The following is a 230,686-nucleotide window of genomic DNA, read 5'->3' on the forward strand; positions in this document are numbered from 1 at the left end:
ATTCACTTTTAACTAGTCACTAATCTCTCTTCCCCAACTCTAGCCTTTACCTCTGTAGAAGTCAGAACGAAGTTCTTCACCTCTCTATTGACTTCTTCAAGCTCCTTAAAGTAATAACGACCTTTTTCATAACCTCTTTAATCTCTCATATTCATGAACTTTTAAAATATCTTTCAGTTCTCTAGTATTTTAAATTCCCTACTTCATCTTCATCGTGAAGCTTTCCTATAAATATCTTTTTATTTTCTGTCTTTTCTGCACTATTGACATCGTAGAGTAGTTCCTCATATAATTTTTCCCCAGGTCTGAGTCCTGTTATCTCTATATTTATATCTTCCCTAATGTCAGTCCCTGATAATTTTATAAGGTTTTTAGCCAGATCCATTATCTTTACTGGTTCCCCCCCCCATATCTAAGATAAATACTTCTCTGCCTTTACTCATTGTTCCAGCTTCTATCGCAGACTGGCTGCTTCTGGTATAGTCATAAAGTAAATCTGCTTACTCCTCATAGAAGGGATAGCTATTATAATTTCGTCGATATTAAATGCATCTACCAGCCCTGGAATATCAAATCTGTTTCCTAAAACTTTTTTCCCATAGAGAACCATATTTTTCTTTCTGGGATCATCATCTACTACTCCTATTATTTCCAGTTTTAGATGAGGGTTTTTAAGATTCTCTCGGAGTAGCCCTTCTCCTGCTTCTCCTGCTCCTACTATCAATGCTTTTTTTCTGCCGGTTTTATTTTTTTTTCCTAATTGTACACTTTCTAATGTCCTGTGAACTCTAAACGCAAACCTTCCCATAAGAAAGTTACAACCATAATAATATTAAATATATCCAGGGAGTTGGTGTACCTCCAGCTTTTTTTATTTATCTTTAAAATCAAATTTAAAATAATATAGATCACTAAAAAATGAGCTATATACCTCATTCTAAAATATTTTTCCCATTTTCCTTCAAACTTTATCATAAAAGCAAATATAAAAGCTGAACTAAGTAATATGGAATCTAAAAACAGTTTAACACCGTTTCTTATCCTGTCATTTTTTAACATCTTCCCTCCTCCACAAAGTTCTTAATTTGTGTAAATAAACCTTTGAATATTTCGGTGATACCCTTTACAGGTCTTTCGAAATTCATCTCTATATTTTATCACATTTCTATACCATTTAATAGCATATAGATTACTATTCAACATACCTTTTCTTCCATTTGTTTCCATACAAATATTCCCCGTGTAAACATAATTTCCGACTTTCTTAAATTTTATATTATCCCTCTTTTCATCTGCTGTAGATTTCATTTTTATTATCCAGTTGAAATTATTATTCAAAATTTTTATTTCAAATTCACTCAGTAACAACTAAGTTAATCCTATCAAGTTTAACACATTTTTTCCGAAAATTTAAGTTTTTTTTAAGGAATTTTATAATCCCAATTTCAAAATCTACTCTTGAAAGAACTTTCGTCTATAAAAACAAACAAAATCAACTAGTTATTTAAAATTCATAAAAAAATACATAGTATAAATTTATTATACCTATGTATCCTTTATTTTTTTATTTCATCTATCTTATTTCCAATCTACACCTTTGATAAATTCCTTTATAAAAGCTGCAAAGATTCCTAAAAATAATCCTAATATCATCCCGATAGCCACTATCATCTTAGATTTACTCTTTTCCTCTACCTTATAGACAGAAGATATTTTTTCAATCTGCTTTCCTAATTTTTTATCCCCCTTAACTCCTTCTAATCCCAGAGCTTGATTATCATATTTTTCATATAACTTCTTATTAGAGTTCAATTCTTGCAATAAAGTCGGATTAGTTATTGTCAAAATTGATACCATACTCTGATTTTCCAATATTGAGACTGGCTGTTTTTTTATTATCTCTGCTATCTGTTTTTCACCTTCTCTAACTTTCACTCTGTATAGATCTCTTCTTTGGAAAACTAAAGAAATTTCATCTTCTATTGCGTTTTTTAACAACTCAGTTTTTTTCATATTTACAATATTTAAATATAATTCTATCATTTTTTTACTCAGCACTTCATCCTCTATTGTTGTATTCAATGTATAATATTTAAATTTTTCTTTATCTCCAGTTACCTTTTTCAATTCAAGAGAGTCTTGCAAAAACTCTCTTTTATCATCTGAAGTAGTTTTTTTATCTCTTGTTTTCTCAAAATAATATTTGTTAAAGTCCTCATCAGCATAAAATTCATCTACAATATTGTCATCTAAAAACATCTCTTCCACATTAAAATCTTCTACTTCTAATTGAGCTTTTTCTTCGTAATAACTGTCGATGGAGTTTCTCAATGTAAAATTCAATCCGAATTTTTCTATCCTGTTAGATCTGATATACAGAGCTCCCCCTATACTGAAAGCTGTAATTATCACAGTAATCAGAAATATCATTCCCTTATTCCTAATCAATATTTTCAATAGATCCACTAAATCTATCTCATCTTCATAGTCTTTTTCCTTCTCATTCATAAGTTCATTTTTCATTTTCTCACTCTCCTATTCTTTTATTTCTAATTCATTATATCATGTTTAATATCCTATTTATCGCTAACATTTTTTATTTAGTGCAGATATATCTACCGCGAATTACGCAAATACTCCCTAATGAAAACTTTAAATGCAGAAACTCAAAACCACTGAGCTTGTCAGATTTTTTGTCGCATATTTTATTCCTCTGTATATCTTCATGTCCAAGGTTTTTAATAGTTCTATTGGTATTAATTAGGTCATTTGCGGTTAAATTCTTGTTATGTTTTCTATTTTTTTGTAAAAAAAAAGAACCCTTTCGGGTTCCTAGAAAATTGTATTACCCGTAAAGGGCACCACCAATATTTCTATAGTTTGCTTACACAAACTGAGAATATTGCATTAGTTTTTCTTTGACTCTTCAAACTTAGCCCAGATTCCAGCTTTAGTTAATAAAGATTTAACAGTTCTCGTAGGTTGAGCTCCGTTTCCTAATAATCTTAAGATTTCTTCCTCTTTTAATACTACTTTAGAATCTTCTAATGGATAGTAGTTACCTAAGTAAGCTATTGCCTTTCCATCTCTTTTTTGTAATGCTTCCATTGCTACTACTCTGTAAACAGGTCTTTTCTTGCTTCCTAATCTAGTTAATCTAATCTTTAACATAATTATTTCTCCTTTTCTCATTTTAATTTATTTAATAATTTATTATAATTTGTTTTTTAAAACGGTAATTTAAACCCTTTACCCATCTTAGGCATTCCAGGCATCCCTTTACCACCACTGAACATCTTCATCATACCCTTCATTTGTTCAAACTGCTTTAACATCTTATTGATGTCGTGAACTTGGGTAGCAGATCCTCTAGCTATTCTTTTCTTTCTACTAGCGTTTATAACTTTCGGCTTTCTTCTTTCTTCTACAGTCATAGACTGAATAATTGCTTCAGTTTTTTTCATTTCTTTTTCTGCTGGTGCCAGGTCTCCTAGATCTCCTACACCTGGTAACATCTTTAGGATATTCCCTATAGGTCCCATTTTCTTTATATTTTGTAATTGCTTTAGAAAATCTTCTAAATCAAATTCTTGCTTTCTTAATTTTTCTTCTAATAACTTAGCTTCATCTTCATCTATGGCACCTTGAGCTCTTTCAACCAGGGAAACTACATCTCCCATTCCTAGAATTCTAGATACTAATCTTTCAGGATGAAATAATTCGATATCCTCTAATTTTTCTCCTACACCAATGAATTTAATCGGTTTCCCAACTACTGCTTTGATCGATAGTGCAGATCCACCTCTGGTGTCTCCGTCTAACTTTGTTAACACTACACCGTCTATACTTAAAGTTTCGTTGAAACTACTTGCTAAATTAACTGCGTCTTGACCAATCATTGCATCTACTACTAATAGTATCTCCTGAGGTCTGACTTTTTTTCTTATCTGATTTAACTCTTCCATAAGACCTTCATCTATATGGAGTCTTCCTGCTGTATCCAGAATTATATAAGTCGCTTCCTCGGCCCTGGCTTTTTTTACACCAGTTTGACAAATACCTACAGCATCTTTACTTCCCTCTTCGTAATATACAGGTACACCAATTTGGTCTCCTAAAACTTGAAGTTGTTTCATAGCTGCCGGTCTGTATACGTCTGCTCCTACTAAAAACGGTTTCTCACCATTTTTTTTCAAATATTTAGCTAGCTTTGCTGCAAAAGTCGTTTTACCTGCCCCTTGTAATCCCGCTAACATGATTATTGTAGGACCTCTGTGAGCTTTAGTTAACCTCGCGTTTGTCCCACCTAATAGTTCTGTTAATTCATCATTTACAATCTTTATGAATTGCTGTCCAGGATTGATTCCACTGAGAGTATTCTCTCCTACAGCTTTTTCCTTTATTTTATTTACAAAGTCCTTTACTACACGGTAGTTAACATCAGCTTCTAATAACGACAATCTTACTTCCTTTAATGCCGCCTTTATATTATCCTCTGTTAATTTTCCATGTCCCCTTACCTTTTTAAATATTCCTTGGAATTTATTTCCTAAATTATCTAACATAGAACACCTCTTATATATCAAAACTTGCTATTAAGCTGTCTAACTTTGCTTCACTATAATTTGCTTTTAGTTCTTTCAAACTCTGTCTTATCTCTTTTTCTCTCTTTAGGAACCCAATTTTTTCTTCATACCCCTTTAAAATTTTAATTCCCCTCTTGATATTATCATAGACTGCCTGTCTGCTGATACCATGAGACTTTGCAATCTCAGAAAGGGAATAATCTTCTTCAAAGTGTTCTTCCATATAGGTTCTCTGTTTATCACTTAAAAGGTTCCCGTAGTAACCTAAAAGTATCGAAATTTCTAAAAATTCATTTAATTCCATAATTTACCCCTGTATTATAATATATCTCCATCATTATGTCAAGTGTTTTTTCTTTACATTAAAACTATTATATCAAACTTTTCCTTCTATCTCAACTTTTAATTTTTTCTCATCAATCTACAGAAGTCTATTGAACGCGGATCTCTATCAAGAGCACCCGATATGAGCATCACCAACATCTCTAAAAGTTTATAGGTACACGGGTTAAGTCTGATTAATAGCTATGATTGTCGCTGATATAAAAACTTGCTTTTTTGCCACCGATCTACACCAATCTTAATTATTCTACCTCTACAACACAGAAATTTTTATTTTTTGGGTTTTAATCGAAGTTTATAGTCGTTCTACTTCAGCCCTCTGTTTCTACAATGACGATTGTGTATTACAATACAAAGACAATTAGAAACTTCTTGATCCTCTTTGGTTCGTTTCTCAGATCAAGCTGAGTAAATGAACCCGTATTAAAGATGGAATCTTTAGACTTATGTTTTGATACAGATTTTACTTTTTTTGAGTTCTGTGACTAAAAGTTTTTAAAATAAGATAAAAAAGGATTTGAAAAATTCAAATCCTTTTTACTATATTTCAATCTATGCTTTTTTCAACACAGGTTCTTTTGCCGATTCCTCTATTATCATCTTTTCTACGATTATAGCACAAGAAGCATCTCCTAATACATTTGTAGAAGTTCTCATCATATCAAACAACCTATCTACTCCAAAGATAAGCGGTAAAGCTGTTACTGGAATTCCTGCTGCTACCAATACCGCTACTACCAATAATGCCGGTCCTGGAACTCCTGCAGTTCCAATTGCTCCCAATACAGAAGTTAAAATTATTGCTATATATTGAGTCATCCCCAACTCTATCCCAAACATTTGAGCAAAGAATACTGCTGTCAATGCATATAACATAGCATTTCCATTCATATTAATTGTAGCTCCTAGTGGTAATACAAATGACGTCACCTCTTGTTTCACGCCTAAATCTTCACATTCCTGTTTGTTTATAGGCAGCGTAGCCATAGATGAAGCAGAAGCAAATGCCAATATCTGAGTTTCTTTCATTCCTTTTAAGAAAGTCAGCGGATTCATTCCACCTAACACTTTTACCAACATAGGAATCACAACAAAGTGAATTATTCCCAACGTTCCACTGAAAACAGCCAATAACTTAAGAACTAATACCATTATATCCATACCAAATAACGCAATTGAATTAGTCATCAATCCAAATACTCCTAGTGGTGCAATGACCAACACTTTTTTTATCATCCAGATCATTCCATCATTTACAGTATCCAAAATATCCGTTACTGGTTTTTGTTTTTTCTCATCCATTGTAGACAACGCTATTCCGAAGAATAGTGCAAAGAATAATATCTGCAAGATATTCCCACTTACCAATGATTCAAACGGATTTCCAGGGATAATCCCCTGAATTGTATCCCAAAACCCGGCTACATTAGAATTTTCTGCATATGTAGTGGCATCTGTCATCAATGAAGCCGGAACCTTTACACCTAAACCTGGTTTAAAGATATTTCCTGCCAACAATCCCAATACAACAGATATTGCTGATGTACCTAAATAATAAACTATTGTAAATACTCCAACTTTCCCTGCTGATTTAGTTTTTCCCAGTGCTGCTGCCCCAGAGATAATACTGAAAAATACCAAAGGTATAACCAGCATCTTGATCAAACTGATAAAAATATTTCCCATTGGTGCAAAGATCACACCTTTTTCTCCTAAAAATGCTCCTGCTATGATACCCAGAACCATCGCTATCAATATCATTGTACTGTTACTTATTTTTTTCATCTTTTTCATCCCCTTTAATTCAATAAAACATTTATTCTTACACGATATACTTTAATCTAGTTAAAAATTATAATATGATTATACTAATTTTTCACAATTAATTAAAATATCTAAATAGTATCGTATTTATATGAAAAAGAAATAGAACGAAATTAACACTTAAACAAATAGAATGCGAATCTTTTTGAGATACACGGAAAATTCTATAATTTATACTAATTTTTAGAACCTCTTAACACAGAGATCCCCTGAGAGGTTATACGAGTATTAATTTTATTCGTATTATTGGCGTTATTCGCAGTTAGATTCTTGTTTATATTTTTTATTTCATGTCCATTTTTTTCGTAAACTCTGTGTGAAAATCTTTTATTTTCCTCTATTTGAGAAAGGCCTCAATATGATATAATAAAAAGACAATATAGCGTTATATTTAAATTAAATCTAACTATAAAAAACATGTTAAATTGGGGGGTCAAAATGACACTAAATAAAATACTTAAAATAGCTTCCTATGCAGGAAAATTGGTCTTAGAAAATGGTGGTGAAACCTATAGAGCTGAAGATATAGTAACCCGGATCTCCGATACCCATAACGCTACTGCCGATTGTTTTGCAACCCTGAGCGGTATCATAGTATCAGTCACTAGGGACGATGTAACTGTTTCAAATGTTATCCGTATAAAATCCAGGACGGTAAATTTAGAGAAGGTCCATCAAATAAATGACCTTGCCAGAGACACGAAAAACTATAACTGCGATGAATTCATGGAAAAATTAAAGGCTGTGGACAAAGTTCCTAGATATTCTAAATTCCTTAACTTTATCTTTCATTGTACAACAGCCGCTTCTTTTGCACTGATTTTTGGAGGGAATACCCAGGATTTTATAGGGACACTCCCCATTGGAGGAGCCATCTACCTTCTTTCTTACTCTTTCAGTAAGTATGAATTAAACGGAATATTTGTAAATACATTAGGAGGAGCCCTCAGCGCTTTTATGGCTCACTACCTTCATATGATCCACCTGATAGACAACACAGATAAAGCTGTTATCGGTTCTCTGATGTTATTAGTTCCAGGACTTGCATTGACCAATGGGATCAGAGATATTATTGCAGGAGATTATATGACAGGGATGGCTCGTGGAGCAGAAGCTCTCCTTGTGGCTACTTCTTTAGCTGTAGGAACAGGTGTTGCTATAGGATACATTATGACAGGAGGTACTTTTTAGATGTTTGTACAAACTTTGATCGCTATTTTAGCGACTTTAGGATTCGGTATTATATTTAATATTCGTGGGAAAAATTTGGTTTTTTCCGCCCTGGTAGGAGGCATAAGCTGGTTCACTTACTTACTCTGTGTTAAATACAATACTTCTTTGATTTTTTCTTATTTTGCACCATCTGTTGTTTTAACTGTATGCTCGGAGATTTTAGCCAGATTTTTAAAAACCCCGGTTACATCTATCCTAATCAGCGGATTGATACCACTAGTTCCCGGAAGCGGTATATATTACACCATGTTTTATATATTAGAAAAAGATATGGAAAAAGCAGTCTTTAAAGGTGTCGAAACTATGTTTGCAGCAGGAGCTCTTTCTTTTGGGATAGTAGTTGTTTCATCTCTTGTAAGGATCCTTAAGACCGGACAAAAAAACAGGTATTCAAGAAATATATCGTAAGAAAGTTAGTAGGAGTTTTTTATGGAACTCCTATTTTTTTATTTTAATTCCATTTATAATTTATTTCAAATTACTTCTTAATTTAGCTTTTTCAGTGAATTTATTATATACTAGAATTCAAGACAACAATCTAATTTTAAGCAACATGACGTTGCATCTAGACATAAAAAAAATTAGAAATAATATAACAATAAATCAAAGTTTAGAAGGAGATATAGATGTTACAAGTTACTATGGATAAAATAACTAAGTATTACGGTTCAAATTTAATATTAGACGATATATCACTTAGGATAATAGAGGGAGAAAAGATTGGTTTAATCGGAAAAAATGGTAGCGGTAAATCGACTATCTTTAAAATAATCTCTAAAATAGAGGATTACAGCGGCGGAAACCTGACCTTACAAAAAAATCTTAAAATCGGATATTTAATACAAGATTTTACCAGTTTTTTAGATAGTGATGTCAACGAAGTTTTATATAGTGGATTCGATAATCTTTTAACTATAGAAAAAAAAATCAACACTTCATTAAAACTGATCGAAGATCACACTTCTTCTACCTACAATGAGGATCTCATAAATTACGGTAAATTGCAGGAGGAATTTGAGTCTCAAGGTGGTTACGAGATAGATGAAAAAATCAAAAAAATAAAGTTAGGATTAAAGATTCCTGATGAATTTTTGAAAAAAAAGATTAGTGAACTTAGCGGTGGGGAGAAAAACAGAGTTTTTCTTGCAAAAGCTTTAGTAGACGAACCTGATATATTGTTATTGGACGAGCCTACAAACCATCTGGATCTTAGCTCTATAAAGTGGCTGGAAGAATTTGTTAAAGGGTATAAAAAGAGTATTTTTTTAATTTCTCATGACAGGTATTTTTTAGATAATACCATCGATAAAATCTATGAATTAAATCATAAAGGTATTGAGATATTCAACGGAAATTATAGTTACTACGTTGTAGAAAAAGAAAGAAGATACCTCAAAGAATTAGAGATATATTTAGCCCAGGAGAAAAAAATCAAACAGATGGAAGATGCCATCAGAAGGTTCAGGCACTGGGGAAGTAATGGTGATAACGAATCTATGTTTATCAAAGCAGAAAATATGAGAAAACGTATAGAGAAGATGGAAAAAATAGATAAACCAAAGATCGAAAAAAACATTTCATTTGATTTTGACAGCCAGGGAAGAAGTGGTAAAAGAGTTATTAAAATCAAAAAAGTTTCTAAGGAGATCAATGATAAATTGCTGTTTAAAAACATCTCTTTAGACCTGTATCTAGGTGAAAAATTAGGTATCATAGGATCTAACGGCAGTGGTAAATCTACACTTTTAAAGATGATCTTAGACCAAGCAGAGGGGATCACCCTGGGAAGCAGCTTAAAGATAGCCTATCTTGACCAAAATCTTACATTTAGAGATTATCAATCTACTTTAATCGATGTTTTCAGAAACGAAAGTATTGTCAAAGAATCCGATCTTCATAGAAGTTTAGCAAAATTTCATTTCTACCAGGAAGATCTAAATAAGAAAATAGAATCCCTTAGTGGTGGTGAAAAAGCCAGATTAAAATTAGCTATCATGATAAATAACGGATTTAACCTTCTTATCTTAGATGAGCCTACAAATCATCTGGATCTGCATTTTAAAGAAATTTTAGAAGAAACCCTGGCTTCATTTAATGGTACTCTTTTATTTATTTCCCATGACAGATATTTTTTAAATAAAATTGCAAACAGGATCGTTGAATTAAAGGATCAAACTTTGTATGATTATCCAGGTAATTTTAATTACTACTTAGATCAGACTTCGGAAGTAATCGTAAAAGCTGTAAAAAAAGATAAAGTAGACACCAGAGTCAGAGATAACCAGAAACAAAAAAATGATCAACGCAGATTAAAAAAATTAAAAAATCTTGAAACAAAACTTTTAAAAACCCTGGATGATTTAGAGATCGATATCTCTTTAAACCAGAATGATTACACAAAATTAGGGAATTTAATCGAAGAAAAAGAAAAAAACGAGGTAGATTATGAAAATCTATTGGAAGAGATGTTTGAATTAGAGGAGCTTTTATCTTAAAAGCTCTTTTTTCAAATATGTAAAGTCAGAAACTTTTTTTGCCACTAATTGCACAAATTATACGAATTTTTAGTAAAAAAAAAGCGATAGAATAAATCTATCGCTTAACTTTCAAATAAAGAAATTATACAGTTTCGATGTTTGAAGCTTGAGGACCTTTAGCACCTTCAGTGATTTCGAAAGTTACTTCTTCCCCTTCTTTTAAAGTTTTGAATCCTTCTTTGTTGATTTGAGAGAAATGTGCGAAGTAGTCGTTTCCATCTTCAGCTTGGATAAATCCAAATCCTTTATCGTCATTAAACCATTTAACTGTTCCTTTTAACATGTGTGTTACCTCCGTAAAATTTTAATACAGTAAAGCTTTCTCAAAATCCATTTAACTTCAATCCCAGAAGGGCTTCTTACTCAATGAAACTTTTGTTAACTTCCTGTTACTTCTTATATGATACTACGACCTTTAGGTTTTGTCAAGTATTTTTACTTTTTATACTAAAAACAAATTGTATTTATTGATGTCATGCCCGTTTAAATAGGCCTTCACATGGAGTCCGTCATCTAAATATTGGTGCTCTACAACCTTGGTATTCTCCAATATATAATTGGCCATAGACCCTCTTTCAAATGGAATAATTAAATTTACAATTTTATAATCTTTCATTATTTTTTCTTCAATCCCAAAGATTAATTCATCCAATCCATCTCCATTTAATGCAGATATGGGTACAGTTGTTTCCAGAGGATCAATAATTTCTAAAAGTTTTTCAGGGTCTAACCGGTCTTTTTTATTTTGAACTATTATATATGGAATTTCCTGTGCTCCCAACTCCTTCACTACGTTTTTAGTAACCTTCAATTGATGTTCATATTCCTCATTGGATACATCTACCACATATAAAAGCAGATCTGCATCTTTTACCTCTTCCAACGTTGACATAAATGCATCAACCAGAGTATGGGGTAATTTATTTACAAATCCAACTGTATCGGTTAATATAAATTCTAGATTATCCTTTAATTTTACCTTTCTATGAAATGGATCCAATGTAGCAAACAACATGTCTGCAACTGGTGATTCATGTTTACTCTTCAACGGATTATTTACCCTTAAGAAAGTATTCATTAAAGTGGATTTTCCTGCATTTGTATATCCAATTAGAGCAACTGTCTGGAGGTGACTCTTTCTTCTTTTATTTTTTTGGACTTCCCTTTGTTTTTTCAGACCTTCTATAGATCTTTCCACGTCCCTTATCCTTTTATCGATGGTTCTCCTGTCCAATTCTAATTTTTTTTCTCCCAGTCCTCTGGATCCTATTCCTCCGGCTTGTTTTGACAGCTGGGTGCTTCCTCCTACAATCCTAGGTTTTTCATACCTCAATCTGGCTAGTTCTACCTGTAGTTTCCCCTCCTTACTCTTAGCTCTATTGGCAAATATATCCAAGATTAAGCTGGTTCTGTCTATTATTTCCATATCCAGAATACTCTCTAAATTTCTTATCTGTATCCCGGAAAGTTCGTCATCTACAAGGAGTATATCAGCCCCATACCTGGCCGCCAAAGCCTTTATTTCCTCTAACTTTCCACTTCCCAGATAAGTTCCTGCCTCTATTCTGTTTTTTCTTTGACTTATTGTATAAACAGTTTCTATTCCTGCAGCGTGAGATAATTCCTTTAACTCTGCCAGTGAATCTTCTAAAGATACATTACTTTTTCTAGCAAAAACCTCTATCCCTACAACTATAGCCTTTCCAATAACACTGTCTATAAAACCTTTTACTTTTCCCGGTCTTCCCATAAATCTCTCCTTTATCTAATCTTCTATTATTTTTTTTAACTCTTCATACTCCTCTTTGGTTATCTCTCCTTTAACTAACCTCATTTTCAACCTCTCTAAAGGAGTTTCTGATTTTTCAAGGAATTCTCCTTTTTTCCCCTTCATCAGTCTATAGACTAAGTATAACAATATTAGAGGGAAAATAAAACCCGCTACTCCCCGAAATAACATAAAGACCCAATAAATCCCTCCTGAAAATCCATTCATTGTCTCATGATTCATCATATGACTCCCCACGTTTATACCTCCTTGGATACTTTTTTCAGTGTAAACCAAAATTTCACACCATCACTTATATTTTCTACACCAAATTCTGATCCATGTCTTTCTAAGATCCCATTAACTATGGTAAGACCTAAGCCTGTCCCCCCATATTTTTTATTTCTTGATTTTTCTACTCTGTAGAATGCCTTCCAAATATTTTCCAGCTTATCTTCCGGGATAGAAGATCCTGTATTTATAATCTCTACTCTGGCTTTATCTTCAATAGTTTCTAAGTTCACCCTAAGTTCACCGCCATCTTTTACATAGGATACACCATTACTCAAGAGGTTATTTACAACCTGTCTTATCTTAAATTCGTCTCCCAAAGCCACTAGATCTTCCTCTAAATTCAGTATCAAACTTACATTTTTCTTTACCAGATCGATCTTGTATTTAGAACTTTCTTCCCTTAACAGATCAAACAGACTCAACTCCTCTATCTCTATATCTACTATTTTTTCCTCTAATTTTATAAGTTTTATCAATTCATTCAAAAGGGCGCTTATATTATCTCCCTCAGACATAATAGTCTTCAGATATTCCTTCCCTTCCTCCTTATTTTCAATCAGATCATAGAGTAGCATCTCAGCATGGGTATTTATCACCGTTACAGGGGTCTTTATCTCATGGGTCACGCTGGCAATAAACTCCTTTCTTAGTTCATCTATCTTTTTCCTTTTTTCTACCTCATCTTTAAGCTTCATATTGGATAGTTTTAGCTGCCCTATATTTTTTTCTAGTTCAGAGGAGAGAAAATTTATATTATCTCCTAATTCTTCTAATTCATCCCCGCTTTTTATGTTGGCTCTATAGGAAAAATCCATATTTACCATCCTTCTTATAATAGAATTTAGAGCTATTATCGGTCTCGTAATATGAAGGGAAAATATATATACAAAAAAAAGTGAACCTATCAATATAGCTACCCCTTCATATATATAAAATTCATTGACTATTCCCACTGTACTTTGTATAGAATCCATAGATATCCTCAGAGTTATAAACTGTCCTGTTGGAAGTAATTTATAATATTCTAAGTGCTCCATTCCCATGTGTCTGCTTACTCTGTTTCCCTCATTATTTTCATCCAATTCATACTTTTGTATACGCTTGGTATTTATTCTATCCCTCATATTTATTGTAATGTTATATTTTTGTGCATAGGTATCCAGCTCCTCCTCTGTAGGAACCCCCTTAGATATCAGCTTCCGTACTTCCTTTATCTGAGCTATCCTCCTATTAGAATAAAAATCTTCCAAATAGTTGTTGTTTATATATATCCCCCCGACTATAACTAAGGAGACAAGGGCTAAGGAAAATATAAACACCTTATGAGTTAATTTTAATTTCATCTTTTGTCCACCTCAAATTTATAACCTATCCCTCTTACAGTAGTTATATGTTCAGCACCGATTTTTTTCCTCAAGGTTTTTATATGGGTGTCTACAGTTCTATAATCTCCATCGTAGGCAAAATCCCATACATCAGCTAATATTTTTTCCCTGTTCAGAGCTATTCCGCTGTTTAATACCAAATAATTCAAAAGTTCAAACTCCTTAGGAGATATATTGGTGTCCTTCCCCTTTATATATACCTTATGATTATTTAAGTCAATATCTAAAACACCGTACCTCTTCCTTCCACCTATTAAGTTGAGGAGTTTTTTCACCCTTGTAATTAATATTTTCAGACTAAATGGTTTTTTTAGATAATCATTCGCTCCCACTTCTAATCCTTCTATCTCATCATCCTCTTGAGATTTTGCTGTAAGCATCAGGATTGGCAGACTAGATTCCTCCCTTATCATCTTCAATACTTCAATACCACTTATTTTGGGCAGCATCCAGTCCAGTACAATCAAATCAATCTTCTCACTATAAAATATATCCATAGCTTCTGCTCCGTCACGAGCTTCTAAGACCTCAAATTCATTTATTTCCAATATTTTTTTTATTACTTTTCTTATATTCTCCTCATCTTCTACAACTAGTATTTTCATAGCAACCTCTCCTTTTTAACGTTTTGATACAGATTAAAACCTCTAAACATCTTTCACAAATTTATACCCCTCTACCCACACACCACAGAAGTCTTTATTTTGTCGTAGACTACTTCTTCTTATTTCCTTCTATGAGATGACGAATATCAGAAATACCTTATAAATTAAAAGATATTTCTAAATGTCAGGAGAGAATAGAGGGGAAAAAAATCTCTGTGTCCCATTTTATTAATATAACACTACTTTATGAAATTAATGTGAAGACTATTTCTACACCTGCCTCTCCTGCAGTCCAAAGAGACTCTGCATTTTTTATTAAAAATCTGTAAAAGTTAGGATCTGTATAGGAAGCAATCCCTAGGAATAAAAGTAAAAAAGATCCTGTAGGTCTTATTAATTTACCTTCTTTTCTCCTATTTAATCCAAGCAATAATAATCCTAAAATTAAAAATAAAATCGTCTCTTCTATAGAGTGGCTGAGTCCTATCCCCACCACAAGTGAGATCAAAGTAAATAAAAGAAAGAGGATTATACTCCCCCATTTTTTTATCTTTCTATTTAAGATTGGAACGTGCAATAGTGCACTCCCTTTCCATCCCTTGGGAAACAGGTCATAGAGAAAATGTATTCCCATCCCTATGGAAAACCCCATTATAAAATATCTGAATCCAATCTCTTGCTCTCCTCCAAAACTTAAAAAACCACCTTGTTTTTTCATATATATATATATGAAAAATACAGTGATTAAAGGGCTATGAGTCAATATAGATCTATGTTTTAATTTTAATTTAAAATCCCAGTCTGGATATTTTATTCCTATGAATACGGAGAATAACCCCAATACTAAACCTATTGTATCTATTGTTGTAAAATCTAAATTCTGCATCGTTCCTACCTTTTTTATCAATTTTATTTTTTTCAGTCACAAATTATCACGAATAAATCTCCAGCACTAAGAAATAAATTTGCCACCTATATACACTAATCTATAAAACTTTACCGCTACAGCACAGATTAAAAAATCCTCTCAATGCAGAAACACAGAGATCACTGAGCTAAATCTTTTTTCTTGGCTAGAACCCTCTATCCTTGACGCTGACTAGATTCTGACTTTTTTAGTTTTGACTTTTATTTTGATTCTAAAAATGAAGTTTATAGTCGTTGAGCTTCAGCTGTACTTTTCCTACAATAACGATCGTGTATTACTCACTAAGACAATTATAAATCTTCTTGATTTTCTTTGGATCTTTTTCTTGCATCAAGACAAGAAATGATCTCAGTTAAGGGCGAAACCCTTAGAACTTTCTTTAGTAATGAATTACACAAAGGTTATACGATTATTAATTTTTTTCACCCCTTACACTAAGAATTTAATTATACTCCAATATATTTTCATACTCTCTGTATCTTTCCTCCCCTAATATCTCCATCATCTCGATATTGGAGTAGATCACATCATTTTTTCCCATATAAGTTTCTATTTTTTTTATTTCTTTTTTAGTAAATCCATAATACTTCAATACTTTAGGAGAGACTGAATTTATCTTTAACTTATTTAAAGTTCCTCCACCTCTTACCTCTATATTTTTAGATAACTTTTCCACACTTTTATCCCCTATACCAGCTATCCTGGAGAGGTCTTTTAGTCGATCTACCCTCCCTACTATTTCTTTATATTCAAATATTTTTTTAGCAATACTAAGACTTATTCCCACTTTTAAATAATCCTCTAATTCAGCATCGTTTATATTCAGTTTTGTATATTCATCTCCACTGCTGAAGATTATCTCTTTTTTTAATTTTATACTCTTTTTTTCAGGTCTTGTTTTATTATAAATAAAGCTTGTCGTCAACATCACTATAATTATAATGATCAACTTAATATTTTGATTCATCCTACTCACCCCTTGCATATAGAATAAAACCTTTTATCTTGTCACAAAATAATAATTTTTCACTGTTTTTTGGCACAGGTTACAAATGTTTCAATCTTTTAAACACGGTTCTCTTGGAGATACATTAAAATTCTAATTTTTATTTAAACAATTCTAATTTTTTAGGCAGCCTCTCCTTCATCTGTCTCACATATGCAATAGGCTCCTTAGGACTCACTATCCTCTTTATCTTATCTACTGTAAGGCTTTCAGTCACTACAGATTTAGTGATGGCTCCCCCGCCTAATCCAAGGGTTGACTGATTTTCCTCTATCATCTCAATGTTAAATATCGATTCTGTTCCCTCTACAGCAAATCCCATGTTTTCTCCCCATTCAAGGCTGTTTTTCTGCCTGTACATATAATAAGGTTTCATATTTTTACCTTCTGTTACCTCATATAATTTTTTTTCTATTTTTTCATAGTCCAAAGGTATAGATGTCTGAACATCTTTAAATAAAACAGAAGCTTTTTTTAGCGCAAGTACATGGGTTGTGAGGTTTTCCGCAGGATATTTTTTTAATTCCTCCAGAGTATACAAAATATCCTCTGTAGTCTCCCCTGGTAGTCCTAAGATCAGATCCATATTAATTATAAGCCCTATCTTTTTAGCGTAGTTAAACATCTGATCAAATTTATCCCTGTCCAAAGGACGATTGAGCTTTTCTAAAGTTTTCAGATTAAATGTCTGAGGGTTCAAACTGATCCTTTCAACCCCGTAAGATCTCATGATATCTAATTTTTTTAAAGTAAGTGTGTCCACCCTCCCGGCTTCCAGGGTAAATTCCTTTAGATAAGTTAAATTTATATTTCCTTTTACTGCTTTTAACACCCTTTCCATATCAACCTCTGTCAATATGCTAGGGGTCCCACCTCCAATATAGAGCGATTCAATCTTATTGGAAGTCCCCTTTAAAAATTCCCCTGTAAGAGTTATCTCCTCTAAGAGAGTCTCTACAAATTCATCATAGTATTTACCTATTTTTCCCTTCATCTCATAGGAAGCAAAGGAGCAGTATCTGCACTTTGTAGGGCAGTAGGGGATTCCGATATACATATTTATATGATCTCTATTGAGAAACTCCATCTCTTTTTTCACCACATCTATGAGCAATTTTACTTTTTTAGGAGTCACCAGATATAGTTCGCACAAGATTTTTTCAATCTCCCCATATGTATATGAGAGATTCAAAAACCTTCTCACTAATTTTGTCGGCCTTACACCAATGAGTCCCCCCCATGGGTATTTTTTATCCATTAATTTTAGTAAGCCCACCTTGGACATAACTGTCCTCTGATCCTCTAACCTGTCTAAATTATTCTCATATAAAAATACAATTTTCTTCCCTGCTGCCTCTAATTCCAACTCTAAGAATTCATCACATCTTTTTTCCATGATAACTATTTTTTCGTCTATTAATTCCGGTATAAGAACACGAATAAATTCCTTTAGATTATTTTTTTTTATCTCAAAATTTGATTTAATATTTTCCATTTTTTTACTTCCCTCTCCTAAATATCATACCTTTTTTATAATATCCTGTTGTTATATTCCTCTCTAGTTATAATCCCTTTATCGAATAAGGTTTCTAAAGATTTCTCCATTGTTATCATCCCAAACCTGGCCCCTGTCTGTAAAGCAGACGGTATTTGATGTATTTTTCCTTCCCTTATAAGGTTTCCTATAGCCGGTGTTCCTACCAATATCTCTAAAGCTACTCTTCGACCGCTTCCATCTTTTAATGGAACTAACTGCTGAGCTATTACTCCCCTTAGAGAAGTGGATAACTGAGACCTAATCTGTCCCTGTCTTTCCTTTGGAAATACATCTATTATTCTATCTATTGTTTTAGCCGCACTGTTTGTATGTAGAGTTCCAAAAACTAGATGACCTGTCTCAGCTGCTGTGATTGCAGCCTCTATAGTTTCTAAATCCCTCATCTCTCCTACAAGGATTACATCCGGATCCTGTCTGAGGATATATTTTAATGCAGTTCTAAATGAAGCTGTATCCGATCTGATCTCCCTTTGTTCTACCAAACTTTTCTTATGGCTATGCAGGTATTCTATAGGATCTTCAATTGTTATTATATGGTGTGGTTTCTCATCATTTATCTTATCTATCATAGCTGCCAAAGTAGTCGTTTTCCCACTCCCTGTAGGTCCTGTGACCAAAACCAGTCCATTTTTATATTCTGTAAATTGTTTCAGGGTTCCCGGTAATTTTAACTGTTCAAAGGAAAGAATTTCAGTATTTAATACTCTTATAGTTATCCCAATTGTTCCCCTCTGCATATGTATATTTACTCTGTATCTTCCCAATCCTGCTACCCCAAAGGCAAAATCATATTCATGGTGTTCCTTAAACTCTATATATTGATCTTCTGACAGAATTGTTTTAGCTAGATCTTCTAATTTTTTAGGCACCATCTTATCAAAATCACCTGTGTCTAACAGATCCCCATTTATTCTTATCATAGGCGGTCGCCCTACTACAAAGTGAACATCTGATCCGCCAACCTCTTTAGCTTTCTCTAAAACTTTTCTTAATTCCATAAAATCTCCCCTGTTTTATTTGATTATATACTCTTCGTATAGTTCATCATTATCCTCTGCCAAGCCTATAAAAACAGCATTGTTTTTTAAAATTATTTTTCTTGATCCCTCATTATCAGAGGTGCAAGACACTCTTACCTCTCCTACCCCTAGTTCTTTAGCTTTTTCTATCCCCAGCCGTAGTATATTTGTTCCATACCCTAAAAATCTTTTTTTAGGAGGTATATCATAGCCTATGTTTCCATGAACAGGTACACTCTCATGTCTTATCTTTATCATCCCTCTAATCTCTTTTCCCTCAGTATCTACAAGCCAATATTCAGTTGTAGCAACATCGCCTTCAGGCAAATTTCTTCCACTTCTTATTTCCTCTAACCTTCTTAAATAACCATCAAAATTATCCAAAGCATCCATATATGAGTAATACAAAAGGTCATTTTCTTTCCGATAATCAAGTATTATCTCTTTAAATTGTCTTTCAAGTTTTTTTACAGGTAATATTAATTTTATACCTATCACCTCCCGAATCTCATTTGTTTCTTTTTTAGATCTTTTTATAATTTTTTTCTCTACGTTTAGAAAACACCTCATAGTAAAAAATAAGTTTTTCACTATAATTAAAAACAAGGAAAAAATTTCCTTGTTTTTATCTTTAAATTCCTATTCTTTTATTCTATAGTTCTTTTAAATATCCTTTAAATTTATAGATATGGATTTTCTTTAGCCAGATGATTTTGAACGTAATCCTTTATTCCCTCTTCCAATGTATGGAATTTCTCTGTGTATCCCACGGACTTTAATTTTTTCATCTCTGCACAAGTATAATATTGATACCTTCCTCTAAGATCCTCAGGCATAGGTACATACTCTATAACTTTAGATTCTTCCAATGAATAATCATTTGCACCTGCTCTTATTGCATTTAATGCAAGATCTTTAAAACTTCTGGCAATCCCGGTTCCTATATTATAGATTCCTGATTTATCCTCACTCTCTATAAAGAACTTCAATACCTTTACTACATCTTTTATATAAACAAAGTCTCTTAACTGACCTCCATCTTCATATTCCGCCTTATGAGATTTAAATAATTTTACAAGTCCATCTTTTTTATATTGGTTGAATGCATGAAATACCATAGATGCCATTCTTCCTTTATGATATTCCTGAGGTCCGTAGACATTAAAAAACTTTATTCCAACCCATTGTTTAGGAGTTTCCTCCTGTTTAAGTGCCCAATCATCAAAGAATTTTTTAGAGTATCCATATTTATTCAGTGGTTTTAATTTTTTTAGTTCCTCTGGAGTCACATCATCGTCATAACCTAACTCTCCTAACCCATAAGTAGCAGCAGATGAAGCATAAATATAGTTAATCCCCCTTTCTGTACAGAATTTCCATAATTTTTTTGTATATTCATAGTTGTTATCCATCAAGAAGTCCATATCTGCTTCTGTAGTCGCAGAGCACGCTCCCATATGCACTACTGCCGTTATTTTTGATGCATTTTCCTCAACAGACAGCCAGTCAAACAGATCATTTTTGTGTACCCAGTCGTAGTAATCTCTATCTCTTATATTCAACCACTTATCTTCTTTTTCTAACTCTCCAGACAAGATAATATCGTTTCTTCCACCTTCATTTAATTCCCAAGTTAGTGCACTGGCAATAAACCCACATGCTCCTGTTATTAATATCATATTCCTAAACCTCCAATTATTTTAGTTCTAGATTTTTTTATAACCTAATTTTAACATAATTATATATGGATGAGCAAGAAAACTCCTTTATTTTCAGCCTTATTTTCGAAAATATAATCTTTTAAAAAATCCTATTTAACTTATCTTTCTCCTCTGTACAATTGTAGAAAAAATGACCAGTAATAGAAAAAGCATTAGAGATCCTGAATGTTTGACACAGTATATTTAATATGCTAGTATTACTTAAAGATGTTTATAATCAACATAATTTAGGAGGGGTTTTAATGAGTAAAGTTATATATACCGATGAAACTAGTTTTGATACAGTTATCCAAGATGGGATTGTTTTAGTTGATTTTTATGCTGACTGGTGTGGTCCTTGCAAGATGTTAGCTCCAATTTTAGATGAATTATCTGAAGAGGTTAGTGCCAAGATTGTTAAAGTAAATGTAGATGATAACCCGGGATTATCTCAAAAATACGGTGTTAGAAGTATCCCTACTATGATAGCTTTTAAAAATGGAGAAGCTGTTGATCAAATAATTGGATTAGTTCAAAAAAGTGCTTTAAGTGAAAAATTAAATTCATACTAAGAGTGAGGGTCTTCGGACCCTTTTTTTATTCTAAAAATTTGGGACGAGATAAATTTTCTATCTATTAAAAAAGATTATGGATCCTTAAATTGAAATTTAGTTTCTTACATTTGAAATTGTAAAAAACTATGCTATAATTTAATAATTATAATAGGAAAAATTTGCTTGAAACTAGGGGAGACATGATGATATGAAAAATTTAAACTCAAAAACCCTTGCTATCCTCCTATTTTGTGTTGTTCAAATATCCTTTGGTGCAAAAGAACCGGGATTTGGAAATGACCTAAATAAGGCGGCTTCAGCAGGGCTTTTTTCAACTGTAAACGATATAAGTAAAGTTAATACCTCTAATGACGGGGCTGCTGTCTCTAGCGAAAGTTTAGTTATCGATACAAAGAATGATACCTTAACAGCTGATGGCGGGGTAAAATTTCAGTACCAGGGCTTAAAACTCCAAGCCTTTGGTTTTAAGAGAGATAAGGACTCAAATATAGTTACTGCTACTGGAGATGTCAGGATAGAGATGGGAGATGGTTCTAACCAAGCCAGAATTGACTCTCATAAAACTCTTCTTTCATTGGACAGCAGTATCTTAAAATACTATGATAGTATTTCCTATATGGAAGTAGGAACTGTAACAGGTGCCGAAGCTCCCAACGACAGGATATACTTTGGTGGAGAAGTAGGAGAATATAATGAAGAAGCTTTCACTCTAAAAAACGCCTGGTTTACCACTGATTTTAGTATCTTAGAAACTGGAGATTATAAAAAGGGCGGGTATTATCTTGAGACTAAAAAATTAAAAATAGTCCCGGATAATAAGGCTGAATTTCAAGATATCGATCTATATATAAGCGGTCATAAGGTCGGCTGGTTCCCTTGGTATGCAGTCAATATAAGACAAGGTTCCAAAGTACCTCTTTTCCCTGTCTGGGGAGATAAAACCGATTATGGATTTCATATATCCAGTGGTGTCAACTACGGAGATAATAACAGTAAATACTTTAAAGGTGGTATAGCCCCTAAATTTGCTGACGAGTTAGGACTCTTAGTTGGAAGATTTGAAAACTGGTATGATCTGGGAGATTATGGAAAAGGTCTGGTTACTGCTGATGACCTATTAGTAGTAAAAAAAGACAGTTCTATCGATGACAGATGGGATCTTGCTGCCAATCATGAATATAAAAATGATAAGGGTTATTTAAAATTAGGTCTTCAGAGTACAACAGTAAATAAGATAAGTTCTTTAGAAGATTACAGAGATGATTTGGAGAGAGGTGGTTACTATGACCCTACCAGTCCTAACTACGGTGGGGAAGAAAGAAATGATGGGGAAGCCATTAATTTCATCACTCTGGACTCTGAATTTAAAAATATAGGTGAAAGAAATGATATAACCCTTCATTCTAAGGTTAAGATGTTAGCTGGAGGAGAAGATGCATACAGACAACTAGTCGATAACCGGATGGACGATGCTTCTTTTGGTTCCCAGTTAGACCATAAATTGTACACCGATCTTGGTTTCACCAAAGACAACGACGATTATATGATCTCTGCCTACTATGACTACCTAAAAGATTTAGATCCTGGTTCCACATCAAAGGAAGATGATGACCAGTCCAGACGTGAAAATTTTGGATTTGCATTTAACTTAAAGGAAGCTAAGATAGATTTTGCTTACGATCATCAAAGCGGGGACAAATTGAGAAAACTCAGATCTTGGGAGCGTAGCCCGGATTTAGAGGACATCATAAAGCTTCAGGGAGGAACTATAAACTATGTTCCTTGGTCTGTGTATGAATATGATAAAGATGACAGCGATAAGATCAAACTACACCTTGGAGAATATGATCTCGGTAGCAGCGGAGCAACCTATAAGGTAAAGTTTGACAGTCTCAGGTCTGAAAAGGAATTAAATTTAGACAACGATCCATTTAGAGAGACTAGTAGTTCAAATAATCCAAATTTCAATAAAAGAGATCAGCAGTATAACAAGGAAGAAAATATCATCTATAGTAAAAGTAGTGAAGATAAGGTTGCTACTGAATTTTTCTACGACCAATACAGGTTAGAGCTTACCTTTGGACGTACCAAAGAGGAGAACTGGGACAGAGAGGGAATATACAATTATAATGAGGTAGCAGAAAATGATGCCTATAATATCTATATCAATGAATCGGATTTTGCCCAGATTGAAGTGGAAGATAAAAGACTTAACTTAGGTTATCTCGGTGAAATAGGATTAAGATATAACCTTAGATATGACAGTTATACCAAGGGGTATGATTCCTATACTGGTGATAATAGCGGCGGAGATTCATCTCTGCGTCACCAGGTGGATTTCAATCACAAGGTTACCCTCTTAGATAATACCAACAACCATTTTAGAGATATAGACCTTAGATTAAATAATGAATTCAATTATTTTGGACAACTCTATTCTTATGACAATGGGAGCCGTAATGGTGACTCTACATATAACGGGCAGGTCAGATTAAAAAACAAAGACAGTATCAACGAATTCAAAGATAAGGTTACATTAGACCTTGGAAATACTACAACTATCTATACTGCCGGATATAAACAGAGTAATGACGGCTTTGACAGAGATGTAAAAAGAGGAGACCTCTTTACCAACAACATAGATTTTTTAGTCAATGATGAGAAAAAGTTAAACTTATACTATGATCTGGATAAAAGATTTACACGTGGAGAGCTCACCCCTTCAGGCTATGCCTTTGACGATGAATATAATGATCTTACCAGCAACAAATTTGGTGGTAGTTACTATATAAATGAAAATTACAGATTTTATTATGGTCATGAAAAAATTGATTATACCCTAATGAAATCTCAAAATATTCCTACTACCGATCCAAATTACAACTATGACGCAAATGAAAAAGTATCGGAAAGTACATATGGAATCGAGATCAAAGATGATCTGGATGTCTATAACTTTACCTATACCCATGGTTCCGATGACAGAACAGACAATAATTCAGAAACTTTTAATATTAAAAATGACATTATCGGTGCCAGCTATCTGAATGGAGGAGATGTAGAACACTTCTACCGTGCTACTTATGGAATTTATAAGTATGGGCCATCACAAAGTTTAAAAGATTATTCTTCAGATCAGGTTTCATTCAGATATGAATACAGGGATAAAAGATTTACCGATGAGGAGCTTAGAAGTTACGCTTCAGCTGAGTATAACAAAGATAAATTAGAGATCACTCCTGCTGAGATAAGCAGGGTAAAACAAATTTTAAATGAAAGAAATGACAACCAATTGGACTTTAGTCTAAACTCTATTATGTTTGAGGAGATGAATCGTCCAGAATATAAAAAATACTTTACCCTTTCCCTTATGGCAAAAGTGCATAGGGAAGCCTATAACCAAAGCAATGATTTCTTCGGAAGTTTAAAGGAATTAGAGGGAGATGTCTATGGTTCTTATAAACGATTTGGACTGGGATATACATATCGTGAAGAAGCCAGCTTTAACAGCAGCTATGACAGAGATATCACCAAACAGGAGCATGAATTCAGGATGCGAGCCGGGATAGGAAAACCCAGCCAGGGGTGGAACATAAAGTTATCCTATAAAACCGAACTTAATGATGAAGACGAATATGGTGTCTACCTCGGAAAGGAAATGGGTTACTATGAATGGTCTGTAGGATATACCAAAGATTACGACAGAAATACAGGATCATATGATGACCGTTTAGCTGTTCAATTTACTCTGCTTACATTCCCAGAAAATCCTCTCTTCGGAATTGGATATAAGGACAAGGATGGAAGTATGACTCCTAACCTATGGCTTGGTAGTGGAGTAGAGGTAGATGAACCAAAGAAATAATACACTTTTTGACATTTTGAACAAAATATGTTAGAATTTCCAGATAATAACAATATTTCAGTAGGAGCTTAGACTATGAGATTACTTACCACCACAACGGATACTTTTATTTAGGATTTGTAAATATACAGATCTTATTTCCTTTGTAAAAATATAAGTTTTGTATCTGTCTGGAATGAAAAAATATTTAACCCATCTAGATATGATCTAGGTGGGTTCTTTTTTTAGAAAAAAATTAAATTATATAAAAAAATTGAGGAGTGATGTAAAGATGATTAAGATAACTTTACCAAGCGGGGATATCAAAGAATTTGATGGTCCAGTAAACATGTTTCAAATTGCCAAAAGTATAAGCAACTCACTAGCTAAAAATGCTGTAGCAGCAAAGGTCAATGGAGAATTAGTAGATATGACTACAATGGCTTCAGAAGATGCTGCTGTGGAACTTATCATGCCTAACAGTGAAGAGGGAATAGAGATCATCAGACATTCCACTGCACATCTTATGGCTCAAGCTGTAATCAGACTTTTCCCCGAAACTAAAGTAGCTATAGGACCCTCTATCGAATACGGATTTTACTATGACTTCGACCCTAAGGAACAGTTTACAGAGGAAGACCTGGCTAAGATCGAAGCTGAGATGAAAAAACTAGTTAAGGAAGATATTAAGATAACTAAAGAAAACATCTCTAAAGAAGATGCAATAGCAAGATTTAAGGAAGCTGGAGAGGATTACAAGGTAGAGATCATTACTGATATTGCAGTAGGAGCTCTTACTCTATATTCCCAAGGTGAATTCACAGACCTATGTCTTGGACCTCATGTACCTTCTACAAGATATTTAAAGTCATTTAAACTTATGTCAGTAGCCGGGGCTTACTGGAGAGGAGATTCTTCTAACAAGATGTTGCAAAGAATATATGGTATAGCTTTTGATTCAGATAAAGCCTTAAAACTACACCTGAAATTCTTAGAAGAAGCTGAAAAAAGAGATCATAGAAAATTAGGTAAGGAGTTAGACCTATTCTTTATGAGTGAGTTTGGTCCAGGGTTCCCATTTTGGTTACCAAAGGGAATGGAATTAAGAAATGTATTAGAAGACCTTTGGAAATCAGAACATAGAAAAGCCGGATACCAGGAAGTTAGAACTCCTATTATGCTTAACAAGGAGTTATGGGAAACTTCTGGTCACTGGTTTAACTATAAAGAAAACATGTATCTTTCTGAGATAGATAAACATGAATTTGCTATAAAACCTATGAACTGTCCTGGAAGTGTTTTAGTATACAAACATGGATTACATTCTTATAAAGATTTTCCTATCAGAATGGGTGAATTAGGTATCGTACATAGACATGAATTCTCTGGTGCATTACACGGATTATTTAGAGTTAGAAACTTCACACAGGATGATGCACATATCTTTATGACTCCAGACCAAATCGAAGAAGAGATCATAGGAGTTATCAACCTGATCGACAAGTTCTACAACAAGCTATTTGGATTCGAATACCATATCGAACTATCTACTAAACCTGAAAAGGCTATTGGATCAGACGATATATGGGATAAAGCTGAATCAGCACTAGAAGGTGCTATGAAGAAAATCGGATTAGATTATAAATTAAATCCAGGAGACGGAGCATTTTATGGTCCTAAGTTAGACTTCAAAATCAAAGATTGTTTAGGTAGAGAATGGCAATGTGGAACTATCCAGCTTGACTTCAACCTTCCTGAAAGATTTGATATGAATTATATCGGAGAAGACGGAGAAAAACATAGACCAGTTATGGTTCATAGAGTAGTTTATGGTTCAGTTGAAAGATTCATTGGAATCTTAATCGAGCATTTTGCAGGTGCATTCCCATTATGGTTAGCTCCTACACAAATAAAATTACTTACTCTAAATGATGAAGTAGTTCCATACGCTAAGGAAGTTATGGCTGAATTAGCTAAAGTTGGAATCAGATGTGAATTAGATGACAGAGCAGAAAAGATAGGATATAAGATCAGAGAAGCTAATGGTAAATTCAAGATTCCTGTTCAATTAATCTTAGGAAAATCTGAAGCTGAAGCTAATGAAGTAAATGTAAGAAGATTTGGTTCAAAAGATCAGGAAACTATGAAATTAAATGATTTCATCTCTATGATCGTAGAGGAAGCAAAGGTAAAATTTGATAACTAATATATAATATAAAAGCTAGAAAATCATAGATTTTCTAGCTTTTTTTATTATCTAAACTTTACAAAATCTTTTTTATCTAACTCATAAACTTTTATCACCTGCAAATCCTCAAGTGTTTGTACTAATATTTCTTTAGTTTCTATATATTTCATACTGTTATTTATCATTACCTTCCCTGAGTTTGGATTTTCAGCTACATGCCTTGCCCTTAGTTTTTCAAAACCTACCTCATTAAAAAGATAATCCATCATTAGATTTAGAGCATTTGTCATTATTTTTTTATTCCAGAATCTCGATCCTAAACAATACCCTATCTCTCCTACTTTTTTATCTAAATCTTGCTTTACTAAATCAATACTTCCGACTACTTCACCCTCTACTTCTATTGCCCACCTATATTTTTCAGTGCTATACTCACCTACCCATGATGTCAAAAGTTCTCTTGTCAATTTAATATCTCTATGAGGATCCCATGTTATATACTCTGTTACTTTTTCATCATTGCAATAATTTTTAAACATATCGTATTCATCACCTAACTTAAACTTTCTCAAAACGAAATTTTCATGTATCAAAGTTTTAGTCCCTAAATTTTTCATTTATCCTTCCCCCCTTTCTTTTTCAAGAGTATATAACATAAACAACAAATAAAAAAGCTAATTTCTATAATTATAGAAATTAGCTTTTTTATTATTATCTATTTTTCCCATTCAGCTGTCATTTTTAGTCTTTTTATCCCTTTTTTTATGGATCTGGCTTTAAACATACTGATCCCTCTTATCTCCATCAATTCCTCTTCTGTCAATTCCAATATTTTAGATAAGATTCCATATTTACCTATTATTTTCTCGGTGTCTTTTCTCGTAATCCTTGTTATCTTGTTTAAGATCCTGTATCCCTTAGTGTCTAATTCCATGTCAAAGGTAGCTGCTGATCTTCCATATCCCAAAGCCCCTGCTATATTTTCCGACTCCAGAAGTTCCAAATCTCCTAATCCTAAAAGTCTTTCCTTTACTTCAGCTGCTCCAAATTCCTCTTCCCCTGGATTTATATAATCTCTGATGAAATTTTCTTCCTCTTTCAAAACTCCCTTAAACAGTTCCTCCAATTGAATCTCTAAAAATTTCCCCTCTGATCCTAATTCTATTATTGAATGTTCCACTTCTACCCTTATTCTTACCAGCATCTCAAATCTTTGAAGAACAGTGACAACCTCTGAAAGAGTTACCATTCCGTCAAATTCTAAAAGAGTAATATTTTGCAGTGCCCTGTCCAGTACATGTTTATACCTCTCAAAAGTTTTCATTGCCTGGCTGGCTTCAATCATTATATCAGCCAGATTTTTTACCTTATATCTAAAATCTCCCTTATAGAGAGTAATCCGATTTCTTCTTTCTGAGATAGCTATAACTAAATTATCTGTCTGTCTGGCTACCCTTTGAGCAGTTCTATGCCTGGTCCCACTCTCATTGGTTTTAAATGATTTATCTGGCTGTAGATGTACATTGGCATATTTAATCTTTGTAGCATTCCCATCTAAGATGATAGCTCCATCCATCTTAGACAACTCATGGAGTCTTTGAGGAGTAAACCTGCAATTTAATTCAAACCCACCATCTATAAGATCACCTAAAGTATCGTTGGCGTCTAAAACTACCAACGCACCAGTCCCAGCATCTAAGATGTTATCCAAACCTTCTCTGAATGTTGTTCCAGGGGTTACCTGAGAAAATATTTTCTTTAAATTCTGCTCCATAATCACCTCATCCTCTCTGCAAGTTCTGCTAAATTTTTTAGATATATCATCTTTAAATTATAACTATTATGTTCAATCTCTTTCTTATTGGAATGAGGCAGATACACCCCTGAAAAACCAAGTTTTTCCAATTCTTTCAGCCTCTTATCTACAAAGGATACCTTTCTTATCTCTCCACGGAGACCCAGTTCTCCTAGAGCTGCTATTTTTTGACTGACCTCTATTCCCTTAGTTATAGAGATCATTGCCATGACCACTCCTAAGTCTGCCGCTCCATCATAGATCTTTATACCTCCCGGAATATTTACAAAAACATCCTTGGAGGATAAATTCAGCCCTATCTTTTTTTCCATAACAGCATTGAGTATCTGTACCCTGTTTCTGTCAAATCCCTGTACCACTCTTTTTGGAATTCCAAAGGGTGATTCATTCACCAAGGTCTGAACTTCCAATAAAAATATCTTAGTCCCTTCCAATACCGGCACTACTATACTTCCAACATTTTTTTCATCTCGTTCACTGAGAAAAAATTCCGAAGGATTTTTTACCTCTACCATTCCTTTTTCTTCCATATTGAATATTCCAAGCTCATTGGTAGATCCAAATCTATTTTTTAAACTTCGTAAGATCCTATAAAATAAGCCCTCTTCTCCCTCGAACTGCAACACCGAATCTACCATGTGTTCCAACAGTTTAGGTCCTGCTACTTTTCCATCTTTGGTAATATGTCCCACCAAAAAGAAAGATATATCATGGGTCTTAGCCAACTCCACTATCTTTAAAGTACATTCTCTTATCTGAGTTGTGGTTCCTGGGATAGAATCAAAATTTGAGCTGTATAAAGTCTGGATAGAATCCACAACAACAACCTTAGGTTTCTTCCTGAGAACATAATCATAGATAGATTCCATCTCTGTCTCCGACATGATGGATATATTGTTTCCAGATAAACCTAACCTGTCTCCCCTGTGTTTTACCTGGGATGGTGATTCCTCACCGGATATATATAGTACTTCTCCATACTGTGAATATTGATCTACTGCCTGCAGCAGCAGAGTGGATTTTCCTATTCCGGGATTACCTGTCAAAAGAACTACTGCCCCCTTTACAAGACCTCCTCCCAATACTCTGTCAAACTCATTAAATTTCGTAGTATATCTATAATTTTTCTCTACTTCTACATCTTTAAAGTTAACTACCTTGGTATTACTGATTTTCTTTTTAACACTGCTTTTAGAAGAGGCACTGCTGACCTCTTCCTCCAATGTCCCCCAGCTGTCACATTCCGGGCATTTTCCCAGCCATTTAGAAGATTCATAGCCACAGTCTGAGCATATATATATAGTTTTTAATTTAGCCATGAATTCACTCCTTTATTCTTAATATTTTGTAATTATTAAAATCAAATATAAACCTCTAAAAGATTACTCTACTGAGATCCCTCTTTTATCTTTTTTGCTCTTTCTTTTACATCTTCTACTATCTCCGGTGAAATAAATTCATCTATTTTTCCACCATGTAGCGCTACTTCCCTTACCAGGCTGGCACTGAGATATAGACTTTCCCTCGATCCAGGTAAGAATATTGTCTCTACCTGATTGTCTGAAAGAGATTTATTTGTAAGAGCCAGCTGCAGTTCATATTCATAATCTGAAACTGCCCGTAACCCTCTTACTACAATATTAGCCTTATTCTGTAAAACAAAATCTACCAACAATCCATCAAAAGTCTTTACTTCTATATTATCAAATTCCGATAAACATTTTTCAACCAATGCTTTTCTTTCCTTTAAATTGAACCAATATTTTTTATTATGGCTGTTTAAAATTCCCACTATCAATTTATTTGAAAACTTACTGGCACGTTTTATAATATCCAAATGTCCCTTAGTTATAGGGTCAAAACTTCCTGCACATACTGCTACTATTTTTTTCATCTTACATCTCCATTACTATCTCATAGTCATTATTGTTTTTTTCTTCATTTTTCTTATTTTTTTTCAGGATAAATTCCTTTTTACGTAATTTTAAATATCCCTTTATAAACTCAATATAAGCCTCACAAATAAAGTCGTATAACTCTGTACTTGTGGTCAGCTTTATCAATCTGATGTCACTATCTTCTGCTATTTCCCTTATCTCTCTCATTATATCTAGGATTATACTCTCCTTAGATTTCACTGTTCCTGTCCCGGCGCAGCATGGACAAGGTTTTTGGTAGTACTTAGCCAGGGGACTTCCCTGTCTTTTTCTTGTCATTTCTACCAGACCAAGGTCTGTAAAATGGATGATATTGTTCTTTATTCTATCCTTTTTCAAACTTTCTTCCAGTACTTCTACTACCTTCAGCTTATCTTTCTCTACCTTCATATCTATAAAATCTATGATAATAATACCACTGAGGTTTCTCAGTCTCAGCTGTATCGCAATCTCTCTTGCTGCTTCGACATTAGTTTCCACTACAGTGTCTTCCAGGTTCATTACCCCTGTATTTCTGCCTGTATTTACATCTATACTTATGAGAGCTTCTGTCTTTTGGATGATCAAATATCCCCCACAATCCAGCCATACCTTTTCATTTAAAGCCGTCTCCAATCCCTTAGTTACATTGTAGTGATCAAAAATATGAAGGGAACTCTGAAATAATTTCACCTTGGTTTTAAATGTATTGTCGGAAAAGGCCTTTACATAGTCTACTATCTCCCAGTACTTCTCCTCATCATCTATTATTAATTCATCTATCTGATTAGAAAAGACATCCCTTACAGTTCTTGTGACCATATCGTTATCTTGGTATAGAACCTCTCCTACCTTACTTTTTTTAAATCTATTTTCTATATTTTTCCATTTTTTTACTAAATATTCAACCTCTTTTTCAAAATGAAGGTTGTTTTTATCTTTAGCTGCAGTCCTTATAATAACACCCATCTCATCAGGTTTTATAGTATCGATCAGGGTTTCGAGTCTCTCTCTCTCTTTGGGATCCTTTATCTTCTGTGAGATAGCAATATGGCTGTCATTTGGCATCAATACCAGATATTTTCCCGGTATAGTGTAATGTGTAGTTACACGGGCACCCTTGTCACCTCTGGGCTCCTTTACTATCTGGACTATTATCTCATCTCCTACACTCAAGATATCCTCTATAGGTCTATTACTATTTTCTACGCCATTTAGGTATTTTTCTTCAAATTCACGCAGATCCCGGACATGCAAAAAAGCATTTTTTTCTAAGCCAATATCCAAAAATGCTGATTCCATCCCAGGTAATACATTAGCCACTCTAGCCTTATATATATTACCATTTATTCGATTTTGTTCATTTCTTTGTATAAAAAATTCTGTGAGTTTTTCCCCTTCTAAAAGAGCTGCTCTTTCCTCAAAATCACTTATACTTATTATTATTTGATTCATAATATACCACTCTCTAAAATTTTATTTAAGATCTCTTCCCTAGTATATTCTATCTTATTTACCACTACTTTTTCTAGTGATAAACTATTATCAATCTTTATAGTCATCTTTTTCCCAAAGAACAATTTATTCTTCTTCTTCATTCCAACTATTTTAGAGATATTTTTCTCGTGGGTAACTATATCCAAAATTTCTGAATTTAAAGACCTTAAAAATCTCCCGTAAATCTCTGTTTCAATGGTTTCCTTAAAAGCCGGATGAAAGGGCCCTGCTTTTATTACTCCCTCTTCACAGAGGTCATCAGAAGGTTGTAATCCCACTCTGATTATATTTATATTGTTTAGTTCAAATAAAATCATGATCGGCAGCACCCTGACAACAGCTTCTTCTAACTCCATAGGGCTGTATTCCTTATCATAATACATCTTTTCCAGCTTGGTATTATTTATAACCAATGTGGGATATATCCTAACCATATCCGGTTTTATCTTCACTACCTTTTCTGCTGTTTTGTAATCTGTCTGATTAGTAGATCCAGGTAGTCCGGGCATTACCTGTATTCCCAATTTAAAACCATAACTTTTTATTAAAGTAGATGCCGCTTCTACTATATCAGATCTATAACCTCTTTCTGACTTAGCCAAGACCTCATCATCTAGAGATTGAACTCCTAACTCTATAGTTGTAACACCATATTTTAAAAGGAGGTCTAATATCTTTTCATTAATATAATCAGGTCTTGTAGATAATCTAATTCCATCTACAAGACCTTTATCGATATATGGTTTAACTGTAGCTAAATACTTTTCCTGTATCCTTTTGTCAATTCCTGTAAAGGTTCCACCAAAAAAAGCTACTTCTTTTTCTGAATCTTTTGGTAGAAGCTCTAAATATTCTTCTATTATTTCTTCAATATCAGAACATGTGACATCAGTTTCCCTGCCATTTATTTTTACTTGGTTACAAAATACACAGGTATGGGGACATCCAAAATGACTAATAAATATTGGAATATTATAATGTTTCAATATACTTTATTCCCAAACTGTCACAGGCATGTTTCGCGGCTTTCTGCTCTGCTGTTTTTTTATTTCTTCCCTCTCCTGATCCCACTAATTTTTTATTCATAAATACACCTATCTTAAAAAATTTAGCATGATCCGGTCCATCTTCACCTATAAGTTCATAGGTAGGTACTTCCTTATATTTTCTTTGGCTGTATTCTTGTAGTGCTGTTTTAAAATCTATCAATTCATCATTTTCATAGATATGCTCTATCTCATAAACTAGGTGAGATAACCCGTATTTTCTAGCTGTCTCTAAATCTGAATCTAGATAGATAGCTCCTAATACCGACTCAAATACATCTCCTAAAATTGAAGACCTGTCTCTTCCACCGGTAACTTCCTCTCCCTTACTCAGGAATAGATATTCACCTAACTTTAATTTTCTTGATATTTTTGCCAATACCGGTTCACTTACTACCATTGATTTTAATTTAGCCAGATCACCCTCTGAGGATTCTTTAAAATTTTTATATAAATATTCAGTAACGACAAGATCTAGAACTGCGTCTCCTAACAGTTCTAGTCTTTCGTTGCTTATTTTTTTATATTCCTTATTTTCATTTCCATAAGATCTATGAAGTAAGGCATGTTTTAAAAGTTTTTCATCCTTAAAAGTGTGACCTAGAATTTTTTCTAATTCCAAGTATTTTTTCATTTTCCCACCCTTAGTATATTATTTTTAGTTCTCGTATTTTTTCATAGCTATTACTGCGTTATGTCCACCAAATCCTAATGATGTAGATATTCCTACTCTTATTTCCTTATTTCTTGCTTCATTTGGAACGTAATCTAAATCACATTCTTCATCTGGATTTTCATAGTTGATAGTCGGCGGCATTATTCCTTCGTTAATTCCAAGGGCTAATATTACACCTTCAATTCCACCTGCTGCTCCAAGTGCATGACCTGTAGCTCCCTTTGTAGATGATACTGCTAACTCTTTAGCATAATCTCCAAAAACAGTCTTTATAGCTGCTGTTTCCAACCTGTCATTAGCTGGTGTAGAAGTTCCATGTGCGTTGATATAGTCAACTGTAGTCTTCTCTATATCTCCTTGCTTTAAAGCCATCTCTATCGCTCTTGCTGCTCCCTCTCCACCTGGTCCAGGAGAAGTGATATGATGTGCGTCACAAGTTTCTCCATATCCTACCATCTCTGCATATATCTTTGCTCCACGGGCTTTAGCCTGCTCTAATTCTTCTAAGATCAATATTCCTGATCCCTCTCCCATTACAAATCCATCTCTATCCACGTTAAATGGTCTAGATGCTTTAGTTGGTTCATCATTTCTAGTTGATAATGCTTTCATGTTAGCAAAACCTGTGATTGCAAATTCTGTGATACAAGCTTCTGTTCCACCTGCTATCATAGTATCAGCTTTTCCATATTTTATCATCTCAAAAGCATCTCCAATTGAGTGAGTTCCAGCAGCACATGCTGTTACTATAGTTTTGTTAGGTCCCTTAGCACCAGTATATATTCCTACATTTCCAGAAGCCATATTAGCTATCATTGCAGGTATTGTAAATGGTGATACTCTTCTAGCACCTTTGTTTAATAAAGTTTTATGTTGGTTTTCAAAAACTTCCATTCCACCAATTCCAGAACTAACAATAGTTCCTACAGAAGTTGCATTTTCTTCAGTTATCTCAAATTTTGCATCTTCCAATGCCATCTTAGCTGCTGCTATGGCAAATTGTGTATTTCTAGCTAATTTCTTAACTTCCTTTTTTTCAATTCCAAAATCTATAGGATCGAAGTCAGTTACTTCTCCAGCTATCTTTACCGATGTATTTTCAGTATCAAAACTCTCTATTTTCTTTATTCCACACTCTCCAGCTTTTATTTTAGCCCAAGATTTTTCTACCCCTGTTCCTAGTGCAGTTATCATCCCTACCCCAGTAATTACAACTCTTCTCATTTCTTCACCTCATAATATTTAAGTTTTTTAAATAACTACCTCTAAATTGTAGCTTCCTACCAATTGTTGATTTTCTATTATCACATCTAATCTACAGACAGTTTTTTAAATGAAAAACAACTTGACGTTGTATCCAGTTAACTATAAATCTAAATTTTTATAACTTCTAAAAAATAAAAAATAATAGGGGATATAACTCCCCTATCTATAATCTTTTATTTAGCTGCTTCTACGAAGTTAACTACATCTTGAACAGTTTTGATCTTTTCAGCATCTGCATCAGGAATTTCGATATCGAATTCTTCTTCGAATGCCATTATTAATTCAACTGTATCTAATGAATCTGCTCCTAAATCGTCGATGAAGTTCGCCTCTAAAGTTACTTGATCCGCGTCTACACCTAATTGATCTACTATTACTTCTTTAATTTTATCTAACATAATTTTTCCTCCTTGAATTTTAAGTTTACTATATATAATAATAACAAATTTTATACATTTTTTCAACCTTTAAAAGGTTTTATTGCATTATCATTCCACCGTTTACACTTAGGGTTTGACCTGTTATGTATGATGATAAATCCGATGCTAAAAATAACACTGCGTTAGCTACATCTTCTGGAGTTCCCATTGTTTCTAAAGGAACATTTCTCATCATCATCTCTTTAGCTTCCGGGCTTAAAACATCAGTCATTTCTGATTGGATATATCCTGGAGCTATAGCATTTACTCTTACACTTCTTTTAGCAGCTTCTCTAGCTAAAGATTTAGTCATTCCGATTAATCCTGCTTTTGAAGCCGAGTAGTTTACCTGACCTGCGTTACCCATAAGTCCTACTACTGAAGCCATATTGATTATGCTTCCTGTTCTTTGCTTAGTCATCGTTCTATAAAATGCTTGAGTTGTATTGAAAGCACCCTTTAAATTGATATCAATAACTAGATCAAAATCAATTTCCTTCATTCTCATGAATAACCCGTCTCTTGTGATCCCGGCATTGTTTACCAATACATCTACTCTTCCAAATTTTTCCATTGTAGCTTTAGCTAACGCTACACAACTTTCAGAATTTGTAACATTACTTTCAACAAATAATGTTTCTACATTGTATTTTTCAGCTATTTCTTTAGCTGTAGCTTCTCCTGCTTCTACTAATATATCTGTAATTACGATATTGGCTCCTGCTTCTGCTAATTTTTCAGCAACAGATTTACCTATCCCTCTACTTGATCCAGTAATTACCGCAACTTTATCTTTTAAATTAATCATTCTACAAATACCTCCTCAATTGTTTTTCTAGCTAATCTTTTTCAACATTTTCTGATCCTAACTTCATAAAATTTAGTTACTCCAGTATCCCTTAGTTACAAAGGTTTTATATTGATTCGACATTTACCACTTCTAAAGTTTTATCTATCTTCCTAACCAATCCTTTCAATACTTTTCCAGGACCAATCTCGTAGAATTTAGTCACTCCAGTGTCTCTTAATTTTTCAATTATTTCAACCCATCTTACAGGACCAAAAGTTTGGTGGTATAATTCTTCCTTTATTTTTTCAGCATCCTTTAAAAACTCTACTCCTGTATTAGATAATACTTCAATATTTCCTTCTTTAAAGTTAAATTTATCAAAATCAGCTTTTAATTTGTCTCCTGCAGGTTTCATAAGTGATGAATGAAATGGTCCGGATACAGCTAAAACCATAGCTCTTCTAGCACCAGCTTCTTTTAACTCTTCACAGGCTGCATCAATAGCATCTTTTGATCCTGCTATTACAGTCTGCTTAGGCTCATTGTAGTTTACAGCTTCTACTATTCCATCTATATTTTTACAGATTTCCTCAATTTTAGCTGATTCCAATCCAATGATAGCTGCCATAGTCCCGTCTACTTCTCCTGAAACCTCATTCATAATCTCCCCTCTAAGGGCAGTTAATCTTACTGTATCAAAAGTTGATAATACGTTAGCAGCTCCCAAGGCTGAGTACTCACCCAGTGAATGTCCTGCCACATAATCTGCTTCGATTCCGCTGTCCTTTAATAACTTCGTCAATACTAACGACATAGTTACTATAGCAGGCTGCGTATATTTTGTTTGTTTTAATTTCTCCTCAGGTCCATTAAACATAGTTTCTTTTAAGTCTAATTCTAAGCTCTCAAAAATTTCATCGAAATATTTTTTAGCCATCTCATTTGTTTCGTATAATTCCTTACCCATTCCAACATATTGTGTACCTTGTCCTGGATATATAAACGCTATTTTCGACATAGTCCCTCCTCTATTCATAACACCTGTAATTTATATCATATAACACCTGTTATGTCAAATTTTGTATGATTAATATGCCCATTTCATGACGCATGATGCATATGTTAATCCAGCTCCAAAGCCTACCAATGCTATATTATCACCTTTTTTAATCATCCCTTTTTCCACTGCTTCTCCCAATGCTAAACCTACAGAAGCTGCTGAAGTATTCCCGTATTTATCTAAGTTGATTACAAACTTTTCTGTCGGGAATTTCAATTTTTTCGCTGCGGAACTAATAATCCTCATATTAGCTTGATGCGGCACAATCAATTCTAATTCATCTATACCTATCCCTGTATTTGCCAATACTTTTTCCACTGCTCCAGGCATTGCTTTTACAGCAAATTTAAAAACTTCCGGCCCTTTCATCTTAAGGTAGTGAGATCTATTATCTACAGTTTCATGGGTCGCAGGAGCTCTAGATCCACCTGCCGGGATAACCAACACATCATCCAAGTCTCCGTCAGCACCTAGGTGAGAACCTATAATACCATGACCTTCTTCTACTTCTCCTAACACTGCTGCTGCTGCTCCATCACCAAACAACACACAGGTATTTCTGTCTTCCCAATCTAAGATTCTTGAGAACACCTCTGCACCTATTACCAACACTTTTTTATACATACCAGTAGCTATAAAGTTTCCTCCAGCTTCTAACCCGTATACAAAACCACTACAAGCCGCACCTAAATCAAAGGCCGCTGCATGGTGTGCACCTAACCTTTTTTGTAATATAGCCGATACAGATGGAGTAAAATAATCCAGTGTCATGGTAGCCACTACTATTAGATCTAATTCCTCTGCCTTTGTATTAGATGATTCCAAAGCTTTCACTGCTGCATTATAGGCAAGATCTGAGGTAGCTTCGTTTTCCGCAGCTATCCTTCTCTCCTTTATCCCAGTCATTTTTTGTATCCACGCATCTGAAGTATCCACTATTTTTTCCAAATCAAAATTTGTCATTATCTTTTCAGGGACATAGGTTCCTATTCCCAATATTCCAAAACTTTTAATAGTTTTCATCTTTTCCTCCAATTACCTTTTTTAAACTTTCTATAAAGTTGTTTTCTGCAAATTTATTACCAACTAAGATAGCATTTTTTATAGCTTTTGAATCTGAGTTCCCATGCGCCTTTATAGATATCCCATTGAGTCCCATGAATAACGCTCCACCATATTCCGATGAATCAGACTGTTTTTTCATCTCTTTGAATACAGAACTCATAAGTAAGGCTCCTATTTTGGCCAACAGACTTTTCTTGACACCGTCCTTTATGATATTTTTCATAAAATGAACCGTCCCCTCTGCTGTTTTTAAAACTATATTCCCTGTAAATCCATCTGTTACCACTACATCTACAGTCCCATTAGTCATCTCACGAGTTTCTATATTTCCGCAAAAATCTATATTTTTATTTTCTTTTAACAGGTAGAATGCAGATTTAGTAAGTTCATTTCCCTTACCATCTTCCTCTCCTATATTAAGTAAACCGATCCTAGGACTCTCTATATTTAATAATACCTTAGCATATTCATTTGCCATAGTGGCAAACTGGTCCAGGTACTCCGGCTTACAATCAGCATTTGCCCCTGCATCGAGCAACACTATATGTTTGTTATCGTTTGCCGGGAATACCGTTGTTATAGCCGGTCTCAGAACCCCTTTAATCCTTTTCAACTTCAACTGACTTGCAGTCATAAGGGCCCCTGTATTTCCAGCTGATATACAAGCTGTTGCTTCCCCATTTTTTACCATCTCTAAAGCCACATTCATAGATGCATCTTTTTTAGCTCTTACAGCTACTGTCGGAGATGTCTTTTCATCCATCTCTATCACTTCTGTCGCATTTTTTATCTCTATTCTATCCTCATCATAACTATATTTTAATAGTTCTTCTTTTATAAGTTCTTCCTTCCCTACAAGGATCACACGGATATTTTTATTTTCACCGATAGCTTCCACTGCACCCTTTACTGTTTCTAAGGGAGCATAGTCACCACCCATAGCGTCTAATGCTATTCTCAATATTCTCACCCCTTTTCCTACTTCTAACTCTATCCTACCATATTTTTTCATTTTTTTTCCCTTGTTTTTTCACTTTATCATTTATTTTTATATAAAAAAAAGGTAAGAATACTCTCACCTTTTTTCTCAAAGATTATTCAGCTTCGTTAGTTAAAACTTGCTTACCTTTGTAACTTCCACATTCTAAACATACTCTGTGAGGTCTCTTTGGAGCTCCACAGTTAGAACACGTAGCTAAGTTAGTTCCTTTTAAAGCGTGGTGCGATCTTCTCATGTTTTTCTTAGCTTTTGATGTTTTCTTCTTAGGTACTGCCATTATATTCCCCTCCTAACTTTTATTTTAATTATAATAAATTATTAATTCTTTAAATCCAGCAGCTTCTGCCATCTGGAGTCTATACCACTGTCACGATATTTTTCTAGTTCTTCTAACCCGCCGCATTCTGGTTCACAGGCTGGAAATTGAGGCATATCCAAAATAATGTAATCTCTCACTAAAGAGCTTATATCCACCTCGCCATCAACTAACTCTTCTACCATGTCATCTAATACTTGTGCTTCCTTACCTAGAGATTCGATATACTCATCATAATCTTTAGTTTCTTTGTAATCTCCGAAAAATTCTCCAGAAACCTTTACTTCGATCTCCTCTAAACACCTAACACAATTAGTCTTTACAAAAGCTGTATATTCACCTCTAATGATGACCTCGCCTTCAACTAATTCTAATAAGTAATCTACATCCACTTTAGGAACTACTGCTCCTTCTATTAGAATATCTTCTAACGTCTCTGTAAATTGAAATTTAGTTTCTCTTTTCATTTTTAACTGATCAATATTTTTTTTCAAGTCACTTCACCTCTATAATGTTACCTATGCATTATATTAAACTTTCCAATCTTTGTCAAGTAAATTTTCTTAACAAAGGTTTTTATTTTGGCCCCTATTTTATCCCAATAGTTATTCCTGCCAACCTTTTCGGTCTAAATTTAGTTTACTAAAAACAATTTACAACTAAATTTATTTTAATAAGGTAATTTATTCTATTATAAATGTCCAATCCACCTACCATTATATAACGTATGTTATTTTATTTCAATCAAAATATTTACATTATAGGTCAATTAACGATATAATATAAATTATAAAATATATTTAAGAGGTGATTTTAATGTCAAATTTAAATAAAACTCCAAGTTCAAATAGACTGCATATCTCTATTTTTGGAAAAAGAAATATGGGAAAATCAACGCTGATCAATGCAATCACAGGACAAAATCTGGCCATTGTTTCTGATTTTGCAGGGACAACAACCGACCCCATCTATAAAGCTATGGAGATCCTGCCTATCGGGCCATGTGTTCTTATAGACACAGCCGGAATAGATGACGTAGGTGCATTAGGAGACCTGCGTATAAAGAAGACTATGGAAGTTGTAAGAAAAACCGATATAGCCCTTATCACAGTTGATTACAACGGTTTTTTAGAATTTGATTACAACATCATCGACATCTTAAAGAAAAATAACACTCCATTTATAGTGGTTATCAATAAGGCAGATATAGAAAAGCCAAACTCTGATTTTTTAACCGAGTTAGAAAATTTAAAATATCCATATATAAATTTATCTGCAGAACAAAAAGACAGGATGGAGGATATGAAAGGACTTATCATCCAGCATTCTCCTCAAGAATTTGAAAGTCCCAGTATCTTAGGAGATCTTATAGAGAGTGGTGATCATGTTGTTTTAGTTATCCCTATCGATACCGGAATGCCCAAAGGCCGTATAATTCTGCCCCAAGTGCAGACTATGAGAGATATTCTAGATAATAGCGGAATTATCCATACCTGTAAAGACACTGAATTACAGGCCACTTTAGATGGGTTGAAAAATCCTCCTAAATTAGTTATTACAGATTCCCAGGCTTTTGAAAGAGTTTCGGCTATAGTTCCAGATAATGTCCTTCTGACTTCATTTTCCATCCTTTTTGCCAGATACAAAGGTGACTTAAGCAAGATGATAGATGGAGCTAAGACACTTATGTCACTTAAAAATGGTGACAAATTTTTAGTTTCAGAAGCCTGCACCCATCATGTTCAAAAAGATGATATAGGCAGATATAAGATCCCAAAATGGATAGGCGAAAAGATAGATACAGGGATAGATTTTGACATTGTAGCAGGAAGGGAATACCCTGAAAATTTAAAAGATTATAAATTGGTTATCCACTGCGGCGGGTGTACACTGAACAGAAAAGAGATGTTAGGGAGAATAGATATAAGTTACCGTGAGGGAGTCCCTATCCTAAACTACGGTCTTTGTATCGCTGCTCTTTACGGTATCCTGGACAGAGCCCTAAAGCCCTTTCCGGAAGTAGATGAAAAATGGAAGACAAAGTAAAAAAATAACTCAACCACGATATAGTATATTTCATAAACAAAATTAGGAGAGAATTTAAAAATGAAAAAATTAGCATTAGTTATAATTATCGCTGCTACTTTAGTAGGCTGCAGCAGCACCCCAAAGAAAACTGTATCATACCCTAAATCCCATGTACAAAACTCCAGATTTAAAGTAGGCAACACCGTCAGAGGTAAAGCTTCTTGGTATGGAGATTATTTCCACGGGAAGAAAACGGCCAGTGGGGAAAAGTATAATATGTATAATTTGACTGCTGCCAGTAAAACATTGCCTTTTGGCACTATTGTCAGAGTAAAAAACTTAGATAACGGAAAATCTGTAAAAGTTAAGATAAACGACAGAGGCCCCTATGTAAAGGGTCGTATGATCGATCTGAGCAGAGCTGCATTTAAAAAGATAGCTCCTTTAGGATCTGGAGTATTAAATGTTGAAGTTACTATCTTAGACACTTCAAACACCTTTAGATATAAGCACTAAATTTTAGCAACGTGACGTTGTATCCAGAAAGACATAATCTATATTTATATAATATTTTATTTATCACATAAATTTTATTGTAAATTTCTAGATACTTTGGTAGCACTCTTTATCGACTAAAAAATTTGGTGATATCCTTACAAGTATATTTTTCCAGATAATAAAAAATGAGCAAGATATCTTGCTCATTTTTTTATTAATTTAATTGTTTATCTTTTTCCACACCTAGGTGGAAATAGATAATCGATGCAGGACCACTTATCAGTCTTCTTCTTATAAAGTTGTCCGATGGTGTTTTGAAGTACCCCGTTGCAATAAGGGTAGAGAGACCATGGGCATATGTCCAGCAGTCAATGGTCAAGGTTTCCTTAACATCAGCCGGCAGACTGTCAAACCTTTCATCTTTTTTCATCTCCTCAAAGATAATCCTATGAAACTCAGATATCAATGTACTGTATGAACTATTTCTTAAAAATATAGATTTAAATAATGGTTTTTCTTCCCTTGCAAATTTACAGATTCCCATTCCTATATTAAGAAAGGGCACCTCCTCTTTTTCCTTACTTACATATGTTAAAAATAGATTTTTAGCTCTATTTATCAATTCTTTTTTTAATTCATCCATAGACATAAATAAACCATAGATGGGAGCAGGAGAACAGTTCAATTCCTTGGCTAAACTTCTAGCTGTGATATTTTCCAAACTACCCCTCTCTAACATACCAAAAGCTTTGTCTATTATTTGTTCTCTTGTGAATATAGGTTTTTTAGGCATTCTTCCCCCTCCAATTTTATTTTTTTGTATTATAACACTTGTTTTTTATTTTTTCAACCACTATTATATATAAGTTTATATTTTATAACTAAATTTTAGTTGTAATTTTATATAAAAGGGGAACCCAACGAAGGGTCCCCCTAAATAATTAAAATTTATATGCTGCACTTATTCCAGTGGCAATTATATTTTTTTTGTAATTTACTTCTCCAACTTCATGATCGATATAATCTACATACATCGTTGAGAATGTCCACTCTAAGTTAGGAGTCTGCTGAAATTTAGCTCCTGCAGTAAATATATGCGAGTTTAATGCAAACTCAGTATCGTTAAATGTTTCATCAGTTGCACCTGTGTCTGCATAGTTATATCCAGTAGTCAGAGTCCATCTTTCAGATACTTGATACTCTGTACCTACATTTACTTCCCATCCGTTTTCAAATCCGTCTTTACCGTCTGTATCAGCTTCTGAAACGAAATAGTAGTTTCCTCCACCCATTACAGTCCACTTATCAGTCATCTTATAAGCTATTCCATACTTTAATTCAGCAGGAAGGTCTCTCCATCTTTTGTCCCCGTCAACAATCGGAGCTAGGTCATTTATCCCTAATGTAGGTAACCCTTCTATAACTTTCGCTAAATTTGTATCTGTGTTTTTTACATCCGTTTCAAACTCCAGCTTAACCTTCGTATTGTAAGTCAAGGCCATATTCAGTCTGTCGTTAGGCCTGTAGTTTATACCAAAGGTTCCACCCAATCCCTGAGCAGTTCTTTCTGCATCATAAGTATCATTTAATCCTGCAGGATTGTTTTCTACATCGATTTTTATATTTCTTTGAGCATAGATATATTTCATCCCTGCTGCTACCGACCATTCATTGTTGATACTGTACGCAGTTCCAAAGTTAGCCATGGCATAGGCATTTTTCCCCTCAATAGTACCATTTCCTCCACCAAATTGCGTGAGTAAAGAATCCAATAGAGGTACTCCATCTTCATAGTCTAAAGTAGGTCCTCCTGCGGCTCCTCCGGTATTACCGTAGAATGCCCAGTTCCCGCTTTTATGAACATAACTTAAGTTAGGTATAAGTCCTAACGGGTCATTAGCCTTGTAGTTATCTCCGCCTTTTTCCATCTCATAAGTGATGTTAGACAGCTGACCACCTACAGATATATAGTTACCATCTTCTAAATGAACTAAACCTGCCGGGTTATAATAAGCTGCCTCTGCTGTTAATGTTGCATTTTGAGCTGGATTTCCCATATATGCCGGTGTTGAATTAGCAAGTGCATCTATACTAGCTCCATATGATGCTGTGCTTAATAAAGCTATGCATCCAAATAATATTTTCTTCATTTTATTCTCCTTCTTCCCCTTGTTTTATAGGTCAAAAATTTGACCTTTCTAATTAATTACTAGTGTAATATAACATCTATTATTTTAAAAGTCAAGGTTTAGAATAACACTCGTTTTTCATTACCTTTTCAATCACCAATCTCTTTAGGCTAAACAACTAAATCTTAGTTTCTTCTTATAGTGATTAATCCAAAACTATTAATTATACTCATCTTCTAATTCTTAGTGAGATAGAATTACAAGAAAATCAATCAATTACAAAGGATCTAAAGAGATAGACATGAGGAAGATAAAAAAGGTTTTAAATCACTCCTACCTGGGGTATAATTATTATATAGAAAAAACTAAAGGAGTTAAGATGTATATAGAACTAGCTAAGGAGATAAAAAAAATAAATGGTTGCCTGTATATCGTAGGTGGAGCTGTAAGAGATTTTTTCCTCTACAGTAAACCCATGAAAGAAAATTCAAATATCGATATAGAAATTTCAGGGGTTTCTCCTGAGCAGATAGAAAAAATATTAGATAGTTTCGGCAGATGGAAATTGGTTGGTACTCTCTATAAGGTTTACATCATAGAGAACCTGGAGATTACTCTGCCGCGGGATGATAGCGGATTTAACCCAGCTTTAGATATAAAAACTTCCATTCTAAACAGAGACTTGACCATCAACTCCCTCTATTATAACCCTCTGACAGATCAGACTATAGATCTTTATAGGGGTAAATCGGATATTAAAAATAAAACTTTACACTATGTCGATCAGAAAACCTTTTTAGGAGATCCCCTCAGGTTATTTAGAACTATTGAGCTGGCAGGGAGACTAGACTTTGAACTTTCACAGGATTTAAAAAAATTGATCTCGACAAATTTTCACCTCATTCAAAATATTCCAAAGGAAAGAATCATGGGAGAATTAGAAAAAATCCTTTTAAACCATAAAAAGCCTTCCAAAACTTTCAGACTGTTAGACGAAGTTGGGGGACTAGAGATCCTCTTTCCAAACCTGTATTACTCTAAAAAAGTAATCCAGGATAAAATTTTCCATCCTGAGGGAGATGTTTTTACCCATACCCTTATGACCCTTGATATCCTAAGAACATCTGAAAGAACAATGGAGCTTATGATAGCACTTTTATTTCATGATATCGGAAAAAACATCACACAAGACACCGGTTTTAAAGGTCATACCAGGGTATCCAGAGATATGTTTTTAGATCTGATAGATAAATTTACAAACAATAAAAAACTTATATCTTCTGCCTCTGATTTAATTTTTTACCACGTTTCCCCATTGATACTGATGTTAAACAACAAGGTCAATAAGGTCACCATAAGGAAGTTAGCTGTCAAAGTCAATATCCCAAAACTCCTAAAAGTCTATAGAGCTGATGTTTTAGGAAGGGGACGGGCAGACAACTCCGAGGAACTTGAGAATATCCAAAAGATAGATTCTATCTATCACCAGATAAAGGATGACCTGACACCTTTAGTCAATGGTAAACACCTTCTTTCATGGGGTTATAAAAGCGGCAAAGAATTTAAAAAGATCCTAAACTATCTATATAGATTACAGCTGGAGGAGAAATTTGTCAGTGTAGAAGAAGCAAGGGATATAATTGAGTTCAGAGAACTTAAGATTAAAAAATAAGAGTTAGAATATCAGCTTTAACCTATTTAAATCAAACTTTAACAAAATAACAAGGAGAAGGGTCGAATATTTACAAAAATATCTAATTATGATATTCTTGTACTAGAATGATTAGGAGGATTTATGAAAATTTTTAAAAAAATGTTACTTTTAACCATCTTACTTTCCTTTATAGGTTGTTCTAAAAACGCCTATGTTAGAAATATTGAAAAAGGCTACAGTAAGAGTAAGGAAGATTCCACTATTTATGTTAAAGACAGTGAACAATGGAAATATACCAGGAAAAAGATAAAGTATTCTGTCTATGAAAACCAGCACTTCTTAGTACTGAAAGAAGATAAAGAGACTCAGGAAAAAACTCTATACCTGGCTTTAAAATACAGGGGAGATGAGTGGCTCTATATGAATGGACTTGACCTGATTTCCGACGAAACTTATCATATGGATTTTATGGCTAGAAAATTAAATACAGCTTTTTGGAGAGACAAATCAAATCTTGTAGATTCTATCGAAGAGTATATTGCATTTGCTTTAAAGCCTCAAGAGATCGATGCCCTCAAAAAAATGGTTGTTAATAATCATGGGAAAATAAAATATTATAGTGAAGTTGATGACAGATCAGCAACAACAACAATAACTGCAGAAGAAATTCAAAATATGGGTAAGATCTTAGATCTATACTATAAATAAAAAAGCAACGTGACGTTGCATCCAGACAAGCATAATTCAGGTTTTTATAACTTTTTATTTATTATCATAAATTTTATAATTTCCTAAATAATAAAATATAGGGGTCACTCCCCTGTCAAAAGGAGAGATATTATGTCAATTAAATTAAAGCATTGCTTAACATCACATGTAACAAAATTCAATCCTCAAAGTCGTGGGTTTGATATAGCGGGACAATTCGACACTTTGGTTCAGCCTATTTTTCCAATTGGAATGCCTCAGTTATCTATATACTTAGCATTTGAAGGATTAAATAGAGATACTAACTTTGAGATGAGAATCAACAGTCCTAGTGACGAATTATTATCTAGTGGTGAATTACCAGTTCCTAGAGATATGTTTGGTCATGGTAGAAAAGTTATTAACATTGAAAAATTTGTTATTTCTGAAAGAGGAGCATATACATTAGATATCTTAGAAAAAACTCCCAGCGGATTAAAATTCTTACTTACTGAGACTTTATTTACTACATCTTATCCACCTAAGAGACAATTTCAAGATGGAGAAGTAGAAGCGATCTTATCTTCTAAAGAGAAGATCATCAAAACTATCAAAAGTGACTTCAAACCGGTAGACCTAGAAACTGGTGTAAAATTACAGCTAAGTTTAGATGTCAATGAAAAGCTGGAAGAAGGTCACATCTTATTCCCTGAAAATAATACACTTACTCTTGAAGGAAATGAATATGACCTTACTGGATTAAGAAGGGAAATGGAATGGATGTTTGGAAGACCTATCCCTGAGCAGCAGCCTCAAAATGAAGAAACTTCTACAGGTGAAACTAAATAATATACACTCAATATAAGAAACGCCCCTTGAAATTCAAGGGGCGTTTCTATCTATTTGGCTACATTCCCGCTTACATTGAGTACATCCCAAGTTCTTGCAAATGGAGGAGCATAACAAAAATCCATCATTCCTAACTCTGAGGTCTTCATCTTTGCAGCAACTGCCATGGCAATTACATCCACTCGGAGTACAGCTCCATTTTTCCCTATGATCTGCCCTCCTAAAATAACCTTAGTCTCGGCATCATATATTAATTTTACAAAAATATTCTCCTGACCCGGATAATAATTAGTTTGATTTTTATCCTTTACTAAGATAGTTTTATAGTTTACTCCGTCTAACTTAGCTTCTTTTTCTGTAATCCCTGTTCTCCCAGCTTCTAAATCCATCACCTTAATACAGGCTGATCCCAGAGTCCCGGTGAATTTATTTTTAGCCCCGGCTAAATTTTCACCTACAACTCTTCCAATCTTATTAGCTGTAGTAGCCAGTGGAATATATACATTTTTCTTTCTGACCTTATGATATACCACTGCACAGTCTCCTGCCGAATAGATGCTGTCTACAGATGTTTTACCCTCTTCATCTATTATGATAGCTCCTCTATCCATCTCAATCCCTGTACCCTCCAGGAATCCCGTTGCAGGCCTCACACCTGTGGCTATCACTACAACATCAGCCCTGTATTCACCCTTATCGGTAATAACTCTTTCTACTTTGCTGTTCCCCTCTATTTTTTTTACAACCTCTTCTAAATGAAGATCTACACCGTGGGATCTAATCTCTTCTTCCATAAGATCTGTTATCTCACAGTCAAAAGAAGCAGACATTACTCTTTTTCCCCGTTGTATAACCCTTACATTTTTCCCCAGTTTTTTCGCCGCTTCCACAACTTCTATTCCTATGTACCCGGCACCGATTACTAAAATATCTTTATTTTCTTTTTTCATCATAGCTTTCTTTAAGTCTATTCCGTCATCTATAGATTTCAACGTGAAAATATTTTTTAAAGTCTGTATTCCTTCAACTGGCGGTAAGACAGCATTAGCACCTGTAGCTACCATGAGTTTATCGTATGAACTTTCAAAAATTTCATCTGTTTCTAAATTTTTAACCATTACTATTTTTTTCTCTGGATCTACCTTTAAAACCTCATGATTGATGTTCACTTCTACACCAGATTCTCTAAACTGCTCTGGAGTTCTGGCAATCATCCCTTGGGGATTATCAAAGAAATCTCCTACATAGTAGGGTAATCCACAGGCTCCAAAAGATACAATGCTCCCCTTTTCATATACTATAACCTCTGAATTTTTAGCCATCCTTTTAGCTTTTGCTGCCGCACTCATTCCCGCTGCTACTCCACCTATAATAACTATTCTCATAAATCCTCCTTTATCCCCTGCGAAACTAATAATTAAAAACATATAGTCAGATTTTTTATAATGTCATTCTTATATTTCAATATTAAATTTTGTTGTTCCAGATAATCTTTCATTATCTAGCTTTATCAACCCTTCTGATTTTTTAAACATCTCTTCTCGCCATTTTTCCAGACTTTCTAAATCAGATGAAGGTTCCTGAATATATAACTTAATCATCCTTTCGAATATTTCACCTGAAAAACCCGCGATCATAAATGAAATTAACCCTATTTGATTTCTATCATTAACTCTAAATCCCCTAATATTATATTTATTATTATTTGAAAAATTATGAATAAGTGACATCTGGTTATGAGCTGCCGCACATAGAAAACTATAGTGTCTCTTTGCTCCTTTACTTTTGTAAGGATCATCTGTTTTTTCATCTAAATAAAAGCTTTTCCAGTTAAGTTTATAATCGTTATGTTCTTTTTTCTTTCCTCGTTGTTTTTTTAATTCTTTTCCCAATACTTCTTGTAATGCCTTTAACTCTTTTTTAGTAAGCTCTATTTTTGATATTCCATCTTGTTTTGACAGATAATCTAAACCTTTGCAGTAGATATAAGCCAATGCCCTTTTCGGCTTTTTCAGCATAAAATTTAAATCCAAGAATCCTTCTAAAACACTTCTAGATAAAACAGATATATTTTGTTGGGAGTGTTTTCCCGACAATATAATTATCCCATCTATTTTTTCAAATATTTCCTTTAAAATAGAAATCATTATCTGCTGCTGTTTTTCTTCCCAGCCAATTACCTTGCTTTTATTTAAAGAAACTATTATATCTAATCCTTTTTGAATAATTTCTTCCAACATCATCCCAAAGTTTTTATACATCTCTTTTGTTTTATCAGTTGCTTCCTCTATCAACTCTTCTTTTGTAATTCCCATACTCATCACTCCTAAAAATAATTTTTATTCGTGTCATCAGCATAAATTTGCAGTTAGAAGTTTTTCGTTGTAAATATCTTCTTTTACTTTTTTAAGTATAATCTTATTTCTTCTTTTCTCTGGCTTCCTTTTCCCTCTCAGCCTGAGTTTTTGAGATATAATATGGCTCCAACGTATACAGATTATCTGCATCTTTTTCTACTGCCATCTCAGCCATAATTCCTGCCCTTACCATTGAGTTAGATTTAAAATTATATATGGCATTTTCACCCATAACTTCATCTATTATTTCCTTATAGACAATACTCCCGTCACCTGTAAAGATTATTTTTTCATCTTTAAAATCTTCCAATACTAATCTTAACTCCTCAGCTCCATAGTGAGATACCCTTTTTATTTTGTCGCCATTATATTCATAGGCAGAGTAGTATACCCTTCCCTTTCTGGCATCTATAAGTGACATAATTTTGTTGGGAGTCTGTGACACAGTATGTGCAAGGATATCCAATTCATTTACTCCTACAATGTCGCAGTCGATACTATAAGCCAATCCTTTGGCTGTTCCTACTCCTACTCTTATCCCTGTAAATGATCCAGGCCCTATACTGACAGCTACTCTGTCTATATCCTTTGGCTTAAGCTTAGCCAGATCAAATACCGTGTCTACTATGGACATCAAAGAATCTGAATGATTCAACTTTATATTTGCATTTATCTCCGATAAAATTCCTATCTCACTATCGTATAATGCTACACTACCTGTTTTAGTAGAAGCATCGATTCCTAATACTACCATAATTTATTTAACTCCTTCTCTCTCTTTTCATTTCCGATAAATTTCATCTCAACTTCACGAGAATTTTCATCTCTATGATATATTTTTATCTCTATATATTCCTTGGGTAACTCTGTATCTATTATGTTGGCCCACTCTATTATTGTCAGTCCATCGTTATGCAGATAATCTTCATATCCTATCTCATATACTTCCTCAGGATCACACAATCTGTAAACATCAAAATGATATAGGGGCATCTTTCCCCCTAGATGTTCTAAGACATAGTTAAATGTAGGACTTTTTATATTCCCAGTGATTCCTAATTCTTTCGCTATTGTTTTAGTCAGAGTTGTCTTTCCTGTTCCTAAATCTCCTACCAGTGCTATTACGTCATTTGGAATTACAAATTCAGCTAACTTAACTGCTAATTCTGTCAATTCCTCAAATGATAGTATTTTTTTCATATCTATACCTGCCTTTTTTTCTCACAAATTATATTTCTTATTTTCCGCTTATCTTTTTCACTACATTACTTGTTGATTTTCCATCTACCAAAGTAAGGATCCTTACCTCTCCTCCGTTTCTCTCTACGACTACAGTTTCAGGAAGATCTTCCTTCTTATAATCTCCTCCCTTTACATGGATAGAGGGTTTCAATGCCTCTATTATCTCTACAGGAGTATCCTCCGGAAATATTATAGAATAATCTACAGCTTTTAATCCGCACAATAATTCTGCCCTGTCCACCTCACCATTTATAGGTCTTGTAGGCCCCTTTAACCTTCTTACAGAATCATCAGAGTTAACTCCTACGATTAATATATCCCCGCATTCACGGGCTTCATTTAAATATCTTAGATGTCCCACATGCAGGATATCAAAACACCCATTGGTAAAGACCACTTTTTTCCCATCTTTTTTTAGTTTTTCAACTAATTTACCGGCCTCTTCTCTAGTTAATATACTCATTAATTCCTCCTAATTTTTTCTTTTTATATCTATAAATTATACCTTAATTTCAATTCTTTTAAAAGTCCTTCCATCAAATCTGACTATAGTTTTCTCTATTGTCATATTTTAAAAATTATTTTTCAATATAATAATTTTTTAATATTCATGACCACGTGAAAACACCAAAGAGGAAAGAGTAAGCTTCTACCTATGCCTCATCTCATCCAATTCAAATATCAGTTTATCATATGAAGACTGCATCCTTTTCATCTTTTCTTCATATTCCCTTGTTTTTTCCTCTACCTTTATTTTCAGCCTGCCATCTACATCACCTAATTTTGCCTTCAGTTCCTTTAATTCACTGTTTCTAACCTTTAATTTCTGCTTTAAGGTTGTATTTTCTTCCTCTATTTTTTTATATTCATTCTGAATCTCTAATTTATCCCTGCCTAATTTATCCAGTCTCCCTCTCAATTTTTCTACCTTACCCAACAACTCTATCTTTTCCCTTCTATACCTGCTCTTTAATACAAAAAACATCCTTTATTCTCCTTTTTCTTATATATTTTATACAATAATATTAACACGATTTTATTAGTTAATAAAACATTATAACTAGACTTATGCAAAAATATTTTATAAAAAACTTTAGGAATTTGCATAACTCGAGTTATAACCACTAAAATAGAGAGGAATAACCCTAGGATTATCCCCCTCTATATTAATTACTATACTTTCAACCTCGTAAAACTATTATACTCAAGATCAATATAAAGGACCTCGTTATTTAATAGTTCTCCTTTATTTAATAGAAACTTAATTACTTCTCCTACCTGGATAGAAGCTGCCAAGGCAGGTGTAAAGCTGGGATTCCCCATCTTATTTTCTAGGTCATCCCCACTATAAATTTTATCCAAAATAAAATCTCCCGGCATGATCACCGCTACCTGTGCTATCCACCCTCCTATAGCTCCATGAACCATAGGGATCTTGTTTTTAGCACAAGACTTCTCTACAACCCTTTTTAGCCTGGAAGAGTCCAGTGCATCCACTACTATATCTGCACCTTTTATAATTCCATCGATATTATGATCAGATATCTTTTTATTGACTGCTACAACTTTTATCTCCGGGTTTATAATCTCCACCCTTTTCTTGGCTTCCTCTACTTTTAATAAGCCTAAATTATCTTCTGTAGAGATTATCTGCCTATTTAGATTAGATACCTCAAATTTATCAAAATCTACAAGGAGAAGTTTTCCTACTCCTATCCTTGCAAGCATCTCAAGTACATATCCGCCTAAACCTCCTACACCTAAGATAACTACCGTAGATTCAGATAATTTCTTCTGTTCATCAGTCGATATCATCTTTTTATTCCTGGAATACCTGTCCATCCTACCCCCCTCCTACAGGGGGAAAGATAGCTACTCTGTCTCCATCCTTCAGAGACTCGTTATAATCTAATCTCCTTATCCCATTGATCATAACTATCATAATTTCTTTTTCTAAAATTCCAACCTCATCCATCAAATCATCTATTGTCAGACAATTTTTTATCTCTATTTTTTTTACTCCTCTGCTCTCCGAAGGAAGCAACTCCCTCAGATAAGCAAAAAGTCTCACCTCTATCTGAATATTTCTCATCTAAATACTCCTAAAATTCCAATGTCTTATCTAATTCTTCATCTGTAAAATCAAAAGTTACATTGTGAGGAGCAACTGCTTCCTCTTTAAAAAATTCAGGTAATCTGTCTTGAGCTTTTGTTATTCCCGCTCTTTGATTAAATGCTTTTTCCAGCTTTAATACTTCCTGTCCCCCTGCAAGGATCTCATTAATATCAAAATTAGTGTTATATTTTGAATTTATCATATTAGCTACTTCAGGGAACGCTGTTTCGTCATCTAAGATAGGGAAAGCTACAAATATACAGAACCCTAAACTATCTAAAACTGCCGTTGCTATTTGAAGGTTTCTGGATAATTCCACCTGTCCGTCTTTCTTCAATGGATCTACAACTCCTCCTACACCTAAGATATTCGATGTAACTGCATATCCTGCCGTATGATCTGCTCCCATTGGAGTCGTTGCATAGGTTACTCCCTGCCCCTTTACCGATCTCGGATCGTAAGCCGGAAGTGCCTGTCTTTTTACTACTGGCACCCTCTCTGTTCCAAATGCCTGCCCTGTAAATGCAGCTCCATTACCTATGATTCTTCCGATAGGTGAACCTTTACCGATCTCTTCTAATAGTTTTATTGCACCTTTATCATCACCAAATTCTAAATACCCCCCTTCCATTGCCACTCCTACTGCAACTCCGGTATCTATAGTGTCCACTCCAAAATCATCACACATCTTATCCATCTTGGCTATTGAATCCAGATCTTTTATGTGACAATGAGATCCAAATGCCCAGATAGTCTCATACTCAAATCCACCTGTTAGATAATCCCCTTTTTTATCGTTATAAACCTGGGAACATCTCATGATACATCCAGGATGACAGGCATGGGTTGTCTGCCCCTTTCTTTTTTCAATGGTTTCAAACATCGTTTCTCCACTGATATTTTCTGCAAATTCAAACCTGCCCTCTCTAAAGTTATCTGTAGGTAATCCTCCAGCTTCATTTAAAATATTTACAAGAACCGCAGTTCCATAGGCTGGCAGACCTTGTCCAGATACAGGATGAGCTAAAACTGATTTAGAGAAGTTTCTAGCTGCTGCTCTAAAATTATCTATATTATGGTACTCAACTTTATTTTCTTTCCCGGGATCAATAACTATTGCCTTTATTCCTTTAGATCCGAGAACTGCCCCGGTTCCACCTCTTCCACAATGTCTTGTAGGTCTCCCCTCTGGATCAGTAACTGCAATTGATGCTGCAGTTAATCTCATTTCTCCAGCCTGTCCAAGTGACATGACAGTTACTTTTTCCCCGTGTTTTTCCCTCAAGATATTTCCTACCTCGTAGTTTCCTTTCATCTTTAAGTAACTAGCATCCTCTATTGTAATCCCTTCTGGAGTTATTTTTATAAGGTTTAATTCCTGGTTTTTAGGTTTATTCTCTATAATAACTGCCTTATACCCTAACTTTGCGAGACTCTGGGCTGCTGTTCCCCCTGCATTTGATTCCTTTATCCCGCCAGTCAATGGACTCTTAGTTCCTACACTAAGTCTTCCTGAACTTGGTGCTAAAGTTCCTGCAAAAAGACCTGGAGCTATTACTAATTTATTGTTTTTCCCTAGTGGATGTGATGTTGCATCAACTTCATCAGATATAATCCTAGATGTCAGTCCTCTCCCGCCTAATCCTACATATTCCTCTTTTACCTCTTCAAAACTAATGCTCTTGGTACTCATGTCAATTCTACAAATTTTCATAATGTGTTCCTCCTTATTTTGGTCTACTCCTTTCCAAATGCGGGAGGAAATTCAGTTTCCTGAAAGACCCATTGGTGTCATTTCATAGATATCAAATATCCTTAGAAATTTCCACTCGGAGATAACATTAATATAATAACCTTACATTAAAGTATACAATATATATTTTTTATTTCAAATTTCTTTCATTGCAGTTTTTTTCTGATATGATAGCCATCTATTAGTCTTTTTTAGCTTTAAAAATTTCATCATTTCTAACGACCATTTATCTGTGCTGTCAATCTCTAAATACAATATTCTTTTCCCACTCTTCTTTGTGTATCCAATCTGTAGGTTAGTTAAAACTTCAACACTTTCATACCTCATAAAATCATATTCTTCAGCTACACCTCTCCACCCTAAATCCATTCCTAATTGGTCATTTTCATACATTAAAGCGAAGGCGATTATTCTTTTTTCTTTTTTTAAAATAAATGAACCTTGTGCAATTAAATCTTCTTTAACTATCTTTCCCCATGTTTCTATACTGACTTCCTTTACTGGATTATCAAGGTGTGATTGAGTATAGCAACCTTTTGCTAATTTAAAGACTTCTTTCAACTCATTGTCAGATTTAATATCTGATAGTGCTAAAACTTCTAAATCATGTTTATTTATATAATCTTCTATCTTCTGTTTATTAATTTCAACTCTCGAAGTATCTATCTGAGGTTCATGAGTAGATCTGTATAGCTTGAAACCTAGATCTTCTAAAAAATCTGATCCAGTTAAATATGTTTCATAAAATGAACTCTGTAAATATGAGAAACCACCGCCTAAACTTTCAATATATTTATACATATTGGTTCCAATTTTACTTCTTCTATATTTTTTATCCACAATCATATTGAAATAAAGAGTATTTGGATGAAAATTATTTAGCCACATACTAAAAAAACCGACAGGTTCTCCAGCAACTAAAGCTATATATACTGAATCAACAGGTCTTTCATTCACATAGATCTCTTTATTCTTGAAAGGAATTTTTCTCTCTTCTAAGATAGTTCTATCAATAAGATCTTTGATGAATTCTTCGTATATTTCCGATGAAGAGATTATTTTTATCATAATTTTATTCACTCTCCATGTTCCTTTATAATTAAACACAACTTTTATAGGTTTATGCTAACATTAAATGGGAAGATCTTTATAATTTAAATTATGACTATCCACATATTTATGGTCCTCTCAATATAGACGCAGTAGTTTCGATTCATGAATTTGAACCTAACGAAGAAGGCTACTTTCGTATTCCAAATGATCTAATATAATTGATTGCTCAATATATGTAAATCATGTAAGCCATTATACAGGTGTTGTATTAACCGATATTACTTACCTTAAAGTATTTCTGTACATAAGGTTTCAAATCATTGTATTTCAAATTCAGTATCTCATTAACTGTGTATACCGTCATTAATTCTTTTGTAATTTCATAACCATAATAATATGCAACTCTACCTTGCCAAAGATTCATAGAATTTGATATACTAAATAATTCTATTTGTGATTTCCTTTCCCAATTTTGAATTTTTAGTATATTTTCTAAAGCTACTCCATTTTCATGTCTTCTTTTATCAGAATAATCTACCCATTTGTCTACACCTTGTTCATCCAAATAACCTAACCAAAATATATCTATATCACTTTCATCGGTATAATACTTTGTCAGATATGTAGCTAACCCTTCAATAAAAATCCTTTTAACCGTTGTATCCATTCTGTCTTTATAATTCCTAAAATACATTTCTGGATTTAATTTATAATGAATTGGATGAACAATTTCATGAATTACAAAAGATTTAGGATTATATTTATCTTTTGCATTGTCATAAGCTAACAAATCTACGATCATATATGATTTATCTTTAAGTATTATCCCATGTGAATCTACTGTCATGTCACCCAACAAAAATATAACACCATCTATGTTATACTTCGAAAATAAAGGATGATCTGATTTTTCGTAGTCTTCAATAGTAGATTTCAATAGTGATACGCTATCCTCTAGACTTTCTATCTTTGCTTTGTTAATGCTATCTATATAGATTTCAATACTCTCTTTAATTTTTTCATCACTTCTATTAATATCGTTTAGAAAACAATTTAAGCCACAGTATTCTGTAAATATTGGTGATGAGTAGTATTTCTCTTTTTCAATTTTATATGATCCTAACTGTATTTTATATAACTCCAAGTAATTCATTGTCCCACCTATTTTTCAGTAATAAATAGTTTTAACTGCCGTTGCCAAGCTTTATTAAAGATCTAATCTTCTAAAACTTCTATTAAATCGCCCTCTTTTATTTCTCCACCCTTTAAGATCTTAGTAAATATGCCCTCTCTAGGCATCACGCAGTCTCCTACTAATTTTCTTATCTCACACCCTACATGACAGTCTTTCCCTATCTGAGTTACCTCTTGTAGTGTTTCACCAATCTTTAACTTTGTCCCAACTGGTATTTCATATAGAACCATTCCTTCTGTTGTAAGGTTTTCAGCAAATTTACCTGTACAAAACCCTACTCCGTCTAAATTCTTTAATTTTTTTATGCTGGAGTTATCTAGTAGACTAACCTGTCTATGCCAGTTACCGGCATGGGCATCTCCTACCAAACCATGATCTACCTTAAACATTCCGCTTTTTATAGGCTGTTTTACTACACCCTTTGTTTCACTTATATTTATTGCAACTATCTTTCCTTTTATATTACTCATGATTTTCTCCTTATTTTAGTTATTTTATAATTATTTAACTTTCTTTTTGCTGAGTTCTCATATACCTGACGCAGACTAGAATCTGACTTTTATTCCTTTTTCTAGATGTTACCCTACTTCCCAGTATATCTCTTACGAGTTTCGTCGTACCCGCCATGCCCGTCAGGCACCCCAATAAGAAACGGGGATCCATGGTCTCGCTCTATAACATCATTTAGAAAAAGTCTGCTTTTCTTTCCTCTATTTCTTTTTCAGATAAAAAGAAATGGAGTCGGTTAAGGGCGAAACCCTTATAACCTTTCTTTTGACACAGAGACTCACTGAGAACTAGATTAGAGTTTCACTAAGGTTTTTCTCTGGACAACTCTTCTTTCCTCTGTGTACTCTGTGTCCATTTTTTTCTTGCGTATTTTCTCCTAATTTAGAATAGAAAAAAGTGAAGATCTACCTAAAACTCTATTATCTCTCCCTGATTTTCTAATTTATATCCCGGTATATTTTCCACTTCCTTAGAAAACTCTTCCGATCTTATATATTCAATAAATTTTAAAACTCTTTCATCTTCTAAACTGTCCTTTAAAACTGCAAAATCATAATCTTCATAATCTACAGATATAAAATCAAGATCCAATATATCTGCTGCGGATTTAACTCCTAAAGCCAGGTCACAGGTCGAAGACTTCACCGACATTGCTGCTGCCAAATGAGTTGTAGCTTCCCTTTCATATCCCTTTATATCGTTATTATCTATACCTAATTTTTCCAGATTATAATCCAAAAGAATACGGGTTCCTGCTCCCCTTTGTCTGTTCATAAATGTCAGATCATTCCGGGTCAGGTCTTCTATTCCTTTTATATTCTTTGGGTTTCCTTTAGGAACTATCAGTCCCTGTTCCCTCTTTATTCCTTTTATTAATGCCACATCTCCAGAAGGGAAATATTTATTTAAAACATCTATATTGTAATCCCCGCTTTTACTGTCCAGCATATGGATAGGAGCTATGGTAGTTTCCTTTTTCTTTAGGGCCAACACCCCACCAAAACTTCCTACATGAGATAGGGACAACCTTACCTTGTCAGAAATCCTGTCCATTATAGGATCATTACTTCCAATTACTACTATGGATTTTTTTATAGCTGAGAGCGGCTTAAGTAATCTTATCTCTACCTCTTCACCTATATCATGTCCCTCGTTATTCCTGGAGATCACAAGGATTCCATCAGCTTTTACCAGACTCATACTGACACCTGCTCCCCTGTCTAGGGGAGTTGCAACTAATTTTCCACCTACATAACCTAAGGTCATACGAACAAATTCCTTATGCTTTAACGATGAGTGTATCCTCTTAGATAAACTGGCTTTTACTATGATTTCCTTTTCATCATTCCTGCATAACATCTTCTCTAGGAGTGATTTTACAAACTGCTGGTAAACAAAATATGCTGATACCGGGTATCCCGGTATTCCTATTACAGGTTTGTTCTTAATAAATCCCAATATAGTCGGCTTCCCTGGTTTGATAGCTATACCATGGATTATTACCTCTCCTAATTCTTCTATGAGAGATTTAGTATAATCATGGGTTCCTGCTGATGATCCTGCATTGATTATTACCACATCATTTTTTTCCACGGCATCTAATATATTTTTCTTCAATAACTCCTTCTCATCCCGAACAGGTGAATATCTGTATGGCTCTCCTCCTGACATGGTAATCATAGCCTCAAACATCCTAGAGTTAGAATCTATTATATCTCCTACCTTTAGATTTCTATAGTCTTCTACTATCTCACTTCCCGTTGGAATAATTGCAACTTCTGGCTTTTTAATTACCTCTATCTCAAATATTCCCCCGGCAAATAAAGCTCCGATATCCTCTGGTCTGATCTCGTGAAACGAAGGTAAGATCATATCATTTTTTATTATATCTTCTCCGACATTTCTGATATGCTGATATGGATATGCCGATTTTATTATTCTGACATCTCCATTTTCAAGTTCCACTACTTCCTCTATCATTATGACAGCATCAAATTTACTCTTAATAGGATTTCCTGTATTCACATAGAGAAAATCGTTCCCTTTTTTTAAGATTACAGGATTAGTTTCACTGGCCGTCTCTGTATCTTTTGATCTGACTAATATTCCATCCATGGCTGAAGCATTAAAATTAGGAGATGATACATTGGCAAAAACAGGTGACGATGTTATCCTTCCCAAAGATTTTTCCGTGGAGATTATCTCCTTTTTACTGTATTTTTCTATCCTGTTAAAAAACAGTGGTTTAGTTTCTTCTAAGCTGATATTATCTATAAATGTATTTCTCAAATTTCTGCCTCCTAAAATCTATATACCTTTACCCTGCTTCCCTTTTCCAATCCCTCTATATTGTTTTCCAATATTATATATCCGTTGGATTTAGTCATAAGGGTGGTCATCCCTGATTTCCCGAAAATAGGATTAATGACTATCTCATTGTTTTCAATAGTTTTGTTAATCATCTGATATGTTGTTCGCCCAGGGGTAGAATGAAGGTTATGGGATAAAGTTCCATAGTAGTAATCATCTTTATCCTCGAAAAAATATAGGCTTTCAATAAGTTTTTTTACAACAATATTAAAAACAACCATGGAGGAAATAGGATGCCCGGGCAACCCAAAGATAAGTTTATCGTGAGATTTACCAATAATAGTCGGTTTTCCCGGTTTTATCGAAATCCCATGAACGAAAACTTCTCCCCCGTCCAGTAGGGAGATCACCTTACTTGTATAGTCATAATTCCCTGCAGAACTCCCCCCTGATATGAGAACTATATCTGATTTTTCAGTGGATTTTTTTACCTCTTCCAGTATAGTATCAAAATTATCTTTCACTATTTTTTTCTCTATCACAACTCCAAATTTCTGGATAGCCAGAGAAAGGGTGTAGGAGTTCACATCCCTGATTTTCCCCATCTTGTACTCTTCATCTTCCCCTATGATCTCATCTCCTGTAGAAATTATAGAAAATTTGAATTTTTTAAATACAGGCAGGTCATATATCCCAAGAGATGCCAAAGCCCCTATATTTTCAGGGGTTATAGTTGATCCTTTTTTCAGGATAATGTCATCTGACTTTACATCTTCTCCCATAAGCATTATATTTTCAAAACTGCTTACCGGTTTATGGACCAATAAAGTATCCTCTAATATCTCACAATACTCTATCATGATCATAGAGTCTGCTCCTTCCGGAATCATAGCCCCTGTAGGGACATATACGGCTTCTCCCCTTTCTAATTTTTTAGAGGTATCTTCCCCCATCAAAACTTCACCTTTTATGGTGAAAAATGCAGGTATACCCTGGGAAGCTCCCAGGGATTCCTTAGATTTTATAGCATATCCATCCACTGTAGACCTATTAAATTCAGGGACATTGACACTGGCTACAACGTTTTCACACAGTACTCTGCCTAATGACTCTTCCAATTTACATGTCTCTTTTTTTCCTTTAAGTGTTGGTATCTTTTTTAAAATTAATTCCTCTATCTCATCTATATCCGTTACCTTCAAAAAATTCATATTTTAAACTCCTTATTTTATTCCATTCCTAATTTCTCCAGAACTATTTTTTCCCCCTTTAGATTTTCAAAAAAACTATGATCATGGGTTACAACAATTATTGTATTCCCCTGCTGGTTATAATTTTTTAAAATATCTATAAGTTCAAGTTTAGCTGATCTATCCAGGTTTGCCGTAGGTTCATCCAACATCAACAGTTTTGGAGAAAATGAGAGTGCCCTTACAATTGCAACTTTCTGGGTTTCCCCGCTGGAAAGTTTAGAAGCTTCCTTATTTTTTAATCCATTTAAATTAAATATATCTAAAAGAGCTGACATACTCTTCTCTATATTTGCTCTTTTTCTGATCTTCAACGGGTATGCAATATTTTTATAGACATCTCCTTTGAGCATATATGGGTTTGCATCTACCAATGAGATCTCATCTTCTGTAAAAGAGTCACCTATTTTACCCTGATAGTCCTTATCTACCTTGGCTAAAATATTTAACAGGGTAGATTTCCCTGCTCCGTTTTCTCCAAGCAGATAACTAATCCCGCCATGTTTAAACGTAAGTTCAGGAATATTTAAAATCTCTTTCCTGTTAAATTTTTTTTTTAAACCTCTAATCTGAATATCCTTTATCATGACTAGTTATTCACCTCGATCTTATGAACATATATGAAATTGTTAATTAAAAATGTAATCCCCAATAATATTATCCCTAAGGCTATTCCTGTAGAATAATCTCCCATTGAGTTTAACATAGAGATAGAGGTCGTCATCACTCTGGTAGAACCCTTAAGGTTCCCTCCTACAATCATTACTGCCCCTACCTCTGTTATCGCACGAGAAAAGCAAGTTATAACTATTATCAGCAGCTCATCTTTCAGCTCAAATAGGATTAAAAATAACCTGTCTTTTCTCCTGCCGCCCAGTATTTTTCCTACCCTGTTTATTTTTCGTGCCTTGGACCGGCTCAGTGTATAGGTCAGACTGAGACACAGAGGCAGGATTAAAAATGACTGGGCTATTACAATAGCTGTAGGTGTATACAGTAGTTCTAAAAAACCAAATACTGAGTTTCTAGATAAAATTAAAGCTACTATCAAACCTACTACTACTGACGGAACTCCCATCAAAGAGAATATTGTTCTGGCAAAAAAAACTTCTCCTTTAAATTTTTTCAGCCCCAACTTTAATCCTATAGGTATAAATATAACTGAAATTATTGTTGTTGAAATAAAGGCAACCCCTATTGAAAGGAAAATAACTTCATACAACTCCTTATTTAAAGAAATTATCAGTTGAAATGCCCTTATAAATCCATTTAATATATAATCCATATTTTTTCCTTTTAAGTTTACTTCACAATAAATAAGCAGCGTAACGCTGCATCCAGATAATCGTTAATCAAAGATTTGGTAAATTTTAGATTATATATTCGACTTGTACAACTTAACTTTAATTATAAATTTTCTTTAAATTTTTTCTAAAATTAAAATATATTGTCTATTTTAAAGAAAAAAGAGCTGTTTACTCAATTAACCACCTATACTTACCATATTTTTTTTTATATATTTTTTTTCATCTAACTTATGTTCTTTCGGTTTTTCCCCCATAATTTCTTTTAGGGCTCCCATAGGATCTTTCTCAGCCAAAACCTCTAACAGGTCATACTCTGTATCAGAATGTAAACACAGTTTTAACTTACCCTCAGAAGTTATCCTTATCCTATTGCAGGTAGAACAAAATTTATTTGAATTAGGAGATATAAATCCTATCTCTCCCTTTGAACCTGATGTTTTATAAATTTTAGCTATATTTTCTTCCCTGTAAAATTTTAATTCCCTGTATTTTTTTATAACTTCTGCTTCTGAATAATGTTTCCCCTTACCCCACTCTATATTATCTCCCATTGTCATCAATTCAATAAACCTTACCTGAACTTCCCGATCTTTGGTAAATTTTATAAACTCTCCTATTTCATCACTGTTGAAATCATTGATTAAAACACAATTTATCTTTACAGGAACCATATTCAACTCTTCTAATTTATCTATAGACAATAAAATTTTACCTAAACCATCTACCCCTGTTATACCTTTAAATTTCTCCCTTTTAAATGTATCCAGGCTTAAGTTTACCCTGTCTAGTCCCGCTTTTTTTAACTCATCTAATTTATCTGATAACAACAGCCCATTGCTGGTCATGGCAATCTCTTCTATCCCATCTATCCCCTTTATTCCCCTAACTATCTCTATCAAATCTTTTCTTAACAGAGGTTCTCCTCCTGTTAACCTGATTTTTTTTATTCCCATTTTTGAAAATAATTTTACCAAATCAATGATCTGCTGCTGTGACATATTCTTTTCAAAACGATGTATATTATCACAGGGACTGCAGTATTTACACTTAAAATTACAACTATCTGTCAATGAAATTCTTAAGTAGTCTATATCTCTACTATATGAATCTAACATATTTCCTCCCTCTACTTTCTGGCACAGTCTCCTGTTTTTCTCAATAAAATTTCTAGACCGTGATCTATCGGTTCTAACATATATTCTAATATCTCCCGTACTGCTTTAGGGCTTCCAGGAAGATTAATTATCAACGTATCCTTCCTGATTCCTGCAACACCCCTTGACAACATCCCGCGATTAGTGATCTTCATACTAAAGGCTCTCATAGCCTCTGGTATCCCAGGTGTCAGTCTCTCTATCACTCTTAGAGTTGCTTCTGGTGTTACATCCCTTGGAGAAAACCCTGTTCCCCCTGTGGTTAAAATTAGATCTATATCTCCTCTCTCTACCACCTCTAGAAGCTTACTTTCTATAAGATCTTCTTCATCTGGAATGAGATCTGACACAATAACTTCATATCCAAATTTTTCTACACACTCTATAATTACTTTTGTACTCAGGTCTTCCCTCTCTCCTTTAGACCCCTTGTCACTCATACAAACTATTCCAACCCTCATGACCTCACCTCTTCTTATCATAACATAACATTATATTCTATTTTAATTATACCAAGCATAATATACCTCATTTTTATATAAATCAAGTTTTTTTCTAAATTGTACAATAAAATAATACAACAAAAAGACCCATAGATATTTTCTCAGTATAATGTAACTATCACTAGACATTAAAGAAATATCTATGAATCATAAATATTTTAAAAATAACAAAATATAGGCAAAACAAATTACTCTTATTTTTCCCCATTCCATTCAGAATGAAAATTTTCTAAAAATTCTTCCATTACCCTGTGCCTATTCTGGGCTTTTTTATATCCTGTTTTAGTATTCATCTTCTCCTTCAGGAGCAGCAATTTCTCATAAAAATGACTTATTGTATCTCCCTTTTCCTTTATATCGAGCTTACAATCCGGGTCATACATAACTCTTTTTTTATACCCTCCATACGCAAAAGTTCTCCCTATCCCTATGGCTCCTATGGCATCTAATCTGTCTGCATCCTGGACTATCTCACCTTCGATAGTTTCCATCTTGTGTTTATTTTTTCCTCCCTTAAAAGAGATATTATTAGTTATATAAATGACATGATCTATTATTTTATTCTCTACTCCTAATTCCAGCAAGAAATTAGTTATGATATCTTTTCTGTCTTCATCGGTATATCCAAATTTATGATCTGCTATATCGTGGAGGAGGGCTCCTAATTCAACCACGAAAATATCTATATTCCCCTCATATAGTGGCTTTTCCTTCTTAGCTATATCCAGTGCGTTGTTAAATACCCTTACAATATGCCACCAATCATGTCCAGATCCTTCCCCTTCTAACTTCATCTTAACAAATTCTTTAGTTTTTTCTATGATCAATTTTCTATTCATCCTCAACACTCCCACAAATATTTTTTTTATATTTTATTTTAACATATTTATTTGATCTCCATATTGAAAGATAGTCTAATCCAAAAAAGAATACTGTAAACAGTATTCTTTTTTGAGTTTTATCCTTAGATATTCACTATATAACTAAAATAGTTTAGTATTCTCCTTCTTTTGCTTTCCCTGTACTTACTAAGCTTACACCAGAAGATGTTCCTAATCTAGTTACTCCCATCTCAATATATCTCATAGCAGTTTCTATATCTCTTACTCCACCAGCAGCCTTTATCTCTGCTTTATCTCCTACTACTTCCTTCATAAGAGCTACATCTTCAAACGTAGATCCTCCTGTTCCAAATCCTGTAGAAGTCTTTACGAAATCCGCTCCTGCACTTACAGAAAGCTCACAAGCTTTTCTTTTTTCAGCATCTGTTAAATAACAGTTTTCATGGATAACTTTTAATACATGAGTTCCCATAGCTTCCTTTATTCCTCTGATTTCAGATTCTACCTCGTCAAATTTACCGTCTTTTAAGAACCCGACATTAAGTACCATGTCGATCTCATCTGCTCCATCTTCAATACATTTTTTAGTTTCAAATATTTTTGCATCTTTAGACATAGCTCCTAAAGGGAAACCTATTACTGCAGCAATTTTTACATCTGATCCCTCTAATTCTTTCTTAGCTAAAGGTACATAAGACCCGTTTACACATACTGAAAAGAAGTTATATTCACGAGCTTCCTTACATAATTTAATTATATCTGCCTCTGTAGTCGTTGCCTTTAATACTGTATGATCTATATACTTATTTATTTCCATATTTTTTATCTCCTTTTAAATTTTATTTTATTCACCTTATATTCTTTCTGTCCAAAATTTTACCCTTTTTCCTTTTTCTTTTCAACCTTTTTATTTCTATCTAATGCTTATCCGATCATATCTAATATTGTCGGTATTTTTTCTACTTTTTCCTTAGAGAATACAAAAGCTCCCCTTAAAGTTTCTATGATCTCATCTCTCATATTGTTTTGATGGTATAGAGTTAAAATAGCTTCTCCTGTCTCAAATTGATCTCCTACTTTTTTATGCATTATCAATCCAACTGAATGATCGATTATATCTTCCTTTGTAGCTCTTCCTGCTCCCAACATCATTGCAGCCTTACCTATTTTTTCAGCATCTATATGCTTTATATATCCACTTTCTTCTACATTAAATTCAAAAGTTTCAGTAGCTATATTAAGTAACGAATAGTCATCACAGATATCTGGATTTCCGCCGCTTCCTTTTACGAATTTTTTCAGCATCTCAAGAGCTTTCCCATTTTTTATAACTTCTTTTACCTTTTCGATACCTTCTTCCAATGTTTTTACATCACCTTTTAAGATAAGCGCCTGAGCTCCCAATACTTCTACCAGGTAAGTGAAATCTTCCGGGCCGTTCCCTTTTAGAGTTTCTACAGCTTCTACTATTTCTAGTGAGTTCCCTACTGCATTTCCCAATGGTTCATCCATATTAGTAAGCATACATACGATATTTCTATCAAATGCCTTCCCTAAATCATACATTGTCTGGGCTAATTTACGTGCCTCAGCAAGATCCTTCATAAATGCTCCGGATCCTACCTTTACATCTAAAATTATTGCATCTGCATGAACTGCCAGTTTTTTACTCATTATAGAGCTGGCAATAAGTGGAATACTCGATACAGTAGCCGTAACATCTCTCAACGCATAAAGTTTTTTATCCAAAGGAACTATTGTGTCTGCCTGTCCCATAAGTCCTGTTCCTGTTTCATTTACTATCTTTATCAACTCTTCCTTTGAATTGCTGAATTTAAACCCTTTGATCGATTCAAATTTATCTATAGTTCCACCAGTATGACCCAGCCCCTTACCAGATAATTTCGCTGTTCCCATTCCCAGAGCACCAAATATAGGAGCTAAAGCGATAGTTGTCTTATCTCCTACCCCTCCTGTAGAATGTTTGTCTATCAAGAATTTCTCCACACCAGGAAAATCTATTGTATCTCCTGAATCTATCATAGTTTCTGTAAATACCTTCAATTCCTCTGTCGTCATCCCGTTAAAGTAAACAGCCATTAAAAAAGATGCAATTTGATAATCAGGTACTTCTCCCGCCTGATAATTTTCTAATAAAAATCTTATTTCCTCATCGGTTAAAATTTCTTTTTCCCTTTTCTTTTGGATAATGTCAACTATTCTCATTTTTAGCCTCCCATATAATACAACTATACCTATATATTATAACTTATATTTTCTTATTTCCTCTTAAATCACCATTATTATTTTGATTTTCTTCTAAAAATATGATATAAAATTTTATAAGTTAATTATAGGACAGGTGGCAGAAATGGAGGGAAATCAATGAAAAGCAATCTAATTATAGAAAAATTTATCAATATATATAAATTGAACAACTTGTTTTCTAAAGAAAATATCAATTTATTTAAATTGAAAAAATATTCCAAAGGAGAAAATATAATCAACGCCAAAGATGAAGTAAAACACATATATTTCATCGTATCTGGAGGAGTTGATATCCACTCTTTTTTAGCCAGCGGCAGGAGCATCTTCATCAATAAATTATCTCCCCCGGAAATATTTGGAGATGTAGAGTATTTAGGAGAAACTACCATGTTGTTTGATGTGGCTGCTAACTCTAATAATACTATTATTATGAGTATCTCATTTAAAGCCATTGAAGCGCATTTGAGTAATAATTCCCAGCTATGGAGATTTTTAGGGGTGGCTTCTACCCGAAAATTATTAAAAACAAACAGAGCTATCCTTCTAAAGGAAGGATTTAATCTGAAAAACATATTAGCCCTTCACTTGGTTAAAAACGATCACCTTATTAATTTCAAATCTTTAAATGAACTATCCAAAGAATTAAATGTCAGTTATCGTAATCTAACCAGGATAATAAAATTTTTCACAGATTCAGGAATAATAAAAAAAGATCGAAAAAGTATCATTACCTTAGATAAGGATGCTATAAAAAGATATTCTAAAGAGATATAAAAGTAATGTGACACTGCATCTAGACCCTTACTAATTCTGGTATCAGGTTTATATATTAATCCCTTTTAGACTCCCTTAAAGAATAAAAAACTAGGATTTTTTAAATCCTAGTTTTTTATATCTCTTTTATCTTTTAATCTCTTAATTTTTGTTTTATGTCCTGATATTCTTCCCTTGTAATCTCACCATTAACGTACCTTTTCTTTAGTATTTCCATACAATTTTCATCCTTATTCCCTCTGAAGCTTCCTACTCTTCCAAAAGAAAATTTTCTAAATATCGATACTATTGATACAACAATCAATATCCAGAATATAAACATAAATATTCCATGGCCAAAAAACATCGAATTTCCAAAACTAAAACCTAATCCACAACTATTTATCATTACTCTCTCCTCCTATTTTTCACTCTAAAATTGTATTATAGTTATGTGAAAATTGAGTGAAGTTCTCATTTAAAATCTTTTATTTTTTTATTTCTTTTAATTTATGCATCTCTTTTTGCAGGTGGTCATTTGATCTTTCCAAAAACTTTAAGATAGTGCTTTGTTCCTCTCCAGTAAAGGCTGAATAAAAATTCATCTCTCTGTGTTTTGCTGTTTCATGAGATTTCTTATGATCTAAATAAACCTCCATTCCCTTTGAAGTTAATTTAAAATACACCTCTTTTTTATTCCCTTCCTCCTTGAAGCTGGTTATAAATTCTTTCTTTATTAATTTTCTTGTAATCTTAGTAATCCCCCCCCTGGTCATCCTCATTGTATTTGACAGTAAAGTAACATTTGGAGCTTCCAGCTTTTCAATATTATCTATACAGTGGATCTCTGACAGCGAAAGGTCCCAGTTCTTATTTTTATTTGATAGATCGTTGTATACCTCTGCCTTTTCTAAAAATTCAGATATTTTTTCAAATATAAGTTCCTCTTTCATTTTTTCCATATTCATTCCTCCTATCTATATCAAGGCTCATAAAGGTTATCCCTGTAACTTCAATCTTCCTGAAATCACCTCTTTCACTACCCTAAAACTTCTATTTCTACCGGGATAGCTGTAGCCCCTTCTTTTTGATTCCATTCTAACTTCAATTGAATTATACTAGAAACCTTATCTAAATTAGTCATATTTTCAATTACATAGGTTCCTTTAGTCTCTGTATATTCATCTATCTTTCGATGATCTCTTCCATGTTGAATTCCATGAAGATCTATCCCTATAAATTTTACTCCTCTGTCTATGAGTGAATCTACCGCTTCATCTGTCAAAAATGGTGCACCTTTTAAATTTAAATATTTCTCCGTCCCATAACCGAATTTTTCCATAAAACCAGTTCTAAAAATAACAAAATCCTCTTTTTCAACTTCAATTTTTTCTACTCTTTCATAATCTATGATATCCAAATCTCTGACATCAACAACCACTCCTCTACACAGCTTTAAAGACAGATCTAAATCAGAATAGTTATACACATCTATATGGGTCCCTATATGTCTCGCCTGATGCTCGTCCTGCTTTTCAGCCCACGCTCTAAGTTTTTCCGGCATTTCAACAGTTTTTAAATTTAATTTCATAACTCTACCTCCTTTTTGTTTACAAGGAAACAATACCACTTCTTTTGTTTCTTTGTCAACAAAAAGTTTTTGTAATAAAAAACCCTCCAAAATTGAAGGGTTCAAAACTTATTTTATTTTAATCTTTCCTGAGATTAAGTCTTTCTTTATTTGTTCTAATTTAGCTAAATTTTCCTCTCCTATTAGTTCTTTAGAAAATTCAAAGTTAGTAGTTCCCATTCCATTTTCTTTTAATCCTAAGACAACTGTTCCACCTTTAAAGTTTCCAGCTAATCCCTCTGAAGCTGCATTAAATACAGATATGTCCACTCTTTTTAAGATTGAAGTTAAGATTTTTCCCTCTACTTCTCCATCCTGGTTTGAATCTACACCAATTCCATATAGGTCTTCTCTTCCTTTTATAGCTTCCATAACTCCTCTACCAGATCCACCTGCTACTGTAAATATAACATCTACACCGTTTTCTGCCATTGAGATAGCTAATTCCTTTGCTCTAGCAGGGTCATTGAATGGATTACTTCCACCAACATATATATCCTTTACTTCAACATTTGGATCCATATAAAGTGCTCCCTGCTCATAACCTTCATAAAAACTCTTTATTACCGGAGCCTCTACCGATCCTATAAATCCTAATGAATGATTTTTACTTACCATTTGCCCTAAAGCTCCTGCTAAGAAAGATCCCTCTTTTTGATTAAAGATTATAGATTTTACATTTGGAAGATCTACAACTGAATCTATAAGTACAAAATTACTTCCTGGATACTCTTTAGCTACCTTTTCAATACCTTTTTCAGCATCAAAACTTACAGCAATTATAAGGTCATAGTTTGCTTCTGCAAATTCAGTAAGGAATTGATCAAATTCTGAAAGTGTTGTAGGCTCTACATATTTAACTTTTACTCCTAACTCTTTTTCCGCTTTTAAAAGACCTTCATAAGCTGAATCACTGAAAGATTTATCTCCTAATCCACCTAAACCAAGTACTATTCCTACTTTATAATCAACTTTTTTTACCCCTTCATTTCCTGCGTTCTTAGAATCCTCTCCCTTTCCACAAGCAGTCAATAAGATCAAGCTTAAACCCATTAAAAATAATATTATTCTTTTCATCTTTTCATTCCTCCTAATTTTTAAACAACATCAACAATATCTTATTTCTATATGTAAAAACTAAAAACAGCTTACCAAAAAGTAAACTGCTCGCAATTTACTCATAGTGGCTAATTTAGGTTAGCCGTAGAAACTTTTGTCCATATCACAAATTTATATGAGTTGATTTATTTTTTTATGGTAATATGATAGTATAATAGCATAAATAAAAATAGGTCCTATGTCCTTTTTTACCCATGAAATTAATTTAAAAGAGAGGTGTAGTCGATGAAAATCATTAATAGTCCCAATTTATTAAAAAAATATATTGAATTATATAATATCAACTCCATTTTTTCAAATAACCTTGAAAAATATATGACCCTCTACCAATTTAAAAAGAATGAACATCTGTTTACCTCCTCTGAAAAGGTAAATTATTTCTATCTATTGGTTGCCGGAGGTACAAAAATCGTTTTAAACTTGGAGAATGGAAAGTCACTCCTAATTGATTACAGTAAACCCTTGGAGATGTTAGGAGAGATGGAGATCATTAATAATCCATATTCAAAATATGATATTATTGCTACTGAAGATACTACCGTAATCGGTATTGGCATGAATATTTTTTCAAAGTTAATTGCCAATGATCCGATATTTTGGAAGTACCTGTACAGTTCTACCCTGAATAAATTACAGGCTACTGTTAATTCAAATATTATTTCCTCCTCCTATAGTTTTGAGCATGTTTTGGCCAATTACCTTATCAACCATGCTGTAGAAAAGGGAGATGAAATCTCCATAGAATCTATCAGTTTTAACGATCTGTCCCAGCTTTTAGGAACCAGTTACAGACATCTCAACAGAGTTTTAAAAAAATTCATTGAGCAGGGGTTGATAAAGAAAGACAAAAGAAGGATAGTCATTACAGACTATGAAAAATTAAGTGAGTATTATATAGAACTATATTAAAAAAAGAGCGAAAGCTCTTTTTTTTTACATATTTTTTACATCATATTTCATATTTACGATATCTGCTTTAATAGCAGGAACTATCTCTTTCCAGATAATTTTCTTTTCTGCTGCAAACTCTTTTTTCATCTTGTTTATTTTTTCAAATAGTGATAGATAGATCTCTCTGACTTTTTTATTTCTAAGGTCTGTCTTATATACCTTGTCAAACTCTATTAAGATATTATCTACACAACCTTCATTTACAAAATTTTCCCCATCATAACTGGTTTTAAAAAGCATCAACATAAATTTATATCCAAATTTTGCTTTATCCAGTTTGCAGTATTTTAAAGTGTAAATATCTCCATCTGCAATTACATTTGAAATAAATCTTCCATCTATATGATCAGCTACCTTCTCCTTTATTTTTAATACATGATTTTCATTTTCCATTGTCTTTCAACTCCTAAATATTTTTTATATTACATTCTACCATATGATCCATTAAAACAACTAAAAAGAAAGGAGAATCCGCAAACTCCCCTTTCTTTTCAACTATATATTTTTAGTTATCATTTTTTACTTAATTTTAAAAAATTATAAAATCAACATTAAGAAATTAAGAGGGTCTATAACCCCTTTGTAAACTCCCCGAATTCCACCATAGTCTCTTCTAATTTCTTTTCCGCCTCTGACTTACTGTCTGATTTTACAGCAAAATAATATTTTATTTTTGGCTCAGTTCCAGATGGTCTGGCTGTTATATATGTTCCATCAGCTAAAACAAATTGGAGTACATTAGATTTTGGAAGATCTAATTTGATCTCTGTACAAGCTGTCTTATCACATTCTATCTGTAATTGAAAATCTCTTACCACTACAACATCTTGGCCTAACAGTTGTTTAGGAGTATTTTCTCTTAGAGTTTTCATGATATTTGTGATTTGTTCTGCTCCATCTTTTCCACCCATAGTTATTGCAGTGATTCCTTCTCTATACCATCCATATTTATCATACATCTTATCTAATTCTGCTGGGATATCTGTCCCAATAGATTCATAATAGGCTGCCATCTCAGATAAGATCATAGTAGTTACAATAGCGTCTTTATCTCTGGCATGGGTCCCTATGAGATATCCGTAAGATTCTTCAAATCCGAATACATAACTTCCATCTAAGACTCCGTCTTCAAATTGTTTAATTTTTTCTCCTATAAATTTAAACCCAGTTAACGTTCTGTACATCTTTACTCCATGAGCTTTTGCTACTTCATCCAGCATAGGAGTCGATACTACAGTAGAAATTACTGCACCATTAGAAGGGATATCTTTTTTAAATTTCAAGATATATTCCATCAGTAATAATCCTACCTGGTTTCCATTTGGATATGACCAGTTACCTTTTTTATCTTTTACTGCTATCCCCAATCTGTCTGCATCGGGGTCATTTGCCATTACAATAGATGAACCTTTTTCGTCAGCTAATTCAATTCCCAATTTAAATACTGCTGGGTCTTCAGGATTTGCATATCCCACTGTAGGGAATGTCCCGTCAGGCATCTCTTGACTCGACACTGTGTATACAGATTTAAACCCGCATTCATCCAATATTCTTTGTACAGGAACTCTTCCTGTTCCGTGTAGCGGAGTATATACAATCTTATAATCTGCTTTGTTCGGGATATCAGTTATAATCTGCTCAGTCTTTACAACTTCCATATATTTATCGTCTAAATCTTTTCCTACTATAGTCAACAATCCCTTGGATTTAGCTTCCTCTTCAGAGATAAGTTTAATATCTCCCAGATCTTTAACATTTTTAACACCATTTACTATTCCGCTGGCATGAGGTTCTACACATTGAGCCCCGTCATTCCAATAAACTTTATATCCGTTGTACTCTACCGGATTATGTGATGCAGTTACTACTACACCTGCCTGGGTTCCTAACTCTCTTACTGCAAATGATAGTTCCGGAGTAGATCTAAGGGATTCAAATAAATATGCAGGAATTCCATTGGCAGCCAAAACCAAAGCTGTATTCAACGAATACTCTACCGACCCGATCCTGCAGTCATAAGCTATCACAACACCTTTTTTTCTTACAGCCTCTGCATCTACTTCTAATAGATAATTTGCAAACCCCTGAGTCGCTTTTCTTATCATATATTTATTCATTCTGTTGATTCCGTTTCCTCTAACTCCTCTTAATCCTCCTGTACCGAATGCTAATTCAGTATAAAACCTTTCCTCTATCTCTTTTTCATCTCCCTTTATAGAAGCTAATTCTTCCCTATCCTCTTTATCTATATGTGGTGAATTTAACCATATTTCATATTGTTTCATATAATCTTTCATAGTTCCCCTCCAATTTTAATTTCTACTTCTAATAGATGATACTTTTTTTCCATATTTTTTTCAAGTAAGATTTTCGATTCAAATCTACCCATCCCTTGTTTTTACCACCAATTTTTAACTCATAGAAGTTTTTAAATTTACCTTAATTATCACAAATTTTTAGAACCTCTCAACACAGAGACTCACCGAGGTAAAATAAGAGATTCATAGAGATTTTTTAGTGTATCCCTATATCCAAGTTTTTTCTTTTTCTTGGTTTTAATCGAAGTTTATAGTCATTACACTTCAGCAATACTGTTTCTACAATGACGATTGTGACAGAGGTTATTGCTTCGTCTTCCCCATTTAGAGTTCATATTCAAAATTAATTCTAAAGTTAGAATAAATTTTGATACTCATGAAACCTCATAACGAGGAAGTATAGTAATTTTCTTGAACTTTTTGTATCTCATTTTATTCCACATCTTAATTTTTTCTAAATAGAACTAAATTAAGTAATCGTGAATTGAGAAACTATAAGAAGGAAGAGTTCAATTTTCTTTGATTCCTTACTCTGTACTCAATTTATCAATAAAAAAAGGCTGAATAATTCAACCTTAGTTTTCTATCAATATAATTCCCCTTATTTCCTTTAACTTTAAAAGAACTTCTTCTGAGATTCTTCCCCTGTAGAGAATTTGTTCCCCGTATTCCTTGGAAAACTCCTCTTCCCCCTCTAACAGCTTATCTATCTGACTAGACCTGTCATAAGAAAATTCTATCACTATATTTATTTTGGGATTCCATTCCACTATTCCAGCTTCTTCCACAGCTAATTTTGCAGTTTTAGCATAATTTCGAATAAGTCCCCCGGCTCCTAATTTTATCCCGCCGAAATACCTGGTAGCTACTACGACTAAATTATCCAGGCCCAGTATATTTAAGATCTCTCCCATAGGTTTCCCTGCTGTTCCGCTAGGTTCCCCATCGTCATCTACCTTGTAGTATTCCTGACCATTTTCTAACACCTTATATGCACTGCAGTTATGCCTTGCATCTGGATGTTTTAATTTTATCTTTTTTATAAAATCCTCTGCCTCATTCTTTGTAAAAATAGGCTTGATGTACCCTATAAATCTAGATTTTTTTATCTCAAACTCTATTACACATTCTCTTTCTATTGTTTTCATTTAATCTCACCTTATAGTATTTTTTTTGATAAATGAATATTATACTTGATCGTAACTACCCTTACAGCAAATATACATATAACAGCTATATTTTTTAATAACATTCTGTCTATATCTGTGTAAAGAACTAGAGTACCATAGATTGCTCCTGATACCATACAAAGAGATGCATACACATCTTCTTTAAATATATAAGGAACTTCCCTTACGAAAATATCCCTTAATAATCCACCTACAGCTCCTGTAAGAGTGGCCATAATAGCTATTCCTAATATACCTAATCCATTATCTATCCCTTTATCTGCCCCTATTATTACAAAGACTGCAAGACCTGCTGCATCCAATGTTTTTACTACTTTATAGTAATATTTTACCTTGTCTGAAAAATAAAATGCTAAGATGGATACTCCCAATGAAACATATACAACCCACTCATTTTTTACTGCAAAGGGAAGTTGATTCATGATCACATCTCTTAGTACTCCTCCACCTAGCCCTGTAGTCAGACCTATTACCGCTACTCCGAATACATCTAAATTGTGTTTTCCACCCTTTAATGCCCCTGAAATTGATGATGCCATAACACCTAAAATATAAATAACTTGAAACATTTTTCCTCCTAATAAAATATAATAATTTAAGATGTAGATTGTTAAATTATAAAAAAGAGGAATTGCCCCGTTTATTCCATATTTTCTCTATTAATCTCTTCTTTTTTTCATCTTATCCGTATAAATTATCATATTTGTCCTATTTTTTCAACATATTATTAGGATGTTTTTAGATTATTTTTTTATTTTTATTTTAACAGTATATTTGAGATTTCTTTCACTTAATTTAGTTATATATTCTATATATTTCATTTGATTTTCTACCTTTTTCAGTCATTATATTCACTATGATTTCTCAAACCTTTAGTTCTTGTGAAGAGCCAGTTCTTAACTAACTTTTACTGTATATACATATTTAAGATATTCACTAAAAATCCAAATATTGGGTCGATTATTTTCCATAATATCCCCAGATAACTTAATACAATTATTATAAAAAATCCATATCTGTCTAAATTCTCGACCATATCTTTTATCCACTCTCCTCCAAGGCTCCATAGGATCTTTGAACCATCTAAAGGCGGAATAGGTAAAAGATTAAATATTCCTAAAACTAAGTTTATCCTGATTAAATAAACTGTCGCCATATGAACTATATCATTCGTCATATATATTTCCGGAAAAAATTTAATTATACTGGCACCTAAAAAAGCCAGTGTAAAATTTACCACTACTCCAGCTATAGATACCATGAAAACACTAAATTCTCCCTTTTTTAAGTTTCTGTAGTTTACAGGAACTGGTTTAGCCCAACCTATAACAAAGGAAGATCCCATCAAGATCAATCCGATAGGTAGTAACATTCCCAAGGGGTCTATATGCTTTATAGGATTTAATGTTAAACGCCCCATCACTTTTGCTGTAGGATCTCCATTTAGATAAGCTGTCACTCCATGAGCTAATTCATGCAATATTATAGATATCATAAGGATTCCAATCATAATAAGTATCATTGGTGTTTTTATCAAACGCCCTGTCATAAACACCAATAATAACCCTGCCAGACCTCCGTAGATAATCTTGGTAGATCTGGGCATATCTTTGTTTACATATTTAAAATTTTCAAAAAACTCTTTCATATTTTAACTCCTTTTTATTCTCACTTTACATCACTTAAAAAAGTAATATGACGTTGTATCCAGAGAGGCACAATCTAGTTTATGATATTCTTTTTTCATTCTATAGATTTTATCTTTCGCTCTCTTTTATCTTTATCTTTCCCTTTTCATTTATAAAGTATTCATCTTCTAACCTTATTCCCTCACCCTTATTTAATATCGTGTTTTCTGCACCAGGATAAGCCTTCTTTAACTCCTCATTTTTCATCTCATAGGAGGTCACTATATAATCCAATTTATTTATCCTGTTGTCTTTCAGCAAAAGGAGATCTCTCCTTTCTGGTCTCTTATTCAAAAATAATACTTTATTGGGAGTACTCCTATAGTTCATCCACTTCAAATCTAATTTTTCTATCCTCTGAGGTGGTACTAGAAATATTAAGGGGATTACCCCTAAAGATATATACCAGTATCTTCTTATTTTTTCCCTTTTAAAGAGGATGAATAACAGTATTATAACATATAAGAAGATATATAATAATAAGGAGATTTTAGCATAAAACATCAAAGTTAAAAACGGAATTTTAGAAAATATATCTATTATAAAGATCAAAAATTTATAGGACATATATCCAATTGGGATCAATAGTTTTTCCAATCCTATAAAGGATAGTAAGAGAGATATAAATAATATCAGTACCGTGACCGACCCCAGTGGGATAACTATTAAATTCGGGATAAAGGAAAATAAGGGCAAAACTCTAAAATAATATAAAAATATAGGTATCAAAATAATTTGGATGGAAAAACTCAATATAAGAAAATTAACAACCTTATATTTCATTAATTTTTTAGGTAAGATCTCTCCTAAATACCCCTTGACTTTGGGATCTAAAAACAATATTCCTGAAAGGGCCAGATAGGACATTTGGTAGGAGATACTTCTGACAGCATAGGGGTTGATAAAATTAGAAACTATAAAAGCCACCATCAATGCTTTTATCATCTCCCTCTCCTCATAAAAAATTTTAGCAGCCAAATATAATATCCCCATAATATAGGCCCGCTGAACTGAGGGAGTAAATCCCACTCCATAACAATAAGCTGTAAGGATTACTCCTGCCAGCCCATACCTTATCTGGTAGGGCAGCCTTTTTAACAAAAATAGTATGGAAACTATTATTATTCCTATATGAAGCCCTGATATTACAAGAATATGTGAAGTTCCTGTATAGTTAAATTTTTTTCTTATCTCTTCAGATATTCCCTCTTTCCTTCCTAATAGAACTGCCTTGGTAAAATTTTGAAATTCATAAGAAAAATCAGACCCCAGTTTATCTACTCTGTTGTTTAAAAAATCTCTGATCCTGGTCTCTATCTTTTCCTCTTTTAATATAGACATTTCGACCCTGTTATTTTCTATTTTATTTATTCTTCCTAGAGTTTTATAGGATCCCTCCTCTAAAAACTTATCTAAAACAGGGTAATAGCTGACCTTCAAATATTTTTCATCCGCTTTTATTATCTTAGCTCTATCTGAGATCACTTCTATCTGAAATTCATAGATTTTATCTGCACTCAACTTTTCCATGGTTCTTAAAGTGTAATTTCCATACAAATATATCGTCATCCCCATCAAAACCAATGCTAAGATCTTATCTTTTCTCTTAAAATAAACTCCCAGGATAAATAAAAGGGAACAAAGCAATGCTTCCCTCCCTCCTAAAAAATTGACTACAGATACAAATATTGCATTTAAGAAAAATATCATATTTATATCCATGAGATCTCCCCCTTATTCTAATATTTTATTGCTGTAATAGCCTGATACAGATCCAAAGCGTAACTGTCTGTCATCCCGCAGACAAAGTCCGTTACCAGGTGCAGTTCATTGTATAATTTATTCTCAGTATCTGGATATTTCTTCATTAAAAATCTATAATTACTGGAGATTAGTCGAAATAGTTTTTGTTCCTTGGTTCCTATTATTTCCCTGTTAGGTGAAGCCACAGCATCTGTAAACTCCTTCAATAAAACCCTGATTATTGCATCTCCTGCAACCTCTAACTTTATTACTTCCTTTTCGCTGATCAATATCTCTAAGAGCTCACGAAAAGCATACTCTACCCAGCATGCCTTTGAATTTTTTAAAAGTTCACCTCTGTAATTTCCTTCCATAATCTCACTGTAATACTCTATAAAAGTATCCACAACCGAATCCATCATAAAATTTTGTAACTTCTTCCTCGCCACTTGGATAGCTATCTCAAATGGTTTAGGATAATCTGAATCGACCTCTATAACCTCTAAACTCTTCAATATCTCTTTTTCTTTTTCACTGGTTATATCACAATATTTAAATAATTTTTCCTTGATAATCTCCAGTCCTAAAACACCTTTTTTACATCCATCCTCAATATCCGCTATTGTATATGCAATATCATCTGCTGCTTCTAATAGGTAAACCAGCGGGTATCGTACTATCTCATTCTCCTTGTTTTTTATCTCCAAAGTATCAAATATTTTTTCAAAGGATTCCTTTTCACTGGAGAAATATCCAAATTTTTTATAACTGGGATCTTCATTTTTTATACATCCCTCTGTAGAGGATCTGGGATATTTTATTATTGTGGCCAAAGTTTGAAATGAAAGGTTCAGTCCGTTTTCATCTCTTAAATATTGAAGTTTTTTTAGGAGCCTGAAAGCCTGGGCATTCCCTTCGAATTTTTCAAAATCATACCGTTCCTCTAACGACCATGGATATCCGTAAAAATCAACATTATTTTCAAATTTTTCTTCAAAATATTTAGTGTAAAAATCATGGATGATAAATTCCCCATAATGACCAAAGGGAGGGTTCCCTATGTCATGTACCAGAGATGCAGCCTTTAAAATACTTTCAATCATCCCTTTCTTCTCTTTGGGCAATTCCTCCATCTCTACCAGCTTTTTCTCCACTTTGTTTCCTATTATTTGTGCTATTGTAGATACCTCTATGGAGTGAGTCAGCCTTGTTCTGACAAAATCATTGCTCTCCAAAGGGTATATCTGAGTCTTATTCTGCAACCTTCTAAAAGCTGAGCTGAAGATGATCTTAGAAGAATCTTTCTTTAATTCCTCCAATTGGTTGTCTACATCTTTATTCCTAAAATATTCCACATCCAGTAATTTTTCCCATTTCATAGTATCCATCCTTTTGTAATTTATATTTCATTAAAATCTTGTTTCCCTCAGACACTCTCCATACTGATTTGGCCCTTCCTCTCCCTCTTTAACCATTAAAATCAAGAACCATATCCAGCCTATTAATGGAATCAGTATAACCAGCTGCATCCATCCGCTCTTTCCTATGTCGTGTAATCTTCTTATGGTCACTGCAATTCCCGGGATAAATATAAACAATGCATATATTCCTGAAAGAATTCCACTTTCAGGAGTTATCACCTGTTCCACTGTAGCCAATGCTATATTTATTGCAAAATTGACCAATACGAACATCCAGTATTCTCTCCTGTCAGCTCTTCCATAAAAATCTTTATACTGCCTCAATACCTTTAAATAATAGTTCATTTTTACCCTCCCTTAATCTTCATATTCTCCTACTACAAACCCGGGTCTTGCCAATTGTATCAAAACCCATATAGGCCCCACTATGGGTATCAAACCTATAGCTTGCCACCAACCGCTTTTACCGACATCATGTAACCTTCTACAATGAAGTGCTATTACAGGAGTCCAAATAAACAATATATATAGACTCTTTAAAAAATGTTGATCACCATACAGGAAATTATCCACAACGGATATTGCCAAAAATATAATACAACTAATCAAGGTAAACATCCAATATCCTTTCCTCGTTGTAAACCCTTCGTAATCTCTCCAACGTTTAAAAACATCAAAATAATAGTTCATAGTTTCCTCCTTTTATTTAGTTGAGGTATGATGCTGAAACTTCTTTTATAACCTAAAAGCTTCTAATTGATTTATTACCAAAATTATCTAATTTTTCCTTTTTTTATCGCTATACTCCTAAGTTATAAAATAGACTTTTTATAACTTATAAGCTAAACTATTTTTATAAATAAATTTTATAGGGGGAAAATATCGGCGGATGCGGAGTAAATAGTATCGACTGGAAAAACAACAAAGCAGTAATCGGGATATTTATAGGAGATAAGGAATATTGGAATAAGGGATATGGCAGTGACGCCATAAATACCTTAGTTAAATTTGTATTTGAGGAGATGAATATCAATAAGATAGCTCTCTGTGTCTACTCTTTCAACGAAAGAGCCGTCAAATGTTATGAAAAATGTGGTTTTACCCAGGAAGGTATTCTAAGGGAGGAACTTTTCAGAGAAGGGAAATATCACGATGAGATATTGATGAGTATGCTGAGAAGGGAGTATTACAAATAAAAAGAACTCCTCTCTAAGATTCAATGGAACTTTAGAGAGGAGTTCTTTTTCATATATAAGTTTAATTTTTTTCTTCACCCCTTGCTTCTCTAAAAAAATAATCCAACTCTTTTTTAGACTTTAAAACTTTGCATTTATTGCAAAAAAATTGTTGCGCCCCGCAAGAAGATAATTTTTCCAACTCTTCTCCACACACTTCACAAAGTGCTCTTTTTACAAACCTTTTTTTACAGTCTCCACAGTAACGTTCTCCTGTTCCATTATTTTTAATTATATCTCCACCACAATTTGGACATTTTGTTAATTCATCCATAAGTTACCACTCCTTTTTTATTTATCTTACTACAAAACCAAAAAAACTTCTAATTACAAATACGCAACTAGAAGTTTTTTTAATCTATCTTTTGCTTTTTCCCTTTACTATTACATTAGTTAACTCTATCTTTTCATCTAAAATAACTAAATCAGCTGTATAACCAGCTGCTATTCTTCCATACCTGTCATCTATCTTCACTGCTTTAGCAGGATAGAGAGATGCCATCCTCAGAGCTTCTTCCAAAGACACACCTACATGTTCTACCAGATTCCTGACTCCCTGATCCATAGTCAATACCGAACCGGCCAAATTTCCCTCCTCATTTCTCAGCTGACCATCTTTATGAAAACATCTCTTTCCCTCAAACATAAATTCAGGCATATCTGTTCCTGCTGGAGAAGCAGCATCGGTTACAAGATATAACCTTTCTCCCATTATTTCCTTAGCAACCCTGACGCTTCCATAATGACAATGGAACCCATCCACTATTATCCCGGCTTCTATATCTTTCGAATCAAATATAGCTCCTACAACTCCAGGCTCCCTATGACTAAAAGAACTCATAGCATTATATAGATGAGTAGCTAAAGTGATCCCATAAGGTTTTTTTCCCATAACCTCTTCATAAGTTGCATTGGTGTGTCCAAGAGCCACATGTACTCCTCCATTTTTCAGAGTTTTAATATGTTCAGCCTTGGCATTTTCAGGTGCTAAAGTAAGGATAGTTGTCTTTGATTTAGATATTTTTTTTATAATCTCATCCGATAACACCCTTATCAAATCTTCCCTATGAGTCCCCTTTTTATTTACAGAGATATAGGGTCCCTCTATATGAAGTCCCAAAACTCCTAAACTTTCCAGATCCTCAATCTCCTCCATGACCTGAAGGGCATCCTCTATCTTTTTATCCTCACAGGTAATAAGGGTAGGAGTATACAATGTACACCCGTATTTTATATTGGTTTCATTCATTATTTTAAATGTTTCAGCCGATAAATTATCATTCACCAGAACTCCTCCACAGCCATTAAGCTGCAGATCTATAAATGCCGGGGCTATAAGATTTCCACCCATATCTTTTTTTTCTATATTTGGATATAAAATGTCTAAGTCCTCTGATTTCACTACCTCTTTTATCTTTTTCCCGTCTACAATAACTGCCCTGTTAAATACAGTTTTTTCTCCGGTAAATATTCTCCCCTTTACCAATGCGTACATATATTTCATCTCCTTTTGAAAACTAACTTTATTTCACTCTATTGTATAAATCTGCAATTAATTTTTCCGAATCTAAATTTGCACTTTCGATATCTTTAAAATATCTATAAGTTCCTACTTTTAATTCTACCGTAGCCTCTTCATCTGATACTATGATGCCTTTTTCATGCATTTGAAGAGCTGAAATTGTCCACATATGATTGATTCCCTCTTCTACAGCCTGACGCAGTGCTCTGGCTTTATGATGACCATTTACCATGATCAAAACTTCTTTAGCATCCAGTATTGTTCCTACTCCTACAGTCAATGAGAGTTTTGGCACCTTATTTATATCTCCGTCAAAGAACCTTGAGTTAGCTATGATGGTATCTGCTGTCAATTCCTTATCCCTTGTTCTAGAAGTAAGTGATGATCCCGGTTCATTAAATGCAATATGACCATCCGGACCAATTCCACCTAAAAATAGATCTACTCCCCCTACAGCTTTCATCTTCTCTTCAAATCTTGCACACTCAGCCTTATAATCTAAAGCCATTCCATCTAAAATATTAATATTTTCTTCCTTTATATCTATATGATTAAAAAAGTTTTCATACATAAAGTAGTGATAACTCTGGGGGTGTTCCTTGTCTAACCCTACATATTCATCCATATTGAATGTCACTATATTTTCAAAACTGATTATCCCATCTTTATTAAATTGGATAAGCCTTTTATACATCCCTAAAGGTGTTGATCCTGTAGGCAATCCCAATACAAATGGTTTTTCGGCACTAGGTTTTGCCTCCAATATTTTATTTGCTACATAACATGCTGCCCAGTCACCAATATTTTTTTCAGTAATTACAACTCTCATAATTTCTCCTCCGAATTTATATTTTATTTATCAAATTATAGTTTTATTTTTTACCGTTGTCAATTTTTTTTGAATAAAAAACACATTTTTTTTAAAAAAATGAATTTTTTTTACAAAAAGCTTGATTTTTGATATAATCATACTGTATTATGTTATTAAAGAGTGTTACTTAATAATATATACTGTATTATATCGCATCAATTTATTTCCTTTTAAAAAGGTATAAATTTAAGAAAATCTTTAGTAGGAAATTGAGGGCTTACCGAGTATCTTAATCTAAGCAACAAATTTTTTAACACTATAAAAATTTTATAATTATTTAATTTCAAGGAGGAATAATATGTTTAAGTATTTACAAAAGATTGGTAAAGCATTAATGGTTCCTGTAGCTGTACTTCCAGCAGCAGCGATATTAATGGGTATCGGATATTGGATCGACCCTGCTGGGTGGGGAGCAAACAGTCAAGTAGCAGCTCTTTTAATCACAGCTGGTAATTCACTTATAGGTAGTATGGGGATTTTATTTGCTGTAGGTGTCGCTTTCGGAATGTCTAAGGATCAGCATGGATCTGCTGCCTTAACTGGTTTGGTTGGGTTTTTAGTTTTAACTACACTACTCAGTCCTGGAGCAGTAGCTGCACTACAAAAAATAGACATTGCCGATGTTCCTGATGCTTTTAGTAAGATCAACAACGGTAACCAATTTATTGGTATCTTAGTCGGGGTTATCTCATCTGCACTATATAATAAGTTTAATAAAGTCGAACTGCATAAGGCATTATCTTTCTTCTCTGGTAAAAGACTAGTTCCAATATTGACAGCTGCTATTATGATCCCAGTTGCATTTGTATTGATGTTTATCTGGCCGATAGTATATGGCGGACTGGTTTCTTTTGGAACTGCTGTTTCTTCAATGGGACCTGTCGGTGCCGGAATTTATGGGTTTTTCAACAGATTATTAATCCCAGTGGGATTACACCATGCCTTAAACTCTGTATTCTGGTTTGACGTAGCAGGGATCAACGACCTTGGAAACTTCTGGGCTGGAACAGGAACTAAGGGGATTACAGGTATGTATATGGGTGGATTCTTCCCGATCATGATGTTTGGATTAGTAGGAGCCGCTGCTGCATTTATTAAAACTGCAAAACCTGAAAATAAAAGTAAAGTTGCTTCTATAATGATGGCTGCTGGATTTGCAACATTCTTTACCGGTGTTACTGAACCTATTGAATTTGCATTTATGTTCTTGGCTCCTGGTTTATATTTGATACATGCACTTCTTACTGGTGTTTCTCTATTTATCGCAGCCAGTATGCACTGGGTTGCCGGATTTGGATTTTCAGCAGGATTAGTTGACTTTATCCTGTCTTCAAGATTACCATTAGCTAATATGCCTTATATGTTAATACTTCAAGGTTTAGTATTTATGACTATCTACTATTTTGTATTTACATTTGCTATCGTAAAATGGAATTTAAAAACTCCTGGTAGAGAAGATGAAGATGAGGATTTTGAAGAAATTGAAACTCCTACAACTCATACTGCAACAGCTAAGTTAATCTTAGAATATCTAGGTGGAATGGAAAATCTTCTAGAAGTAGACAGTTGTGCTACCAGACTTAGATTAGAGGTTAAAGATCAAGAATTAGTTCAAGATGCTAAGATTAAGAAGATCGCTTCCGGAATACTGAAACCAGGGAAGACATCTGTTCAAATTATTATTGGACCACATGTAGAATTTGTAGCTACTGAATTAAAGAAATTAACTAAGTAAAATATTTAAATAGGGTTGGCCATTTGGTTGACCTTATTTTTTTATTACCTTTTATTTTTAAAAAATAAAAAAAAGGAACTAATCATACGATTAATTCCCTCTTTATATTTAATATATCTTATATTGTTCGTTCATATTTTTAATTCTAGCTAAAGTTCTTGCCTTCCCTATGATAGAGATAACGTTGTATAATTCAGCACCCTTTCCTTGACCAGTAATTACTGCTCTAAGCGGCATAAATACTTTACCAGGTCCTGTTCCCATAGCTTCTAAAGTGTCATTTAACATAGCTTTTACATCTTCTACAGTTAACTCTTCATTTGCACCTTCTAATTTTTCTACGAAATACTTTATTGCCTTTACCTCGTCTTCACCCTTTATAGCATTATGAAGTCTTTGAATAGGTTTTTTCTGCTTATTACTCATCTCTTCAGTTGTTTCAGGCAACTTGAATTCGTCTACATAGTAGATGTCAGCTAATGCTGCTAATCCCTTCATAGTAGTTGCAGGTTCTCTCAAGATATCGATTACTCTCTCTAAAGTTTTCATCTCTTTTTCATCTGCATTTTCAGATACGAATCCTCTTTCAACGAAGAATCTCTTAGACATCTCAGTTAATTCTGTTAAGTCTTTCATTCTCATATGCTGGTTATTTACCCATCCTAATTTTTCTAAATCAAAGATCGGTCCTCCTAATGATACTCTTGTAATATCAAAAGTTTCTATAAATTCATCTAAAGTAAAGATCTCCTTATTTTCTCCTACAGAGTACCCCATAAGACCTAAGAAGTTTATCATTCCCTCTTTTAAATAACCCTCTTCAAGATAGTAATTTAATGATACAGGATTTTTTCTCTTAGAGATCTTTGTTCTGTCTGCATTTCTAAGTAATGGCATATGAACAAATTCAGGCATATCCCATCCAAAAGCCTTATACATTTGGATATGTTTAGGAGTAGAAGCAATCCATTCTTCCGCTCTTATAACGTGAGTTATTCCCATTAAATGATCATCTACTACGTTAGCTAAATGGTAAGTTGGGAATCCGTCACCTTTTAATAAAATCTGGTCATCGATCTTATTGTTTTCAAATCTAACTTCCCCTCTTAAAACATCCTTTATCACAGTTTCACCGTCATATGGCATCTTAAGTCTGATTACATATTCCTCTCCAGCTTCTAATTTAGCTGCGATCTCTTCCTCAGATAATGATCTGCAGTGACCATCATATCCAGGAGCCTTTTTCATGGCTTTTTGTCTCTCTCTTAATTTATCTAATCTGTCTCTCGTACAGAAACAGTAGTAAGCTTCTCCTTTTTCCACTAATTCAGCAGCATATTTTCCATATAAGTCAAATCTCTCAGATTGTCTATAAGGACCAAAGTCTCCACCTACGTCTGGACCTTCATCCCAACCTAGATCTAACCATCTCAAAGTATCAAATATTTGCTTTTCTGAATCAGCAGTTGTTCTAGTCTGGTCTGTATCCTCTATTCTAAGTAGAAATGAACCTCCGTTTTTCTTAGCCATAGCTAAATTAAATAAAGCTATATAAGCTGTTCCCACATGGGGATCTCCTGTTGGAGAAGGTGCTATTCTCGTTCTAATTTCTTTACACATATCTATATTCCTCCTAAATTTATTTTTTTATCCATCTCAGATATCCAGTTATAAAGTTATCTATCTCTCCATCCATAACTGCCTTTACATTTCCACTTTCCGTATTGGTTCTGTGATCCTTTACCATGGTATATGGCTGGAATACATAGGACCTTATCTGGTTTCCCCAGCTGTTCTCAGACTGTTCTCCATGGAGTTTTTTTAGTTCATCTTCCCTTTTTTTCATCTCTATCTCTAAAAGTTTTGATTTTAGCATCTTTAAGGCTGTTTCCCTATTTTGAAGCTGTGATCTACCATTTTGACATCCAACTACTACTCCTGTTGGAAGATGGGTCATCCTTACAGCTGAATCGGTAGTATTTACATGTTGTCCTCCTGCTCCTCCTGCTCTAAATGTATCAACCTTTAGATCACTAGAAACAATCTCGATATTAATAGTATCATCAATTTCCGGAGACACATCTATAGAGGCAAAAGATGTATGTCTTTTTTTAGCAGCGTCAAAGGGAGATATCCTTACTAATCTATGAACCCCTTTTTCACCTTTTAAGTATCCATAAGCTCTCGAGCCACTCACTAAAAGGGTAATGGACTTTATCCCTACCTGGTCACCTGCCTGATAATCAAGTTCCTCCACCTTATACCCCTTAGAATTAAACCACCTGCTGTACATCCTATAGAGCATCTCTGCCCAGTCACAGGATTCTGTTCCTCCTGCACCTGCATGGATAGTAAAGATAGCTCCATTTTCATCATATTCGCCATCTAAAAGCAGACTGGTATCAAAATCTCCTATCTTCTTTATGAGCTTAGAAAATTTAGTCTGAAGTTCCTCAGCAAACTCTTCTTCTCCGGCTTCTACAAATTCAATGAGTAGGTCCAATTCATCTATCCCATCAGAGATATCATTATATTCTCCTACAATCGCTTTTAAAGAATTTAAGTTTTTAATTATCTTAGAACTTTGCTTCTTGTCGTTCCAAAATCCATCTTTTAGGGTTTCACCTTCTAGTTTTTTTATCTCATCATTTTTTTTCTCTAAGTCAAAGATGCCCCCTAATTCCAGTTAATTTATCCTTAACTCCTATCATTTCCCTTCTTATCTCTAAAATATCCATATTTACCACCTATACTCTCTATTTTATTCAACCACAACGATCTTATATTTATCCTTTAAATTACACTTTTATTTTATTTTTATTCAGAAAATTATAGCATGAAATTCCTTTATTTTCAATGCTGCCACCAGATCTCTAAATTATATTTTTTAATATAAAATTTTATTTTTCCCTGATCTTTTAGCCTTATATAGTGACTTATCAACTATCTCTATTAACCCTTCTATACTCAGACCTTCCTCATACTCCATTACTCCTCCACTCATAGTCACTTTTATTTTCTCCTTGTTATTAAAAAATTCTCGGTTTTCTATCTCCTTCCTTAGTCTTTCTCCTGCTTTAAAAGCATCTATTCTGTTTGTATTAGGCAGTATAATTAAAAATTCTTCCCCCCCATACCTGCACACTTTATCCATCCTGCTGGTTTCTTCTAGAAAAACTTTACAGACTTCCTTTAATACAGAATCTCCAAAAACATGGCCGTAAAGATCATTTATATTTTTAAAGTTATCTAAATCAAGCATAATTATGGAAAACTCTGACTGAAACATCTTATTTTTAATTATTTCATCCTCTAAAAAAGTAGTGAGACTCTGCCTGTTGTATACTCCTGTAAGGGAGTCTATTCTGGCAATCTCCTTTAACTTAGTCTCTCTATTTTTGACATTCTTTTGTATATTTCTTACTTCTTTTGTTATTACATTCAATTCAGAATCATCGGATATATACATCAATATCTCTTCTATATTTTTACTGTAATTTCCATTGGAAATCCCCTCTATTAAAACACTTAAATTTTTTAGATGAACCTTTAATTTTTTAGAAAATGAATTTATTATCAATAGAGATATTATGGTTCCTATCAAAGTAACGATCATTCCAACCTTTATTATACTTAAAGGGAGCTCTTTTAACTCATCTTTATATGTTCCTCCTACCATGATTAATCCTAATTCTAAAATAGGCTCTAGCCTAAAATATTTTTCACCTTCAGGTGTCTCTACATCAAATATTATAGGTTTTTTAAGCCTTATAATTTCATCTAAATAAGATTTTTCACCATTGAAATTTAAATCCATATATCTTTTTATTAAAGTTATATTTTTATCATTCACACCTTTTTCTCCGGTATCTACAACAAGTAAGCCCTTCTTATCCATGATGAACATCTTTCCTGTTTTTCCGATGGACAGATCGGACATCTTCAATTGATAATCCGAAAAATTGAGGTCCACTCCTACAACGCCTAAAACTTTTCCTTGAAAATATACGGTCTTTGCTATTGTAATTCCACTCTCTTTATTTGGAAATCTATAAATATCTGTAGTATGATAGTCTCCCTCTTCCTTTATTGCCCCTCTATACCACGGCCGACTCCTAGGGTCATATCCTTCCGGTATAAACCCTGATCCCTTTAAGGAAATTCTCCCATATTCATCTCCATAAAATATATTTTCAACCTCTTTATTATCAGCTACTATAAGGTCCATCATCCCCTCTATGAGAACTTGAAATTCATCCTTATGGGAGGTCTCCACTTTACTGTGGATCACGAAAAACTCCAAGAGATCTAACACTGCCTCCATCTTATCGTTGATTAATTTTAACTGTTTTTTTTCTGAAGCAAAGATAAGTTCAATTTTTTCCTGCTCCCTTCTTTTAGTTTCATTTTGTGTTAAAAAAAAACTGTATATCCCCAAAAAAAAGATGGGTATTAAACAGCTAATTACTGAAATTTTAATTACACTTTTTTGTATATTCATAGCAACCCACCTCCTTTTTTTATCTTAGATCGAGTAATCTTTCAGCTACTGATTCAAAAGAATATTTTTTACTTTCCATTATAAATTTTTTATTTATATTTGGTATTTTCTCTAACTTCTCTAAATTTAAATGTATTGCCTTCTCCAGATTCTTTACAACTTCATCATCTAGATCTACTAAACTATCCTCGAAAGGAATAACTTCTTTTAATCCTGAATGGTTAAAAACTATAGGGACTAACCCCTGAGACATCCCCTCGATACTTACCATTCCAAAAGATTCTGGAAAAATAGATGGCACTACTATTATACTATGTTTTTTTATAACATGGGGCAGGGTATCGTGATCTAATTTACCTAAAAATACAACCCTGTCTATATCTATTTTTTTAGCTAATTCTAAATATTCATATAATTTCCCATCACTTTTTAATGAATTCCAGAATATTGATAGATATTTCAAGTCGCCATGTTTTTTCTCTTCTAAATAACTTCCTTTTTCTATAATAATTTCCAATAACTCTTTGTTTCCCTCTATTAATCCTCTCAATAAAATCTCTAAAGCCGGCCTAAACTTTCCATAGCCTACAATAGTAATATTTGCAGTGGGATTATTTTGAAAAATATAGGGGAGACTCATCAAGAGAATATGCACCCCTTTGGAGATTATTAATTTCCCTATGTATAGTATATTGTCTTCTCCTTTTAATTCCTCAGATAATTTCGAGTCCAGATCTCTGTCTATATCCCTGTACTCTATCCTATCCTCTGCCTCATCTATAATTTTTTTTATCTTTTTTATATCTTCTAATTTTTTTATCTTCTCATAATTTTCATCATATATTTTTTTTAATGGTCCATTGGAAAAAACAGTTTTCCCCTCTATAATATTTTTAAACTCTTCATCTTTTAATAACTTATTAAATTGTTCAAAATTAACACCTGAAGGAATTATTTGAAATCTGGAGTCCCTAAAAAAATCTATTTCCTCATAGATCTCACAAGATCTCCCTCTGATATATTCGCTTTGAACCACCACATTCTTAGAGTCCAAGAATCCTTCATAGGATAGCTTCATATACCTTTTGTCTCTGCTTATAATATAGTTTAATGAACTTCCATGACCAATTACTATATATGGAACCCCAGTCTTTTCCTGCACTTTTTTCATTATATAAGGGGATATGGCAAAGTGATTACAGTAGATTATATCTATCTTGGTTGTCTCTAAAAATTTTATGACAGCCTCTACATTTAGGTCTATATATCTTTTTAACTCAATATCTGTTAATTTATCAAATGTTTTAACTTTAAACCCATCATAATTATCATAGACAAATACAGGAAGGAGATCACCTATATAGGGGGTTACCCCTACAAATCCATCCTCTTTAAATTTTGTCTTTAAAGAGATATTTTGATAGTCATCCATAATCCAATGGGAACCAACCTCTTCTATACCATCCCAATCTCTTTCCTGGGAAAATAGATATACATTATTCTCTTTTAAAAATTCTTTTACTATATTCAAGGCAAAAATATTACTGCCGCTACCATGCAAAAGATAACCATGCCAAAATAAAATCTCCAAATTCACCAACTCCCTTTTAATTTAATATACATTTAATTTTAAATATTACCTATACAAAAATAATTCAGAATAATAATTTAAATCATCATTTGTAATATTTACAAATTGAGGTTATAATTAACTATAACAATATATAGGGAGTTGATATCTATCATGACTTTTAATAAATTTATAAAAAATAAAAGAATAGAATTAAATCTAAGTCAAAATAAATTTGCTAAATCCATTGGGATAACTCAATCTTATTTTAATAATATAGAAAGAGGTGAATTAAAAAATCCGCCCAGTGAGGACGTTTTAGAAAAAATTTCCATAGGTCTTATGTTAAATGAGGAGGAGATTGAATATCTAAAATTTTTAGCTGCTTTTGAAAGGACTCCTCAGCTCATCAAGGATGAATTGGATAGAAAAGATAAGGAGATCAGCTACCTCAGGGGAAACTCATCTATCTCTGAAAATAACTCCATCTCTATAGATGACCAGATTCCGGTCTTTGAAAGGATCAGTGCAGGCATCGGGGTTTTAGGAGATCAGGAAGTTACAGAATATATTACCCTCCCTGGGATAAGAAATCACGGTAATATTTTTGCTGTCAATGTATGGGGAGATTCTATGGAGCCTACTATTAAAGACGGTTCTATAATTATCGCTAAAAAAGAAGTTGAGGTAAGAAATGGAGATATCGGAGCTTTTTTCATAAATGATGAAGCCTTTGTAAAAAGACTAAAAGTTACAGAATCATATGTAGCTCTTATCAGTGATAATCCCAACTATCCGCCTATTTTTATAGGCCCTGGAGAAGATCTCAAAGTTGTAGGAAAGGTAGTAAAAGTTTTAAGTGATATATAAAAGAGCAACGTGACGTTGCATCCAGATAGGCACAACCTAGGGTTTTATAATTTTTACCTCAAGATTCTTAGATTATATAATGACCTCTAAAATCTTAGTGATACCACTTACTGGTAGATATTTTAGTATAATTTCCTGGATAATAAAAATGGAAGCAGAATTTCTGCTTCCATTTTTTTAGTTTATCCTCTGTTCAATACGGCCTTACCTTCACCGTCATTGTATATCTCTTTATCTAAAGATCCTAATAATTTTGCTGTTACAACACCAGTAGCCATAGCTCCTGATACATTTAAAGCAGTTCTACCTTGATCTAAGATAGGCTCAATAGCGATCAATAATCCAACCAATTCAATAGGTAATCCCATTATAGGCAGTACAATTAAGGCTGCTATTGTAGCTCCTCCACCGATTCCAGCTCCTCCAAGTGAAGCTATCATTACAACTATAATCAATTTTACAAAGAATGCCGGATCCAGTACATTTATACCAGTAGCAGTAGCAATCATTACAGCTAACATAGCTGGATATACTCCACCACAACCATTTTGTCCAACAGTAGCTCCAATTCCAGCTGACATACTTGCAATGGAATTAGGTACTCCTAATTTTTTTGTCTGGCAGTCAATATTCATTGGGATACTTCCAGCAGATGTTCTAGATGTAAAGGCAAATGTCAATACTGTCCACGCCTTCTTCAAGAAAATTATTGGCGATACACCACACAACATAATCATTACTAAGTGAACTCCAAACATAAGTGCTAAAGCAACATAAGTCGCTACAACGAAGTTACCTAATCTTGAAATTTCTACAAAGTTAGAACTCGCACATACCTTAGTCATTAGAGCTAAAACACCATATGGAGTAAGTCCCAATACCATCTGTACTAACTTTAATACTACAGCTTGAGCTGCATTTACACCATTTTGAATTAATTCAAAAGTCTTCTTATCTTTCTTTTTGATCTTTCTTGTAGCTATCCCTACTAAAGCTGAGAAGATAACAACACCGATTGTTGAGTTATTTCCTGCACCAGTCATAGCTTTAAATGGGTTATCCGGAATAATTCCAACTATTTGTTTAATCAATGAAGAAGCATTACTAACATCTCCTGCTTTCCCTTCTAAGTAACTCATTCTAGCAGCTTCTTTAGCTCCTGATATTAGCCCCTCTGCACTTAGATTAAATGCTAAAGATGTAAATATAGATATAAGAGCAGCTATACCACAAGTTACCAACAATAATCCAATGATAGTCGTACTCATCTTTGCTATAGAACTATTTTCAGATTCCTCTGCATTAATAACAGATGAAGCTATAGATACCATTATTAAAGGAATAACAATCATCTTTAACAGCGAAACATATCCACTACCTATTATGTTGGTCCATTGTAATGTATTTGCAATTATCTCCGATCCCTGTCCATAAAAAACCTGCATAGATACACCAAATAATATTCCTAATCCCAATCCAGTAAACACTCTATTTGTAAATGACTTATATGATCTCTGCATCCAAGCCAGCACATATACTAATATTGCCATAATAAGTATATTTAAAATTTGCATATATATAACCCTCCCTAAAATTTTCTACCTGATTTAAAACTTTTTTTATCTAATTTATTATGATTTCACACTTGAATTTCTTATTTTAAGTCTAACCTAGACTTTTTATTTTTATCATGTACCGCATCCATCGTCATTTGCATGCCATGCATTGGTACCGTATTTCATATTAAATGATTTTTCAAATCCATATTTTCTAAGGATTTTTACAGCTTTTAATCCTTTAGCTCCCGTCGTACAGAACACTACATATGAATCGTTTTTAGTTATCTCTTTTTTTTCTAAAAGATCCTTTACCTTCGTTTCGAATTCATTAAATTCAACGTCGATAGTTTCATCAAAGATAGCCTCAACCTTATTTCTTTTCCTTTCATTCCTTACATCGATTACGATTGCATCATCCCCTATAAGATCTAATGCCCCATCTTTATCTACTTCCAGGTGTTTATCCCAGCCAAATAGATCACTAATAATTCCTGCCATTTTCTCCCTCCTATTTTTAAATAATTATTATCGTCATAATAATTTATTATTATTTACCCGCATTATAAATAATTATATTTTTTTTGTCAACCTAAATGTTTCTTAAATATATCTTTAATTCCAAAATAAAACACTTTTAAATTTAAAACTAATATTCTTAATATAAAAATAAAGGCCCAGAAATATAACATTTCCAGGCCTTTTTCTTATTCTATTTCATTAAAATAACCATATTTTGACAGGATAGTTTTTACCTTACACACATTTTCTTCCTTTATAAGGATATAAAAACCTTCTGCTTTTAAAATGTATTCTTTTAACTTACTCTCTGTTGCTAGGATCTTAAAAAATTCTTTGTCCTGTTTAACTTTAAATACTTTTATATCAGATTCATGAGTCAGGCAGTTTACTTTAGATCTCAACTCATCAAAGAAAGTTTCCCAGACCTGAGGCAGATCTTTATAGAATTTATTTTTAAATTCTTTTATCCTTTCCTCTAATTCTTTTATTGTTAAGATTCCCTTTAAAAATCTTCCCTTATCCATCCTATACTTACTTTCACCGATCTTAATAGATACTTTCTCTAAAAACATAGACATTATAGGAGCTGATCCAATGATAGTTATCAAAAGAAGATCTTCATCATAGACTATCTCTGCGTCTTCATTCTCTTCTGTGAATGCGTAATCGTCTGCTCTTCCCAGGACATATTCACCTAATTTAGTCAATTCTATATATTTCAATCCATCATATTTTGATAAATAATTATTCTTTAGATACAGTCCATTATTACCGCTAGGCAAATCATAATAAAGGGTAAATAATCCCAAGCTTCCTAAAAGGAAGAATATAGATTTTACAAAGGGCTCAATGATGTATCTATGATATTCATCATACTGGGATATTCTGGTTCTTCCATAGTTGGATTCATTGATATACACATAGTCATACACATCTTTTAACTCGATGATATCTAAAAATTCATCTCTATAAACCAGATAATTTATTATATTCGAGATACTTATGGTCTTTTCCGAAGGCAGTTCCATAATTAACTTCACTATAGTCTGAAGTGATCTGGTTAAATTTTCTGTTTTCTTTATATTTTTTACACCCTTTAGATAGTTCAGGTATTTAGTTGTGTACTCGTACCCATCATTCTTTGTTAACTTTCCGCTAAGGAATTCATTTATAATATACTTAAATTTATCCAACTTAAAGTTTTCCGGGACAAGGTATTCATCTTTTATTAAATAAAATAATAGTCCCATAGTTTCAGTTTTTAAATAGTCCAAATCTTTATTTTCACTGTAAAACTCTGAAATATCGCAGTATTTCTGCATATCTCTCTTACTTTCTTTGAGGAGTTTTAAGCTGGTAGAAAGTTTTATGTTTCCCTGGCTGTAAAAGTTATAGTATAAACTATATTTTTTACATATTTCCTCCTCAGAGTTATGTTTATAAGTATATATCGGATTTTCTATCGGATGGATAAAATAATCTCTCACCTTATTTGGACAGTGAGGTCTTATTTTTCTGATAATATCATTATCTAAATATAGGTATCCAGGTCCTTCTTTAGCTATTTTATTTTTTTTATAATGAAAAAATTTATATTTATCCTTTAAATTTTCACTGGTTTCATAGGTATGGTCCTTTTCAAAGAACTCCTCTATCTGTGATTCTTCCAAGATATATTTTCCGCTCCATATGATGCTTCTAAAGATCTCTTTGACCTCCTCTTCCAGGCTGTTAAATATCTCTACAAAGGTTTCTTTTTTATAAAAAGCTTCCTCCAATAAATCTACAAATACCGATTTATTCGACGTCTCCGATAACAGGGATACCTCAAATATATCCAGATGGAGACCAATGTGCCCATCTGCTATCCAGTCTATAAAATATTTCTTATACAAACTATAGATCCCATCTTTTGTATAAAAATTTGTAATTGAACTTTTAAATTTATCTCTGCTTATTCCCATTTTAGTTACACTCCTAACATATATTCAATATCAGATTCACTTAGACTTTTAACTGCAACAGTATCTGTAGTTATAAGACTGTTAAATAATTTATTTTTTTCCATCTGTAAACTAAGCATTTTTTCTTCTATCGTTCCTTTTGTAATAAGTTTATAAGCAAATACCGTCCTGTCCTGTCCCATACGGTAACTTCTATCTACAGCCTGGTCTTCTGCCGTCTTATTCCACCAAGGGTCATAGATAAATATCTTATCAGCAGCAGTCAGGTTCAGTCCAACTCCTCCTGTTTTTAACGTCATGATAAATACCTTACATTCCTTTGATGTCTGGAATTTTTCCACTAATTCCTGCCTGTTTTTTGTAGCACCTGTCATAGATATATGATTAATTCCATAATTTTCCAGTTCCTCACGTATATTATCTATAGAGTTAATATAGTTTGTAAAAACCAGAACCTTATGTCCATTTTTTACAGCTTCCAGGATATTGTTTACCAATATCTCTAACTTAGCCGATCTTACTAAACCATCACTCTTAGATTCCGGGCAGCTGGCTATTTGACGTAGTTCATTCAATGCCTGCAGGATAAATATCTGACTCTTTCCTATCCCATGTTCAGATAATTTTTGATTTATAAGGGTATAGTAGAAGTTTCTTCTCTCTTCATATAACTTTCTTTGGGGTTCATTCATCTCCACATAGAGAGTTTTTTCGATCTTATCCGGCAGATCTTTTAGTACCTGCTTTTTTATCCTTCTTAAGATAAATGGATATATTTTTTTCTTTAATTCCTCTATTATCTCTAAATCATTGTCTTTTTGAATCGGGTTAGCATAATAATTATTAAAATCTTCAATCCCGCCAAACATCTGTGGGTTTAAAAACCTGAACAATGAATAAAGTTCCCCCAGATTATTTTCCACCGGTGTTCCACTGAGAGCTAATCTTTTTTCAGAATTTAATAACATCACAGCTTTTGTTATCTGGGATGTTATATTTTTTATATTCTGGGATTCATCTAAAATTATCATCTCAAATTTTTCCTTAGTCAATAATTTAACATCATTTCTTACTGTTCCATAGGTCGTAAGAATAATATTTTTGTTTTTTACTTCATTAAAATCTCTGTTGTTTCCATAATATATACCTACAGTAAGGTCTTTACAGAATTTTTTTATTTCATTTTCCCAGTTAAATACTAAACTTTTAGGCATGATAATAAGAGATGGCTTCGTCAGGTTTTTATGTAGATATGTATAAGCTAATATACTTATAGTCTGAATAGTTTTTCCCAGACCCATATCATCAGCCAGACATCCGCCTAATTTATTTTCAGTTATATAATACAGCCATTTATACCCGTATTCCTGATAATTTCTCAGTGTTGCATCGACCATGGCACCAGGTATATCTAAGTTATCTATCTCATTTAAACCCTCAAATATTTGCCTTCCATAGGTCATTCCATCTCCAGATATTTTTTCTCCAATAAGCTCCTCTATTATGGGCAGATCAAAGAAAGATACCTTAACATCTTTTGATGATTTACTGTTTTTAAATAACCTTTCTAATTTTTCTATATATTTTTTGTTGATTAGTGCATTAGTTCCATCACTTAAAACAACATATGAATCTTTTTTATATTTTGAAATTATATCCAGGATAGAAAATTTTTCTCCTTCTATCTCTAGGTGGGCGTCTCCCTCTAAAAAATCAATTGAATGAGATAATTTAGCTATCAACTTAGGCTGAACAGTTTTTATCTTATATGTCTTTAATTTTTCAGTTCCTATGAATTTATATTTAGATACCAGATTAAGGAGTTCCTTACTTATAAATTCTTTAGCTAATTTTTCATGGAGAATGATAAGGTTCTCCTCTACATAATAGCTTTCCTTTAATTTTAACTTTCTTTGGTATTTCACCAATATCTTTATTACATCTTCCATACTTTCAGACATGGTAGATATATCTATATCACAGATTGATATTACTTTTTCCAATGAATTTAATAATACCACTGTTTTAATGTCATCTTTTTTCAACATATTATAGGTCATAGTAGATATCTCAAAACCAAATTTAAGATACAAACTTCTGTCTTTAGAAATTTTTTCTATTATAATACGTGGGACAAAGGACTTCTTATTTAATTTTTCTACCCTATAGTCTTCATATTCCACATTTAAATTATCAAAGTAAGAATTAGTTATAGTCAAAAATCTTTCCATCTCTTTTAGCTCTATCTGCGTATTTAGTTCCAATGCACTAAGATAGTTTTCCCCTATATCCTCGATATGATAGATCTTGTGTTTTCTTATGACATAATTTTCAGTTAAAAATTGAAAAGTTTCATACTTACCATCTAACACTAATTTAACCTCTATTTTTTCCTTAGATTTTTCCAGTTTTAGGGTTATTTGTCTTTTGTTTTCCCTAATACTTATTCCTTTAAAATCCTCTGTAACAAAGTATTTACTCTTCCTTAACAGTTCAAATAGATGTGGGTTTTCCTCTAAATAAATTAGATTATCTTCGTTTTCCCACGATATATTAAAATAGTTATGCTCATTTATAAGTTCTAAATTAGAAATTATTTCTAAAGTATTTTTATCTGTTTGGATAGGGGTCATCGGAAGACTTATTTCATCTCCTTTTTTATCCACTATCTCTATGTAAGATTTCTTCTCAAAAAACCTCAATCTAAAATAAACTTCTACCCGTTCTTCACTTTTACTAATAAATTTATCGTACATCATTCTCTCCACTTTTTAAAATTTCTAATTTAAATATCCATTAAAGCCTATTATATCAAAAAATCTAAGCTTTTTCAATCCTTAAGATAATTTCAGTTCTAAATTTAAAATCTAAAAGATAATTTAATTGATATAAAAAAAGAAGGGGCGTTAACCCCCTTCTAAATAACTACCTGGCATATTTTACAGGATGTTTTGCTCCCGGAGCTTTTATAACTATAAGCTCTAAGACTTCATCCTCTTCATTTCTAACATTCATCTTTACGTCATATGGAATTCTCAAAAGAGTCCCTTTTTCATATATTTTAGTTTTTTGATCTCCTAAAGTTATAGATAATCTTCCTCTGATAACCGTCATATTTACAACTGCGTTTGAATAGTGTAAAGGCAGCCCCTTTCCCTTTTCAAATACCATATGAATGTAGTTTAAATCATCCTCTAAAATTAATTTTTCTACTACCGTTTTATCTTCAGTTGATATTTTAAAGATTTCTTCTATCATGAAATATCCCCCTATTTTGTATATATGCTATCTATTAAAAGTTAATTATTTTTCTTTGAAATTCCCATCGGAATCTCTGTTTAAGATTAATTCATCTAACTCTTCCTTGGTATAATGCACTACTTTAAGATCGTAAAATTTATAAAATGATAAACCTATAATCCCCCATACTATTACTATAATTGCTGAGGGCATGGACAGAGAACTATTCAATCCCGGCACCAATAATAAGATTAAGAAGACTATCCCGGCTATAGAACCAAATATAGATGGAAAATACACCCTATTATACTCTTCCTTGTATAGTCTATAAGAAGATAAACTGGTATACAGATATCCGATGGAAGCTCCTACACTGGAAGTCCCCACTATCCATCCTAATACATTCCTTCCAAACCATGGTGCAATCAATGATATTCCTAAGATAAACAACACGGCATTTTTGGGAGTATGATATTTGGGATCTAATACACCAAAGAATTCAGGCAGTATCTTTCCCCTGGACATGGCAAACAATAATCTGCTGGCAGCCATATAAAATCCATTTATTCCTGCTACAATAGCTGAAAGTAAAGCTATCCCCAGGGACCATAGTCCGATCTTACCGAAATAATATTCAACTGTATGCCCTGTTGCCCACGTTATATTTCCATTTGCAACCTCTTCCAAAGTTATCCCAAAGCTTGTAAAAAATAAAATTGAACAATAGATTAAAGCTCCGATTAAAATAGAAAATACAGCTAATCTAGAAGCTTCTTTAGCCTCAAAATTCAGTTCCTCTGCCACCTGCGGGATACAGTCAAATCCAACAAACAACATTGGAGCAATAGACAGCACCTTTAATATATTAGATAGACCGATCTTTTGACCTGTAAGAAAGGTAGATGTATATGAGTTATTAATACCAGCTTTTGCTATGGCCAGACTTAAAAATAAAAACACTATCCCTACCAATAAAAGCACCATTATATTTTGAAAGTTTGAGGCTAATTTTACCCCTTTAATATTTAAATAAGCAAAAAAACATAGGGCAAATATCGCTATTCCTATCTCCCCTAAATATATACTAGATCCTGCTATAGTATATAGATACCCTACCTTTAAGACTCCCGGCATTATAAATTTCGCAACAAAAGCCAGACCTGTAGCATTAAATGGTACTAAACTTGAATATGCCAAAGTAAGAAACCACCCGCATGTCAATGCATGTTTCCAACCAAATGCATCGTAGGTAAATGCATACTCTCCTCCAGCTACTGGAAACTTATGGAGCAGGTAACCATAATTTTTTTCTATTCCAACCATTATAAGCCCCCCCATAAGGATAGCTATAATGGAATTTATCATCCCTGCTTTTAAAAACATCGTTCCCGGAAGGATAAAAGCTCCTGTTCCTATGATTGCACCTATTGCCAAAGATAATATATCCATCTTTTTAATTTCTTTTTTTAACATCAAATCAGTCCCTTTATCTCAAGATTATCATCTGTTAATACACTTCAAAACATCATATTAACATATAACAGCAATATAATTATATCACATTGTTTTATCGGAAAAAGAAAATTCTCAAAATATTAACCTGATATCTACCCCTTATTTCTCTACTTCTATTTCAACCCTTCTATTAGTATTATGATCTTCTCCCAATGGCATCGATTCACCCTTACCTATCACTTCTACCTCTGTTTTTTCTGATATTTCCAAATAATCCGCCACTGCCTGGGCTCTCTCTTCTGATAATTTTTGATTATATGCAGCAGACCCACGGGTATCAGTATGTCCTGTTACAGTTATTTTTTTGGCTCCTTCCACCTCTGGTTTTAATTTATCCAAATCAGCTTTAGCTTCTTCACTTAATTTACCGTCATTAAATTCAAAGTTGACTAAGATATATTTCATTACAGGTTCTACCTCTACAACTACTGGAATCATTTCATTTTCTTCTCCAATAGACATCTCTTCAGTCATTACTGATTCATCTTCTTCTGCGAAAACTAAAGTTGCTTCACTAGGAGTCGTATCCTGCCTCATCATGTCATAAAATTCTCCCAGTTTCATTCCAAATTTTACCCCTACACTGTCATGATATCCCCTCTGATCCTCCCTTTTAAACTCATAACCCATATTTTCATATAAAACTTCCAGATTAAAAAGTCCAATATCTCTACCAATACCGACCCCTACATAGTGTCCCCCTCTGGTATTTCCTCCGGTCACATTGGAAGTTGCATTATATCCCCCTCTTCCAACCAGGTAGAACATCTCATCTAGCATATCGTACTTCCCTACTAAATAAAAAGGCATAGACTCATTATATTCGTTATTGTCATCCTCTATTCTCGATCTGAATTCAGTCCCCAGTCCATAAGAATAATCATCCCCAGAAGTCCATAGATATTCCGCTCCCAAGGTCCACCCCTGATCCATCGATCCCCCGCTGTCCCCTATATAATCTTTGGATATATTTCTCCAAACATCGTAACCAGCTTTGATCTCCAATCCCTCTGCATAGGTTGTAGTTACCAATGCCAATGCTGCCATACCAAATAAAAGTTTTTTCATCTCTTACCCCCTTAAAAATACATATTTGTAATAATATTTACCTACCAATTTTATCCTTAATTTCCTTTTTTCACTTTTTATTCCCTCATTTAACGAGATAAAAACTCCATCTATAATATCAATTTTTTCGACAAAAACTTACACATTATATTATGATATATGATAAAATATAGCTTGATAGTTTTAACCTTAACCTAACATAATATAAGGAGAGCACAATGAGAAAAATAAATTTAGTCCTACTTTTTTTTATCCTAACTACCATAGGATTTTCTAACCAAATTTTATTGAAAAACCTAAGGTTTAACGGTAATCCTCCACAGATGGTTATCGATGTAGAAGGAAATGTTAAGCCCAAGTATAATATTAGTTATGATGAACACAATAGATACCTCTTTGTTGAATTTTTAAATACAAGAGCTTCCTCAAATTTAAAAAACAGGATAATCAACGGAAGTTATGTTAAAAGCGTAAAAGTGAGAAAATATAAAAACTCTACCGGTGTTTTTGTATTTTTTAAAAATAATATAAATTATAGCGCTCGTTATTGGTCCAACCCTACAAGGTTTGTATTGAATTTTGATAAAAATAAAGCTAAAAAGGAATATACAATCATCGTCGATGCAGGTCACGGAGGAAAAGATCCCGGTTCCACTGGTTTTAATAGATACCATGAAAAAGATCTTGCACTAAAAATCGCAAAATACCTTAAAACCAGTCTTCAAAAAGATTTTAATGTTATTATGACCAGATCCAATGATTCCTTTGTTAGTTTGTCCGGCAGGCCAAATATAGGAAACAAAGCTAAAGCTGACTTCTTTGTTAGTGTCCATTTGAATGCCAACAACAGTTCACAGGCCAGTGGAGCAGATATATTTTACTTCTCCAGAACGGAATCTGATTATGCTAAAAAAGTAGCTGCATTTGAAAATAGTGTAGGAAACAAATTTGGAGAAAATGCCGATGATATAACCCTTATTATGGGACAGCTTTTCTATAAAAAAAATAAAGAAGTCTCTGCCAAGATAGCACAAAACCTTGTAAATTCTTATTCTAGAAGATTAAGGATGAAAAACAGGGGAGCTCATGGAGCTAACTTTGCAGTTCTTAGAGGATTTGACGGCCCTGGAATACTTGTAGAAGCTGGATTTATTACAAACAGCTCAGATATAAGTAAACTGAAGCAGAGTAAATATCAGAAAATAGCTGCTGATGAGATTGCCAAGGCTATAAAACAACATTTTTATTAAAATATTAAGGAGATCAACTATGAAAGATAAAAAAAGTTTAATTATCTTAGGAGGATCCATCGCCTTCCTTTTGATAAGTGGTATTTTTTTCTATAAATACGTAACTATGGGAGACCAGATCCCCATAAAAAAAATTACTAACCACAAAAATACACAGGCGATCACCAATATTAAGATAGTAAAAATTTATACTCCCAATGATTCTTTAGACAGCCTGGTTTCATCGGATATTGAGATTATTAAGGAGGATTTTGCTTCTGAGGTAAGATCTATTTTCAATGCAATCCATGAACAGAGTAATTATCAGATCAAAGATGAAGAGGGAAACTACTATCCATTTATGGATCCCAATATAGAACTATTAAACTCCTACCTTGTAGGCGACAAACTATACCTTAACCTCAGCTCTAATATCACCGATAATATCCGAACCAAGGAACAAGAACTACTGATCATCTACTCTTTGGTCAACACCTACACAAGTTTAGAGGGGATCAACAGGGTAAAAATCATTATCGACGACGTAGAAGTAAAAAAATTAAAATGGTATAATCTCAGAACTTTTTACACGCAAAATTTAGATATCTAGAAAAATAATGTAATGTTGGATCCGATTAAGTTAAACTCTAAATTTTTTATATACTTTAATCTATTTAATGATTTTTTAGACAATTAATAAAGTATAACGGAGGTTTTTATGTTGAATAAATTATATGACCATATTGAGAAGTCCCTTCCTCCTAAAAGGTATCAACATACCTTGGGAGTTATAGAAGTAGCTGTCTCTTTAGCAAAACAATATGATATCAATGAACACCGTGCTGAGATTGCGGCTCTTCTGCATGATGTTTCTAAATGCATGACTTTGGAGGAGCTGCACTCCTATGTAGAATGTGATGAAACTTTAAAATATTATGGGACTATGGGAGAATTGCTCCATGGTTTTGCAGGAAGTGTCTATGCAAAACAGGAGTTGGGAATCTATGACGAGGATATACTGAGTGCTATCAAATATCACACTATCGGCAGGAGAGGAATGACAACCCTGGAAAAAATAATTTATATAGCCGACGCTATAGAACCTAATAGAAACTATCCTAATGTGGATTCTATTAGAGAAAAAGCAAAAACTTGTATCAACGATGCTATCCTGTTTGAAGTGGACAGGAAATTAAAGTATCTCCTAAAGGTCGACGCTCCTATCCACCCAAATACTGTGGATATGAGAAACTGTATCCTGGGAGAATTGAAGAAATAAAGGGAGAAAAAGTTATGAATAAAAACGATGAAAAAAAAGTTTTAGAACTTTTCAAAAAAGGAAAGGGAAAAACTTTAAGTGAGATCACATCTTATATGGATTGGTCTCCTAAATTAAAAAAACAAAATAGAGATTTTTTAGATAAATTAGTTGAATCAGGAGATCTTATCTTAAGTAAAAGGGGCAAGTATAACACTCCTAAAAATTTAGGGTATATTACCGGTAACCTCGAGGTAATAAAGGACAGATTTGCATTTGTTGATACGGAAGATTTTGGTGTATTTATCCCTAAATCTAAATTCAACGGTGCATTTAATGGAGATCTTGTTATGGTGCAGCTTTCCAACGAAACTACCGGAGCTAAAAAAGAGGGAGAAGTAGTAAAGATTTTAAAAAGGGAAAAAAACACCATCATCGGTATCTATCAGGCCAATGAAAGGTTTGGTTTTGTAGTTCCTACCCATTCATTTGGGAACGATATATTTGTCCCCAAAAGATTTAATGGAGGAGCCCACAATGGTGAACTGGTGGTCTGTGAGATCATATCTTGGGGAGAGAAGGATAAAAAACCCGAGGGTAAGGTTATAGAAAGAATCGGGGATCCCTATGATACCAATAATATGATTGAAGCTCTTATCATCAGGGAGGGACTGTCTATGGACTTTTCTCCTAAACTGATTAAAAAGGCAAAGGAATTAAGCGATCAGCTCTCAGAAGAGGAGATTGCAAAAAGGCGTGACCTGAGAGATCTTCCAATCATTACCATCGATGGAGATGATGCCAAGGATCTAGATGACGCTGTCTATGTAGAAAAATTAGAGAATGGAAATTTTAAACTTATAGTATGTATCGCCGATGTTTCTTATTATGTCCCATTTGGAAGTGCTCTGGATATGGAGGCCCGTAAAAGAGGTAACTCGGTATATCTGGTAGACAGAGTGATACCTATGTTCCCTAGGGAGATCTCAAATGGACTGTGTTCATTGAATCCCCATGAGAATAAATTTGTATTTACATGTGAGATGGAGATCGATAACAAAGGGCAGGTAATAAATCACGAAACTTATAAAGCTGTAATTTCTACCGCTCATAGGATGACCTATGGGGGAGTTAACAAGATCTTAGCTGGAGATAAAACTTATACAGAGGAATATAAAGATATAAATAAGATGGTCTTTGAGATGTTAGAGCTGTCTCATATCCTAAGAGGATTAAAATACTCCAGAGGAAGTATTGATTTTGATATCCCAGAAGTAAGAGCTGTCTTGGGAGAGGATAAAAAAGTAGAATACCTTAAAGTTATTGAGAGAGGGGAATCTGAAAGAATTATAGAGGATTTCATGATTGCGGCCAATGAAACTGTTGCTGAAAAGATATTTTGGATGGAACTGCCATTCCTATATAGAACCCATGAAAAACCTGATCCGGACAGAATCACAGCATTAAACGATTCCATTAAAAAGTTTGGATATAATCTTCACGGACATGAGGAGTTACATCCTGGAAAGTTCCAAAAAATAATAGAGCAGTCTAAAGAGGACGGTAACAGCCAGATCATCCATAAACTTATCCTGATGAGTTTAAAACAAGCCAGATACACAGTAGATAATATCGGACATTTCGGATTATCTTCAAATTATTATGCACATTTCACTTCTCCAATCAGAAGATATGCCGACCTTATGGTTCACAGAGTTATCAATGAAACTCTGACAGGCTATCCAAGTAAAAAAACTATAAAGATGTTTAAAGATGAGATGTCTGCCATTGGATCACATATCTCAAAAACAGAGAGAACAGCTATGAAATTAGAATCTGAAAGTGTAAAGATAAAAATAGTAGAATATATGCTAGATAAAATAGGTGAGGAATATAAGAGCAGGATTATCGGGTTTAATAAAACCAAGATATTCTTTGAGACAGAGGAACATGTAGAGTGTTTCTTTGACGGAGTTAATTCTCCTAACTACTTCACCTTTGATGAAGTAAACTATACTATGACAAATGAAGATACAGGTGAGATCTTTAAATTAGGAGATAGTGTAGAAGTATCTATCGTTAGAGCTGACCTCAGTGAACTAGAAGTAGAAGTAGTTCCGGCACAATACTTAGATCAATACAGGGGACCGAGACAATACAGAAAAAAATATTAAAGAGGCAATGTGACGTTGCAGACAGACATATTCTAGATTTTTATAAAACTTATATTTCCTAGATAAAAAAAAGGATTCCATGAGGAATCCTCTTTTTTTATCCCATTATTTTTTCCATTAACTCATCTGAGATATCAAAGTTAGCGTAAACATCATTTACATCTTCATTATCTTCCAATGCTTCGTATAATTTCATAACTTTTTCAGCCATCTCTTCATCTTCTACCTTTACCATATTTTCAGGAAGCATTACTATCTCTGCTTCTTCATACTTATACCCTGCTTCAGTTAAGGCGTCTGCTACAGTTTGTAATTCAGTAGGATCAGTTAATATCTCAAATGTACCATCTTCTACAATCAGGTCTTCCGCTCCCATCTCTAGTGCTTCCATCATAAATTCATCGGCATCTAAACCTTCAGAATTTAATATGATTTGACCTTTTTTATTGAACATCCATGCTACTGCACCGTCAGATCCCATATTTCCGCCATTTTTAGCAAAATTTGACCTTACAGATGACGCAGATCTGTTCTTGTTCTCAGTAACTACTTCTACGATAAATGCAGTCCCGCCTGGACCGTACCCTTCATATCTGATCTCTATATATTCTACACCAGCTAATTCTCCAGTACCTTTTTTTATTGCTCTATCTATATTATCTTTTGGCATACTCTGTTTCTTTGCCTTCTCTAATGCTAATCTTAATCTAGGGTTAAAGTTTATATCTTTTCCACCCTCTTTTGCTGCTATTGTTACCTCTTTTGCTAATTTTGTAAACAATTGAGCTCTCTTTTTATCTTGAGCTCCCTTTCTATGCTTAATATTAGACCATTTACTATGCCCTGCCATCTCAATTACCTCCGCTTATTATTTTCTTTTATATAACCTAATAATTTTATCATATTTGGAATAAGTTATCAAATTCACTCTATATTTTATTGGTTTAGAAGGAGAAGAATCCCCCCCGACACCTTCCATTAAATAACTAAAAAAAATAAAAATTTCAAACAATATTCATGATATTATTTATTAAATAATAATTTTTTTACTTTAGGAGGACAGAATGAAAAAATATTTAATTGGTGAGGTAGCCAGGCTACACAATATAACAATTGAAACTCTCAGATATTATGATAAAGAAGATTTATTTAAACCTGCGTATATTGATAAAGAAAATGGATATAGATATTATTTTCCCGAACAATTGATTGAACTCGCAACTATTATTGAACTAAAAAATTTAGGTTTTCCATTAAAGGAGATAAAATATTACCTAAATCACAAGGATATTGAGATGACAACTAAAATTTTGAAGACACAGAAGAAAATTATTCAAGAGAATATAGATCAATTATTGGCTACACAAGATGAAATAAAAAATAAATTAAAAGCAATAAAAGGTATTAATAAAATTGATGAAACTGTAGGAAAAATAATAGAAAAATACATTCCAAAACGTAATATAATCAGCTTCTTTGGAGATTTCAAAGAAAATAGTAGTACTAATTTGGAATATATAAATTTTTCAAAGAAAGAGTATCAAAGATTTTCAGAATTTCCAAAAGAAATATTTTTAGGCTACCTCTCTGGAGTAGCTGTATCCAAAGATAATCTAATTGCTGAAAAGCATAGTATATTCAATAAGTTATTCATATTTTCAAAAGGAGATGAAGGAAACGACACAATTTCAGCTGGAAAATATGTAACCTACCTTCATAAGGGTGACTATATTCATTTAAAGAATATCTATACGGAGCTTCTAAACTATACATCTCAGCATAACTATACTATTATAAATGGTTCCATTGAAATATCACTTATCAGTTCTGTTATCACTAAAAATCCCGATGAATTTTTAACAGAAATACAAATCCTTGTAAAATAAATCCTGACTATTAGAGTAATTTTGGTGTTTATAAATAGTGTGAAAGTTCCACTATGGATCCCCAAAACTAAAAGAGAAGAAAGGCATGAAAATATAATAATTCAATGTCTTTCTATCTAACTCCCTTAAAACCTATAAGCTAATCTCATATTAACACCATTAAAATCTCTAGCTAAAAATGCTTCACATATGATTTCAAAATGCTCCACAGGCTCATATCTAAATCCTATAGTAGGAGAAGTTTCAGGCCCTTCTAGATTCAAAGAATATGAAAAAGCAGGAAGAGATCCAACGGTATCTGCAGGCATATCACCCTGTAATTCACTGTTTTTATTCATATACATAAGTCCTGCCCAAAGCTGAAATGTATTGCTTTCATTTTTTATCCCTATCCTCGGAGTAATAATAAAGGTTTGTTTTAAAGCTCCTGTTTTATTCATTTTAGAGAATGATAAAGATCCGTTTAATCCTGTAAAGAAATTTTTATAACCCCCTGCAAGATTCATCCCTAGTCCGTAGGCTTGTCCATCATCTCCAAAATTTACACTGGTCATTTTGGTGTTTTCAAATCCTATTTTTAAGTCACCGCTAGTCCTAATATAGGCAGCATAACCAAAAACATTTAAAAATGGTAAGGGATAAAAATCTAACATTAGTCCGCTAACTTGAGCGGTTAAATCTCCATCAACTTTAAGCCCTATATCTGTAAATTCTTTTCCTCCTCCAAAGTTTATATCTAACCCTTGACCACCAGTTTCAACATTTGCAACATTCCCCATAACAGAAACTCCAAATGGAAGGGGCAACTGTATATTTTGAGCTTCTATACTTTCCCTAAATAGAGGGAAAATTCGTTCTCTTTCTTTTTTGTTTTCAATATATTTATTATCTGTATTCTCATCAAAATCTTTATCTAGAGGTACTTCTATATTAAATGCTTCCTCACTTATTTCTGTAGATAAATCCATCCCAACCAAGGTGGTTGTAAATAAGATGAGTAAACTTAAAGTTAATTTTTTCATATCTTTTGTCTCCTCATTTATCTCAACTATTCTTATTAAAAAGTATAATTGATCCCTAAATTTCCATAAATATTTTTTTCATTTTCTCCAAAATTATAATTAATGCCCCCATAAAAGGAAAAATTATCATTCATTTCATAATAACCTATAATAGACGTAGCTATAGCAATATAATCAGACTCATACCCCTTGATGGTATTAGTTTTTCCTATAGGCTCTCCTTTTTTAGGCGGAAAGCCGCTAATGGGAGCTCTGTCATTAAAATTAGTTTTATTTGTTAGTTCCGAATAGGGGTCCCCAAATTCTACGAGAAGATCTACTCCAAATTCAAGATTAAATTTTCTATTGTTTTTTAGAAGAAAATCTTTCCCTATAGCGATTCCCACAGAAGAGTTCACTGAATAAGAATCTTCACTTTCAATAGATAAGCCATTAAAGTCAGATGATGTAGTAGATTCATTAATGCTATCTTGCATTAAATAAGCAGCGTTAAATTGAAATCTAGGTGCATAATAAAATGAAGTTTTAAATTTATCTATATCGTATCTTTTGCTTATATTATTGTTTATTCCAAAATAATAATTTTCCATATCACTGGTAGCATTTTCATTCACAGAAACTCCTGGTTTATTTCCATTATAAAGTGTTGCGCTATAATATCGCTTTAAATCAGAATTGGTTTTCCCAAAATAAATCATAGAAATAAACCTTAGATTCTCTACAGTCTTATGATCTAAATAAAAACTTCCTTGAAAAAATGTATCTTCCCTAGAACTATTACTATCATCATAATTATATTTAGATTGCCCTACATTAAAAACTCCCCCTAAACGAAGCTGTTCATGGATTTTATAATCCAGACCAAAATAGGCACTTGTAATCTCAGTCCCATACCCCAAAACATTATCATAGGGATCATCAGAAAAAGCAGACCCATCAACTCCTACATAATAAGAATGTTCTCCCTTTTCCAAGGGCTTAGCATTTTTAATAATATTGTTATAAATAACTCCATTACTATGATCTATTAAATCATAGGTTTGTTTTGAGATAGTGGGGATAAAATCCAATCCATAGATAGCATCTCCTCCATCTGTAAATAAAGGGTCATATTTTTGTCCTACCAATGGTCTTTTAGGCTCTGACAGCCAGTTTATAGATGTCCCTTTACCACTATTTTTGGTATCTGATAATTTAGTATTGCTAAAAAATAAAATTTTACTTCTCGACGCCTCTTCTAAAGTAGAGTTACTAATTTCTTCTCCCATGGCAATAATATTACTTACTAATATCCCTCCAATAACTATAACTGTATTAAATACCTTTTTAAATTTCATTTTTTCACCCTTTCCTTAAAATATTCTTCCCCCAAAACTTTCATAGACGGACTAGATTTATACTCAATTCCAATGGTAGGTACAAAGGTATTATCTAAAACATCGATCAAAAACCCTTGTTCTTTATTGATACAACTACCACCTATCCAAGTTTTATTTTTTTTAGATTCATCTATATAACCTAGATGAGAAGTGTTAGAGTAAATACCATAATCTTTTTCTTTTTCCATGTTATTATAGAGGCAGTAAAGTTCTAATCCATAGCTATCTCTATCTTGATTTAAAAAATTATTATTTATATTTCTAGAAGCTGCAATATAGTTTTTTTCATCCCCATTAATAATTTTTACATTTTGCTCTTTTTTTACCTTCCCAGCCTCATTATTTACATCTCCACTATCAAAAATAGAGAGCCAAGATAACAATGCATATATCGCAATAAGCATATTTTATTCTCCTTTTTACAAACCATAGATTATCAAATAAATATAATACTAAATTTCTTCCAATATATTTATAAATTGAAAAATCTCCTCAGAAAGTCTAGCATAGAATCATAAACAAAAAAGACGTTTAACGGAATTACGACAAACTTTTTGAAGAAGTTATCCCAGTATTAAATATATTTATTTTTTTAAAACGATATAAAAAAAAATTTTTCTAAAAGAACAGAAGAAAAATAATCCTTGACCATAAACTACCTTTAGGGTTTATAATATGTTACAAATGAAATTTTTATCAATGATGTCAAACTGCTACTATAAATCTAAACATTAAAAGGGGACAAGGACATGAAAAAAGATATAAAAAAATTGTTTTTAAAATACACCATCCCAGGTGTTATCGGTATGATTGTAACATCGCTATATATAGTCGTAGATGGAATATTTATAGGTAAGGCTGTGGGAAGTGACGGTTTGGCTGCTGTAAGTATGGTCGGACCTCTTACTTCCCTGTCATTTGCATTAAATATAATGATTGCTACAGGAAGTGCCACCATAGTAGCCATAAAGATGGGAGAAAAAAAAATAGAGGAAGCCAGCAAGATATTCAGCTTCTTTGTACTCATGCTCATTTTAGGAGCCGGTGGAATAAGTCTTTTTACTCTGGTATTCCCAGATCAGACTGCTGTTTTTTTAGGAGCTACCGGTGATTTAAAATCCATGGTTATAGAATATATGAAGATAATCATGTATTTTAATATTTTCTATATGGGTACATATTTTTTAGAGATTTTTGTACGAACAAATGGAAGACCGACCTATTCAATGAGTGCATTGATAATAGGCGGGATATTAAATATAATTTTAGATTATATCTGGGTTATCCAGATGGGATACGGCCTGAAGGGTGCCGCCTTTGCAACGGGAATATCCCAGACAGTTGCTTCTATAATACTTATAATTGACTTTTTTAGAAGTGACAGCCAGCTGAAATTTGTAAAACCTGATTTTTCCCTCAACCTCCTTCTTAGAGGTATTATCAACGGATCTTCAGAATTTGTAAGCGAGATCTCTTTGGGCTTTATCATATTTATGTTTAACCTCATCATCATGAGAGAGGTTGGTAAGGTTGGAGTTTCAGCTTTCAGTATTATAAACTATGTCAACACAGTAGTTTTCGCTATTCTTTTAGGTGTTTCCCAGGGGATACAGCCAATTATAAGTTATAGTTTAGGGGCAGATGAAAGATACGTGATTAGAGGTATCTTTAACCTGGCTATAAAGACAGTTTTCATCATTGGAACTGTTGCTTTTACATCTATGTTTATATTCAGTGAGGAGATCATAGGGACTTTTTCTAAAAATAAAGAACTCCTGACATTTACCACTAAAGCTGCCAAGATCTACTGTTTTGCTTATTTTCTAAACGGTATCAACATGGTCATGTCAGCATACTTTACAGCTATTGAAAATGCTGCACTTTCTGCTTTCATCTCAGCTCTTCGAGGAATAATATTTGTTCTCATGGGTACTGTAATCTTTCCTCTGATCTGGGGAATAGACGGTATATGGTTCACCATGCCTGTAGCAGAGGTTTTGACAGCTTTTATCGGTTATAGATACATAAAAAAATGTAAGGTATTAGATCTAAAAGCTGCCTAACGCCCATTAAAAAGCAACGTGACGTTGCACCCAGACAAGCACAATTCAGGTTTTTATATTTTTTTTATTTAGTCCATAAATTTTATCTCAAAATCCTATGTTTATGTTGTAAAGTCATAGCATTTTAGTGATGCCCCTTGCGGGTATAATTTCCTAGATAATAAGCAAAAGGAGGAGAATTCATTGAATTCTCCTCCTTTTGCTTATTTACTCACCTGTTTTATGTATCTATACATTGTAGCTTCTGAGGTTTTTAATTTCTCAGCCACCTTGGCTACGGATCCCTTTATCAAGAATACCCCTTTTAAATTTAATTTTTTAGTTATCTCTATTTTTTCCAGGTGATCCATCCTGTCTACAGAGATCCTTGAATCTGTAATAACTTCATTTATTATGGAGTCCATAATATCTTCAATGGAACTTTCAAAACGCTCCTCTTCCCTGTCCTCTACTATATTATTTCCACCATAGTTGATAAAACTCTCCATCCTTTTCTTGAGCTCCACAAAATTTGAGATATCTGTATTTATCCCAAATAAACCTATAATATCTTCCTTTTCATCTCGAATGAAATATGTAGAAGTTTTGAGCTGTCTCCCATCCTTTGTTTTTCCGTATAGAAGCAGATATTTTTTATCACTATTTCTATTTTCTTTTATATGTTTAAAGGAAAGATCCGCTAATGGTCCTCCTACCTTTCTTCCAGAAATATGCCCATTTTTTATAGCTATTATTGAATTATTTATATTTCTTACATCATGAAGTACAACCTCATAATTAGGACCTAAAAAATCAGCTATAAAATTAACCAGATGTATATAAGATTTTAATTTAGAATCTACCACAATCATTTCCCCCCTTAAATTTTATAATTTATTTTACCATAAAAGATTTTTTTGCCATAGAAATTAATTTATACAAAAGATTTCCCCGTGCAATAACAGTGCATATATGATATAATATATAGTATTTTAGAATGATTATTTTAGTGTAATGTAATAGAGGGAGATAAATATGTTTTTACCAACTACCAGAGAAGAGATGGATAGATTAGGCTGGGATTCTTTAGACATAATCCTGGTTTCTGGTGATTCCTATGTAGACAGTTCATATAACGGAAGTGCCGTTATAGGGAAATATCTGTCAAAATACGGATTCAAGGTGGGAATAATTGCCCAACCAGATATAGATAACAATGAGGATATCAAAAGGTTAGGAGCCCCGAACTTATATTGGGGAATCTCTGCTGGATGTGTTGACTCCATGGTGGCCAACTATACTGCTACTAGAAAAAGAAGACAGAAAGATGACTTTACTCCAGGTGGGTTAAATAACAGACGTCCTGACAGAGCCACTATTTCATATACAAACCTTATAAAGAGAAATTTTAAGCAGACACCTAAACCAATTGTTATTGGTGGGATAGAAGCTAGTTTACGTAGAACTGTTCACTATGATTTCTGGACAAATAAATTACGTAAATCAATATTATTCAATTCAAAAGCCGATATCCTTTCTTACGGAATGGGTGAAAAATCCATGTTAGAACTGGCTCATACCATTCAAAATGGAGATGATTACACCAATATTCGTGGGATCTGCTATATTGCAAAGGAACCCAAAGCCGGGTATTTGGAACTGCCTAGTTTCGACGAATGCAAGGCTGACAAGCACAAATTTATAGAAGCTTTTGAAAAATTTTATGTAAACAACGACCATATTACAGCTGTAGGCTTATCACAAAAACAAGATACCAGATATCTGATCCAAAATCCCCCATCAATTATTCCTTCAACTGAGGAGATGGATGAGATCTATGGATTAGAATATGAGAGAGCACTCCATCCATACTATAAAAAGATGGGAGAAGTAAAAGCTCTTGATACTATCAAACATTCAGTTACTACCCATAGAGGTTGTTATGGTGAGTGTAATTTCTGTGCCATTGCAGTTCATCAAGGAAGAACTATTACTGAAAGAAGTATAGATTCCATCGTGAAAGAAGTAGAAGATATCTCTACAATGAAATCATTTAAAGGATATATCTCTGACCTTGGCGGTCCCACCGCTAATATGTATGGAATTGAGTGTCTTAAAAAGCAAAAATTAGGAGCCTGTAAAGATATCAGGTGTATGTATCCTAAAACTTGTAAGGTCTTAAATGTAAACCATAATAAACAATTGGAATTACTGGATAAAGTTAAAAAAGTAGAGGGGGTTAAAAAGGTATTTATAGCTTCTGGAATAAGATACGATCTTATTATGGATGATAATAAATGCGGTTCTCTATACCTTGAAAACTTAGTTAAAGATCATGTATCAGGACAGTTGAAGATAGCTCCTGAACATACTGAAGATGAGATCTTAGGTCTTATGGGAAAACAAGGAAAAGATATACTAAAAAGATTTAAAGATGAATTTTATAAGATCAATGACAGGTTAGGGAAAAAACAATTTTTAACTTACTATCTAATTGCTGCTCATCCAGGATGTAATGAGAGACATATGAAAGATCTTAAGAGATTTGCCAGTCACGAGTTAAAGGTTAATCCTGAACAGGTTCAAATCTTTACTCCTACCCCATCGACATATTCTACCCTTATGTATTATACTGAGATAGATCCATTTACAGGAAAGTCTATGAAGGTAGAAAAAGATACAGCTAGAAAGTATAAACAAAAAGATATTTTAATTGATAAAGACGCCAAAAATGGATATATGGGAAATTCTTATAATAAAAACCATAAAAGCTCTAAAGGTGATACTGCCCATAGTAATGGGAAAAATAAAAAAACTAATAAACCCAAGAACAATAAGTTCAAGGGTACAAATAAATTTAAGAAGAAAAAATAATTCTTCTTTCCCCTCTCCTTTTAGATAATCTATGATTATTGAGATTAAATATATTTAAAACTTAATTTCAAATCTAGATTTTTCAAAGAACGAAACAAAGTAAAATTAGATAACTCACTCTCCCTAAAAGGAAAGAGGTGTCATTAGATAAAAGAGGGTCAAGGAGTTAATAGGAGGAAATAAATTATGAAACCAATAGTTGCCATAGTTGGTAGACCAAATGTTGGAAAATCTACTCTATTTAATAAATTAGTAGGAGATAGAGTAGCTATCGTTGATAACCAGCCAGGTGTTACAAGAGACAGACTTTATAGAGAAACTGAGTGGTGTGGAACAGAATTCATCTTAGTAGATACAGGTGGATTAGAGCCTAGAAATAATGACTTTATGATGGCCAACATCAAAAAACAAGCTGAAGTTGCTATGAACGAAGCTGACGTTATTCTATTTGTTGTAGATGGAAAAGCTGGAGTTACTGCTTTAGATGAAGAGGTAGCTTATCTGCTTAGAAAGAAAAATAAACATGTAATCTTATGTGTAAATAAGATCGATAACTTCCAAGCTCAATTAGAAGATACATATGACTTCTGGGGATTAGGATTTGAAGACCTGGCTCCTGTATCAGCAGAGCACAAGGTAAACTTAGGAGATATGTTAGATACAGTTGTAGAACATATCAATGAATTAGAGATACCTGAAGAGGAAGAAGGAATTAAGATTGCTCTTATCGGTAGACCAAATGCCGGTAAATCATCTTTAACTAATAGATTATTAGGAGAAGAAAGAAGTATCGTCAGTGATATCGCTGGTACTACTCGTGACTCTATTGACTCATCTTTTGAGCACAATGATGAAAAATATGTACTTATAGATACTGCTGGTATCAGAAGGAAATCAAAAATAGAAGAAGATTTAGAATATTACTCTGTACTTAGAGCAATCAAGAGTATAAAAAGAGCAGATGTTTGTTTTATGCTACTAGACGGTAAGGAAGGTCTTACCGAGCAAGACAAAAGAATCGCAGGTATTGCATACGAGGAACAAAAACCAATCGTTATCGTTGTAAATAAATGGGATATCGTTGAAAAAGAAACTAAAACTATGCACAAGATGAGAGAATTTTTAAGAGTTGAATTACCATTCTTAAGTTATGCTCCTATCGAATTTGTATCAGCTTTAACTGGTCAAAGAACGTTGAAGTTAATCGATCATGTAGACTTAATTCATGAAGAATACCATAAGAGAATTAGTACTGGATTATTAAATACAGTATTAAAAGAAGCTATGGTTCTAAACGCTCCTCCTACTAGAAAGGGTAGAGTTGTTAAAGTTAACTATTGCTCACAAGTTTCATCTGCACCTCCTAAATTTGTTATATTCTGTAACCATCCAGAATTATTACATTTCTCATATGTTAGATATATTGAGAATAAGTTTAGAGAAGCCTTTGGATTCGAAGGTTGTCCACTAAACTTCGTAGTAAACAAAAAAGGTGAGTAAAAACCAAAAGAAATTCGAAGCCCAGGCTTCGAATTTCTTTTTTATAAAAGTTTATTTTTTTAATATATCTTTTACAGGAACATTTACTATTAGTGCTCCCTTATTTCTATTTTCAGTCTCTACATCAAATTGAATATTGATCTCTCCCTGCTCAATCTTTATATATTTTGAGATAACTCCAATCAGTTCATCTTTCATCTCATTTAAAACTGTATTAGAGATCAATCTCCTGTCGTGGATTAAAACTAATTTCAATCTATCTTTAGCTACCGCACTAGATTTTTTTCTTCCAAATAATTTTTCAAACATATCTATCCCCCTGCCTATCTAGAAAAGAAGTTTTTTAATTTACTGGCAAAACTTCTTTTTTCATCTATATTTAAAAATGGGATATCCTCTCCTTGTATCCTACCTGCAATATTCATATATGCTTTTCCAGAAGGTGCTAAGGCTTTTACAGTAACAGGCTCTCCTCTATTTGTAGAGATTACTATCTCCTCATCATCAGGTACCACACCAACTATATCAAGTCCTAATATATCTACAATATCATCCATATGCAGCATATTTCCTTCATTGACAAGCTTCATCTTTACTCTGTTGACAATAAGTTTAATCTCTCCCATCTCACTGGCTGCAAGGAGTCCTATTACCCTGTCTGCGTCCCTTATAGAAGATATCTCTGGAGTTGTTATTATTATTGCCTCATCTGCTCCTACTATGGCATTTTTAAATCCCTGCTCTATTCCAGCCGGGCAGTCAATCAATACATAGTCAAACTTTTCTTTTAACTCAGCTACTAATTTTTGCATCATATCTGTTGAAACATCCATCTTATCATTTGTTTGAGAAGCCGGCAGTAGAAATAATTTATCATATCTCTTATCTTTTATCAGTGCCTGTTTTAACCTGCAAGTTCCCTCCATAACATCCATAGAATTATAAACTATTCTATTTTCTAACCCCAATATTACATCTAAATTTCTAAGACCTATATCAGCATCCATCAGTACTACACTATTACCATTTTTGGCCAGACCAACTCCTAGATTGGCTGTGGTGGTTGTTTTTCCTACTCCACCTTTTCCAGATGTAACTACATATACTTTTCCCATATCTGAGTTCCTCCTAAGTTGTGACAATATTTTTCAATGATTTCCTTGTTAATTTATCTATTATTAATATATTATTTCTTAAATAAGCTATATTATTTTTATTTCGTATAATCTGTTTACTACGAAATAATATATTACTGCTGTAATTTTTAAATAAAACTTCATCTATCTTCAATTGAAATGGATTCATATTAGAAGCTACAATAAACGCTTCGTCATTTCCCTTTACTCCAGCATGAGCCACACCATTTAAAGTTCCTATAACTACTATGTTACCTTCAGCTTTAACAATGGATCCTGGATTAACATCCCCTAATACCACTACATTTCCTGAATATTCCAGGATTTCTCCAGACCGCAGTGTTCCTACATGAAATTTGGTTACCCCTTCATTTACTATATTAACTGCCTTTTCTATTTCTTTTGAACCTAACTCTTCTCCATCAGTTACAAATAAAATATTAATATCAACTGCTTCATCTACGATATTTAGCAATTCTAACTCTTCCTCTTCACTTAGCTCTCTACCTTTAAACTCAATAACTGCTTCGTAACCCGTCAATAGCTGCTTGGATTTTTTGAGTTTTTCCACTAAATGATCCTTTAGTTCCTCGAAGGAAATATCAGGATTTAATATTATTACCAGCTTACCGTTAGATCCCTTAAATATCACATTATTTCCCATATCTTCCTGCCTTCTAGTAACAATTTATATGCTTTTTACTTTTATTAACAATTATCTTCCATTTTTTTCAATGTTTTTTCAATATTTCTTACTTTTTTATTCATCTCATTTACTCTAAACTCCAAGGAATTCAAGATCCAAAATTGGAAATGACTAACTTTTTGTGCCTCATGGATCATCCAAGCTATCTTTAATACAACCAGTAATATCGCCGCTGCAATCTCAATTTCCAAGGAGATTTTTTTTAGTACTCCTCCAAAAATAACAAGTGCAAATAATATCCCGAAAAAAGCTATATTTATTAAACTATTATTTGAATTTCCCTTACTCCCGCCAATCTGTCCAACTATGCTGCTTATCCTGTCTTTTTCTTTTTTAAAGTCGTTCAGTTCTTGCTTTAATTGATCTTCACCCTTCATAATTCCCCCTCATTTCAATCCTTAATTAATTTTACAGAATCTGCCACCTTTAATGCTCTCACTGTTTCCTTAACTTCATGAACTCTGATTATAGAAGCTCCATTATAAGCCGATATTACCGCTATTGCCAGGTTACCTTCTACCCTATCCAGGGGAGGGGTTCCTAATATATTTCCAATAAATCCTTTTCGAGAAGCACCTATTAATATAGGATACTCTAGTTTTTTAAATTCACATAATTTTTTTATAATTTCCAGGTTGTCTTCAAATGTCTTACCAAATCCAATTCCCGGGTCTAATATTATATTTTTAGGACATATTCCCGCTTTAACAGCAATCTCTATACTCTCTTCCAGACTTTCCTTAACGTCTTCTATTATATTATCATATTCAGGATTTTTCTGCATGTTTTTGGGATCTCCCTTGATATGCATAATTATAACAGAAACCCCATATTTCGCTATTACTCCAGCCATATTGGGGTCCCCTTTCAATCCTTTTATATCATTTATAATGTGTGCTCCTACTTTGATACATTCCTCAGCTACACGGGATTTATATGTATCGATAGATATAGGGACATCTACCTCAGTAACCAGCCTTTTTATTACAGGAAGTATTCTTTTTAACTCTTCCTCTTCCTCTATATAGTCAGCTCCAGGTCTAGTCGATTCAGCTCCTACATCGATTATGTCTACTCCCTCTTCCACCATCTTCTTGGCTCTTTTTATGGCCACTTCCACATCTGTATATGATCCGCCATCTGAAAATGAATCAGGAGTAAGGTTTAATATACCCATGGTATAGGTTTTATTTTCAAAATCAAATTTTTTATTATTAATTAACATCCACCTTCACCCTTCCTTTAATGGTATTTCTTGTCTCCAGATTAACTTTCTAAAGTCAAAACTAATCATAAAGTGTAACTAGTAAGATACCATAATATAATACAAGAGATAGATTAATTAAAATCTATCTCTATATTCTTTTATAAAAGATCTACTTTTAAATATTTTTTCTAAATCTAATAGATATCAGAAAAATCTACCTATATTCCCCAATCTCTAGGGTATCTAAATTCTCTTTCCATAGTTCTATTGGAGATCTTAGCTATAAGAGGTAATTTTCTCTTATACTGATTGGTCTTTATCCTCCAAAGGATAGAATCTATAGTCTTTTCAGAGTAACCTTTTTCTAATATTTCCTCTTTTGTATATCTTTCATCCACCAATAAATTAATTATTTCATCGGCTAAAAAGTATGAAAATCCCAATTCATCCTCATCAGACTGACCTTCCCAAAGATCAGCACTTGGTTTTTTTTCAATAACTTCCTTTGGAACACCCATATATTCAGACAGTTCCCAAACCTGGGTTTTCAAAAGATCACCTATGGGATTGATTGCCGAAGCTGAATCTCCCCATTGGGTACTGTAACCTAGCAAAATCTCTGTCTTATTAGAAGTTCCCAATACCAATGATTTTTCCTTGGCTGAATAATCATATAGGATAGTCATCCTTTCACGGGCCATCTTATTTCCCTTTCTCAGATCTGAGATATCAGGTTCTTTGGCAAAATATGCATCTACCATATCTGTAATCTCTATCTTTTTAACTCTCATCCCAGTAGCTTCCACTACTCTTTGGGCATCTTCTAAACTCTCACGGCTAGAAGATTTATAGGGCATCATTATTCCCAATACATTTTCAGGTCCCAGTGCTTTTACAGCTAAGAAAGCTACTATGGCTGAATCTATTCCTCCAGATAATCCTAAAACTACCTTTTCAAATCCAGCACTTCTAACTTCTTCTCTGATAAAGTTTACCAGTATTTTTTCAGTCAATTCCATATTTAATTTTATTTTTGATTTAATATCATTCATATAAAAATCTCCTATTCAGACATATCCTTGTCTAATCCAAATTTACCTAATCTTTTGGCTCTATAATCACGTAGTAAAGTCAAGGCTGCCTGCTTTGTATTTACCCTGTCACCACTTAAGATCATCCTCATTCTAAGGGCAATCCTATCTAAAATAATCTCAGGGATCTCCTGCATATCTTCATCTGTCAACTTATATTTATCTTGAAGAACTTTTGATTTTCTATATCTAAGCATCTTTTTTATCAGTAGACTGGCTACCTCTTCGATAGGTAAGATCTCATCTTTTATAGCACCTGCTATTGCTAGGTTATATCCAATCCTCTGATCTTCAAATTTAGGCCATAAAATTCCAGGAGTATCCAGTAATTCTAAACCATCTTTTATTCTAACCCACTGTTTACCTCTGGTAAATCCTGGTTTATTTCCTACACCAGTTATTTTTTTACCAACAATTCTATTGATCAATCTGGATTTTCCAACATTTGGAATACCAGCAATCATAAGTCTTGTTTGGACCTTTCTCAAACCTTTTTTCTTCATTCTGGCAACTTTTTCTTTGGCTACTTCATCTATTATCGCAAATAAAGCTTTCATATTGTATCCAGTTTCAGCTGAAATCTCCAATACATGATCGGCTAGGTTGTTTTCCTCAAAATAATTTTTCCAGTATGCTAACTCATATTTTTCTACTAAGTCGGCCTTATTTAGAAGAACTATTCTTTTTTTCCCTTTAGCAAATGTTGCTATCTCTGGGTTTCTACTTGAAAGTGGAATTCTTGCATCTACGATATCTAACACGATATCTATTATCTTCATATTCTCAACTATCATTTCCTTGGTCTTTTTCATATGACCAGGATACCAGTTTATTTTTGTCATTGACATAATTGTTTATCCTTTCTAAATTTATTTTTAACCGTTTTCTTCCATTTTATCTACCGGCCCTCTTATTCTCAACGATGTGAATAAGATCTAATCTCTTGCATATTTATTTACTTTTTCCCTCTTTTTAGTCACTTCTTCTTCCTTTATCAAAAGAACAATCTCCCCTTTTATAGGATTTTTTTCCAATCTTTCGATTAATTCCGAAGTTTTACCCCTGATTATCTCTTCATACATCTTTGTAATCTCTCTAATTATTATTACATATCTGTCTCCAAAATATTCGTTGACTTCCTTTATGGTTTTTAAGATTCTATGGGGAGATTCATATAACACAACTACCCTTTCCTCTTTAGCCAGCTCTTTTAAAAGAGTCTGTCTCCCTTTTTTCTTGGGTAAAAATCCCTCAAAAGCAATCCTTTTCATAGATATCCCAGCTACTGAAGCTGCTGCTGTAAGTGCACTTACTCCTGCTACAGGAACTACTTTTATATCCTTATTAAGAGCAGCATCCACCACTTCATATCCAGGGTCTGAAATACAAGGTGTTCCTGCATCTGTAACCAAGGCTATATCTTTTCCCTCTAAAAGCAAGTTTATTATATTATCAACTTGATGTCCCTTAGTATGTTCATCGTACCTGTATACTATATTTTCAATCTCAAAATGATTTAATAGTTTTTTAGTTACCCTAGTATCTTCAGCGAATATATAGTCTGCCTCTTTTAGAATTCTTACCCCTCTATAAGTCATATCCTCTAGGTTACCTATTGGAGTTGCTACAATATATAACATATTTTCTCCTTTTTTAATTTTTTATCTTAACTTTTTACTCTCTTCTACAACTTTATCTATATCTACAGTGTTTTTAGTCTCTGCCAATGAAAATAATGAAATATATTCTATATTTCCTTTCCCCCCTGTTATAGGAGAAAAGTCTAATTGATGTAATTTTACTCCATATTCAGCTGCACTTTCCACCACCATCTCTATGGCCATCTTGTGCTTCTTAGGATCTTTTACTATCCCACCTTTTTCGATGTTTTCACGTCCTACCTCAAATTGCGGCTTGATTAAAGCCATTAATTTAGTATCTTCATTCATAAATTTAATCAGATGGGGAATTACCTTAGTTATAGAGATAAAAGATACATCCATAACAATAAAATCTATTTCACTATTATCAATTTCTTCTAAAGTAAGATCTTTTATATGTCTTCCCTCGATTGATTTTACCTGCTCATGTTTACGAAGTTTCCAGTCTAATTGATTGGTTCCTACATCCATCGAATAGGCAAAAGATGCACCATGTTGAAGTGCACAATCTGTGAAGCCGCCTGTAGAAGCTCCTACATCTAGTATTTTTTTCCCTGAAAAATCAAGGTTCCATATCTTTATAGCTTTTTCTAACTTAAGCCCTCCACGACTAGCATACTTCAAAACTTCCCCTTTGATCCTAATCTCAGGGAGTTCATCGGTCCATTTTATCGCGGTACCTGCTTTCTCTATTTTTTTATTATCCACTATTACAACTCCTGCCATAATAGCTCTTTTAGCTCTTTCCCTTGTTTCAAAAAAACCCTGTTGTACCAAAAGTACATCTAATCTCTCTTTCATCTACAACCCCTTTTACAGATTTCTATCAAATATTTGATTATCGTTGAAATATTTGAACAATTCACATTGTTTTACCAGTGTTTCAAATCCAAATTTATCTACTTTTTTAATTAAGTCCTTTGTCTCGGTGATCCTTTTTATAAAAAATTCATCTCCGATAATAATCTTTTTATTGGCATTATAATAATTAAGTAATTGTTTATTTGTTTTTAATTTCAACTCTACCTTTGCTCTTTTAAGTCTGTCTTTTATAATTCCGCTGGTACAGTCTAGTTTTTCTTTGATCTCATCCAGACTATAACCTTTGGCCATTAATTCCACTATCTTATCTGCACCAATAGGATTTATCCTATGATATTTTGCCGAGTATTCATCGGCTTTATGAACCATAAGAGCTTCCTTAGTACTAGGAGAGACCCTCCCCCATCTACCATGGTGAGACAGTACAATATGAACTATCTTCCTCTCAGTATTAGGATCCAGGATTAACCCGGTTTCCTCTTCCATCTTCTTTAATATACCTGTAGCTTCCTTTCTTATCCTATCAGGTTTTTTCAACATTACCTGACTATGAGATAAGATAGAATCTCCTCCTACCCTTAAACTTGCTTTTGAAGTATCATGAATTATTATTCCCACAAGCATAGCAAATAGGTCCAATTCCTCTCCTGCTCTTTTTAGATTACGATAAGATTTCTTTAGATCTCTTATGGCAATCTCCAAAACATCATAGGTATGAGTTGTTACAGAAACCCCTAAATCTTCCATCTCTTTCAGTTGATCTATTACCGGAAATTCCAACAATATATCTATATATTTTTTTGCTTTTCTATTAATATTTTGCATTTACACACCTTTCAATATCATTAACAAGAGGTCTCCCCCTAAGTCCAAATTCTTCTAAAAGTTCTCCTCTTTTACCGTGAGGTATAAAATCACACTCTATTCCCAATCTAAAGATTTTCTTGTAGATGTCCATAGAATTTGTCATCTCCAAGAGAAAACTTCCGAAGCCACTTTTTATCCGACCTTCTTCCAACGTTATTATGTTTTTATATTTTTTAAAATTTTCCTCTATATATTTTTCATCTAAAGGTCTAATACTAGACACCCCTACTATAGTAGGTGATATCCCTCTAGTTTTTAGTTCTTCCTTAACATTAACAACTTCTTTTATCATACTTCCAACAGCTAATATCAAGGTATCATCACCTTTCTCTATCTCTTTCCATTTTCCAAATTCAAATGCAGGAGAGTTATAATCCCAGGCATTGTCTCTCGGAATCCTGATACTCAGTGGTCCACCTTTATAGGTAGATGAAAATTCCAAAACTTCTTCCAGTTCTTTTTTAGTTGTAGGAGCTAATATATTTATATTTGGAATTGTCAACAGATATGGTATATCGTATAATCCCTGATGGGTTTTCCCATCCTCTCCTACTATTCCTGCCCTATCTAAGATAAAATTCACAGATAGATTTTGAATAGATATATCATGGATAAGCTGACCATAGGCACGCTGTAAAAAAGTCGAGTAGATAGCTACATATGGTGTTTTCCCCTGGGTAGCCAGTCCCCCTGCAAAGGTTACTGTATGTCCTTCAGCTATCCCCATATCATAGGATCGGTCCTTAAACTTAGCAAAGTAATCGGATAAGCCGGTTCCTTTTACCATCCCACAACATAAGGCATAGATGTCATCATTTGTTGTTGCCATCTCAGTTAACTTATCCCCAAATACCTTAGAATAAGATATTCCACCCTTAGGTGTTTCCCCAGTTTCTATATTAAAAGGAGATATTCCGTGGAATTTTTCCGGATTTTCTTCTGCAGGAAGATAACCCTTTCCCTTATGGGTTTTTATATGCAAGAATATAGGGCCCTGTAAGTTTTTAGCTTTTTCCAGTGCCGGCAACAGCTCCTCAAAGCTATGTCCATCCACCGGTCCTACATATTTAAATCCTAAAGATTCTGAGATACTGACAGGAGCAACCATGGTTTTTACTCCATGTTCGACCCTGCCTATTACATCAGCGATCTTATTCCCAATTTTTCCACGCCTAACTATTCCTTCAACTTCGTTTTTAAACTCTAAATAAAATTTACTGCCCATCAAACGGCTAAAAAATTTCGAAAGTGCTCCTACATTGTTTCCAATAGACATCTCATTGTCATTTAAAATGACTATAAGATTTTCACACCTTCCATCCATATTATTTAAAGCTTCCAAAGAGTGGCCGTTAGCTATAGATGCATCACCTATAACTACTATGACTTTATCCTCCTTATCAGCTGTTGCTATCCCAAAACCTGCTGAGAGAGCTGACCCTGCATGACCAGATATAAAGTGATCATGGGGAGATTCAGCCCTATCTGTAAATGGTCCTATACCGTGTCTTTGACGGAGGGTAGAAAACCTATCTTTTCTTCCAGTCAGTAATTTATGTACATAGGATTGATGCCCAACATCAAATAATATTTTATCCTTAGGCGAGTTAAAAACACTATGAATTGCCAAGGTTAACTCCACAATTCCTAAATTAGGGCCAATATGCCCTCCATTTTTACTCACTGTTTCAATTATTATTTTTCTAATTTCATTAGATTTAATTGTTAACCCCTCTATCAGCTTTTTTTTATCCATGTTAAACCCCTAATTAAACTTTTTAGTTATATTCTTCTAAGATCTTCAGATACTACTGGATGATCTTTATTTTCTTTGTATAAAGTAATAATTCTTCCTGTTATTCCTACTACTTCACAACCACTTTTTTCAGCTAATTCAGCAGCTAATTCTCTCTTGTCTACCTCAGAGTTTTGTAATATTTTTACTTTGATTAACTCTCTCTTTTCAATTGCATCCAATATACTCTTTACTATATTTTCACTAAATCCATCTTTTCCAACTCTTACTAATGGTGACATGTCATGTGCTACTTTTCTTAAATATGCTCTTTTTTTACTTGTTAATTTCATTTTTTACCGTCCTCTACTTTAATTAATGGGCAGTAAGATATACTACCCTTATATTTTTTATTTTAAAATCCTATTTTTACTAAACTTCCATTACTATTGGCAAGATAATCGGTGATCTCTTGATCTTTTCATAGAAGAATTTATTAGCTGTATCTTTTGTTATAGTTTTTAAAGTTGACCAATTTTTAGCATCCTCTTCTTTTAGAGCCACTATTTTTTCCCTGATGATTACCTTAGCTTCATTGATCATGATATCTGCATCTTTAGAGTAAACAAATCCTCTAGTAACTATATCCGGTCCTGCTAATAATTTACCAGTTGTTTTATCGATAGTAAGTACTATTATTACTACACCATCTTCAGCTAGTTGCTGTCTGTCTCTAAGAACTATCTTACCGATATCTCCTACTCCTAATCCATCTACTAATGTTATTCCAGAAGTTACTTTCCCTGCTAATTTAGCATAAGATTTTGTTACCTCAACTCTGCTTCCATTTGTAGCTATGATTATTCTTTCTTCAGGTATTCCAGTCTCCATCCCTGTTTTTTTATGGGCTATCAGCATCTTATAGTCTCCATGTACAGGCATAAAGTTTTTAGGTCTAACTAAGTTAAGCATTAATTTCTGCTCATCCTGACTTCCATGTCCAGATACATGGATACCAGCTATTTTTTTGAAAACAACATCTGCATCATTTTTTAACAGGTTATTTATGTTGTTATAAACTGCTCTCTCATTTCCAGGAATTGGAGTTGCAGATATTATTACTGTATCGCCTTTTCTGATCTTGATATGCTTATGCATATTTTTAGCTATTCTTGATAGGGCTGCCAATGGCTCACCTTGAGTTCCAGTACATAACAGCACTGCTTTCTCATCTGGTAATTTTTCAATCTGCTTTAAACTTACCATTATTCCTTCTGGTAACTTTAAATATCCTAATTTAGAAGCAATATCAAAGACCTTTACCATACTTCTTCCCTCTACAGCAATCTTTCTATTAACCCTATGAGCTTCATTTACAATTTGCTGTAGTCTATATATATGAGATGCGAAAGAAGCTATTATTACCCTTCCAGTAGCTTTTTCAAATTCCTTTCTTATAGATTCTCCTACACTTCTTTCAGATGGAGTGTATCCCTCTAATTCCGAGTTTGTACTGTCTGAAAGTAAAAGATCTACTCCTTCATCTCCTAATCTGGCTAACCTGCTGAAGTCTACTCCGTCACCGTCAACTGGTGTTAAGTCTATTTTAAAGTCTCCTGTATGAAGTACTTTTCCAGCTGGTGTTTTTATACAGATAGCGTATGCATCTGCTATACTATGAGTTACACTTATGAATTCTACTTCAAAATATTTTCCAATCTTAAATTTACTTCTTCCACGAGCTTCCTTCATCTTAGGTGTAAATTTACCAAAAGATGATTTTTCAAATTTAGATTTTGCTAAAGCCAGTGCTAATTTACCACCATACATAGGAACATTATGGTCGATAGTCTGGTAAAGATATGGCGTCCCACCGATATGATCCTCATGACCATGGGTGATTAAAAGTGCCTTTATCTTGTCCTTATTACTTGCTATATAGCTATAATCTGGAATTACTACATCTATTCCCGGTAATGCTTCATCTGGAAATGCTATTCCTGCATCTATTATTACGATCTCATCTCTATATTGAAATAAAGTCATATTTTTTCCTATCTCGTCTAAACCACCTAGAGGTATAACGAATAATTTTTCCTCTTTTTTCTTAGGTTTAGGAGCAGTCTTATCATTTGTAACTATTTTTTTAGGTCCTTTATGTACCTTTTTTCTATGCTTTATATCCTTTATCGAATCTTTTGCTACTGCATCTTTTTTCACTTCTACAGTTTCTGATTTTTCCACAGTCTCAACATTAGTTTTTTTAGGTCTTTTAAAAAAACTTTTGACTCTTTTTACAGGATTATCAGATAAAGATTTATTCATCTCTACCTTTTCCGTTGTATTCATTTTTCTCCTCCTTAACTTTTGAGAAAGAGCTTCTTTACTTTCTCTCAAAAATTTAACAATAACATAACTCTCTTAATTTAAGAGTAACCTTTATCTTGCCCTTATTTTTTATTTTTTTCCTTTTCTAAATAAGCATCTACAAAGATTTTGGCTACTTCGGCTGCATCTTTACCTCCAGAACCTCCACCTTCTATAAAAGCTGTAAACGCTATTTCTGGCTTATCAGCTGGAAAATAGCCTGAAACCCAAGAATGAGGCTTCTTATATTTTGAGTTTTGAGCTGACCCGGTTTTAGCAGCCACCCTTACTCCCTCTGTCCTCAATCTTTTTGCTGTTCCATCTTTAGCTTCTACAGTTTGTACCAAGGCTTCTTTAATCTCTTCCATATACCTCTTATTGTACTTTACTTCCTCCCTCTCACCTTTTATTTCCTTTATTTTTCCTTCTTCAGTTACTATTTTTTCAACTAAGTGGGGAGTATAAGTATACCCCTTATTAGCTAATATCGAATAAGCTTTTGCCATTTGAAGAGGGGTTACCAATAAGTATCCCTGTCCTATGGACAAATTTATAGAATCCCCTGTATACCAAGGTTCCTTTAATTTACTTTTTTTCCAATCGTTATCTGGCAGGAGTCCTGGTTTTTCTCCCGGTATATCTACTCCTGTTTTTTTACCTATTCCAAAGGCATCTGCCACTTCCAGCATCTTCTTTCTTCCATATTTGTCTGCTGCTCTATAGTAGTAATAGTTTACAGATTCCACCAAAGATTTGGACAGATCTGTATACCCGTGTCCCCCTCTTTTCCAACTTCTCCACTTCCATTTACCTATTTGGTAGTATCCAGGATCAAAGAACTCCTCATTGGGATTCATTCCTTCCTCTAAAAAAGCAAGGGCCGATAAAACTTTAAATATTGAGCCTGGCGGATATCTACCTGTTATAGCTCTATTTTCTAAAGGCCTGTCTTTATTAAACATGATGTCATCCCATTCCTTAGTTGTCATCCTAGAAATTATTGTATTCAGTGGATACTCAGGATTACTTACCATAGTTATTATCCTACCTGTTTTTGGCTCTATAGCGACGAAAGCACCTTTCATCTTTCTTTTATTCATATAATCAGTTATTTTCTGTTGAAGATCAAAATCTACAGTGAGATAGATATCATCTCCTATTTTAGGATTTTTCTCCTCTAAAGTTTTAACAAACCTATTATGTGCATTTACCTCAATATATCTATATCCATTTTCTCCTCTGAGATATGGTTCATATTCTTTTTCAATTCCCTGTTTTCCTATTATATCATCTTTTTTATACCCACTGTCCTTCATCTTTTCATACTCATCTGAGGAAACGTTCCTTACATACCCCAAAATATGAGATCCTAAGGAATCATGAAGATATTTTCTTTTAGAATAAATTTGAACTTCTAAATATGGGTAATCTGAATTTTTTTCTATTATCTTATGAGCTCTTTCTTTGGAGATATCATCAAAAATAACATTTTCTCGAGTATAATTATAGATCTCTCCATACTTTATCCTCTTCTCTATTACTTCTTTATCGTATCCCAAAAGTTTTGACATTTCATCCAATTTTTTCTCATCATATTTTCTTTCATTTAGATAAACTAATCTGTATCCAGCTTCATTATTTACTAAGAGCTTTCCCTCTGAATCGTATATTTTACCACGATAACCGTTTATCCTCTTCACTTTAATACTATTTTTATTAGACATCTTTTTATATTTTTCTACTTTTACTATCTGCATAAAAAAAAGTCGGGCAAAAATTAAACTATATATTATTGCAACTATTATCAAGAAGTTCTCTCCCCTTCCTTTTTCCGACCTTTTTAATTTTACCGACAGCATTTTTCTTTTTAATTTCATATATTTTTCCTTAATTTTTTTATAAAACTATAGTTAAATAGCAGATATCCGCCAAACATAATTACCCCTTGATAGGGATGAAAATATGGCAATTTTATATATAAATATGTTCCATAAATAATAAATTGTATCAAACTATAGTAAACTATATTTATCTTTTCATATCCTAATACCTTAGATAAGAAATAACTTATCATAAATATAATCACAAAAATAATCCATAGTTCTGTCAAAACATTTTTGTCCTTAGATATTATCAGGCAGATTAATATAACCTCAAATATCCCATTTTTACCTCTTTTATAAGCTAAGTATGTTAAATACGGTAGTGCTATTATGTTATAAGGAAAAGTTACTACCAAAGAGTTTTCTAAAAAGATTAAAACCAGAATAAGAAAATTAAGCATCTAATCTAGGAAAAACCACATTAGCATATCCCCATAACTCCTCTAATCTGTATAGATCTCTCGTCTCTTGATCTAGAACATGGATCATTACATCATCCCCATCGATCAATATCCAATGAGCTTCATCCTGTCCCTCTATATGCAATCTTCTTTCATCCAATTCCATTAATTTAACTTCTACTTCCTCTGAGATAGCCCTTATATTTCTATTAGATGATCCTGTACATATCACAGCATAATCACATAGAGAATTTTTCCCTTGGAAATCAAGGATTATTAATTCTTCTCCCTTCTTACTCTCAATAGCTTCAACTATCTTTTCCAACTTTTCTAACATAGCTCCCCCTATTCTTTTATGTAGACATTAATTATGTTATTTTCTCCACTGTTACTTTCTACCATATTTTGTATTCCTAATTTCTTAGCTATCTTATAGGCTATATAGTAGTCTTCTGATCTATATTCTACTACAGTTAGATTACCATTTTCAGTTCCTGTAGAGATATTTTTATACCCGTCTTTTGCCAAAATATTTTTAGCAGATCCAGTTACCTTGTCTGTACCATGGATATTAATTTTAGTTTGTATATTTTCCTCTTTTCCTAAAATTATCACAGCGTTAGCCAGAGTCGGCAGATCTAATTCTGATTTTATCTTAATATATTTTTCGTCTAAACTCATAATTAAATCTTCTATTTGATGAGTTTGTAAATCTTTGTTGATTATATAACTATATTCACTGTCCCTCTCATAGTTAGCGGCATTATATTTGTACGAAAGTGCAGCCTCTATCTTCTTTCCTGTTCTACCTGCATATCCAGATCTTCCATTACCATTCAATACATCCACTATTACATTTTCCGCAGTTTTACCATTAGATTTATAATATTTTTTCATGAACAATGAATTTAAATTAGAAGTTAATACATACCTTTTATCTTCTATCACAACTTCCGGGACATTATATTTATAGGCTACGTTTAATCTGACTTCACCATTTTTTACCACTTCAAAACTATCTACCTTTTCTGGAAGAAGTTCATTTATTCCATCCATGATCCCACGATAGTTACCTACCTTATTCAAATCTGCTATAGTTTTCTCTCCGTTTAGCTGGATATCAAAAGGTATACTCAATGATAATTTATCTTCATACACAACAAATACATTTTCTTTTCCAATAACCATATATCTCGGAATATCTATTATCCTTTTGTTATTATTGTTAATATTCATATACAATAAACCTATTAGAGTTATCACAAGAAATATTATAATGCTCAATAATTTAGATTTTTTCTGTCTCTTTGCCATAAAGTTTCCCCTCTTCTAAATATATTTCTACTTCTACTATCTCACTTACTTTATATCCGGAATCTATCATTTTTATCCTGTGATAGTTTTCTGTATATCCGTAAGCATAACCGTCTTTTATAGTTTCCACCAATACCTTTGTCTTCTTACCAACATTTTTTTCCTTCGATAAGTCTTCCATCTCTTTTCTCAAACTCTCTAGCTTTTTAGTCCTGTTTTTCTTATCATTTCCATCTACCTTACCAGGTAATCTACTGGCTACAGTATTTTCTCTATCAGAATATGGAAAGATATGAAGATTTGAAAATCCAATTTCCCCTATCAAGTTGTAGGTGTTTTGAAAGTTTTCATCTTTTTCTTGTGGAAATCCTACGATTACATCTGCTGTAAATTCCAGGCCTTTCACTTTTTCTTTCAACCCTAATAACCTGTTTTTTACGAGCTCCGTTCCATATTTCCTCTTCATTAATTTCAGAACTTCATCATCACAAGACTGGAGAGAGATATGCAGATGCGGCATCATTTTAGAATTATTTGCCATAATATCTATAAATCTATCATTTATCTTGTCTGGATAGATAGATCCAAGCCTTACTCTTTCTACACCTTCTATTGCAGTAACTGCTTCTAATAGGTCTTCAAAGTTTTTTCCCTCTTCTAAATCTTCACCATAGACACCCATATTTATACCTATCAAGATGATTTCCTTATACCCTTCTCCAGTCAATATTTTGATCTCAGTCAGAATACTGTCTAATTTCCTGCTTCTGCTTCTCCCTCTGGCAAATGGGATCTTACAGTAAGAACAAAATTCATTGCACCCATCTTGAATCTTTACATAAGCTCTACTCATCTCTCTCATTGTGGCAAATTCTAATTCGCAATATTCATGATCTTCAAATATATTATGAGAAACTACTTTTTCTGTTTCTTTTTTTTCATCTATCGATCTTACTAATTTCAAGATATCAGTTTTATTAGTATTTCCCACAACGTAGTCTATATAATCTTTTTCTAAAAGACTCTCGCCGTCAGTCTGAGCATAACATCCCGTTATTATAACTATAGAATTTTCGTTTAGCTTTTTTGCACGGCTCAAAATATTTCTAGTTTTTTTATCAGCTATACTGGTTACAGTACATGAATTTACTATATAATAATCTGATTTCTCTTGAAAACTTACCTCTTCATACCCTTCTTCTAAAAACTGCTTTTTTATACTCTCAGTCTCATATTGATTTACTTTACATCCTAGAGTATAAAAAGCTACTCTCTTACCAAATTTCATTTAAAATTACTCCTCCTGCTACTATAGCTGCTGTCTCCGCTCTCAGTATTCTTCTCCCCAGAGAAATTATTTTCACACCTTTTCTTTGTAAAAACTCTACCTCTGAATCATCAAATCCACCCTCTGGACCTATAAGATATAAGATTTTTTTTAATTTATCCAACCCATCATAGTTGGTTATCTTATTTCCATTAGCTCCCTCATAGGGTAAGAATACCAGATCATAATCCTCATAATTAATATCCTTTAGATTAGTAGGTTCAGCTATCTCTACTTTTCTTACTCCCTGGCATTGTTTCAAGGCTTCTGTAGATACTACAACCCATTTATCTTTTTTTTCCTTTACTTTTACAACTGTTCTTTTGGTTTTCATAGGAATAATTTTATTTATCCCTATCTCCGTCAATTTTTGTATAGACAGGTCCATCTTGTCGTTTTTTAACAGTCCTAAGGCAATATCCACCTTTACAGAAGTTGAATAATTATCTTCTAAAACTTCCTTTATTTCACCTAAGATTTCTTTCTTTTCCAATGAAAGTATCTCACACCTATACTCTTTTTCACCATCAACTACTCTGATTTCATCTCCTACACTCATACGAAATGAATTTTTCAGGTGATTGATATCTTTTTTATCCTTTATCTCAACTATATTTCCCTTTATATTTTCTTTTTCTACAAATACACTTATCATGGACTATATCATATCCTTGTTTTTCATAAGATCTGCTAAAGTAGTTTTTCCTAAAATCTCCTTCAATGCATTATCTAATTGCGACCACAAACAACTGGTTCTACAATCTTCTTTGATACATCTTTGATTATTCCCTTCATTACAGTCCACTACCCTTACCTCTTCATCTAAGATTTCATAGAGTTCAAGTACTGTAATATCTTCAGGTGCTCTAGTAATCTTATATCCCCCATTAGGTCCTCTTTTTCCCTTAATTATATCTTTCTTCTTCAATTTAAAAAGAATTTGCTCTAAATACTGAACAGATATATTTTGATCTTGGGATATCTCTTTTATTCTTACCAGTCTATTTTCACTTAAATTTCCTTCTGCTATATTTATAACGGCTCTTAGCCCATATCTTATTCTCGTGCTTATCTTCATAGGTTTTCCTCCGTTTTTTCTTTTTTATTAAAATGTTTATATGCTTTTGGGGTTACAACCCTTCCCCTATGGGTTCTTTTTACAAATCCAATCTTTACTAAGTACGGTTCATAGATCTCCTCTAAAGTTCTCCTGTCCTCTCCTAATAAAAGAGCCAGTGTCTCAATTCCTACCGGTCCACCACCATAATTATCTATGATAGCCAAGATTATTTCACGATCTAATTCATCTAATCCATAATCATCGACTCCTAATAAACTCAAAGCTTCTTTAGCTATCTTTAAAGTTATTATTCCATCGCCACGAATCTCAGCATAATCCCGGACTCTCTTTAAGAATCTATTGGCTATTCTGGGAGTTCCCCTGCTTCTAAGAGCTATTTCCAAAGCTCCCTCAGGCTCTATACCAACTTCTAATATATTAGCTCCCCTCATGATGATCTTCAAAAGATCATCGGTAGAATAATAATCCATCCTGTGAACCAAACCAAATCTGTCTCTCAAAGGTGCACTGAGCAGCCCTGCTCTGGTTGTAGCTCCTATCAAAGTAAAGTTTGGCAATTCTATCCTGATAGACCTCGCTGTAGGTCCTTTACCTATTATAATATCAATCTCACGATCTTCCATAGCCGGATAAAGAATCTCCTCCACCGATGTATTCAGTCTATGAATTTCATCTATAAACAGGATATCCTGTTCCTCTAAAGATGTTAAAATTGCTGCCAAATCTCCTGCTTTATCCAAAACAGGTCCAGAGGTTACCTTTAGATTAGTTCCCATCTCTGTGGCTATAACTCCTGCCAAAGTAGTCTTTCCTAATCCGGGAGGCCCATATAAAAGAGTGTGATCCATAGATTCATTCCTGTTCTTAGAAGCAGTCATAAATATTTCCATTTTTTCCTTTAACCTGTCCTGACCTATATATTCATTTAAAGTTTTAGGCCTTAAATTTCTCTGTACTTCTATTTCCCCACCAAATTCAGCTGCCGACAACAGTCTTTCATCCATAAAATACCCCTATTCGTCTATATATACATACTGATTGCAAATTGTATTCCGCCTATTACAGCTCCTAAGATCGCTCCTATAATCTCTATATGCTTTAATTCGTTATTTGCTATTCTATATACCATTTTTTCCAATTCATCCAACTCAAAGTTTTCAATTTTTTCGATAATTATATTTTTCATATCTACACTGTCTTCCATCTTTTTTATCACTACTGTAAAAAATTCGTCTTTATTTTCATCGATAGCATCTTTTATATGACCTTTAATCTTCAATATCATACTGTCGGTTATAAACAAGCTTGCCATTGGAATCTTTGCCAAGACCTCTTTTTCTAATTTATCTTCTACAATTCTGTCTACAATTAGGTCAATCTCTTCTCCTAGCTCTATATCCCCAATATTTGCAGTTATATCCTTCATGGATATTAATTCTTCTTGGATAGTATCAGCTATACTTTCAGCCATCTCCATCTTTCTTTTTGGAATAAGCCCCTGGATTTTAAATCCTAATATATTTATCTCTTTCAATGGTCTAAATAACATCTTAATTGCAAAATAATTTGTTATCCACCCAATTAATGCTCCTATCACTATCATCAAACTTGCTTTTAATAACATCTCTTCCTCCTACTTTTCCCATTACAAAGTAACCGTAAAGATAATCACCAAAGTATCTAAAATTTTACTCTGTAATTTAAAAGCTTTGATATATAAATTTATTTATAAACTAAAAATAAAAAACATTAAGAATTCCTTTCTGAAGTTTTTTTATTTCTTTTCTTTACGATCAACTTTTGAATATTCGTTACTTATATTTTTGGTGTTTTTCAATATTTATTTCTATTTATAACCATTTTTTTCGATACTTAAAACAATATAACATTTTATCATATTTAGCCCTTTTTTTCAATTCCCTTATTAATTTAGTAAAGAAAATAAAATGAATAAAAAATTCTTCTTTAATTTTATTCAAAAACTAAAAAAAGTGGTAGAAAATCTACCACTTTTAAACATTTCAAATATATATAATTATACAGTTTCGATGTTTGAAGCTTGAGGACCTTTAGCACCTTCAGTGATTTCGAAAGTTACTTCTTCGCCTTCTTTTAAAGTTTTGAATCCTTCTTTGTTGATTTGAGAGAAATGTGCAAAGTAGTCATTTCCATCTTCAGCAGAAATAAATCCAAATCCTTTATCATCGTTAAACCATTTAACTGTTCCTTTTAACATGTGTGTTACCTCCGTAAATTTTGATACAGCGAATCTTACTAATTTCCAATTGAAATTGTCAGCTCCCTGTTACTATTTATATAGTATCTTAAAAGTTATATAAAGTCAACTTTATTTTCTATTTATTTAATCTAACTTTAAAAACTCAGTCTTTATACTGTATTCATCTCCTACCTTTTCCCTGATAACCCTCTCATATCGTTTCAACTGTTCATCGTCCATAGATACCCCGGATTTATAGTCGTAGATGACTATTTCCTTCTTTTTTTCATCCAAGTTAAGCCTGTCTATGATGTGAGTCTTTCTTTTAGTTATTTCTATTCTATCGACCTCTTCTTTTTCAAAAGTAACCAACTCTAACTCCTTAAAAATAGTCCATCTCTTATGAAAAACTCCGGAATTTTTAGATATAAATTTTTCCACTCTCTCAATTATCTTTCGAGTTCTTTCAATTCCCAGCATATTACTATACTTATTCAGCGTCATCTGTTTAGCTGTTTTTTTCTCCTCCAATCCAGCATATTCTATATTTTCTAAATAATAATGGATAGCCAGACCTGATTTTCTCTTTAATTCTTTTTCTACACTATGTTCTATGGGGTTTTCATTTTTTTGATTGATTTTGTCTTCTCTTTCCCCACGAACTTTTAGGACCACAGCATCTCTATATAGATCAGGTTCTATATAAAAAATTTCATCCCTGCTGTCATCGTCTATTTTTTCCTCATAGGGGATAAATTTACCCAGCATCTGGGTTCCACCTTCTAAGAGGACTTCTCTGGATACATCAAAATATTTTTCAATTGGAGTTATTAGGATGTCGTTGTTAAGTACAAATATCTCCTCCTTTTTCTTAGTAGTTTTTGTAGGCTCAATACATAAAAATAGATTTGCACGGGGTCTGGTCATCCCTACATAGAGAGTATTTATCTCTTCATCTAAAAATATTTGTTCGCTATGTTCATATATCTCTGTTTTTTTTATAGCGCTGTTATAGATCGAATTAGTAAATAGATAGTCTTCTATATATTCATAATTTTCATCCAGTTTAGCCAACAGCTGGACTTTATGTTGCATCCCCTTATCTGAATATCCAGTCAATTTATAGCTTGATCCCTTATCTGATAAAAACATATATTCTGTATGAAAATCCAAACCCTTAGATCCATGGATCGTCATCAAAACTACAGAGTTTAGTTCAGATATTCCCACCTGTTTCAACCCATTGGAATCACTGTTCATCTTCAAAAAACTCATAAAATCAGACAGATAATCATATTCCTCCATAAGTTCCAAGAAAAAGTTGATATTTTTTATATCCCTTGTAGCACCATAAGTTTCTGCAAAGTTATATTCCTCGACTATGCCCCTTCCCATTCTTCCATAGGGCAACTCTTTTATTTTTTTTATTCTATTCAATTCTATTCTCAAATTTTCTTTTATAACGACTTCTTCTATATCTTCATTTTTTATCTCTTCACTCTCAATCAATAGATATTTCAGTATGTTTCCCCTATTATTCAGTAAATATTTAAGATCTTGCTCTCCCACTTCAATGGTTTTCCTGAAAAACTCCACCAGTGACATAAAATCATTATGAATAAAAAAATTGAATAATCGGAGTATCTCCTCCACACAGGGGTGCTGCACAATAGAAAGGCTGTTTTCCATTATATATGGGACCCCCAACTCTTTTAGCTTATCTCCTATCTTACTGAGATCCTTCTTTTTCCTCCCGACTACTCCTATTCCTCTATAATCAGGATTTCCATCTGTACCTCTATCTGCGAACCTGTCTTTAATATCTATGGCAATTTCAGAATGAATTTCAGAGTCTACCATCACTGCTACAAATCCCTTATCGTCTTTTTTACAGCACTTAACTTCCTTATATTCCCACCTGTCATCTTCATTTTTAGTATGATGATTTTTAGAAACATGATCAAAAAATAAGTTAACAAAATCTATTATCTTTTTTTCACTTCTATAATTTGTTGGCAGTGATTCAGTCCCAGCTCCTAGGATTCTGTCAAAACTAAGAAATAACCCCTTGTCACCTCCACGCCACGAATAGATACTTTGTTTTTCATCTCCCACAATAATTATGTTGTCGCACCCCTTAGCGATAGGTTCAATTATCCTCCACTGGGATACACTGGTGTCCTGTGCCTCATCCAAAAATAAAGTTGAGATCTTCCCTCCGATTATCTCATAAAAATTATCTGTGACTATACCACCATTTACAAGGTCCAGGTCTTCTTCTACCATATATTCACTGGTATAGTTGGTTATATCGGAAAAAGTAAATTTCTTCTCCCTGAATTTTATATCATCATAGATAGACCTGGTTATCTTCTCTATCTCCAATATATCTTTTTCATAGGGAACGACCTCTTCAATGAAAATTATACTTTCCAGTAACCTATGGATCTCACCTTGGACTTCCAAAACCTGAGCCTTTATATGCTCTCTGGCTTTCCCTCCCATCTGAGTCCCATTAATAATTTTATTTTCTAAAAAGTCTTTTCTTTTCTCCAATATAAGGGTAATCAATCTCTCCTTATCATCTAAAATACCATGAAATTCTTCCTCTATGATCTTTCCTGCTTTGGCCAAAACCTTTTCATAGACCTTACCATGATCTGTCACTAGTTCATCAACCAATTCAAAGGTTCTCACTATATTTCTATACAATTCAGCTTTTATACTATCCGTATCATCACTTATCTCTTTTTTTCCTATCAGAGCAAACTTCCATCTCTCCTCAGATATTTTTTTTATGAGATCGATATATTTCTCTACCTCTCTATCTGCTGTTTTTTCCAAAAATTTCTTTATTTTATGAAACTCCTCACCCTTTATAATACGACTGAATACCTCACCATAGATCTCCTCAGCTTCCACAGTATTACTCATAGAATAAGTATAGATATTGAGTGACGGTCCGATAGCTTTTTTAAAGATCTGGGCAATAAATGAATCTATTGTATAGATCCTTATCTTATCTTTATTTAATAAAAGTTCGGTTTTCACTTTTTTTATCCTGTCTGTATCTATCTCAATTTCCGGATATAATATTTTAATATTTTCTTCTAATTCTTTATTCCCCTGACTAAGGTCATCTAAAAATTCAAAGATTCTGACCTTGAGTTCTGCTGTAGCTGCACGGGTAAAGGTCATAAACAATATCTCATTGTAATCCTCACCCAACAATATTCTAGATATATACTCTATGGCAAGTCTGTAAGTTTTCCCTGTTCCTGCACTGGCTTTCACTACTTTTTTATTCTTATTGTCCCTTGTTTTCATCTAATTCACCAACCTTACAGATATCTAGATATTCACATCTGTCACACTTACTTGTTTTATTCCTCTCAAAAATTCCTGAGTTCAAAAATTCTTTCAGTTCTATTTCCAAAACCCCTAATTTCCTTTCCTTCCCATCAGGATCTATTTTATTCTTGCCAATTTCATCTTTTACCAACTTGATTTTTTTACTCTTTTCCAAACTTCCCTTATCCACATTAAATATATATTTTTCTGTCAGGTCTGCCTCTCCTGCATGTAAGATACTATAGAAATCCAGCTGCCTTTCATTCAGGTTTCCAGTTTTAAAGTCGATAATATAATCCATTCTATCGGTTTTAATTATAAAGTCTGCCTTAGCTCTCCCTACAATACCTATAGTTTTATTTTTTATATCATCCTTCAAAAGTTCCTCTATTAGAAGTCCCTTTATCTCCTTACCACGTAGCTCCTTTGAGATCTTTCTAAAAAATTCTCCCACACTGTCAGCTAAATTTTTATAGATGATCTCCCTATAATACCTTTCATTTAACCTCGGCAATTTCAATCTTCTGCTGCCTACCAACTCTTCTAAGACTCCCATAACTATCCCCACTTCTATCCCGCCTTCTTTCAGCAAGGAATAATCCCTGGTCAACTCTATTTTTTTTAACACTGCCTCAAATAGTTCATGGGCAAGGTTTCCATATTCCCGACGTGTGAGATCCCTCTCCACCTCAAGCTCCTCCCTATTCAGCTTCACCAAATATCTGAGATACATCTTATATTTACAGTTAAACAACTCATCACACATATATGCTGTTATCCCAAATGGGTTTTGTAATTCTTCCGTTTCAAACTTCATCTCAGTAGGTTTTTCTCCCTCAAACAACTCTTCATCATCTTCTATATTTTCTACTCTAGAGTCCGGTCTTATTAATTCTAAGTAGTTTTCCAAGGGTTGCTTCAAATGTTTAGATTTTACTTTAAATTGTCCCAGGAGTTCCTCCACAAACGGAGAAAGGGAACTGTCTGAACCCATATTTTTTATAGCTAATATAGTAGAGTTTTCACTGGTCATCACAGCCCTGAATAAATTATATTTCTCTTCTAGTCTTATCTCATCCACACCTTTTACACCTAAGTTTTTTTTCTGCTGCTCTGTAAATAAAAATGTATTCTGTTTATTTTGGGGTATAAAACTATCTGAAATATTCATCAATAAAAGGTTTTTACTCCTTGTAGTTTTTATCTCTTCGAGCCCTTGTTTCCTTAATATCGTATCCAAATTGCCTGATATCTCCTTAAACTCTAAATATTTTAATATCAATTTCAGCAATCCTTCTGCTGTTTTTCCCTGTCCAAAAAAGTTTTTCCAGCCATCTACCACATCCAGGTCTTCTATAACCTCTATCTCACTGAGAGCCTCAAAATACTTCCCGATATTTTCACTTCCATCCAATACTTTTTCCAGCTGTTCAGTAGAAAAAGTAAGTTCTTCAGTCCATTTTTTTAAGTTATCGTAGGTTTTCATCTGCTCTATATCTTCGAATATCCTGTAGATAAAGTTTTCATCTCCAAGTCTTTCTGCTATAACATATTTCGTCAAATATTTGTAACCTTCATTCACCAAAACCTTGAATTTATCAAAATCCTCAGGTACGATCTTATAGTATTTAGAGATCTCATCTCCTTTTATAATATCCACAACAGTGTAAAGTTCCAAAGCCAATTCCCCTTCTATCTCCTCCAGGGTAGACAATAATTTGTGCAGCCCCTCCAAAAGGGAAAAGATAGGGAGATCCGATATATACCTGGTTTCATTAAAAAAATTGTTATATTTGTAGTTATCGTTATTTGCATCAAAAATTTTAATACCTCTATTTTTATCATCCATATTTTTAATCTTTTTTTGTATCTCCAAAACTTTTAAAAGTTCTGTAAATTCATCATCTACAGTATAAACTTCTATTTTTTTAGTGGTATTAGCTACCCCTATTTTTACATCCTTTATAGCCAACGTTTCCTCACAAAAATCCTCTTTAGCCATCTGTAATTTTAGAGTTACTATAAATCCATCACTCTCTAATTTTTCAACTACCCATTTTTCCAACGGGGTAAAATGGATCTTATTATATATAACTATATCCCTATATCCATCCAGACTTTTAGAACTATAGTTTTCATCCTTTATTATAAAAGTAGGATCAGTATAATTTTTATCCGACAAAAATTTTATATAATTTTTTTCAATATCCAAAAATGTATCATATATCTTCTTCTGCCACTTCCTGAGGTCTCTCACCTCTGTTAACCTATATTCCTTCAACAGTTTAAAGAAATTTAAAAAATTAGCGGCAATGTCGATTACATCGTAGTAACTTTCTACCCCTAATTCCTTTCTGTTTTTGGAGCTCAACGACCTGTAAAAGGCTATCACCTGTTTCTCTTCCCTTAACACCATCTCGTCACTTAAAAACAAGTTAGTTTTAAACTCTCCTAATCCCATAAATTTTGGCTGTTTCAAAAATATATTGGGACCTTCATTGTCTTTATTTTTTTCCATACTCTCCATATATCTTTCTTTAGCTAAACTTTTATCTACCGACTTAGGAAAGATATGGATCTTTCCCGGTTCTATATTTTGTATTATCTCCTCATTGTATGAGTAATATTCTTTTTTCATATTTATTCTCCTTATATCCTCTGTAAAACTTCTCCTTTTAATACAGTTCAAATCCTGACTTAACTCTAAAATTATACAACAATCTCCCCATATAAAAAAGACGGTATACAAAATATTATATACAAAGTCACTACCATTAATTATCGATTATCACCTTCCCCTTCTTTTTCCTTGTGCTATAAAATGTAATTATATTTTTTATTTAGTACAAATTTATAGTCCAATAAAAACACACAAATGGTATTTTCTTGATCGAATCAAGAGAAAATTTTGATTTTATACATAAAGTGTGTTAAAATAGGAAAAAGAATACAATGTGAAGTAAATTAAATGATTACTTAATTGGCGAGATTTACAATGTTTTTTAATAGTGTAGATACGAACTAATTGAACAAAAGGAAAATTTAATTTGAAAAATATTTGTAGAACTGGGGTTTACTTAGGGTCTCAATTGAGGCAACGAGTTATGCTACTTATGTGGCATATTGTGAGTCTATATGACGAAACTTAAACACTCTAACTCTGCTACCTTTATGGTGGTGTAGTTAGGGTGTTTTTTTATTTTTAAAGGAGTGATTATGTTAAAAAAAGAAATTAATAAATTGGACATATTATCGTTGGCCATAGGAGCTATTATTGGATGGGGAGCTTTTGTTCTTCCGGGAGATTTATTCTTAAAGGCAGGAATTTTAAATTCAACTATCGCAATAATTACAGGGGCATTAATAATGATCGGAATTGAAAAAAATTACGGTTATCTACTTCATAAGTTTCCAGTAGCAGGGGGAGAATATGCCTTCACCTATGATGCTTTTGGATGGAAGCATGCCTTAGCATGCGGTTGGTTTTTAGCTCTGGCATACATAAGTATTGTTCCGTTAAATGCTACAGCATTAGCTTTAGTAGCAAAGTTTACCATGCCGGGATTTTTAGAAGTGGGTCATCTTTATAGTATCGCGGGATCTGAGATCTATTTAGGAGAAGTAGGAGTAGCTCTATCTGCCCTTTGTTTATTCGCTTATTTAAACATTAAAGGGATAAAATTAGCTTCTCAACTACAGAAGATAATGGTAATTTTATTGGTAGGAATAGTATTTTTATTTTTAAGCCTGGTTATCGCCAGAGCAGGAATTACTAATCCAAATACCATGTCATTTATAGATTCAGAAACAGTAAGTTTATCTAAAATATTAAAGATACTATCTATTGCTCCAATGTTATTTGTAGGATTTGACTGTATCCCTCAAGTGGCAGAAGAACTGGATTTTGAAGCTAAAGAAGCATCTCATCTGGCTATAATTTCTATCTTAGTAGGGGGACTTGTTTACGTATTAATCATTCTTTTTACTTCTTTCGGAGTTACAAGTGAGCAAATAATGAATGGTCAAATCTCTTGGGCAACAGGATATACTACAGAATATTATTTTGGAAAGATAGGAATAATACTTTTAATAGTAGCACTTACATCAGCTATAGTAGCCGGGATAAATGGATTTTATATGGCAGCCAGTAGATTGTTATTTGCCATGTCTAGAGGAAAGATATTACCAGAATTCTTCGGAGTATTGGATAAAAAATATCACACTCCTAAAAATGCAATTTTATTTACCCTAGGTATATCTTTGATAGCTCCTTGGTTTGGTAGAAATGTATTGTTATGGATAGTTGGAACTTCCAGTGTAGGAGCATCTATTGGATATCTATATACAAGTCTTTCATCTTATAAACTATATAAGGAAGAATATGGAAAAACATTTATACCAAGTATTTTTGGTTCTATCTCAGGGATAATATTTTTAATCCTTTTATTGGTACCGGGACTAGACAGTTCTCTAAGCCTTCCATCTATAATAGTTTTAGTAGTTTGGGGTATAATAGGATTATCATTTTATAAGTTTTATGATCTTAAGGTTGTACATTATACCAAAGAAGAGTTGGACGAATTAATTCTAAACAGGGATGCTGATGGAAATTTTAAAGAAAAATAAAAAGTAACTTTACGTTGCTTTCAGATATGCACAATTTAGATTTTTATAGTGGTTATTCCTCTTTCGGGTGTAATTCCTAGACAATAAAAAAAGGTAATATACAGTCTACTGTATATTACCTTTTTTCTATCTCTTATTCATATTTTCTAATTCCTTTTCCCTCTGTTTCATCCTCTCTTCAGGTGAAAGTGATCTATCAGATTTAGGCATAATATCTCTAAAACTATTTAAATCAAAATTCCTATTGTTCCTTTTTTCCTCTTGGTTTTTCTGCATTCTAGTCCCTCTTTGTCTGTCAGATCTTCTAGGAGTAGAATTTTTTCTGTTATTAGATCCCATATTTTTCTTTTTATTTACTTTACTCATAATTATTCTAACTATTATCATATAAACAATAATTTTTATTATAACATCAAGTTCCATACCTATCACCCCTTACAAACTTCTAAAACTTCCTCTACATGCCCCTTCACCTTTACTTTTCTCCACTCTTTTATGATCTCGTTGTTTTCATCCAATAAAAATGTAGATCTTACTATTCCCATAGATGTTTTCCCCATGAATTTCTTTTCCTGCCAAACACCAAATTTTTCACATATTATACCCTCAACATCACTGAGTAAACTAAATGGTGTTTCTAATTTTTTAGCAAAGTTAGATTGTTTTTTTACAGTATCTCTACTTATTCCAAAAATTTCTATCCCTAATCCCTTAAACTCTCCGTAGGATTCACCGAACCCTTTCGTTTCTGTTGTTCACCCAGGTGTATTTGCTCTAGGATAAAAAAACAAGATCTTTTTTCCTTTATGAGCTGATAAATCAATCATTTCTCCATTCTGATTCTCTAAAATAATTTCCATTTAAACCTCCATAAATTTGATAAAAAGCAACGTGACGTTGCACCCACTTAAGAATAATCTAGGTTTTTATAAATTTTAATCTACTTGGTAAATTTTATCTCAAAATTCTATGTTTATAAAGTAACCTAATAGTATTTTGACGATGCCCCCTGGGAGTATAATTCCCTAACTATTAAAGAAGGTAATATACAAAATATGTATATTACCTTTTATGATTAATTACTTATTTTCCTTTATTTTCTCCTACTGCTGTAAAAGCTGTAGCGATATTAGCTACATTTTGTAATTCTGATGGGATTATAATCTTAGTTGCCTTCCCGTCTGAAACTTTTACAAATGCTTCCATTGCTTTAAGTGAAAGAACTTCCTTAGTTGGATGAGATTCATTCAATAATTTCAATGATTCTGCACGAGCTTTTGTCACTTCTAAAAGTGCTTCTGCTTCCCCTTCTGCTACTCTTACTGCAGCTTCTTTGTTAGCTTCTGCTCTTAAGATAGCTGATTGCTTTTCTCCCTCTGCTACTAATATTGCTGAAGTTTTTTCCCCTTCTGCAATCAATATCTTTTGTCTTCTCTCTCTTTCTGCTTTCATTTGTTTTTCCATAGCATCCTGGATTTCTGCAGGTGGCATAATATTTTTCAATTCTACCCTGTTTACCTTGATTCCCCATGGATCTGTAGCTTCATCCAGTATAGATCTCATCTTAGTATTTACAACATCTCTAGATGTTAGTGTAGAATCTAGTTCTAATTCCCCTATTATATTTCTAAGGGTAGTAGCTGTCAGGTTTTCAATAGCACTTAAAGGATATTCTACCCCATAAGCATATAATTTAGGATCCGTAATTTGAAAATAGATTACAGTATCTATCTGCATAGTTACATTATCCCTCGTAATAACTGGTTGTGGAGGGAAATCTATAACCTGTTCCTTCAACGATACCTTTTTAGCTATCCTATCTACAAATGGAACCTTAATTTTTAAACCTACACCCCAAGTACTCATATAGGCTCCTAACCTCTCTATAACATATGCCTGTGATTGCGGTACAATTCTGATGTTAGTTACAATCAGTAATATCACCACTAATATCAATGGAAAAAATAATAACATTTCTGCCTCCTCTTATATTTTTTTCTTAAGTATCAATTTATTTCCTTCTACTCTTTTTACAACTCCTGTATCTCCTACTTCCAACTTTTCGTCACAAGTAGCTCTCCAATATTTACCGTCCAGTTTCACCTCATAGAGATCCATTTCTATTTTTTTAGATATTTCGACATCCTGGCCAAATATCCTACTTTCAATAGGTTTTCTTTTCTCTAAAAGTTTTTTAGCTATTGGTCTGGTCAATATCAGAAAAAATCCACTGAGTCCTACAAAGATATAAAATTCGTTTATAGGATTTTTTACCATTCCTGATATCAGCGTCAATATTATAGCTGCAAAGGCAAACCATATACTCACCAATGCCGGTGCTGCTAACTCTACACCTATAAATACGATGGTTAATAAAAACCACCAAATCATTCCGCTATCCCATATCATCCTATCACCCCATATTTTTCTTGATCCACTCTTTTACTTCTACATCCTCTATAGTTAGCTTATCTGTTCCGTTAATTTCGTCTGGCTTTATCATAAAGAAGTTTATATATAAGGTATTACCTTTTTTATAGAATAAATCAAGGTGTAGTGGTAAGAATATAACTTCTCCATCTCCTAATCCTTCTAAATTTAATTTTTTTAAAGGATATATTACCTTATTCATATATTCCATATCTTCTAACATCCACATATTATTATTCCAAAATCTACTTTCATTTTCAGTTCTACCTTTAAATGCTTCCCTGTTTGCGATAGCACTAAGAACTTTGCTTACAGATTCATCATCAAAGTCATCATTGTATGTGTCTTTCATTCCTTGTTCTTCATATATAGATGCTAAGAATTCCTCTCCTACTTTTCCTCTTTCAGTCAAAGTACTCCAATAATATATCATTGATTCCAAAACTTCTAAATTTTTTTCCATTTTGTTACCCCCTATTAATTATCTACTTCTCAAGTTCAGTATACCAGATAAACTACTTCTACCCAATCTTTTTTTTATAAAAATTTAAGAATTTTAATAAAAATAGGGAATTAAATTCTTAAGATTCTCCATAAAATAAACTAGGAAAAACCATATTCTGTATATAACTAAAAAAACCCAGCATGTTTGCTGGGTTTTTTTAGTTTACTTTATTTTTGGATATATAGCCATTCCGTATCATACTATCACCCCATATTTTTTTTGATCCACTCTTTTACTTCTACATCCTCTATAGTCAGCTTATCTGTTCCGTTAATTTCGTCTGGCTCTACCATAAAGAAGTTTATATATAAGGTATTACCTTTTTTATAGAATAAATCAAGGTGTAGTGGTAAGAATATAACTTGTCCTTCTCCTAAATCTTCTACACTTAATCTTTTTAATGGATTTATTATCTTGTTCATATAATCCATTTTCTCTATCATCCACATGTTATTAGTCCAGAATTTTCCTTCATTTAGTGTGTCACCTATAAATGGTTCTACATTTGAGATAGCACTAAGTACTTTTCTTACTGATTCAGCATCAAAATTCTCATCATATGTAGCTTTCATCCCTCTATCTTGAGCTAGAAAATCTATAAACTGCTCACTTACCTTTTCTTTCTCTGCTACAGTATTCCAGTAATATATCATTGATTCCAATACGTCTAAACTTTTTCTCATTTTTTTTGCCCCCTTATTAATCATCTATTTCTCAAATTCAGTATACCAAATAAACCGCTTCTACCCAATCTTTTTTTGTAAAAATTTAGGATTTTTAATGAAAACATATAATTTAATTCTTAAATTTGTCTAAAAATAGAATAAATTTACAAATATAAAAAATGGTTTTCATCTTAAAATTTACTCTGTATATAATAAAAACCCAGCATCTCTGCTGAGTCTCTATATTTTATTTTATTTTTGGATATATAGCCATTCCATATAGTGGTCCTGAATGAGAACCAATAGTCGATCCGACTTCACATCTCGATTGATAGTCTACATTATCAAACTTTTCCACTGATTTTCTAAGTTCATCTGCATTTTCAGACTGATGTTTAGTTCCACCCCAGCCAGTATACAATACTATCGATCCATTCTTAGCTTCTTGCTTAAGTAATTTTTCCATATATTTCATAGCACCCTTATCTCCGATAGCTTTTTTCTCATTGTGAACTTCACCATCTTCGACTTTTAATATAGGTTTTATATTCAGTACTCCACCAATTTTAGCAGATGCTTTTCCTATTCTTCCACCTCTTTCAAGGTATTTTAATTCATCTACTACAAAGTATATTTTCCCTTTATTTCTCATCTCTTCTACATTTTCTATGATAGTCTCAAAGGATTCTCCCGCTTTAGCCATCTTAGCCGCTTCTAAAACTAAGTGTCCAGACCCTAACCATACATTCTTTGAGTCAATTATAGCTATATCTTTTTCTTCCGGTAACATCCCACGAGCTACCTTGGCAGCCTGCTGTGTCCCACTTAATTTACTAGAAATCAATATTGTTATTATCTTTTTATATCCTCTCTTCAGCAATCTTTGATATAAATTTTTAAATTCTGCTGGAGAAGGTTGAGAAGTTTTAGGTACAACTCCCTCAGTTATAATCTTATGCCAAAAATCTGTTTTAGATATATCTATCCCATCTTTATAATATTTATTCCCATCAAATTTTATCTTTAGAGGAATGATATTAACCGACAGATCGCCGATAAGTGCTGGTGTCAGATCTGAAGTAGAGTCTGTAATTATTGCTATTTCAGGCTGATTTGGGTCTTTATTTTCGATATACAGGTAGTAGTGATAATTATCCTGTTTTCCTATATATTCCTCGTGTTTTACACCTCTAGTATTTAGTATAGCTCGATTTCCTTCATCTGTACTTTCGTTCCCTAATACTGCAAATATATTTAGAGTGTTATCATCTATATTTTCTTCATACAGGTCAGATATTAAATCTGTTAAATTTTTATTTTCATACATAATCTTTCCATTCACTAAAGCTATATAGTTTCCTTCGTTGATAATTAGGTCTCCGACCTTTGTATCTCTTACAGCTTTTGTAATCTCAATGGATTTATTTCTTCTGGCATCTTTCACTACCTGTTCCAAATTTTCAGACTTGTTTTTTACATAGAAGTTTCCTTCTAACATAGTTTTAGTTTCATAAACTTCTACATTTTTAGCTGCTCTTTCGGCCACTATTTTGGCAGCTGAGATAATATTTTTATTGTTTGGTAACAACACTATCTCTTCTGCATCTATCTTGGCTATAGCCATCTCCATGTCTGCTACACTTGGATTCTGCCCCTGCCCACCAATAAGTACACAAGTTGCTCCGGATTTAATGAACAGCTCTCCCATCTCATAGGTATCAGCTATTACAAAATAAGCTTTCTTTTCTGTGTTTTCATTTTGAACCATTACATGAGCTGAATTTTGATCCATTAGATCTCCCTCTGCCAAATGTAAACTTCTATGCTGTAACTCCATATTGTCTATCTTAATGTTATCCAACCCACCATATTTCATAGCTATTTCTAATACTGCTCCTGGATTGTTTGTATGAATATGTGTTTTCGTTTTAGTCGAACTTTGAGCCACTACCATTGAGTCTCCCATACCTTTTATCTCTTCCTTCAGCTCTTCTATGTTAAATTTCCCTGCCTGAACAATAAATTCGGTACAATATTTAAACTCAATATCAACCTCAATATTGGTAGCTTCCAGTCTTTCTTTTCTATGGGCTTGGCTCTTTACTATTCTTTCCAAGTCTTTTAACATCTCAGGGTCAGTTATTGATTTTTCAAATCCTTCAATAAGATAGAAAACACCCATTCCACCTGCATCTACAACTCCTGCTTCCTTTAATTTTAATAATTGATTGGGAGTTTCCTCTACAGCTTGATGAGCCGCTTCCTTTACATATGAAAGGTATGGAATAAAGTTATCCTTTGGACCATCATATTCTTTGGCTTTTTCAGCTATAACTCTGATTACAGTAAGCATAGTTCCTTCTACAGGGTTACTTACAGCTTTATAAGCTAATTTAGCAGCCTGTTCAAAAGATCTTGTGATATCATCTATATTTAATTCTTCCTTATCTTCAAATCCATTTAAAAAACCTTGAACAATTTGAGATAAGATCGTCCCAGAATTTCCTCTGGCTCCTAATAATATTGCTTCTGATAATAATTCGCAAAATTCATGCATTGTAGGCTCATGGTTTAATTTCACCAATTCATTCTCTACAGCCTGCATGGTCATAGACATATTTGTCCCTGTATCTCCATCTGGTACAGGATATACATTTAAGTCATTCAATATATCTGCATATTTAGACATCCATCTACTACCTGCGATAAATAACTTAATTAACCTCGTAACATTCAAGTGTTCTATCTTCATAATTCTACTCCTTCTTTTTTACTTTTTACTCTTGTATTCCTCTATAATCTTGCTCCAGATCCCATTGGCTTTTAATATAGTCTCTATAAATTCCCTCACAGCACCATATCCGCCATTATATCTGCTTTTAAAATGTGCAAATTCCTCTATCTCTGATACAGCATCTGCTGTTATTCCTACATAATCTGCTCTCATCATAGCAGGGATATCATTGATATCATCTCCCATATAGGCCACATTTTTATAGTTATAATCATATTTTTTGAGCAATTCATCCAGGGTTGCAATTTTATTTCCTACCCCTTGATATATATCCAATATCCCTAATTCTGTGGCCCTATGTTCCACCACTTTAGAGGTTCTTCCTGTTATTATAGCTACTTTTATTCCATATTTTATAGCCTGAGCTATTGCCATCCCATCTTTTACATTAAATGACTTTGTCTCTGTTCCATTGTTGTCATATGTGATCTTTCCATCGGTCATGGTACCGTCTACATCTAAAATTATTATCTTTATTTCCTTTAAATTTGGTTTCATTTTTCACCACCTTAAAATGTTGGAGGAGTTACTACCCATATTGCTCTCGCTAGCCTGTCGCTAACGTTTCTAAATTTATGCTTTTGAGTAGATTTAAAATACAAACTATCTCCCTCTTCTAATTCATAATTTTTACTTTCTATCTGTACTTCTAACTGCCCTTCTAAGACAAATATAAACTCTTCCCCATTATGAGTATAATAATCTCTGCCACTCTCTCCTCCAGGCTCAATCTCATACAATATTGGTTCCATATGTTTTTCTATATTAGAAGTAGTCAATAGAGAGATCATTGTTTTAGAGTCTATACTTTCTACCTTATTTCTTTCGTCTTTTCTTACTACATCAGTATCTTTTTTCTCATCCTCTTCCTCTATCAACGAGCTTACCCTTACATCCAATTCATTAGCAATTTTCTTTAAGTTTTCGATAGACGGAGATGCTTTACTTTGTTCAATTTGAGATAAAAAACTAGCTGATAAGTCTACTTTAGAAGCCAGCAGTCTCAAAGAATACCCCTTATCCTTTCTACATTTTTTTATCTTTTCTCCTAATGCCATCTTACTTCACCCCTTTAAAATTTTAAGTACTTCAAACATTGCTCTCATCATGGTAATTCTTCGTATTTTTTCTCTATTTCCACTAAAGAGATATTTTTTTATGTATTTTGTATCTCCTACAACTACCCCAATATATACAGTTCCTACTGGTTTTTCTTCTGTCCCGCCATTTGGTCCGGCTATCCCTGTCACAGCTATCTTTACGTCTGTAGTTAATCCATCTAACATCTCATTGCACGTCTCATAGGAGACAGCTCCATAAAGATCTAAAGTCTCTTTCTTTACCCCTAGTCTAGCCTGCTTAGATTCATTGCTATAGCATACTATTCCTTCTTTAAATACACTGGATATTCCATCCACTTCAATAAATTTAGAGGCTATCATTCCCCCAGTACATGACTCTGCAAGGGATATATCATATTTTTTATCCTTTAAATAGTTATAGATCGAGGTTTCTAACCTCTCATGGTCTTCACCTATTATATTATCACCTATCACCTCATATAGATTTGATGTTATTTTATCTACATTCGGTTTATTGGTGCTTATTGTCTGCAGTCTTATTATTATACCATAATCTTTCACCAAGAACTCATAATGAATTCCCTTTAACTCAAATAAATGAATGACTTTTGTTTCTAGTACCGATTCAGGTATCCCCCATACTAAGATATCTTTTATATAGATATTTTTCTCTAACTTTTCCTGAGATATCAGTAATTTTAAAAACTTGGGAAATAAATTATATAGTTCCCTGGGTACTCCGGGAAATGCTGCTATTTTGTCGATGTATATTCCCTTACACATCCCTACATCATTAGGAATCGTTTGGCTTTCATATGGCTTTTCAGCTTCCCTCAGATTTTTATCTTCCAGCACAAGTTTATGGGAATCATACTTTTCCTTTAAGTCTATATAATCCTCTTTCTCTACCACTAAATCTACATTTAAAAATTCAGCGATAGCTGATTTTGTCAGATCATCCATAGTCGGACCCAATCCGCCATTCAATATAACTAAATCTGATTTTGAATTCCCATATTCAATAGCTTCTACAATATCTCTTATATTGTCACCAACCACTAGTTTATGTTTTATCTCTATCCCATATTTATTGAGTTCCTCTGCTATATATATACTATTGGTATCCACAGTCATTCCGTTTAGGAGTTCTGTCCCAACCAATATAATCGTTGCATCCATATTATCTCTCCTAGAAAATTATTGTCATCAACATTATCAATAAGAAATTTGCCACAACTCCTGCTAAAAAATCGTCTAATACTACGCCTAATCCATGTCCATAATGCTGTGATTTATCTATGGGACCTAACTTAGTTATATCGAAAAATCTGAACAATAAAAATCCTAAAATTACAGCTACTATAGTCTCTTTATACCCCACCGGGTTCACTAAAAACATTGTAACCATAAACCCTAAAACCTCATCTATTACTACTTTTTGCGGATCTTTTTCCTTAAATATTTCCCTTTCACATCTATCCGATACATATATTGACAGGGCGAAAAATCCCGTTAAAAATATAAAATAAAATGAGTTATATAATCTAGCATCAGCTATTACTAATCTAAATGAGTTCAACATAAAAAATAATGGTATTGCACCTAGTGTTCCCATCGTTCCCGGAGCTTTAGGTAGATCTCCTAGTCCAAACCAAGTAGCTAAGCCTCTTACAACCTCTTTTTTCATAATTTTCTCCTCCATTTTTTCATATAGAAACTAACCCCGTGAGGGTGTTTCAACTAGTTATTATAACATATTTTAACTTTGAACTCAAAGCAGAGAGCCTTTTATTTAAAAGCCCCCTTGCCCTTAACAGGGGTTCACTTTATTATTTCACTATATATTAGTTCCACTTTTTTTAATAATTCCTCTAAATTTCCATTATTTTCAATATGTAACTCTGCTTTTTCTCTCTTTTCCGATAAGGGCATCTGTGCATCAATTATTTTCTTAGCTAACTCCTCTTCTATCCCATCTCTGGCTTTTATCCTCTCTACCTGGATATTCTCATCTGTACATACCACCAATACCTTGTCACAGAGGTACTCAAGCCCTGTTTCGTATAAAAGAGGAATATCCAATATTATCAGCTTTTCCCTCCTGTTCTTTTCTATCTCTTCTACAATTTTTTTCACTATAACAGGGTGCATTATATTATTTAAAAGTTCCCTTTTTTTATCGCTTCCGAATATTATCTCCCTTAATTTTTGCCGATCCAGATGCCCCTGATCTATTATTTCAGAACCAAAGTTTTCCTCTAACACTTTTAATACTTTCGTGGAATCAGAAACTTCTCTTGAAATTTTATCTGCATCTATTATATAACTGCCTAATTCTTTTAATTTTTTACTCACTGTACTCTTTCCGCTGGCTATTCCGCCTGTCAGCCCTAATATCATAAATTTTCTCCCTTTTTTTAACATCTCTGACATAACTAAAATACAAATTGTCATCCCTGTGAATTACCATCTATCCTATTATACCTCAATTTAATAAATATATTTTGTTATCTTGTGTCAATTTAAAAGCCCCCAGTAATTCCTGAGGGCTTTAATATTTTATAATTTGTCATGCAGATTGTTACTAGTGCTGCATTTACACCCTAAAGCTACCTCTATAGCTTGTTTTTCATCTATATATCTTACTTCCCATCCTATACATTCAGGATCTCCGTCATCAAATTTTATAACTTCTTTCTTCTCTACCTTTAATTTTGCTTCTGTCGTTCCTATTGATTTTAAAAATTCGTCTTTTGTCATACGTTTTCATCCTCCTGATATATCCCATACAAACTAATAATAAAAAGCAACGTGATGCTGCATACTGACTTTATGATCAGATATTTTTCAGTTTGAATTTGAACTTATTATATCATATTTTTATAAATTATTTGACTCTCTATCAAAACTAGTGTACTATCTACCTAGAACACTAGAGCGATAAAGAGGAGGAGATATGGAATTCAAAAAAAATATCCCTATTTATTTACAGATAATGGATAAATTAAAACAGGATATATCCCTGAAAATACTAAAACCCGGAGAAAAGATGATGTCTACACGGGAACTGGCAGTAAAACTTAAAGTTAACCCCAATACAGTCTCCAGAGTATACAAGGAGTTAGAATCAGAAAATATTGTTTTTACAAAAAGAGGGATGGGAACATTTGTTGTAGAAGACGAAACTATCCTGGAAAATATAAAGCAGAAGATGGCTAATGATATCGTGATTAAATTTATTTGCGACATGAGAGATCTCAATATCTCCCCAAAGGAAGCAATAAAGATGTTGAAAGACATGGAGGAGGAATAATGGAAAATCTAATTATAAACAACTTAACTAAGGGTTATTTTAAAAAAAAGGCCTTGAATAACTTTTCATACTCATTTAAAAGAGGGATGGTCTATGGATTGATCGGTCCAAATGGAAGTGGAAAAACAACTCTGATGAAAACAATCTATGGATTAGTTAAACCTACTAAAGGGGACTTATCTATAAACAGCAGCAAAATTTCATTCAAAACCAGAAAAAATATTGCTTTTATGCCTACAGAAGATGTTTTTATGTCAAATCTTGTGGTTTTGGATATTTTAAATTTTTATAATAATACCTTTGAAGATTTTTCTTTGGAAAAAGCACACCAGATCCTGGAAAATATGAAGCTGCCTCTAGATGAAAAGATAGAAACCTTTTCAACAGGAATGAAAATGAGATTAAAGGTGACTCTATGTCTTTCCCGGAATGTAAAATTTTACATGTTTGATGAACCATTAAATGGAATAGATGTTATTTCAAAGGACCTCATTAAAAATACAATCATCAGCATGACCACAGAAAACAGTACTATTGTGATCTCCTCCCATGCTTTAAACGAGATGGAATTTATTCTGGAACAGGTTTTATTTTTAAATGAGGGGTCACTTATCAGGGATATTAATTTAGAGGAATTCAGAGACAGTGAAAATAAGTCTTTAGAATCACTTTATTGGGAGGTATATAATGTTTAATTTAATCAAGTTTGAGATGTTAAAGCATAAAAAAATGTTTTCAATTTTAGGAGTCTTATTTCTATTGATGCAGGTATTTATCATCTATAAAACTTCTATTTTGACTACAACTGACAACGATCTTATCGACAAAGGAGGCCTATTAGTTTTTATCAGTTATATTGGCTTTATATATTCATCAATACTCACTTTTTCAAAGGATATTAATTCTACTGATAGAAGTGTTGTCTTTATGACTCCTAATAGTGGTTTTAAAATAGTTTCTTCTAAATTTTTAACTACAATTATCTCAGGGACAGCATTGGTTTTAACAACGTTTATATGGTTTATCGCAAACGCTTATTATGTAGATCCTAGGATAAAGTTTGAGATTATTGAATACTTAAAAAATGGAGAACTTCTCCTAACAACCCACATTTTAATCTTAATTTTTCTTTCAATAGGGAGTTTCTTTGCCTTGGTATTTTTAAGTATTATCATTACCAAGACCTTCCTGTCTAAATTAAAATTTAAAACACTTATTATTATTATTGTCATGTCTATTTTATCTAAATTCTTTAACTTCGTTTTCTGGGATAACTTTGAAGGAACTATAACTACAACTATGGGAATGTCTATTGTCGCAATGACATTTATTACTACTTTGATGCTATGGATAAGTGGATGGTTGATAGACAATAAAACAGATTTTTAAGGTTTATATTTTAGGAGGACTTATAATGAAAAAAGCACTATTAGTTGTAGATATTCAAAATGATTTTTGCAGCGGAGGAGCATTGGAGGTGGGGGGAGCTGACGAGATCTTTCCCACAGTGAATAAATTAATAGATGAGTTTAACAAAAATAATGATCTGGTAGTAGCAACTATAGATTGGCATCCTGCTGATCACGGAAGTTTTGCTTCTAATTCTCCGGGGGAAATTGGAGAGATGGGGGAACTGAACGGTATCCCTCAAATTTGGTGGCCGGACCACTGTGTCCAAGGAAGTATAGGAGCTGAATTACACAAGGATTTAAAATCTATAAAAAATAAAATTAATAAGGGACAAAATCCAAAATATGACTCCTACAGCAGTTTTTTTGATGCCAATAGGAAAGCTACAAAATTAAACCCTCTACTAAAAGAAAATGATATAGATACCCTATATATAGTTGGATTAGCTACCGATTATTGTGTAAAGTTTACTGTGCTGGATGCACTGGAACTGGGATATAATGTATATTTGGTAGAAAACGGGTGCAGGGGAGTTAACCTAAATCCCTCCGATTCAAAAGAGGCTGTCAAAGAGATGAAGAGATTAGGAGCTATAGTGATATAACTGCTGATTTTCTCTACCTCTCTTGACAAAAATAAGTTCATAGAGTATATTTACTAGCAATATATAGCAAAATGATTTTTTAGGAGGTAGAAATTATGAATATTTCAATACGTCATGTTAATAAAGGAGATGCTAAAGATATAACTAAAATTTTTCTAGAAAAATCCAATTACAGGAATACTTTAGCAGTTCCATATCTCCATGATAATGTTTGGGAAGAAAGAGTTAATAATGTATCACCAAACGTTATCTCATTAGCCGCTGTAGTTGACAAAAAAGTTGTAGGAGTTATTGGTTTACATATTGAGACTAATATTCGGAGGAAACACTGTGCTGGTATTGGTATTAGTATTTCAGAGAAATATCAAAATAATAAGATAGGAAGCAGATTATTAAAAGAAATTTTAGATCTTGCAGATAATTGGCATAATATCAGGAGAATTGAATTAGAAGTTTATACAGACAATGAAAAAGCGATTAATCTATATAAAAAATTTGGTTTTAAAACCGAAGGTACCCTTAAAGATTATGTTTTTGGAGAGGGGAAATATATAGATGCCCATATTATGGCCAGGTTAAAAATCTAGATTATATTTTATAAAAATATAATACCTGTATAATCCAGGCTTATTTCTATTGGGTAGTAATATAATTTTTTTATTTAATTTGATAGTATGTTTCAAATTAATTTTTAGGTGTAGATATAGGGGATTATATAATAATTAAAACATAATACCCCAATCATCTATCCTTAATTTTATTGACTAGTCATATAATCTGTTTTACTTTATATCTTAATTTTATACTTTTTTAGCCTGATTCAGATGTTGTTGATGTTACTGAGGGTTGTTCCCTAATTTGACCTATATCTTCATTGCATAAAACTAAGGTAAAAAACATTAAAACCCCAATTAAAAGTAATATTCTTCTATTCATAGATATAACCTCCTTTTTTATAAATTAATATTTTTAATTAAAAATAATGCTTCATATTCCATATTGTTATCAGTATAATATTTTAATATAGACATAATAAACTCTGAATTTAGATATTTAAATTCAATTTGTGTAATGTGTTTTATGAGTTTTGCCTGTTTTAGAGGCTTTCTTCCATAGAGAATCACAAGAGATTTAATACTATCTAAGTGTTTTTCAATATTAAAAGAGGTGTTGTTGAAGTTTATTTTAAAAGCAATCTCTTTTTCAAATGCTTCTACAGCCTTTACCTTATCTTTTAAATATAAATAAATTTTTCCTATGTTCCAATAAGTTTGATAAAAAATTTCCCCTTTGAGACTATTTAAGGTAATTTCTAATTTTTTTAAAGTATTTATCATAAGGGCTTCATACTTCATCTCTTTAGCACACGAAAGAATATTGACATAACATATTTTTAGCTGTTTGTAATTTGTAGGGTCGCTTACACTTTTTTTAAAAAATTCAATGGCTTTTTCATATTCACCTAGATTTTGATAACAAATACCTAAATTGGTATAAGAGTAGTAAAAAGGTTTGGTAATTTTCTGCATATTTACAACAACTTCAAAACATGAGATGGCTTTATTCCATTTTTTTGTTCTTAAAAGATTTACTCCGGTATTATAGGCCAAATATGCCTTTATTTTATATGGTGCGAGATTGATTTCTTTTTGATATTTTAGGTATATTTCATAGGTTAATCCTATCTTTTCCAATCTAATTACCTCAATTAAGATTGAATAAAAGAAGTTAGAGCAATGAAAGTTATTTAATAGATCGTAGTAGATCTTTAAAGCCTCTTCTTTCTTACCTATCTTTTGATTGTGTTTAGCTATAATATATCTATATTTACAGCTATGAATTTCTTTTTCTCGTCCAAATAATTCTATTTCTTCTTGTTTTTCTTTGGAGTAGATTGTTCTACCTATAAGGCTGTTGTTCACTAATTTATCTAGCTCTTGCTGGGGAGTAATATATAGGTCTTCTATAGTAATAATTTTATTTATATTTCTTTCTTGAAAAATTTTATTAAGTGAAGTTACCAAGCATGGTAAATATTTTGGCTTTAAAGGTGTCTTTCCACTTCGAACTTTATATAATAAAGCTAAAGTCATTTTTGGGTTTTCTAGTTCTTTAATTCCTATTTTATATTCTTTTATAAGTTCAAATATTTTATTATTCATAAGCCCTCCTTATTTTAATAAAAGTATATAACAAAGTTCTAAAAAAATAGAAAGATTTCTAAAGAATTATATTTTAGAAAAAAAATAGGAAAAAATTCTAATTTCTATGTTTGTTTTAAAAAAAATTGAAAATTCATTTTAATAAAACTTACGTTGTCAAATTAAATGCAACACTTTTCAATTTCACCCCAAAATACTTCTTTTGGGGTTTTCCAATTTAAACACTTCCTTGGTCTATTATTAATTTTGTTTACCGCTTTATAAAATTCACATCTCTTTATCTTACTAAAAATAGTCCCTTTAGGGAAAGTTCTCCTTAATAAACCGTTTGTATTCTCATTTGTTCCTCTCTCCCATGAGTGATAAGGGTTAGCAAAATAAGCTTTAATACCTAATGCTTCCTCTAATTCTTTAAATTTAGAGAATTCTTTCCCGTTATCCGATGTAAATGTTTTTATGTATTCTTTAGGTATATATTTAAAATTCTCTATTGTTGCCTCATTAAAAGTATCTGATTTTCTATTAATCATTAGCTCCGCTACAAGATATCTTGATTTCCTATCAACATAAGTCATCATAGCACCTTTTTTCCTGCGCCAACGATAGTATCGCTTTCAAAATGACCAATCTCACTTCTATCATTCGCTTCTTCAGACCTTTCTTCTATCATCTTTTTATTAGGGATTTTACCCCTTGTTTCTTTCAATCCTCTAGGCTTTTGTTTGCCTTTTCTAGTTAAAAGGTATTTAGTACTCTCCGTAAGAAAATCAAGATATATTGCTCTATAAATTGTTTTAAATGAAATAGAATATTGGTTGTCTAATTTAGCTCTTCCTGATATTTGTTCTGGACTCCAACCTGATTCTAACTTTTCTTGAATATCTACCAAAAGGATCGAATCTCTTAATTTGTGCTTTCTTCCACAAAGTTGTTTTCTTTTTTTGTATAAAAACTGGGCTTTATTAGGAGTGTACTCACCATCAACTGAATTTCTATTAATTTCTCTATAAATACTAACTCTATTTTTCTTTAATTTAGCTGCAATAAAACTAATTGATTTTTTTTGCGCTAAAAATTTAAATATACTTTCTCTTTCTTCAATGGTAAAATGTTTATGATTCATAAATACTCCTTTAATGTTTGGTCGCACTTACATTATACCAAGGAAATATTTATGAATTTTTTTTGTTGCATTTAATTATACAATTCAAGAAATAATATACTACAGTAACACATTAGGAGAGAGTTAAAAATAAATGAAAAAGGAGGTGAAAAATGAAAAAAATTAATTATACTGTTACTAAAACACAAAGACATTGTGGTGGTGGTTGTTGTGGACATTCGGAGTGGTAATAAATTTTTAAAGATAGCAACTATAATTTAGTTGCTATTCTTAAAAATTTATTTCAAGATATTAAAAGGAGGAATAAAATGTATAGTAATAACTGTTACCTAAGTAAAGATAATGTTTTATTTAATTTAAATGATTTTAATCTTTATGAATTAGATTCAAATATATCTACCGAAGTGAAAAAAATAATGTCTGGATATAAAAATTCAAATAGTGAACTTACTAAGTATTTTAATAAACAGCAAGAAAGAGTAGTAGATGAAACTTTAAAAATCTTAAAAATTAACGTTAATAATAAGTGCAATTTAAAGTGTAAGTATTGTTATGCTTCTGAAGGAACTTATAATGGGGAATCAAAAGAGATATCTGATAATACTATTTTAGAAGTAGAAAAATTAATAAAAAAGTTTAAGACGATAGATACTATAACATTTTTTGGAGGAGAGCCTATGCTTTCTATAAAAAAAATTAAAAATATTTGTGAAAGAACTAGGAAAATTAATGAAGATATATCATTTTTTATGCAAACAAACGGAACAACTCTCTCTCAAGAAGGGATCAAAATAATAAAAAAATATAATATTCAAGTAACCTTAAGTGTTGATGGTCCTAAAGAAATTAATGATAAAAATAGAGTTTTTAAAAATAATAAAGGAACTTATGATAAAATTTATAAAAATTTTAAAAAAATTGAAAATCATATAAATTTTATCCAAGCAACATATTGTAAAGAAACTAAAATGACTAAAGAAGAAATTTATAGTGTAAATGTCAATCAAGAATTGACCCATGTGGCAGTTAATTTTTGACCCACCTAAGGGTAATTAAAAAGTGACCCACCCTGCCTATTTCGCAGAGACCCTGTAAGAGTCACCATTCATGTTTAAAATATGTCCTCTAAATGTTACGCGATCTATTAAAGCTGTTGTTAACATTGTATCAGGGAAGAATTCTTCCCACTCTGAAAATGCTAAATTAGTAGAAATTATAATACTTCCCCTCTCACTTCTTTCTGAAATCACTTGAAATAGGAGTTCTGATTGATGTTTGTTAAAGGAGAGGTAGGAAAGCTCATCTATTATGAGTAGATCTAATCTTGCTAATTGCCTTAAGAATCTCCCTAAATTACTATTTTCTTGCGCTTCAACTAATTTATTTGATAAGTTAGCAGCTGTAGTAAAGTACACCTTATGTCCACAGTTGCAAGCTTTAAGTCCTAGAGCTATAGAAAGATGTGTCTTTCCAGTTCCTGGGTTCCCTATCATTATTATATTTTCTTTTTTTTTTGATAAACTCACAGCTGGAGAGTTCGCCTACTACTGAAGGTTTTAAATAGCTAAGACGTTTAACTTCAAACTCTTCTAGCGTTTTTTCAAAGGGAAATTTAGCTCCGCGCTTTAACCTGAAAAGTTTATTGTCTTGTCTAGTTAATACTTCCTTTTCTAATAGTGTAAGCAGAAATTCTTCATATCCTTGTTTTGAATTTATTGCTTGGCGCTGAACCTCATGATAGTCTTTGAAGCTAGATAGTTTTAAAGCTTTGGAAAAAAGTTTAATTTTTTCACTAATTACACTCATTGGATCACCTCTTGGGAAATTAAGTTATCATATTTACCTAAATTATTTCTTTGAACTTCTATTTGGTCGTTGATTTTAGGAAGACCGACTTCTTCTCTTAGATATTCTAAAAAGAGTTTTGAATCTCCTTTAGAGTGATACATTTCAAAAATTGCTTTAGGAATATTTTGTATAACTGGATCAGCATTAAATACAGCTCGCGGTTTTCTTTCTAAAGCTTTAAGATAGTGAATTAATTGATAACTATGCTTATTTTTTTTAAATATTCTCTGGTGAATTGCAACAACTTTACCTTTATGAAGAAATTGTATTTCTGAATGACCAGTTTTTAAAATCACCTCAGTTCCTACTAATTCACAGGGTAATGAATATTTATTAGTTTCAAAAGTTACAGTTGAAAACTTAGTGACTCTTTTATAGTCTCTTTTAGAAATATCTAGTGAATGGCTAGGAAGCTCTAAAAGGTTATTAGCTTCAATCTGGAATTTTTGTTTAACACTTAAGCTTTCACCGCCAACTTTATGATTTTCTAAGTAGTTATCACAAGCCTTTTTTATTTTGATATTTAACTCATTCAAACTTTTAACTCTAGGGATAGGAACCATAGTATTTCTTCTGATAAGTCCTACTAAATTTTCAACCAAACCTTTTTCATTTCCACTTCTAACATTGCAAAATTTAGGTTTAAAAGCATAATGAGCAACGAGAGTTTCATACCCTTTAGTTATTTTAGTTACATGTTTTCCATAGCCTTCTGATACAGCAACTCTGGCATTATCAAAGAGAACTTCTCTAGGAACACCACCAAAATATTCAAAAGCAGAGATGATCCCATCTAAAAAACATTCTTCTCTTTCTGCGAAGTAGGCCTTAGTAAAGATATGAGCGCTATATGCTAACCGAGCACAAAAATATTTTATTTCCTGCTTTTCATCATTGAGAAAGATATGCGCTGAACCAAAATCAATTTGCATAGCTTCCGCAGGATTAAAGGTAAGTGGTAGAAAAACCTCTTTTGTTTTACCTTTTAATTCTCTAAATGCAACCTTAACAGAAGAATATGAACCAAGAAACCCAACCTCTTCTTTGAGTCTAACCCAAACCCTATTAGCAGTGTGCCTCTGTTTTGAATGAGTATGCTCGTTGTCTTCAAAAATACAAGCTTCAATAAAGTCTAAGACTTCTCTAGTCATAACTTGTTTTCCTCGAGAAGAAAACTTTTTTTCTCCAGGAATTGTATCTCCATTAATATACTTTCTAACAGTGTTTCTAGAAATATGAAGATCTCTAGAAATTTTTCTAATAGAAACCCCTTCAACTAGATGAAGTCGTCTAATTTTTTTATATGTATCCATATGAATTGCCACCTCAAACCTCCTGTACATCTCTTTAAAAAGATTGTACAGAGTAATATTAGGGTGGGTCAATAATTAGCTGCCTTTTTTATCTCAAAAGGGTCAATTTTATATTACCCTTTACAAATATTTTATTAGATAGTAACTATACTCTCATCATCATAAGTCACAAGAATGACTCAGAAGCTATAAAGAAATATGATGAAATTATTAATTTATAGACTCTTTTTATACGAAAAGTTATAAATTTTAGAAAAAATAAAAAAGAGGGTGACCAAAGTAGAAAATCTACTTACGGGTCAGCCTCTTTTATTTTTAACCTATCTGTTTTCTACCATTCCTACCTTAGTTAAAGCTGACTCCAGAGCTTTTTGCGTTACAGCAATATCTCTATCCTCTTTTAACTTAGCTAACTTTTGTTTAGCTAATTCTGCTTCTTTTCTAGCTACTTCTATATCAATATCGTTGACATTGATAGCTTCATCAGCTAATACTAAAGTTCTATCTTTAGAGATCTCTAAAAAACCACCAGCTACGAAGAATCTCTCCTCGCCACCATCAGTTTTTATCTTCATCTCTCCTACAGCTAATTCTGCAACTAAGGGAGCATGTTTTGCTAATATACCCATATCTCCCTCAGAAGTTCTAAGAATTACCCTTTCAACTTCTTTTTCTAATACTTTTTTCAGAGGAGTTATAACTTCTAATTTAAAAGTCGCCATATCTTATTCCCCCTTCATTAAGTCTCTTCCTTTTGCGATAGCTTCTTCGATACTACCTACATATAAGAAAGCTTGCTCAGGTAAGTCATCATGTACTCCATCTAAGACTTCTTTAAATCCTTTGATAGTATCTTTTACAGGTACATATTTACCAGACATTCCAGTAAACTGCTCTGCAACAGCAAATGGTTGAGAGAAGAATCTTTCGATCTTTCTAGCTCTACTAACTGCTAATTTATCTTCATCAGATAATTCATCCATTCCTAAGATTGCGATGATATCTTGAAGTTCTTTATATCTTTGTAATACTTCTTGTACATCTCTAGCTACTTTATAGTGTTCATGACCTACAACTTGCGGGTCAAGTACTCTAGATGTAGAATCTAGTGGGTCTACTGCTGGGTAGATTCCTAATGATGCGATTCTTCTAGATAAAACTGTTGTTGCATCTAGATGGGCAAATGTTGTTGCTGGAGCCGGGTCAGTAAGGTCATCGGCAGGTACGTATACCGCTTGAACCGAAGTGATAGATCCAGTTTTTGTAGATGTGATTCTCTCTTGAAGAGATCCCATCTCACTTGCTAAGTTTGGTTGGTATCCAACGGCAGAAGGCATTCTTCCTAATAACGCTGATACCTCTGATCCTGCTTGAGTAAATCTAAAGATATTGTCGATAAAGAATAATACATCTTGACCTTCCTTATCTCTAAAATGCTCAGCTACTGTAAGACCAGTTAATGCAACCCTTTGTCTTGCACCAGGCGGTTCATTCATTTGACCATAAACTAATGAAGTTTTATCTAAAACTCCAGATTCAGTCATTTCATCAAATAAGTCTCTACCTTCTCTTGTTCTTTCTCCTACTCCTGCGAATACAGAAAGTCCTCCATGTCCCTTTGCAATGTTATTGATAAGTTCCATGATAAGTACAGTTTTTCCTACTCCTGCTCCTCCAAATAGACCGATCTTTCCACCTTTTAAATATGGTGCTAATAAGTCTACTACTTTGATTCCAGTCTCAAGAATTTCTACTCCTGTTCCTTGTTCCTCAAAGCTTGGTGCATCTCTATGTATAGGAGCTGTCTCTTCAGGATTTATATCTCCTGCTTCATCGATAGGTTCACCTAATACGTTTAAAATTCTACCTAATACTGCTTTTCCAACTGGAATAGTTATAGCTGCTCCAGTATCTGTTACATTCATTCCCCTTTGTAAACCATCTGTTCCATCCATTGCAACGGCTCTTACAACATTGTTTCCTAAATGCTGTTGAACTTCTGCAACTAGAGTTCCACCATTTTCTAACTCTATGTTTATAGCGTTATAAATTTTTGGTAAATCTCCTGGGAACTTTACGTCTACTACAGGTCCTATTATCTGTATAAGAGTTCCTTTATTTTCCAAAGTTCTCCTCCTCTTTTATTATTATTGCTGTGCCAATGATCCACTTACGATTTCTGCAATCTCTTGTGTTATGGCAGCTTGTCTAGCTCTGTTAAATTGCAGAGTTAAACTTCCTACTAATTCATCGGCATTGTCAGTTGCATTTTTCATGGCAGTTTTTCTAGCTGCATGCTCACTGGCCGTATTATCTAGTATAGATTGATATAATACTATATTTAGATATTTAGGTAACAATGTCGATAATATATATTCTGCTGAAGGTTCAAAGATATACGGCTCATTAGATTCACTCTCTACTTTTTCAATAGGAATAAGTCTCTTAGTCGTAAGATCTGAGCTTACAGCTGAAACAAATTTTGAATATATGATGTAAACTTCATCAAATATATCTTCTAAATAAAAATCAACAATATTCTCACTGATCTCTTTAGCTTTATCAAACATACTTTCTGGAATTAACTGAATATATTCACCTTTTAAATCATAATCTCTTTTTTTACAATAATCTCTACCTTTTTTACCCACGGCAATTATTGAAACTTTCTTATCTGGATTTTCTGCCTTTAGTCTTTCAAGAGCCTTGTTTGCCTGGGAATTGAATCCCCCGCAAAGTCCTCTGTCAGAAGTCATAAGTACAACTCCTATCTTCTTAACTTCAGCTTTTCCATCAAACAAAGAGTTTTTCTCATTCTTAATACCAGTTGCAATATTACGTAATATTCCATCCATGGCCTCTGAATAAGGTCTTGATTCTCCTACTAATTTAGAGTATCTCTTGAATTTTGTAGAAGAAACAACTTCCATTGCCTTAGTTATTTTATGGGTAGATTGTACTCCTTTGATCCTGCTCTTTATTTCTTTAATATTCGCAGCCACAATCTCACCTCACTTAACTAAAATTTGCTTTAAATTCTGATATAGCCTTGTCTATCTTAGCTTCTAAATCTTTGTCTAAAGCTTTCTTTTCTGCTATTTCATTTAAAACAGTAGAATTATTTCTTAAATCAGCTATTAAATCACTTTCAAATCTACCGATATCTTCTAATGCAACTGAATCTAAGTGACCCTTAGTTACAGCGTAGAATGAGATTACTTGCTCTTCTACTTTATATGGTCTATATTGAGCCTGCTTTAACATTGCCATGATTCTATGTCCTCTTTCTAACTGAGCTTTAGTTGCCTTATCCAGGTCAGAACCAAATTGTGAGAAAGATAATACTTCATTATATTGAGATAACTCTAATTTAACTTTAGAAGCTACTTGCTTCATCGCTTTGATTTGAGCTGATCCCCCAACTCTTGATACAGATATTCCTGCGTCAACTGCTGGTCTTTGTCCTGCATTGAATAGGTCAGTAGTTAAGAATATTTGCCCATCTGTAATCGAGATTACGTTTGTTGGGATATATGCTGCTACGTCTCCTGCTTGAGTTTCGATGATTGGTAATGCTGTGATTGATCCAGCTCCCATCTCATCTGATAACTTAGCCGCTCTCTCCAATAATCTACTATGTAGATAGAAAACGTCTCCAGGATATGCTTCTCTGCCTGGTGGTCTCTTTAATAGTAATGACATTTCTCTGTAAGCGATGGCATGTTTAGTAAGATCATCATATATGATTAAAACGTGCTCTCCCTTTTCTGAGAAGTATTCTGCCATTGCTACACCTGAGTAAGGTGCAATGTATTGTAATGAAGCTGCTTCAGATGCTGTTGCTGCTACTACGATAGTGTTATCCATAGCTCCTGCATCCTCTAACTTTTTAACGATATTTACTACAGTCGATCTTTTTTGACCAATTGCTACGTAAACACACTTAACTCCAGTACCTTTTTGATTTATAATTGTATCGATAGCTACTGCTGTTTTACCAGTTTGTCTATCTCCGATTATAAGTTCTCTTTGTCCTCTACCGATTGGAACCATTCCGTCTATTGACTTGATTCCAGTTTGCATTGGCTCATGTACAGGTTTTCTTTGGATGATACCTGTAGCTTTCTTTTCTATATTCATTCTAGTTTCGGCTTTTATTTCACCTTTACCATCTATTGGATCTCCTAGTGCATTTACTACTCTTCCTAATAACGCCTCTCCTGCTGGAACAGATGCTATTTCTCCTGTAGCTCTTACTTCGTCCCCTTCTTTAACTGCAGTTGCGTCTCCTAAAAGTACCGCACCTACGTTATTTTCCTCAAGGTTTTGAACCATTCCTCTTACACCATTTGGAAATTCTAATAATTCTCCGGCTTTTGCATTGCTTAAACCGTATATTCTAGCAATTCCGTCTCCAACCTCTACTACAGATCCTGAAGTTTTTATATCTAAAGATTTTTTATAATTTTCGATTTCAGTCTTTATAATAGAGCTGATCTCTTCCGGTCTAATTTTCAACTAGCACACCTCCTACCACTATTTTTTCCATAAAGTTTCTAGTTGTCTCTTGATACTACCGTCTGTAATTTCGTCCCCAATTTTAAGGATTCCACCTGCGATAATAGAGCTGTCTATCTTTACAGTTAAGTTTATTTTTTTACCTGTTTTAGTCTCTAATTTTTTAATTAGATTTTCTTTTTGTACTTCACTAGGTTCTAATGCAAAAGTAGCTTCTACATCTATTATTTGATTTCTCTCATAATAGATCTTTAAGTACTCTGCTACAATAGACCTGATGTCTAGTAGTCTATCTTTGTCAATTAAGTAATCTACTATATCCATCTCAATTTCATCAAAGTCAGGAAACACTTTTTTTACAAAGCTTTTCTTATCCTCTTTTAAAATAAGTGGATGAGCTACTAAATTTTTAAACTCTAAATTTTCTAAATATGTTTCCATAATAGAATTAAGAGTATTATAGACTTCATTTACTTTATTTTCTCCTGCAGCAATCTCATAGATTGCTACAGCATATCTTTTTCCTACTTTTGCTCCTATCATTTAGTATCCCCTACCTCGTCAATGAATTGATCTAGTAAGTTTCCTCCTAGTTCGCTGTTCATCTTTTCATTGATCATCTTTTCAGCTAATGTCGCTGCTAACTTAGTAGCTTCAACTTGTAATTCTTTTCTAGCTTGAGATTTCATCTTAGCGATATCAGCTTCTGCTGTTGCTATCATCTTTTCTCTAGTAGCATTTGTTTCTTTAAGAATAAGCTCTTTTCTCTCTTCAGCCTTTTTTTCCGCTATAGTAATTATCTTGTTAGCTTCTAATTTTGCTGTTTTTCTTGTCATAGCTGCTTCTTCATTTAAGCTAGCTGCTAATTCCCTATCCTTTTTAGCATGAGTTAATTCTCCTGCTATTTTTTCTCTTCTTGTTTCTAAGAAATCATTCAATGGTTTATGAAAATATTTCTTGAAAACAAAAATAAGTATAACAAAGTTTATTATTTGCCAAAATAGATTAATATCTATACCTACTGCTGGCATGATTGTCTCGTTCAAACTAACTACCTCCTCTCTTAGAAATTTAATCTAAAATCTATCTATTAGATTCAAGTTAGTTTATCCTAATAATCCGATGAATGGATTTGCGTATAATAATATTAAAGCGATTACTAATGAGTAGATACCAGTTGATTCTGAGATTGCTTGACCCATTACCATTGTAGAGATGATATCTCCTTTAGCTTCTGGTTGTCTTGCTACAGATTCTACTGCTTTACCTGCTGCGTAACCTTCTCCTATTCCTGGCCCTAATCCTGCGATCATTGCTAACCCAGCACCTAAAGCTGAAGCTGCTAATATTATTGTTTTTGCTGTCATCATATCCATAATTTTTTACCTCCTGAAATTTTTTATAAATAATTTTTGTTATTGCTTAATCTTCTGTTGCCATTGACCCTTGAATATATACCATCGTTAACATGGTAAATACGAAACTTTGTACCAGACCTTGGAATAGGTCAAAGTATAGATGTAATGGTGCTGGTAATACTGCTGGTGCTGCCATATATAACAGTCCCATGATAACCATTCCTGCAAATGCATTTCCAAACAAACGCATAGATATATTAGTTGGTTTAGCTAATTCTCCGATTATATTCATCGGTAACATAACTGGTGTTGGATCACATAATCCTCCTACATATCCTTTTATACCATTTTCTTTAATAGCAATATATACAAACATAAATGTTGTAATAAGTGCTAATCCTAACGTAGTGTTGATGTCTGCCGATGGAGATCTAAGTAACGGTGAAATTACAAGTTGTCCATTTGCTGTACTGAATCCTGGAATTGGAAAAAATGATGTAATATTAGATATAGCTATAAAACTTATTAAAGCTGATATATAAACTACAAATTCCTTTCCTCTTTTACCAAACATCTGTGTTACTAAACTATCATATACATCATATAACGTTTCGAAAAATGCTTGTTTTTTCCCTGGTACCATCTCAAGATTCTTTAATCCCCAATTGAAAAATAGGAAAAATAAAGCTATCAATGCCCATGTTGTTACAACTGTAATTGTTACTGGAATCCCATATCCTCCATTTGCCATTTCCATAGCGAACGAAAATTTATGAGGAGTCGGTATAAAGAATACTACCTTCGGTCCTTCAACTAGTGGCGGCGTAATCACGCTTACAGCTCCAGCTTTCACAGCAACTTTTAATACAAAGTTTATAACTACTGCTACCACTATCGCTACCATTGCAAAGACTTTAAAACTCATTGGTTTCTTACTCATAGTAAAACTACCCTCCTTTCATGAAGTTAATTTTTTAATCTGTGTTTCAATTTATTTATAAATCCATTAACACCAAATAATAATATGTTGAACTTAACATTTAAAAGTCCCATTCCTCCCATTACAATACCACTAAACCCGATGAATTTAGCCATTAAAAATAAAAATATTCCATATATAAAATACCTTTTGGTATATCCTAATATCGTTAATTTGTTAGCATTTGAACTATGTACCGAAACTTCTGCGTCCCTTATGGTCATATACAAAGTCAAAAGCGAAACTAAAGAGCCGCCAAACACAGCCAGCAGTACTAATTTATCCCAAGTTACTATCCCATATATAAGTATCAGTGCCGACGTTATCACACTGTTTCTTATGAGTATTTTCAATTCTTTTCCCATAATTATACCTCGTTTTTCATTTATTTTCCCTTTTATAAATTTACTCTATTTTCTGCTATAAAGTCAATCTTTTATCCACTCAAATTAAACTTAAAACAAAGTCATTTCTTTTTCATTATCAGTTTATAAGCGTTATAAAATCCCCCTATAACACCTAATATTATAAAAAAAACAAATAAAAATATATTTTCACCTATAAATTTTGCAATTACTTTATAGATAAAAATACATATCAAAATACTAAATATTATAGTGAACCCCAATTGAGTCAATAAAGATAAGTAATAAAATATGTCATTTTTGCTGCCCATATCCATATCCTCCCACTGAGATTTTCATACAAATACTTTACTACCTGCTGGTCGGTTGTGTCAAGGGGTATATATTTAAACCACTCTTGATATAATAATACATTAGTATTGTTTTTTCATTTGTATTCTTAATTTATTCTTAAATTTATACTTTTTTTTGCTTTTACATACGTTTTTATTACATTCGGCACACATATAAATTTCCAAAGTTATTAATTTCACTAAAAATCTTATCATATAATGTGTAAAATGTAAACATTTTTACACTTTGGACTCTTTTTTTTAGACCAATCGTCCTTAATTTTCAGTAATCATTTTTTCTTGAATTTTAAAAAAAGTGATATAGATAACATCAATATAGTCGTTATTAATCCTATTCCCATAGTTAACATTACATTAAAGTTACTGCTTACCCATCCAGAGACAGGAGAATATATTATCCCTCCTACAGACCCCGAAGTCATTATAAAGGTCATCAGACTAGGGCTTATACTTTTTCTTCCCTCAGTCCCCAAAGCTATGATAGACGGATATAAACTTGAAAATCCAAATCCCAGAAGACCTACAAAGATATAGGTTACCCAAACTCCTTGAACCAGCATCAAAGTAAAGTACGATATCAGTGCCACAACCAATAGAGTTATGACCATATTGATCACTGTAAATTTATGACCTAATTTCCCGGCTATCAGTCTTCCACCTGCTATAAACAACCAAAATATAGAAAGTGAGATCTTAGCTTCCCCTCCATAGGCTCCTTTACCTACCATATATTCCACTATCCAATATGAAAATATCATCTCTGTAAAAACATATAAAAAGAGCATTGCTGCTGATAAATATACCTTAAAATCCCATTTAGCTGAGTCAGATTCATTTTTTTCATCTTTTTCATGGACAACACCACTAAAGTCAGTCCTTAAACCCAGGAAGATAATTACGGCCACCAAAGTCAGAAGAATCGTATATACCATATTCCAGCTCAGACTGACCCCTATGAGTGCTGCTGCTATAATAGGAGTCACTACTGCACTTATGGAATATGAAAAATGTAAAAAATTAAGTTTTCCATTTCTATCTTCAGTAAACGTATTTATAATCAAATAACTTGCCAAAGATATATATACTCCTATCCCTAAACCTGACAGTATTAATCCCAACATAAATATATTTACATCTTTTGTCAAAATCATAAAAAATGTTCCAACCAATATAAATAAACTGGATAAAATAACCTCTAATTTTAGTGGAACTATATCTAAAAATACCTTATTGGCAATCACTGTAATCATACTTGCCGTTGAAAATACTGTAAATAAGTATTGTAATTTTGAGGTAGTTATTCCAAAACTGTCTGCCATCTCTAATTTTAAGGACCCTTGGGATAAAAAAGCTATCCCCATATACGCAAACATGATATATGATATTACCATGATATTTTTTCTGTTCTTTTCCATTTTTTCTCCCTTTCCCTCCTTTGACATCGTAAAAACCATATTTATTAAATATAATTTTTTCGTACTAGTCAATCAGAGAAACACTTATTTCCCTATCAATTTAAAGTTTTTTGACACAGAGGTTCACATAAATTCATTATTTTCTCTGTATAACTCTCTTTTCTGTACAACTATGTGTCCAATTTTTAATTATTTTTTAAGAGTAAAGAATATTCTTTCTCCTGCTAATTCAGAGTTTTCTTCTACTTCTACCACTTGAAACCCTACTTCTTTAGCAGTATTCATTATCTCATCCACAGTAAATATCTTCTTAACATATTCCTCTGTTATCTTTTTAAACATCCCATTTTTTTGTTTTACAAAGAAAGTAGTATCCACATAATCTATCCCTTCCTCTATATCTTCCTCATGTTCCCAGATGATCATTATATCTCCCCTATCATCTATAAAGTTCCCCCCTGGAAACATCTCTTCCATCAGTTCTCTGGTAACTACATCAAATATATAGAGCCCATCTTCATTTAAATTTTCCCATACACTGGAAAAAGTTTTTTTCAGTCCCTCTAAAGAGATCAAATGATTTACCGTGTCAAAAAGAGAGATAACCACATCATGTTTTTTCTCTAATTTTAATCCCCTCATATCCTGCACATAAAATGATGCTGAATCTATCTTTCTATTGGCTATTTCCACCATCTCTTTGGATAGATCTACTCCTGTCATCTCATAATCAGAAATTAATCTGAGGAGTACTTCTCCTGTCCCGCATCCTAAATCTAAGATAGTTTTAGGAGAATCTCCATACCTTTCAATCTTTTCTTCGATGATATTCTTCCATCCATCATAATCTGCATATTCCATCATTATATCGTATACTTTGGAAAAATTTTTATACATACTCATCATCCTCTGTTTTTATAATTTTTTAGGTGATTTTCAGATAAAAAGAGACCCTTATAAAGAACCTCTTTTTATTTAATTATCCTAATTCTTTTTTTACTACATCTGCTATCTCAGCTGCCACTGAATCTACTTGAGTTTTATCTTTTCCTTCTACCATTACCCTTACTAGCGGTTCCGTTCCAGAAGTTCTAACTAATACTCTTCCTAACCCGTCCATCTCTTTTTCCTTTATCCTTATAATCTCTTTTATTGCACTATTTTCATTCCAAGTATTTTTCTTAGAATTTTCTACCCTTACATTGATTAAAATTTGCGGCCAGTCAACTATACCAGACACTAATTCATCTATAGATTTCTCACAGTCACGGAGTGCTTCTACTAATTTTAGAGATACTAAGATTCCGTCTCCTGTAGTATTGTAATCTGACATTATTATGTGTCCTGATTGCTCCCCTCCAAGATTCAGTCCTTGTTCCTTCATCTTAGCTATCACATATCTGTCTCCTACATTAGCTCTTACTAAAGTAATTCCTTTGTTTTCAAGGTATTTTTCAAATCCCATATTACTCATGACAGTAGTCACTACCTTATTATTGTTTAACTCATCTTTCTCTTTTAAATTTAAAGCTAATATAGATATGATCTTGTCTCCATCTATTATATTTCCGAATTTATCTACTGCCATCAATCTGTCGGCATCTCCATCATAGGCTAGTCCTAGATCTGCACTGTACCCAACTACAACTTTAGCTAAAATTTCCGGATGAGTAGATCCACACTTTACATTTATATTCGTTCCATTAGGCAGGTCATTTATAGATACTATCTCTGCTCCTAATCTTGAAAATATTGATCTGGCTAATTTAAATGCTGCTCCATTAGCTGAATCTAAGATTATCTTCATCCCTGAAAAATCTCCCTTTACAGTAGATAATAAGAAATCTCTATATAAGAAATAATCGTCATCTTCCATTAGAACTTTACCAACCTTGTCCCCTGCTACACATTCCTTCGAAATTTCCTCATAGTTATCCATTAAACCTTCTAATTCCAACTCTATCTCATCTGGTAACTTTGTACCATTACTTCTAAATATCTTTATCCCATTATCCTTAGCCGGATTATGAGAAGCTGAGATCATTATTCCTGCATCAGCTGATTTTGCCTGGGTAAGGTATGCCACACCTGGAGTTGGCAACACTCCTACATAGGTAATATGAACACCCATTGAAGACAACCCTGCCATAAGAGCTGATCTTAACATATATCCAGATATCCTGGTATCACTTCCAATAACTACATCTATCTTTTTTTTATCAGGATTTTTTTTCTTTAAATAATAAGCCAGGGCATATCCCAGTCTCATAGCTATATCCACCGTCAGTTCCCTGTTGGCTTCTCCCCTTATCCCGTCTGTTCCAAAATATTTTCTCTTTTGCATCTCGTATCCCCCTGTATTTTACCCTCATTTTCCTGTACGGGCAATTTATGAATATCCCTCTATAAATTAGAGGGTCTCAATTTTAATCTACTGGCTATAATTCCTATAATTCCTCCAGATACCACTCCTATCCCTAAAAATATCATAACAAATATCAATATAGATCTTCCCATAATATCAGTATTTCTAAATAGAAGGAAATACACCACTATCAATTGTACTATATTATGGGTCAGAGCTGAAAAAATACTTATTGCCACAAGACTTATATGTTTTTTTAAACTATATAAAAAACACATGGCTCCTGTACTTATTACCCCAGATGTCAAACTTATAAAAAATCCTGGGGTAAACAAAGTCCCTATCATCATCCCTTGGATGAGAATCCTTAAAAACAAAACCTCAAAGGCCATCTTTTTTCCAAATTTTACTAAAACTATTATTGTAGCTAGATTAGCTAACCCCAATTTCATCCATGGAAAGGGTTTTGGAATTATAGTTTCAAATAACGAAAAATAGAGAGCTAGCAGCACAAAGGCTACTAAATAAAGCTCTCTTTTCTTATTTTCGTTTTTTTTATTTCTTTTCACAACTATACTCTTAAGCCAGCTTCCATCCCAAGTAAATACTCATATTTTTTTATGATTGGGTTGATCTCTTCCTCTATAAATTCCACTGTTTGTTGAGGAGCAAATCCTACGAATCTCTTTGGATCTAATATTTTCACTAATTCTTCCTTATCAATGTTAAAGTATTCATCAGCTAAGATTCTTTCAATAAGGTCATTTTCCTTACCTTCTATCTTAACTTGTTTTCCTGCTTCCATAGAGTGTTCTCTTATTCTTTCGTGTAATTCCTGTCTGTCTCCACCATTTTTTACACCTTCCATGATAACGTATTCAGTTGCCATAAATGGTAATTCAGACATAATTCTTTTCTCTATCATCTTTGGATATACTACCATTCCATCAAAGATATTTTGTAAGATTACTAATATTGAATCCACTGCTAAAAACGCCTGTGGTACAGATAATCTCTTATTTGCTGAGTCATCTAATGTTCTTTCAAACCATTGAGTTGCAGATGTCATAGCTGTACTTTGCTGCATAGCTATTACGAATTTTGCTAGTGATGATACTCTCTCACTTCTCATTGGATTTCTCTTATATGCCATAGCTGAAGATCCGATTTGTTTTTTTCCAAATGGTTCCTCTATCTCTTTTAAGTGTTGTAATAATCTGATATCGTTAGTTAATTTATGAGCTGTTTGAGCTATATTAGACAATAGGTTCAATGTTTCTGAATCTATCTTTCTATCATAAGTTTGACCTGTTACCATAAATCTTCTGTCAAAACCTAATTTTTTAGAAACCATCATATCAAGCTGCTTTACCTTGTCATAATCTCCGTTGAATAACTCTTCGAAACTAGCCTGAGTTCCAGTCGTTCCCTTCACTCCTCTAAACCTCATATTTTCCATTCTGAATTCTAACTCTTCGAAATCTAACATTAAACTTTGTAACCATAATGTAGTTCTCTTTCCTACAGTAGTAAGCTGTGCAGCTTGGAAATGTGTAAATCCAAGGGTAGGAAGATCTTTATATTCCATTGCGAAATCAGACATATTTTTAAATACATTTACAAATTTCTTCTTTAAGATCTCGTACCCGTCTTTTATTTGAATCAAATCTGTGTTGTCTCCTACGTAAGCAGAAGTTGCCCCTAAATGGATAATTGGTGCTGCTGTTGGTGCCTGTACACCAAATGCATGTACATGGGCCATTACATCATGTCTTACCTCTAATTCTCTTTCTGCTGCAACATCATAGTTGATATCGTTTACATATTTTTTCATCTCTGCTATCTGTTCATCGGTTATATTCAATCCTAATTCTTTCTCTGATTCTGCCAAGGCAATCCAAAGCCTTCTCCAGCTTGAAAATTTCTTATTCGGTGAAAAGTTTTCTAACATCTCTTTAGATCCATATCTCTCTACTAACGGGTTTGAATATACATTCATCATTATTCTCTTCATCTCCTAATATATTTTTATCCACCACATTTTATGGTAGTTATTAAACTCTTTATGTCTTCCTTCTTTTTTTCCAGATGAGACATTATTTTTTCCACATCTTCTGCCGATCTTATTGTCCAAGTTAAAGTCAGTGTATCTCCCTCTAAATTTTTAGGGACATCCACTACCAATCCCTTATTTTTTATTGAATTTGATAACCCCTTAACTTTATTCATAGCTTTACTCATAACAGGATTTCTATATTCCCTTATGATCTTTAAAAACTTCATTGTGTCGTGTTTTCTGTTATTGTTTAATTCTATCTTCATTTTTTCTATAAATTCTAAAAAATTTATACCCTTTATATTTTTTAATTCCTTAAAAAATTCTCCTACCTCTTTTTCAGCAGAATATGAAAGGTGCAGGTGTTTTTCTGCAAACTCTATTATATCTCTATCTTCAATAAATTTATATTCCATAAACCCCTCTTTTACCATCCTTTCCTGCATCAGGAAAAAATTCTAAACCACACTACATTACCTCTTCCTTTAATTGCAAGAAGAAGTTTCAAACAGATAAACTATACCGTCTTCCCCTGTATCTCCATAATATCCCTTTCGGATATTGATCTTTTTAAATCCCAGACCTTCATATAGGCTGATGGCCGTTTCATTGGATACCCTTACCTCTAAGATCAAGTTTTTATCCAGATCTTTCAAAACAGAAGTTAAAAGTTTTTTCCCCAGTCCTCTCCCTCTATAATTAGGAGAAACAGCTACCTTTATCACCTCATATATATCTATACTATCGAGCAGTATAATATAACCTGCCAGCCTGTTCCTGTTAAATATTCCGAGGAATTTATAAGATGGGTTCCCGTACATATCAGCCAAAGTTGAGATCCTGTAACTATTTTTAAAGGAAATCTGCTCTATATCAAAAAGGTCCATCAATTCATCCTCTTCTACCTCTCTTATATCTATCATTTTTTATCATGCTCCTATTAATTTTCTACTGTGCTTGGGCAAAACTTTTTTTATGAGAGAAGCTATAAAACACGACCCCATGGTTATCACAAAGGCAATTATTAACAGACCTAATATCCCGCTCTGAAAATTTAATCCCAGAACTTTCTTTAACTCCATCCCATTCATCAGAAGGTATCCATGGATAAAAAACACTGCAAAACTATACTTAGCCATAAAGTCCAATATCCATATTTTTTTATCTTCCAGCCTGTGAAGTAAGATCATTAAGAAATAGATCATAAATACTTTTTGATAGATCGTCAGGTCTATTCCTCTATATTCAAATATAGCTTTTTGATAATTATACGGATGATCCAGCACTACCCCCTGGAAATAACCCATAGCTAAAAATCCCAGAGCCAGCCATATCTCTTTACCCTTTAATTTTTCATAGATAATGCTCTTATTTATAGATGACCAAATTCCCATTACGTAGATTGGTGAAAAATAAATAAGCGACTGTAAGGTGTTAAAATTATTAGTCGGCCTGTGGATAAAGCCTGATAAAATTATCCCTGCCACTATCAATATAATCTGTGTTTTATTACTTAATTTTATATATCTCAAATAGATTGGAGAAGCTACAAACAATAAGATTGCAAAGGGTATATACCAATAGGCTATCATATGGTAGCCTGTCCCATAATAAAATAAAATTGCAGTAATCTTATTGTTTATCTCTATACCTATATCTTTTAAATTCAAATAACTTCCTTTAATAAATACAGCCTTATAGATCACATAACCAGACATTATTAAATAAGGTATCACTACATTTTTTCCCTTGTTCATCAGGAATTTTTTATAGTCAAATGTTCTCTTATAAAAAACATGGTGGAACATAAATCCGGAAACAAATACAAATAATGCTGTCCCCCCTGTAGCTATAGCTTCAAAAGTTTTCTCTGCATTTGTCGTTGCCTCAAAACCTGCCAGCCAATAACTATGTCCTAAAACGATTATAAATATAGCTATTCCTCTAAAATAATTTATAGAGTTTAAAAACACCCTCTCACCTCTTTTTTACTTTAACAATCCGATTCTATTCAATGGCCAAAATCTTACAAAAGCTTTTCCTTCAATCCTATGCTGAGCTACAAATCCCCACATTCTGCCATCATAACTTCCATCGGTATTATCTCCTAGTGCTAAGAAATAATCCTCAGGTATGGTAGTTTCTATCGTTTCTCCAGATAACAATTTGTTTAATACCTCTTCATCATGGATATAGTCTAGTATCATCCCTGTTTTTTTGCCATTTATATAAAAATCTACATTTGGTAATACCTGAGCCAGTGCCCCAGGTTTATCCAATAAATATTTTTGAACTTCAGCTATCTTTACATTATTTTGTTTAAATTCTTCACTGTAATTTTCCATGGGAATTATAGTCAATTTATCCCCTTTCTTAGGAACTATCCACTGATTATAATCTAGCTCTCCTAAGTTAGAATATCTCCTGTCTGATACCTGTTTCCCGTCTATTACCAGTCTTTCACCATAGATTTCTACAGTCTCACCAGGGAGCCCCATAAGTCTCTTTGTATATAATACCTTATTTTCTACAGGCTCCTTAAACACTATTATGTCTTCCCTTGAAGGCTCAGTGAATTTATAGATCACCATATTTCCAAACAATCTGTCCTTTGGAACAATAGTCGGGATCATAGATCCTGTAGGTACTAAAAAGTTCCCTAAATAAAATTTTTGAATTATAAGTACTAAGATTAGCGCTGATCCTATTGCTTCAGTAAAGTTAATAGTTTTTTTTATTCCTGCTTTTCCATATTTAGACTTTATATTTAACTTTTTAATTATAGATTCTGAAAATCTATCTCTGTAAACTCTTATCTGCGCCACTACTTTTTTCTCTTTCAACCATAAGAAAATAAAAAAAGTCGTAAGTATCACATAAAATATCCCGTTTATTATCAATTTATTAGTTTCCATATCAGCCCCTAATCCTCCTCTAAATTCCTTATAATATCTGCATATTCTACCATATTTATCATTTTTTTTCCACGAATAAAAACCTCGAAAACTAACGATGCTGACCATAATTGAACTCAACACCTAATTATCATAGATTATTTTTTAGTTCCAATTACACACATGCCCATTAATGAGAACACCTTATATAATTTATTTTGTTTACCATCGTCTTTTGACCTTCTACTAACTATACTTTTTATTGAGTGCTTTTAAAATTGCAAAGGTCTCTAAATCCATCTCTCCTGTTACTCTAGCCGGTCTGAAATGAGCTTGAAAAGCTCCTATAACCTTTATAGTTTCTCCATCATTTTCCCCGCTTATTTTAATCCCATACCCATACCTTCTAAGTTCCATCTGAATATCTGCTTCACTATATTTTTCATACAATTCTTCATCGTAGAATTTATGAAAATCTTCCATCTCATACCAGGCTCCTACACCATATTTCCTATACAACTCCTCCCATGGGAACATAGGCCCTGGATCCTGTTTTCTTGTAGGTGCTATGTCTGAATGCCCCAATACATTTTTAGGAGATATCTTATATTCCTTTACTAAATCTTGGAGAAGTCTTCCTATTTTTTTTATTTGATAATCCTCATAGGGGTAAAATTCCCTGTTAGCTATATTTTTAATTTCACTTTCTGTATCTAAGTCTACAACTGTTTTTTTGTACCCCTTATTGACTATCTCTATCCCTATAGAGCTGTCGTTTAAGTTGGTCCTCCCTCCAAATTCACTTATACCTGCATGCCATGCCCTTTTTTCAAGAGGCACTAATTGATATATAGAGTCCCATCTTTTATCTGTTACCAAATAATGGGAACTTACTTTCCCCTGGGTTAGTGCTCTGATGGACCTGTCTGTATCTATTGCAGTATAATGAAGTACTATAAACCTAACCCTTTCATTGTACCCTGTCGCCTTGTAGGTTTTACTATCTATCTTATAACAGGAGGTAAAAATCAATAATCCCGCTATTAAAAATATTATTTTACCCATAATTCACCCCGCTTATTAATTAATATTTCACAATAAGATTATACCACGATTGAAAGAGAATAACAGTTTTAAAAAAAGACCTAAGACCTGCAAAGCATGTTCTTAAGTCTTTTTATCTATATATTTTATAAGATTAAAATTCACTCATAAAAATAATTTTATTTTGTAAATTCATCTATAAATTTTTCTGCTGCTTCCTTGGGAGTATAACCCTCTTCATCTACAAGATAATTTAACTCCTGCATCTGTTCATCTGAAATTTTCCCTGCAAGTTTATTGAATATCTCAACCAATTCGGGATATTCATTTAAAACTCTTTTATTTAATATAGGAGCCACATTATACGGTGGAAAAAAGTTCTTATTATCATTTATGATCTTCAAATTATATTTTTTTATCCTGCCATCGGTACCAAACCCCACAATAACATCTAGCTCCTTATTGTTGATAGCTGTGAATAATAATCCCGGATCCATCCCCTTGACTCCTTTAAATTCAAGTCCATAGGTTTTATTCAGTGCTCCATTCCCGTCAGGTCTCTCTATATATTCATTAGAACCCCCAAGCTGGAAGTCTCCATTATATTTTTTTATATCTGAAATGTTTTTTAGATTATATTTTACTTTGTTTTCTTCACTTGTAAGAAATACGTAGGTGTTGTTGAATCGTAGCGGTTTCAAATATTTAAAGCCATATTCCTCTTTAAACTTATTTTTAACGATTTCATAAGTTTTGTCCCTGTCATAGATCTTCTTTTGTTTAAAAATAGACATATAAGCAGTTCCTGTATACTCCGGATACAGGTCTATTTCCCCTTTTTCCAAGGCTCCAAATGCAATCTGAGTCCCTCCGAGCTCAATAACTTTGCTGTTGTAATTAGTGTATTTTTCTATTAATTTCCCGTATACTTCTCCTAATATTCTCTGTTCTGTAAAACTTTTATGCCCCACTACAATAGTATTTTTCATTTCCCTGTATTCTTTATACTTTGCACTCCCTACAGCTATTATTGGAATTAAGAGAGCCATTAGGATCCCACCTAAAACTTTTTTTCTGTTTCTCTGTATATAACTGGTTTCAGTAGATTTTCTCTTAGGAGTCAGCGCTGTTTCAGCTACCCCCATTATATAATTTAACATAATTGCAAGTAGGGCCGTAGGGATTGCTCCCAGCAATATCAATTGATTATTATTCATTGAAATCCCTCTAAATATAAAACTACCGAATCCTCCTGCTCCAATCAAGGCTGCAATTGTCGTCGTTCCTATACTGGCAACTGTAGATACTTTGATCCCTCCCATCATAACGGGAATAGCAAGGGGCAGTTTAATCCTGAATAAGATCTGTTTATTGCTCATCCCTATACCTGTTGCACTTTCAATTAAAAAGTCCTCTACCTCGGTGATACCTATATATGTATTCATAATGATCGGCAGCAATGCATATAAAAATAAAACAAATACCGCCGGTTTTACTCCTATTCCAAGAACCGGAATGATAAGTCCGAACAATGCCAGACTGGGAACCGTTTGAAAAACACTTACGACACTCAAAACATGCTTTGAAATCTTTTTACTTTTAGATATATATATCCCAACAGGAATACCGATTAAAATTGCCAAAGTCACTGCAGTTAAAGAGATCTGCAGATGTTCCAAAAGAGCTCTTAAAAGCTCCGCTTTATATTTAGCTATAAAATTTGTAAATTCCATTTAGTTCACCTCCACTATAGATGGGGTTATATCTGAAATGACATTCAATAGATTAGACGGAGTTATTGCTCCTATTAAATTTCCGTTTTCATCATTCACCGGAAAAACCTTGAGTTTACTGTCCTTTATTTTATTAAGTACATCCAATAAATTCTCTCTTTCACCCAGGGTAATAAAATCCGTATACATCAGATCTTTTATGTCTGTTTCTGCAGTTAAAATTTCTCTTTTATGAAAGATTAATTTTTTAGTGATTATTCCCTTTATTTTGTTATCTCTCCCCTCCTGCTTCACAACAAAAACAGCATCGATATCATAATTTTTCATCTTCTCATAGGCCCTTGCTATATGGGAACTTTCCTGTACCACAGGGATTTTAGTCTTCATAATATCTTTTACCAATAACATCTCAGGAGTTTTCCAGAGTCTGTCATTCCCTATAAAATATTCTACAAAAGAATCTTTAGGGTAGTGTAAGATATTTTCCGGAGTATCAAATTGCAAGATCTTTCCATCCCTTAATATAGCTATCTTATCCGCCAATTTGATAGCCTCATCCATATCATGGGTCACAAAAATAATTGTCTTTTTTAATTTTTCCTGTAGGGAAATCAGTTCATCCTGTAAGTTTTCACGGGTAATGGGATCCAATGCTGAAAAGGGTTCATCCATTAGGATAATATCCGGATTTACAGCTAAGGCTCTGGCTATCCCAATTCTCTGCTGCTGTCCTCCTGATAGTTCTTCTGGATATTTGTCATAATATCCCCCATCTAAATCTACCAATTCCAATAATTCCATCGCTCTTTCTCTGGATTTTTCCTTACTCCATTTTAATAGACTGGGAACAGCTTCTATATTTTGCCCTATTGTCATGTGCGGGAATAATCCGACCTTTTGAATAACATACCCTATTTTTCTCCTCAAAAGGACCGGATTATAATCCTTTATATTTTTCCCATCTATTAAAACCTCTCCTGAAGATAGTTCTATTAATTTATTTATCATTTTCATAATCGTTGTTTTACCGCATCCCGATTCTCCTATTAAACAATAGAATTTTCCACGTTCAAACTCTATAGATATATTTTTAATTATTTCTGACCTTCCGAAATTTTTAACTATACCCTTTAATTCAATCATCCATTCCCTCCTATAAATTTATTTAAATATCTCCCTCTATAATCTATTTTTTTAGTCCTGCTGCTAATAAAAATACAAAAAAGTTATAACACTATTATACCTTATATAATCAATATATATAAATTTAAGATTTGAATCTAAATATTTGTTATTACAATCAATATAGTGTAAACTTCTAGTATTCTTATAAAATATATACAATGGAGGCACTATGAAATTACTAATGCTACTTATGACCCTTTCTTTCCTTATCTCTTGTGGCAAGAAAGAAGTCGAAAAAGAAAAAGAGATGTTTAAACTCATCGAAACGAGAGAGGTTAAAAATTTAGGAGCTACAAGTTATACCTATGAACATATAAAAACAGGTGCTCACGTTATTTATTTAGACGACCAATCTCCTGAAAAAGTTTTTGGTATTGCATTTAAAACTCCCGTAGTGGATGACACCGGAGTAAATCACGTATTTGAACATGCTGTTTTACAGGGATCCAAAAAATACCCGGATAAAAATTTATTCTATGAACTGGATACCAAAAATATCCCGTCATTTTTAAACGCTATGACTGGTCAGGACTATACAGTTTATCCATTTTCAGCAGTGGAACCAAAATCTTTTAATAATCTTATGGATATCTATTTAGATGCCGTTTTCAATCCACTGGTATTAGAAGATGAAAATACCTTAAAAAGAGAGGGATGGAGATATGATAGAAACCCAAATAACGGTGAATTAATCATAAATGGGATAGTTTATAATGAGATGAAGGGAGCTTTTTCTAACCCATATAGAAACCTATCTTTTAGAATGAATAGATTGATGTATCCAGATGAGATGGCAAACTACAGGTTTTCTTCTGGAGGGTTACCCAGCAGTATCCCAAATTTAGACCTGGATCATCTAAGAAAAACTCACGAAAAATACTATACTCCCTCTAATTCCATTGTGGTCTTAGCAGGAAAACAGGATATAAAGAAAACATTAGCTAAATTAGATGAATACTACAGCCAATATGACAAATCAGAGGTAGCTGAAATTGAGACTCAGAATACAGAGTTAAAGGACGAATTCCATAATGAGAGTTATCCCGCTCCTAAGGGATCTCCAAATATCTATATCTACGGAACCCTTATGAAACCTAAGACATCCCTACCGGAACTTATGTTTATAACATCTCTTTTGGCCGACTATGAGATCTCTCCACTAAAAAAATTATTTGTGGATGAAAAATTCAGCGGTAGTTTTGGTCTTTATAACGATAATACCATCCAGCCAAGAGGATATTACCTTATCCAGGGTGCAAAGAAGGAAGAAGTTGCTAAATTTAGAAAGTTGATGGATACTAAGATGAAGGAGATCGCTAAAACAGGAGTAGACCCTGAGATCGTTGAACTAGCTCTGAGAGATTATAAAAAACAACTGGCTAAGTCTCAATACTCCAAAGAAAGAGCATCTGATCTGACAACCAGTATAGCTACAAGTTATTTTTATTATGACAAACCATATCTATTTATCTCTGACGATAAGATAAAAATATTGGAAGATTTGGCTAATAATCCTGAAAAAATTAAAAAATTAATAAAGGAATACTTCGTAAACAATACCAATAAATTGGAGATTTTCTTCACTCCAGACGAAGATCTTTTAGCTGAAAATGAAACTTTGGAAAAAGAAAAGTTAAACAAATTTGAAGAAAGTCTAAACGATAAAGAATTAGAAAATTTAAATAAAGAGATTAAAAAGTTCAATGCCTGGTCAAAGGAACCTGTAGATAAAAAAATTATCGATTCTATCCCCAGTGTGAAACTAGATGATCTTTCTGATTCAGAGATTCCTACTGTAAAAAGAAGTAAAGAATCTGTAGATGGAGTCACATTTGTAGACAACGATATCAATACCTACGATATCAACTTAGTTTCTTTAAAATTCGATGCCAGCGGTTTAGATCAATCTGAAAAACTAGACTCGGAGTTATTTTCATATCTGATGACAACCAGCAGTACCAAAGACTTCTCCTTTGAGGAGACCTCTAATAATTTAACTAAATATTTTTTCAAACTTAGTTTAAACAACAGGACTTCTCTTTTAGGTAACGACAGTATCTCCAGAAGATTTGTAATAAATTTTGAATATCTTCAGGATGACAGCGCAGAAGTATACAATACACTAGAAAATTTATTCTTAGAGGGAAATTTTGACAATAAATTAGAGATCAAAAAGAGATTAGAAGGTCTCCGTGATTCAATCTTAACTAGCTCTTCAGATGCCAATGTTATTAACAGGATGTCGGTAATCAAAGCTATGTCTATGATCAATCCAAACTATAACTATTATTTAGATGAGGAAGTTAATTTTGGAGGTAGAGGTTACTATGTCTATCCTCCTATGCTGACTAAATTAAATAAAATTCTAGAAAATTATGATGAAAACTTTATACAATTACAGGAAGATATGAAAAACATCAGAGAAAAAATATTCAATAAACATAACTTACTTATCTTCTACGCCAACAGAGGGAACTATGAAAACTTCAAAAATGATATCACACCTCTTTTAAGTAAGATGAATGATATACCTATTGAAAAGGAAAGTTATGGAAAGCTAGAAAATTCTAATTTAGCCATTACAGTACCAGCCCAGAATGGATCTACCTCTTGGGGGAATAACCTGGTAGATATGGGCTATGAGTACAACGGAAAATATAAGATTATGTCTAATATGATCAATGAATATTTAAACAACAAGATCAGAGTGCAAAATGGTGCCTATGGTGCCTGGTTCTATATCACATTAAACAGGGATATAGTGGCTTCATCTTATAGGGATGGAGAAGTGGATAAAACTATCGATACCTATAAGGAAATACCTAATTATTTACAGGGTGAATTGGATATAAAGCAGGAAAAATTTGACGGATTTATCCTGAAAAGTATGGCAAAATACTATCAGGCTTATACTCCTGATACCCTTATGAACCTTTCATATACCCACTACCTTTATGATATAAGCTTAGAGGATATGGAGAGGGAAAAAGCGGAAGTTTTGTCTACTTCTAAGGAAGATATCTCAGAATTTATTGAGATAATGACTAAGTTCAGCCAGCAAAAACATTATTCTACTGTAAACAATGAAAATATTATAAAAGAAAAAGGCAGTAATTCCCACTTCGATAAGGTTATCGAATTTGAGGAGATAAAATAAAGTAAAATACAAAATCAAAACTAAAAAAAGCTGGGGAATCTTCCCCAGCTTTTTTTAGTTTTGATTTTTTAATCTTTTTAAAGCATAATTAATTAGATGCTATTATACTTTTTATTTGAGGAGGTTTTCATCATGAAAGAATTTATCGATAGTCATTGCCATATATTTAATATCGTTGATATTCCACTCTACGAAACGATCCAGGGGAAGGTAAATTTTAATACTTTTTCTAAACTTTTTTTGGGAACTGCGGTCCCTTTAGCCGGTGCACTATATGGAGCCAGTAAGATTAAGGAGATAGAAAAAAAGAAAGATTTCATTAAATTTTTTGAAAGAAGTTTAAAAGACAGTATATTTAAATTTGAGAACCATCTATTGGACCTGACCGGCGGTAATACCGATATATTAATAACCCCTCTAATCATTGATTTCGATTCTGTAAAAGAGGATGAAGATAATTTTTCTAATTTAGAAGCCCAGACTAAAAGGCTAATAGACGCAATTGATGAATCATCATCAAAATTAAAAATTAAGATCTGCCCGTTTATAGGGTTTGACCTAAGAAAATTAATCTTAGCAGATGGATTGGAGCAAATACAACGTCTATGGAGAAATTATGGTTTTTCTCCACAAAAAAACACCACCATAAAAGAAATTAAAAATGGAAGTATCCTGGGGATCAAATTATATCCTCCAATGGGATTCAACCCTTATCCATCCAAAAATAGAGAAAGATATTTAGAATTTTACAGGTGGTGTGTTGAAAAAAATATTCCCATTACCGTCCACTGCCAGGAAGGAAGTTATGGAGGCAACAGTACAAAAAAAGAGATTAAAAATTATACAAACCCTTTAAATTGGCTGAAGCTGTTTAATGATAATCCGGAACTAAAAAATTTAAAGGTAAATTTTGCACACTTTGGCGGAGAAGACGGGGTAGAAGACATGCTTGATCCTTTAAAAATATGGGTTGGAGGTATAGATAAAAATTCATGGACCTATACTATAATTAAATTACTTCAAAAATACCCAAACACATATTCCGATATATCCGCATACAAATATGGAAAGGATAAATTAAATGATTTCTCCAGTAATCTAAAAAAAGTCATTGAATTTGATTATAAAGGTAAATTTATGGAGGGAGAGTTCAGACTAAAAGACAAGCTTTTATGGGGTTCTGACGTCCCTATGGTTTTATCCGATCGGTGCTACGAAGCACATTATAAAAATTATTTCAATAAATTTGAAAAGGTAGTCAATTCAGCCAATATCAGTGATCTCCATAAAAAAGAGTTTTTAGAAAATCTCACTATGAATAATCCCAAGGAGTTTTTAAATTTAAAATAACTGTTGCTCATCACCTACATATCAAAAAAAGCTGTGGAAAATTCCACAGCTTTTAATATAATTACATACTTTCTTTTACTTTTGCTACTATATCCTTTGCTCTTAATCCATATTCATCTAATAATTGGTTACCTGTTCCAGATTGACCAAATTGATCGTAGATTCCTAATTTCTTGATAAGAGTAGGATGAGTTTCTCCTAAGAATTCAGAGATAGCTCCTCCTAATCCTCCTATTACTGAATGCTCTTCACAAGTTACAATAAACTTTGTCTCTTGTGCTGCCTTTAAGATAGTAGGACCATCTAATGGTTTAATTGTAGAAACATTGATTACTCTAACTGAGACCCCTTCTGCTTCTAATGTCTTTGCTGCTTCCATAGCTTCATGAACTAACATTCCTGTAGCTGCAATTGTAACATCTGTTCCTTCTTTTAAAGTATCAGCTATTCCAATCTCGAATTTATAGTCAGTATCTTTATAGATATCTTCTGTATCTAATCTTCCTGATCTAAGGTATACCGGACCATCATATTCTGCTGCTGCGAATACCATTTGTCTAGTTTCTTCTGCATCTGCAGGACATAATACTACCATTCCCGGGATAGATCTCATAAGAGACATATCTTCTACAGATTGGTGTGATCCCCCGTCCTCTCCTACAGAGATTCCTGCATGAGTTGGAGCTATTTTAACATTTAATTTTGGATATGCTATAGTATTTCTGATTTGCTCAAATCCTCTTCCTGCTGCGAACATTGCAAATGTAGAAGCAAATGCTACCTTCCCGGTAGTTGCGAATCCTGCTGCTGTAGCCATTAAATCTGCTTCTGCAATTCCTACATTAAAATGTCTTTCAGGGAATTCAGATTGAAATATTGCAGTCTTTGTAGATTTAGATAAGTCTGCCTCTAAAACCACTACATCTTTATTTATTCTTCCTAATTCAGCTAACGCTTCTCCGTAAGCTTGTCTTGTAGCTTTTTTACTCATTTTTTTGGCCTCCTATTAGTTATTACAACATTCTACGTGAGTTAATTCTTCTAATGCTTTGTCTGTTTCTTCAGGTGTAGGAGCTACTCCATGGAATCCACATACGTTTTCCATAAATGAGATACCCTTACCCTTAGTAGTTTTAGCTATAACCATTGTAGGTTGACCTTTATGAGCCTTAGCAGCTTCTAAAGCTCCTAATATTTCCTCGAAGTTATGACCATCTATTACGATTACATTCCATCCAAATGCTCTCCATTTTTCATCTAATGGCTCAACACCCATTACTTTATCTACATTTCCATCTATTTGTAAGTTATTAGAGTCTAAGAATGCACATACATTGTCAAGGTTATAGTGAGCTGCAGTCATAGCTGCTTCCCATACTTGACCTTCTTGTACTTCTCCATCCCCTAATAATACATATGTTCTATATGATTTATTGTCTAATTTTGCTGATAATGCCATACCATTTGCTACTGATAACCCTTGTCCTAATGAACCTGTTGAGATATCTACTCCTGGTAATTTTTTCATATCCGGATGCCCTTGTAAAGGTGATCCAAATTTTCTAAGTGTTCCTAATAACTCTCTATCAAAATATCCCTTCTCTGCTAATGCCGCATATAATACTGGTGCTGCATGCCCCTTTGATAAAACGAATCTATCTCTGTCTGCCATCTTTGGATTCTTTGGATCAACGTTCATCTCATTGAAGTATAGTGCACTCACTATATCCGCTGCCGATAAAGATCCCCCTGGATGTCCTGATTTTGATTTACAAATCATAGTCACAATATCTTTTCTTATCTGTGTAGCTTTTTCCGTTAACATCTTGATATCTGCCATTTTAACTCCTTTTTAAATAAAAATTAGTGTACATTATTTGTTTTTTCTAACAACATTATATGTAATATACTAGTTATTGTCAAGTTATAAAAAAATAGTACAGAGTTCAGAATCTTGAATTTCCAACTTAAAATTCAGCACCAACTCTGCCTCCCGCACTATAATTCAATTTATTTATTTTACCCCTTCCCAGTCAGCCAGGAATTTAGCGATTCCTGCATCTGTTAATGGATGCTGGGTCATTTTTTCAATTACACCAAGTGGCATAGTTCCAATATGTGCTCCTGCTTTAGCAGCTTCCTTTGCATGTAGTGGATTTCTGATACTTGCAGCAATTATTTCTGATTTTATATTGTGCACACTAAATATTTGTACAATCTCTCTGATTAATTCTATTCCATCTACACCGATATCATCTAATCTTCCTAAAAATGGTGATACAAATGTAGCTCCTGCTCTGGCTGCTAATAGTGCCTGGTTAGGAGTAAAAATTAAAGTTACATTAGTTTTTATCCCCTTTTTAGATAGTGCAGAACAAGCTTTTAATCCCTCTACAGTCATAGGTAGCTTGATTGTGATGTTTGGATGAATTTTGATTAATTCCTCTGCTTCTTCTAACATCTTAGGAGCTTCTAGTGAGATTACTTCTGCACTTATAGGCCCGTCTACGATAGATGTTATTTCTGTTACAACCTCTTTAAATACTCTTCCTTCCTTTGCAATAAGTGATGGATTTGTAGTTACCCCACAAATAACACCCATATCATTAGCTTTTTTTATGTCTTCCACATTTGCCGTATCGATAAATATTTTCAATTTTATTCCTCCTTGGATGTCTGCTCATGCAAACATATTTGATAGCTGATAATTATTGTAATATTCTTAATTTATAGAATAAATTTCATCTCAAAATTCTATGTTTACAGAGTAAACTATTATCTCACAATTCTTAGATTATGTAATAATCTCTAGAAATTTTGGTGATGCCACTCGCTGGTAATTTTTGGTAATTTCCTTTATTTAAGTAAATTATTAAACTTTTATACTGTTTATCTTAGCTCTAAATACACACAAATTAAATATACTTATTTTTTCATTAATTTCCTACAATTTATGCCCAAATAAAATCTTTGATCTTATAAGTTATTTTACTACAATTCGTATGTTATAAATATGCCTTTTGTCCTAAAAATAGATGGGTTTTTCTTTTTTCTAACACACTACTAATTCTGCCAATGCCAATGCCCCACAGATCCCTGCATCGTCTCCTAATTTTGGATAGACTATATAATTATCTATATCTTCTAATATATTTTTATGGGATACATAGCCATTTAACCTTTCAACTACTTTTTTTCGAATCATTGGAAATAACTGCTTTTGTTTCATTACTCCCCCACCTAATATTATTTTTTTAGGTGATATTATCAGGATATAGTTGATCAGCCCCTGGGCTAGGTAGTGTGCCTCTAAATCCCATGCTCTGTGATCTTTTGGCAGTTCATATGGATTTATTCCCCACCTTTCTGCCATAGCCGGGCCAGATGCCATCCCTTCCAGGCAATCTCCATGATAGGGACATTTCCCCTTATAGCTGTCATCCTCTGCCCTGTTCACAAATATATGACCGGTCTCCGGGTGAGTCATCCCATGGACCAAATTTCCGTCGATATATATTCCACCACCAATCCCCGTCCCAACAGTTAGGTAGATCAAGGAATCCAATCCAATAGCACTTCCCCACCTGGCTTCCCCTAAGGCTGCACCATTTACATCGGTATCAAAGTTTATGGGAATATCAAAATGCTTTTTCAGTTCTCCTACAATATTATAGTTACTCCACCCGGGTTTGGGAGTAGAGGTTATATAACCATAAGTTTTCGAACTTTTATCCAGATCAATGGGCCCAAAACAACCTATACCTAAAGCCTCTATTTTTTTACCTGAAAAAAATCCTGCTACTTTTTTTAAAGTTTCTTCCGGATCAGTGGTCGGATATGATATTCTTTCTAAAATTTCTCCCTTTTCTGTTCCCACTGCACAGACAAATTTTGTTCCACCTGCTTCTATTGCTCCAAGTAACATAAAATACACCTCTTTTAATAGAATAAATGGGAAGAAATTTCTTCCTTCCCACCTGTTATATAATTCTCTTATTTTGTGATTAATTTTAATTCTACTGGGATAAACTTAGGAGTTTTTTCTCCCTTTATTATCTTATTTGCTGTTTCTACCCCTTGAGATCCGATCAATCTAGGTTGTTGAGCTACAGTTGCTGCCATTTCACCTTTTTCAACTGATTTTACAGCATCAGCAGTAGCATCAAATCCTACAACTAAGATATCTTTATTGTTTCCAATAGCTCTCAATGCTCCCAGAGCCATCTCATCATTATGAGCAAATACACCATCTATTTTTGGTTGAGCCTGAATCATATTCTCCATTACATTTAGTCCCTTAGTTCTGTCAAAGTCAGCAGCTTGTCTACCTACTACATCTAAGTTTCCTTTAGCAACTTCATTGAATCCTTTTCCTCTGTCTCTTGCAGCTGTTGTTCCTGGAATTCCTTCTAATTCAACAATTTTAGCACCCTTACCTAACTTTTCTAAGATAAATTCTCCAGCCATCTTACCACCAGCTGCATTATCTGAAGCAATATGAGTAACTACCTCTCCTCTGTTTGCTCCTCTGTCCAAAGTTACTACAGGTACTTTTGATCTGTTGGCATTTCTTACTGCTCTGTATACTGCATCTGAGTCTGTAGGATTGATTAATACTACATCCACTCCTCTTACAATTAAATCTTCTACATTTGATAATTCTTTAGCCGGGTCATTTTGAGAATCTAAAACTATAAGTTCCATATCTAGTTTTTTCGCTTCATCCTCTGCTCCCTCTTTTAGATCTACAAAGAAAGGATTATTTAGAGTAGATACCACTAATCCTACCTTTCCCTTAGCAAAAGCTACCGTTGACATCATTCCAACACAAAGTCCTACAACCAATAATTTTAATGTTTTTTTCATTTTTTAGCCCCCTTTTTATTTATGTGTTTTTCTATCAATTAATACTGCCGCTAATATAACTATCGCCTTTATCATCATCTGGTAATATGAAGATACATCCAATAAATTTAATGCATTTCCCAAAACTCCTATAATAAGTGCTCCTGTTATAGTTCCCGATATACTTCCTATTCCTCCAGAAAGTGATGTTCCTCCTAATACTACTGCTGCAATGGCATCCAGTTCATACCCTGTTCCTGCTGTAGGCTGAGCTGACCCCAACCTGGATGTAATTATGATTCCTGCTAAGGCAGCCAATCCACCACTTATAGCATACACTTTAACTTTCAATTTTTCTACATTTATTCCGGATAATTTAGTAGCTTCCTCATTTCCACCTACGGCAAAAACATACCTACCAAATTTTGTATTTTTTAAAACATAGTTACACACTGCAAATACTGCTATCATTATATATATTGGTACCGGAATTCCAAAGAGGTATCCCCCGCCTATGGTATCAAACAAAAGGGCATTATCTCCAAATCCCATAGAAATTGGTTTTCCATCTGTAAATACTAAAGTTGCACCTCTAAGTAATGTCATAGCTACCAAAGTTGTTATAAAAGCCTGTAATTTTCCATAACTTATAAAACTTCCACTGACTGCTCCTAATATAGTTCCTAGTACTATAGTTATTATTAAAACTATATAACCATTGACTCCTCCGGCCAGCATACTTGCAGATACTGCTCCACAGATAGCCAGGATCGATCCTACTGAAAGATCTATTCCACCGGTTAATATTACAAAGGTCATCCCTGCTGCTATTATTGCATTTATAGATGTCTGTCGGAGTATATTCAATAAATTCGCTGTGGATAAAAATCTGGGGTTTAATATTGAAACTATTACTCCAAATATAATCAGACCTATCAGGGGTTTATTTTTTAACAATTTATTTTCCTTTTTAACTGTTGCACCATTTAATACTGTACTAGTTTTCATCTATCTCCTCCTTCATAACACCTATAGCACACTTCATTATCTTTTCCTGGGTAGCTTCTTCTCTGCTGAATGTTCCCGTAATAGTTTGGTCATACATCACCATTATTCTGTCACTGAGGCCCAATATTTCCGGCATTTCAGAGGAAATTATAATTATACTCATCCCTTGATGCTTAAACTCATTTATAAGATCATATATTTCCTTCTTCGCTCCTACGTCTACTCCCCTTGTAGGTTCATCCAAGATCAATATTTTTGGATTGGTCATAAGTGCCTTTGCTATGGCTACTTTCTGCTGATTTCCCCCACTGAGGTTTTTTATAAGCTGATCCATTGTAGGAGTCTTTATGTTGAATTTCGATATAAATTCTTCCACTTCTATCTTTTCTTTTTTTTCATCTATTTTTTTATATGTATTTTCAAACTTTAACAGGGAAGATAAACTCATATTTTCTTTTACAGAAAGTCCCAGCAGCAATCCATCTCCCTTTCTATCTTCAGAAACATATGCTATCTTCTTTTTTAGAGCTTCCTGGGGAGAATTTATCTCTACTTTTTCCCCGTCTATATGAATTTGACCACTTGTTTTTTTGAAACATCCATAGATTGTCTTAGCCAGTTCTGTTCTTCCTGCTCCCATAAGTCCTGCTATTCCTAATATTTCACCTTTCTGAAGGGAAAAATTAATATCTTTTGTAACTTCACCGCTGAGATCTTCTACTTTTAAGGACACATCTCCTAGTTTTGTATCTATCCTGGGAAATTGATCTTTTAATTTTCTTCCTACCATCTTTTCAATTATATGATCTTCAGTTATATCTGCTACCACAGCTTCATCTATAAACTTTCCGTCCCTCATAATAGTAGCATGGTCACATATTTCAAATATCTCCTTTAACCTATGGGATATATATACTATACTTTTATTTTCAGCTACCAGTTCCTTAATTACATTGAACAAACTCTCTGTTTCAGTATCTGTCAGTGCATCTGTAGGCTCATCCATAACTATTATTTTTGCATTTTGAGAGAGGGCTTTTGCTATCTCTATCATCTGTTTCTCTCCGATACTTAGTTTTCCTACCAATTCTCTAGATGAATGTTCCAGATTTAATTTCTTTAAGATTATGTCTGCCTCATTGAACATCATATCCCAGTCTATTCTAAAATTTTTAGTCAATTCCCTTCCTAAAAAAATGTTTTCTGCTATGGAAAGGTGATCTATTAAGTTTAATTCCTGATGAATTATGGATATTCCTGCATCCTGTGATTCTTTGGGGCCGCTAAATTCCACTTCTTTTCCATTGTGTTTAATGATTCCTGCATCCCTTTTGTATATTCCTGTCATTATTTTCATCATTGTAGATTTTCCTGCACCATTTTCACCGAGTAAAGCCATTACTTTTCCCTGATATACATTCAGTTTGGCTCCATCCAATGCTCTTACACCTGGAAAATCTTTAATTATTCCTGAAATTTCTAATATTTTTTCCATATATTTTTCTCCTTAGAACGTTACTCCTGATTTCAAAATAATATTAGCATATGGTGTACACTCTCCAGTTCTTACTACAGCCTTACTCTCCTTAGTTATCCCTTTAAATTCTTCGTGGGATACTTCTATAATATTTATCTCTCCACATTTTTTTTCCAATAATTTCAATAACTGGATATGGAATTCTCCACTTATATATTTCATCTCCTTAGCAATTACCACTTCTTCTACCTTTAATTCATCCAAGATCACTTCTAAAGTTCCTAAAAAAGTAGGCACGCCCTTTTCCACTGCTAAGTCTACTCTCTTTACTTCGTTTGGAATTGGTAACCCTGCATCCCCCACAGTTATATGATCTGTATGTCCCATCCTGGATATTACAGAACTGATCTCACTATTTAATAATCTTCCTTTTTTCATAAAGTTTTCTCCTTCTTTGTTGGATTATTTTTTAAATTTATAATTTACCACTTCATCCCATGTAGGCAGAGAACTCTGAGCCCCTTCTTTTGTTACTGTTATAGCTCCTACACGAGCCCCAAATTCCATGGCTTCCTCTATTTTTTTCCCTTCTGCCAGCATTCTGATAACTCCGCCGATAAACGAATCCCCTGCTGCTGTTGGATCTACTGCTTTTACTTTGTGGATTCCTACTTTCACCACTTTATCCTCTCCTACAAAGATCGAACCATTTTTCCCCATGGTAACTATGAGATTTTTTACTCCCATATCCATAAGTTTTTTAGAAGCCACTAATACCTCTTCCTCAGAATCTGTAGGCATCCCGCTGAGCAACTCTAATTCCGTTTCATTGGGCACCAGATAGTCTACATTCTTTATTATATCTACCGACAGGTTTTCAGCCGGAGCCGGATTAAGTATCGTAATTTTATTGTATTCCTTTGATTTTTTCAGGATATATTCCACTACATCTATAGGTATTTCCAACTGGAGGAGAACTATATCTGCATCTTTTATTAACTCTATATTTTTATCTATATCATCTGTGCCTATCTCAAAATTAGCTCCCGGGACTACTATTATTGTATTATCTGCATTTTCATCTACTACTATTGTAGCTATCCCCGTATTTTTTTCGACCTTTTTTACACAATCTATATTTACATCGTTCTTTTTTAATTCCTCTATTAATATATCACCGTGAGAATCTTTCCCTACACAGCCAAACATAGTTACATCCCCGCCTAATTTAGATATGGCAACCGCCTGGTTCCCTCCTTTTCCTCCTGGAATCTGAAAGAAGCTTTTTCCTATAATTGTCTCTCCTAATTTAGGGTGCCTCTCACTCATGGTAACTAAATCCATATTAAGACTTCCAATTACTAATATTTTTTTCATTTTCCCTCCTTGTAACCGTTTACATTTTATATTAAAAATTTTATTTTTTTTATCTAGAAAATTATACCTCCAGAGAGCATCACCAAAATAAATTATAAACTTTAGATTATTCCCCTCTGGATGCAACGTCACGTTGCTTTTTTTATTTTCCCTGGAATTTTAACGATCTTCCTGGAACTGTCTCCATTTAATTTACCTTTTAAAATATCTACTGCTTTTTCCCCAACAGATTTTACATCAAATTCTAAATAATCTATCTTTATTCCAAAAATTTCAGCCATTTCAACTTCATCAAAACTAAATATTAAGATGTTTTCTGAAATTTTAATATTATTTTCTATAAGTCCCTTTATAACTCCCAAGGTCATCATATTATTGGCCACAAATAGTGCTTCAGGAAGCTTTTTCTCCCTAATTATTTGGGTTATTACCTTATATCCTGATTCTATTCTGTAATCACCATAGTAAATTTTTTTCTCTAACTTTTTCTCCCCCATGGCTAAACTATACCCCTCTAATCTTTTAGTAGCTGTAGTAGTTCTTATAGGTCCGGATATCATGGCTATATCATCTACCTTAGTCAGCAGGTATTTAGTTGCCTTATAGGCACCGTTTCTATTTTCTAAATATACCTTGGAAAAGTTATCTCCTTCAATCTCCCTGTCTATAAGCACATAAGGAATTTTAAATTCATCTAACCTGTTAAAGTGCTTATAACTTGAAAACCTGTCTTTTGCTACGGGGACTATTATAACTCCCTTTACCCTTTGTTCTATCAAAGTCTCTATTACCCTTTTTTCTTTTTTTATACTACCATAACTGTTTAGAAGGATTATATTTAAGTTTTCTTCCTCTATCTTTTCATATATCCCCTTTATTATCTTTCCAAAAAAAGGATTATCCAGATCTGGTATTACCACTCCTATAGTATTGGTTTCTTTTTTAGCTAAATTTTGAGCTGTTATATTGGGTCTGTAATTTTTAGCCTTTATCACTTCTAAGACCATTTTTCTTGTTTCTTCTCTCACCGAAGAGGAATTATTTATTACCCTCGATACTGTGGCTGTGGAGACCCCTGCTAATTCTGCTATATCTTTTATCTTCATCCTGCTCTCCTCATCTATGTTGTAACCGCTTACATATGTTATACACCACTATAACATGTTTGTCAAACGGTTTTTTGGTTTTATTTCCGAACATTTGCAGATTCGTGTTTTTTAAAATTTTTTAAACCTTATTTTACAGTTCTTTCATCCCTTTAATCAAGAGGTCCGCTGTAGCCGTATTTGTGGCTACCGGTATTTTATGAACATCACATAATCTTATGAGAGCCTGTACATCTGGTTCATGGGGCTGAGATGTAAGGGGATCTCTAAAGAAAAATATCGCCTCCACCTCATCAGTTGCAATAAGTGCTCCTACCTGTTGGTCTCCTCCAATTGGTCCAGATTGAAACCTGATAACCTCTAAATCTGTAGCTTGTATAATTCTTCCTCCAGTAGTTCCCGTACTAACCAAACTATGTTTAGAAAAGAACTCTCTGTGTTCCTTCACAAAATCAACCAATTCATCTTTTTTTCTATCATGGGCTATAAGTGCTATTTTTTTCATCTTATCCCTCCTAAAAAATTTCATCTTTCTTAAGATAGAGTTTAACATTTTTTTATCTTTATAGTAAAATATAATAATTATATTAATACAAGGAGACAGCCTATGATACAAATATTTGGAGTTAAAAACTGTAATGATACAAAGAAAGCCATAAGATTTTTTAAGGATAGAAAGATCAATGTTCAATTTATCAACCTCAAGGAAAAAGAGATCTCAAAAGGAGAGTTGAGAAGTATAACAAAAACTTTTGATATTGAGGAGCTCCTAGACAGAGAGGGAAAGGAGTTTAAAAAACGTAATTTAGAATACTATGTATTTGATACTTTAGAATTATTGATGGAGTCCCCTACCCTGTTCAAAACACCCATCCTAAGGGAGAAGGATAAAGTAACCCTGGGATATCAGCCTGAGATATGGAAGGAATGGATAAAGTAATAATAAAAAAAGCATCGAGTTTCCTCGATGCTTTCAAAGTTATAATTACTTTCTAAGTTCAGTGATTCTAGCTTTCTTACCAGATAATCCTCTAAGGTAGAATAATCTTGATCTTCTAACTTTTCCGATTCTCTTAACTTCAATACTGTCGATCATTGGTGAGTTAATAGGTAATATTCTCTCTACTCCAAATCCAGCAGTTACTTTTCTGATTGTGAAAGTCTTAGCAACTCCTCCACCATTTACTCTGATTACTACACCTTCGAAATGTTGGATTCTTTCTTTTGCTCCCTCTTTTACTTTTAAAGCTACGTTTAAAGTATCTCCAGCTTTAAATTCAGGCATATCAGTTCTGATATAGTCTTTTTCTACTAACGCGATTAATCTCTCTTTCATTTTTGTTCCTCCTAAGTTCTAAGACATTCTTAATAACGCATACAGGTTACAGAGGAATATCCGATTTTTAACTAGATAATTTTACCATATCTGTTATTATATGTCAATCAGATTATAATTACTTTTTCTACTCCATTGCTTCTCGCAAGTTTAGATAATTCCTCCATCATCTCATCTCTAGGACTTGATATTTCAAGGAGTTTTTCATCTAAGATTTCTTTTCTTACACCTACCTGCCTATACTTTATAAGTTTATAGATAATATCCTCACCTGATTGATTTTTAGAGTTTATCCCGCCTATCAGCCTCGATACCTCACTAACAGTCTCTAGATTATCTAAAAACTCAGGTACAATTACCGTTCTCACCTCATATAACTTACCTAATACTCCTAAAAATTCTATATTTTTTTTCACAATTAAGTTGTCTATGTTTGTAAGATCTATATGAGCTTTTTCATCCCATACCTTCATATCTACCATAAATTTGTCTGTTGCCCGAATAAATTCACTGTAGATATCCTCCCTTAGATCTAGAGAGCCATTGGTGTCTACAAAGGTAGTCAGCCCCATTTTTTTTACTTCTTTAAATAACTCAGTTATAAATTTATAATTCAGAGTAGCTTCCCCGCCACTTACAGTGATCCCACGAATAAAACCACTGACCTTTTTTATCTCCTCTAAAAGTTCTTCCATACTGTAATCCATTGTTTTTGGAGATGAGTTTCTCATACAGATCTCTGTACACAGATCACATTCTACACAAAGTTTCTTATCCCAGCAAACCTTTGAATCCACTATACAAAGTGCCCCTGCAGGACAACTATCTACACAAGCTCCACAGGAGTTACATCTATTTATAGTCTCAGGATTATGACAGTAGAGACAATTATAGTTACACCCCTGGAAAAATATACTCATCCTATTTCCCGGACCATCCACATTGGAAAACTTTATTATCTTGTTTATTTTTGCTCTTCTCATAAACTCACTCTTCCCTTACTAAATTCTAACTTTCTTTTTGTCACAAATTCCACGAATACAAAAGCCTTAACAAAGAGAGAGTATACGAATATTAGAGTCTTACAGAATTTTTATTTTTTCTCTGTGTGACTTTCCTTCCTCTCAGTGTATCTCTGTGACCATTTTTTTTCGTGTGTATGATCAAATCATTATTTTTTCCTCAATTTCCTCTCTAGTACCCTTCCATTATCTCTGGCACCTTTTCCTAGGATAGTTGTATCTCTTAACACTACCTTTCCCTGATCTAATTTTTCCATCTCAGATTTTTTTACCAAATATCCTGTGACTCTGACTACGTCACAATCATTTCCATACATAGAAAAAAATCTAAGTCCCATGTTAAACCCACCGTTTATTATATCCAGGATCGCCTGGGGATTTTTTTTATAGGTTTCATCAAAGGAATATATATCTCCTATTCCACTGGCAAAATACTTATGAAATGGGGAAGCCTGTACTATATGTTCAAATATCTCCGGTTCCTCACCGATTGGAATCCTGCATCCCGGGCTTTCCCCTGCATCGGTTTCAATCCCTACCTGGGAATGCAGGAGATGCTTTTTCTCTTCCCTATCAAAATACTTACACTTATGATCCTTTAATATCTTTGTAAGAGCTTTTACTATCTCTTCACCTAATTTATTGGCCAGATCATTGTTTCCAAATCTTCCGCTATTTCCCTCTAATTCCATAAGATGATTTACACACTCAGCTAATCCAACCATTCCAAAGAGCCCTGTAAACTTCTCTTTTTCTATAAATCCTTCTGCTACCAGGAAATTAACCTTAAAAAACACCGATTCTTCCAAGATAAACCTTATTCTTTCATCTATATACCCAAGCATTTCATGGGCTAATTCAGGCAAAACTCTCTCCATAAAATCAGATTTATTAATAGCTTTTTTAGCTAACCTTCCCAATCTGACCCTTACCAAGGTATGAGCTCCTCCGCCTACTTCTAATCCATTATAACAGCTCACGATTCCATATTCATTTCCGCCAAAGTCTTCTCTGTACATACTATCTTTGGCAAAACTAGGCTTTGCTGTAACCAAAGCTGTATTTATAGATTCAATAGCTAACCTATCGGTAGTTTCTTTACTGTATTTTAATGTCAAATTAGGAGTAGGTAACTCTAATTCTCTCATAGCTTTTAATATCAACATCCCAGCTTTTGTTTCACGGGGCCCTATGTTAGCATGACAAAATGAATCTGTAATAGTTGTATCTATATGCTTTAAAAATAATTTTATAGCTCTATAAGACTCCTCCTCATTTTCGTCTGTCACGAACTTTTCCAAAAGGTAGTCTATATTTCCTATGTACACAGGCATAGTCGTTATAGATGGTACATGTTTATAAAACATCAATAGATTATTTGTGGCTTCCCAAATATCTGTAGGAGGAGCAATATTTAAAAACTCACACCCCTCCTTTATAAATTTATCATAATCGGGCAAGATATATCTCGGTCTATATGGTGCATTTCCCTCAAATAAATCACATATAATTCCCGCTTCCCTATATTCTTTTACATAATCTGTCATTTTTAGCACATCTAAACTGTTCTCTGCAGCACGAGCTAATCCCAACACCCTCTGCTCAAAGGTAATATTTGTATCTTTAATTATATCTAATATACTCATAATATCTCTCCTTATTTTTTCCGTGATCAAGGTTCTATTTAAATTATATCATACAAATCCATGAAATTCAGAGTTATACAGTTTCTCATATTTTCCCTTTTTCTCAATGAGCTCTGCATGGGTTCCCTCTTCCTGGATCCCGTCTTTATCCAGATAGATTATATTATCTGAATTTTTTATAGTTGTCAGCCTGTGAGCTATAGTAAGGGTAGTTCTCCCCTCTGACAATTTAGCCAGGGAATCCTGGATATATTTTTCGGTCTGATTATCCAGAGCACTGGTAGCTTCATCAAGTATTAAAATCTTTGGATTTTTCAAAAATATTCTGGCGATAGATATCCTTTGTTTTTGTCCTCCTGATAATTTTACTCCTCGTTCTCCTACTAAGGTATCCATCCTATCGGGCAGTTCATTTATAAATTCCAGTGCATTGGCCATGGATGCTGCTTTTTCTATCTCATCTTCAGTGGCATCAATCTTTCCTAGACCTATATTCTCTCCTATAGTTCCATGAAATAGATATACATCCTGCTGAACAATTCCTATATTTTTTCGTAGAGAATTCTGAGTTATCTTCTTGACATCGACACCATCTATGATAATTTCTCCACGGCTCACATCATAAAATCTCGGTAATAGACTGCATATTGTAGATTTTCCTGCTCCACTTGGACCGACTAAAGCTACTTTTTCTCCAGCTTTTATCTCCAAATTGAAATTTTGCAATATTACCTCACCGTCATTATATGAAAAATCTACAGACTTAAATTTTAGGTTTCCGGAAATATCTTCTAAATTTTCAGCACCTTCACTATCTTTTATGTCGGGATCTATAGCCATAACCTCACAAAATCTTTCATAACCTACTGTTCCCTGCTGATACATCTCTAAGAATGAAATAATTCTCTTGATCGGATCTAAAAACCTGTTTACAAAGAGTAAAAAAGCAATCAATATACCAATTGTAAGTTGTCCTTTCATCACCATAGTTCCACCTAAGACCAAGATTACAATTTGAATTCCACCAGAAAATAACCCCGTTGCACTGGTCAGTATACTTATTGGTTCAAAGGCTTTCATCAAGCTGTCTGCTACACTTTTATTATATCTGTCAAAATTTTTCGAGCTTGTTTTTTCATTTCCAAATGCTTTTACAACTCTAACTCCTGCTATACTATCCTCTAAGTGGGAATTAACTTCTGCCGATACCACCCTGTAATCTTTAAAAGCCCTCTTCATCTTTTTGTTTTCTTTTATCACAAAATAAATATAGAAAGGTAGGATTAAAAATACCACTATCGTCAGGGTAACATTTAGATTTATCATTAGGATAAAAGATCCTATAAAGGTAACTATTATTATAAATAGATCCTCGGGACCATGGTGGGCCAGCTCAGATAGGATCTCTAAATCCCCCATAACTCTAGACATTATCGTCCCTGTTTTAGCATTATCATAGTAAGACAGAGATAACTTCTGTAAATGACGAAATAATTTATTTCTCATATCGTACCTTATATTTACCCCCATCTTGTGGCCATAATAGGTCACTATATAGGCTAAGACAGCTCTTACTCCCTGGAGTGCCGCTAAAGTTAATATCAAAATTATAAAAAATTTATAATTTCTATTTGGCAGCTCTACGTCTATTATCCTCTGGGTAAATACCGGAAACGCCAAATCTATCATTGCCATAAAAAATGCACTTGTAAAATCCAAGATAAACAATTTTTTATGGGGTTTAAAATGTTCAAAAATATCCGTTAATTTCATCTTTCCTCCTTGTATAATCAAATAAATAAGCAACGCGGCGTTGCACCCAAACATGCATAACCTATATTTTTATAATCTTTTATCTCAAGATTCTTAGGTTATATAACAATCTTTATCTCAAAGTTATTAATTTACATGGTAAATTTTTATCTCAAAATTCCTATGTTTACTCAGTAAATTAATAGTATTTTGGTAGTCCTCCTTTCAGGTACGATTCCCTGGATAGTAAAAAATTTTTACAATATTTCATAATACACAGTATATAACAAGATCTCTCCTATGTTAACCTTATTTCGTATAATTTTAGGGTCTAAAACTTAAAATACTAAAAACAAATACTTTATCTTATTTTCACCTAAATAAACAATACTAAAGTATTTTTTTTTAGATAATTCTTTACATCTCCAAAAAACCATGTTATTATCTAAAAAAATTATTAAGCGAGGAAGATCTATGAGAAACTTTGAATTCAGACAATTAAATATAATGATGATGCTTTGGAAGGGTTTGTAACTTAAATTATTTAATTTAAGGGCAGACTCATTTTGTATTAAATTACATGAGTCTGCCAAACATCTTTCAAGCAATTACGAAAGCCTGTGGTAGACGCCACAGGCTTTTTTTATTAGCTAGGAAATTACAGATTAATACATAACCTAAATTTTAAAAGGAGATAAAATTATGATTCAGATTAAAAATATCAGAAAAACTTACACCAGCAATAATATCAGTGTAGACGCACTAAAAAATATCAGCTTAGACATTGAAAAAGGAGATTTCTACGGAATTATCGGTCTCAGTGGGGCTGGAAAATCGACTCTTATAAGACTTTTAAATAGATTAGAGGAACCAACCAGCGGAGAGATCATAGTGGATAAAAAAGATATTCTAGGTTTTAATAATTTCGAACTTCAGGAATACAGGAAGAAAACAGGGATGATCTTTCAGCACTTTAACCTCATGAATTCTAGGAGTGTAGGAGGTAATATAGCATTTGCACTGGAAGTAGCTAATTATCCCAAGGAAAAGATAAAACCCAGAATTATCGAACTCCTAAAATTAGTAGAATTAGAAGATAAGATCCACAGCTATCCGGCCCAGTTATCCGGAGGACAAAAACAAAGAGTCGCTATCGCCAGAGCCCTGGCTAACCATCCAAAAGTTCTTCTTTCAGATGAAGCCACCAGTGCATTGGATCCAAAAACCACCAAGAATATCTTGAACTTATTAAAAGATATCCAAAAAAAATTAAATTTAACTATCATCCTCATAACCCATCAAATGGAAGTTATCAGAGATTCATGCAATAAAGTAGCAGTTTTAGATGGAGGGAATGTTGTAGAGGTAGGAGAGGTTACAAATATATTTTCCAATCCTCAGACTATAATTACCCAGGAATTTATAAAACATCTGATTCCAGAGGAGGAGGAAGAAGTTGCATTCAGTCAGAAGATAGGCAGAAAGATAATAAAAATCTCCTACATAGGAGCAACTATTGATAAACCTATTATTTCTCAGCTCATTAGAAAGTTTGATATAGATATAAGTATCCTGGCTGGGAGTATCAATAAACTAGTTACTAACAGTGTCGGTTATCTTATATTGGAATTAAATGGTGAGATGGAAAAACAATTAAAAAGTATCAAATGGCTAAAACAAAATAAATTAGGAATTGAGGTGTTATACAATGGATAAAATTATAAGTCTGCTCTTACCAGCATTTAACGAAACTATATATATGGTGTTCTTTTCAGTGATCTTTTCCCTACTCATAGGTATCCCCATGGGAATATTATTATATGTCACAAAACCTGATAATATTCTGCCTATGAACAAATTAAATAAAGTTTTAGATCTTATCATAAACATAGGAAGATCCTTTCCATTTATCATATTGATGATCTTAGTTTTACCTATATCACGATTTATTATCGGAACAACTATTGGCTCTACAGCCAGTATTGTACCCCTCTCTGTCTCAGCAGCTCCATTTGTTGCGAGAATCATAGAGGGAGCTGTCAGCGAAGTGGATAGAGGTATTATCGAAGCTTCTATCTCATTAGGGGCATCTAAATTTGAAATTATCACCAAAGTATTGATCCCAGAGGCACTTCCAAGTCTTATTCACGGGATCACCCTGACTATAATTAATTTAATTGGATATTCTGCCATGGCAGGAGCCATTGGAGGAGGTGGTTTAGGAGATGTAGCAATCAGATATGGATACCAGAGGTTCCAGGTAGATATAATGATCATATCGGTTATCAGTATAATAATACTGGTTCAAATAGTTCAATTTACAGGAAATAGTATTGTCAGTAAGATCTCGGCCAGAAGAAAATAAAAGTATTTTCGACATAGCCACTAATGGACACTAATATTCACGAAAGAGAGATTAATACGAAGAGATAAGAATAGAAAGAATAGAAAGAGACACAAAGATTAAGTATTTTAATTGGAATTAATTGGTGTAAATCAGTGGCAAAAAGAAAAAGATTTTAAACTTATCTTTCTAAGTTATTAGTTTCGCCATAGGCGGACAGGGAGGAATTTATTATGAAAAAAATTATATTATTATTAACGCTTATTGCTATATTTATAGGTTGTGGAAAAAAAGAAGCAGCAGAAAACAATGTACTTAGAGTAGGAGCATCACCGTCTCCCCATGCTGAAATTTTAAACCTTATAAAAGATGATCTGGCCAAAGATGGAGTCCAGCTTGAAACTGTTGAATTTACTGATTATGTTACTCCAAATCAAGCTCTAAATGACGGTGAGATAGATGCTAACTTTTTCCAGCATCTACCATATTTAGAATCGTTCTCAAAGGACAGAGGATTAGATCTAAGTTCTGTTGGAGGAGTATTTGTATCTCCCCTAAGCCTTTTTTCAGATAAGATAAAAGATATAAGTGAGCTAGAAGAGGGGGCTACTATTGCTATCCCAAATGATCCATCCAATGGTGGAAGAGCACTAATCATATTAGAAAAAACTGGCCTTATAAAATTAGATCCTAATGCCGGATTAAGAGCAACAGTACTGGATATCACAGAAAATCCTAAAAAATTAAACTTTAAAGAGCTCGATGCAGCCCAGCTACCTAGATCTTTACAGGATGTAGATTGTGCATTTATCAATGGGAACTATGCTTTAGATGCTGGTATCGATCCTGTAAATGATGCTATATTGAGAGAGGGGAAAGACTCACCTTACGCCAATATTGTAGCAGTTAAAACAGAAAATAAAGGAGATGAAAAAGTAGAAGCATTAATGAGAGCACTTCACAGCGAAAAAGTAAAAAACTTTATCACCGATAAATATAAGGGTATTATAGCACCAACATTTTAACAAAAAAATATACCTCTATTCTAAATAATCAGAAATTTATTAAAGAAGGCGAAAGCCTTCTTTAATATTCAAATTAATAAAAAAAAGAGGCTTTTCACCTCTCTTAAATCTTGAATTCAAGTCTGTCCTATCACTATTTTACTCTTTTAACTCCCCATACAGCTCCCCATATTAAGATCAAAAGACTCCCGGGAATCAAAAATACCCTTATCTTTATAAAAAATAAAGTCAAACCACTAAAAACCGGCCCCAATACAATTATAAATGTAGGAACACAGCAGGCAAACCCTCCTAAAAAACTTGCAAATACACCTAAAAATCCAGTTTTCATCCCCAGAGAGCAGCTCCCGGGGTGTTTCTTGGCATACAATGCTGTAGATATATTGATAAAGATTAACCCCGATAAAATAAGCCCTAATAATATATTTAATGGAGAAATAGCCATATAGATGTTTTTGCCTGAGACCACTCCTACAGCCTCCCAAATAAAAGTACTTTTCATTTTAAAGATCACATCTTCCCACTTAGAAAGAAAAAATATTCCTCTCTCAATACCGCTTCCTAAAGATATATCTCCTACACTATAGAGATATAACATAAAATAGATCAGTCCCGATAAAAATCCAACCCTTCTAGCACCCTTATCCCTTAATATTTTATTCAAACTTGTCATCTGAATCACCTACCAATTGGGTATTTGGGTAAAAAGCATACCAGGCAAACCAGAATGCATCCATTCCTTCGTAGTGAGCAAGATGATGTTTCCCGGATTTTCCTTTTGAATTCCACACCCTTTTCTCTATATTATCTACTATCTTTCCGTCTCTCACCTCAAACTTCAGATCATCCCCTTGAAATTCCCGGGAAAATCCTCGTACTGTATCAAGTTCTTCATCATAGAAGAGAACTGCCTTTATCTCTTTTATATCTATATTTACTACCTTTTTTCTCTTCACTTGATCCCAGGATACCGCTGCCTGACTTTCCTTCCCTATAAGTCCCCGAACCATAGTTTTAGGATTTAATCTATCACTCTTTGCCATGAGCGGGAAAAAGGCTCCTCCTTTATTGTAATAACTGTTTTTATCTGAAAAATCTCCATAGGGGTCCTGCTGATAATTTCGTATAGCTCCTGTCCTTTGGGACAGTATATATGCATCGGGATAATTCTTTTTAACTCTGTCCCATTTGGTCCATACCAAAGGAAACTGATCTAACTCCTCTCCTTTCCTCTTCCCATCTATGGATACTCCCATTATCTGTGGCCAGAGACTTTTCGTTTTTCTGTCATACATTACCAAATTGCTGTTTAAAAGCTTTCCCGAAACTCCCATTGTAGTTCCTGATATTTTATAACCAATTACTGTAGATGTAAGGGGACAGTAAGTTATAACCACCTCTTCCCCTGCCACCTTATCATTGATAATCTCATGCCACACCAAAATTTTTTGAGGAATAATTTTTATAAAATCATTACCTTCCCAGACAAAAACCCTGTCACCATCTCTCATAAATTTTTTACTGTCTCTCACCTTTATATATTTAGGTGCTCCTATTGCCGGTATCCCGTCTCTAGGGACACCTCCACTTAAAATATTTTTATTCAGTTCTTCAAAACTATAACCAAAAGTAATTATCGAATAAAAAATAAATATATATAACTTCAACAAGATAATCATCTCCCTCTTAAATTTTATAAACCTTTATATAGTAATACAAAGAATAAAATTTTATCCTTCCTAGGGATTTTTCCCATTTTAATAAAATTTATAAACGAATTAAAATAGAAAGATTTGATTATGAACTTTAGAAAATAAATAAACAACGTGACGTTGCATCCAAATTTCTATACTTAAAAAAAAGGAGCTGAAATTTCAGCTCCTTTCCATATATTTATATAATTTTTATTATTTAATAGTTATTACTTTTAAAGTGTTTGTAGTTCCCGGCTTATATAACTCTTCTCCACAAGATAATACTACTACATCTCCTGCTACTGCCTCTACATATCTCTTAGATATGATTTGTGCAAATCCTGCAAATGCTTCGATAGTCTTTACATCATCATCGATTGCTGAATCTGTATTCATAACTGGGTAAACACCCTTAGTAAGCATAAGTTGGTTAGCTGTAGTCTCATTATTTGTAAGAGCTACAATGTGTGCTGATGGGAAGTATTTTCTTAAGTTTCTAGCTGCTCTACCAGTTTCAGTTGCTACGAAAATTAATTTAGCGTTTAACGTCTCTGCTACTTCTACAGTTCCTTTAGAAACTGCTTCAGTTATACTCATATCTCCTCTGAAATCATGGTGAACATATCCCATTACTGAATCAGTTTTTTTACAGATTTGTGCCATTGTAGATACAGCTTCTACTGGATATTTACCCTTAGCTGTTTCTCCTGAAAGCATTACTGCATCTGTACCATCTAAGATTGCATTGGCTACGTCTCCTGCTTCTGCTCTAGTTGGTCTTGGGTTTTGGATCATTGAATCTAACATTTGTGTAGCTGTAATTACCATCTTTCCAGCTTCGTTACATTTGTCGATCATCATTTTTTGTGCAAATGGAACCTCTTCTACAGGTATCTCTACCCCTAAGTCTCCTCTAGCTACCATGATTGCGTTAGATAGTTCTAAGATCTCATCAAAGTTATCAACACCCTCTTGGTTTTCTATCTTAGATATAATTTGGATCTTAGCTCCTCCATTTTCATCTAAAACTTTTCTTACTGCTCTTACATCATCAGCTTTTCTGATAAATGAAGCTGCTACAAAATCTACTCCTTGTTCGCAACCAAATTTAAGGTCGTTGATGTCTTTTTCTGATAATGCTGGTAAGTTTACAGATACACCTGGTAAGTTCACACCTTTGTTTTCTCCTAAAGCTCCAGTATTATTTACAGTACAGATTACCTTGTTTCCAGTAACTTCTTTAACTGTAAGTCCTACTAAACCATCATCTAATAAGATTGTATTTCCAGCTTTTAAATCCTCTGTTAACCCTTTATATGTAACTGCTACTATATCCTTGTTTCCAATGATAGTTTCGTCAGTTGTAATTGTAAATTCTTGACCTGCTTCTAAGATTACGTCATCTCCACCTTCTAATTTGATAGTTCTGATCTCAGGTCCCTTTGTATCTAAAAGGATAGCTGCTTTAATTCCAGTTTCCTTTATTACTTCTCTCATTGTATCTATTCTGCCACCATGTTCAACATAGTTTCCATGGGAAAAATTTAATCTCATTACATTCATTCCAGCTTTTAATAAGCTAGTTAACATTTCCTTTGATTCTGATTTTGGACCAATGGTACATACGATTTTCGTTTTTTTCATTCTTCTCCTCCTGAATTTGTAAAAATTATTATAAATGAGCTTCTGCTCAGCATTATATTATTTAGTTAAGATATGAGCTAATTCAATATCTTTTCTTTTTTGAGTATCATCTACGATTCCATTCCATGCATAATCGATGAATTTTGTAGTTATCTTATTACTCTCAGAACAAATCATCATTCCACTTTCTCCTGCCATAAGTTCTTTTATAGCTTTAGCACCCATTTTTGTTGCTAATACTCTATCGAATGCAGATGGTGATCCCCCTCTTTGAATATGTCCTAATACAGTTATTCTAAGCTCTGTATCCACAATTTTCTTTAAATCTTTTCCGATTTCATAGGCTGACCCCACTCCTTCAGAAACTAAGATAATGTCATGTAATTTACCCATAGCTCTTCTCTCTTTTATAACATCAGCTATATCTTGCACTGTATCCTTTGCTTCTGGTATGAAGAATCCGTCTCCTCCAGCAGCTAATGATGCATATAGTGCTAAATCTCCTGCATCTCTTCCCATTACTTCTACTAAGTAAGTTCTCTCATGGGAAGTAGCAGTATCTCTCAATCTAACCATAGCTTCTATGATTATATTTAAAGTTGTATCATATCCAATTGTAAAATCTGTTCCGATAATATCATTGTCTATTGTCCCTGGAATTCCAATAACCTTAATTCCATGTTCCTTGTATAAAAGATCCGCTCCATGAAACGATCCGTCTCCACCAATAACAACAAGCCCCTCTATCTCATGAGCCTTTAAATTATCAGCAGCAATTTTTCTTACCTCTGGATCTTTAAATTCAGGCAATCTAGCACTTAAAAGTACCGTTCCCCCTCTATCTATAATTCCACTTACATCCGAACTAGTCATCTTAAAGATATCATTATCTAACATCCCCTTATAACCTCTTCTTACTCCAAACACTTCTATTCCATGGTGAAATGCAAGCTTTGCCGCTGATCTGATAGCAGCATTCATTCCTGGTGCATCTCCCCCACTTGTTAATATGGCTATTCTTTTCATAATCCAAACACCCCTTCAAATATAACTTCTACGGTTATTTCCTAATAATTTTATAATTATTCAAGAGGTTTTCTATCTATACCCCTTGATTTACTTCACCCATTTTTCTAAATTTTTCATATCTCTGATCTTTTAATTCCAAAATAGGAAGATCTTTTATTTCTGAATAAGCTTCTAATACTTTTATTTTTATATTTTTAGCCATGGCTTCATGATCTCTATGAGCTCCCCCTAAAGGTTCCTCTATAATATCATCTACTACTCCTAATTTTATTAACTGATTAGCTGATATTTTAAGATCATTTGCTGCCTGTGATGCTTTAGATGCATCTTTATATAAAATTGCTGCACATCCTTCTGGTGATATTACAGAATACACACTGTTTTCAAGCATAAATACTCTATCTGCAACTCCCAGAGCTAACGCTCCTCCAGATCCACCTTCTCCAATAACAATTGCTATAATCTGAGTCGATAAACCGGCCATCTCCATAAGGTTTCTGGCTATTGCTTCTCCCTGCCCATGTTTTTCTGCATCTATTCCTGGATATGCTCCAGCTGTATCTATCAGTGTTAACACCGGTAGTTTAAATCTTTCTGCTAATTTCATAAGACGAAGAGCTTTTCTATATCCCTCTGGATTTGCCATTCCAAAGTTCCTATATATATTAGATTCCATATCTCTTCCTTTTTGATGCCCGATTATTACAAATCTCTTTCCATCTATTTTTCCAATTCCTCCTACAATAGCCGGATCATCTTTAAACAATCTATCTCCATGCAGTTCTTCGAAATCTTCTACAATATGCTCTATATAATCTAAAGTATATGGTCTCTTTGGATGTCTGGCTACCGACACCTTCTCCCATGAACTCAGATTTTTATAAGTTTCCGATAGTACCAACTCTTTTTCTGCCTCTAATTTCTCTATCTCAGCAGATAGGTCTATCCCCTTCTCTTTAGAAAATTCTTTTAATTCATCTATTTTTATCTCTATATCTTTTAATTTCTTTTCAAATTCCATATTATTAACCCCCAAATTATAGTCCAAATAAATTATCTAATACCCTGTGTACAGTTTTCTTTAAGTCTTCCCTCTTAGCAATGATATCAACCATTCCACATTCTTGGACGAATTCACTTAATTGAAATCCTTCAGGTAATTTTTGTTTTATTGTCTGTTCTATAACTCTGGCTCCTGCAAATCCTATAAGAGCTTTTGGTTCACTAATAATTATATCCCCTAGCATTGCAAATGATGCAGTTACTCCTCCAGTAGTTGGATCCACCGGAATAGATATAAATGGAATTCCGTTTTCACGAAGTCTGTCTAAGGCCGCTGAGGTCTTTGCCATCTGCATAAGTGATAAGATTCCCTCGTGCATTCTAGCTCCTCCAGAAGTAGCAACTACTATTACAGGTATCTTTCTTTCAATACCTCTTTCAATTGCACGGGTTATTTTTTCTCCTACAACTGTTCCCATACTTCCACCTAAGAAAGAAAAATCCATGGCAGCTATACTGACTTCCATCCCAAACATCTTTCCGACACCTGAGATAACTCCTTCTTTTAACTTAGTTTTTATCTTTGTATTTTCTATTTTTTCTGCATAGTCAGGAAATTTAAGGGGATCTTTTGTAAATAAATCTACATCAAACTCCTCAAAAGTATCCTTATCTATCAGTAATTCTATCCTTTGTTTCCCACTCATTTTAAAGTAGTTGTCACAGTTTGGACATCTCATCTGATTTTTTTTGATGTCTTTTTTGTAAATTATTTCATTGCACCCCGGGCACTTAACCCATAGTCCTGATCCTGTTATATTCGGCTCCACCTTTTTAGGTTCTACCTTTTTTTCTTCCTTTTTTTTCTCAATCTTCAATGTAGCGTATTTTTTTTTATTAATAGAGAAAATACCCATTAACTTCACTCCTCCTAGTTAGTAAAACTAAACATAAGACTTTTACGCCTAATATAAATTTTACTAGATTTTATATATTATTGCAATCTTCCCGTTGCGTCATTATTGTTATTTTACCATATAATCTTGTTTAATTTTTACTCAAAACAAAAAAAGTACCTTTTTTGTAGAATAAGTAAATTTTTTTAGCTTTTTTTCTTCCACCCCATAAGAAAAAATATAGATATATAATATAATTACAACTGTTATTATACACTATTTTACACTTTTTTTGTATCTCTATCTTTTTCCCTTTATATCATTAGAGAGATTGACATTTAAAGATTAGAATTATATACTTTACTGACAATAAATTTTTAGGAGGCTTTTATGAAAAATAAATTAAAGATGCTTTTTCTCTCTGGATTAATCCTGTCTTTAGGAGCATGTACCAATATTCAAGATACATTTACGGGTACTCCTACATATACCGAGGTAGAAAGATCTAATTTCAATGTTCAGGAAGAAACACAACTATTTGCCATGGGCAATTATAAGGTCAATGAAAGTGGGACTGCTGTAGCTAAGATGAAAGCAAAAGATCAGGCAGAAATATATCTAAAGAAACAAATTTTTAATGAAACTACAAATGTATTAAATTCATTTTTTAATGAAGTTCATACTAAAAACATCGTAATCTCTAAAAATACCATTGAGGATCTGGCTAATCTTGTTTCATCAGAACTGATAAAAGATGCTGTTACAACAAACTCCTGGAACAATGAAGGAAAGGAATTTATTGTTTTAGCTATAGATAAAAACAGAGTTCCTGAAAAAGTAAAAGAGATCTTTGTTATCCACCTTCAGGCTATTATCGATGACTTAGACGGAGCTATAAACAAGGTTTCCAACGAATACTTAGATATCGCTAAACCTCCTGTTGCTGTAGTTGAGGAGACACCTCAAGTTGAAAAAGTTGAAGTTAAACCTGTTGACAATACAGCAGACGTAGAGAATTTAGATCCTAAAGATCCTATAGAAAATTCAAATCCAGAAAAAAATTCTGAACCAGAAGTATTTTTAGATGATTTTTAAATAATTCGACAATAATTAAAAAATGGAAGTTTAAACTTCCATTTTTTTAATTATATCTTTCTATCCTATTTCTTCCATTTTCCTTGGCTCTGTATAAAGCCAGGTCAGCTCCTACTATCATATCCTCTGATTCTTTCATCTGATTTGTAGACCTTGCAACTCCCAAACTTATAGTCACTCTGATCTTTTTTTCATCTATCTTCAAGATCAAATTAAATATATCACTACGAATTTTTTCTAGTATTTCATCTATTTCATAATCTTCTTTACCTAGAAATATCAAGAAAAATTCGTCTCCTCCATACCGTCCAAAGAGATCATCAAAGCTTATATTTTCTATAACTATTTTAGTTATTTTTTTCAATACAATGTCCCCAATCAGGTGACCATAGGTATCATTTATAGTTTTAAACCTATCTACATCAAACAAAACACAGGTTATTTTTTTATCTGATTTATAGAGTTTAAATTCCTTCTCAAATAATTTCATTATATATCTTCTATTATATATTCCTGTTAGACCATCTCTAGAAGAAAGATGAAAGAGTTCATCATTTTTTATCTTTAACTCTAGGTTTTTCTTCTCTATTATATTTATTTTTTCCAGCTCTGAACATTTTCTATCTGCAGAAACCAGGGAAATCAATGTTAATATAGTCAGTATTATCATCCCGCTAAATAAAAATGTCAGTATTTTTTCATCTTTAATAGCATCTATATGTTTCTTTGGAACATATGAAACCAATATCCAATAATAACCTTTTTTAGCTTCTAGTGTTGTATCAATAGTTTCCAATGGTCTTATTTTTGTATATGTAAACAGCTGGGAACCGTTCATATATTGACCACTTTCATTTTTCTCTATCTCTTCCCAAATATCCGGAAATTCATTTTTAAAGTTAATATCTTTTTTATCATACATAAACCCCCATTCTTTCCCCTTCTCCCCCAACAAATAATACGATTCTTTATTCAATAAAAATGGGATTGAATATGGTTTTTTTATATATATAGTTGATATTTTATCCAAAAGTTTTTCCCCTAGATAATTTAATACCACCAAACCTTTGACCTCTTTATTTTCATTGAATACAGGGGTTACAAACCTAATCATGGGTTTTAACGGTATCTCTATCTCTTTATTTTCTTTATTTAGGTCCAAGGGAGAGACATAGATTTGATTTAATTTTAAATCTATGGAATTTTTAAAATAATATCTATCTTTTTTGTTTTGCAGTTCTGATTTTTTTATAATTAGAGGTGTATTAGGGTCAATTTTGTTACTGTTAATTCTAACCAACTCAAATCCCTTTTCATCTATATATCTTATCTGATCATACATTTTTTTGTTTTTAGAATATATATATAACTCTTTTGACCATTCCCCTAAAGAATAACTCTTTTTATTGATATAATTGTTTAAATAAGTCGTTTGAGACAGGTATAAAAGATCTGTTTTAACCTCCAACATATCTTCCATTATTACTTCCTTGGAGATCTCTAAATTAACATTTTCTTCCATCTTAATCTTATTGACCGTTGTATTCAATTGTACTTTTCCCATTATAGAAAAAGCTATTAATCCAATCAGACTAAATGGTATGAAAGTCTTCAAGAAAAATTTAAGTTTATCTATCTTCTTAGCTTCCACTCCTTCGCCTCCTTAGATTAATATTTATCACTATGAACTTTTACACTCTGAACTATACCTAACATCATAAAGGTAAAGATATATGAACTACCACCATAACTCATTAGGAGCAGCGGCAACCCTGTTACCGGCATAATCCCTATTATCATTCCCAAGTTTACTGTGGTATGAAAAAATATTATTGCAGCTACCCCATAACAGATCAATCTTCCATATTCATCGTTAGAATTATTCCCTATCCGAACCACATTATAGATAAGGGAATAGTATAGGACTAATAATATCAATCCTCCTACAAAGCCTGTTTCTTCTAAAAAGACAGCACCTATAAAGTCTGTATGGGATTCCGGTAAAAATTTAAGTTTACTCTGAGTCCCCTGAAATAACCCCTTTCCAAATAATCCACCTGAACCCACTGCTATCATAGACTGGGTTACATTCCACCCACTTCCCAAAAGATCTTTTTCAGGATTTAAAAAGGTTAAAATCCTTGTCTGCTGATATTCTTTCAAAAGAAAGAAATATGCAAAGGGAACAAAGGCTACCAAACTCCCGAGCATTATAGTTATTGTTTTGGTATCTATCCCATGAACAAATATTAATACTCCAAATATTGCAATCAATGTTAGGGAAGTCCCCAGATCCGGTTGTTTTAGTATAAGTATGAATACAGGCAGAATATGAACTCCAGACTTAACTACATCTTTTAGACCTGAAAAACTACTTTTATAACTATTTACCAGGAGAGCTGAAAAGGTTAATACCATGAATATTTTTGCAAACTCTGAGGGCTGTAAGTTCATAAACCCTAAGTCTATCCATCTTTTAGCTCCTAATTTAGTTACTCCAAATGCAAAAACAGCCAGCAGAGATATCAGACTTGCTCCATAGATCAGCCTGGAATAGCGTCTATATAACTTGAAATCTATCATAGAAAATACAAAATACACCACTATCCCCAAAAGGAGCCAAATCAAATCTTTTTTTAAAAAAGAAGTAGTTTTAGTGTAAGTTGCACTATATATTGAAAATGCACTGATTACAGCTATTAATACTGCATTCAATAAAATTCTATAACTCATTTTTTTTACTTTTTTGATCAAAACTCTTACATCTCTATTATTTTTCATTTTTTCCACCTATCTGTCATCATTACTATTTCCCAGTATGGCCAAAACCACCTGTAGATCTTTTACTTTCTTCCACACTATCTGTTTCAACGAATTCCATCTTATAAACCTTTTGAAGGACAAGCTGTCCAATTCTTTCCATTGGATTTATAGTATATTCTTCTGAACTCAGATTGATCAAAATTATTCCGACTTCTCCCCTATAATCTGAATCTATAGTTCCTGGAGAATTTACTAATGTGATTCCATGCTTCATTGCTAATCCACTTCTAGGCCTTACCTGAACCTCATAGCCAAATGGTATCTCTATAACTATTCCTGTAGGAATCAGTCGTCTTTCTAAACTTTTTAAAGTTACAGGTTTTTCAATATGAGCACATACATCCATTCCAGCTGCACCATCTGTCATATACTTTGGAAGAGCTACCCCTTCTGCTTTTATTATCTTGACTTCTACTTTTTTCATATTAAAATTCTCCTTTTTTACTCTATATCTCCTAAGATAGTGTATGAATAATATTCCTCTGAAAAAACTTTATTTGCCACTTTTTTTATATCTTCACAAGTTATTTTTTCTATTTCTTCTATAGTTTCTTCGATTGTTTTTATACGTCCATAAGTCAGATATGAACTGGCTAATCTACTCATTCTGGCCCTGCTGTTTTCCAATCCAAAAGTTAATGAACTTAAAAATTGATTCTTTGATCTTTCCAGTTCTTTTTCAGTTACACTATTTTTCTTTATTTCCTCGAACTCTTCTAGAACTATCTGAATTACTTCGTTATAATCTTTAGGTGTTGTCCCTGCATAGATGGTAAATAGTCCGCCTTCTTTAAAATTTGACATATAACTATAGATTGAGTAAGCCAGTCCACGGTCTTCTCTGATCTTTTGAAATAACCTGGAACTCATATTTCCGGCTAATATATTAGAAATTATAGAGTATTTATATCTGTCCTGATCTAAGTAGGAGATTCCCTTTGTGTTTATACACAGGTGTACCTGACTCATCTCTTTCTTAGAGATCTGTTTTCCAGGATTTATCTTCATAGAAAATTCTTTCGAAGTCTGAGCTTCTTTTTTCTCTATAGTTCCCATGGTATCCTCTAACATCTCCATAACTTTATCTATATCCATATTTCCAGCTAAAGATATAACCATATTTTCCGGTGTATATCTCCTATTGAAATAATTAACTAAGATATCTCTACTGATTCCATTTACACTTTCAATACTTCCTAAAACTATATTAGACTGGTCTCCGGAGATAGCAAATGTAGAATTTATATCGTGTACTTTTTCCTCTGGGATATCCTCGTACATATTTATCTCTTCAATTACAACTTTTTTTTCCTTTTCTAAATTTTCATCTGAAAAAGTAGAGTTTAAAAACATATCTGATAAGATATCCACTCCTACTTCTAATCTAGAAGATAACAGCTGTATATAATAAGCTGTAGTTTCCTTTCCAGTATACGCATTTATATTTCCGCCTACATTGTCTATCTCTTCAGACAGTTCTTTAGCTGACCTTCTGTTAGTACCTTTAAACATCATATGTTCCAAAAGGTGAGATACACCGTATTCATCTTTTTTTTCATGTTTTGACCCGGTTCCTACAAAGACCCCTATAGTTACTGATTGTATCCCATCCATCTTGTCAAAAAAAACAGGAATTCCATTTTTTAATTTTTTCTCTATTATCATAATCTTCTCTCCTCTTATTTTACTTTTTTCCTATGACCTCATAAGGTCAAATTCTTAAACAGTAATTTTTCTTTTAACACCATAATTTGAAATAACAACAGAGAAAATCCACATCAATATTCTGCCTTATTCATCGCTACTAGCCCTATACCTATAAAGATAAGGTTTGGCATCCATGCTCCCATAAGGGGGGACAGGATTCCTCCCATGGCTACCGCTTCAAAACTAGCCTGAACAATATAATAACCATAACCAAAAGCAATACTAAGGGCTATATTTATAGCTGATGAACCTCTTACATATCTGCTTCCTAAGGCCAGCCCCAGGATTCCTATAACAACACAGGCAAACGGATAAGCTATTCTCTTATGAAATTCTACATCAAATTCCTTGGCTTCTCCTCCGGTTTTACGGAGAAGCAATGCTATCCTTTTTAATTCCGTTAAACTTAACTCCTCTTTTCTATATTTAGGAGTCAGGAATAATTTAGGTTCATCTTTTAACTGTAAATTTATATAGGTTTTATGAAAAACTACTTTTTTTTCATCTATCTTATTTTCATTGGCCCCATCTAATTCCCACCTGCCATCGTCAGTATATCTTGCTGACTTAGCTGTGATTATAGATTTTATGGCATCAAAGTTTTTACTTAGAATTACTACTTGTACCCCTTTAGCTATATTTTTCTCTCTGTTTATATAATCAAAATGATAGATATAATCTCCATTCCCCCTGAGGTATACATTGTTTTTTGCTACCGGGATCTTGTCATCATCTATCTGGTTTTTTCTCTTTAACTCCCTGGCTGTCTTTAAGCCTTCCGGCTGCAGAGAATTACTGATATAAAAAACTCCTCCTGCCATTATAAATGTAGCAATTATAGGCAGAAGAACTATCCTTCTAAAACTGATCCCAGAAGTTTTTAAGGCTATAACCTCTAGACTGCTGGCCATCTTATTTATCGTTATCAATCCACCTAACAGTGCTGCCAGTGGGGAGACCTGTACCAAAATACCGGGGATCAGTGCTGCCATATACTTGGCACCTTCAATAGTTGTCATCCTTCCGGAAGTAACATAATTTATTACTTTAAAAATCTGGGATAGTACAAAAATCCCTATAAAAGCAAAGAGGGATAATAGAACTGACTTTATAAATTTAACTATTATATATCTATCTATTTTTTTCATCTATCCCCTCCTTACCTTTCTAAGATACATAGTTCCTGTAAGAGTTGCTAATAGTAAATTAGGAAACCAAATGGCTATTACCGGATCGACCGCCCCTTTACTGGATAACACTATTCCTACATTGAATAAAGTTATATATAGAAAAATAACTGCCATACTCAGTCCGTAGCTGACACTTTTCCCGCTTCTATGGTGTCCCAAAGAAAACAATACCCCCAGGATTCCTAAAAATACTGCCGAGAATGGAGATGCTAATTTTTTCTGCAGCTCTACCTTATAGGGCAATATCTCTTCAGCTACACTGTTATTCTCCTTCATTTTTTTTATATTTTTTAGGAGCATTGCCACAGACATGGTATCTATCTCCTTTATATCTACATCAAAATCAGAGAGAAACGAGGTCAACGGATGAACCTGACTCTCAAAACTCCCCCTTAACTTTTCCTTTCCCTCTTCGTCTAATTGATAGAAAGTGGCATCTTTTAAAGTCATAGCCCCATCTTTCCAAATAGTTCTGTCTGCCAGCATAACATTAGGATAGATGTCTTTCTCACTTTTTTGAAAAATAACAACATCCTTTGCCTGGTTTGTTTTGGGATCTAGCGTATCTATGTAGATACTATATTCTCCTACATTTTCCAAAAACGTCTTCTCAGTCAATTGAAATGACGGTGTTTCAGTAGCAATTTTTACCCCTAATGTCTCCGCTCTCATAAAAGATTCAGGTATTATTTTTTCCTGCAAAAAAATAGTAAGAAAAAATATCCCTACCGACATAAAAAACGGTACTTTCAATATCTTGTTCAGACTCATCCCTATAGATACCATAGCCACACTTTCACTGGTTGAAGTAAGCTTATTATAGGTTATCATTACCCCTAGAAAAAATCCCATGGGAATCGTCTGAGATAATATTGGAGGAATGTAGTAGGTAAGCAGGTGGAGCATATCTAATGCCGGCACCCTCTTAACCAAAATACTTTCCATCATCTTTACCATCATCTCTATTAAAAATATAAAGGTGAATAGACTTATCCCAAACAAAACAGGCATCTTTAATTGATTAAACAAATATTTATCTATTATTTTCATAAAATACCCCTTATTTTGACATATATTCTTTAATTTGTTTTTCTACACTTTTTCTAAATTCAAGCTCCTCTAACTTCTCTTTTACAGCATCAGGATAATACCCCTCTAACTTTGTGACATTCTTCAGGAAAAATTTATTTATCCTGCTGTCTTTTGAATACCCTTCCATCTCTGAAACCATACTGGAGAGTAAGTTAAAAAATATTAAAAGTACAAATATTATAAAAGATCCCTTTAATCCTCCTAAAATGCCACCTAAAACACTATCTGTTAATCCCATGAACATCTTAGGAAGAACTTTTCTTAAGACAGATAGTATAGCAGAAGTCACTATATAGAGCCCCACTAAAAGAGCCAGATAAGTTAAAAAATATACAACATTGTGCTCTTTCATTTTGATACTGTCACTGATATAGTTATAGACATAGGGGGTCCACTTTTTTGCTAACACTACATTTAATATCAAAATAAAAAATGATAGAACCTCAAAGAAAAAACCCTTTTTAAAACCTATTAATACTCCTAAAATCAGTATAACTCCAGCTATAATATCTATATACATTAACTCCTCCTATCTTTCAATAACTCTTACCCAAAGAGCCTTTAAATATAGTGTTTCAGGCACATGTAATACCCATGGGTGATCTGCAGGCTGATAATTTATTCCTATTACCTCTAAACATAAACCATTTTTAGAAGCTGCCATCCTTGTCACTTCCATTATATCCTCTAAACTCATATGATAAGCACAAGTTATAACTCCTAATATTCCCCCTGTTTCCATCATCTTAAAACTATCTACACATAGTTTGTAGAAGAAATCTCTTCCCCTCTGTATATCTATTTTCTTCTTGATAAGTGAAGGAGGATCTAGAGTTATTACATCATACTTTTCCCCTCTATTTGATAGTGTTTTTAAGATAGAGAAAGCATCTCCCTCTACCACTTCAAATTTATTTTCAAAACCATTTAATTCATAGTTTTCTAAACATAGTTCTAAAGCATGTGGGTTTTTATCCACAGCTACAACTTTTTGACATCCCTCAGCAAGTGCAGCCACAGAGAATCCGCCACTAGATGAAAATACATCTAAAAATCTGGTATTGGAGTTTAAAAATGGTCTTATGAATTTTCTAGAGTCTCTCTGATCCAGGAAAAAACCGGTCTTTTGCCCGTCAATTATATCCACAGTATACTTTAAACCATTATCTTCCATAGTAATTCTATCTGGGATATCACCGTATATTACACCGGTCTTTTGCTCTACTCCCTCATGGGTTCTATTTTCTACATCACTTCTCTCATAGATTCCCTTTGTTTTTGTCACTTTTTTCAACGCATTTATGATCTCTTGACGAAACGCCTCTACACCTGAATTTCTGAATTGTACCGATAAATATTTATCAAATTTATCTACAATTAATCCCGGTATTCCGTCAGCTTCTGAGAAAAATACCCTGATACAATTAGTTTCTTCATTTAAATATTTTCTTTTATCATATGCAACCTTTATCTTATTTAATATAAACTTCTTATCTATAGTTTCTTCCTTAGTTGTTAAAACCCTTACCAAAGCATTTGTATTTTCTACAACATATCCACGACCAATAAATGTAAGGTCTTCACTACATACATCTACTATATCTCCAGTTTTAACTGTTCCCATTATTTGCTTTATCTCATCTTTAAATACATTTGGATAAAAATTCTGAATCTTCTTTTCTTTACCTTTTTTCAACATAACTCTTGCCATTTTATATCTCCTCAAAACCTTTTTTAATTTTTTTTATACTCTTAATTATAACACAAACCGTTATTTTAATTCTTATAAAATTTCAGCTAAAATATCAAAAGGCTGATTCAATATCTATTGAACCAGCCTTTCTTATAATTAAGACTATCCCTAATTCTCTCTTTTATTTTTACCTATCAACATAAATATTAAAAATTTAACTTCTTAATTATGCCCGATATCGCTTAACTTTTCATCCTTATCTAATAGATAGATAACTGGACTGGCCAAGAAGATAGATGAATAAGTTCCTATTAATACTCCTATTAATAGAGTTGTGATAAACACCTTTAAACTAGCTCCTCCAAATATCAAGATAGCCAGAACTGCTAAGAATGTTGTAAATGAAGTATTGATCGATCTAGTCAAAGTCTGATTGACACTTAGGTCTACTGCTTCGGCTAATGTACTTGCCTTCTTCTTTTTCAACACTTCTCTGATCCTGTCAAACACTACTATCGTATCATTTATAGAATATCCTAAGATAGTTAAAACTGCAGCTATAAATGGTGTATTTACTTCATACCCTAATAATGCAATTCCTCCTACAGCTATTATTACATCATGGAAAAGAGCTAATACTGCTGCTAATGCAAATTTAAACTCAAATCTAATGGTGATATACCCGACTATTAAAAACAGTCCCACCAATAAAGCTATTATTGCCGTACTCTTTAATTCTTCTCCTACAGAAGCTCCTACCTTGTCAGATCTCAAGAGGTCATATTTCCCGGCTTTCTCTTCTAAGTCTTTCATAAAGTTATTTTTTACATCCTCACTCATCTCTGGCGTTCTTACGATAACTACGTTACCATCAGAGACCTGTACTTTCCTGCTGTTATTATCTAACTGCGGGATCTCCTTAGAGATCTCATTTAATATTGGATTCAATTCCTTCAATTCCATAGTCTTTTCAAATTTAACTTGAATAAGGTTTCCACCAGTAAAATCAAGGCCATAGTTTACACCTTTAAATACCAATGCCGATAAAGCTAATACCACTAATATAGTTGAGAATGTAAAGAATTTTTTTCTATTTTCAATTATTTTTATTTTCACTATTATTTCCCCCTAACACCAAACAAGCTTGGCTTATCTATTTTAAATAACATTGTAAATCCTCTAAGTAATACCTTAGTTATTGTTATAGCTGTAAACATCGATGCAAGTACACCGATAGTCAGTGTTACTGCAAATCCTTTTACAGGTCCCGTTCCTAAAGTGAATAAGATCGTTGTTATTATAAGGGTTGTGATATTTGAGTCCATTATTGTACTGAACGCCTTCTTAAATCCTGCCTCTATAGAAGCCATTACTGTATTTCCAAATCTTAACTCTTCCTTTATCCTTTCAAATATAATTACATTGGCGTCTACTGCCATTCCTACTGAAAGGATGATCCCTGCAATACCTGGTAATGTAAGGGTAGCATCAAAGAAATTAAGTGTTGCAAAGGTAATAAGACCAAAACAAACAAGTGCCAAGTTAGCTACTAATCCTGGTAATCTATAGAAGACCATCATAAATACAGCGATAAGTCCTATTGCTATAATTCCAGCTGTTTCTGATTGAGCGATAGATTCATCTCCCAATGTAGCTCCTACTGATCTAGTTTCCAAGATCTCAGCCTTCACCGGTAAAGCTCCTGCATTTAATAATGATGCAGTATTTTTAGCTTCTTCAGCTGTATAGTTTCCTGTGATAACTCCTTGTCCGCCAGCTATCTCACTGTTGATTCTAGGAGCAGTCTGGATTACTCCATCCATTGTGATAGCAAGTTGTTTTCCTATATTGTTTCTAGTTATCTCAGCAAATTTAGCTGCTCCATCCAGAGTCATTTCAAATGAAATTTGTGGTCTTCCTAAATTATCATAAGATACTGCTGCTGATTTTAATGCTCCACCAGTCAATAAAGTTTCTCCCAATGTCCCATCTGCATTTTGGATCTTAAATTCCATAAGTGCAGTTTTACCGATCATGTCTATAGCTTGTTCTGTATCAGTTATTCCAGGCAATTCAACCATTACCCTTTTATCTCCCACTTTTTGTACAGAAGATTCCGATACTCCTAAACCATTTACCCTTCTATTTAATACTTCAATAAGTCTTCCCATCGCTTCATTGTCTAACTTTTGTCCCTCTTCCGGTTTCGCTTCGAGTAACACATATACTCCACCCTTTAGATCCAATCCTAATTTTACTGGTTTAGTCACTGTAAACCATGCAGCACTCAGTACAACTATTGCCACAAACATTATTCTGTACATATATCCTTTTCTCATTCTAGCCACTTTTCCTGCCTCCCCTAACGGCTTTTAGCCGAATTATTCAAAGTTCTTAATTTACACAGTGAATTTCTATCTCAAAACCCTATGTTTACGCAGTAAACTAATAGCATTTTGGTGATACCATTCCCTGGCAGATACTTTGGTGATACCTTTTATAGATAATAGTTGATAATTAAAAATTTAATTTCCAACTTTTTACCTTGATTTTTTTCCTATCTTTTCATATCCAGATAAGTTTGTAAAATAATTGCGGCGGCTACCTGATCAACTGTTTTCCTCTTGTTTATCGCACCCTTTACACCATTATTCTGTAACATTTTATCGGCTGATACAGTCGATAATCTCTCATCTATCTCTATAAATTCCAATCCATCTATCTTTTTATTCAGCTTTTCCATAAATTCTCTTACTTTTTCAGCCTGACGTTTTTCTGTTCCATCCAGACTCTTTGGAATACCAATAACTATACTCTTGGTGTTGTGCTCCTCACAGAGTTCTTTTACCCTCTTTACAGCCTTGGTTTTTCTCCTGTCTATTACTTCTAAAGGGGTTGCTATCATACCCATTATATCAGATTTAGCCACTCCTATCCTTACATCTCCTACATCTAGAGACAGATATTTTTTAAACATAATTTCTCCTATTTTCACTTCTTTTTCCACCACTAATTCCCATGGGTTAAAATCAAAAACTTTTGCCACCAATTTACATTAGTTTTTTCAAAAAACATTTTGGAACACAGAGGTATACCGAGAGGTTATACGAGTATTAATTTTTTTCATACTTAATGAAAAAATTAAATGTATAATTAGAGTTTCACAGAGGTTTTCTCCGTATAACTTTTTTTATCCTCTGTGTAGCTCCGTGACCAATTTTTTAGAAAATTAAAGTTTTTCTTCTAATAGAGTTCTTGCCACCTCTAAAGCTTCAGGAACTTTATCTCCAGTTTTTCCCCCTGCTTGGGCGAAATCCGGTCTTCCTCCACCATTTCCATCAGCGATTTTAGCGATTTCACGAACCAGGTCTCCGGCTTTTACCTTCCCCATAAGATCTTTAGTTACTCCTACAGCAAATACAGCTTTCCCATTATCCGTTCCTAAGATCACTACACAGCTACCTAATTTATCTTTGGCTTTATCTACGATCTCACGGAGTCCGCCAGCTTCTTTACCTTTAAATCCGGAAATTAAAACTTTTACACCGTTGATTTCCTCTACATTGTCAAATAATGAGTTAGCTTCATATCCGGCTAATTTAGATTTAAGTGCTTCAACTTCTTTATTGGCTGCCTTTAAGTCTTCTACTACCTTATTTGCTTTAGCAATTAAATGCCCGTGATAAGGATCTGACTTCAATATCTTCGCCAATTCAACTATACCATCTTCCATCTCATTTACTACCTTATACGAAGTAAATCCTGTTGTTGCCTCTATTCTTCTTACTCCGGCAGCAATTCCAGTTTCAGTCAATATATTAAATAATCCAATCTCTCCAGTTCTTTCTACATGAGTTCCCCCACATAATTCCATAGAGAATCCAGGTATTTCTACAACTCTTACTTTACTTCCGTACTTGTCTCCAAATAACATTGTTGCACCTTTTTCTTTAGCTTCATCCATTGTAAGTTCTTCAATACTTAAAGGAACATTTCTGAATATTTGTTCATTTACAATTTTTTCTACTTCTTTTATCTGGTCCCTTGTTGCAGCTTCATAGTGAGTAAAATCAAATCTTAATCTATCTTGCGATACCAGTGATCCTGCCTGCTGTACATGGTCTCCAAGAACTTCTTTTAAAGCTTTGTGTAATATATGTGTTGCAGTATGGTTTCTCTTAATCTCTATTCTTCTATGTTTATTGATAGATAACTCTAACTCTAAACCTTTTTTCAGCTTATTTCCACCCTCTGCCATCTTTACAGTATGGATAAATATATCTTTTTGCTTTCTCACACTTGTAACTGCTCCAAAAATATCTTCTCCGATTATTTTCCCAGTATCTGTAGATTGTCCACCTGACTCAGCATAAAACGGGGTTTTATCGAAAATTATTGTATAGTTTCCTTCATTGTTATCTTTTACGTTTAATATTTTAGCTTTTGTTTTAAACACTTCATAACCAACAAAGTCAGTTTTCCCGTGTTTATCAAAAAACTCTTCTATAAATGAATCCTGCCCGGCTTCTTTTACTACTTCTCTAGATGATCTAGCTCTCTCTCTTTGTTCCTCCATCTTTGCAAGGTAATCTTCATGAGAAACAGTTACTCCCTCTTCCTCACAAATTTCCTCTGTAAGTTCATATGGGAATCCAAAAGTATCATATAATTTAAATACTACACCAGCATCTAATTCTGTTTTATTTTCCGATTTAGCTTTTTTAATCTCATCCAATGCGATAACCATCCCTTGATCCAGGGTAGTTGAGAATTTTTCCTCCTCAATTCTTACCATTTTAACGATGTGATCTTTATTTTTAACTATATCTTTATAAGCTTCTCCCATTAATTCTATTACTGTATCTACTAATTTATATAGGAAGTTTTCTTTATTCCCTAATAATCTTCCATGTCTTACTGCACGTCTCAAGATCCTTCTAAGAACATACCCTCTTCCCTCATTAGAAGGTAAGATCCCATCACTTATCATAAATGTAATGGCTCTGATGTGGTCAGCTATTACCTTTAATGAGAAGTCAACTTTATCATCTTTTCCAAATGTATATTTAGAATTTGTCAGTTCTCCTGCTCTTTCAATAATAGGGAAAATCAGGTCTGTCTCAAAGTTATTAGCTTTTTTCTGAACCATTGCAGCTACTCTCTCAAGACCTGCTCCTGTATCGATATTTTTCTTTGGTAATGGTTCTAACGACCCATCTTCCATCCTGTTATACTCAGTAAATACCAGGTTCCATATCTCGATAAATCTATCGTCTGTCCCCTCATCTCCTAATTTCGAGTTTTCGTCTCCTCCATACTCTACTCCCAGGTCTACATGAATTTCACTACAAGGTCCACAAGAACCTACTGGTCCTGCTGACCACCAGTTATCATCTTCACCTAATCTTACTAATCTTTCCATTGGTACACCAATTTTTTTATTCCAGATCTCTTCAGTTTCATCGTCTGTTGTAAACACAGATATCCATAACTTTTCTGCATCTAATTTTAATACCTCTGTAATAAATTCCCAAGACCAGGCTATCGCTTCTTCCTTGAAATAATCTCCAAATGAAAAGTTTCCTAACATCTCAAAAAAAGTATGATGTCTAGCTGTTCTTCCTACATTTTCAAGGTCATTAGTTCTGATACACTTTTGATGAGTAACCACTCTCGGTGTAGGAGCTTCTTTTTGTCCTAAAAAATAAGGTTTAAAAGGTACCATTCCAGCTACTGTCAATAACAGCGTGGGATCATCT

The 230,686-nt window shown here is 33.3% G+C and carries 221 protein-coding genes, 4 pseudogenes and 2 riboswitches (1 of these 227 cut by a window edge); of the genes and pseudogenes, 38 read left to right on the forward strand and 187 right to left on the reverse strand.

Annotated elements, in window-relative coordinates:
• Positions 1-226: 226 nt before the first annotated feature.
• The 7 genes and pseudogenes from NRK67_04965 to NRK67_04995 form a co-directional block, all read right to left on the reverse strand.
• Positions 227-808: pseudogene (locus NRK67_04965) on the reverse strand (polysaccharide biosynthesis protein).
• Positions 772-1,059 (reverse strand): hypothetical protein, encoded by a 288-nt coding sequence (locus NRK67_04970; GenBank protein UUV18863.1) that lies wholly within the window; start codon positions 1,057-1,059, stop codon positions 772-774. Before NRK67_04970 ends, NRK67_04965 begins: the two are co-directional and overlap by 37 nt.
• Before the next feature lie 519 nt (positions 1,060-1,578).
• Entirely contained in the window at positions 1,579-2,523 is a 945-nt protein-coding gene (locus NRK67_04975) for a hypothetical protein (GenBank protein UUV18864.1), read from the reverse strand.
• 384 nt (positions 2,524-2,907) lie between these two features.
• The gene (gene rpsP, locus NRK67_04980) at positions 2,908-3,171 is read right to left on the reverse strand and encodes a 30S ribosomal protein S16 (GenBank protein ID UUV18865.1); all 264 of its coding nucleotides are present in this window, start codon (positions 3,169-3,171) and stop codon (positions 2,908-2,910) included.
• 56 nt (positions 3,172-3,227) lie between these two features.
• A complete protein-coding gene (gene ffh, locus NRK67_04985) occupies positions 3,228-4,565 on the reverse strand; it encodes a signal recognition particle protein (GenBank protein UUV18866.1) in 1,338 nt (445 codons plus the stop codon).
• A 10-nt stretch (positions 4,566-4,575) separates the two neighbouring features.
• The gene (locus NRK67_04990) at positions 4,576-4,890 is read right to left on the reverse strand and encodes a hypothetical protein (GenBank protein ID UUV18867.1); all 315 of its coding nucleotides are present in this window, start codon (positions 4,888-4,890) and stop codon (positions 4,576-4,578) included.
• A gap of 590 nt (positions 4,891-5,480) precedes the next feature.
• Positions 5,481-6,722 (reverse strand): dicarboxylate/amino acid:cation symporter, encoded by a 1,242-nt coding sequence (locus tag NRK67_04995; protein UUV18868.1) that lies wholly within the window; start codon positions 6,720-6,722, stop codon positions 5,481-5,483.
• A 468-nt stretch (positions 6,723-7,190) separates the two neighbouring features.
• Between NRK67_04995 and NRK67_05000 the strand changes: the two genes are divergently transcribed.
• The 3 genes from NRK67_05000 (at position 7,191) to NRK67_05010 (ending at position 10,480) form a co-directional block, all read left to right on the forward strand.
• Positions 7,191-7,943, forward strand: coding sequence for a threonine/serine exporter family protein (locus NRK67_05000; protein ID UUV18869.1), 753 nt, complete (start codon positions 7,191-7,193; stop codon positions 7,941-7,943).
• Positions 7,944-8,393, forward strand: a complete 450-nt coding sequence (locus NRK67_05005; GenBank protein ID UUV18870.1) for a threonine/serine exporter family protein — start codon at positions 7,944-7,946, stop codon at positions 8,391-8,393.
• Between the two features lie 218 nt (positions 8,394-8,611).
• The gene (locus NRK67_05010) at positions 8,612-10,480 is read left to right on the forward strand and encodes an ATP-binding cassette domain-containing protein (protein UUV18871.1); all 1,869 of its coding nucleotides are present in this window, start codon (positions 8,612-8,614) and stop codon (positions 10,478-10,480) included.
• 124 nt (positions 10,481-10,604) lie between these two features.
• On the opposite strand, the gene NRK67_05015 is transcribed toward NRK67_05010, so the two are convergent.
• The 11 genes from NRK67_05015 to rfaD all read right to left on the reverse strand — a co-directional run bounded on the left by NRK67_05015 (position 10,605) and on the right by rfaD (position 20,764).
• Entirely contained in the window at positions 10,605-10,805 is a 201-nt protein-coding gene (locus NRK67_05015; GenBank protein UUV18872.1) for a cold-shock protein, read from the reverse strand.
• A gap of 159 nt (positions 10,806-10,964) precedes the next feature.
• Positions 10,965-12,272, reverse strand: a complete 1,308-nt coding sequence (hflX, locus tag NRK67_05020; GenBank protein UUV18873.1) for a GTPase HflX — start codon at positions 12,270-12,272, stop codon at positions 10,965-10,967.
• Between the two features lie 15 nt (positions 12,273-12,287).
• Positions 12,288-12,548: an SHOCT domain-containing protein gene (locus NRK67_05025; protein UUV18874.1), complete on the reverse strand. Its 261-nt coding sequence runs from the start codon at positions 12,546-12,548 to the stop codon at positions 12,288-12,290.
• A 2-nt stretch (positions 12,549-12,550) separates the two neighbouring features.
• Positions 12,551-13,927, reverse strand: coding sequence for a HAMP domain-containing histidine kinase (locus NRK67_05030; protein UUV18875.1), 1,377 nt, complete (start codon positions 13,925-13,927; stop codon positions 12,551-12,553).
• Entirely contained in the window at positions 13,924-14,574 is a 651-nt protein-coding gene (locus tag NRK67_05035; protein UUV18876.1) for a response regulator transcription factor, read from the reverse strand. The genes NRK67_05030 and NRK67_05035 overlap by 4 nt, the downstream gene beginning before the upstream one ends.
• Before the next feature lie 244 nt (positions 14,575-14,818).
• Entirely contained in the window at positions 14,819-15,460 is a 642-nt protein-coding gene (locus NRK67_05040) for a hypothetical protein (GenBank protein ID UUV18877.1), read from the reverse strand.
• Between the two features lie 484 nt (positions 15,461-15,944).
• Positions 15,945-16,469 carry a helix-hairpin-helix domain-containing protein gene (locus NRK67_05045; protein ID UUV18878.1) on the reverse strand — a complete coding sequence of 175 codons (525 nt, stop codon included), beginning with the start codon at positions 16,467-16,469 and terminating at the stop codon, positions 15,945-15,947.
• Positions 16,470-16,608: 139 nt separating this feature from the next.
• Entirely contained in the window at positions 16,609-18,003 is a 1,395-nt protein-coding gene (locus NRK67_05050; protein ID UUV18879.1) for a coproporphyrinogen III oxidase, read from the reverse strand.
• Between the two features lie 35 nt (positions 18,004-18,038).
• Positions 18,039-19,064: a type IV pilus twitching motility protein PilT gene (locus NRK67_05055; protein UUV18880.1), complete on the reverse strand. Its 1,026-nt coding sequence runs from the start codon at positions 19,062-19,064 to the stop codon at positions 18,039-18,041.
• Positions 19,065-19,079: 15 nt separating this feature from the next.
• Positions 19,080-19,583 (reverse strand): GNAT family N-acetyltransferase, encoded by a 504-nt coding sequence (locus tag NRK67_05060; protein UUV18881.1) that lies wholly within the window; start codon positions 19,581-19,583, stop codon positions 19,080-19,082.
• Positions 19,584-19,765: 182 nt separating this feature from the next.
• Entirely contained in the window at positions 19,766-20,764 is a 999-nt protein-coding gene (gene rfaD, locus NRK67_05065) for an ADP-glyceromanno-heptose 6-epimerase (GenBank protein UUV18882.1), read from the reverse strand.
• A gap of 284 nt (positions 20,765-21,048) precedes the next feature.
• Between rfaD and trxA the strand changes: the two genes are divergently transcribed.
• The 3 genes from trxA to thrS all read left to right on the forward strand — a co-directional run bounded on the left by trxA (position 21,049) and on the right by thrS (position 27,410).
• A complete protein-coding gene (trxA, locus tag NRK67_05070; protein UUV18883.1) occupies positions 21,049-21,357 on the forward strand; it encodes a thioredoxin in 309 nt (102 codons plus the stop codon).
• Positions 21,358-21,547: 190 nt separating this feature from the next.
• Positions 21,548-25,225, forward strand: coding sequence for a hypothetical protein (locus tag NRK67_05075; protein UUV18884.1), 3,678 nt, complete (start codon positions 21,548-21,550; stop codon positions 25,223-25,225).
• Positions 25,226-25,496: 271 nt separating this feature from the next.
• A complete protein-coding gene (gene thrS / locus NRK67_05080) occupies positions 25,497-27,410 on the forward strand; it encodes a threonine--tRNA ligase (protein ID UUV18885.1) in 1,914 nt (637 codons plus the stop codon).
• A 47-nt stretch (positions 27,411-27,457) separates the two neighbouring features.
• On the opposite strand, the gene NRK67_05085 is transcribed toward thrS, so the two are convergent.
• The 15 genes from NRK67_05085 to NRK67_05155 form a co-directional block, all read right to left on the reverse strand.
• The gene (locus tag NRK67_05085; protein ID UUV18886.1) at positions 27,458-28,009 is read right to left on the reverse strand and encodes a GNAT family N-acetyltransferase; all 552 of its coding nucleotides are present in this window, start codon (positions 28,007-28,009) and stop codon (positions 27,458-27,460) included.
• A 98-nt stretch (positions 28,010-28,107) separates the two neighbouring features.
• Entirely contained in the window at positions 28,108-29,166 is a 1,059-nt protein-coding gene (gene disA, locus NRK67_05090; protein UUV18887.1) for a DNA integrity scanning diadenylate cyclase DisA, read from the reverse strand.
• Positions 29,167-29,168: 2 nt separating this feature from the next.
• Positions 29,169-30,527 carry a DNA repair protein RadA gene (gene radA, locus NRK67_05095; protein UUV18888.1) on the reverse strand — a complete coding sequence of 453 codons (1,359 nt, stop codon included), beginning with the start codon at positions 30,525-30,527 and terminating at the stop codon, positions 29,169-29,171.
• A 68-nt stretch (positions 30,528-30,595) separates the two neighbouring features.
• On the reverse strand, positions 30,596-31,102 hold the full coding sequence (gene coaD / locus NRK67_05100) for a pantetheine-phosphate adenylyltransferase (GenBank protein ID UUV18889.1): 507 nt from the start codon (positions 31,100-31,102) through the stop codon (positions 30,596-30,598).
• Between the two features lies 1 nt (position 31,103).
• The gene (locus NRK67_05105) at positions 31,104-32,579 is read right to left on the reverse strand and encodes an Rne/Rng family ribonuclease (GenBank protein ID UUV18890.1); all 1,476 of its coding nucleotides are present in this window, start codon (positions 32,577-32,579) and stop codon (positions 31,104-31,106) included.
• On the reverse strand, positions 32,576-33,607 hold the full coding sequence (locus NRK67_05110; GenBank protein ID UUV18891.1) for a radical SAM protein: 1,032 nt from the start codon (positions 33,605-33,607) through the stop codon (positions 32,576-32,578). Before NRK67_05110 ends, NRK67_05105 begins: the two co-directional genes overlap by 4 nt.
• Entirely contained in the window at positions 33,594-34,301 is a 708-nt protein-coding gene (rnc, locus tag NRK67_05115; protein UUV18892.1) for a ribonuclease III, read from the reverse strand. The genes NRK67_05110 and rnc overlap by 14 nt, the downstream gene beginning before the upstream one ends.
• A gap of 24 nt (positions 34,302-34,325) precedes the next feature.
• The gene (fabF, locus tag NRK67_05120) at positions 34,326-35,567 is read right to left on the reverse strand and encodes a beta-ketoacyl-ACP synthase II (GenBank protein UUV18893.1); all 1,242 of its coding nucleotides are present in this window, start codon (positions 35,565-35,567) and stop codon (positions 34,326-34,328) included.
• Positions 35,568-35,782: 215 nt separating this feature from the next.
• Positions 35,783-36,007, reverse strand: a complete 225-nt coding sequence (locus tag NRK67_05125) for an acyl carrier protein (protein ID UUV18894.1) — start codon at positions 36,005-36,007, stop codon at positions 35,783-35,785.
• A gap of 79 nt (positions 36,008-36,086) precedes the next feature.
• Positions 36,087-36,833: a 3-oxoacyl-[acyl-carrier-protein] reductase gene (fabG, locus tag NRK67_05130; protein UUV19960.1), complete on the reverse strand. Its 747-nt coding sequence runs from the start codon at positions 36,831-36,833 to the stop codon at positions 36,087-36,089.
• A 109-nt stretch (positions 36,834-36,942) separates the two neighbouring features.
• Positions 36,943-37,836, reverse strand: a complete 894-nt coding sequence (gene fabD / locus NRK67_05135) for an ACP S-malonyltransferase (GenBank protein UUV18895.1) — start codon at positions 37,834-37,836, stop codon at positions 36,943-36,945.
• 69 nt (positions 37,837-37,905) lie between these two features.
• Positions 37,906-38,901 (reverse strand): ketoacyl-ACP synthase III, encoded by a 996-nt coding sequence (locus tag NRK67_05140; GenBank protein UUV18896.1) that lies wholly within the window; start codon positions 38,899-38,901, stop codon positions 37,906-37,908.
• Positions 38,888-39,904, reverse strand: coding sequence for a phosphate acyltransferase PlsX (gene plsX / locus NRK67_05145; protein UUV19961.1), 1,017 nt, complete (start codon positions 39,902-39,904; stop codon positions 38,888-38,890). The genes NRK67_05140 and plsX overlap by 14 nt, the downstream gene beginning before the upstream one ends.
• A 133-nt stretch (positions 39,905-40,037) precedes the next feature.
• The gene (rpmF, locus tag NRK67_05150) at positions 40,038-40,220 is read right to left on the reverse strand and encodes a 50S ribosomal protein L32 (protein UUV18897.1); all 183 of its coding nucleotides are present in this window, start codon (positions 40,218-40,220) and stop codon (positions 40,038-40,040) included.
• A gap of 41 nt (positions 40,221-40,261) precedes the next feature.
• Positions 40,262-40,753 (reverse strand): YceD family protein, encoded by a 492-nt coding sequence (locus NRK67_05155; protein UUV18898.1) that lies wholly within the window; start codon positions 40,751-40,753, stop codon positions 40,262-40,264.
• A 322-nt stretch (positions 40,754-41,075) separates the two neighbouring features.
• Here NRK67_05155 and hydF point away from each other — a divergent pair, with 322 nt between their 5' ends.
• Both hydF and NRK67_05165 read left to right on the forward strand, forming a co-directional pair.
• Positions 41,076-42,305, forward strand: a complete 1,230-nt coding sequence (gene hydF / locus NRK67_05160) for a [FeFe] hydrogenase H-cluster maturation GTPase HydF (GenBank protein UUV18899.1) — start codon at positions 41,076-41,078, stop codon at positions 42,303-42,305.
• Positions 42,306-42,365: 60 nt separating this feature from the next.
• A complete protein-coding gene (locus tag NRK67_05165) occupies positions 42,366-42,803 on the forward strand; it encodes a septal ring lytic transglycosylase RlpA family protein (GenBank protein ID UUV18900.1) in 438 nt (145 codons plus the stop codon).
• 196 nt (positions 42,804-42,999) lie between these two features.
• Here the strand turns inward: NRK67_05165 and NRK67_05170 are convergent, their stop codons facing one another.
• Positions 43,000-43,578 (reverse strand): TetR/AcrR family transcriptional regulator, encoded by a 579-nt coding sequence (locus tag NRK67_05170; protein UUV18901.1) that lies wholly within the window; start codon positions 43,576-43,578, stop codon positions 43,000-43,002.
• 148 nt (positions 43,579-43,726) lie between these two features.
• A complete protein-coding gene (locus NRK67_05175; protein ID UUV18902.1) occupies positions 43,727-44,935 on the reverse strand; it encodes an outer membrane protein transport protein in 1,209 nt (402 codons plus the stop codon).
• A gap of 280 nt (positions 44,936-45,215) precedes the next feature.
• Between NRK67_05175 and NRK67_05180 the strand changes: the two genes are divergently transcribed.
• The 3 genes from NRK67_05180 to NRK67_05190 all read left to right on the forward strand — a co-directional run bounded on the left by NRK67_05180 (position 45,216) and on the right by NRK67_05190 (position 48,104).
• Positions 45,216-46,586, forward strand: a complete 1,371-nt coding sequence (locus NRK67_05180; GenBank protein UUV18903.1) for an HD domain-containing protein — start codon at positions 45,216-45,218, stop codon at positions 46,584-46,586.
• Between the two features lie 123 nt (positions 46,587-46,709).
• Positions 46,710-47,276 (forward strand): hypothetical protein, encoded by a 567-nt coding sequence (locus NRK67_05185; protein UUV18904.1) that lies wholly within the window; start codon positions 46,710-46,712, stop codon positions 47,274-47,276.
• 132 nt (positions 47,277-47,408) lie between these two features.
• Positions 47,409-48,104, forward strand: coding sequence for a hypothetical protein (locus tag NRK67_05190; GenBank protein UUV18905.1), 696 nt, complete (start codon positions 47,409-47,411; stop codon positions 48,102-48,104).
• A 50-nt stretch (positions 48,105-48,154) separates the two neighbouring features.
• On the opposite strand, the gene NRK67_05195 is transcribed toward NRK67_05190, so the two are convergent.
• The 21 genes from NRK67_05195 to NRK67_05295 all read right to left on the reverse strand — a co-directional run bounded on the left by NRK67_05195 (position 48,155) and on the right by NRK67_05295 (position 67,922).
• Positions 48,155-49,489 carry a CoA-disulfide reductase gene (locus NRK67_05195; protein ID UUV18906.1) on the reverse strand — a complete coding sequence of 445 codons (1,335 nt, stop codon included), beginning with the start codon at positions 49,487-49,489 and terminating at the stop codon, positions 48,155-48,157.
• Positions 49,490-49,558: 69 nt separating this feature from the next.
• Positions 49,559-50,419, reverse strand: a complete 861-nt coding sequence (locus tag NRK67_05200; GenBank protein ID UUV18907.1) for a DUF5677 domain-containing protein — start codon at positions 50,417-50,419, stop codon at positions 49,559-49,561.
• Between the two features lie 103 nt (positions 50,420-50,522).
• Positions 50,523-51,215, reverse strand: a complete 693-nt coding sequence (gene tsaB / locus NRK67_05205; GenBank protein ID UUV18908.1) for a tRNA (adenosine(37)-N6)-threonylcarbamoyltransferase complex dimerization subunit type 1 TsaB — start codon at positions 51,213-51,215, stop codon at positions 50,523-50,525.
• On the reverse strand, positions 51,209-51,661 hold the full coding sequence (tsaE, locus tag NRK67_05210) for a tRNA (adenosine(37)-N6)-threonylcarbamoyltransferase complex ATPase subunit type 1 TsaE (GenBank protein ID UUV18909.1): 453 nt from the start codon (positions 51,659-51,661) through the stop codon (positions 51,209-51,211). The genes tsaB and tsaE overlap by 7 nt, the downstream gene beginning before the upstream one ends.
• A gap of 37 nt (positions 51,662-51,698) precedes the next feature.
• Positions 51,699-52,166: a D-glycero-beta-D-manno-heptose 1-phosphate adenylyltransferase gene (gene rfaE2 / locus NRK67_05215; protein UUV18910.1), complete on the reverse strand. Its 468-nt coding sequence runs from the start codon at positions 52,164-52,166 to the stop codon at positions 51,699-51,701.
• Between the two features lie 186 nt (positions 52,167-52,352).
• Positions 52,353-52,688 (reverse strand): D52 family tumor protein, encoded by a 336-nt coding sequence (locus tag NRK67_05220; protein UUV18911.1) that lies wholly within the window; start codon positions 52,686-52,688, stop codon positions 52,353-52,355.
• A 188-nt stretch (positions 52,689-52,876) separates the two neighbouring features.
• A complete protein-coding gene (locus tag NRK67_05225) occupies positions 52,877-53,545 on the reverse strand; it encodes a HesA/MoeB/ThiF family protein (GenBank protein UUV18912.1) in 669 nt (222 codons plus the stop codon).
• A 1-nt stretch (position 53,546) separates the two neighbouring features.
• Complete coding sequence (locus tag NRK67_05230; GenBank protein UUV18913.1) at positions 53,547-53,795, reverse strand: MoaD/ThiS family protein; 249 nt, start codon at positions 53,793-53,795, stop codon at positions 53,547-53,549.
• 10 nt (positions 53,796-53,805) lie between these two features.
• Positions 53,806-55,533 (reverse strand): aldehyde ferredoxin oxidoreductase, encoded by a 1,728-nt coding sequence (locus NRK67_05235; protein UUV18914.1) that lies wholly within the window; start codon positions 55,531-55,533, stop codon positions 53,806-53,808.
• Positions 55,534-55,543: 10 nt separating this feature from the next.
• Positions 55,544-55,666, reverse strand: a riboswitch (molybdenum cofactor riboswitch).
• A 41-nt stretch (positions 55,667-55,707) separates the two neighbouring features.
• Entirely contained in the window at positions 55,708-56,640 is a 933-nt protein-coding gene (locus tag NRK67_05240; protein UUV18915.1) for a GNAT family N-acetyltransferase, read from the reverse strand.
• Between the two features lie 253 nt (positions 56,641-56,893).
• Positions 56,894-57,778, reverse strand: coding sequence for a hypothetical protein (locus NRK67_05245; GenBank protein UUV18916.1), 885 nt, complete (start codon positions 57,776-57,778; stop codon positions 56,894-56,896).
• Positions 57,779-57,840: 62 nt separating this feature from the next.
• Positions 57,841-58,290, reverse strand: coding sequence for an MOSC domain-containing protein (locus NRK67_05250; protein UUV18917.1), 450 nt, complete (start codon positions 58,288-58,290; stop codon positions 57,841-57,843).
• Between the two features lie 448 nt (positions 58,291-58,738).
• Positions 58,739-60,619: a molybdopterin biosynthesis protein gene (locus tag NRK67_05255; protein UUV18918.1), complete on the reverse strand. Its 1,881-nt coding sequence runs from the start codon at positions 60,617-60,619 to the stop codon at positions 58,739-58,741.
• Positions 60,620-60,630: 11 nt separating this feature from the next.
• Positions 60,631-61,851, reverse strand: coding sequence for a molybdopterin molybdotransferase MoeA (locus NRK67_05260; GenBank protein ID UUV18919.1), 1,221 nt, complete (start codon positions 61,849-61,851; stop codon positions 60,631-60,633).
• 17 nt (positions 61,852-61,868) lie between these two features.
• Positions 61,869-62,477 carry an ATP-binding cassette domain-containing protein gene (locus NRK67_05265; protein UUV18920.1) on the reverse strand — a complete coding sequence of 203 codons (609 nt, stop codon included), beginning with the start codon at positions 62,475-62,477 and terminating at the stop codon, positions 61,869-61,871.
• Positions 62,478-62,479: 2 nt separating this feature from the next.
• Positions 62,480-63,175 (reverse strand): ABC transporter permease, encoded by a 696-nt coding sequence (locus NRK67_05270; GenBank protein ID UUV18921.1) that lies wholly within the window; start codon positions 63,173-63,175, stop codon positions 62,480-62,482.
• A 198-nt stretch (positions 63,176-63,373) separates the two neighbouring features.
• Positions 63,374-64,312, reverse strand: coding sequence for a GTP 3',8-cyclase MoaA (gene moaA / locus NRK67_05275; GenBank protein UUV18922.1), 939 nt, complete (start codon positions 64,310-64,312; stop codon positions 63,374-63,376).
• Positions 64,313-64,323: 11 nt separating this feature from the next.
• A complete protein-coding gene (locus NRK67_05280) occupies positions 64,324-64,833 on the reverse strand; it encodes a MogA/MoaB family molybdenum cofactor biosynthesis protein (GenBank protein ID UUV18923.1) in 510 nt (169 codons plus the stop codon).
• A gap of 215 nt (positions 64,834-65,048) precedes the next feature.
• Positions 65,049-65,693 carry an HD domain-containing protein gene (locus NRK67_05285; GenBank protein UUV18924.1) on the reverse strand — a complete coding sequence of 215 codons (645 nt, stop codon included), beginning with the start codon at positions 65,691-65,693 and terminating at the stop codon, positions 65,049-65,051.
• A 154-nt stretch (positions 65,694-65,847) separates the two neighbouring features.
• Entirely contained in the window at positions 65,848-66,513 is a 666-nt protein-coding gene (gene deoC, locus NRK67_05290; GenBank protein UUV18925.1) for a deoxyribose-phosphate aldolase, read from the reverse strand.
• A 107-nt stretch (positions 66,514-66,620) separates the two neighbouring features.
• Positions 66,621-67,922: a thymidine phosphorylase gene (locus NRK67_05295; protein ID UUV18926.1), complete on the reverse strand. Its 1,302-nt coding sequence runs from the start codon at positions 67,920-67,922 to the stop codon at positions 66,621-66,623.
• Between the two features lie 159 nt (positions 67,923-68,081).
• On the opposite strand from NRK67_05295, the gene NRK67_05300 reads away from it, so the two are divergent.
• Positions 68,082-68,738 (forward strand): Crp/Fnr family transcriptional regulator, encoded by a 657-nt coding sequence (locus NRK67_05300; protein ID UUV18927.1) that lies wholly within the window; start codon positions 68,082-68,084, stop codon positions 68,736-68,738.
• A 133-nt stretch (positions 68,739-68,871) separates the two neighbouring features.
• Here NRK67_05300 and NRK67_05305 read toward each other — a convergent pair whose 3' ends face one another.
• From NRK67_05305 to NRK67_05320, 4 genes are all read right to left on the reverse strand, one after another.
• The gene (locus NRK67_05305) at positions 68,872-69,126 is read right to left on the reverse strand and encodes an SHOCT domain-containing protein (protein UUV18928.1); all 255 of its coding nucleotides are present in this window, start codon (positions 69,124-69,126) and stop codon (positions 68,872-68,874) included.
• 79 nt (positions 69,127-69,205) lie between these two features.
• Positions 69,206-69,679, reverse strand: coding sequence for a MarR family transcriptional regulator (locus tag NRK67_05310; GenBank protein ID UUV18929.1), 474 nt, complete (start codon positions 69,677-69,679; stop codon positions 69,206-69,208).
• Positions 69,680-69,756: 77 nt separating this feature from the next.
• Positions 69,757-70,308 carry a cyclase family protein gene (locus tag NRK67_05315; protein UUV18930.1) on the reverse strand — a complete coding sequence of 184 codons (552 nt, stop codon included), beginning with the start codon at positions 70,306-70,308 and terminating at the stop codon, positions 69,757-69,759.
• 108 nt (positions 70,309-70,416) lie between these two features.
• Positions 70,417-71,424 carry a BMP family ABC transporter substrate-binding protein gene (locus NRK67_05320; GenBank protein ID UUV18931.1) on the reverse strand — a complete coding sequence of 336 codons (1,008 nt, stop codon included), beginning with the start codon at positions 71,422-71,424 and terminating at the stop codon, positions 70,417-70,419.
• A gap of 84 nt (positions 71,425-71,508) precedes the next feature.
• Positions 71,509-71,605, reverse strand: a riboswitch (purine riboswitch).
• Positions 71,606-71,691: 86 nt separating this feature from the next.
• Between NRK67_05320 and NRK67_05325 the strand changes: the two genes are divergently transcribed.
• A complete protein-coding gene (locus tag NRK67_05325) occupies positions 71,692-72,375 on the forward strand; it encodes a Crp/Fnr family transcriptional regulator (GenBank protein ID UUV18932.1) in 684 nt (227 codons plus the stop codon).
• A gap of 24 nt (positions 72,376-72,399) precedes the next feature.
• On the opposite strand, the gene NRK67_05330 is transcribed toward NRK67_05325, so the two are convergent.
• The 9 genes from NRK67_05330 to NRK67_05370 form a co-directional block, all read right to left on the reverse strand.
• Positions 72,400-72,810 (reverse strand): hypothetical protein, encoded by a 411-nt coding sequence (locus NRK67_05330; GenBank protein UUV18933.1) that lies wholly within the window; start codon positions 72,808-72,810, stop codon positions 72,400-72,402.
• A 176-nt stretch (positions 72,811-72,986) separates the two neighbouring features.
• Positions 72,987-74,714 carry a phospho-sugar mutase gene (locus NRK67_05335; GenBank protein UUV18934.1) on the reverse strand — a complete coding sequence of 576 codons (1,728 nt, stop codon included), beginning with the start codon at positions 74,712-74,714 and terminating at the stop codon, positions 72,987-72,989.
• A gap of 596 nt (positions 74,715-75,310) precedes the next feature.
• Entirely contained in the window at positions 75,311-75,883 is a 573-nt protein-coding gene (locus tag NRK67_05340) for an IMPACT family protein (GenBank protein ID UUV18935.1), read from the reverse strand.
• Between the two features lie 11 nt (positions 75,884-75,894).
• Complete coding sequence (locus NRK67_05345; GenBank protein UUV18936.1) at positions 75,895-76,494, reverse strand: TRIC cation channel family protein; 600 nt, start codon at positions 76,492-76,494, stop codon at positions 75,895-75,897.
• 338 nt (positions 76,495-76,832) lie between these two features.
• Positions 76,833-77,573, reverse strand: a complete 741-nt coding sequence (locus tag NRK67_05350; protein UUV18937.1) for a site-2 protease family protein — start codon at positions 77,571-77,573, stop codon at positions 76,833-76,835.
• A 109-nt stretch (positions 77,574-77,682) separates the two neighbouring features.
• Complete coding sequence (locus tag NRK67_05355) at positions 77,683-79,335, reverse strand: ComEC/Rec2 family competence protein (GenBank protein ID UUV18938.1); 1,653 nt, start codon at positions 79,333-79,335, stop codon at positions 77,683-77,685.
• A gap of 17 nt (positions 79,336-79,352) precedes the next feature.
• Entirely contained in the window at positions 79,353-80,744 is a 1,392-nt protein-coding gene (gene dgt / locus NRK67_05360) for a dNTP triphosphohydrolase (GenBank protein UUV18939.1), read from the reverse strand.
• Positions 80,745-80,765: 21 nt separating this feature from the next.
• The gene (locus NRK67_05365) at positions 80,766-81,122 is read right to left on the reverse strand and encodes a DUF805 domain-containing protein (protein UUV18940.1); all 357 of its coding nucleotides are present in this window, start codon (positions 81,120-81,122) and stop codon (positions 80,766-80,768) included.
• Between the two features lie 12 nt (positions 81,123-81,134).
• Complete coding sequence (locus tag NRK67_05370; GenBank protein ID UUV18941.1) at positions 81,135-81,467, reverse strand: DUF805 domain-containing protein; 333 nt, start codon at positions 81,465-81,467, stop codon at positions 81,135-81,137.
• Positions 81,468-81,649: 182 nt separating this feature from the next.
• Between NRK67_05370 and NRK67_05375 the strand changes: the two are divergent.
• Positions 81,650-81,973: pseudogene (locus NRK67_05375) on the forward strand (GNAT family N-acetyltransferase).
• Between the two features lie 61 nt (positions 81,974-82,034).
• Here NRK67_05375 and NRK67_05380 read toward each other — a convergent pair.
• From NRK67_05380 to nagB, 3 genes are all read right to left on the reverse strand, one after another.
• Positions 82,035-82,286 carry a zinc ribbon domain-containing protein gene (locus tag NRK67_05380; protein UUV18942.1) on the reverse strand — a complete coding sequence of 84 codons (252 nt, stop codon included), beginning with the start codon at positions 82,284-82,286 and terminating at the stop codon, positions 82,035-82,037.
• Between the two features lie 84 nt (positions 82,287-82,370).
• Positions 82,371-83,507: an N-acetylglucosamine-6-phosphate deacetylase gene (gene nagA / locus NRK67_05385; protein ID UUV18943.1), complete on the reverse strand. Its 1,137-nt coding sequence runs from the start codon at positions 83,505-83,507 to the stop codon at positions 82,371-82,373.
• A 28-nt stretch (positions 83,508-83,535) separates the two neighbouring features.
• Positions 83,536-84,363 (reverse strand): glucosamine-6-phosphate deaminase, encoded by an 828-nt coding sequence (gene nagB / locus NRK67_05390; protein ID UUV18944.1) that lies wholly within the window; start codon positions 84,361-84,363, stop codon positions 83,536-83,538.
• 340 nt (positions 84,364-84,703) lie between these two features.
• Here nagB and nagE point away from each other — a divergent pair, with 340 nt between their 5' ends.
• On the forward strand, positions 84,704-86,140 hold the full coding sequence (nagE, locus tag NRK67_05395; protein UUV18945.1) for an N-acetylglucosamine-specific PTS transporter subunit IIBC: 1,437 nt from the start codon (positions 84,704-84,706) through the stop codon (positions 86,138-86,140).
• A 108-nt stretch (positions 86,141-86,248) separates the two neighbouring features.
• Here the strand turns inward: nagE and gltX are convergent, their stop codons facing one another.
• The 4 genes from gltX to NRK67_05415 all read right to left on the reverse strand — a co-directional run bounded on the left by gltX (position 86,249) and on the right by NRK67_05415 (position 92,232).
• Positions 86,249-87,760, reverse strand: coding sequence for a glutamate--tRNA ligase (gene gltX / locus NRK67_05400; GenBank protein ID UUV18946.1), 1,512 nt, complete (start codon positions 87,758-87,760; stop codon positions 86,249-86,251).
• 19 nt (positions 87,761-87,779) lie between these two features.
• Positions 87,780-88,878 (reverse strand): peptide chain release factor 2 gene (gene prfB / locus NRK67_05405; GenBank protein ID UUV18947.1). Its coding sequence is split into 2 segments (ribosomal slippage): positions 87,780-88,805 and positions 88,807-88,878, totalling 1,098 coding nucleotides; the frame shifts between segments, so codons are not numbered across the junction.
• Between the two features lie 149 nt (positions 88,879-89,027).
• Complete coding sequence (locus NRK67_05410) at positions 89,028-90,641, reverse strand: diguanylate cyclase (GenBank protein UUV18948.1); 1,614 nt, start codon at positions 90,639-90,641, stop codon at positions 89,028-89,030.
• A 19-nt stretch (positions 90,642-90,660) separates the two neighbouring features.
• Positions 90,661-92,232: a glycosyltransferase gene (locus NRK67_05415; protein UUV18949.1), complete on the reverse strand. Its 1,572-nt coding sequence runs from the start codon at positions 92,230-92,232 to the stop codon at positions 90,661-90,663.
• A 153-nt stretch (positions 92,233-92,385) separates the two neighbouring features.
• Between NRK67_05415 and NRK67_05420 the strand changes: the two genes are divergently transcribed.
• Positions 92,386-93,081 (forward strand): XRE family transcriptional regulator, encoded by a 696-nt coding sequence (locus NRK67_05420; GenBank protein UUV18950.1) that lies wholly within the window; start codon positions 92,386-92,388, stop codon positions 93,079-93,081.
• Positions 93,082-93,263: 182 nt separating this feature from the next.
• On the opposite strand, the gene NRK67_05425 is transcribed toward NRK67_05420, so the two are convergent.
• The 7 genes from NRK67_05425 to NRK67_05455 all read right to left on the reverse strand — a co-directional run bounded on the left by NRK67_05425 (position 93,264) and on the right by NRK67_05455 (position 102,946).
• Positions 93,264-94,631 (reverse strand): cation:dicarboxylase symporter family transporter, encoded by a 1,368-nt coding sequence (locus NRK67_05425; GenBank protein UUV18951.1) that lies wholly within the window; start codon positions 94,629-94,631, stop codon positions 93,264-93,266.
• A gap of 138 nt (positions 94,632-94,769) precedes the next feature.
• Positions 94,770-95,138 carry a rhodanese-like domain-containing protein gene (locus NRK67_05430; protein UUV18952.1) on the reverse strand — a complete coding sequence of 123 codons (369 nt, stop codon included), beginning with the start codon at positions 95,136-95,138 and terminating at the stop codon, positions 94,770-94,772.
• A 206-nt stretch (positions 95,139-95,344) separates the two neighbouring features.
• Positions 95,345-97,123: a hypothetical protein gene (locus NRK67_05435; GenBank protein ID UUV18953.1), complete on the reverse strand. Its 1,779-nt coding sequence runs from the start codon at positions 97,121-97,123 to the stop codon at positions 95,345-95,347.
• 5 nt (positions 97,124-97,128) lie between these two features.
• On the reverse strand, positions 97,129-99,879 hold the full coding sequence (locus NRK67_05440; protein UUV18954.1) for an SNF2-related protein: 2,751 nt from the start codon (positions 99,877-99,879) through the stop codon (positions 97,129-97,131).
• Between the two features lie 169 nt (positions 99,880-100,048).
• Entirely contained in the window at positions 100,049-100,381 is a 333-nt protein-coding gene (locus tag NRK67_05445) for a cupin domain-containing protein (protein ID UUV18955.1), read from the reverse strand.
• A 45-nt stretch (positions 100,382-100,426) separates the two neighbouring features.
• Positions 100,427-101,836, reverse strand: a complete 1,410-nt coding sequence (locus NRK67_05450) for an APC family permease (protein UUV18956.1) — start codon at positions 101,834-101,836, stop codon at positions 100,427-100,429.
• Between the two features lie 141 nt (positions 101,837-101,977).
• Positions 101,978-102,946: an OmpA family protein gene (locus NRK67_05455; protein ID UUV18957.1), complete on the reverse strand. Its 969-nt coding sequence runs from the start codon at positions 102,944-102,946 to the stop codon at positions 101,978-101,980.
• A gap of 218 nt (positions 102,947-103,164) precedes the next feature.
• Here NRK67_05455 and NRK67_05460 point away from each other — a divergent pair, with 218 nt between their 5' ends.
• The 4 genes from NRK67_05460 to rnr all read left to right on the forward strand — a co-directional run bounded on the left by NRK67_05460 (position 103,165) and on the right by rnr (position 107,607).
• Positions 103,165-104,196, forward strand: a complete 1,032-nt coding sequence (locus NRK67_05460) for an N-acetylmuramoyl-L-alanine amidase (protein UUV18958.1) — start codon at positions 103,165-103,167, stop codon at positions 104,194-104,196.
• Positions 104,197-104,215: 19 nt separating this feature from the next.
• The gene (locus NRK67_05465) at positions 104,216-104,785 is read left to right on the forward strand and encodes a GerMN domain-containing protein (protein UUV18959.1); all 570 of its coding nucleotides are present in this window, start codon (positions 104,216-104,218) and stop codon (positions 104,783-104,785) included.
• Positions 104,786-104,893: 108 nt separating this feature from the next.
• Entirely contained in the window at positions 104,894-105,454 is a 561-nt protein-coding gene (yqeK, locus tag NRK67_05470) for a bis(5'-nucleosyl)-tetraphosphatase (symmetrical) YqeK (protein ID UUV18960.1), read from the forward strand.
• A 14-nt stretch (positions 105,455-105,468) separates the two neighbouring features.
• Positions 105,469-107,607, forward strand: coding sequence for a ribonuclease R (gene rnr / locus NRK67_05475; protein UUV18961.1), 2,139 nt, complete (start codon positions 105,469-105,471; stop codon positions 107,605-107,607).
• A 97-nt stretch (positions 107,608-107,704) separates the two neighbouring features.
• Here the strand turns inward: rnr and NRK67_05480 are convergent, their stop codons facing one another.
• Positions 107,705-108,457 (reverse strand): YebC/PmpR family DNA-binding transcriptional regulator, encoded by a 753-nt coding sequence (locus NRK67_05480; GenBank protein ID UUV18962.1) that lies wholly within the window; start codon positions 108,455-108,457, stop codon positions 107,705-107,707.
• Positions 108,458-108,671: 214 nt separating this feature from the next.
• On the opposite strand from NRK67_05480, the gene NRK67_05485 reads away from it, so the two are divergent.
• Complete coding sequence (locus NRK67_05485; GenBank protein UUV18963.1) at positions 108,672-109,493, forward strand: MerR family transcriptional regulator; 822 nt, start codon at positions 108,672-108,674, stop codon at positions 109,491-109,493.
• 125 nt (positions 109,494-109,618) lie between these two features.
• Here NRK67_05485 and NRK67_05490 read toward each other — a convergent pair whose 3' ends face one another.
• From NRK67_05490 to NRK67_05500, 3 genes are read right to left on the reverse strand one after another with little or no spacing between them, the layout of a single operon-like run.
• On the reverse strand, positions 109,619-110,515 hold the full coding sequence (locus tag NRK67_05490; GenBank protein UUV18964.1) for a hypothetical protein: 897 nt from the start codon (positions 110,513-110,515) through the stop codon (positions 109,619-109,621).
• A gap of 35 nt (positions 110,516-110,550) precedes the next feature.
• Positions 110,551-111,852, reverse strand: a complete 1,302-nt coding sequence (locus NRK67_05495; GenBank protein ID UUV18965.1) for an autotransporter outer membrane beta-barrel domain-containing protein — start codon at positions 111,850-111,852, stop codon at positions 110,551-110,553.
• Positions 111,849-112,298 (reverse strand): hypothetical protein, encoded by a 450-nt coding sequence (locus NRK67_05500; GenBank protein ID UUV18966.1) that lies wholly within the window; start codon positions 112,296-112,298, stop codon positions 111,849-111,851. Before NRK67_05500 ends, NRK67_05495 begins: the two co-directional genes overlap by 4 nt.
• Positions 112,299-112,643: 345 nt before the next feature.
• On the opposite strand from NRK67_05500, the gene NRK67_05505 reads away from it, so the two are divergent.
• Entirely contained in the window at positions 112,644-113,957 is a 1,314-nt protein-coding gene (locus NRK67_05505) for an MATE family efflux transporter (GenBank protein UUV18967.1), read from the forward strand.
• Positions 113,958-114,160: 203 nt separating this feature from the next.
• Here the strand turns inward: NRK67_05505 and NRK67_05510 are convergent, their stop codons facing one another.
• Positions 114,161-114,808 carry a PAS domain-containing protein gene (locus NRK67_05510; protein ID UUV18968.1) on the reverse strand — a complete coding sequence of 216 codons (648 nt, stop codon included), beginning with the start codon at positions 114,806-114,808 and terminating at the stop codon, positions 114,161-114,163.
• Between the two features lie 163 nt (positions 114,809-114,971).
• On the opposite strand from NRK67_05510, the gene NRK67_05515 reads away from it, so the two are divergent.
• Together NRK67_05515 and der are read left to right on the forward strand one after the other, a co-directional pair.
• Complete coding sequence (locus NRK67_05515; protein UUV18969.1) at positions 114,972-116,810, forward strand: YgiQ family radical SAM protein; 1,839 nt, start codon at positions 114,972-114,974, stop codon at positions 116,808-116,810.
• A gap of 186 nt (positions 116,811-116,996) precedes the next feature.
• Positions 116,997-118,310: a ribosome biogenesis GTPase Der gene (gene der, locus NRK67_05520; GenBank protein UUV18970.1), complete on the forward strand. Its 1,314-nt coding sequence runs from the start codon at positions 116,997-116,999 to the stop codon at positions 118,308-118,310.
• A gap of 51 nt (positions 118,311-118,361) precedes the next feature.
• Here the strand turns inward: der and minE are convergent, their stop codons facing one another.
• From minE to NRK67_05645, 25 genes and pseudogenes are all read right to left on the reverse strand, one after another.
• Positions 118,362-118,619: a cell division topological specificity factor MinE gene (gene minE, locus NRK67_05525; GenBank protein UUV18971.1), complete on the reverse strand. Its 258-nt coding sequence runs from the start codon at positions 118,617-118,619 to the stop codon at positions 118,362-118,364.
• A 14-nt stretch (positions 118,620-118,633) separates the two neighbouring features.
• The gene (gene minD, locus NRK67_05530; protein ID UUV18972.1) at positions 118,634-119,425 is read right to left on the reverse strand and encodes a septum site-determining protein MinD; all 792 of its coding nucleotides are present in this window, start codon (positions 119,423-119,425) and stop codon (positions 118,634-118,636) included.
• A 13-nt stretch (positions 119,426-119,438) separates the two neighbouring features.
• Complete coding sequence (locus NRK67_05535; GenBank protein UUV18973.1) at positions 119,439-120,110, reverse strand: septum site-determining protein MinC; 672 nt, start codon at positions 120,108-120,110, stop codon at positions 119,439-119,441.
• A gap of 44 nt (positions 120,111-120,154) precedes the next feature.
• Positions 120,155-120,529: a hypothetical protein gene (locus tag NRK67_05540; GenBank protein ID UUV18974.1), complete on the reverse strand. Its 375-nt coding sequence runs from the start codon at positions 120,527-120,529 to the stop codon at positions 120,155-120,157.
• 14 nt (positions 120,530-120,543) lie between these two features.
• A complete protein-coding gene (gene folP, locus NRK67_05545; GenBank protein UUV18975.1) occupies positions 120,544-121,377 on the reverse strand; it encodes a dihydropteroate synthase in 834 nt (277 codons plus the stop codon).
• Positions 121,378-121,577: 200 nt separating this feature from the next.
• Positions 121,578-122,411 (reverse strand): NAD+ synthase, encoded by an 834-nt coding sequence (locus tag NRK67_05550; GenBank protein UUV18976.1) that lies wholly within the window; start codon positions 122,409-122,411, stop codon positions 121,578-121,580.
• Between the two features lie 11 nt (positions 122,412-122,422).
• The gene (gene ylqF / locus NRK67_05555) at positions 122,423-123,298 is read right to left on the reverse strand and encodes a ribosome biogenesis GTPase YlqF (GenBank protein ID UUV18977.1); all 876 of its coding nucleotides are present in this window, start codon (positions 123,296-123,298) and stop codon (positions 122,423-122,425) included.
• Positions 123,299-123,385: 87 nt separating this feature from the next.
• Positions 123,386-124,090 (reverse strand): 16S rRNA (cytidine(1402)-2'-O)-methyltransferase, encoded by a 705-nt coding sequence (rsmI, locus tag NRK67_05560; protein UUV18978.1) that lies wholly within the window; start codon positions 124,088-124,090, stop codon positions 123,386-123,388.
• Between the two features lie 21 nt (positions 124,091-124,111).
• Positions 124,112-124,912, reverse strand: a complete 801-nt coding sequence (locus NRK67_05565; protein ID UUV18979.1) for a TlyA family RNA methyltransferase — start codon at positions 124,910-124,912, stop codon at positions 124,112-124,114.
• A 12-nt stretch (positions 124,913-124,924) separates the two neighbouring features.
• Positions 124,925-125,758: an HD domain-containing protein gene (locus NRK67_05570; protein UUV18980.1), complete on the reverse strand. Its 834-nt coding sequence runs from the start codon at positions 125,756-125,758 to the stop codon at positions 124,925-124,927.
• On the reverse strand, positions 125,745-127,556 hold the full coding sequence (gene dxs, locus NRK67_05575; GenBank protein UUV18981.1) for a 1-deoxy-D-xylulose-5-phosphate synthase: 1,812 nt from the start codon (positions 127,554-127,556) through the stop codon (positions 125,745-125,747). The genes NRK67_05570 and dxs overlap by 14 nt, the downstream gene beginning before the upstream one ends.
• 26 nt (positions 127,557-127,582) lie before the next feature.
• On the reverse strand, positions 127,583-127,888 hold the full coding sequence (yhbY, locus tag NRK67_05580) for a ribosome assembly RNA-binding protein YhbY (GenBank protein UUV18982.1): 306 nt from the start codon (positions 127,886-127,888) through the stop codon (positions 127,583-127,585).
• Positions 127,889-127,967: 79 nt separating this feature from the next.
• Entirely contained in the window at positions 127,968-129,884 is a 1,917-nt protein-coding gene (locus NRK67_05585; GenBank protein ID UUV18983.1) for a ribonuclease J, read from the reverse strand.
• 101 nt (positions 129,885-129,985) lie between these two features.
• Complete coding sequence (gene mrdA, locus NRK67_05590) at positions 129,986-131,779, reverse strand: penicillin-binding protein 2 (GenBank protein ID UUV18984.1); 1,794 nt, start codon at positions 131,777-131,779, stop codon at positions 129,986-129,988.
• Entirely contained in the window at positions 131,776-132,186 is a 411-nt protein-coding gene (locus NRK67_05595) for a hypothetical protein (GenBank protein ID UUV18985.1), read from the reverse strand. Before NRK67_05595 ends, mrdA begins: the two co-directional genes overlap by 4 nt.
• Positions 132,179-132,523 (reverse strand): ribosome silencing factor, encoded by a 345-nt coding sequence (rsfS, locus tag NRK67_05600; protein UUV18986.1) that lies wholly within the window; start codon positions 132,521-132,523, stop codon positions 132,179-132,181. The genes NRK67_05595 and rsfS overlap by 8 nt, the downstream gene beginning before the upstream one ends.
• Before the next feature lie 8 nt (positions 132,524-132,531).
• Positions 132,532-133,500, reverse strand: coding sequence for a LytR family transcriptional regulator (locus NRK67_05605; protein ID UUV18987.1), 969 nt, complete (start codon positions 133,498-133,500; stop codon positions 132,532-132,534).
• On the reverse strand, positions 133,475-134,788 hold the full coding sequence (gene mtaB, locus NRK67_05610; protein ID UUV18988.1) for a tRNA (N(6)-L-threonylcarbamoyladenosine(37)-C(2))-methylthiotransferase MtaB: 1,314 nt from the start codon (positions 134,786-134,788) through the stop codon (positions 133,475-133,477). The genes NRK67_05605 and mtaB overlap by 26 nt, the downstream gene beginning before the upstream one ends.
• A complete protein-coding gene (locus NRK67_05615; GenBank protein UUV18989.1) occupies positions 134,775-135,482 on the reverse strand; it encodes a 16S rRNA (uracil(1498)-N(3))-methyltransferase in 708 nt (235 codons plus the stop codon). Before NRK67_05615 ends, mtaB begins: the two co-directional genes overlap by 14 nt.
• Positions 135,483-135,485: 3 nt before the next feature.
• Entirely contained in the window at positions 135,486-135,899 is a 414-nt protein-coding gene (locus NRK67_05620) for an Rrf2 family transcriptional regulator (GenBank protein ID UUV19883.1), read from the reverse strand.
• Positions 135,835-136,912 (reverse strand): annotated as a pseudogene (gene ruvB / locus NRK67_05625) (Holliday junction branch migration DNA helicase RuvB). Before ruvB ends, NRK67_05620 begins: the two are co-directional and overlap by 65 nt.
• Before the next feature lie 17 nt (positions 136,913-136,929).
• Entirely contained in the window at positions 136,930-137,532 is a 603-nt protein-coding gene (locus NRK67_05630) for a DUF445 family protein (GenBank protein UUV18990.1), read from the reverse strand.
• 411 nt (positions 137,533-137,943) lie between these two features.
• On the reverse strand, positions 137,944-138,144 hold the full coding sequence (locus NRK67_05635; GenBank protein UUV18991.1) for a cold-shock protein: 201 nt from the start codon (positions 138,142-138,144) through the stop codon (positions 137,944-137,946).
• Positions 138,145-138,270: 126 nt separating this feature from the next.
• Positions 138,271-141,453, reverse strand: a complete 3,183-nt coding sequence (locus NRK67_05640; protein UUV18992.1) for a UvrD-helicase domain-containing protein — start codon at positions 141,451-141,453, stop codon at positions 138,271-138,273.
• Positions 141,434-144,115: a PD-(D/E)XK nuclease family protein gene (locus tag NRK67_05645; GenBank protein UUV18993.1), complete on the reverse strand. Its 2,682-nt coding sequence runs from the start codon at positions 144,113-144,115 to the stop codon at positions 141,434-141,436. Before NRK67_05645 ends, NRK67_05640 begins: the two co-directional genes overlap by 20 nt.
• A 578-nt stretch (positions 144,116-144,693) precedes the next feature.
• Between NRK67_05645 and NRK67_05650 the strand changes: the two genes are divergently transcribed.
• Positions 144,694-146,103, forward strand: coding sequence for an APC family permease (locus tag NRK67_05650; GenBank protein ID UUV18994.1), 1,410 nt, complete (start codon positions 144,694-144,696; stop codon positions 146,101-146,103).
• Positions 146,104-146,229: 126 nt separating this feature from the next.
• Here the strand turns inward: NRK67_05650 and NRK67_05655 are convergent, their stop codons facing one another.
• The 13 genes and pseudogenes from NRK67_05655 to NRK67_05715 form a co-directional block, all read right to left on the reverse strand.
• Entirely contained in the window at positions 146,230-146,526 is a 297-nt protein-coding gene (locus NRK67_05655) for a hypothetical protein (protein ID UUV18995.1), read from the reverse strand.
• A gap of 5 nt (positions 146,527-146,531) precedes the next feature.
• Positions 146,532-146,843, reverse strand: a pseudogene (locus tag NRK67_05660) (peroxiredoxin).
• A 343-nt stretch (positions 146,844-147,186) separates the two neighbouring features.
• Positions 147,187-148,077: an SPFH/Band 7/PHB domain protein gene (locus tag NRK67_05665; GenBank protein ID UUV18996.1), complete on the reverse strand. Its 891-nt coding sequence runs from the start codon at positions 148,075-148,077 to the stop codon at positions 147,187-147,189.
• Between the two features lie 12 nt (positions 148,078-148,089).
• Positions 148,090-148,512 (reverse strand): NfeD family protein, encoded by a 423-nt coding sequence (locus NRK67_05670; GenBank protein UUV18997.1) that lies wholly within the window; start codon positions 148,510-148,512, stop codon positions 148,090-148,092.
• A gap of 4 nt (positions 148,513-148,516) precedes the next feature.
• Positions 148,517-148,996 carry a hypothetical protein gene (locus NRK67_05675; protein ID UUV18998.1) on the reverse strand — a complete coding sequence of 160 codons (480 nt, stop codon included), beginning with the start codon at positions 148,994-148,996 and terminating at the stop codon, positions 148,517-148,519.
• Between the two features lie 245 nt (positions 148,997-149,241).
• Entirely contained in the window at positions 149,242-149,721 is a 480-nt protein-coding gene (locus tag NRK67_05680) for a hypothetical protein (protein UUV18999.1), read from the reverse strand.
• A 229-nt stretch (positions 149,722-149,950) separates the two neighbouring features.
• Positions 149,951-152,455 (reverse strand): DegV family EDD domain-containing protein, encoded by a 2,505-nt coding sequence (locus NRK67_05685; GenBank protein UUV19000.1) that lies wholly within the window; start codon positions 152,453-152,455, stop codon positions 149,951-149,953.
• Between the two features lie 18 nt (positions 152,456-152,473).
• On the reverse strand, positions 152,474-152,995 hold the full coding sequence (locus tag NRK67_05690) for an HAD-IIIA family hydrolase (protein ID UUV19001.1): 522 nt from the start codon (positions 152,993-152,995) through the stop codon (positions 152,474-152,476).
• 11 nt (positions 152,996-153,006) lie between these two features.
• Positions 153,007-153,555 carry a cupin domain-containing protein gene (locus NRK67_05695; GenBank protein ID UUV19002.1) on the reverse strand — a complete coding sequence of 183 codons (549 nt, stop codon included), beginning with the start codon at positions 153,553-153,555 and terminating at the stop codon, positions 153,007-153,009.
• Between the two features lie 6 nt (positions 153,556-153,561).
• Entirely contained in the window at positions 153,562-154,758 is a 1,197-nt protein-coding gene (locus NRK67_05700; protein ID UUV19003.1) for a CinA family nicotinamide mononucleotide deamidase-related protein, read from the reverse strand.
• A gap of 10 nt (positions 154,759-154,768) precedes the next feature.
• Positions 154,769-155,281, reverse strand: coding sequence for a phosphatidylglycerophosphatase A (locus tag NRK67_05705; protein UUV19004.1), 513 nt, complete (start codon positions 155,279-155,281; stop codon positions 154,769-154,771).
• 119 nt (positions 155,282-155,400) lie between these two features.
• On the reverse strand, positions 155,401-156,012 hold the full coding sequence (coaE, locus tag NRK67_05710) for a dephospho-CoA kinase (GenBank protein UUV19005.1): 612 nt from the start codon (positions 156,010-156,012) through the stop codon (positions 155,401-155,403).
• Positions 156,013-156,138: 126 nt separating this feature from the next.
• The gene (locus NRK67_05715; GenBank protein ID UUV19006.1) at positions 156,139-156,339 is read right to left on the reverse strand and encodes a hypothetical protein; all 201 of its coding nucleotides are present in this window, start codon (positions 156,337-156,339) and stop codon (positions 156,139-156,141) included.
• 196 nt (positions 156,340-156,535) lie between these two features.
• On the opposite strand from NRK67_05715, the gene NRK67_05720 reads away from it, so the two are divergent.
• The 5 genes from NRK67_05720 to NRK67_05740 all read left to right on the forward strand — a co-directional run bounded on the left by NRK67_05720 (position 156,536) and on the right by NRK67_05740 (position 159,493).
• The gene (locus NRK67_05720) at positions 156,536-156,892 is read left to right on the forward strand and encodes a GntR family transcriptional regulator (protein UUV19007.1); all 357 of its coding nucleotides are present in this window, start codon (positions 156,536-156,538) and stop codon (positions 156,890-156,892) included.
• Positions 156,892-157,587 (forward strand): ABC transporter ATP-binding protein, encoded by a 696-nt coding sequence (locus tag NRK67_05725; GenBank protein ID UUV19008.1) that lies wholly within the window; start codon positions 156,892-156,894, stop codon positions 157,585-157,587. Before NRK67_05720 ends, NRK67_05725 begins: the two co-directional genes overlap by 1 nt.
• Positions 157,580-158,281, forward strand: a complete 702-nt coding sequence (locus NRK67_05730; GenBank protein UUV19009.1) for a hypothetical protein — start codon at positions 157,580-157,582, stop codon at positions 158,279-158,281. Before NRK67_05725 ends, NRK67_05730 begins: the two co-directional genes overlap by 8 nt.
• A 25-nt stretch (positions 158,282-158,306) precedes the next feature.
• Complete coding sequence (gene pncA / locus NRK67_05735) at positions 158,307-158,906, forward strand: bifunctional nicotinamidase/pyrazinamidase (protein ID UUV19010.1); 600 nt, start codon at positions 158,307-158,309, stop codon at positions 158,904-158,906.
• A 95-nt stretch (positions 158,907-159,001) separates the two neighbouring features.
• The gene (locus NRK67_05740; protein ID UUV19011.1) at positions 159,002-159,493 is read left to right on the forward strand and encodes a GNAT family N-acetyltransferase; all 492 of its coding nucleotides are present in this window, start codon (positions 159,002-159,004) and stop codon (positions 159,491-159,493) included.
• A 223-nt stretch (positions 159,494-159,716) separates the two neighbouring features.
• Here the strand turns inward: NRK67_05740 and NRK67_05745 are convergent, their stop codons facing one another.
• From NRK67_05745 to NRK67_05760, 4 genes are all read right to left on the reverse strand, one after another.
• On the reverse strand, positions 159,717-159,842 hold the full coding sequence (locus NRK67_05745) for a hypothetical protein (GenBank protein ID UUV19012.1): 126 nt from the start codon (positions 159,840-159,842) through the stop codon (positions 159,717-159,719).
• A gap of 17 nt (positions 159,843-159,859) precedes the next feature.
• Entirely contained in the window at positions 159,860-161,068 is a 1,209-nt protein-coding gene (locus NRK67_05750) for a tetratricopeptide repeat protein (GenBank protein ID UUV19013.1), read from the reverse strand.
• Positions 161,069-161,229: 161 nt separating this feature from the next.
• Positions 161,230-161,646, reverse strand: a complete 417-nt coding sequence (locus NRK67_05755; GenBank protein ID UUV19014.1) for an IS30 family transposase — start codon at positions 161,644-161,646, stop codon at positions 161,230-161,232.
• Positions 161,643-162,191 (reverse strand): IS30 family transposase, encoded by a 549-nt coding sequence (locus NRK67_05760; GenBank protein UUV19015.1) that lies wholly within the window; start codon positions 162,189-162,191, stop codon positions 161,643-161,645. The genes NRK67_05755 and NRK67_05760 overlap by 4 nt, the downstream gene beginning before the upstream one ends.
• 308 nt (positions 162,192-162,499) lie before the next feature.
• Between NRK67_05760 and NRK67_05765 the strand changes: the two genes are divergently transcribed.
• Entirely contained in the window at positions 162,500-163,228 is a 729-nt protein-coding gene (locus NRK67_05765; GenBank protein UUV19016.1) for a radical SAM protein, read from the forward strand.
• A 36-nt stretch (positions 163,229-163,264) separates the two neighbouring features.
• Here the strand turns inward: NRK67_05765 and NRK67_05770 are convergent, their stop codons facing one another.
• The 24 genes from NRK67_05770 to NRK67_05885 form a co-directional block, all read right to left on the reverse strand.
• Entirely contained in the window at positions 163,265-163,684 is a 420-nt protein-coding gene (locus NRK67_05770) for an ATP-binding protein (protein UUV19017.1), read from the reverse strand.
• Positions 163,629-163,997 (reverse strand): ATP-binding protein, encoded by a 369-nt coding sequence (locus NRK67_05775; GenBank protein ID UUV19018.1) that lies wholly within the window; start codon positions 163,995-163,997, stop codon positions 163,629-163,631. The genes NRK67_05770 and NRK67_05775 overlap by 56 nt, the downstream gene beginning before the upstream one ends.
• Positions 163,994-165,364 (reverse strand): IS21 family transposase, encoded by a 1,371-nt coding sequence (gene istA / locus NRK67_05780; protein ID UUV19019.1) that lies wholly within the window; start codon positions 165,362-165,364, stop codon positions 163,994-163,996. The genes NRK67_05775 and istA overlap by 4 nt, the downstream gene beginning before the upstream one ends.
• Before the next feature lie 308 nt (positions 165,365-165,672).
• Entirely contained in the window at positions 165,673-166,074 is a 402-nt protein-coding gene (gene atpC / locus NRK67_05785) for an ATP synthase F1 subunit epsilon (protein UUV19020.1), read from the reverse strand.
• Positions 166,075-166,077: 3 nt separating this feature from the next.
• The gene (gene atpD / locus NRK67_05790) at positions 166,078-167,478 is read right to left on the reverse strand and encodes a F0F1 ATP synthase subunit beta (protein UUV19021.1); all 1,401 of its coding nucleotides are present in this window, start codon (positions 167,476-167,478) and stop codon (positions 166,078-166,080) included.
• A gap of 21 nt (positions 167,479-167,499) precedes the next feature.
• Positions 167,500-168,354 carry an ATP synthase F1 subunit gamma gene (atpG, locus tag NRK67_05795; protein ID UUV19022.1) on the reverse strand — a complete coding sequence of 285 codons (855 nt, stop codon included), beginning with the start codon at positions 168,352-168,354 and terminating at the stop codon, positions 167,500-167,502.
• A gap of 13 nt (positions 168,355-168,367) precedes the next feature.
• Positions 168,368-169,870, reverse strand: coding sequence for a F0F1 ATP synthase subunit alpha (atpA, locus tag NRK67_05800; GenBank protein ID UUV19023.1), 1,503 nt, complete (start codon positions 169,868-169,870; stop codon positions 168,368-168,370).
• 18 nt (positions 169,871-169,888) lie between these two features.
• A complete protein-coding gene (atpH, locus tag NRK67_05805; GenBank protein UUV19024.1) occupies positions 169,889-170,413 on the reverse strand; it encodes an ATP synthase F1 subunit delta in 525 nt (174 codons plus the stop codon).
• Complete coding sequence (gene atpF / locus NRK67_05810) at positions 170,410-170,916, reverse strand: F0F1 ATP synthase subunit B (protein ID UUV19025.1); 507 nt, start codon at positions 170,914-170,916, stop codon at positions 170,410-170,412. Before atpF ends, atpH begins: the two co-directional genes overlap by 4 nt.
• A 60-nt stretch (positions 170,917-170,976) precedes the next feature.
• On the reverse strand, positions 170,977-171,246 hold the full coding sequence (gene atpE, locus NRK67_05815; GenBank protein ID UUV19026.1) for an ATP synthase F0 subunit C: 270 nt from the start codon (positions 171,244-171,246) through the stop codon (positions 170,977-170,979).
• A 46-nt stretch (positions 171,247-171,292) separates the two neighbouring features.
• Positions 171,293-172,081: a F0F1 ATP synthase subunit A gene (atpB, locus tag NRK67_05820; GenBank protein UUV19884.1), complete on the reverse strand. Its 789-nt coding sequence runs from the start codon at positions 172,079-172,081 to the stop codon at positions 171,293-171,295.
• Between the two features lie 113 nt (positions 172,082-172,194).
• Positions 172,195-172,572, reverse strand: coding sequence for an ATPase (locus tag NRK67_05825; protein ID UUV19027.1), 378 nt, complete (start codon positions 172,570-172,572; stop codon positions 172,195-172,197).
• 622 nt (positions 172,573-173,194) lie between these two features.
• The gene (locus NRK67_05830) at positions 173,195-174,340 is read right to left on the reverse strand and encodes an MFS transporter (protein ID UUV19028.1); all 1,146 of its coding nucleotides are present in this window, start codon (positions 174,338-174,340) and stop codon (positions 173,195-173,197) included.
• Positions 174,341-174,529: 189 nt separating this feature from the next.
• Positions 174,530-175,237 carry a class I SAM-dependent methyltransferase gene (locus NRK67_05835; GenBank protein UUV19029.1) on the reverse strand — a complete coding sequence of 236 codons (708 nt, stop codon included), beginning with the start codon at positions 175,235-175,237 and terminating at the stop codon, positions 174,530-174,532.
• Positions 175,238-175,319: 82 nt separating this feature from the next.
• Positions 175,320-176,684, reverse strand: a complete 1,365-nt coding sequence (glmM, locus tag NRK67_05840; protein UUV19030.1) for a phosphoglucosamine mutase — start codon at positions 176,682-176,684, stop codon at positions 175,320-175,322.
• 59 nt (positions 176,685-176,743) lie between these two features.
• Entirely contained in the window at positions 176,744-177,274 is a 531-nt protein-coding gene (locus tag NRK67_05845; protein UUV19031.1) for a Gx transporter family protein, read from the reverse strand.
• Positions 177,275-177,276: 2 nt separating this feature from the next.
• A complete protein-coding gene (gene purB / locus NRK67_05850; protein ID UUV19885.1) occupies positions 177,277-178,704 on the reverse strand; it encodes an adenylosuccinate lyase in 1,428 nt (475 codons plus the stop codon).
• 29 nt (positions 178,705-178,733) lie between these two features.
• Positions 178,734-179,177, reverse strand: coding sequence for a hypothetical protein (locus NRK67_05855; protein ID UUV19032.1), 444 nt, complete (start codon positions 179,175-179,177; stop codon positions 178,734-178,736).
• Between the two features lie 69 nt (positions 179,178-179,246).
• Complete coding sequence (gene rimI, locus NRK67_05860) at positions 179,247-179,684, reverse strand: ribosomal protein S18-alanine N-acetyltransferase (GenBank protein UUV19033.1); 438 nt, start codon at positions 179,682-179,684, stop codon at positions 179,247-179,249.
• Between the two features lie 6 nt (positions 179,685-179,690).
• Positions 179,691-180,734: an acyltransferase gene (locus NRK67_05865; GenBank protein ID UUV19034.1), complete on the reverse strand. Its 1,044-nt coding sequence runs from the start codon at positions 180,732-180,734 to the stop codon at positions 179,691-179,693.
• Between the two features lie 15 nt (positions 180,735-180,749).
• Positions 180,750-181,676 (reverse strand): signal peptidase I, encoded by a 927-nt coding sequence (gene lepB / locus NRK67_05870; GenBank protein UUV19035.1) that lies wholly within the window; start codon positions 181,674-181,676, stop codon positions 180,750-180,752.
• 225 nt (positions 181,677-181,901) lie between these two features.
• The gene (locus tag NRK67_05875) at positions 181,902-182,720 is read right to left on the reverse strand and encodes an N-acetylmuramoyl-L-alanine amidase (protein ID UUV19036.1); all 819 of its coding nucleotides are present in this window, start codon (positions 182,718-182,720) and stop codon (positions 181,902-181,904) included.
• Between the two features lie 158 nt (positions 182,721-182,878).
• Positions 182,879-184,432 carry an ABC transporter permease subunit gene (locus NRK67_05880; protein UUV19037.1) on the reverse strand — a complete coding sequence of 518 codons (1,554 nt, stop codon included), beginning with the start codon at positions 184,430-184,432 and terminating at the stop codon, positions 182,879-182,881.
• Complete coding sequence (locus NRK67_05885) at positions 184,433-185,575, reverse strand: betaine/proline/choline family ABC transporter ATP-binding protein (protein UUV19038.1); 1,143 nt, start codon at positions 185,573-185,575, stop codon at positions 184,433-184,435. It abuts the gene before it with no gap.
• A 211-nt stretch (positions 185,576-185,786) separates the two neighbouring features.
• Between NRK67_05885 and NRK67_05890 the strand changes: the two genes are divergently transcribed.
• Both NRK67_05890 and NRK67_05895 read left to right on the forward strand, forming a co-directional pair.
• Positions 185,787-188,774, forward strand: coding sequence for an insulinase family protein (locus NRK67_05890; GenBank protein UUV19039.1), 2,988 nt, complete (start codon positions 185,787-185,789; stop codon positions 188,772-188,774).
• Between the two features lie 132 nt (positions 188,775-188,906).
• On the forward strand, positions 188,907-190,124 hold the full coding sequence (locus NRK67_05895) for an amidohydrolase (GenBank protein UUV19040.1): 1,218 nt from the start codon (positions 188,907-188,909) through the stop codon (positions 190,122-190,124).
• A gap of 61 nt (positions 190,125-190,185) precedes the next feature.
• Here the strand turns inward: NRK67_05895 and NRK67_05900 are convergent, their stop codons facing one another.
• The 11 genes from NRK67_05900 to mgsA form a co-directional block, all read right to left on the reverse strand.
• Positions 190,186-191,115 carry a transketolase family protein gene (locus NRK67_05900; protein ID UUV19041.1) on the reverse strand — a complete coding sequence of 310 codons (930 nt, stop codon included), beginning with the start codon at positions 191,113-191,115 and terminating at the stop codon, positions 190,186-190,188.
• Between the two features lie 15 nt (positions 191,116-191,130).
• Entirely contained in the window at positions 191,131-191,964 is an 834-nt protein-coding gene (locus tag NRK67_05905; GenBank protein ID UUV19042.1) for a transketolase, read from the reverse strand.
• 174 nt (positions 191,965-192,138) lie between these two features.
• Positions 192,139-192,780, reverse strand: coding sequence for a fructose-6-phosphate aldolase (fsa, locus tag NRK67_05910; protein UUV19043.1), 642 nt, complete (start codon positions 192,778-192,780; stop codon positions 192,139-192,141).
• 396 nt (positions 192,781-193,176) lie between these two features.
• Entirely contained in the window at positions 193,177-194,049 is an 873-nt protein-coding gene (locus NRK67_05915; GenBank protein ID UUV19044.1) for an ROK family protein, read from the reverse strand.
• 68 nt (positions 194,050-194,117) lie between these two features.
• Positions 194,118-194,990: a ribose ABC transporter substrate-binding protein RbsB gene (gene rbsB, locus NRK67_05920; protein UUV19045.1), complete on the reverse strand. Its 873-nt coding sequence runs from the start codon at positions 194,988-194,990 to the stop codon at positions 194,118-194,120.
• Positions 194,991-195,005: 15 nt separating this feature from the next.
• Positions 195,006-195,977 (reverse strand): ribose ABC transporter permease, encoded by a 972-nt coding sequence (gene rbsC, locus NRK67_05925; protein UUV19046.1) that lies wholly within the window; start codon positions 195,975-195,977, stop codon positions 195,006-195,008.
• Positions 195,967-197,472, reverse strand: coding sequence for a ribose ABC transporter ATP-binding protein RbsA (gene rbsA, locus NRK67_05930; protein ID UUV19047.1), 1,506 nt, complete (start codon positions 197,470-197,472; stop codon positions 195,967-195,969). Before rbsA ends, rbsC begins: the two co-directional genes overlap by 11 nt.
• Positions 197,473-197,484: 12 nt before the next feature.
• Positions 197,485-197,892 carry a D-ribose pyranase gene (gene rbsD, locus NRK67_05935; protein UUV19048.1) on the reverse strand — a complete coding sequence of 136 codons (408 nt, stop codon included), beginning with the start codon at positions 197,890-197,892 and terminating at the stop codon, positions 197,485-197,487.
• 24 nt (positions 197,893-197,916) lie between these two features.
• A complete protein-coding gene (gene rbsK / locus NRK67_05940) occupies positions 197,917-198,831 on the reverse strand; it encodes a ribokinase (protein UUV19049.1) in 915 nt (304 codons plus the stop codon).
• A gap of 128 nt (positions 198,832-198,959) precedes the next feature.
• Complete coding sequence (locus NRK67_05945; protein UUV19050.1) at positions 198,960-199,937, reverse strand: LacI family transcriptional regulator; 978 nt, start codon at positions 199,935-199,937, stop codon at positions 198,960-198,962.
• A 133-nt stretch (positions 199,938-200,070) separates the two neighbouring features.
• Positions 200,071-200,442, reverse strand: a complete 372-nt coding sequence (gene mgsA / locus NRK67_05950; GenBank protein UUV19051.1) for a methylglyoxal synthase — start codon at positions 200,440-200,442, stop codon at positions 200,071-200,073.
• Positions 200,443-200,544: 102 nt separating this feature from the next.
• Between mgsA and NRK67_05955 the strand changes: the two genes are divergently transcribed.
• Positions 200,545-200,877 carry an arsenate reductase family protein gene (locus NRK67_05955; GenBank protein ID UUV19052.1) on the forward strand — a complete coding sequence of 111 codons (333 nt, stop codon included), beginning with the start codon at positions 200,545-200,547 and terminating at the stop codon, positions 200,875-200,877.
• A 45-nt stretch (positions 200,878-200,922) separates the two neighbouring features.
• Here NRK67_05955 and rplS read toward each other — a convergent pair whose 3' ends face one another.
• The 4 genes from rplS to NRK67_05975 all read right to left on the reverse strand — a co-directional run bounded on the left by rplS (position 200,923) and on the right by NRK67_05975 (position 205,714).
• Positions 200,923-201,273, reverse strand: coding sequence for a 50S ribosomal protein L19 (rplS, locus tag NRK67_05960; protein UUV19053.1), 351 nt, complete (start codon positions 201,271-201,273; stop codon positions 200,923-200,925).
• 107 nt (positions 201,274-201,380) lie between these two features.
• Positions 201,381-202,256, reverse strand: coding sequence for a YjjW family glycine radical enzyme activase (locus tag NRK67_05965; protein UUV19054.1), 876 nt, complete (start codon positions 202,254-202,256; stop codon positions 201,381-201,383).
• A 188-nt stretch (positions 202,257-202,444) separates the two neighbouring features.
• The gene (locus tag NRK67_05970; GenBank protein UUV19886.1) at positions 202,445-203,944 is read right to left on the reverse strand and encodes a YjjI family glycine radical enzyme; all 1,500 of its coding nucleotides are present in this window, start codon (positions 203,942-203,944) and stop codon (positions 202,445-202,447) included.
• 45 nt (positions 203,945-203,989) lie between these two features.
• Entirely contained in the window at positions 203,990-205,714 is a 1,725-nt protein-coding gene (locus NRK67_05975; protein ID UUV19055.1) for an ABC transporter ATP-binding protein/permease, read from the reverse strand.
• A gap of 681 nt (positions 205,715-206,395) precedes the next feature.
• On the opposite strand from NRK67_05975, the gene NRK67_05980 reads away from it, so the two are divergent.
• From NRK67_05980 to NRK67_05990, 3 genes are all read left to right on the forward strand, one after another.
• A complete protein-coding gene (locus NRK67_05980; GenBank protein ID UUV19056.1) occupies positions 206,396-207,409 on the forward strand; it encodes an ATP-binding cassette domain-containing protein in 1,014 nt (337 codons plus the stop codon).
• Positions 207,402-208,058, forward strand: coding sequence for an ABC transporter permease (locus tag NRK67_05985; GenBank protein ID UUV19057.1), 657 nt, complete (start codon positions 207,402-207,404; stop codon positions 208,056-208,058). Before NRK67_05980 ends, NRK67_05985 begins: the two co-directional genes overlap by 8 nt.
• 212 nt (positions 208,059-208,270) lie before the next feature.
• Positions 208,271-209,062 (forward strand): MetQ/NlpA family ABC transporter substrate-binding protein, encoded by a 792-nt coding sequence (locus tag NRK67_05990; GenBank protein UUV19058.1) that lies wholly within the window; start codon positions 208,271-208,273, stop codon positions 209,060-209,062.
• Positions 209,063-209,195: 133 nt separating this feature from the next.
• Here NRK67_05990 and NRK67_05995 read toward each other — a convergent pair whose 3' ends face one another.
• The 6 genes from NRK67_05995 to accD all read right to left on the reverse strand — a co-directional run bounded on the left by NRK67_05995 (position 209,196) and on the right by accD (position 215,348).
• Complete coding sequence (locus tag NRK67_05995) at positions 209,196-209,735, reverse strand: hypothetical protein (protein ID UUV19059.1); 540 nt, start codon at positions 209,733-209,735, stop codon at positions 209,196-209,198.
• Positions 209,719-210,732, reverse strand: coding sequence for a DUF3179 domain-containing protein (locus NRK67_06000; GenBank protein UUV19060.1), 1,014 nt, complete (start codon positions 210,730-210,732; stop codon positions 209,719-209,721). Before NRK67_06000 ends, NRK67_05995 begins: the two co-directional genes overlap by 17 nt.
• A gap of 237 nt (positions 210,733-210,969) precedes the next feature.
• Entirely contained in the window at positions 210,970-212,400 is a 1,431-nt protein-coding gene (pykF, locus tag NRK67_06005) for a pyruvate kinase PykF (protein UUV19061.1), read from the reverse strand.
• 57 nt (positions 212,401-212,457) lie between these two features.
• A complete protein-coding gene (pfkA, locus tag NRK67_06010) occupies positions 212,458-213,426 on the reverse strand; it encodes a 6-phosphofructokinase (protein UUV19062.1) in 969 nt (322 codons plus the stop codon).
• 76 nt (positions 213,427-213,502) lie between these two features.
• Positions 213,503-214,450 (reverse strand): acetyl-CoA carboxylase carboxyltransferase subunit alpha, encoded by a 948-nt coding sequence (locus NRK67_06015; GenBank protein ID UUV19063.1) that lies wholly within the window; start codon positions 214,448-214,450, stop codon positions 213,503-213,505.
• A gap of 16 nt (positions 214,451-214,466) precedes the next feature.
• Positions 214,467-215,348, reverse strand: coding sequence for an acetyl-CoA carboxylase, carboxyltransferase subunit beta (accD, locus tag NRK67_06020; protein ID UUV19064.1), 882 nt, complete (start codon positions 215,346-215,348; stop codon positions 214,467-214,469).
• A gap of 369 nt (positions 215,349-215,717) precedes the next feature.
• Here accD and NRK67_06025 point away from each other — a divergent pair, with 369 nt between their 5' ends.
• A complete protein-coding gene (locus NRK67_06025) occupies positions 215,718-216,422 on the forward strand; it encodes a hypothetical protein (protein ID UUV19065.1) in 705 nt (234 codons plus the stop codon).
• 46 nt (positions 216,423-216,468) lie between these two features.
• Here NRK67_06025 and NRK67_06030 read toward each other — a convergent pair whose 3' ends face one another.
• The 12 genes from NRK67_06030 to alaS form a co-directional block, all read right to left on the reverse strand.
• Positions 216,469-218,073: a GGDEF domain-containing protein gene (locus tag NRK67_06030; GenBank protein ID UUV19066.1), complete on the reverse strand. Its 1,605-nt coding sequence runs from the start codon at positions 218,071-218,073 to the stop codon at positions 216,469-216,471.
• A gap of 17 nt (positions 218,074-218,090) precedes the next feature.
• A complete protein-coding gene (rodA, locus tag NRK67_06035) occupies positions 218,091-219,203 on the reverse strand; it encodes a rod shape-determining protein RodA (protein UUV19067.1) in 1,113 nt (370 codons plus the stop codon).
• A 25-nt stretch (positions 219,204-219,228) separates the two neighbouring features.
• Positions 219,229-219,669 (reverse strand): dUTP diphosphatase, encoded by a 441-nt coding sequence (dut, locus tag NRK67_06040; GenBank protein ID UUV19068.1) that lies wholly within the window; start codon positions 219,667-219,669, stop codon positions 219,229-219,231.
• A gap of 17 nt (positions 219,670-219,686) precedes the next feature.
• Positions 219,687-220,910 carry an insulinase family protein gene (locus NRK67_06045; protein UUV19069.1) on the reverse strand — a complete coding sequence of 408 codons (1,224 nt, stop codon included), beginning with the start codon at positions 220,908-220,910 and terminating at the stop codon, positions 219,687-219,689.
• A gap of 113 nt (positions 220,911-221,023) precedes the next feature.
• Positions 221,024-222,100: an LptF/LptG family permease gene (locus NRK67_06050; GenBank protein UUV19070.1), complete on the reverse strand. Its 1,077-nt coding sequence runs from the start codon at positions 222,098-222,100 to the stop codon at positions 221,024-221,026.
• Entirely contained in the window at positions 222,101-223,192 is a 1,092-nt protein-coding gene (locus NRK67_06055) for an LptF/LptG family permease (protein ID UUV19071.1), read from the reverse strand.
• 10 nt (positions 223,193-223,202) lie between these two features.
• Positions 223,203-223,754, reverse strand: a complete 552-nt coding sequence (locus NRK67_06060) for a CvpA family protein (GenBank protein UUV19072.1) — start codon at positions 223,752-223,754, stop codon at positions 223,203-223,205.
• A 9-nt stretch (positions 223,755-223,763) separates the two neighbouring features.
• Positions 223,764-224,945, reverse strand: coding sequence for a class I SAM-dependent rRNA methyltransferase (locus NRK67_06065; protein ID UUV19073.1), 1,182 nt, complete (start codon positions 224,943-224,945; stop codon positions 223,764-223,766).
• Between the two features lie 204 nt (positions 224,946-225,149).
• Complete coding sequence (secF, locus tag NRK67_06070) at positions 225,150-226,043, reverse strand: protein translocase subunit SecF (protein UUV19074.1); 894 nt, start codon at positions 226,041-226,043, stop codon at positions 225,150-225,152.
• A gap of 2 nt (positions 226,044-226,045) precedes the next feature.
• Positions 226,046-227,266, reverse strand: a complete 1,221-nt coding sequence (gene secD, locus NRK67_06075) for a protein translocase subunit SecD (GenBank protein UUV19887.1) — start codon at positions 227,264-227,266, stop codon at positions 226,046-226,048.
• Between the two features lie 218 nt (positions 227,267-227,484).
• Entirely contained in the window at positions 227,485-227,904 is a 420-nt protein-coding gene (gene ruvX / locus NRK67_06080) for a Holliday junction resolvase RuvX (protein UUV19075.1), read from the reverse strand.
• Between the two features lie 252 nt (positions 227,905-228,156).
• Positions 228,157-230,686: the 3' portion of an alanine--tRNA ligase gene (gene alaS, locus NRK67_06085; protein UUV19076.1), read on the reverse strand. The gene runs 95 nt beyond the window's last position; only the last 2,530 of its 2,625 coding nucleotides appear in the window; the start codon falls outside the window, past its right edge; its stop codon occupies positions 228,157-228,159.

Source organism: Fusobacteria bacterium ZRK30, from assembly GCA_024628785.1.
Taxonomy (GTDB): Bacteria; Fusobacteriota; Fusobacteriia; order Fusobacteriales; family Fusobacteriaceae; genus Psychrilyobacter.

Bases quoted from the DNA above. Each gene is read 5' to 3' on its own strand.
- NRK67_05035 (UUV18876.1), bottom strand. From the start codon at position 14,574: ATGAAAATACTAGTTGTAGAAGATGAGGAGAATATAAGAAAAGTAATA.
- fabD (UUV18895.1), bottom strand. From the start codon at position 37,836: ATGTCGAAAATAGCGTTTATATATCCAGGACAAGGTACACAATATGTT.
- NRK67_05645 (UUV18993.1), bottom strand. From the start codon at position 144,115: ATGAAAAAAGAATATTACTCATACAATGAGGAGATAATACAAAATATA.
- NRK67_05045 (UUV18878.1), bottom strand. From the start codon at position 16,469: ATGAATCAAAATATTAAGTTGATCATTATAATTATAGTGATGTTGACG.
- NRK67_05465 (UUV18959.1), top strand. From the start codon at position 104,216: ATGAAAGATAAAAAAAGTTTAATTATCTTAGGAGGATCCATCGCCTTC.
- NRK67_05540 (UUV18974.1), bottom strand. From the start codon at position 120,529: ATGAAGGGTGAAGATCAATTAAAGCAAGAACTGAACGACTTTAAAAAA.
- mrdA (UUV18984.1), bottom strand. From the start codon at position 131,779: ATGAAATTAAAAAGAAAAATGCTGTCGGTAAAATTAAAAAGGTCGGAA.
- NRK67_05695 (UUV19002.1), bottom strand. From the start codon at position 153,555: ATGGCATTAGGAGAAAAGATAAAAAAATGTAGAAAGGATAAGGGGTAT.
- pykF (UUV19061.1), bottom strand. From the start codon at position 212,400: ATGAAAAAAACGAAAATCGTATGTACCATTGGTCCAAAATCAGAATCA.
- NRK67_05985 (UUV19057.1), top strand. From the start codon at position 207,402: ATGGATAAAATTATAAGTCTGCTCTTACCAGCATTTAACGAAACTATA.
- NRK67_05420 (UUV18950.1), top strand. From the start codon at position 92,386: ATGACTTTTAATAAATTTATAAAAAATAAAAGAATAGAATTAAATCTA.
- NRK67_05635 (UUV18991.1), bottom strand. From the start codon at position 138,144: ATGTTAAAAGGAACAGTTAAATGGTTTAACGATGATAAAGGATTTGGA.
- NRK67_05440 (UUV18954.1), bottom strand. From the start codon at position 99,879: ATGTACGATAAATTTATTAGTAAAAGTGAAGAACGGGTAGAAGTTTAT.
- NRK67_05550 (UUV18976.1), bottom strand. From the start codon at position 122,411: ATGAATGATATTAAATCAAAAATAAAATTAAATATGGAATTGACTGAA.
- rsmI (UUV18978.1), bottom strand. From the start codon at position 124,090: ATGTTATATATTGTAGCAACTCCAATAGGTAACCTAGAGGATATGACT.
- dxs (UUV18981.1), bottom strand. From the start codon at position 127,556: ATGGATAAAAAAAAGCTGATAGAGGGGTTAACAATTAAATCTAATGAA.
- deoC (UUV18925.1), bottom strand. From the start codon at position 66,513: ATGGAAATAAATAAGTATATAGATCATACAGTATTAAAGGCAACGACT.
- NRK67_05055 (UUV18880.1), bottom strand. From the start codon at position 19,064: ATGGAATTAAGAAAAGTTTTAGAGAAAGCTAAAGAGGTTGGCGGATCA.
- mgsA (UUV19051.1), bottom strand. From the start codon at position 200,442: ATGAAAAAAATAGCACTTATAGCCCATGATAGAAAAAAAGATGAATTG.
- NRK67_05450 (UUV18956.1), bottom strand. From the start codon at position 101,836: ATGTTAAAAAAAGAAATTAAAAAGATGGATATATTATCTTTGGCAATA.
- NRK67_06025 (UUV19065.1), top strand. From the start codon at position 215,718: ATGAAAAATAAATTAAAGATGCTTTTTCTCTCTGGATTAATCCTGTCT.
- NRK67_05770 (UUV19017.1), bottom strand. From the start codon at position 163,684: ATGATAGGGAACCCAGGAACTGGAAAGACACATCTTTCTATAGCTCTA.
- NRK67_05975 (UUV19055.1), bottom strand. From the start codon at position 205,714: ATGAAATTAACGGATATTTTTGAACATTTTAAACCCCATAAAAAATTG.
- NRK67_05315 (UUV18930.1), bottom strand. From the start codon at position 70,308: ATGAAATTAAATTTAAAAACTGTTGAAATGCCGGAAAAACTTAGAGCG.
- NRK67_05900 (UUV19041.1), bottom strand. From the start codon at position 191,115: ATGAGTAAAAAAGCTACAAGACAAGCTTACGGAGAAGCGTTAGCTGAA.
- NRK67_05140 (UUV18896.1), bottom strand. From the start codon at position 38,901: ATGAAAACTATTAAAAGTTTTGGAATATTGGGAATAGGAACCTATGTC.
- NRK67_05495 (UUV18965.1), bottom strand. From the start codon at position 111,852: ATGAAATTTAAAAAGGTATTTAATACAGTTATAGTTATTGGAGGGATA.
- nagA (UUV18943.1), bottom strand. From the start codon at position 83,507: ATGTACGCATTGGTAAAGGGGAGAATATTTACCGGAGAAAAAACTGTA.
- NRK67_05665 (UUV18996.1), bottom strand. From the start codon at position 148,077: ATGTTATTATTTTTTCCATTGATATTAGTGGTGATATTACTGATTGTA.
- NRK67_05165 (UUV18900.1), top strand. From the start codon at position 42,366: ATGAAAAAATTAGCATTAGTTATAATTATCGCTGCTACTTTAGTAGGC.
- NRK67_05265 (UUV18920.1), bottom strand. From the start codon at position 62,477: ATGATAAAGGATATTCAGATTAGAGGTTTAAAAAAAAAATTTAACAGG.
- NRK67_05720 (UUV19007.1), top strand. From the start codon at position 156,536: ATGGAATTCAAAAAAAATATCCCTATTTATTTACAGATAATGGATAAA.
- rpsP (UUV18865.1), bottom strand. From the start codon at position 3,171: ATGTTAAAGATTAGATTAACTAGATTAGGAAGCAAGAAAAGACCTGTT.
- minD (UUV18972.1), bottom strand. From the start codon at position 119,425: ATGGGAAAAGTATATGTAGTTACATCTGGAAAAGGTGGAGTAGGAAAA.
- NRK67_05750 (UUV19013.1), bottom strand. From the start codon at position 161,068: ATGAATAATAAAATATTTGAACTTATAAAAGAATATAAAATAGGAATT.
- NRK67_05105 (UUV18890.1), bottom strand. From the start codon at position 32,579: ATGAATCAAATAATAATAAGTATAAGTGATTTTGAGGAAAGAGCAGCT.
- NRK67_05380 (UUV18942.1), bottom strand. From the start codon at position 82,286: ATGGATGAATTAACAAAATGTCCAAATTGTGGTGGAGATATAATTAAA.
- NRK67_05170 (UUV18901.1), bottom strand. From the start codon at position 43,578: ATGCCTAAAAAACCTATATTCACAAGAGAACAAATAATAGACAAAGCT.
- NRK67_06045 (UUV19069.1), bottom strand. From the start codon at position 220,910: ATGATAATAGAGAAAAAATTAAAAAATGGAATTCCTGTTTTTTTTGAC.
- NRK67_05640 (UUV18992.1), bottom strand. From the start codon at position 141,453: ATGAAAACAAGGGACAATAAGAATAAAAAAGTAGTGAAAGCCAGTGCA.
- atpC (UUV19020.1), bottom strand. From the start codon at position 166,074: ATGGCGACTTTTAAATTAGAAGTTATAACTCCTCTGAAAAAAGTATTA.
- rpmF (UUV18897.1), bottom strand. From the start codon at position 40,220: ATGGCAGTACCTAAGAAGAAAACATCAAAAGCTAAGAAAAACATGAGA.
- NRK67_05965 (UUV19054.1), bottom strand. From the start codon at position 202,256: ATGAGAAGAGCAAAAATAAACAAGATAATAAAGTTTTCCAATGTGGAT.
- atpE (UUV19026.1), bottom strand. From the start codon at position 171,246: ATGGATATGATGACAGCAAAAACAATAATATTAGCAGCTTCAGCTTTA.
- NRK67_05050 (UUV18879.1), bottom strand. From the start codon at position 18,003: ATGGAAAATATTAAATCAAATTTTGAGATAAAAAAAAATAATCTAAAG.
- rbsK (UUV19049.1), bottom strand. From the start codon at position 198,831: ATGAAAAAAATATTAGTAATTGGAAGTCTTAATATGGATTTAGTTACC.
- NRK67_05195 (UUV18906.1), bottom strand. From the start codon at position 49,489: ATGAGAATAGTTATTATAGGTGGAGTAGCAGCGGGAATGAGTGCGGCA.
- NRK67_05455 (UUV18957.1), bottom strand. From the start codon at position 102,946: ATGAAAAAACTTTTATTTGGTATGGCAGCATTGGCATTGGTAACTACA.
- NRK67_05980 (UUV19056.1), top strand. From the start codon at position 206,396: ATGATTCAGATTAAAAATATCAGAAAAACTTACACCAGCAATAATATC.
- nagE (UUV18945.1), top strand. From the start codon at position 84,704: ATGTTTAAGTATTTACAAAAGATTGGTAAAGCATTAATGGTTCCTGTA.
- NRK67_05010 (UUV18871.1), top strand. From the start codon at position 8,612: ATGTTACAAGTTACTATGGATAAAATAACTAAGTATTACGGTTCAAAT.
- NRK67_05760 (UUV19015.1), bottom strand. From the start codon at position 162,191: ATGAATCATAAACATTTTACCATTGAAGAAAGAGAAAGTATATTTAAA.
- tsaE (UUV18909.1), bottom strand. From the start codon at position 51,661: ATGAAAAAAATACTATCATTTGAGGAATTGACAGAATTAGCAGTTAAG.
- NRK67_05250 (UUV18917.1), bottom strand. From the start codon at position 58,290: ATGAGTAATATAAAAGGAAAGATAGTTGCAATAAATATAAGTGAAACA.
- nagB (UUV18944.1), bottom strand. From the start codon at position 84,363: ATGAGAGTTGTAATTACTGAAAAAAATATTGGTGACTGGGCAGCATGT.
- NRK67_05565 (UUV18979.1), bottom strand. From the start codon at position 124,912: ATGAAAGAGAGATTAGATGTACTTTTGGTACAACAGGGTTTTTTTGAA.
- NRK67_05725 (UUV19008.1), top strand. From the start codon at position 156,892: ATGGAAAATCTAATTATAAACAACTTAACTAAGGGTTATTTTAAAAAA.
- NRK67_05595 (UUV18985.1), bottom strand. From the start codon at position 132,186: ATGCTTAATTTTCTTATTCTGGTTTTAATCTTTTTAGAAAACTCTTTG.
- rbsD (UUV19048.1), bottom strand. From the start codon at position 197,892: ATGAAAAAAGGAAGATTATTAAATAGTGAGATCAGTTCTGTAATATCC.
- ylqF (UUV18977.1), bottom strand. From the start codon at position 123,298: ATGTCAATGACAAAAATAAACTGGTATCCTGGTCATATGAAAAAGACC.
- gltX (UUV18946.1), bottom strand. From the start codon at position 87,760: ATGTGTAAAGAAATTAGAACGAGAATAGCACCTTCTCCAACAGGAGAT.
- NRK67_05765 (UUV19016.1), top strand. From the start codon at position 162,500: ATGTATAGTAATAACTGTTACCTAAGTAAAGATAATGTTTTATTTAAT.
- NRK67_05570 (UUV18980.1), bottom strand. From the start codon at position 125,758: ATGCAAAATATTAATAGAAAAGCAAAAAAATATATAGATATATTGTTG.
- thrS (UUV18885.1), top strand. From the start codon at position 25,497: ATGATTAAGATAACTTTACCAAGCGGGGATATCAAAGAATTTGATGGT.
- NRK67_06060 (UUV19072.1), bottom strand. From the start codon at position 223,754: ATGTATATAGATATTATAGCTGGAGTTATACTGATTTTAGGAGTATTA.
- NRK67_06065 (UUV19073.1), bottom strand. From the start codon at position 224,945: ATGGCAAGAGTTATGTTGAAAAAAGGTAAAGAAAAGAAGATTCAGAAT.
- NRK67_05535 (UUV18973.1), bottom strand. From the start codon at position 120,110: ATGGGAAATAATGTGATATTTAAGGGATCTAACGGTAAGCTGGTAATA.
- NRK67_05200 (UUV18907.1), bottom strand. From the start codon at position 50,419: ATGGGAATTACAAAAGAAGAGTTGATAGAGGAAGCAACTGATAAAACA.
- atpH (UUV19024.1), bottom strand. From the start codon at position 170,413: ATGATAGGAGCAAAAGTAGGAAAAAGATATGCTGTAGCAATCTATGAG.
- NRK67_05685 (UUV19000.1), bottom strand. From the start codon at position 152,455: ATGAAGATAGAACACTTGAATGTTACGAGGTTAATTAAGTTATTTATC.
- NRK67_05745 (UUV19012.1), bottom strand. From the start codon at position 159,842: ATGAATAGAAGAATATTACTTTTAATTGGGGTTTTAATGTTTTTTACC.
- NRK67_05445 (UUV18955.1), bottom strand. From the start codon at position 100,381: ATGATAGAAGAAATCTTTAAAATATCAACTGAAGATAAAACGGTAGTA.
- NRK67_05285 (UUV18924.1), bottom strand. From the start codon at position 65,693: ATGAATAGAAAATTGATCATAGAAAAAACTAAAGAATTTGTTAAGATG.
- NRK67_05345 (UUV18936.1), bottom strand. From the start codon at position 76,494: ATGTTTCAAGTTATTTATATTTTAGGTGTTATGGCATCATCAATTTCA.
- NRK67_04990 (UUV18867.1), bottom strand. From the start codon at position 4,890: ATGGAATTAAATGAATTTTTAGAAATTTCGATACTTTTAGGTTACTAC.
- NRK67_05305 (UUV18928.1), bottom strand. From the start codon at position 69,126: ATGATAAATAGTTGTGGATTAGGTTTTAGTTTTGGAAATTCGATGTTT.
- NRK67_05410 (UUV18948.1), bottom strand. From the start codon at position 90,641: ATGAATATACAAAAAAGTGTAATTAAAATTTCAGTAATTAGCTGTTTA.
- NRK67_05885 (UUV19038.1), bottom strand. From the start codon at position 185,575: ATGATTGAATTAAAGGGTATAGTTAAAAATTTCGGAAGGTCAGAAATA.
- tsaB (UUV18908.1), bottom strand. From the start codon at position 51,215: ATGGTAGTATTAGGAATCGATGCTTCTACTAAAACAGGTAGTGTAGCA.
- NRK67_05460 (UUV18958.1), top strand. From the start codon at position 103,165: ATGAGAAAAATAAATTTAGTCCTACTTTTTTTTATCCTAACTACCATA.
- NRK67_05225 (UUV18912.1), bottom strand. From the start codon at position 53,545: ATGGACAGGTATTCCAGGAATAAAAAGATGATATCGACTGATGAACAG.
- rbsB (UUV19045.1), bottom strand. From the start codon at position 194,990: ATGAAAAAAACATTAAAATTATTGGTTGTAGGACTTTGTGTTGGAATG.
- folP (UUV18975.1), bottom strand. From the start codon at position 121,377: ATGTTAATTAATAATAAAAAATTTGATTTTGAAAATAAAACCTATACC.
- rbsA (UUV19047.1), bottom strand. From the start codon at position 197,472: ATGGAAAAAATATTAGAAATTTCAGGAATAATTAAAGATTTTCCAGGT.
- NRK67_05185 (UUV18904.1), top strand. From the start codon at position 46,710: ATGAAAATTTTTAAAAAAATGTTACTTTTAACCATCTTACTTTCCTTT.
- NRK67_05325 (UUV18932.1), top strand. From the start codon at position 71,692: ATGAAAATCATTAATAGTCCCAATTTATTAAAAAAATATATTGAATTA.
- glmM (UUV19030.1), bottom strand. From the start codon at position 176,684: ATGCAAAAGAGAAAATATTTTGGAACAGACGGGATAAGGGGAGAAGCC.
- rbsC (UUV19046.1), bottom strand. From the start codon at position 195,977: ATGAAAACTAGTACAGTATTAAATGGTGCAACAGTTAAAAAGGAAAAT.
- NRK67_05905 (UUV19042.1), bottom strand. From the start codon at position 191,964: ATGGCAGATATCAAGATGTTAACGGAAAAAGCTACACAGATAAGAAAA.
- NRK67_05505 (UUV18967.1), top strand. From the start codon at position 112,644: ATGAAAAAAGATATAAAAAAATTGTTTTTAAAATACACCATCCCAGGT.
- NRK67_05835 (UUV19029.1), bottom strand. From the start codon at position 175,237: ATGTATAAAAATTTTTCCAAAGTATACGATATAATGATGGAATATGCA.
- NRK67_05220 (UUV18911.1), bottom strand. From the start codon at position 52,688: ATGTTTTTTGTATTAAAGAGCAGGTATAGAAGGGAAAAGATAGAGTTG.
- NRK67_05280 (UUV18923.1), bottom strand. From the start codon at position 64,833: ATGATAAGAAGAGGTGAGGTCATGAGGGTTGGAATAGTTTGTATGAGT.
- NRK67_05615 (UUV18989.1), bottom strand. From the start codon at position 135,482: ATGATAAGTGTATTTGTAGAAAAAGAAAATATAAAGGGAAATATAGTT.
- NRK67_05075 (UUV18884.1), top strand. From the start codon at position 21,548: ATGAAAAATTTAAACTCAAAAACCCTTGCTATCCTCCTATTTTGTGTT.
- purB (UUV19885.1), bottom strand. From the start codon at position 178,704: ATGAATGTATATTCAAACCCGTTAGTAGAGAGATATGGATCTAAAGAG.
- NRK67_05605 (UUV18987.1), bottom strand. From the start codon at position 133,500: ATGGCAAAGAGACAGAAAAAATCTAAATTATTGAGCATTATAATATTT.
- NRK67_05755 (UUV19014.1), bottom strand. From the start codon at position 161,646: ATGATGACTTATGTTGATAGGAAATCAAGATATCTTGTAGCGGAGCTA.
- NRK67_06055 (UUV19071.1), bottom strand. From the start codon at position 223,192: ATGAAAATAATAGATAAATATTTGTTTAATCAATTAAAGATGCCTGTT.
- radA (UUV18888.1), bottom strand. From the start codon at position 30,527: ATGGCTAAATTAAAAACTATATATATATGCTCAGACTGTGGCTATGAA.
- rsfS (UUV18986.1), bottom strand. From the start codon at position 132,523: ATGTTAGAAAAGTTGGAAAAGATAGTTGAAGCTATTGAGAGTAAGAAG.
- NRK67_05670 (UUV18997.1), bottom strand. From the start codon at position 148,512: ATGATATGGGATAGCGGAATGATTTGGTGGTTTTTATTAACCATCGTA.
- secD (UUV19887.1), bottom strand. From the start codon at position 227,266: ATGAGAAAAGGATATATGTACAGAATAATGTTTGTGGCAATAGTTGTA.
- fabF (UUV18893.1), bottom strand. From the start codon at position 35,567: ATGAGAAGAGTTGTAATTACTGGGGTAGGGATGATAACTGCACTAGGA.
- NRK67_05515 (UUV18969.1), top strand. From the start codon at position 114,972: ATGTTTTTACCAACTACCAGAGAAGAGATGGATAGATTAGGCTGGGAT.
- NRK67_05320 (UUV18931.1), bottom strand. From the start codon at position 71,424: ATGAAAAGAATAATATTATTTTTAATGGGTTTAAGCTTGATCTTATTG.
- NRK67_05230 (UUV18913.1), bottom strand. From the start codon at position 53,795: ATGAGAAATATTCAGATAGAGGTGAGACTTTTTGCTTATCTGAGGGAG.
- NRK67_05955 (UUV19052.1), top strand. From the start codon at position 200,545: ATGATACAAATATTTGGAGTTAAAAACTGTAATGATACAAAGAAAGCC.
- NRK67_04995 (UUV18868.1), bottom strand. From the start codon at position 6,722: ATGAAAAAGATGAAAAAAATAAGTAACAGTACAATGATATTGATAGCG.
- NRK67_06050 (UUV19070.1), bottom strand. From the start codon at position 222,100: ATGAAAAAAATAGATAGATATATAATAGTTAAATTTATAAAGTCAGTT.
- NRK67_05330 (UUV18933.1), bottom strand. From the start codon at position 72,810: ATGGAAAATGAAAATCATGTATTAAAAATAAAGGAGAAGGTAGCTGAT.
- minE (UUV18971.1), bottom strand. From the start codon at position 118,619: ATGTTTGAAAAATTATTTGGAAGAAAAAAATCTAGTGCGGTAGCTAAA.
- NRK67_05485 (UUV18963.1), top strand. From the start codon at position 108,672: ATGAAAAAATATTTAATTGGTGAGGTAGCCAGGCTACACAATATAACA.
- NRK67_05000 (UUV18869.1), top strand. From the start codon at position 7,191: ATGACACTAAATAAAATACTTAAAATAGCTTCCTATGCAGGAAAATTG.
- NRK67_05715 (UUV19006.1), bottom strand. From the start codon at position 156,339: ATGACAAAAGACGAATTTTTAAAATCAATAGGAACGACAGAAGCAAAA.
- NRK67_05430 (UUV18952.1), bottom strand. From the start codon at position 95,138: ATGGCAGGAATTATTAGTGATCTATTTGGCTGGGATAAACACCTGGAA.
- yqeK (UUV18960.1), top strand. From the start codon at position 104,894: ATGTTGAATAAATTATATGACCATATTGAGAAGTCCCTTCCTCCTAAA.
- NRK67_05235 (UUV18914.1), bottom strand. From the start codon at position 55,533: ATGAAAATTTGTAGAATTGACATGAGTACCAAGAGCATTAGTTTTGAA.
- NRK67_05015 (UUV18872.1), bottom strand. From the start codon at position 10,805: ATGTTAAAAGGAACAGTTAAATGGTTTAATGACGATAAAGGATTTGGA.
- pncA (UUV19010.1), top strand. From the start codon at position 158,307: ATGAAAAAAGCACTATTAGTTGTAGATATTCAAAATGATTTTTGCAGC.
- NRK67_05990 (UUV19058.1), top strand. From the start codon at position 208,271: ATGAAAAAAATTATATTATTATTAACGCTTATTGCTATATTTATAGGT.
- NRK67_05775 (UUV19018.1), bottom strand. From the start codon at position 163,997: ATGAGTGTAATTAGTGAAAAAATTAAACTTTTTTCCAAAGCTTTAAAA.
- NRK67_05365 (UUV18940.1), bottom strand. From the start codon at position 81,122: ATGAACTATTATTTAAAGGTATTGAGGCAGTATAAAGATTTTTATGGA.
- NRK67_05655 (UUV18995.1), bottom strand. From the start codon at position 146,526: ATGGAACTTGATGTTATAATAAAAATTATTGTTTATATGATAATAGTT.
- moaA (UUV18922.1), bottom strand. From the start codon at position 64,312: ATGTTAGATTCATATAGTAGAGATATAGACTACTTAAGAATTTCATTG.
- NRK67_05005 (UUV18870.1), top strand. From the start codon at position 7,944: ATGTTTGTACAAACTTTGATCGCTATTTTAGCGACTTTAGGATTCGGT.
- pfkA (UUV19062.1), bottom strand. From the start codon at position 213,426: ATGAAAAGAATAGCCATATTAACAAGTGGGGGAGATGCACCAGGAATG.
- NRK67_05650 (UUV18994.1), top strand. From the start codon at position 144,694: ATGTTAAAAAAAGAAATTAATAAATTGGACATATTATCGTTGGCCATA.
- NRK67_05675 (UUV18998.1), bottom strand. From the start codon at position 148,996: ATGGAAAAAAATTTAGAAGTTTTGGAATCAATGATATATTATTGGAGT.
- NRK67_05680 (UUV18999.1), bottom strand. From the start codon at position 149,721: ATGAGAAAAAGTTTAGACGTATTGGAATCAATGATATATTACTGGAAT.
- NRK67_05340 (UUV18935.1), bottom strand. From the start codon at position 75,883: ATGAAAACAATAGAAAGAGAATGTGTAATAGAGTTTGAGATAAAAAAA.
- mtaB (UUV18988.1), bottom strand. From the start codon at position 134,788: ATGAAATTTGGTAAGAGAGTAGCTTTTTATACTCTAGGATGTAAAGTA.
- rimI (UUV19033.1), bottom strand. From the start codon at position 179,684: ATGATAGATATAAGAGAGGTAGAAGAGGATGAATTGATGGACCTTTTT.
- NRK67_05425 (UUV18951.1), bottom strand. From the start codon at position 94,631: ATGGCAATATTAGTATATGTGCTGGCTTGGATGCAGAGATCATATAAG.
- NRK67_05705 (UUV19004.1), bottom strand. From the start codon at position 155,281: ATGGAGGAGAAAATTATGAAAAAAGAGGTTGTAAGAGGCTTAGCTACT.
- NRK67_05730 (UUV19009.1), top strand. From the start codon at position 157,580: ATGTTTAATTTAATCAAGTTTGAGATGTTAAAGCATAAAAAAATGTTT.
- NRK67_05180 (UUV18903.1), top strand. From the start codon at position 45,216: ATGAGGAAGATAAAAAAGGTTTTAAATCACTCCTACCTGGGGTATAAT.
- rodA (UUV19067.1), bottom strand. From the start codon at position 219,203: ATGAAAAATAATAGAGATGTAAGAGTTTTGATCAAAAAAGTAAAAAAA.
- NRK67_05245 (UUV18916.1), bottom strand. From the start codon at position 57,778: ATGAATTACTTGGAGTTATATAAAATACAGTTAGGATCATATAAAATT.
- NRK67_05370 (UUV18941.1), bottom strand. From the start codon at position 81,467: ATGAACTATTATTTTGATGTTTTTAAACGTTGGAGAGATTACGAAGGG.
- NRK67_05350 (UUV18937.1), bottom strand. From the start codon at position 77,573: ATGAAAGAGTTTTTTGAAAATTTTAAATATGTAAACAAAGATATGCCC.
- coaE (UUV19005.1), bottom strand. From the start codon at position 156,012: ATGTCAGAGATGTTAAAAAAAGGGAGAAAATTTATGATATTAGGGCTG.
- NRK67_05295 (UUV18926.1), bottom strand. From the start codon at position 67,922: ATGAGAATAGTTGACATTATCCAAAAGAAAAGGGAAAAAGAAATTTTA.
- rplS (UUV19053.1), bottom strand. From the start codon at position 201,273: ATGAAAGAGAGATTAATCGCGTTAGTAGAAAAAGACTATATCAGAACT.
- NRK67_04975 (UUV18864.1), bottom strand. From the start codon at position 2,523: ATGAAAAATGAACTTATGAATGAGAAGGAAAAAGACTATGAAGATGAG.
- accD (UUV19064.1), bottom strand. From the start codon at position 215,348: ATGGGTATTTTCTCTATTAATAAAAAAAAATACGCTACATTGAAGATT.
- NRK67_05510 (UUV18968.1), bottom strand. From the start codon at position 114,808: ATGATTGTGGTAGATTCTAAATTAAAATCTTATATACATCTGGTTAAT.
- NRK67_05335 (UUV18934.1), bottom strand. From the start codon at position 74,714: ATGAAAGATTATATGAAACAATATGAAATATGGTTAAATTCACCACAT.
- NRK67_05175 (UUV18902.1), bottom strand. From the start codon at position 44,935: ATGAAGAAAATATTATTTGGATGCATAGCTTTATTAAGCACAGCATCA.
- NRK67_05830 (UUV19028.1), bottom strand. From the start codon at position 174,340: ATGGAAAAGAACAGAAAAAATATCATGGTAATATCATATATCATGTTT.
- NRK67_05945 (UUV19050.1), bottom strand. From the start codon at position 199,937: ATGAAGATAAAAGATATAGCAGAATTAGCAGGGGTCTCCACAGCCACA.
- NRK67_05855 (UUV19032.1), bottom strand. From the start codon at position 179,177: ATGGAATATAAATTTATTGAAGATAGAGATATAATAGAGTTTGCAGAA.
- NRK67_05825 (UUV19027.1), bottom strand. From the start codon at position 172,572: ATGGGAAAAGAATTGAAAATACTCATAAGAAACAGTGTGATAACGTCG.
- NRK67_04970 (UUV18863.1), bottom strand. From the start codon at position 1,059: ATGTTAAAAAATGACAGGATAAGAAACGGTGTTAAACTGTTTTTAGAT.
- NRK67_05270 (UUV18921.1), bottom strand. From the start codon at position 63,175: ATGGATTATATATTAAATGGATTTATAAGGGCATTTCAACTGATAATT.
- rnc (UUV18892.1), bottom strand. From the start codon at position 34,301: ATGAAAAAATACTTGGAATTAGAAAAAATTCTAGGTCACACTTTTAAG.
- NRK67_05500 (UUV18966.1), bottom strand. From the start codon at position 112,298: ATGCTTATTGCGATATATGCATTGTTATCTTGGCTCTCTATTTTTGAT.
- ruvX (UUV19075.1), bottom strand. From the start codon at position 227,904: ATGTTTAAAAAATATCTGTCTCTAGATGTAGGAGATGTAAGGATAGGA.
- dut (UUV19068.1), bottom strand. From the start codon at position 219,669: ATGAAAAAAGTAGAAGTCAAGATAATAAAAGCAGAAGGGGTAGCTCTT.
- NRK67_05040 (UUV18877.1), bottom strand. From the start codon at position 15,460: ATGCAGAATTTAGATTTTACAACAATAGATACAATAGGTTTAGTATTG.
- coaD (UUV18889.1), bottom strand. From the start codon at position 31,102: ATGAAAAAAATAGTAGCAGTATGTGCAGGAAGTTTTGACCCTATAACT.
- ffh (UUV18866.1), bottom strand. From the start codon at position 4,565: ATGTTAGATAATTTAGGAAATAAATTCCAAGGAATATTTAAAAAGGTA.
- NRK67_06015 (UUV19063.1), bottom strand. From the start codon at position 214,450: ATGGAATTTGAAAAGAAATTAAAAGATATAGAGATAAAAATAGATGAA.
- NRK67_05490 (UUV18964.1), bottom strand. From the start codon at position 110,515: ATGAAAAAATTAACTTTAAGTTTACTCATCTTATTTACAACCACCTTG.
- NRK67_05895 (UUV19040.1), top strand. From the start codon at position 188,907: ATGAAAGAATTTATCGATAGTCATTGCCATATATTTAATATCGTTGAT.
- NRK67_05310 (UUV18929.1), bottom strand. From the start codon at position 69,679: ATGGAAAAAATGAAAGAGGAACTTATATTTGAAAAAATATCTGAATTT.
- NRK67_05300 (UUV18927.1), top strand. From the start codon at position 68,082: ATGAAAAGCAATCTAATTATAGAAAAATTTATCAATATATATAAATTG.
- NRK67_05890 (UUV19039.1), top strand. From the start codon at position 185,787: ATGAAATTACTAATGCTACTTATGACCCTTTCTTTCCTTATCTCTTGT.
- rnr (UUV18961.1), top strand. From the start codon at position 105,469: ATGAATAAAAACGATGAAAAAAAAGTTTTAGAACTTTTCAAAAAAGGA.
- NRK67_05030 (UUV18875.1), bottom strand. From the start codon at position 13,927: ATGAAATTAAAATTAACTCATAAGGTGTTTATATTTTCCTTAGCCCTT.
- NRK67_05355 (UUV18938.1), bottom strand. From the start codon at position 79,335: ATGGATATAAATATGATATTTTTCTTAAATGCAATATTTGTATCTGTA.
- NRK67_05480 (UUV18962.1), bottom strand. From the start codon at position 108,457: ATGGCAGGGCATAGTAAATGGTCTAATATTAAGCATAGAAAGGGAGCT.
- der (UUV18970.1), top strand. From the start codon at position 116,997: ATGAAACCAATAGTTGCCATAGTTGGTAGACCAAATGTTGGAAAATCT.
- yhbY (UUV18982.1), bottom strand. From the start codon at position 127,888: ATGAAATTAACAAGTAAAAAAAGAGCATATTTAAGAAAAGTAGCACAT.
- NRK67_05435 (UUV18953.1), bottom strand. From the start codon at position 97,123: ATGGGAATAAGCAGAGATAAATTTAAAAGTTCAATTACAAATTTTTAT.
- disA (UUV18887.1), bottom strand. From the start codon at position 29,166: ATGGAGCAGAATTTAAAGAAAATATTTTCTCAGGTAACCCCTGGAACA.
- rfaD (UUV18882.1), bottom strand. From the start codon at position 20,764: ATGATATTAATAACAGGAGCATGTGGGTTTATTGCCAGTGCACTAACT.
- rfaE2 (UUV18910.1), bottom strand. From the start codon at position 52,166: ATGAGTATATTAACTAGAGAAGAGGCCGGTAAATTAGTTGAAAAACTA.
- NRK67_05240 (UUV18915.1), bottom strand. From the start codon at position 56,640: ATGATAAAAATAATCTCTTCATCGGAAATATACGAAGAATTCATCAAA.
- NRK67_05700 (UUV19003.1), bottom strand. From the start codon at position 154,758: ATGGATGCAACGATTATATTGGTTGGGACAGAACTCCTAAACGGAATG.
- NRK67_05915 (UUV19044.1), bottom strand. From the start codon at position 194,049: ATGTTACTTGGAGCAATAGAAGCAGGTGGAACAAAATTTGTCTGTGCA.
- NRK67_05260 (UUV18919.1), bottom strand. From the start codon at position 61,851: ATGAATTTTTTGAAGGTAACGGATATAGATGAGATAGAGGAATTAATT.
- NRK67_05125 (UUV18894.1), bottom strand. From the start codon at position 36,007: ATGTTAGATAAAATTAAAGAAGTAATAGTAGATCAATTAGGTGTAGAC.
- dgt (UUV18939.1), bottom strand. From the start codon at position 80,744: ATGGATACTATGAAATGGGAAAAATTACTGGATGTGGAATATTTTAGG.
- NRK67_05875 (UUV19036.1), bottom strand. From the start codon at position 182,720: ATGGGTAAAATAATATTTTTAATAGCGGGATTATTGATTTTTACCTCC.
- hflX (UUV18873.1), bottom strand. From the start codon at position 12,272: ATGGGAAGACCGGGAAAAGTAAAAGGTTTTATAGACAGTGTTATTGGA.
- hydF (UUV18899.1), top strand. From the start codon at position 41,076: ATGTCAAATTTAAATAAAACTCCAAGTTCAAATAGACTGCATATCTCT.
- NRK67_05995 (UUV19059.1), bottom strand. From the start codon at position 209,735: ATGACAAGTTTGAATAAAATATTAAGGGATAAGGGTGCTAGAAGGGTT.
- NRK67_05630 (UUV18990.1), bottom strand. From the start codon at position 137,532: ATGTTATTAAAAGCAAGTTTGATGATAGTGATAGGAGCATTAATTGGG.
- lepB (UUV19035.1), bottom strand. From the start codon at position 181,676: ATGGAAACTAATAAATTGATAATAAACGGGATATTTTATGTGATACTT.
- trxA (UUV18883.1), top strand. From the start codon at position 21,049: ATGAGTAAAGTTATATATACCGATGAAACTAGTTTTGATACAGTTATC.
- NRK67_05085 (UUV18886.1), bottom strand. From the start codon at position 28,009: ATGAAAAATTTAGGGACTAAAACTTTGATACATGAAAATTTCGTTTTG.
- NRK67_05585 (UUV18983.1), bottom strand. From the start codon at position 129,884: ATGAATACAACGGAAAAGGTAGAGATGAATAAATCTTTATCTGATAAT.
- NRK67_05690 (UUV19001.1), bottom strand. From the start codon at position 152,995: ATGAAACCAAATTTAAAGGAAATAAAGATAATAATTTTAGATGTAGAC.
- NRK67_05740 (UUV19011.1), top strand. From the start codon at position 159,002: ATGAATATTTCAATACGTCATGTTAATAAAGGAGATGCTAAAGATATA.
- NRK67_05190 (UUV18905.1), top strand. From the start codon at position 47,409: ATGTCAATTAAATTAAAGCATTGCTTAACATCACATGTAACAAAATTC.
- NRK67_05880 (UUV19037.1), bottom strand. From the start codon at position 184,432: ATGGAATTTACAAATTTTATAGCTAAATATAAAGCGGAGCTTTTAAGA.